Annotated in this window: 199 protein-coding genes, 3 tRNA genes and 3 pseudogenes (2 of these 205 only partly in view); 104 read left to right on the forward strand and 101 right to left on the reverse strand. The window is 63.4% G+C overall.

Features of this window, described 5'->3' with window-relative positions:
• Together PH586_RS01270 and PH586_RS01275 are read right to left on the reverse strand one after the other, a co-directional pair.
• Window positions 1–1,881: the 5' portion of a methyl-accepting chemotaxis protein gene (locus PH586_RS01270; protein WP_271345959.1), read on the reverse strand. It extends 84 nt beyond the left edge of the window; only the first 1,881 of its 1,965 coding nucleotides appear in the window; its start codon is at window positions 1,879–1,881; its stop codon lies off the left edge, out of view.
• A gap of 440 nt (window positions 1,882–2,321) precedes the next feature.
• A complete protein-coding gene (locus tag PH586_RS01275; protein ID WP_271345960.1) occupies window positions 2,322–3,941 on the reverse strand; it encodes a response regulator in 1,620 nt (539 codons plus the stop codon).
• 460 nt (window positions 3,942–4,401) lie between these two features.
• On the opposite strand from PH586_RS01275, the gene PH586_RS01280 reads away from it, so the two are divergent.
• From PH586_RS01280 to speA, 4 genes are all read left to right on the forward strand, one after another.
• On the forward strand, window positions 4,402–5,469 hold the full coding sequence (locus PH586_RS01280; RefSeq protein ID WP_271345961.1) for a DUF2333 family protein: 1,068 nt from the start codon (window positions 4,402–4,404) through the stop codon (window positions 5,467–5,469).
• A 3-nt stretch (window positions 5,470–5,472) separates the two neighbouring features.
• Window positions 5,473–6,018, forward strand: a complete 546-nt coding sequence (locus PH586_RS01285) for an NUDIX hydrolase (protein WP_271345962.1) — start codon at window positions 5,473–5,475, stop codon at window positions 6,016–6,018.
• A 395-nt stretch (window positions 6,019–6,413) separates the two neighbouring features.
• Complete coding sequence (locus tag PH586_RS01290; protein ID WP_271345963.1) at window positions 6,414–6,785, forward strand: translation initiation factor Sui1; 372 nt, start codon at window positions 6,414–6,416, stop codon at window positions 6,783–6,785.
• A 188-nt stretch (window positions 6,786–6,973) separates the two neighbouring features.
• Window positions 6,974–8,887, forward strand: coding sequence for an arginine decarboxylase (speA, locus tag PH586_RS01295; RefSeq protein WP_271345964.1), 1,914 nt, complete (start codon window positions 6,974–6,976; stop codon window positions 8,885–8,887).
• Window positions 8,888–9,161: 274 nt separating this feature from the next.
• Here speA and PH586_RS01300 read toward each other — a convergent pair whose 3' ends face one another.
• The 3 genes from PH586_RS01300 to PH586_RS01310 all read right to left on the reverse strand — a co-directional run bounded on the left by PH586_RS01300 (window position 9,162) and on the right by PH586_RS01310 (window position 12,231).
• The gene (locus PH586_RS01300) at window positions 9,162–9,617 is read right to left on the reverse strand and encodes a DUF2214 family protein (RefSeq protein WP_271345965.1); all 456 of its coding nucleotides are present in this window, start codon (window positions 9,615–9,617) and stop codon (window positions 9,162–9,164) included.
• A gap of 222 nt (window positions 9,618–9,839) precedes the next feature.
• The gene (locus PH586_RS01305) at window positions 9,840–10,871 is read right to left on the reverse strand and encodes a GGDEF domain-containing protein (protein WP_271345966.1); all 1,032 of its coding nucleotides are present in this window, start codon (window positions 10,869–10,871) and stop codon (window positions 9,840–9,842) included.
• Entirely contained in the window at window positions 10,858–12,231 is a 1,374-nt protein-coding gene (locus tag PH586_RS01310; protein WP_271345967.1) for an MATE family efflux transporter, read from the reverse strand. The genes PH586_RS01305 and PH586_RS01310 overlap by 14 nt, the downstream gene beginning before the upstream one ends.
• Before the next feature lie 190 nt (window positions 12,232–12,421).
• On the opposite strand from PH586_RS01310, the gene PH586_RS01315 reads away from it, so the two are divergent.
• Window positions 12,422–12,886 carry an aminoacyl-tRNA deacylase gene (locus tag PH586_RS01315; protein WP_271345968.1) on the forward strand — a complete coding sequence of 155 codons (465 nt, stop codon included), beginning with the start codon at window positions 12,422–12,424 and terminating at the stop codon, window positions 12,884–12,886.
• Window positions 12,887–13,026: 140 nt separating this feature from the next.
• Here the strand turns inward: PH586_RS01315 and PH586_RS01320 are convergent, their stop codons facing one another.
• From PH586_RS01320 to PH586_RS01330, 3 genes are all read right to left on the reverse strand, one after another.
• Window positions 13,027–13,320, reverse strand: coding sequence for a hypothetical protein (locus tag PH586_RS01320; RefSeq protein ID WP_271345969.1), 294 nt, complete (start codon window positions 13,318–13,320; stop codon window positions 13,027–13,029).
• Window positions 13,321–13,616: 296 nt separating this feature from the next.
• Window positions 13,617–13,919, reverse strand: a complete 303-nt coding sequence (locus PH586_RS01325; protein WP_271345970.1) for a hypothetical protein — start codon at window positions 13,917–13,919, stop codon at window positions 13,617–13,619.
• Window positions 13,920–15,621: 1,702 nt separating this feature from the next.
• On the reverse strand, window positions 15,622–16,047 hold the full coding sequence (locus tag PH586_RS01330) for a cupin domain-containing protein (protein ID WP_271345971.1): 426 nt from the start codon (window positions 16,045–16,047) through the stop codon (window positions 15,622–15,624).
• Between the two features lie 195 nt (window positions 16,048–16,242).
• On the opposite strand from PH586_RS01330, the gene PH586_RS01335 reads away from it, so the two are divergent.
• The 4 genes and pseudogenes from PH586_RS01335 (at window position 16,243) to PH586_RS01345 (ending at window position 21,101) form a co-directional block, all read left to right on the forward strand.
• Entirely contained in the window at window positions 16,243–16,494 is a 252-nt protein-coding gene (locus PH586_RS01335) for a diguanylate cyclase domain-containing protein (protein WP_271346440.1), read from the forward strand.
• A gap of 135 nt (window positions 16,495–16,629) precedes the next feature.
• Window positions 16,630–17,649, forward strand: a pseudogene (locus tag PH586_RS23620) (HAMP domain-containing protein); the annotation flags it as partial.
• Window positions 17,650–17,787: 138 nt separating this feature from the next.
• On the forward strand, window positions 17,788–18,516 hold the full coding sequence (locus PH586_RS23625) for a methyl-accepting chemotaxis protein (RefSeq protein WP_408636749.1): 729 nt from the start codon (window positions 17,788–17,790) through the stop codon (window positions 18,514–18,516).
• Between the two features lie 134 nt (window positions 18,517–18,650).
• Complete coding sequence (locus PH586_RS01345; protein WP_271345973.1) at window positions 18,651–21,101, forward strand: glycogen/starch/alpha-glucan phosphorylase; 2,451 nt, start codon at window positions 18,651–18,653, stop codon at window positions 21,099–21,101.
• A 4-nt stretch (window positions 21,102–21,105) separates the two neighbouring features.
• Here the strand turns inward: PH586_RS01345 and PH586_RS01350 are convergent, their stop codons facing one another.
• The 4 genes from PH586_RS01350 to PH586_RS01365 form a co-directional block, all read right to left on the reverse strand.
• Window positions 21,106–22,230 (reverse strand): GGDEF domain-containing protein, encoded by a 1,125-nt coding sequence (locus tag PH586_RS01350; protein WP_271345974.1) that lies wholly within the window; start codon window positions 22,228–22,230, stop codon window positions 21,106–21,108.
• Between the two features lie 469 nt (window positions 22,231–22,699).
• Window positions 22,700–23,821 (reverse strand): GGDEF domain-containing protein, encoded by a 1,122-nt coding sequence (locus PH586_RS01355; RefSeq protein ID WP_271345975.1) that lies wholly within the window; start codon window positions 23,819–23,821, stop codon window positions 22,700–22,702.
• Window positions 23,822–24,207: 386 nt separating this feature from the next.
• A complete protein-coding gene (locus PH586_RS01360) occupies window positions 24,208–25,059 on the reverse strand; it encodes a universal stress protein (protein WP_271345976.1) in 852 nt (283 codons plus the stop codon).
• A 13-nt stretch (window positions 25,060–25,072) separates the two neighbouring features.
• The gene (locus PH586_RS01365; protein WP_271345977.1) at window positions 25,073–26,575 is read right to left on the reverse strand and encodes a SulP family inorganic anion transporter; all 1,503 of its coding nucleotides are present in this window, start codon (window positions 26,573–26,575) and stop codon (window positions 25,073–25,075) included.
• A 472-nt stretch (window positions 26,576–27,047) separates the two neighbouring features.
• Between PH586_RS01365 and PH586_RS01370 the strand changes: the two genes are divergently transcribed.
• Window positions 27,048–27,980 (forward strand): SdiA-regulated domain-containing protein, encoded by a 933-nt coding sequence (locus tag PH586_RS01370; RefSeq protein ID WP_271345978.1) that lies wholly within the window; start codon window positions 27,048–27,050, stop codon window positions 27,978–27,980.
• Window positions 27,981–27,993: 13 nt separating this feature from the next.
• Here the strand turns inward: PH586_RS01370 and PH586_RS01375 are convergent, their stop codons facing one another.
• The 17 genes from PH586_RS01375 to ribBA all read right to left on the reverse strand — a co-directional run bounded on the left by PH586_RS01375 (window position 27,994) and on the right by ribBA (window position 43,063).
• Complete coding sequence (locus tag PH586_RS01375) at window positions 27,994–28,443, reverse strand: DMT family transporter (RefSeq protein WP_271345979.1); 450 nt, start codon at window positions 28,441–28,443, stop codon at window positions 27,994–27,996.
• A 59-nt stretch (window positions 28,444–28,502) separates the two neighbouring features.
• The gene (locus PH586_RS01380) at window positions 28,503–29,012 is read right to left on the reverse strand and encodes a GNAT family N-acetyltransferase (RefSeq protein ID WP_271345980.1); all 510 of its coding nucleotides are present in this window, start codon (window positions 29,010–29,012) and stop codon (window positions 28,503–28,505) included.
• A gap of 129 nt (window positions 29,013–29,141) precedes the next feature.
• The gene (locus PH586_RS01385; protein WP_271345981.1) at window positions 29,142–29,705 is read right to left on the reverse strand and encodes a DUF4136 domain-containing protein; all 564 of its coding nucleotides are present in this window, start codon (window positions 29,703–29,705) and stop codon (window positions 29,142–29,144) included.
• A 66-nt stretch (window positions 29,706–29,771) separates the two neighbouring features.
• Complete coding sequence (locus PH586_RS01390) at window positions 29,772–30,368, reverse strand: DUF4136 domain-containing protein (RefSeq protein WP_271345982.1); 597 nt, start codon at window positions 30,366–30,368, stop codon at window positions 29,772–29,774.
• Between the two features lie 12 nt (window positions 30,369–30,380).
• The gene (locus tag PH586_RS01395; RefSeq protein ID WP_271345983.1) at window positions 30,381–31,130 is read right to left on the reverse strand and encodes a methyltransferase; all 750 of its coding nucleotides are present in this window, start codon (window positions 31,128–31,130) and stop codon (window positions 30,381–30,383) included.
• A complete protein-coding gene (locus PH586_RS01400) occupies window positions 31,127–31,432 on the reverse strand; it encodes a nucleotide pyrophosphohydrolase (protein WP_271345985.1) in 306 nt (101 codons plus the stop codon). Before PH586_RS01400 ends, PH586_RS01395 begins: the two co-directional genes overlap by 4 nt.
• A gap of 129 nt (window positions 31,433–31,561) precedes the next feature.
• Entirely contained in the window at window positions 31,562–32,578 is a 1,017-nt protein-coding gene (locus PH586_RS01405; protein WP_271345986.1) for an ABC transporter substrate-binding protein, read from the reverse strand.
• 336 nt (window positions 32,579–32,914) lie between these two features.
• On the reverse strand, window positions 32,915–34,279 hold the full coding sequence (locus tag PH586_RS01410; RefSeq protein ID WP_271345987.1) for a purine-cytosine permease family protein: 1,365 nt from the start codon (window positions 34,277–34,279) through the stop codon (window positions 32,915–32,917).
• Between the two features lie 5 nt (window positions 34,280–34,284).
• Complete coding sequence (locus PH586_RS01415; RefSeq protein WP_271345988.1) at window positions 34,285–34,959, reverse strand: cysteine hydrolase family protein; 675 nt, start codon at window positions 34,957–34,959, stop codon at window positions 34,285–34,287.
• Between the two features lie 144 nt (window positions 34,960–35,103).
• The gene (locus PH586_RS01420) at window positions 35,104–35,259 is read right to left on the reverse strand and encodes a hypothetical protein (protein WP_271345989.1); all 156 of its coding nucleotides are present in this window, start codon (window positions 35,257–35,259) and stop codon (window positions 35,104–35,106) included.
• 67 nt (window positions 35,260–35,326) lie between these two features.
• Window positions 35,327–36,370, reverse strand: coding sequence for an LLM class flavin-dependent oxidoreductase (locus PH586_RS01425; RefSeq protein WP_271345990.1), 1,044 nt, complete (start codon window positions 36,368–36,370; stop codon window positions 35,327–35,329).
• 319 nt (window positions 36,371–36,689) lie between these two features.
• Window positions 36,690–37,175, reverse strand: a complete 486-nt coding sequence (locus PH586_RS01430) for a flavin reductase family protein (RefSeq protein WP_271345991.1) — start codon at window positions 37,173–37,175, stop codon at window positions 36,690–36,692.
• A gap of 485 nt (window positions 37,176–37,660) precedes the next feature.
• Window positions 37,661–38,815: an ABC transporter ATP-binding protein gene (locus PH586_RS01435; protein WP_271345992.1), complete on the reverse strand. Its 1,155-nt coding sequence runs from the start codon at window positions 38,813–38,815 to the stop codon at window positions 37,661–37,663.
• A gap of 17 nt (window positions 38,816–38,832) precedes the next feature.
• Entirely contained in the window at window positions 38,833–39,642 is an 810-nt protein-coding gene (locus PH586_RS01440) for an ABC transporter permease (protein ID WP_271345993.1), read from the reverse strand.
• Window positions 39,643–39,648: 6 nt separating this feature from the next.
• On the reverse strand, window positions 39,649–40,563 hold the full coding sequence (locus tag PH586_RS01445) for an ABC transporter permease (protein ID WP_408636725.1): 915 nt from the start codon (window positions 40,561–40,563) through the stop codon (window positions 39,649–39,651).
• A gap of 1 nt (window position 40,564) precedes the next feature.
• Window positions 40,565–41,590: an ABC transporter substrate-binding protein gene (locus tag PH586_RS01450; protein WP_271345994.1), complete on the reverse strand. Its 1,026-nt coding sequence runs from the start codon at window positions 41,588–41,590 to the stop codon at window positions 40,565–40,567.
• A gap of 363 nt (window positions 41,591–41,953) precedes the next feature.
• Window positions 41,954–43,063 (reverse strand): bifunctional 3,4-dihydroxy-2-butanone-4-phosphate synthase/GTP cyclohydrolase II, encoded by a 1,110-nt coding sequence (ribBA, locus tag PH586_RS01455; protein ID WP_271345995.1) that lies wholly within the window; start codon window positions 43,061–43,063, stop codon window positions 41,954–41,956.
• Window positions 43,064–43,157: 94 nt separating this feature from the next.
• On the opposite strand from ribBA, the gene PH586_RS01460 reads away from it, so the two are divergent.
• Window positions 43,158–43,451: a DUF1330 domain-containing protein gene (locus PH586_RS01460; RefSeq protein ID WP_271345996.1), complete on the forward strand. Its 294-nt coding sequence runs from the start codon at window positions 43,158–43,160 to the stop codon at window positions 43,449–43,451.
• A 102-nt stretch (window positions 43,452–43,553) separates the two neighbouring features.
• On the opposite strand, the gene PH586_RS01465 is transcribed toward PH586_RS01460, so the two are convergent.
• From PH586_RS01465 to PH586_RS01500, 8 genes are all read right to left on the reverse strand, one after another.
• Window positions 43,554–44,117 (reverse strand): NUDIX hydrolase, encoded by a 564-nt coding sequence (locus tag PH586_RS01465; RefSeq protein ID WP_271345997.1) that lies wholly within the window; start codon window positions 44,115–44,117, stop codon window positions 43,554–43,556.
• 4 nt (window positions 44,118–44,121) lie between these two features.
• Window positions 44,122–44,874, reverse strand: coding sequence for a GntR family transcriptional regulator (locus tag PH586_RS01470; protein WP_271345998.1), 753 nt, complete (start codon window positions 44,872–44,874; stop codon window positions 44,122–44,124).
• A 90-nt stretch (window positions 44,875–44,964) separates the two neighbouring features.
• Entirely contained in the window at window positions 44,965–45,357 is a 393-nt protein-coding gene (locus PH586_RS01475; RefSeq protein WP_271345999.1) for a carboxymuconolactone decarboxylase family protein, read from the reverse strand.
• Between the two features lie 20 nt (window positions 45,358–45,377).
• The gene (locus tag PH586_RS01480; RefSeq protein WP_271346000.1) at window positions 45,378–46,829 is read right to left on the reverse strand and encodes an NAD-dependent succinate-semialdehyde dehydrogenase; all 1,452 of its coding nucleotides are present in this window, start codon (window positions 46,827–46,829) and stop codon (window positions 45,378–45,380) included.
• A 77-nt stretch (window positions 46,830–46,906) separates the two neighbouring features.
• Entirely contained in the window at window positions 46,907–47,392 is a 486-nt protein-coding gene (locus PH586_RS01485; protein WP_271346001.1) for a flavin reductase family protein, read from the reverse strand.
• Window positions 47,393–47,426: 34 nt separating this feature from the next.
• Window positions 47,427–48,908, reverse strand: coding sequence for an aldehyde dehydrogenase (locus tag PH586_RS01490; RefSeq protein ID WP_271346002.1), 1,482 nt, complete (start codon window positions 48,906–48,908; stop codon window positions 47,427–47,429).
• Window positions 48,905–49,738: an alpha/beta fold hydrolase gene (locus PH586_RS01495; RefSeq protein ID WP_271346003.1), complete on the reverse strand. Its 834-nt coding sequence runs from the start codon at window positions 49,736–49,738 to the stop codon at window positions 48,905–48,907. Before PH586_RS01495 ends, PH586_RS01490 begins: the two co-directional genes overlap by 4 nt.
• 22 nt (window positions 49,739–49,760) lie before the next feature.
• Window positions 49,761–50,351, reverse strand: coding sequence for an amino acid synthesis family protein (locus PH586_RS01500; RefSeq protein WP_271346004.1), 591 nt, complete (start codon window positions 50,349–50,351; stop codon window positions 49,761–49,763).
• Between the two features lie 385 nt (window positions 50,352–50,736).
• Between PH586_RS01500 and PH586_RS01505 the strand changes: the two genes are divergently transcribed.
• Window positions 50,737–52,308, forward strand: a complete 1,572-nt coding sequence (locus PH586_RS01505) for a BCCT family transporter (RefSeq protein ID WP_271346005.1) — start codon at window positions 50,737–50,739, stop codon at window positions 52,306–52,308.
• 150 nt (window positions 52,309–52,458) lie between these two features.
• On the opposite strand, the gene ada is transcribed toward PH586_RS01505, so the two are convergent.
• Both ada and PH586_RS01515 read right to left on the reverse strand, forming a co-directional pair.
• Complete coding sequence (gene ada / locus PH586_RS01510) at window positions 52,459–53,490, reverse strand: bifunctional DNA-binding transcriptional regulator/O6-methylguanine-DNA methyltransferase Ada (protein ID WP_271346006.1); 1,032 nt, start codon at window positions 53,488–53,490, stop codon at window positions 52,459–52,461.
• Between the two features lie 163 nt (window positions 53,491–53,653).
• The gene (locus PH586_RS01515) at window positions 53,654–53,845 is read right to left on the reverse strand and encodes a DUF2218 domain-containing protein (protein WP_333908316.1); all 192 of its coding nucleotides are present in this window, start codon (window positions 53,843–53,845) and stop codon (window positions 53,654–53,656) included.
• Between the two features lie 49 nt (window positions 53,846–53,894).
• On the opposite strand from PH586_RS01515, the gene PH586_RS01520 reads away from it, so the two are divergent.
• On the forward strand, window positions 53,895–54,284 hold the full coding sequence (locus PH586_RS01520; protein ID WP_333908317.1) for a LysR substrate-binding domain-containing protein: 390 nt from the start codon (window positions 53,895–53,897) through the stop codon (window positions 54,282–54,284).
• A gap of 99 nt (window positions 54,285–54,383) precedes the next feature.
• Window positions 54,384–55,271 (forward strand): PA4780 family RIO1-like protein kinase, encoded by an 888-nt coding sequence (locus PH586_RS01525; RefSeq protein ID WP_271346007.1) that lies wholly within the window; start codon window positions 54,384–54,386, stop codon window positions 55,269–55,271.
• 98 nt (window positions 55,272–55,369) lie between these two features.
• Here PH586_RS01525 and ypfJ read toward each other — a convergent pair whose 3' ends face one another.
• Complete coding sequence (ypfJ, locus tag PH586_RS01530; protein ID WP_271346008.1) at window positions 55,370–56,248, reverse strand: KPN_02809 family neutral zinc metallopeptidase; 879 nt, start codon at window positions 56,246–56,248, stop codon at window positions 55,370–55,372.
• A gap of 70 nt (window positions 56,249–56,318) precedes the next feature.
• Window positions 56,319–56,753 carry a DUF411 domain-containing protein gene (locus PH586_RS01535; protein ID WP_271346009.1) on the reverse strand — a complete coding sequence of 145 codons (435 nt, stop codon included), beginning with the start codon at window positions 56,751–56,753 and terminating at the stop codon, window positions 56,319–56,321.
• A gap of 131 nt (window positions 56,754–56,884) precedes the next feature.
• Here PH586_RS01535 and PH586_RS01540 point away from each other — a divergent pair, with 131 nt between their 5' ends.
• Window positions 56,885–57,271 (forward strand): DUF4345 domain-containing protein, encoded by a 387-nt coding sequence (locus tag PH586_RS01540; RefSeq protein WP_271346010.1) that lies wholly within the window; start codon window positions 56,885–56,887, stop codon window positions 57,269–57,271.
• A 125-nt stretch (window positions 57,272–57,396) separates the two neighbouring features.
• Window positions 57,397–58,662 carry a cation:proton antiporter gene (locus tag PH586_RS01545; RefSeq protein WP_271346011.1) on the forward strand — a complete coding sequence of 422 codons (1,266 nt, stop codon included), beginning with the start codon at window positions 57,397–57,399 and terminating at the stop codon, window positions 58,660–58,662.
• A 22-nt stretch (window positions 58,663–58,684) separates the two neighbouring features.
• Here the strand turns inward: PH586_RS01545 and trmA are convergent, their stop codons facing one another.
• Together trmA and PH586_RS01555 are read right to left on the reverse strand one after the other, a co-directional pair.
• A complete protein-coding gene (gene trmA / locus PH586_RS01550) occupies window positions 58,685–59,773 on the reverse strand; it encodes a tRNA (uridine(54)-C5)-methyltransferase TrmA (RefSeq protein WP_271346012.1) in 1,089 nt (362 codons plus the stop codon).
• A gap of 95 nt (window positions 59,774–59,868) precedes the next feature.
• Complete coding sequence (locus tag PH586_RS01555) at window positions 59,869–61,164, reverse strand: NCS2 family permease (protein ID WP_271346013.1); 1,296 nt, start codon at window positions 61,162–61,164, stop codon at window positions 59,869–59,871.
• Window positions 61,165–61,392: 228 nt separating this feature from the next.
• Between PH586_RS01555 and PH586_RS01560 the strand changes: the two genes are divergently transcribed.
• Window positions 61,393–61,956 carry a DJ-1 family glyoxalase III gene (locus PH586_RS01560; protein ID WP_271346014.1) on the forward strand — a complete coding sequence of 188 codons (564 nt, stop codon included), beginning with the start codon at window positions 61,393–61,395 and terminating at the stop codon, window positions 61,954–61,956.
• Window positions 61,957–62,217: 261 nt separating this feature from the next.
• Here the strand turns inward: PH586_RS01560 and PH586_RS01565 are convergent, their stop codons facing one another.
• Together PH586_RS01565 and PH586_RS01570 are read right to left on the reverse strand one after the other, a co-directional pair.
• On the reverse strand, window positions 62,218–62,913 hold the full coding sequence (locus PH586_RS01565) for a glutathione S-transferase family protein (protein ID WP_271346015.1): 696 nt from the start codon (window positions 62,911–62,913) through the stop codon (window positions 62,218–62,220).
• Window positions 62,910–63,320 (reverse strand): DoxX family membrane protein, encoded by a 411-nt coding sequence (locus tag PH586_RS01570; protein ID WP_271346016.1) that lies wholly within the window; start codon window positions 63,318–63,320, stop codon window positions 62,910–62,912. The genes PH586_RS01565 and PH586_RS01570 overlap by 4 nt, the downstream gene beginning before the upstream one ends.
• A 106-nt stretch (window positions 63,321–63,426) precedes the next feature.
• Between PH586_RS01570 and PH586_RS01575 the strand changes: the two genes are divergently transcribed.
• Window positions 63,427–64,302 (forward strand): LysR family transcriptional regulator, encoded by an 876-nt coding sequence (locus PH586_RS01575; protein WP_271346017.1) that lies wholly within the window; start codon window positions 63,427–63,429, stop codon window positions 64,300–64,302.
• A gap of 142 nt (window positions 64,303–64,444) precedes the next feature.
• On the opposite strand, the gene PH586_RS01580 is transcribed toward PH586_RS01575, so the two are convergent.
• The gene (locus PH586_RS01580) at window positions 64,445–65,683 is read right to left on the reverse strand and encodes an MFS transporter (RefSeq protein ID WP_271346444.1); all 1,239 of its coding nucleotides are present in this window, start codon (window positions 65,681–65,683) and stop codon (window positions 64,445–64,447) included.
• Between the two features lie 287 nt (window positions 65,684–65,970).
• Between PH586_RS01580 and PH586_RS01585 the strand changes: the two genes are divergently transcribed.
• The 3 genes from PH586_RS01585 to PH586_RS01595 are packed head-to-tail and all read left to right on the forward strand — an operon-like array spanning window position 65,971 to window position 68,568.
• On the forward strand, window positions 65,971–67,404 hold the full coding sequence (locus PH586_RS01585) for a cytochrome ubiquinol oxidase subunit I (RefSeq protein ID WP_271346018.1): 1,434 nt from the start codon (window positions 65,971–65,973) through the stop codon (window positions 67,402–67,404).
• A gap of 2 nt (window positions 67,405–67,406) precedes the next feature.
• Window positions 67,407–68,414 (forward strand): cytochrome d ubiquinol oxidase subunit II, encoded by a 1,008-nt coding sequence (cydB, locus tag PH586_RS01590; RefSeq protein WP_271346019.1) that lies wholly within the window; start codon window positions 67,407–67,409, stop codon window positions 68,412–68,414.
• Window positions 68,401–68,568, forward strand: coding sequence for a DUF2474 domain-containing protein (locus tag PH586_RS01595; protein WP_408636727.1), 168 nt, complete (start codon window positions 68,401–68,403; stop codon window positions 68,566–68,568). Before cydB ends, PH586_RS01595 begins: the two co-directional genes overlap by 14 nt.
• A gap of 206 nt (window positions 68,569–68,774) precedes the next feature.
• Here the strand turns inward: PH586_RS01595 and PH586_RS01600 are convergent, their stop codons facing one another.
• On the reverse strand, window positions 68,775–69,899 hold the full coding sequence (locus PH586_RS01600; protein WP_271346020.1) for a methyltransferase: 1,125 nt from the start codon (window positions 69,897–69,899) through the stop codon (window positions 68,775–68,777).
• A gap of 288 nt (window positions 69,900–70,187) precedes the next feature.
• Here PH586_RS01600 and PH586_RS01605 point away from each other — a divergent pair, with 288 nt between their 5' ends.
• Window positions 70,188–70,964, forward strand: coding sequence for a ferredoxin--NADP reductase (locus tag PH586_RS01605; RefSeq protein WP_271346021.1), 777 nt, complete (start codon window positions 70,188–70,190; stop codon window positions 70,962–70,964).
• A gap of 212 nt (window positions 70,965–71,176) precedes the next feature.
• Here PH586_RS01605 and mscL read toward each other — a convergent pair whose 3' ends face one another.
• Together mscL and PH586_RS01615 are read right to left on the reverse strand one after the other, a co-directional pair.
• Entirely contained in the window at window positions 71,177–71,590 is a 414-nt protein-coding gene (gene mscL, locus PH586_RS01610; protein ID WP_271346022.1) for a large-conductance mechanosensitive channel protein MscL, read from the reverse strand.
• 84 nt (window positions 71,591–71,674) lie between these two features.
• A complete protein-coding gene (locus tag PH586_RS01615) occupies window positions 71,675–72,421 on the reverse strand; it encodes an EAL domain-containing protein (protein WP_271346023.1) in 747 nt (248 codons plus the stop codon).
• A 139-nt stretch (window positions 72,422–72,560) separates the two neighbouring features.
• Here PH586_RS01615 and PH586_RS01620 point away from each other — a divergent pair, with 139 nt between their 5' ends.
• The 3 genes from PH586_RS01620 (at window position 72,561) to radA (ending at window position 74,574) form a co-directional block, all read left to right on the forward strand.
• The gene (locus PH586_RS01620; RefSeq protein WP_271346024.1) at window positions 72,561–72,809 is read left to right on the forward strand and encodes a YdcH family protein; all 249 of its coding nucleotides are present in this window, start codon (window positions 72,561–72,563) and stop codon (window positions 72,807–72,809) included.
• A 66-nt stretch (window positions 72,810–72,875) separates the two neighbouring features.
• The gene (locus tag PH586_RS01625; protein ID WP_271346025.1) at window positions 72,876–73,145 is read left to right on the forward strand and encodes a YdcH family protein; all 270 of its coding nucleotides are present in this window, start codon (window positions 72,876–72,878) and stop codon (window positions 73,143–73,145) included.
• 64 nt (window positions 73,146–73,209) lie between these two features.
• The gene (gene radA / locus PH586_RS01630; RefSeq protein WP_271346026.1) at window positions 73,210–74,574 is read left to right on the forward strand and encodes a DNA repair protein RadA; all 1,365 of its coding nucleotides are present in this window, start codon (window positions 73,210–73,212) and stop codon (window positions 74,572–74,574) included.
• Between the two features lie 181 nt (window positions 74,575–74,755).
• Here radA and PH586_RS01635 read toward each other — a convergent pair whose 3' ends face one another.
• The 3 genes from PH586_RS01635 to PH586_RS01645 form a co-directional block, all read right to left on the reverse strand.
• A complete protein-coding gene (locus PH586_RS01635; RefSeq protein WP_271346027.1) occupies window positions 74,756–75,127 on the reverse strand; it encodes a PilZ domain-containing protein in 372 nt (123 codons plus the stop codon).
• Between the two features lie 177 nt (window positions 75,128–75,304).
• Window positions 75,305–76,558, reverse strand: a complete 1,254-nt coding sequence (gene glyA, locus PH586_RS01640) for a serine hydroxymethyltransferase (protein WP_271346028.1) — start codon at window positions 76,556–76,558, stop codon at window positions 75,305–75,307.
• A gap of 246 nt (window positions 76,559–76,804) precedes the next feature.
• The gene (locus tag PH586_RS01645; protein WP_271346446.1) at window positions 76,805–80,950 is read right to left on the reverse strand and encodes an EAL domain-containing protein; all 4,146 of its coding nucleotides are present in this window, start codon (window positions 80,948–80,950) and stop codon (window positions 76,805–76,807) included.
• A gap of 443 nt (window positions 80,951–81,393) precedes the next feature.
• Between PH586_RS01645 and ettA the strand changes: the two genes are divergently transcribed.
• Window positions 81,394–83,058, forward strand: a complete 1,665-nt coding sequence (ettA, locus tag PH586_RS01650) for an energy-dependent translational throttle protein EttA (RefSeq protein WP_271346029.1) — start codon at window positions 81,394–81,396, stop codon at window positions 83,056–83,058.
• Between the two features lie 61 nt (window positions 83,059–83,119).
• On the opposite strand, the gene PH586_RS01655 is transcribed toward ettA, so the two are convergent.
• On the reverse strand, window positions 83,120–84,340 hold the full coding sequence (locus tag PH586_RS01655) for an RtcB family protein (RefSeq protein WP_271346030.1): 1,221 nt from the start codon (window positions 84,338–84,340) through the stop codon (window positions 83,120–83,122).
• A 281-nt stretch (window positions 84,341–84,621) separates the two neighbouring features.
• Between PH586_RS01655 and PH586_RS01660 the strand changes: the two genes are divergently transcribed.
• From PH586_RS01660 to PH586_RS01685, 6 genes are all read left to right on the forward strand, one after another.
• On the forward strand, window positions 84,622–84,951 hold the full coding sequence (locus PH586_RS01660; protein WP_271346031.1) for a TraR/DksA family transcriptional regulator: 330 nt from the start codon (window positions 84,622–84,624) through the stop codon (window positions 84,949–84,951).
• Window positions 84,952–85,188: 237 nt separating this feature from the next.
• Window positions 85,189–87,645, forward strand: coding sequence for a Lon protease family protein (locus PH586_RS01665; RefSeq protein WP_271346032.1), 2,457 nt, complete (start codon window positions 85,189–85,191; stop codon window positions 87,643–87,645).
• A gap of 197 nt (window positions 87,646–87,842) precedes the next feature.
• Window positions 87,843–88,184, forward strand: a complete 342-nt coding sequence (locus PH586_RS01670; RefSeq protein WP_271346033.1) for a PA4575 family protein — start codon at window positions 87,843–87,845, stop codon at window positions 88,182–88,184.
• Between the two features lie 200 nt (window positions 88,185–88,384).
• Window positions 88,385–88,882 (forward strand): TIGR00645 family protein, encoded by a 498-nt coding sequence (locus tag PH586_RS01675; protein WP_271346034.1) that lies wholly within the window; start codon window positions 88,385–88,387, stop codon window positions 88,880–88,882.
• 136 nt (window positions 88,883–89,018) lie between these two features.
• The gene (locus PH586_RS01680; protein ID WP_271346035.1) at window positions 89,019–89,318 is read left to right on the forward strand and encodes a DUF6482 family protein; all 300 of its coding nucleotides are present in this window, start codon (window positions 89,019–89,021) and stop codon (window positions 89,316–89,318) included.
• A gap of 122 nt (window positions 89,319–89,440) precedes the next feature.
• On the forward strand, window positions 89,441–90,058 hold the full coding sequence (locus PH586_RS01685) for an FKBP-type peptidyl-prolyl cis-trans isomerase (protein ID WP_271346036.1): 618 nt from the start codon (window positions 89,441–89,443) through the stop codon (window positions 90,056–90,058).
• Between the two features lie 89 nt (window positions 90,059–90,147).
• On the opposite strand, the gene PH586_RS01690 is transcribed toward PH586_RS01685, so the two are convergent.
• Complete coding sequence (locus PH586_RS01690) at window positions 90,148–90,375, reverse strand: PA4570 family protein (protein WP_271346037.1); 228 nt, start codon at window positions 90,373–90,375, stop codon at window positions 90,148–90,150.
• Window positions 90,376–90,504: 129 nt separating this feature from the next.
• Complete coding sequence (locus PH586_RS01695; RefSeq protein WP_271346038.1) at window positions 90,505–91,473, reverse strand: polyprenyl synthetase family protein; 969 nt, start codon at window positions 91,471–91,473, stop codon at window positions 90,505–90,507.
• A 246-nt stretch (window positions 91,474–91,719) separates the two neighbouring features.
• Between PH586_RS01695 and rplU the strand changes: the two genes are divergently transcribed.
• The 5 genes from rplU (at window position 91,720) to PH586_RS01720 (ending at window position 95,546) form a co-directional block, all read left to right on the forward strand.
• A complete protein-coding gene (gene rplU / locus PH586_RS01700; protein WP_090502086.1) occupies window positions 91,720–92,031 on the forward strand; it encodes a 50S ribosomal protein L21 in 312 nt (103 codons plus the stop codon).
• Window positions 92,032–92,070: 39 nt separating this feature from the next.
• Window positions 92,071–92,328 carry a 50S ribosomal protein L27 gene (gene rpmA, locus PH586_RS01705; protein ID WP_003176049.1) on the forward strand — a complete coding sequence of 86 codons (258 nt, stop codon included), beginning with the start codon at window positions 92,071–92,073 and terminating at the stop codon, window positions 92,326–92,328.
• A gap of 313 nt (window positions 92,329–92,641) precedes the next feature.
• Window positions 92,642–93,865, forward strand: coding sequence for an Obg family GTPase CgtA (cgtA, locus tag PH586_RS01710; protein WP_238040058.1), 1,224 nt, complete (start codon window positions 92,642–92,644; stop codon window positions 93,863–93,865).
• 87 nt (window positions 93,866–93,952) lie between these two features.
• Window positions 93,953–95,071: a glutamate 5-kinase gene (gene proB / locus PH586_RS01715; RefSeq protein ID WP_271346040.1), complete on the forward strand. Its 1,119-nt coding sequence runs from the start codon at window positions 93,953–93,955 to the stop codon at window positions 95,069–95,071.
• Window positions 95,072–95,081: 10 nt separating this feature from the next.
• A complete protein-coding gene (locus PH586_RS01720) occupies window positions 95,082–95,546 on the forward strand; it encodes a CreA family protein (RefSeq protein ID WP_271346041.1) in 465 nt (154 codons plus the stop codon).
• Window positions 95,547–95,915: 369 nt separating this feature from the next.
• On the opposite strand, the gene rpsT is transcribed toward PH586_RS01720, so the two are convergent.
• Window positions 95,916–96,194, reverse strand: coding sequence for a 30S ribosomal protein S20 (rpsT, locus tag PH586_RS01725; protein WP_172143820.1), 279 nt, complete (start codon window positions 96,192–96,194; stop codon window positions 95,916–95,918).
• A gap of 199 nt (window positions 96,195–96,393) precedes the next feature.
• Between rpsT and murJ the strand changes: the two genes are divergently transcribed.
• The 6 genes from murJ (at window position 96,394) to ispH (ending at window position 103,905) form a co-directional block, all read left to right on the forward strand.
• The gene (gene murJ / locus PH586_RS01730; RefSeq protein ID WP_271346042.1) at window positions 96,394–97,938 is read left to right on the forward strand and encodes a murein biosynthesis integral membrane protein MurJ; all 1,545 of its coding nucleotides are present in this window, start codon (window positions 96,394–96,396) and stop codon (window positions 97,936–97,938) included.
• Between the two features lie 120 nt (window positions 97,939–98,058).
• Window positions 98,059–98,997, forward strand: coding sequence for a bifunctional riboflavin kinase/FAD synthetase (gene ribF / locus PH586_RS01735; RefSeq protein ID WP_271346043.1), 939 nt, complete (start codon window positions 98,059–98,061; stop codon window positions 98,995–98,997).
• A gap of 10 nt (window positions 98,998–99,007) precedes the next feature.
• A complete protein-coding gene (gene ileS, locus PH586_RS01740) occupies window positions 99,008–101,839 on the forward strand; it encodes an isoleucine--tRNA ligase (RefSeq protein WP_271346044.1) in 2,832 nt (943 codons plus the stop codon).
• A 33-nt stretch (window positions 101,840–101,872) separates the two neighbouring features.
• Entirely contained in the window at window positions 101,873–102,373 is a 501-nt protein-coding gene (lspA, locus tag PH586_RS01745; protein ID WP_271346045.1) for a signal peptidase II, read from the forward strand.
• Window positions 102,370–102,807: an FKBP-type peptidyl-prolyl cis-trans isomerase gene (locus PH586_RS01750; RefSeq protein WP_271346046.1), complete on the forward strand. Its 438-nt coding sequence runs from the start codon at window positions 102,370–102,372 to the stop codon at window positions 102,805–102,807. The genes lspA and PH586_RS01750 overlap by 4 nt, the downstream gene beginning before the upstream one ends.
• Window positions 102,808–102,960: 153 nt before the next feature.
• Window positions 102,961–103,905 (forward strand): 4-hydroxy-3-methylbut-2-enyl diphosphate reductase, encoded by a 945-nt coding sequence (gene ispH, locus PH586_RS01755; RefSeq protein WP_271346047.1) that lies wholly within the window; start codon window positions 102,961–102,963, stop codon window positions 103,903–103,905.
• A gap of 218 nt (window positions 103,906–104,123) precedes the next feature.
• Here ispH and PH586_RS01760 read toward each other — a convergent pair whose 3' ends face one another.
• Window positions 104,124–104,639, reverse strand: a complete 516-nt coding sequence (locus PH586_RS01760) for a GspH/FimT family pseudopilin (RefSeq protein WP_271346048.1) — start codon at window positions 104,637–104,639, stop codon at window positions 104,124–104,126.
• A gap of 355 nt (window positions 104,640–104,994) precedes the next feature.
• Here PH586_RS01760 and PH586_RS01765 point away from each other — a divergent pair, with 355 nt between their 5' ends.
• The 13 genes from PH586_RS01765 to thiO all read left to right on the forward strand — a co-directional run bounded on the left by PH586_RS01765 (window position 104,995) and on the right by thiO (window position 119,079).
• Window positions 104,995–105,402, forward strand: a complete 408-nt coding sequence (locus tag PH586_RS01765; RefSeq protein WP_271346049.1) for a type IV pilin protein — start codon at window positions 104,995–104,997, stop codon at window positions 105,400–105,402.
• Between the two features lie 2 nt (window positions 105,403–105,404).
• Window positions 105,405–105,968, forward strand: a complete 564-nt coding sequence (pilV, locus tag PH586_RS01770; protein WP_271346050.1) for a type IV pilus modification protein PilV — start codon at window positions 105,405–105,407, stop codon at window positions 105,966–105,968.
• Entirely contained in the window at window positions 105,965–107,020 is a 1,056-nt protein-coding gene (locus PH586_RS01775) for a PilW family protein (protein ID WP_271346051.1), read from the forward strand. Before pilV (PH586_RS01770) ends, PH586_RS01775 begins: the two co-directional genes overlap by 4 nt.
• Entirely contained in the window at window positions 107,017–107,505 is a 489-nt protein-coding gene (locus PH586_RS01780) for a hypothetical protein (protein ID WP_271346052.1), read from the forward strand. Before PH586_RS01775 ends, PH586_RS01780 begins: the two co-directional genes overlap by 4 nt.
• Window positions 107,506–107,538: 33 nt before the next feature.
• On the forward strand, window positions 107,539–110,613 hold the full coding sequence (locus tag PH586_RS01785; protein ID WP_271346053.1) for a pilus assembly protein: 3,075 nt from the start codon (window positions 107,539–107,541) through the stop codon (window positions 110,611–110,613).
• Window positions 110,610–111,170: a GspH/FimT family pseudopilin gene (locus PH586_RS01790; RefSeq protein WP_271346054.1), complete on the forward strand. Its 561-nt coding sequence runs from the start codon at window positions 110,610–110,612 to the stop codon at window positions 111,168–111,170. Before PH586_RS01785 ends, PH586_RS01790 begins: the two co-directional genes overlap by 4 nt.
• A 315-nt stretch (window positions 111,171–111,485) precedes the next feature.
• Window positions 111,486–112,046 carry a GspH/FimT family pseudopilin gene (locus PH586_RS01795; protein WP_271346055.1) on the forward strand — a complete coding sequence of 187 codons (561 nt, stop codon included), beginning with the start codon at window positions 111,486–111,488 and terminating at the stop codon, window positions 112,044–112,046.
• Window positions 112,046–112,483: a type IV pilus modification protein PilV gene (gene pilV / locus PH586_RS01800; RefSeq protein WP_271346056.1), complete on the forward strand. Its 438-nt coding sequence runs from the start codon at window positions 112,046–112,048 to the stop codon at window positions 112,481–112,483. The genes PH586_RS01795 and pilV (PH586_RS01800) overlap by 1 nt, the downstream gene beginning before the upstream one ends.
• 10 nt (window positions 112,484–112,493) lie before the next feature.
• Window positions 112,494–113,525, forward strand: coding sequence for a PilW family protein (locus PH586_RS01805; RefSeq protein ID WP_271346057.1), 1,032 nt, complete (start codon window positions 112,494–112,496; stop codon window positions 113,523–113,525).
• Between the two features lie 32 nt (window positions 113,526–113,557).
• Window positions 113,558–114,076 (forward strand): pilus assembly PilX family protein, encoded by a 519-nt coding sequence (locus PH586_RS01810; protein WP_271346058.1) that lies wholly within the window; start codon window positions 113,558–113,560, stop codon window positions 114,074–114,076.
• A gap of 16 nt (window positions 114,077–114,092) precedes the next feature.
• Window positions 114,093–117,515, forward strand: a complete 3,423-nt coding sequence (locus PH586_RS01815; protein WP_271346060.1) for a pilus assembly protein — start codon at window positions 114,093–114,095, stop codon at window positions 117,513–117,515.
• On the forward strand, window positions 117,512–117,928 hold the full coding sequence (locus PH586_RS01820) for a type IV pilin protein (protein ID WP_271346061.1): 417 nt from the start codon (window positions 117,512–117,514) through the stop codon (window positions 117,926–117,928). The genes PH586_RS01815 and PH586_RS01820 overlap by 4 nt, the downstream gene beginning before the upstream one ends.
• 62 nt (window positions 117,929–117,990) lie before the next feature.
• Entirely contained in the window at window positions 117,991–119,079 is a 1,089-nt protein-coding gene (gene thiO / locus PH586_RS01825; protein WP_271346062.1) for a glycine oxidase ThiO, read from the forward strand.
• Window positions 119,080–119,444: 365 nt separating this feature from the next.
• Here the strand turns inward: thiO and PH586_RS01830 are convergent, their stop codons facing one another.
• From PH586_RS01830 to PH586_RS01840, 3 genes are read right to left on the reverse strand one after another with little or no spacing between them, the layout of a single operon-like run.
• Entirely contained in the window at window positions 119,445–120,782 is a 1,338-nt protein-coding gene (locus tag PH586_RS01830) for a sigma-54-dependent transcriptional regulator (protein ID WP_271346063.1), read from the reverse strand.
• Between the two features lie 2 nt (window positions 120,783–120,784).
• A complete protein-coding gene (locus tag PH586_RS01835) occupies window positions 120,785–122,377 on the reverse strand; it encodes an ATP-binding protein (RefSeq protein ID WP_271346064.1) in 1,593 nt (530 codons plus the stop codon).
• Window positions 122,367–122,603: a PP0621 family protein gene (locus PH586_RS01840; protein ID WP_271346065.1), complete on the reverse strand. Its 237-nt coding sequence runs from the start codon at window positions 122,601–122,603 to the stop codon at window positions 122,367–122,369. The genes PH586_RS01835 and PH586_RS01840 overlap by 11 nt, the downstream gene beginning before the upstream one ends.
• 326 nt (window positions 122,604–122,929) lie before the next feature.
• Between PH586_RS01840 and PH586_RS01845 the strand changes: the two genes are divergently transcribed.
• Entirely contained in the window at window positions 122,930–124,561 is a 1,632-nt protein-coding gene (locus PH586_RS01845) for an NAD+ synthase (protein WP_271346066.1), read from the forward strand.
• Between the two features lie 137 nt (window positions 124,562–124,698).
• On the opposite strand, the gene pgeF is transcribed toward PH586_RS01845, so the two are convergent.
• A complete protein-coding gene (gene pgeF / locus PH586_RS01850; RefSeq protein ID WP_271346067.1) occupies window positions 124,699–125,436 on the reverse strand; it encodes a peptidoglycan editing factor PgeF in 738 nt (245 codons plus the stop codon).
• Complete coding sequence (rluD, locus tag PH586_RS01855) at window positions 125,433–126,407, reverse strand: 23S rRNA pseudouridine(1911/1915/1917) synthase RluD (RefSeq protein ID WP_271346068.1); 975 nt, start codon at window positions 126,405–126,407, stop codon at window positions 125,433–125,435. The genes pgeF and rluD overlap by 4 nt, the downstream gene beginning before the upstream one ends.
• A 318-nt stretch (window positions 126,408–126,725) precedes the next feature.
• Between rluD and PH586_RS01860 the strand changes: the two genes are divergently transcribed.
• Together PH586_RS01860 and clpB are read left to right on the forward strand one after the other, a co-directional pair.
• Entirely contained in the window at window positions 126,726–127,724 is a 999-nt protein-coding gene (locus PH586_RS01860) for an outer membrane protein assembly factor BamD (RefSeq protein ID WP_271346069.1), read from the forward strand.
• Between the two features lie 346 nt (window positions 127,725–128,070).
• Window positions 128,071–130,635, forward strand: a complete 2,565-nt coding sequence (gene clpB, locus PH586_RS01865) for an ATP-dependent chaperone ClpB (protein ID WP_271346071.1) — start codon at window positions 128,071–128,073, stop codon at window positions 130,633–130,635.
• Between the two features lie 316 nt (window positions 130,636–130,951).
• Here clpB and PH586_RS01870 read toward each other — a convergent pair whose 3' ends face one another.
• Together PH586_RS01870 and PH586_RS01875 are read right to left on the reverse strand one after the other, a co-directional pair.
• A complete protein-coding gene (locus PH586_RS01870; RefSeq protein ID WP_271346072.1) occupies window positions 130,952–131,284 on the reverse strand; it encodes a PilZ domain-containing protein in 333 nt (110 codons plus the stop codon).
• A 17-nt stretch (window positions 131,285–131,301) separates the two neighbouring features.
• Window positions 131,302–133,653 carry a DUF1631 domain-containing protein gene (locus tag PH586_RS01875; RefSeq protein ID WP_271346073.1) on the reverse strand — a complete coding sequence of 784 codons (2,352 nt, stop codon included), beginning with the start codon at window positions 133,651–133,653 and terminating at the stop codon, window positions 131,302–131,304.
• Window positions 133,654–133,862: 209 nt separating this feature from the next.
• Between PH586_RS01875 and PH586_RS01880 the strand changes: the two genes are divergently transcribed.
• The 3 genes from PH586_RS01880 to PH586_RS01890 all read left to right on the forward strand — a co-directional run bounded on the left by PH586_RS01880 (window position 133,863) and on the right by PH586_RS01890 (window position 134,106).
• Window positions 133,863–133,938, forward strand: a tRNA-Asn gene (locus PH586_RS01880).
• Between the two features lie 10 nt (window positions 133,939–133,948).
• Window positions 133,949–134,025: transfer RNA gene (locus PH586_RS01885), tRNA-Pro, on the forward strand.
• A gap of 5 nt (window positions 134,026–134,030) precedes the next feature.
• Window positions 134,031–134,106, forward strand: a tRNA-Lys gene (locus PH586_RS01890).
• A gap of 296 nt (window positions 134,107–134,402) precedes the next feature.
• Here PH586_RS01890 and PH586_RS01895 read toward each other — a convergent pair.
• The 4 genes from PH586_RS01895 to PH586_RS01910 form a co-directional block, all read right to left on the reverse strand.
• The gene (locus PH586_RS01895; RefSeq protein ID WP_271346074.1) at window positions 134,403–135,710 is read right to left on the reverse strand and encodes an NAD(P)/FAD-dependent oxidoreductase; all 1,308 of its coding nucleotides are present in this window, start codon (window positions 135,708–135,710) and stop codon (window positions 134,403–134,405) included.
• Between the two features lie 63 nt (window positions 135,711–135,773).
• Window positions 135,774–135,947: a DUF3094 family protein gene (locus tag PH586_RS01900; protein ID WP_271346076.1), complete on the reverse strand. Its 174-nt coding sequence runs from the start codon at window positions 135,945–135,947 to the stop codon at window positions 135,774–135,776.
• Between the two features lie 349 nt (window positions 135,948–136,296).
• Window positions 136,297–136,791 carry an MOSC domain-containing protein gene (locus PH586_RS01905; RefSeq protein ID WP_271346077.1) on the reverse strand — a complete coding sequence of 165 codons (495 nt, stop codon included), beginning with the start codon at window positions 136,789–136,791 and terminating at the stop codon, window positions 136,297–136,299.
• A 71-nt stretch (window positions 136,792–136,862) separates the two neighbouring features.
• On the reverse strand, window positions 136,863–137,492 hold the full coding sequence (locus PH586_RS01910; protein ID WP_271346078.1) for a DUF1780 domain-containing protein: 630 nt from the start codon (window positions 137,490–137,492) through the stop codon (window positions 136,863–136,865).
• Window positions 137,493–138,090: 598 nt separating this feature from the next.
• Here PH586_RS01910 and PH586_RS01915 point away from each other — a divergent pair.
• Both PH586_RS01915 and PH586_RS01920 read left to right on the forward strand, forming a co-directional pair.
• Complete coding sequence (locus PH586_RS01915) at window positions 138,091–138,783, forward strand: energy-coupling factor ABC transporter permease (RefSeq protein WP_271346079.1); 693 nt, start codon at window positions 138,091–138,093, stop codon at window positions 138,781–138,783.
• Between the two features lie 167 nt (window positions 138,784–138,950).
• Window positions 138,951–139,166: a hypothetical protein gene (locus PH586_RS01920; protein WP_271346080.1), complete on the forward strand. Its 216-nt coding sequence runs from the start codon at window positions 138,951–138,953 to the stop codon at window positions 139,164–139,166.
• 69 nt (window positions 139,167–139,235) lie between these two features.
• On the opposite strand, the gene yacG is transcribed toward PH586_RS01920, so the two are convergent.
• A complete protein-coding gene (gene yacG, locus PH586_RS01925; RefSeq protein ID WP_271346081.1) occupies window positions 139,236–139,442 on the reverse strand; it encodes a DNA gyrase inhibitor YacG in 207 nt (68 codons plus the stop codon).
• Window positions 139,439–140,047 carry a dephospho-CoA kinase gene (gene coaE, locus PH586_RS01930; protein WP_271346082.1) on the reverse strand — a complete coding sequence of 203 codons (609 nt, stop codon included), beginning with the start codon at window positions 140,045–140,047 and terminating at the stop codon, window positions 139,439–139,441. The genes yacG and coaE overlap by 4 nt, the downstream gene beginning before the upstream one ends.
• 301 nt (window positions 140,048–140,348) lie before the next feature.
• Between coaE and PH586_RS01935 the strand changes: the two genes are divergently transcribed.
• Window positions 140,349–140,891: an REP-associated tyrosine transposase gene (locus tag PH586_RS01935; protein ID WP_271346083.1), complete on the forward strand. Its 543-nt coding sequence runs from the start codon at window positions 140,349–140,351 to the stop codon at window positions 140,889–140,891.
• Window positions 140,892–141,266: 375 nt separating this feature from the next.
• Here PH586_RS01935 and PH586_RS01940 read toward each other — a convergent pair whose 3' ends face one another.
• Genes PH586_RS01940 through pilB form a run of 3 tightly spaced genes read right to left on the reverse strand, consistent with a single transcriptional unit; the run spans window position 141,267 to window position 145,072 of the window.
• Window positions 141,267–142,142: a prepilin peptidase gene (locus PH586_RS01940; RefSeq protein WP_271346084.1), complete on the reverse strand. Its 876-nt coding sequence runs from the start codon at window positions 142,140–142,142 to the stop codon at window positions 141,267–141,269.
• On the reverse strand, window positions 142,142–143,365 hold the full coding sequence (locus PH586_RS01945) for a type II secretion system F family protein (RefSeq protein WP_271346085.1): 1,224 nt from the start codon (window positions 143,363–143,365) through the stop codon (window positions 142,142–142,144). Before PH586_RS01945 ends, PH586_RS01940 begins: the two co-directional genes overlap by 1 nt.
• 3 nt (window positions 143,366–143,368) lie before the next feature.
• The gene (pilB, locus tag PH586_RS01950; RefSeq protein ID WP_271346086.1) at window positions 143,369–145,072 is read right to left on the reverse strand and encodes a type IV-A pilus assembly ATPase PilB; all 1,704 of its coding nucleotides are present in this window, start codon (window positions 145,070–145,072) and stop codon (window positions 143,369–143,371) included.
• Window positions 145,073–145,410: 338 nt separating this feature from the next.
• Between pilB and PH586_RS01955 the strand changes: the two genes are divergently transcribed.
• The 5 genes from PH586_RS01955 (at window position 145,411) to PH586_RS01975 (ending at window position 148,620) form a co-directional block, all read left to right on the forward strand.
• Entirely contained in the window at window positions 145,411–145,596 is a 186-nt protein-coding gene (locus PH586_RS01955) for a type IV pilin protein (RefSeq protein ID WP_271346087.1), read from the forward strand.
• Between the two features lie 11 nt (window positions 145,597–145,607).
• Window positions 145,608–146,033 (forward strand): hypothetical protein, encoded by a 426-nt coding sequence (locus tag PH586_RS01960; RefSeq protein WP_271346088.1) that lies wholly within the window; start codon window positions 145,608–145,610, stop codon window positions 146,031–146,033.
• Window positions 146,034–146,100: 67 nt separating this feature from the next.
• On the forward strand, window positions 146,101–146,904 hold the full coding sequence (locus PH586_RS01965) for a hypothetical protein (RefSeq protein WP_271346089.1): 804 nt from the start codon (window positions 146,101–146,103) through the stop codon (window positions 146,902–146,904).
• Window positions 146,901–147,716 (forward strand): hypothetical protein, encoded by an 816-nt coding sequence (locus PH586_RS01970; protein ID WP_271346090.1) that lies wholly within the window; start codon window positions 146,901–146,903, stop codon window positions 147,714–147,716. The genes PH586_RS01965 and PH586_RS01970 overlap by 4 nt, the downstream gene beginning before the upstream one ends.
• A gap of 10 nt (window positions 147,717–147,726) precedes the next feature.
• Window positions 147,727–148,620, forward strand: coding sequence for an ABC transporter ATP-binding protein (locus PH586_RS01975; protein WP_271346091.1), 894 nt, complete (start codon window positions 147,727–147,729; stop codon window positions 148,618–148,620).
• Window positions 148,621–148,869: 249 nt separating this feature from the next.
• On the opposite strand, the gene nadC is transcribed toward PH586_RS01975, so the two are convergent.
• A complete protein-coding gene (gene nadC, locus PH586_RS01980; protein ID WP_271346092.1) occupies window positions 148,870–149,718 on the reverse strand; it encodes a carboxylating nicotinate-nucleotide diphosphorylase in 849 nt (282 codons plus the stop codon).
• A 377-nt stretch (window positions 149,719–150,095) separates the two neighbouring features.
• Between nadC and PH586_RS01985 the strand changes: the two genes are divergently transcribed.
• The 5 genes and pseudogenes from PH586_RS01985 (at window position 150,096) to PH586_RS23635 (ending at window position 156,870) form a co-directional block, all read left to right on the forward strand.
• Window positions 150,096–152,387 (forward strand): DUF1631 domain-containing protein, encoded by a 2,292-nt coding sequence (locus tag PH586_RS01985; protein ID WP_271346093.1) that lies wholly within the window; start codon window positions 150,096–150,098, stop codon window positions 152,385–152,387.
• A 547-nt stretch (window positions 152,388–152,934) separates the two neighbouring features.
• Complete coding sequence (ampD, locus tag PH586_RS01990) at window positions 152,935–153,498, forward strand: 1,6-anhydro-N-acetylmuramyl-L-alanine amidase AmpD (RefSeq protein WP_271346094.1); 564 nt, start codon at window positions 152,935–152,937, stop codon at window positions 153,496–153,498.
• Entirely contained in the window at window positions 153,495–154,331 is an 837-nt protein-coding gene (gene ampE / locus PH586_RS01995) for a regulatory signaling modulator protein AmpE (RefSeq protein WP_271346095.1), read from the forward strand. The genes ampD and ampE overlap by 4 nt, the downstream gene beginning before the upstream one ends.
• 1,477 nt (window positions 154,332–155,808) lie before the next feature.
• Window positions 155,809–156,012 (forward strand): annotated as a pseudogene (locus PH586_RS23630) (HAMP domain-containing protein); the annotation flags it as partial.
• Window positions 156,013–156,165: 153 nt separating this feature from the next.
• The gene (locus PH586_RS23635) at window positions 156,166–156,870 is read left to right on the forward strand and encodes a methyl-accepting chemotaxis protein (RefSeq protein WP_408636750.1); all 705 of its coding nucleotides are present in this window, start codon (window positions 156,166–156,168) and stop codon (window positions 156,868–156,870) included.
• A 414-nt stretch (window positions 156,871–157,284) separates the two neighbouring features.
• Here PH586_RS23635 and PH586_RS02005 read toward each other — a convergent pair whose 3' ends face one another.
• Both PH586_RS02005 and cra read right to left on the reverse strand, forming a co-directional pair.
• Window positions 157,285–158,064, reverse strand: coding sequence for a TatD family hydrolase (locus PH586_RS02005; protein ID WP_271346097.1), 780 nt, complete (start codon window positions 158,062–158,064; stop codon window positions 157,285–157,287).
• Between the two features lie 102 nt (window positions 158,065–158,166).
• Window positions 158,167–159,162: a catabolite repressor/activator gene (gene cra / locus PH586_RS02010; protein ID WP_271346098.1), complete on the reverse strand. Its 996-nt coding sequence runs from the start codon at window positions 159,160–159,162 to the stop codon at window positions 158,167–158,169.
• A 167-nt stretch (window positions 159,163–159,329) separates the two neighbouring features.
• Between cra and ptsP the strand changes: the two genes are divergently transcribed.
• The 4 genes and pseudogenes from ptsP to PH586_RS02030 all read left to right on the forward strand — a co-directional run.
• Window positions 159,330–162,206 (forward strand): phosphoenolpyruvate--protein phosphotransferase, encoded by a 2,877-nt coding sequence (ptsP, locus tag PH586_RS02015; RefSeq protein ID WP_271346099.1) that lies wholly within the window; start codon window positions 159,330–159,332, stop codon window positions 162,204–162,206.
• Complete coding sequence (pfkB, locus tag PH586_RS02020; protein WP_271346100.1) at window positions 162,206–163,141, forward strand: 1-phosphofructokinase; 936 nt, start codon at window positions 162,206–162,208, stop codon at window positions 163,139–163,141. The genes ptsP and pfkB overlap by 1 nt, the downstream gene beginning before the upstream one ends.
• Window positions 163,142–163,162: 21 nt before the next feature.
• The gene (locus PH586_RS02025; RefSeq protein ID WP_271346101.1) at window positions 163,163–164,896 is read left to right on the forward strand and encodes a fructose-specific PTS transporter subunit EIIC; all 1,734 of its coding nucleotides are present in this window, start codon (window positions 163,163–163,165) and stop codon (window positions 164,894–164,896) included.
• Window positions 164,897–165,116: 220 nt separating this feature from the next.
• Window positions 165,117–165,542: pseudogene (locus PH586_RS02030) on the forward strand (membrane-bound PQQ-dependent dehydrogenase, glucose/quinate/shikimate family); the annotation flags it as partial.
• 130 nt (window positions 165,543–165,672) lie between these two features.
• Here the strand turns inward: PH586_RS02030 and PH586_RS02035 are convergent.
• The gene (locus tag PH586_RS02035; protein ID WP_271346102.1) at window positions 165,673–166,365 is read right to left on the reverse strand and encodes a response regulator; all 693 of its coding nucleotides are present in this window, start codon (window positions 166,363–166,365) and stop codon (window positions 165,673–165,675) included.
• Entirely contained in the window at window positions 166,340–169,747 is a 3,408-nt protein-coding gene (locus PH586_RS02040; RefSeq protein WP_271346103.1) for a hybrid sensor histidine kinase/response regulator, read from the reverse strand. The genes PH586_RS02035 and PH586_RS02040 overlap by 26 nt, the downstream gene beginning before the upstream one ends.
• A 290-nt stretch (window positions 169,748–170,037) precedes the next feature.
• On the opposite strand from PH586_RS02040, the gene urtA reads away from it, so the two are divergent.
• The 7 genes from urtA to PH586_RS02075 all read left to right on the forward strand — a co-directional run bounded on the left by urtA (window position 170,038) and on the right by PH586_RS02075 (window position 177,060).
• Window positions 170,038–171,282, forward strand: coding sequence for an urea ABC transporter substrate-binding protein (gene urtA / locus PH586_RS02045; RefSeq protein ID WP_271346104.1), 1,245 nt, complete (start codon window positions 170,038–170,040; stop codon window positions 171,280–171,282).
• Between the two features lie 136 nt (window positions 171,283–171,418).
• A complete protein-coding gene (gene urtB, locus PH586_RS02050; RefSeq protein ID WP_271346105.1) occupies window positions 171,419–172,339 on the forward strand; it encodes an urea ABC transporter permease subunit UrtB in 921 nt (306 codons plus the stop codon).
• A gap of 103 nt (window positions 172,340–172,442) precedes the next feature.
• A complete protein-coding gene (gene urtC / locus PH586_RS02055; RefSeq protein WP_271346106.1) occupies window positions 172,443–173,630 on the forward strand; it encodes an urea ABC transporter permease subunit UrtC in 1,188 nt (395 codons plus the stop codon).
• Complete coding sequence (gene urtD, locus PH586_RS02060; protein ID WP_271346107.1) at window positions 173,627–174,388, forward strand: urea ABC transporter ATP-binding protein UrtD; 762 nt, start codon at window positions 173,627–173,629, stop codon at window positions 174,386–174,388. Before urtC ends, urtD begins: the two co-directional genes overlap by 4 nt.
• 81 nt (window positions 174,389–174,469) lie before the next feature.
• Complete coding sequence (urtE, locus tag PH586_RS02065; protein WP_271346108.1) at window positions 174,470–175,159, forward strand: urea ABC transporter ATP-binding subunit UrtE; 690 nt, start codon at window positions 174,470–174,472, stop codon at window positions 175,157–175,159.
• Window positions 175,160–175,391: 232 nt separating this feature from the next.
• A complete protein-coding gene (gene fmdA, locus PH586_RS02070) occupies window positions 175,392–176,621 on the forward strand; it encodes a formamidase (RefSeq protein WP_271346109.1) in 1,230 nt (409 codons plus the stop codon).
• A gap of 91 nt (window positions 176,622–176,712) precedes the next feature.
• The gene (locus PH586_RS02075) at window positions 176,713–177,060 is read left to right on the forward strand and encodes an FmdB family zinc ribbon protein (RefSeq protein ID WP_271346110.1); all 348 of its coding nucleotides are present in this window, start codon (window positions 176,713–176,715) and stop codon (window positions 177,058–177,060) included.
• 72 nt (window positions 177,061–177,132) lie between these two features.
• Here the strand turns inward: PH586_RS02075 and PH586_RS02080 are convergent, their stop codons facing one another.
• Complete coding sequence (locus PH586_RS02080; RefSeq protein WP_271346111.1) at window positions 177,133–178,506, reverse strand: chloride channel protein; 1,374 nt, start codon at window positions 178,504–178,506, stop codon at window positions 177,133–177,135.
• A gap of 156 nt (window positions 178,507–178,662) precedes the next feature.
• Here PH586_RS02080 and PH586_RS02085 point away from each other — a divergent pair, with 156 nt between their 5' ends.
• The gene (locus PH586_RS02085) at window positions 178,663–179,877 is read left to right on the forward strand and encodes a hypothetical protein (RefSeq protein WP_271346112.1); all 1,215 of its coding nucleotides are present in this window, start codon (window positions 178,663–178,665) and stop codon (window positions 179,875–179,877) included.
• Window positions 179,878–179,926: 49 nt separating this feature from the next.
• Here PH586_RS02085 and PH586_RS02090 read toward each other — a convergent pair whose 3' ends face one another.
• The gene (locus tag PH586_RS02090) at window positions 179,927–181,510 is read right to left on the reverse strand and encodes a peptide chain release factor 3 (RefSeq protein ID WP_271346113.1); all 1,584 of its coding nucleotides are present in this window, start codon (window positions 181,508–181,510) and stop codon (window positions 179,927–179,929) included.
• Window positions 181,511–181,945: 435 nt separating this feature from the next.
• On the opposite strand from PH586_RS02090, the gene PH586_RS02095 reads away from it, so the two are divergent.
• Window positions 181,946–183,109, forward strand: a complete 1,164-nt coding sequence (locus PH586_RS02095; RefSeq protein ID WP_271346114.1) for a type III PLP-dependent enzyme — start codon at window positions 181,946–181,948, stop codon at window positions 183,107–183,109.
• A gap of 122 nt (window positions 183,110–183,231) precedes the next feature.
• Here PH586_RS02095 and PH586_RS02100 read toward each other — a convergent pair whose 3' ends face one another.
• Window positions 183,232–185,352, reverse strand: coding sequence for a TonB-dependent receptor (locus tag PH586_RS02100; protein WP_271346115.1), 2,121 nt, complete (start codon window positions 185,350–185,352; stop codon window positions 183,232–183,234).
• A gap of 214 nt (window positions 185,353–185,566) precedes the next feature.
• Between PH586_RS02100 and PH586_RS02105 the strand changes: the two genes are divergently transcribed.
• The 4 genes from PH586_RS02105 to PH586_RS02120 all read left to right on the forward strand — a co-directional run bounded on the left by PH586_RS02105 (window position 185,567) and on the right by PH586_RS02120 (window position 190,681).
• Window positions 185,567–188,089: a sulfite reductase flavoprotein subunit alpha gene (locus PH586_RS02105; RefSeq protein WP_271346116.1), complete on the forward strand. Its 2,523-nt coding sequence runs from the start codon at window positions 185,567–185,569 to the stop codon at window positions 188,087–188,089.
• A 254-nt stretch (window positions 188,090–188,343) separates the two neighbouring features.
• Window positions 188,344–189,090, forward strand: coding sequence for a 5-oxoprolinase subunit PxpA (locus PH586_RS02110; RefSeq protein WP_271346117.1), 747 nt, complete (start codon window positions 188,344–188,346; stop codon window positions 189,088–189,090).
• Window positions 189,087–189,764 carry a 5-oxoprolinase subunit PxpB gene (gene pxpB, locus PH586_RS02115; RefSeq protein ID WP_271346118.1) on the forward strand — a complete coding sequence of 226 codons (678 nt, stop codon included), beginning with the start codon at window positions 189,087–189,089 and terminating at the stop codon, window positions 189,762–189,764. Before PH586_RS02110 ends, pxpB begins: the two co-directional genes overlap by 4 nt.
• Entirely contained in the window at window positions 189,761–190,681 is a 921-nt protein-coding gene (locus PH586_RS02120; RefSeq protein WP_271346119.1) for a 5-oxoprolinase subunit C family protein, read from the forward strand. The genes pxpB and PH586_RS02120 overlap by 4 nt, the downstream gene beginning before the upstream one ends.
• Window positions 190,682–190,761: 80 nt before the next feature.
• On the opposite strand, the gene PH586_RS02125 is transcribed toward PH586_RS02120, so the two are convergent.
• The 7 genes from PH586_RS02125 to PH586_RS02155 all read right to left on the reverse strand — a co-directional run bounded on the left by PH586_RS02125 (window position 190,762) and on the right by PH586_RS02155 (window position 199,071).
• Window positions 190,762–191,751: a peptide ABC transporter ATP-binding protein gene (locus PH586_RS02125; protein ID WP_271346120.1), complete on the reverse strand. Its 990-nt coding sequence runs from the start codon at window positions 191,749–191,751 to the stop codon at window positions 190,762–190,764.
• A complete protein-coding gene (locus PH586_RS02130; protein ID WP_271346121.1) occupies window positions 191,751–192,725 on the reverse strand; it encodes an ABC transporter ATP-binding protein in 975 nt (324 codons plus the stop codon). Before PH586_RS02130 ends, PH586_RS02125 begins: the two co-directional genes overlap by 1 nt.
• 10 nt (window positions 192,726–192,735) lie before the next feature.
• Window positions 192,736–193,647, reverse strand: coding sequence for an ABC transporter permease subunit (locus tag PH586_RS02135; protein WP_271346122.1), 912 nt, complete (start codon window positions 193,645–193,647; stop codon window positions 192,736–192,738).
• Window positions 193,648–193,659: 12 nt separating this feature from the next.
• On the reverse strand, window positions 193,660–194,670 hold the full coding sequence (locus PH586_RS02140; RefSeq protein ID WP_271346123.1) for an ABC transporter permease subunit: 1,011 nt from the start codon (window positions 194,668–194,670) through the stop codon (window positions 193,660–193,662).
• Between the two features lie 143 nt (window positions 194,671–194,813).
• Window positions 194,814–196,421 carry an ABC transporter substrate-binding protein gene (locus PH586_RS02145; protein WP_271346124.1) on the reverse strand — a complete coding sequence of 536 codons (1,608 nt, stop codon included), beginning with the start codon at window positions 196,419–196,421 and terminating at the stop codon, window positions 194,814–194,816.
• 110 nt (window positions 196,422–196,531) lie between these two features.
• On the reverse strand, window positions 196,532–198,133 hold the full coding sequence (locus PH586_RS02150; RefSeq protein WP_271346125.1) for an ABC transporter substrate-binding protein: 1,602 nt from the start codon (window positions 198,131–198,133) through the stop codon (window positions 196,532–196,534).
• A 224-nt stretch (window positions 198,134–198,357) separates the two neighbouring features.
• Window positions 198,358–199,071 (reverse strand): SIMPL domain-containing protein, encoded by a 714-nt coding sequence (locus PH586_RS02155; RefSeq protein WP_271346126.1) that lies wholly within the window; start codon window positions 199,069–199,071, stop codon window positions 198,358–198,360.
• 292 nt (window positions 199,072–199,363) lie between these two features.
• Here PH586_RS02155 and PH586_RS02160 point away from each other — a divergent pair, with 292 nt between their 5' ends.
• From PH586_RS02160 to PH586_RS02170, 3 genes are all read left to right on the forward strand, one after another.
• Window positions 199,364–200,617, forward strand: coding sequence for an ATP-binding protein (locus tag PH586_RS02160; protein WP_271346127.1), 1,254 nt, complete (start codon window positions 199,364–199,366; stop codon window positions 200,615–200,617).
• Between the two features lie 13 nt (window positions 200,618–200,630).
• Window positions 200,631–201,191 (forward strand): response regulator transcription factor, encoded by a 561-nt coding sequence (locus tag PH586_RS02165; RefSeq protein ID WP_172143996.1) that lies wholly within the window; start codon window positions 200,631–200,633, stop codon window positions 201,189–201,191.
• 128 nt (window positions 201,192–201,319) lie between these two features.
• Window positions 201,320–202,261, forward strand: coding sequence for an AEC family transporter (locus PH586_RS02170; RefSeq protein ID WP_271346128.1), 942 nt, complete (start codon window positions 201,320–201,322; stop codon window positions 202,259–202,261).
• A 33-nt stretch (window positions 202,262–202,294) separates the two neighbouring features.
• Here PH586_RS02170 and pcaC read toward each other — a convergent pair whose 3' ends face one another.
• The 6 genes from pcaC to gatC all read right to left on the reverse strand — a co-directional run bounded on the left by pcaC (window position 202,295) and on the right by gatC (window position 207,617).
• The gene (gene pcaC, locus PH586_RS02175) at window positions 202,295–202,672 is read right to left on the reverse strand and encodes a 4-carboxymuconolactone decarboxylase (protein WP_271346129.1); all 378 of its coding nucleotides are present in this window, start codon (window positions 202,670–202,672) and stop codon (window positions 202,295–202,297) included.
• Window positions 202,673–202,691: 19 nt separating this feature from the next.
• Complete coding sequence (locus PH586_RS02180) at window positions 202,692–203,783, reverse strand: calcium/sodium antiporter (RefSeq protein WP_271346130.1); 1,092 nt, start codon at window positions 203,781–203,783, stop codon at window positions 202,692–202,694.
• Window positions 203,784–203,873: 90 nt separating this feature from the next.
• Window positions 203,874–204,245: a septal ring lytic transglycosylase RlpA family protein gene (locus PH586_RS02185; protein ID WP_271346132.1), complete on the reverse strand. Its 372-nt coding sequence runs from the start codon at window positions 204,243–204,245 to the stop codon at window positions 203,874–203,876.
• A gap of 173 nt (window positions 204,246–204,418) precedes the next feature.
• On the reverse strand, window positions 204,419–205,867 hold the full coding sequence (gatB, locus tag PH586_RS02190; RefSeq protein WP_271346133.1) for an Asp-tRNA(Asn)/Glu-tRNA(Gln) amidotransferase subunit GatB: 1,449 nt from the start codon (window positions 205,865–205,867) through the stop codon (window positions 204,419–204,421).
• A gap of 11 nt (window positions 205,868–205,878) precedes the next feature.
• The gene (gatA, locus tag PH586_RS02195; protein ID WP_271346135.1) at window positions 205,879–207,333 is read right to left on the reverse strand and encodes an Asp-tRNA(Asn)/Glu-tRNA(Gln) amidotransferase subunit GatA; all 1,455 of its coding nucleotides are present in this window, start codon (window positions 207,331–207,333) and stop codon (window positions 205,879–205,881) included.
• On the reverse strand, window positions 207,330–207,617 hold the full coding sequence (gene gatC / locus PH586_RS02200) for an Asp-tRNA(Asn)/Glu-tRNA(Gln) amidotransferase subunit GatC (RefSeq protein WP_271346136.1): 288 nt from the start codon (window positions 207,615–207,617) through the stop codon (window positions 207,330–207,332). The genes gatA and gatC overlap by 4 nt, the downstream gene beginning before the upstream one ends.
• Before the next feature lie 448 nt (window positions 207,618–208,065).
• On the opposite strand from gatC, the gene mreB reads away from it, so the two are divergent.
• The 8 genes from mreB (at window position 208,066) to tldD (ending at window position 219,133) form a co-directional block, all read left to right on the forward strand.
• Window positions 208,066–209,103 (forward strand): rod shape-determining protein MreB, encoded by a 1,038-nt coding sequence (gene mreB, locus PH586_RS02205; protein WP_079203152.1) that lies wholly within the window; start codon window positions 208,066–208,068, stop codon window positions 209,101–209,103.
• Window positions 209,104–209,240: 137 nt separating this feature from the next.
• Window positions 209,241–210,179: a rod shape-determining protein MreC gene (mreC, locus tag PH586_RS02210; protein WP_408636731.1), complete on the forward strand. Its 939-nt coding sequence runs from the start codon at window positions 209,241–209,243 to the stop codon at window positions 210,177–210,179.
• Window positions 210,176–210,664: a rod shape-determining protein MreD gene (mreD, locus tag PH586_RS02215; RefSeq protein WP_271346137.1), complete on the forward strand. Its 489-nt coding sequence runs from the start codon at window positions 210,176–210,178 to the stop codon at window positions 210,662–210,664. Before mreC ends, mreD begins: the two co-directional genes overlap by 4 nt.
• 41 nt (window positions 210,665–210,705) lie before the next feature.
• Window positions 210,706–211,326, forward strand: coding sequence for a Maf family protein (locus tag PH586_RS02220; protein ID WP_271346138.1), 621 nt, complete (start codon window positions 210,706–210,708; stop codon window positions 211,324–211,326).
• A 55-nt stretch (window positions 211,327–211,381) separates the two neighbouring features.
• Window positions 211,382–212,839, forward strand: coding sequence for a ribonuclease G (gene rng / locus PH586_RS02225; RefSeq protein ID WP_271346139.1), 1,458 nt, complete (start codon window positions 211,382–211,384; stop codon window positions 212,837–212,839).
• Window positions 212,840–212,870: 31 nt separating this feature from the next.
• Entirely contained in the window at window positions 212,871–216,704 is a 3,834-nt protein-coding gene (locus PH586_RS02230) for a YhdP family protein (RefSeq protein ID WP_271346140.1), read from the forward strand.
• 95 nt (window positions 216,705–216,799) lie between these two features.
• On the forward strand, window positions 216,800–217,654 hold the full coding sequence (locus PH586_RS02235; protein ID WP_271346141.1) for a carbon-nitrogen hydrolase family protein: 855 nt from the start codon (window positions 216,800–216,802) through the stop codon (window positions 217,652–217,654).
• Between the two features lie 36 nt (window positions 217,655–217,690).
• A complete protein-coding gene (gene tldD / locus PH586_RS02240) occupies window positions 217,691–219,133 on the forward strand; it encodes a metalloprotease TldD (protein WP_271346142.1) in 1,443 nt (480 codons plus the stop codon).
• A gap of 45 nt (window positions 219,134–219,178) precedes the next feature.
• Here tldD and yjgA read toward each other — a convergent pair whose 3' ends face one another.
• Window positions 219,179–219,697 carry a ribosome biogenesis factor YjgA gene (gene yjgA, locus PH586_RS02245; protein WP_271346143.1) on the reverse strand — a complete coding sequence of 173 codons (519 nt, stop codon included), beginning with the start codon at window positions 219,695–219,697 and terminating at the stop codon, window positions 219,179–219,181.
• A gap of 117 nt (window positions 219,698–219,814) precedes the next feature.
• Here yjgA and pmbA point away from each other — a divergent pair, with 117 nt between their 5' ends.
• On the forward strand, window positions 219,815–221,161 hold the full coding sequence (pmbA, locus tag PH586_RS02250; protein WP_271346144.1) for a metalloprotease PmbA: 1,347 nt from the start codon (window positions 219,815–219,817) through the stop codon (window positions 221,159–221,161).
• Between the two features lie 182 nt (window positions 221,162–221,343).
• Here the strand turns inward: pmbA and PH586_RS02255 are convergent, their stop codons facing one another.
• The 6 genes from PH586_RS02255 to lptB form a co-directional block, all read right to left on the reverse strand.
• A complete protein-coding gene (locus PH586_RS02255; RefSeq protein WP_271346145.1) occupies window positions 221,344–221,616 on the reverse strand; it encodes an HPr family phosphocarrier protein in 273 nt (90 codons plus the stop codon).
• 12 nt (window positions 221,617–221,628) lie between these two features.
• Window positions 221,629–222,486 carry an RNase adapter RapZ gene (rapZ, locus tag PH586_RS02260; RefSeq protein ID WP_271346146.1) on the reverse strand — a complete coding sequence of 286 codons (858 nt, stop codon included), beginning with the start codon at window positions 222,484–222,486 and terminating at the stop codon, window positions 221,629–221,631.
• Window positions 222,487–222,488: 2 nt separating this feature from the next.
• Window positions 222,489–222,962, reverse strand: coding sequence for a PTS IIA-like nitrogen regulatory protein PtsN (gene ptsN / locus PH586_RS02265; RefSeq protein WP_271346147.1), 474 nt, complete (start codon window positions 222,960–222,962; stop codon window positions 222,489–222,491).
• 15 nt (window positions 222,963–222,977) lie between these two features.
• The gene (hpf, locus tag PH586_RS02270; protein WP_079203139.1) at window positions 222,978–223,286 is read right to left on the reverse strand and encodes a ribosome hibernation-promoting factor, HPF/YfiA family; all 309 of its coding nucleotides are present in this window, start codon (window positions 223,284–223,286) and stop codon (window positions 222,978–222,980) included.
• A gap of 189 nt (window positions 223,287–223,475) precedes the next feature.
• The gene (locus PH586_RS02275; protein ID WP_271346448.1) at window positions 223,476–224,984 is read right to left on the reverse strand and encodes an RNA polymerase factor sigma-54; all 1,509 of its coding nucleotides are present in this window, start codon (window positions 224,982–224,984) and stop codon (window positions 223,476–223,478) included.
• A gap of 133 nt (window positions 224,985–225,117) precedes the next feature.
• Window positions 225,118–225,125, reverse strand: partial view of an LPS export ABC transporter ATP-binding protein gene (gene lptB, locus PH586_RS02280; protein WP_271346148.1) — the 3' end only. 718 nt of this gene lie beyond the right edge of the window; only the last 8 of its 726 coding nucleotides appear in the window; the start codon falls outside the window, past its right edge; it ends in the stop codon at window positions 225,118–225,120.

The following is a 225,125-nucleotide window of genomic DNA, read 5'->3' on the forward strand; positions in this document are numbered from 1 at the left end:
GCGTACCAGGTTGTCACCACCGAGCTGGTGGATGCGCTCGCTGTGGCCGCGGATCTCGCTGACCGCGCCGCTCTGCTGGGCGGTGGCGTCGGCGATGCGCTCGGCCATGCTGGCAATGGTGCGAATCGCCGCGATGATTTCGTCCAGCGCGCCATCGGCCGCCTCGGCCTGGCCGGCGCTGGCCTGGGCGTGTTCGACCTGGGTGCGCATGGCACTGACGGATTGTCGCGCGGCCTGCTGCAGGCGGCCGATCAGTTCCTGGATTTCCGCGGTGGCGCCGCTGGTGCGCTGCGACAGTGAGCGGACCTCGTCGGCGACCACGGCGAATCCACGGCCCGCCTCGCCGGCGCGGGCCGCTTCGATGGCGGCGTTGAGGGCCAGCAGGTTGGTTTGCTCGGCGATGCCGCGGATCACCGTCAGTACATTGCCGATGGTGGCGGTTTCCTCGGCCAGGCGTTCGATGGCCTGGGCGTTGCCCTGCACTTCGCCGACCAGCGCATGCAGCCCGCTGAGGCTCTGGCCGATCACCTGCTGGCCCTGTTCCAGGGCGCGGTCGGCGTCGCGGCTGGCATCGGCGGCCTGGCTGGCATCGCCGGCGACTTGCTGGATGGTTGCCTCCAGATCGCCGAGGGCATCGCGAATCTGTGCGGTATCGCCGGCCTGGCGTTCGGCGCCGGCATGCAGGCCGCCGCTGAGATCGGCCAGGGTGCGGCTGGAGCCGGCAACCTGTTCGGCATGCAGGCGGATGCTGCCAACCAGTTCGACCAGGTAGGCGCGCAGGCGATTCAGCGATGCCTCGATGTCGCACAGTTCGCGGGTGCGTGAGCCGAGCCTGATGTCCTCGGCGAAATCGCCCTGGGCCCAGGCCGACAGGGCCGGGACCAGGTGGTTGAGAACCTTGGTCAGGCGCCGTTGAATGGTATCGATGACCAGGGCGATCAGCAGGATCAGGCCGATCATCAGGCCCTGGAGCAGGCGCACTTCGGCCTGAATCCGGCCGTGTTCGGCGCGCACGGCCGGCTCCAGGGTGGCGAGGGCCTGTTGCACGCTGTCGACCTGGCTGCGGGTGGCGCTGGCCAGGGCGGTGCGTTGTTCGATCAGGCTGCGGGTGCGCTGCAGTTCGCTCGGGTAGCGGCTGATCAGGCTGGCCAGGTCGCGCTTGAGGGCGATGCCGCGGTCTTCTGCTGGCGTGCTGTCGCTGTCGCCGGCCAGGCCCAGCAGGGCGGAAAAGGCATCGCTGCCGGAACTGCGCTCATCGGCCACGCCGAGCAAGGGCAGGGCATCCAGGGCCTGGGCCTGCAGGCCGAGTGCGGCCAGTTCGCGTTCGACGTCGCTGGCCAGTTCGCTGCGTCCACTGCTGACCAGCTTGTCGCGGGCGTGGGCCAGGCGGGTCAGCAGCTGGGCCGCGACAAACAATGGCCGCCGGTATGGGCTCGCCGCAGAGCTGGTGGCGCTGTCGGCATACTGCGCCAGTTGTTCCAGGGCGCTGGCCATCTCGCGCTCGGCCTGCACCAGCAAACCCTGAGGGTCGCCCGCCAGCTTGCCGGCAGCGAGTAGCTGGTTGGCGCTGAAACTTTGCAGTTCGGCCAGGCTGGGGCGCACTTCCTCGGCCAGTTGTGGCGGCAGCTCGGCAATGGCGGGAGCCAGGTCTGCCAAGGCCTGGAGCGCCGCGCTGTGCTGCAGGGCATCACCGCTGCGGAGGTAGCCGAGGATGTTGCGCGCCGCCTCCCGCTGGAATTGTTGGGACAGGCTCAGGTAACGCTCCATCAGCAGGTAGGGGCGCTCCAGGGCGCGCTGCGACCACCAGAGGGTGGCGGCCAGCGCCACGCAGACGGTGACCAGCAACAGGGTATTGAGGTTGGTAAGTGATTTCAGGCGCATGGGACTCGACCGCAGACGGAAGGGTGCTGGCGTGTGCCCGATGACCTCTGGGCACAACCGCTATGCTGCTGAAGTTATTGCGTTTTCATGACAGGGTTGTGACGGTGAGGGTGGGGCGGGGTTTATTTGGTAATGATCCGGAGAGGTGTTGTCCGGAGCCGAAGCACGGCGCAGTCGGCCGCCCCGTCTTCGCCGCCGCGCTGTCGCGCAGCAAGCTGGAGACAATCGCGTGTGCCGTCTTGGGGGCACTTGTTGGAGGGGCCGGGCGGCGCTCCGCTTTAGCCGTGAAGCTGCGCTGTGCAGGCTTTCGCGGCTAAAGCCCCTCCCGCACCAACGTAATAACCGAAAAAAATCAATGACATGCGGGTTGTTTGATAAGGGCCAAGGAGGGCGCCAGGTCCGTGCTGTGGCTCCTGCACAAAGGCTGGGTTGGCCCAGCCTCAGTCAGCGCTGAACACCTCGACCCGGTTGCGTCCACCGTGCTTGGCCGCGTAGAGCGCCTCGTCAGCCTGCTGGGTCAGGGTTTGGCTACTGGTCTCGCCGTGCAGTTGGGCAATGCCGCAACTGAAGGTGCAGGTCAGGTCGAGCGGTTGCGCCGGGTAGATTATCTCGGCAAAGCGCTTGCGGATCTCGTCAAGCACCAGCTGGGCCGCCCTGGCGTCGGTATTGGGCATGACCACGGCGAACTCTTCGCCGCCATAGCGGCCGATGTGGTCACTCTTGCGCAGGCGCTGCTTGAGGAACAGCGCCAGGCTCTTGATTACCCGGTCACCCATGGGGTGGCCATAGTTGTCGTTGACCTTCTTGAAGAAGTCGATATCGAGCATGGCGAAGCTCAGCGGCTGCTGGTCACGCTGGGCGCGGAAGCGCGTATCTTCGAGCAATTGCAGGGTGTGGGTGTGGTTGTACAGGCCGGTGAGGCTGTCGCGCACCATGCGCGCCTTGAGGTTGCGCGCGCGGGCGGCGCGGTTGCGCACGGTGGCGATCAGGTGGCGCGGCTTGATCGGCTTGGTGAGGAAGTCGTCGCCGCCCTCGCTCATGGCGTCGAGCTGCTTGTCGAGGTCGTCTTCGGCAGACAGGTAGATGATCGGCACGCTGACGTAGCGGTCGTTGTGGCGGATTACCTTGGCCAGTTCGGTGCCGTTGCAGTCCGGCATGTACATGTCGAGGATGATCAGGTCTGGCTGGAATTCGGCCAGCCCGGCCATGGTCTGGATCGGCTCGATCAGGGTCCGGGTGATGATTCCGGCGCTGTTGAGCGCCCGTTCGGTATAGGTGGCCTGGGCGCGCGAATCATCGACGATCAGCACCTTGTAGGGTTCGTACTGCGCCACATGGGCGAGCACTTCGATGCGTTCAAGCAGGCTGGAGGCGTCCAGGGTGCCGGTGAAAAATTCCTGGCCGCCGGCGCGCACCGCCGCCAGGCGGGCCGACATGTCGGTATCCAGGTGGCTGTAGAACAGCAGGGGGATCTTTTCTTCCAGGTCTTGCTGCACCGCCTGGACCAACTGCAAGCCGGCGCCTGGGCCGGAGAAGTCCACATCCATGAGGATCGCGGCTGGGTGGCGTTCGAGCATCGCCGAGCGGAAGGCATTGGCAGTGTCCAGCGCTTGCGCGGTCATGCCGAAGTACTCGAGTTGCTGCGCCAGGTGCTCGGCCCGCTCAGGGTGTTGCAGGGCCAGGTACACCGGTTTGCGTAGCGGCGGCAGCGTGGTCTGCTCGAAGTTGTCGCCGCGGCGCAGTCCGGTCCGCGACAGGCGCTGCATGAGCTGGTTGAGCTGACCGATCAGGTCGCTGTTGAGGCGACCGCGATTGTCTGCGACCGCCTGCAGGCAATGGCCGATGTCTTGCGCCAACTGACGGTGCTCGGCCTGCTCGAAGCGCTCGGCATAGCGCTGCAGTAACAGGGTGGCATTGCATAGCTCATGCATGCCGCGCTCGTTCCACTCGTTGCGCTGCAGGCGTTGCCAGACTTCCAGTATCTGTCGTGCCTGGTGGATCACGCGCTGGGCAAAGTGCTGCTTGAGTCGGTCGAGACTGGGGTCTTCGTGCTCGGTCATGGCCCGGATTCCGGTGGAGGGCGGAAGAAGCGGTCTTCCGTGGTGGCCCCATGCTATCACTGCTGGTTTGCCCGGCAGTACCGCCGATCTACCAGCGTGAGCCTTCGGTCACATTGACCGTCACGCGGATCGGGAGTTTCAGCGTCGGCAAGATTACGGCTCAACGCTGCGCATCGGCCTACGCTTCATTTATAGTGCAAGGCTGTTGCGCAACCTTGGGTCAAGCAACCTGTCAGACTTAGGACTGCCCCACTGCGGCAAAGCCGGGTTTGGTCAATTTCTGCGCGCTTTTCGTTAAATAGAGCGACTATTCGTGGGCGGCCTCCCGCCTCAAAGCGCGCAAAAACTGCCTCAGACCGAGAGGTCGAACCCCGGACTTTCCCTCGCGGCGGACGCTAAAGTCAGTCAAGCTGCCTGGGTTGTGCTCGAACAGCCAAATGCGTAGATAAAGGACATTGCCATGCTGGACTGGAAAAAACGCGCTGCAGGCGCGCGCGACAGCGTCGATGACTCTGTGGATAACGTGCGCAGTTACCTGGGAGGTGGCTGGCTCAGCCGGATGCTGGGCGGCTTGCTCGGCCTCTACCTGTTGCTGGCGCTGGTGGTTGGCTGGTACTGGAGCCAGGAGCCGGAGCAATTTTCGGTGCAGCAGTACGCCCAGGCCGCGGCGCAAGGCGCGCAGCAGCAGATGGTCAATGGCTATACCACGGCGGTCACCCTGAAGCATGTCGCCAGCACCTTGCTGGATAAGCCGGGCGGCTACCTGTCCAACGACCTCGCCCCGCCGGGGCTGTGGCTGGACAATATGCCGAGCTGGGAATTTGGGGTGCTGGTGCAGGTGCGTGACATGGCACGTGCCCTGCGCAAGGACTTCACCCGCTCACAGTCGCAGTCCACCGAAGATCCGGACCTGGCCAAGGCCGAGCCGCGCTTCCACTTCGACAACAAGAGTTGGGCGCTGCCGGCATCCGAGGCGGAGTATCAAGAAGCGATCAAGTCACTCGATCGCTATTTGGCGCGGCTGGGCGATCCAAGCCAGTCCAGCGCCCAGTTCTACTCGCGTGCCGATAACCTCAACGCCTGGCTGGGCGATGCCGCGACTCGTCTGGGGTCGCTGTCGCAGCGCTTGTCGGCCAGCGTCGGTCAGATCCGCCTGAACACCGACACCGATCTGAAAGACGTGGTCGACGGCCAGGCGGTGCATGTCAACGAGGGCACCTATGAGACGCCGTGGATGCAGATCGACAACGTCTTCTACGAAGCCCGCGGCCAGGCCTGGGCCCTGTCGCATCTGCTGCGCGCCATCGAAGTGGATTTCGCCGATGTCCTGGTGAAGAAGAACGCCACCGTCAGCCTGCGCCAGATCATCCGTGAGCTGGAGGCCGCACAGGAAACCCTGTGGAGTCCGATGGTCCTCAATGGCAGTGGCTATGGTCTGCTGGCCAACCATTCGCTGGTCATGGCCAACTATATTTCGCGTGCCAACGCCGGGCTCATCGATCTGCGTCAACTGCTGTCGCAGGGCTAGGCAATGGTTATTTCCGCCGCCGAGATGGCGCACCGCGCCGCCTCCGATGCCGAGCTGATCGCCTGGGTCGACGAGCAGGATCAGCCGCTGGGTGGTGTGTTGCGCGCGGAGTTGCGCGAGCGCCGCCTGCTCGGCCGCGGCACCTACATCCTGTTGTTCAACTCGGCCGGTGAGCTGTGCGTGCACCGGCGCACCCTGAGCAAGGCGCTGTACCCGGGGTATTGGGATGTGGCCGCCGGTGGCATGGTGCTGGAGGGGGAGAGTTACGCCGAGTCGGCTGCTCGCGAGTTGGCCGAGGAGCTTGGCATCGAGGACGTGGTGCTGGTCGAGCATGCGCATTTCCTCTACGACGCAGCCGAAAGCCGCTTGTGGTGCCGGGCATACTCGGCGGTGTCCGATGCCCCGCTGGTGCTGCAACCGGAGGAAGTGCTGGAGGCGCGTTTCATGTCCATCGACGAGGCCTTGGCCGATACCCAGCGCAAGCCCTATTGCCCCGATTCGCTGGCCGCGCTCGAACGCTACCTGAGCGCTATCGGGTCGAAGGGTTAGCTAGTTGGCGGTTTCGTGCAGGCTGTCGCACGGCGTCGCCGATCCAGCGATCAATGGCGCAATTTGCCACTTAGCATCCGGGTTCTTTGCCGTTACACTGCGCGCCCTCCAAGCCCGAGCCGTCCAGCCCGGGTGCGCCGCCCCTGCCAGAGTGGGGCTTCGCGGTCGATGCATATCGGCCAGTCGCTATCCTGAGAACTGGTGAAAAAACTCCCGCCTACTGCGACCGCCTCCAGGCGCCCGCTGCTGGCGTTGCGCTACGCAGAAAACGGGGTCATTTAGCTCACTAAACTCCCCCATTTTCTGCATTGCGCGCCTTGCCGCGAACACCTGGAGACGCTCTCGCTACGGCGCTCGATTTTTTCACAAGCTCTGACCCACATGAGGACAAGCCGGTGGTCAAGAAAGCTTCGTCATTCGCCGCCCTCAGCGGCCTGGTGTATTCCACCGACAGCGGCCGGCATTGCCCGGACTGCAGTCAGCCGGTGGATGCCTGCACCTGCAAACACACCCTGATCCCTGCCGGTGACGGCATAGCCCGCGTGCGCCGCGAAACCAAAGGCCGTGGCGGCAAGACGGTGACCACCGTCAGTGGCGTGGCCCTGGCCGAAGAGCCATTGAAAGACTTGGCCAGCGTCCTGAAGAAACGCTGTGGTTGCGGCGGCTCGTTGAAGGATGGGGTGATCGAGATTCAGGGCGATCACGTCGAACTGTTGCTCGAAGAACTGTCCAAACGGGGCTTCAAGGCCAAGAAATCCGGCGGCTGATTCCAGCTCACCTCCACCTTCCGGTTGCAGGTGAGTCCGCTGCCGGGCATTGCGCGTTGTCAAATTTAATACCAGTCGTTGAGCCTGCCTGCGCGCAAAGCCCGCAGCAGTGGCTCAATGACTGCTAATCTGCTCTCGCCCTGACCGATTGGCTTCAGGGCTTTTTATCGCCAGCAAGGGAGACCTCGATGTCTGTACGACGCACACGCAAAGATGACGGCAGCCAGTGGACAGTAGCGGACAGCCGCAGCGTCTACGGCATTCGCCATTGGGGCGCGGGTTATTTCGCGATCAATGACCAGGGTCGCGTCGAGGTGCGTCCGAACGGTCCCGACAGCACGCCCTTCGACCTCTCGGCGCAGATCGATGAGTTGCGCCAGAGTGGTCTCAGCCTGCCGCTGCTGGTGCGTTTTCCGGACATCCTGCAGGACCGCGTGCGCCAGTTGACCGGTGCCTTCGACGCCAACATTGCGCGGCTGGACTACCAGAGCCGCTACACCGCGCTCTACCCGATCAAGGTCAACCAGCAGGAGGCGGTGATCGAGAACATCATCGCCACGCAGAACGTCTCCATCGGCCTGGAAGCCGGCTCCAAGCCCGAGCTGATGGCCGTGCTGGCCCTGGCGCCGAAGGGCGGCACCATCGTCTGCAATGGCTACAAGGATCGCGAGTTCATCAAGCTGGCGCTGATGGGGCAGAAACTCGGCCACAACGTGTTCATCGTCATCGAGAAAGAGTCCGAGGTGCAGTTGGTGATCGAGGAGGCGGCCGAACTCAAGGTCGCCCCGCAGATCGGCCTGCGCGTGCGCCTGTCCTCGCTGGCCTCCTCCAAGTGGGCCGACACCGGCGGCGAGAAGTCCAAGTTCGGTCTGTCGGCGGCGCAGCTGCTGTCGGTGGTCGAGCGTTTCCGCGCGGCAAAGCTGGATCAGGGCATCCGCCTGCTGCATTTCCACATGGGCTCGCAGATCGCCAACTTGGCCGATTACCAGCACGGCTTCAAGGAAGCCATCCGCTATTACGGCGAGCTGCGTGGTCTGGGGCTGCCGGTCGATCATATCGACGTCGGCGGCGGCCTGGGGGTCGACTACGACGGCACCCACTCGCGCAATGCCAGCTCGATCAACTACGACATGGACGACTACGCCGGCGTGGTGGTCGGCATGTTGAAAGAGTTCTGCGATGCCCAGGAACTGCCGCATCCGCACATCTTCTCCGAGAGCGGCCGCTCGCTGACCGCACACCACGCCATGCTGGTGGTGCAGGTCACCGACGTGGAGAAACACAACGACGCAGTGCCGGTGATCGAGGACAAGGCCAGCCTGCCGGAAACCGTGCAGTACCTGGTCGATCTGCTTGGCCCGACCGATATCGAGATGGTCACCGAGACCTACTGGCGCGCCACTCATTACATGAGCGATATCGCCAGCCAGTATGCCGATGGCAAGATCGGCCTGACCGATAAGGCCCTGGGCGAACAGTGCTATTTCGCCCTGTGCCGGCGCCTGTACAACTCGCTCAAGGCGCGCCAGCGCTCGCACCGTCAGGTGCTCGACGAGCTCAACGACAAGCTGGCGGACAAGTACATCTGCAACTTCTCGGTGTTCCAGAGCCTGCCCGACACCTGGGCCATCGGCCAGGTGCTGCCGATCCTGCCGCTCAACCGCCTGGACGAAGAACCCATGCGCCGTGCGGTATTGCAGGACCTGACCTGCGACTCAGATGGCAAGATCCGTCAGTACGTCGACGAGCAGAGCATCGAAACCAGCCTGCCGGTGCATGAAGTACGCGAGGGTGAGGATTATCTGCTGGGGATTTTCCTGGTCGGCGCCTACCAGGAGATTCTCGGCGACATGCACAACCTGTTCGGCGACACCGACTCGGTAAACATCTACCAGAACCCGGATGGCAGCGTGTACCACGCCGGGATCGAGACCCACGACACCATCGAGGACATGCTGCGCTACGTGCACCTGTCGCCGGAGGAGTTGATGACCCACTACCGCGACAAGGTGGCCAGCGCCAAGATCAGCCCCCGCGAGCGCACCCAGTTCCTCGACGCCTTGCGCCTGGGCCTGACCCGCTCGTCCTACCTGTCATCCTGAAGCGCAGCCCCCGAGCCGCGCAACTTTCGTAGCCCGGATGCAATCCGGGCTACGAAGCTGGTTCGGCGGCGCTTCACGGCGCTGGCAGGCTATTGCGGCGCTCCTCAGCGGCCGGTGTGCCGGCCCGCCCCTCCAATCTGGAGCAATCCGCGATCGGTAGCGTCACTCGCCGCGGGCCGTGCACCCTGGTGGCTCGGCGCGGCACAAAGCTGGCGGGTTGTCGCTGCGCTCCGAAGCCGCCCTGCGATCCGAACGGAACGCTGTCCGGGCGGCCCTATCCAATCACCCCGAAACCGCGCGCCATCAGGGTTGCCAGTAATGGCAGGACCAGCAGCAACAGCAACTCCAGGCGCATGGTCATGATCACCAGCGTGCCCAGGCGAGCGCTGACCTGCGGCACCTGCCCGGCCTGCAGGTCATTGCGCCAGTTGAGGAAGACCCAGGTCGGCAGGACCGACAGCAGGGCAATCAGGATGAACAGGCCGAGCTTGGCGTGGAACAGGCTGTTGTGCAGGTAGTAGGCCGGGCCTTTGCCATACCAGACCAGGCGCGCGGCGCCGCTGGCCAACACCAGGCCGGCCGACAGGGCATAGGCGATGTCGATGCGGATCAGGCTGTGCGCACGCGCCAGATCCAGCGGCAGTTTGAACAGCTGGTGCTCCAGGGTCAGCAGGGCAAACAGCAGGAAGATCGACAGGTAGTGCAGGTAGGCGGCTATGGCTTCGGCCATGGCGATTTCCCTCTGGTCAGTGATTCGCTGGGCAAGGTCGTTGACTCACGATTGCACTCGGCTCTGCGGCGTTTACACCGGCCTCGAATGAGAGCAGCAGGCCAGGCGCGCCAGCAATAGGTTGATTTACAGCTCATGCCCGGCGCTTTCGACGCGCTTCGCTCGCGCTGTGGTTCAGTAGCGACTGTTGCTCCGTCGCGCCAGCACGGTTTCGCCGGCCTGTCAGTCGCTGGCCAGCTCCACCCGATTGCGGCCGTTGGCTTTGGCCTGGTACAGCGCCCGGTCGGCGCGGGCCAGAGCGGCATCCGGCGTTTCGCCCGGCCTGGCCAGGGCGCCGCCGATGCTGAGGGTCAGGCTGAGCTGGACGCCGCCGGTAATGATCGGGGTCTTGTCGAGTTGGCTGCGCACGCGCTCGGCAATCTGCAGCAGTTCCTGCTGGTCATGCACCTGGGTCAGCACGACGAACTCTTCGCCACCGCTGCGCGACACCACATCCTGTGGACGCACGGCCGCGGCAATGCACCTGGCGCTTTCCCACAAGGCCTGATCGCCTGCGCCGTGGCCATGGGTGTCATTGACTGACTTGAAATGATCGAGGTCGCAGAACAGTAAGCCGAGCTGCAGGCCGCGTTCCTGCGCCAGGCGGAGTTCGCGCTGGAGAAAGTGTTCGAGGCCGGCGCGGTTCCACAGCTGGGTCAGCGGGTCGAGCATGGCCTTGCGTTGTTCGCGGCTGAGTGCCACCCGCAGTTGTGCCGTCTGCTGACTGACGCTGCGCAGCTTGAGGTAGCCTTCGACCAGGGTCGCCATGTCCCTGAGCAGGCGCAGTTGCCGTTCGTTCAGCTGTTTGGCTTGCGAGTGGATCAGGCACAGGGTGCCGAGCGCCTGGCCATTCTCGGCAAACAGCGGCTGGCCGGCGTAGAAGCGCAGAAACGGATGCCCGGTGACCAGCGGGTTGTCGGCGAAGCGCGGATCGGCGCTGGCGTCCTCGACGATAAAGTGTTCGCTGGCGAGGATCGCATGGCCGCAGAAAGACACGCTACGCGGCGTTTCCGCCACGTCCAGGCCCAGTCGCGCCTTGAACCATTGGCGTTCGTGGTCGATCAGGCTGACCAGCACGGTTTCCACCTCGAACAACTCGCGCACCACCCGCACCAGGGTGTCCAGATAAGGATCGGCGGGCGTGTCGAGCAGTTCCTGATCATCCAGCACCTGCTGGCGAAACTCTTCATTGCCGGATATCTCAGGGCTGAGCATGTGCAGCTCCTTGTGCTGGACGGAGGCCAAACCAGAGATCGGCGCGCGTCAGTTGGTAAGCATAGGTGCCCAGGCAGAGGCTGCGCAGCAGCATAAAGCCGAGGAAGGCCAGCCACAGGCCGTGATTGCCGAAGGCCTGCAGCAACCAGGCCAGCGGCAGGCTCAAGGCGACGGCCAGGAGCATGGCATTGCGCATCTCGCGGGCACGGGTGGCGCCGATGAACAGGCCATCGAGCAGGTAGCTCCCCACCGCCAGCAGTGGCAACAGCGCCAGGTAGGGCAGGTAGACGCGGGCCAGGGCGCGCACCGGGGCGATATCGGTTTGCAGGGCGATGAACCAGTGGCCAGCGAAGAGGAAGAACAGGGCGAAGCCGAGGCTGGCCAGCAGCGACCAGCCGCCCGCGACGATCAGGCTGCGGCGCAAGCTCTGGCGGTCGCGGGCGCCGAGGGCGTGGCCGCACAATGCCTCCACCGCGTGAGCGAGGCCGTCGAGGGCGTGGGCAGTGAGCAGCAGGCCATTGAGCAGCAAGGCATTGGCCGCTACCGTGGCGTCGCCCAAGCGGGAGCCCTGTACGGTGATCAGGAAGAACACCAGCTGCAGCGCCAGGGTGCGGATGAAAATATCGCGATTGACCGCCAGCAGCGGTCGCCAGTTCAGCCAGCGGCGCAGCGCCGGCCAGTCGATCTGCCCCGCATAGGCGCGCAAGGCTTGGCGCGCCAGGTACAGGCCGAGCAGCGCACCACTCCATTCGGCGATCACCGAGGCCCAGGCGGCGCCAGCCACGCCCCAATGCAAGCCGAGCACGAAGAGCAGGTCGAGGGCCACGTTGAGCAGGTTGGTGGTCAGCAGGATCGCCAGTGGCCCGCGGGCGTTCTGGGTGCCGAGCAGCCAGCCGATCAGGGCGTAGGTGGCCAGCGCCGCCGGCAGGCCGAGCAGGCGGATCTGGAAATAACTGCGGGCCAGGGCCTCCAGCTCCGCCGAGGGTTGCATCAGGCTCAGTGCGGCGGCACTGAACGGCAGCGCCAGCAGGATCAGGAGCATCGCCAGCAGCCCGCCGAGCAGCAGGCCTTGCAGCAACACCTGGCGCAACGCGCTGCCGTCTCCCCGGCCGGCGGCCTGGGCGGCGAAACCGGTGGTGCCCATGCGCAGAAAGCCCACGGCCCAGCTCAGCAGGGTATACAGGCTGCCACCGATCGCCACCGCCGCCAGTTGATGGGCATGGGGCAGGTGGCCGACCACCGCGCTGTCGACCAGCGCCACCAGCGGCACCGACAGGTTGGACAAAATCATCGGCGCAGCCAGGGCCCAGACCCGTTTGTGGGTGGGCGCGTGCTGCCAGGCATCGAGCAGTGCGGACATGGCGACTCCGGGAAAACGCCGATTATAGGCCCAGACCCTGGGGGTGGGTTCGATAGTGCTGTTTCGACTATGCCTGAGGCGCTATAGCAGCAAGCGTTTCTTGGTGGCGCCGTTGCCGGCATCCAGGCTGACTAGACTTGAAGCAGGCAATCAGCAATGACCGCCGACCCAGCGGTCGAGGAGGTGGATCATGCATATGGCACAAACCCTGGAGCGCAGCCTGCAGCGGGCACACTGCCAGTTCAAGCTGGTCGAGCACATGCCCTCGGCAACCAGCCTGGAGTCGGCGCGCAAGGCTGGGATTCCTCCTGCGCGAATGGCCAAGTCGGTGATTCTCGACGATCGTCGCGGACACTACCTGATGGCCGTATTACCGGCCAACCGGCAACTGGATCTGAGCAAGGTGCACAAGGGCTCGCGGCGCTGGCAGCTCAGTGGCGAGCAGGCGCTGGTGAGTTTGTTCAGGGATTGCGAGCGCGGTGCGATACCGGCGCTGGGCGAGGTCTATGGCCTGAAGATGCTGATCGATCCGATGCTGGTGCGCCAGCAGGACATCTACCTGGAAGCCGGGGATCACGAAAGCCTGGTGCACATGCCGGTCGACGAGTTCTTCAAGCTGGCGTCCAACGCCGAGGTGTGCGACCTCTGCGCCTGAGTTCGGGCATATGACCCGCTTGCCGCCCGGCACAGCGTCGGGGCGAAGGATGGTTGCGGCGGGCTAACTAACCGGCCGAGGTGCTCCGCGCCTCGGCCGGTTTGGCCACGGCTGTTGCTCAGGGGGGGGGGGCGTGGCCGCTAGCTAATCAGCCCACCGAGCAACCACAGACCGAAGAACAGCCAGATCAGCCCGGCAATGATCGACCGGCGCAAGAAAGCGCGCACGGCGGCGTAGAGCAACAACAAACCAATGATCAGCACCAGCATGCCCAGCAGCGACGGGGTAATACCCAACGCCTTGGACATGCCGTTGATGAAGCCGCCGAACGCATCGCCAAACAGGCCGAGGAACCCGCTCATGGCCTCGACGACAAAGCGGATGACCGCGCCGAACACCTGGCCGAGCCACTCGAAAAAACCTTCTACCCGCATTTAACCGTTCCTGTGTGCCGAACGCCGCCCGCATGGTTATCCATCGGCTGCGGCAAAGGGCGCTAGTGTGCCATTGCTTGGCTGAGCTCGCAGGGGGTTTGTGAGCGGCATCAGCGCTTTGTCTCCTAGCACATGCAATCGGGGATAGCCGAAGCGGAAGGATGAGGTGAGTGCGTTGAGGTCAACTTGGTAGCTGGAGATAGCCTGGAAGACAGGCCATCACGCGGCAATAAGAAAGGTGCAAGGCCGTGGCGGCGCTTGCACCCAGATTGATGAGACGGCTTTCGCCGCGAGATTTATGGAGCAGTGACCAGTGCGGTGACGTTGATCAGCATGGACTGGCCGACCGATACATAGTCGGGCTCCAGCATGATTGAGCCGGGTTCGGCGCTGGCCAGTTGCGCTTCCTCCAACTGGCAGGCTTCGATGGCGGCCGGCAGCAGGGCCGCAACCGCATCCTCCACATTCGGCTCCAGGCTGTAGGCGTTGTCGATCGCCGCCTGGGCCTCGTCGAAGTTTGTATCGCAGTGATTGGCCAGCGCGGGGCCGGCCAGCAGCATCGCCACGACTGCCCAAGCGTGAAATGAAAGCTTGTTCATGACTCTTACCTCCTCGGTCAGTCAGGTTAGTTGGTGTCGGCGCAGATGGCGTAGACGGTTGCTGTGGCATCCGAGTTCTGACCTGAGTTGCCTGACCGGGTTAGCGTTGCTGTCCAGCTGGACTCGGTATCTGGATAGCTCTTGTTGATTTCCCACGTAGTGCCGGACGAGTAGCTGACGCCGCCGCCGAGTACCATCTTGTTGGTGCTGCAGGTTGCCGTGCAGGTAATGGTAGTGCCCCCGCTGCACGCGTTTACGTTGAGTTTTTGCTCCCAATTGGCCAAGCCGGTTGCGCCTTGAATGCCCTGTAATCCTTGCGGTCCTGCTGGGCCAGTTGCGCCGTCTGTGCCAGCCGGGCCCTGCGGTCCATCTGCGCCTTGCGGTCCAACAGGCCCAGCCGGGCCCTGCGGTCCATCTGCGCCTTGCGGTCCAACAGGACCTACCGGGCCCTGCGGTCCATCTGCGCCTTGCGGTCCAACAGGACCTACCGGGCCCTGCGGTCCATCTGCGCCTTGCGGTCCAGCAGGCCCAGCCGGGCCCTGCGGTCCATCTGCGCCTTGCGGTCCAACAGGCCCAGCCGGGCCCTGCAGTCCGTCTGCGCCCTGCGGTCCAGCAGGTCCTACCGGGCCGGGCGCACCTTGAGGGCCTGCTGGCCCCTTGCAAGCCGTATTGGCGCCGTTCATGCACAGCTCAAGTGCGGCAACTCGCTGCTCAACGGAGCCAAGACCGCCCTTGAGATTGCTGACGCCGCCCTTGAGGTTACTCACGGCATCCTCGATTTCGTCGGCCAGCGTCGGAGCGCTTAGACTGAGCAGCGCCACCGCTAGCAGGGTGGCTGGGAATATCATCGTGGACTGACGTAACAGCCGCAACGAATCGGCTGATGAGCCGCTCGCCATGGCGTGTCCTGTGCTGGTGTGCTGCGAACCATGTGGGTTGTGCTGTGCCATGAGTGCTGTCCTGTCCGGTAAAAGAGCGCTCCTCTCCTACTAGTCAGACCATTCCGCAGCGGTGCTCCCTGTGCGGGCCTGATCGGCCCCAAGCCGCCAGTTCCCGGGTGGGAGTGGTGGCTCTCGCGGTGTCCTGTGATCCCTGGTTTGGAGTCCTGAGGCTAAGTTGAGGCCGATGTCTTTCGTGTGCTGATCCAGGAGCGCGGCCCATATCAACCTGATATCAGTTTGATATGGGTGTAGATCGGCGCCGATACGTTGTAAAGCCGATGAAACAGTGTTTATGCGCTTTGCGACAGTATTCCGACGATCGGTGAGAGTTGGTTGATAATTGATCGGCATGAAAATAAATGTCGCCAAATAAATGGCATTCTTTGGGTGCACAACTGTTGCTGCGCTATCCATGAAAGTCGCCTGATTACAGGGTGTTAGGGGATTTGTCGGGCGTCAGCAAGTTACCGGGACACCCTGTTCGCCTGGATGCGCCAGCGGGACGCGGGCGTCACGCCGCTGATACAGTTTTTGGCGTTTCTGCTTAGCGCCGGCCGCTGGATTTTCCTGCCGGTGCCGGAGGGCGAGCGGGCTCTCTGGCCGCCGAGGTCGAGTTCAGCCCGGCCTTGGCCCGCAGCGGCCGCGACTAGCCCAGGAAGGAAGAAGACAGAAAAGGCGACAGCCTTTAGCCGGTCTCAAGTCAAGGCTAAAAGCCAACTCACCCTGCCGTTAAAACTGCAGGGGGTTGAAGTGGCCGGGCGTCACTTCGGTGCGGCCAGGACAAGCCCGTACTTGGACATCACGGACACAAGGGCCGCTTTGTCCGGCGGTCCTCCGGCGTTGACCACGGCGGCGACATCTTTGAAGTATTGGGCGCCGATGTCCGGCGACTGGACGACCAAGGCGCGAGCGGTCTCGGTGAACGGGTTCGAGAACGCATGAACCACGCCCTTTGGCGTGCTCATGCCTTGGCCTGGCGTCAGGTCGCGAGTCTCAGTTCCCACCGTGTATCGAAGGGTTCCCTGCAGCACGTACAGGCATTCTTCGTTGTTGGAATGACTGTGCGGCGGAGGAACGTTTGAGCCAGGGGGCACTGTCAGTTCAAACATTCCGATGCTCGCGGTGTGGGAGCCATCGACGACGTAGTTGATGCCAAGTTGGCCGACTTTGATTTCACTGGCGCTCATGGAATTCCTTCGTCAGTAGACGTGGTGACGTGTTCGATTGTGATGCCTAAAGTCTAGGCCAAGCGGCGCGGCACGCCGTCCCAGGGTGGGTCTACAGGGGGCGGAGTGGTTGATTTTTAACCAGCAGGTATCCTGGCGGGCGCTTGCGCATTACCTGGCCACCAGTTCGCCGCGGCTGCAGCGCAACGGGTCTTCCTGGTCGGGGATCGGCCGTTGATCGAGGTTACCGTGCGGCTGCGGGCGTTTGTCCGGGGGGGCGAGCCGGTCGCCCGGTTGCGCGGCAATGAATTCATTTTGCTCGGCGACGCTATCGGGCCGGGTATCGCAACCTTGATATGTCAGGCCGCTCCGGCCATGCCTCAGCGCAAACGCAGTGCCAAGCTGGGGTGGTGCTGCATTGGTCGTGAGTGGGCTGCCCCTCCGGCTGTCGGTGCGGGTGCTCGATAATGGCTAATGACTGTCACTGCCTGGGAAATTGTGCACAATGCCGTATGCAATTTCTCTGGCTACTCACAACAATAACAAGGCAGGCTCCCCATGCATTTCTGGCAACGCAGCATTCAGTGGCAACTGATTCTGAGCATGGGCGCGGCGTTGCTTGCCAGCATCCTCATCGTGGTGGGCATCTATGCGGCGGTGGTCAACCGTCTGGCCGAGCGTTATCTGGTCGAGGAGGCGTTGCCGGCGAGCATCCTGGCCATCCGTAACGATCTCGAGCGAGTGCTGACCGAGCCGCTGACCGCTGCCCGTGGCATTGCCGCGAACAGCCTGGTGGTGGAGTGGCTGGAGCAAGGCGAGGACGCCACTCAACAGGCGGCGTTCGTGCGCTACCTGAGCGCCGTGCAGACTCAGCAAAAAGCCCTGACGACCTTTATTGTCGGCCTGGACAGCGGGCACTATTTCACCGGCAAGGGCCTCGACCGCAGCCTGACGCGCGGGCCGGCCGAGAATAACTGGTTCTACGGTTTCGTCGATGGCGGCCAGGCGCGTTCGCTGGATATCGACATCGACCAGACCACCCGCGAACCGACCCTGTTCATCAACCAGCGTGTCATCGCCGCCGGCAAGACGCTGGGGGTGGCCGGTCTGGGCTTCAGCCTGAGCGCGATGTCCGAGATGATTCGCAACTTCCATTTTGGCGAGGCTGGCCGGGTCTATCTGGTCAGCGCGGACGGCAAGGTCAAGGTGCACCCGCAGTCCGAGTTCAATAACAGCCGCGACCTCGGCCAGCTGGTCGGTGCTCAGGCGGGGAGCGAGTTGCTGGCCAAGGGCCGCGAGGCGGTGTCCTTCCAGCGTGATGGCGAGCGCTTCCTGGCCATCGCCCAGCCGCTGCAGACCCTGGATTGGCTGCTGGTGAGCGAGATCCCCGAGGCGGAAATCTATGCCGAGGCGCGTCAGGCCCTGTTGATGAGCAGCCTGATCGGTGGTGGCGTCGCGTTGTTGTTCCTCGGCCTGGTGGTGCTGCTGGCACGCGGCCTGGTGCGGCCAATTCGCCAGGTTACCGCGGCGTTGGTGGAAATTGGCGGTGGCGGCGGTGACCTGACCCGGCGCCTGGACGAGTCGCGCGCCGACGAATTGGGCGACCTGGCCCGCGGCTTCAACAGTTTCATCGGCAGTCAGCGCAGCCTGATCGCCGAAGTCCTGACCACCAGCGAACGCCTGCGTAGTTCGGTCGGGCAGGTCGCCCGGGTGGTGGAAAACACCGCTGGGCGCGCCGGCCAGCAGCAGGAAATGACCGACATGGTCGCCACCGCGGTACATGAGATGGGCCTGACCGTGCAGGAAATCGCGGGCAATGCCAACCGCGCCGCCCAGGCCTCGCACGGTGCCCGTGACGAGGCGCAGCAGGCGCGGGTGGTGGTTGGTCAATCGATTGAACATATTCAACGGATGTCCGCCGACATTGGCAGTGCAGCCGAGGCGGTGGCTGAACTGGCCGAGCAGGTGGCGTCCATCGACCAGGTGCTGGCGGTGATCCGCGGGATTTCCGAGCAGACCAACCTGCTGGCATTGAATGCCGCGATCGAGGCGGCGCGGGCCGGGGAAATGGGCCGCGGCTTTGCCGTGGTGGCCGACGAGGTACGCACCCTGGCCAGCCGTACCCAGAGTTCCACTGACGAAATCCAGCAGATGATCCAGCGCCTCAAGCAGGGGGCGGATACCGCTGTCAGCTCCATGCATGCCGGGCAGGCGGCGACGGGCACCGGGGTCGAGGCCAGCCAGCGCACCGGCCAATCGCTGGGGGCGATCACCGCACAGGTGGAAACCATCAGCGACATGAACACTCAGGTGGCGGCGGCGACCGAGGAGCAGTCGTCGGTCACCGAGGAAATCAACCGCAATGTGCAGGGCATCGCCGACCTGGCGCATGCCACCGCCGACGAGGTGCGCAGTTGTCGCGAGGACTGCCAGACCCTGAGTGGCCTGGCCGATGATCTGGCCCGGCAGATGGGCAGCTTCCGGCTGTAGGGCGTTCGTCGGCCGGCGGCCCTTGATCTGACGGAGTGCCGAACCCGGGGCCGCTGGCCTGGGATCGAATCGACTAGAATTGAAGCGAGACCCGCCTGCCGTTCTTCGTCCGCCCGTCGCCGAGGTCGCCGCTTATGTCTACGGAGTCGCTGGTTCCCGCCGAAAAAGTGGCGGCCTTTCGCGCCGCCGTGCTGGCCAAGCTCACCTATGCGGTGGGCAAGGATCCCGAGCACGCTTTCGACCACGACTGGTTCGAGGCCATCGCCCTGGCCGCCCGCGATCATCTGGTGGATCAGTGGATGGACCACACCCGGCAGATCTACCGCGAGGGCCAGAAGCGGGTGTACTACCTGTCGCTGGAATTTTTGATTGGCCGCCTGTTGATCGACAACCTCAGCAACCTGGGCCTGCTGGAAGTGGCGCGCACGGCCCTGGCGGAACTGGGGGTGGACCTCGAGCATATCCGTACCCTGGAGCCGGACGCCGCGCTGGGCAACGGCGGCCTCGGCCGCCTGGCCGCCTGTTATCTGGAGAGCATGTCGACCCTCGGCGTGGCCGCGCACGGCTATGGCATCCGCTACGAACACGGGCTGTTCCGCCAGCAGATCGTCGATGGCTGGCAGCAGGAACAGACCGAGAACTGGCTGGAGTTCGGCAACCCCTGGGAGTTCGAGCGGCCCGAGGTGAACTACCCGGTTGGCTTCTGCGGCGCGGTGACGACCCAAGTCGATGGGCAGGGCGTCGTCCGGCAGGCCTGGGAGCCGGGCGAGACGGTGCGCGCCATCGCTTACGACACGCCGATCGTCGGTTGGCGCGGGGCCAGTGTGAACACCCTGCGTCTGTGGCGCGCACGGGCCGAGGAGAACCTGCATCTGGAACGCTTCCAGGCCGGCGACCACATCGGCGCAGTGTCCGAGGTGGCACGCGCCGAGAGCATCTCGCGGGTGCTCTATCCGGCCGACAGCAGCGCGGCCGGTCAGGAATTGCGCCTGCGCCAGGAATACTTCTTCGTTTCCGCCTCGCTGCAGGATCTGTTACGCCGCCATCTGGCGCAGCATGGCAGCCTGCTGACGCTGCCCGAGCAGGCAGCGATCCAGCTCAACGACACCCACCCGGCGATTGCCGTGGCCGAGCTGATGCGGCTGCTGCTGGACGAACACGGCCTGTCCTGGGAGCAGGCCTGGACACTGACCACCGGCACGCTCGCCTACACCAACCACACCCTGCTGCCCGAAGCGCTGGAAACCTGGGCGGTGGCGCTGATGGAGCGCCTGCTGCCACGCCATATGCAGATCATCTACCTGATCAACGCCCGGCATATCGATGACCTGCGCGGGCAGGGCATCCACGATTTCGGGCTGCTGCGCGCCGTCTCGCTGATCGAGGAGGAGCATGGGCGGCGCGTGCGCATGGGCAACCTGGCCTTTCTCGGCTGCCACAGCGTCAACGGCGTCTCGGCGCTGCACACCCAGCTGATGCGCAACACCGTGTTCGCCGAGCTGCACCGGCTGTACCCGAAGCGGATCAACAACAAGACCAACGGCATCACCTTTCGCCGCTGGTTGTACCAGGCCAATCCGCGCCTGACCGAGCTATTGGTCGACACCGTCGGCGCGGCGCTGCTGGATGCGCCGCAAACCTGTTTGCGCGATATCGAGCCCTACGCCGACAAGGCCGCCTTCTGCAGGCGCTTTGCCGCGCAGCGGCGGCTCAACAAGGAGGCCCTGGTCGCGCTGGTGCGTGAGCGCCTGGGGATCGCCCTCGACCCCGACGCGCTGTTCGATGTGCAGGTCAAGCGCATCCACGAGTACAAGCGCCAGCTGCTCAACCTGCTGCACACCGTGGCGCTGTACCAGGCGATACGCACCGATCCGAGCACCGACTGGGTGCCGCGGGTGAAGATCTTCGCCGGCAAGGCGGCGGCCAATTACCTGCAGGCCAAGCTGATCATCAAGCTGACCAATGACATTGCCCGCACGGTCAACGCCGACCCCACGGTGCGAGGCCTGCTGAAGGTGGTCTTCATTCCCAACTACAACGTGACCCTGGCGGAGAGCATCATCCCGGCCGCCGACCTGTCCGAGCAGATATCCACCGCCGGCCTGGAGGCCTCGGGCACCAGCAATATGAAATTTGCCCTCAACGGCGCCCTGACCATCGGTACCCTGGACGGCGCCAACGTGGAGATGCGCGAATGGATCGGTGACGAGAACATGTTCATCTTCGGCCTCACCGTGCGCCAGGTGGAGGCGCGCCAGCGCGCCGGCGATCTCAACGCCGAGGCGGCCATTGCAGCATCGCCGCGCCTGTCCGAGGCGCTCCTGGCCATTCGCAGTGGGGTGTTTTCGCCGGACGAGCCGGCGCGCTATGCCGGCCTGGTGGACGGCCTGAGCGGGCATGACCGCTACATGGTCTGTGCCGATTTCGATGCCTACTGGAATCGCCAGCGCCAGGTCGATGCACATTGGCGCACGCCCAAGCAGTGGTGGCGCTCGGCGGTGCTGAACACCGCGCGCATGGGCTGGTTCTCGGCCGACCGCGCCATCGGCGAGTACGCCAGCGATATCTGGCGGGTGCTGGACTGAGAGACTAGGCCAGCTCGAGGCGATTGCGGCCCCTGGCCTTGGCCCGGTAGAGGGCGTCATCGACCCGCTTGTAGAAGGCTTCCGCCGAGTCGTCGCACAGTGGCAGGAAATGGCCGATGCCGAGGCTGCAGGTCAGTGGCAGCTCCTGCACTTGCGCCTGCAACTGCAGGGGCTGCTCGACCAGCGAGGCGCGAAAACGCTCGGCCAGCGGGATGGCCTGCTCCAGGGAAGTATCGGGCATCAGCACGGCGAACTCCTCGCCACCCAGGCGCAGCAGGATATCGCTGTCGCGGCGGAACACCTGGCGCATGCGTTCGGCGAAGGCCTGCAGGCAGAGGTCGCCGGTGCGGTGGCCATGCTGGTCGTTGACCGTCTTGAAGTAATCGATATCCAGCAGAATCAGGGTCAGCTGGCCGTTTTGTCGACGTGCGTTGGCCAGCCAGGCGGGCAGCAAGGCGTTGAACTGATAACGATTGCCCAGTTCGGTCAGGGCGTCGGTGCGGCTCAGCCGGTCCAGCTGTTCGCCGTGCTGCAGCAGGCGCAGTTCGCGTTCGAGGCCGATGTAGTATTCGCGGTTCCAGCGATAGAGGAACATACCCAGGTAAACGAGGTAGGCCACCAATGCCATGGATTCGCCGACATCGCCGATGCCCAGGTGGAACTTCACTGCCGTGCTGGGCAGGTAGGTCAGCAGGATCGCCAGCGTGCAACGGCCCATGCGCATCGGGAAGGTAAACGCCAGGGCAGTGGCGAACACCACCGCGCTGAGCATGATCAGCAGGTGCGAGGCGACTATCCCGGGGAGCAACTGCAGGCCCGCCAGCATCAGCCCCCAGGTCATCGACTGGAGGAGGATGGCGAGCCAGTGTAAATCCAGCCAGCGCTGCAGCTGCGCCGGGTCGAGCTGTGCAGATGGGCGATGTTGGCTGCGCAGGGCGAAGAACACCAGCAACAACAGGCTGCCACCGGCCCAGGCCCAGAGTCTCGCCAAGGGCTCGCTGCTGGTGAACCAGAGCAGGCCCCAGGCCAGCAGGTAGTAATAGCCGGCAAACCTGGAGCGGACATGGGTATCGCTTGCCTCCCGCCACAAGCTGAGACGGGTGCTGGGGGCCGTAGGCTCAGGCTTCATCGGCGAGTACTCGGAGAACCACAGTTTCAGCCTAGTCGAACGATGGCCATTTGCCGTGCTCGGCGCGCTGGTCGCTGTGCCGGACAGCCCGAACGATGATTGGTCGGGTTAACGTGCGCAACGCGAGCGGCAGTTGAGAGACAAGCCGCAAACAGCGGTGATGGATGGGCAGGGTGTCATCCCCCTGGCCCGATCGCATCGCCGACAGTCGGTAGGGCGGCTTCGGAGCGCAGCGACAACCCGCCAGGATTGGTGCCGCGCCAATCAACCACGCTGCACTGCCCGCGGCGAGTGGCTCCCTACCCAGCTCGCATGGCCGGCAGTTTCATCGCCCAGATAAGCTTCAGCGTAATCTGCGGGCGGCGGCCGCCGCACCGCTTTGCCGGATGGCCTCAGGGCTGACGGGAGTAGCCCGCTCGCGGTGGACATGCGGAGGCTGATGAGCGTAGCCGGTCGGCATCGCTGCTGTTCAAGCCTGGACCAGGCGGTTGCGGCCCGCCTCCTTGGCCTTGTAGAGCGCATCGTCGACGCGCTTGAAGAAGGCTTCGGCGCTGTCGTCGTGCTGCGGATCGAAACTGCCGACGCCGAGGCTGGCGGTCAATGGCAGGCTGTTGCCCTGCACATCGAAGCCATGTTGGGTCAGTTCCAGGCGAAAGCTCTCTGCCAGCAGGCAGGCTTGTTCCAGCGTGGTATTGGGCATCAGTACGCCGAACTCCTCCCCCCCCAGGCGCAGCAGGGCATCACTGCCACGGCGGAATACCTGGCGCATGCGTTCGGCAAAGGCGCTGAGGCAGGTGTCCCCGCAGGCATGGCCATGTTCGTCGTTGACGCGCTTGAAGAAGTCGATGTCCAGCAGCACCAGCGACATCGGCTCGCTCTGGCGTTTGGCGTTGGCGACCATCACCGGGAACAGGCTGTTGAACAGATAGCGGTTGCCCAGTTGGGTCAGGCTGTCGGTGCGGCTGAGTCGTTCCAGGCTTTGCTGTTGTTCCAGCAGTTCGAGTTCGAGCGCCAGGGTGTTGTGGTACTCGCGGTGGCTGCGGTTGAGCGCCAGGACCAGGTAGCTCAAGTAGAAGGCCAGGGTGATCAGGATCGCATGCTGTTCATGCCAATTCAGGGTCAGGGCGATCAGGCCGGGTAGATAGAGCAGGAGCAGGGCGGCAATGGCGCGGCCCTTGCGCATCGAGAAATTGAAGGATATCGCCGTGCTGAAGGCGATGGTGCTCAGGGTGGCGATCAGCCAGGAGCTGGCGAATACTGGCTCGTTGAGGGCCCAGGCATGCACCAGTCCCCAGGACAGCGCGGTCAGCAGAACCAAGCCCCAATGACGGTCGAGCCAGGAGCGCAGTGCTTGCGGCGTCTGCTGCGCGGGCAGGCGATGGAGCAGGCGCAGCGCGAACAGCAGGGCGAACAAGCCGACTCCGGCGACTCCCCATGCCAGCAACTCGGTCGGATTGTCGCTGAACAGCCAGGTCAACAACCATGCCAGCAGGTAGTAGATACCGCCCAGGCGGGTACGGGTTCGGGTGTCCTGGGCTTCACGCCAGAGGACAAAGGCCTGGGGGTCACGGGGTACTTCGGCGGTGCTCATAGTGTGCGATCACAAAAAACGCTGGGCCCAGCCATAATGCGGCAGTCGGGCCTGGAGTGCCACTTTGCCATCACGCGTGCTGTCACGCCGATACACATTAACCTGGCAGGTCTGTTTCCATGCGTGCAGCCGACCCGCGGTAGTCGCGGCATTGCAGGCAGATGCGCGGATGCTGCGCGCGCTCGTGGCATCGAGCTTGGTTTTTTGCTGCGCAGTATGGACGACAGGCGGCAGACCTTGCTCTGATCCGGTTCGACTGCCTGCTTGCGGGATTGCTGGTCCTGGATCAGCCGTTGCAGCTGATCCAGGCGTTGTCGCACAGGCGACGCAGCTGTTCGACAGCCGGTGCATCGCCCATCTGGCACCCACCGGGTGCAGCAGGCAACTCAGCGCAGGATCAGCAGCGGGCTGACACTGGTGCGCAGCAGGTGGCTGGTGGTGCTGCCGACCAGGAACTGGCGAATTCGCGAGTGACCATAGGCGCCCATGACCAGCAGGTCGATACCCTGTTCGCTCTGGTAGGCGTGCAGGGTCGGTTCGATTTCGCCGGCGCGGATTGCCAGGTGCACTTCGCTGGCCGAACCCTGCAGCACGCGTTCGGCGGACTTGAGTTGTTCCCAGGCGTCGCCGGTATCGGCGCCGACCATCAGCAGGTGACACGGCAGGCCCTTTAGTAGTGGGCTGGCGGCAATCATCTCGATGCCTTTGCGCGCGGTGGCACTGCCGTCATAGGCGAACAGGTAGCTCTGTGGCGCCTTGAACTCGCCGCCGCTGACCAGGATCGGCCGCTGCAGGGTGCGGATGACGTTCTCCAGGTGGCTGCCGACCAGTTGGCTGAGGTTGGCGCTGGTTTCGCCCTGACGGCCGATCACCAGCAGGCGGATGTCCGCCTGCAATTCGCCGAGGCTCTCCACCAGGTCGCCGTGCCGTTGGCGCAGTTGCGGGTTGCTCACGCCAGCGGCGATGGCCCGGGCCTTGGCCGCTTCGAGCTGGTGATGGCCCTGCTCCAGGGCCAGCTTGCCGCGCTTTTCGTCGAGCGCCGCCAGTTCTGCCAGCAGGTGTTCGCGGCTGCCCAGGCCGATGGTGCCGCTGAGGTCGCTCTGCTGCGGGTACTGCACCTGATCCAGGACATGCAGGAAGCACAGCGGTGCGTCGAGGCGCTGGCTGGCCCAGGCGGCGTAGTCGCAGACGCCGGTGGCGGATTGCGAACCATCGATACAAGCCATTACGTGGGTCATGCTGTGCTCCTTGTCAGTGGCCCATCAGTTGGTCGACGGTCTCGGGTCCAGCGGGGGCCGATTTGTCATGTACGCCAAAGCGGTCGACGATGGTGGCGCTGGCTTCGTTGAGGCCCAGTACTTCGACGTCGGTACCTTCGCGGCGGAACTTGAGCACCACCTTGTCCAGGGCGGCGACGGCGGTGATGTCCCAGAAGTGCGCACGGGACAGGTCGATGCTCACCTTATCAACCGCTTCCTTGAAGTCGAAGGCCGCGACGAACTTGTCGGCGGAGCTGAAGAACACCTGGCCGACCACCTTGTAGCGGCGCTGGCTGCCGTCGTCGTCGGCCTGCGAGCCGATGTACATGAAGTGGCCGATCTTGTTGGCGAAGAACATGGCCGCCAGCAGCACACCGACCAGTACGCCATAGGCCAGGTTGTGGGTGAAGACCACCACCACGACCGTGGCAATCATGACGATGTTGGTCGACAGCGGGTACTGCTTGAGGTTGCGCAGCGAGTCCCAGCTGAAGGTGCCGATCGATACCATGATCATCACTGCCACCAGGGCGGCCATGGGGATCTGCCTGACCCAGTCGCTGAGAAACACCACCATCAGCAACAGCACCGAGCCCGCCACCAGGCAGGACAGGCGACCGCGACCGCCGGATTTCACGTTGATCACCGACTGGCCGATCATCGCGCAACCGGCCATGCCGCCGAGCAGGCCCGAGGCGATGTTGGCCACACCTTGGCCCTTGCACTCACGGTTCTTGTCGCTGGTGGTGTCGGTCAGGTCGTCGACGATGGTCGCGGTCATCATCGACTCCAGCAGGCCGACCACGGCCAGGGCAGCGGCGTAGGGGAAGATGATCGCCAGGGTCTCGAAGGTCAGCGGCACATTCGGCCAGAGGAAGATCGGCAGGGTGTCCGGCAGCTCGCCCATGTCGCCGACGGTGCGGATGTCCAGGCCGAGGACCATGGCCACGGCGGTCATCGAGAGGATGCACACCAGCGGCGAGGGAATGACCTTGCCGATCTTCGGCACATAGGGGAACAGGTAGATGATGCCCAGGCCCGTCGCCGTCATGGCGTAGACGTGCCAGCTGACGTTGGTCAGCTCCGGCAGCTGGGCCATGAAGATCAGGATCGCCAGGGCGTTGACGAAGCCGGTGACCACCGAGCGCGAGACGAAGCGCATCAGGCTGCCGAGCTTGAGGTAGCCGGCGCCGATCTGCAGCGCGCCGCAGAGCAGGGTGGCGGCCAGCAGGTATTCCAGACCGTGGTTTTTCACCAGGGTCACCATCAGCAGGGCCATGGCCCCGGTGGCGGCGGAAATCATCCCCGGCCGGCCGCCGACGAAGGCAATCACCACGGCGATGCAGAAGGAGGCGTAGAGGCCGACCTTGGGGTCGACCCCGGCGATGATCGAGAAGGCGATGGCCTCGGGGATCAGCGCCAGCGCCACCACCAGGCCGGCGAGCACGTCGCCGCGGATGTTGAACAACCAAGTGTTTCTCAGGCTTTGCAGCATGGCGTAATTCCAAAGGACTGGGTTGTGCTGCCGCGCGAAATAAGCGCAGGGCGGACAAGGTGAATGGCAGATGTAAAAATAAAACAAGCCCATGACCGAACAGCGTGTTGATACGCAAGGGCGCGCAACCGAGCGACCGGGAAACCGGCGAGGCGATGCAGGAGGGGCGTAACGCTAAGGCGGCTTAGGCAGCCAGCGCAATGGTCGGGCCAGTGTCATGACGACCTGCCTCCATCCACATAAGCAAAAAAGGCCGCGCACCTTAACACGGACGGGGGTTTGCCCGCACCCCGCGTGCGGGTGCGCTTCGGTGCGTGGCGGAACTTGGCCGGCGCCGCATGATCAAACCCGCACGCCGGCTGGCGCGGGCTCTCAACTGTGCGCACCCGTGCCGAGCGCTGCTGAGCGGCGCGGACTGCAACAATCGCGGCGCAGACTGCCTCTTCCCATCTGCACGCGAGAGTGACCAACGATGATGTCAACTGCCAAGCGGGGGCTCGGACGGCTACCTGTGTTGAGCCCATGGACATGGGCGCTGCTGTTGGTCCTGCTGAGCCTGGTTTACCAGGTGCGCACCTTGCATCTGGATGACCGCTTGTACTTCTGGATCCAGACCTCCTGGCACGCAGCCGAGTGGCAAGACCGCAGCCTGCGGTTGTCGAAATACCGGGTGCAGATCGACGCCAAGGCCGTGCCGGGTGTCAGCGATAACCTCTCCGGGTTGACCTATGACGAGCGCCGCGACCAGCTCTGGGCGGTGCTCAACAACCCGGAAGAATTGCTCGCCCTGAGCACGGACGGCGAGGTCCTGGCGCGCTATCCGCTGAGCGGTTTCAGTGATGTGGAGGGCATCACCTACCTGGGTGACGACCTGCTGTTGTTGGCCGAGGAACGTAACCAGGCGCTGGTGGTAGTCGAGGTGCCGGAGCGGCCCGGCGCCTTGTTTCGCGAGGATTTCCAGGCGCTGACCCTGGGTATCGAGGCGGGCGACAATCAGGGCTTCGAGGGCGTCGGCTATGATCGCAGTGGGGATCGGCTGTTCGTGGTCAAGGAGCAGTCGCCGCGCAAGCTCTACGAAATCCGTGGGCTGAAAGCGAGCATCGAAGGCGATTTCGACCTCCAGGTGATCGACCGCGAGCAATGGGTCAAGAACCTCTTCGCCACCGACCTGTCCGCGGTGCATTACGACGCCCAGACCGGCCATCTGGCCTTGCTCAGCGATGAGTCGAAGTTGCTGATGGAGCTGGACGGCCAGGGCAAGCTGATCAGCTTCCGCTCGTTGCTTGGCGGCTTCGCCGGCCTGCAAGACAGTGTGCCGCAGGGCGAAGGCATGACCCTGGACGATCGCGGCAACCTGTATCTGGTCAGTGAACCCAATCTGTTCTACAAATTCGAGCGCAAGTGATTGCGACGGCCGATTAACCGCGCCTGATCAGCCAGATACCGGCGATGATCAGCAGTAAACCGCCGATCTTGCCGGGGCTGACCGGGACTTCGCGAAAACCCGCCCAGCCGAAATGATCCAGGGTCAGGGCCATGCTCAGCTGGCCGACCAGAACCAGCGTCATCAGCAGCAAGGCGCCGATACGCGGCCCGGCGAAGGCGGCGATGAAGATGAAGAAGGCGCCGAGCAGGCCGCCGCTCCAATGCCACCAGGTCATCCCCTTGAGGGCGCCGAGGCTGGGCGCTTCGCGCTGGACCAGGACCATCAGCAGCAGCGCCAGGCTACCGACCAGGAAGGAAATCAAGGCGGCGCTGAGGGTGCTGGACACCTGCTTGGCCAGTTGGCCGTTGATCCCGGCCTGCAGCGGCAGGCAGGCGCCGGCAACGAACGGCAGGGCGAGTAACCACCAGATTGGGGCGGGCATGGGTATCTCCAGGGCGCGGGTGTGCAAGTATGCCGTAAAAGCTGCCTGTTTAGTCAGGATTAGACGGCCGGAGAGTTGCCTTGCAGCGCCTTGCCGAATTGGATCAAAGCCACCCGTGCGCCGTGCGCATCGCGACGCTCGACCACGCCGCTGAGCTGATAGCCGTGCTTGGGGTAGAGCAGCAGCCCGGCGCTGTTGGCATTGAAGCAGGCCACCTGCATGCGCGTGGCCTTGTAGTGGTCGCGCGCCAGCTGCTCCATCACCGTCAGCAGGTAGCTCGCCACGCCCTGGCCGCGCGCCCAGGGCGCGACCATCAGGTTGCCGAGGGCGCAGAAGTCGGCATGTTGCCATTGGTAAAAATTGGCGAAACCGGCCACTTGGCCATTCAGCAGCACCACGGTGCTGTCGCGGCGCTCGGCCATGGCCGCGGCCAACTGGCCGACACTGAGTGGCCAGTTGGCCTTCGGGTAGGCAAAGAACAACTCCTCGGCGCTCTGCGGGAACGCGACTATTGCGCTCAGGTCGGCGGCGCTGGCGGGGCGGTGGCTTAACGTTGCGGGCTGATTCATCGGGCGTCCTGATGAGTGAGGCATTGGCTTAGGTGAGCTTGATGGCGCCGAGCCAAGGCTATTCTGTAACCGCCGCGCCGCGCCGCGCCACGACGGCTGCGGTCATGGCCAGGCCGCTCAGCGGTAAGGCTAATGCGGTGGGTATTGGCTGAGTACCTTGGCCACGGTTTCGCGAATCGCCGCACTGCGTTCGCCCGGGTTCGGCTGATTGTCACGCAGGACTTGCCGGCCGCTGCCGCGCCAGACCAGTTTGCCGTCCTTGCTGTCATACAGGTCGATCTGCAGGGTGCCGACCTGGTAATCCACCGTGCGCGTTTCGCTGTAGCCCGGGCCGCCCCAGAAACCGCCTGCCCAAGGGCTGCCCCAGGCGCCACCGAACTGGGTGGTGACCTGATCCTGGCGCTGGTCGACGATCAACCAGACCCGCACCCCGAGGGCGCCCGTCGCGCCGCTGGGCGCGGCGCGCAGGCCGCGCTGGTCAAGCTGGTCGGCGATGGCGCTGCGGATGCGTTGTTCGGTCAGGTCGCTTTTCAGGCGCGGGTCGTCGGGCTTGTATTGCACGGCCGGCTCCAGCCAACTCCAGCTGCGGTAGGCTGCGAAGTCGCGGTTGGGGTCGAAATCGCGATTGAGCTGGGTGGTTTGGCAGGCGCCGAGCAAGAGCAGGGCGGCAATCAGCAACAGGTGCAAGCGCATGATCTAACCTCCGAAGGCCTTGGCTTGCTGCACGCCGGTGCGGGCGAGCAGCGCCGTTGTCGTGTATCAGTTGGGCGGGTAATGTTCCAGGGCCCGATGCAGGGCCGCACGCAGCGCCGCGGCGCGCCCGGCCTGGCGGCCGTCGCTGGGCATTTCGGCGCTGCCGCTCCACACGGGTTGGCCGTACTGGCCGTCGAACAGGTCGATGCGTACCACCAGCACTTCCTCCTCGTAGGTGCGCACCAGCGGCGCGCGGCCCCACAGGCCGAAGTCGTCAGCGTAGTGATGGTGACCATAGTAGCCGCCGTAACGGTCGGCGACCTGACGAATGCGCCGCTCCAGACGCAGCTCGGTGCTGACCTCAAGGTCGCCAGCGCTGCCGGGTGGGGCCGGGCGCAGGCCGCGTTGATCGAGAGCATGGCTCAGCGCCTCCTGCACTTGGGCCGAACTGGCCCAGGCGCTGCCCGCCGGTAGTCGGCCCTCGCGCCAGGCCCAATTGCGGTAGCGTGCATAATCGCGCGCCGGCGCCGGGTAGGCACTGAGGTCCGGTTGGCTGGCGGCATGCGCCGGGGCCGGCGGCAGCGGGTTGGACTGCGCCGTATAAGGGTTGTGGCTCTGGCAGGCGGCCAGGCCCAGGCACAACATCAGCGTCATGCGGTTCATCAATGCCTCCCCTCAGCGTGGTCGGCAGATCCAGTGCAGGTAGCGGCCCAGGCCGGCAAAGCTTGGGTGGCGGCGGTAGGCCAACTCCATTTCCAGCAGGTCGATCAGCTCGGCCTTGAGCTGGAACTCGCGGGGCATATAGTCATGGAACACCCGGATGCCACTCTGACTTTCGACCTGCCAGGACGCCTCGAGTTGCGCCGCCAGCTCGCGCGGGTCGATCGGCCGCTGCGGTGTCAGGCTCTGTTTCTCCCCGGCGAACTCGGCCTTGCGCAGCTTGCGGAAGTGGCCCTTGAGCAGGTTGCGGTAGATCAGCGCGTCCTTGTTGTAGAAGGCCAGCGACAACCAACCGCCTGGCGCGCAGAGCTGGTGCAGCACGGGCAGAATGGCCGAGGGCTCGGCCAGCCACTCCAGCACCGCGTGACAGACCACCAGGTCGTAGGGTTGCTCGAGCTGACCGAGCAGGTCCTGCCAGGGTGCCTGGATAAAGCTCGCCGGCTGCCCGGCCCCGGCAAAGCGCTCGCGGGCCCCGGCGAGCATGGGTTCGGCGGGTTCGGCGAGGGTTACCAGGTGGCCGCGCTCGGCCAGCCACAGCGCCATGTGGCCGAGGCCAGCGCCGATATCCAGCACCCGCAGCGGTCGGTCCGGCAGGGCTTCGGCGAGGTCGGCCTGGAGTACCGCCAGGCGAATCGCGCCCTTGGCGCCGCCGTAGATCTTCTCGGCGAAGCGCGTCGCCAGTTCATCGAAATGCCGGTCGCTCATGGTGCGAAGCGCCGTTCGCTGTCGGCCAGCTTGGCGCGCACCGCCTGCTCCATGTCGATCCCCAGTTCGCTGCACAGCAGCAGCAGGTAGAGGACGATATCGCCGACCTCCTGGCCGGCATGTTGCAGCTGCTCCGGGGCGAGCTGGCGCGACTGGTCTTCGCTCAGCCACTGAAAGATCTCCACCAGCTCGGCCATCTCCACGCTGGCGGCCATGGCCAGGTTCTTCGGGCTGTGGAATTGCTGCCAGTCGTTGCGGTCGCGGATGGCGTGCAGACGGGCGGTGAGTTCGGTGAGGTTCATATGCAGCTCCTTGAAGCCGTATAGCTTCGACCGGAACGCGTAGCGGTGCAAGCCGGCGCAGAGCAGATTCGTGCGGCAAGCCCTGCACCGCGCAGCAGTTGTTATCGACCGGGTTAGCCGCCAGGATCCTTATTGTTGCTGCCAGGCGTACCAGCGCTTGGCGATGGCCTCGCCGTGCTTACTCCAGTATTTGAAGTCCAGCGTCACCTGGCCGTCGGTGTGAGCGCTCGGCAGGTTTTCTGCCAGAACCGCGGGGACCAATGCAGCGCTCTCGAGATTGACCGGTGCGTAGCCGGTGAGGATGGCCAGATCGGCCTGGGCCTTGGGGCTGCTGGCAAAGCCGAGGAAACGCTTGGCCGCGTCGGCGTTCTTGGCGCCGCGTGGGATCACCAGAAAATCACCTGTGACCAGATTTTGCCGCCAACTGATGCCCACCGGTGCGCCGCTCTGCTGCAGGGCATTGACCCGGCCGTTCCAGAACATGCCCAGGCTGATTTCGCCTGAGCTCAGCAGGCGCTGGGACTCGTCGCCGCTGTCCCACCAGACAATATCGGCTTTGATGCTGTCGAGTTTGCCGAAGGCGCGCTTTAGGTCCAGCGGGTACAGCTGGTCAGGGGCCACTCCGTCGGCGAGCAATGCCATTTCCAGCACCCCAGGGCTTGGCCACTTGTAGAGTGAGCGCTTGCCCGGGAAGTTCTGGGTATCAAACAAGGCACTCCAGCCGGCCGTGGGCTGCTGCACACGGTCGCTGTTGTAACCCAGGACAAAGGAAAAGTAGAAGGAGCCGACGGCGTAAAGCGTGACGAAGCGCGGGTCGATGCTGCGCTGAGCGACCTGCTTGAAATCCATCGGTTCGAGCAGGCCTTCGCGGCCGGCGCGCAAGGCGAAGTCCGGCTCGACGTCGACCACATCCCAGCTCACGTTGCCGCTCTCGACCATGGCCTTGAAGGCGGCATAGTCGGTTGGACCGGCCTGTTTGACGGTAATCCCACTGGCTTGGCTAAACGGCTCCGTCCAGGCTCGCTGCTGAGCCGCTTGTGTGGAGCCGCCCCAGCTGACAAACGTCAGACTTTCTTGGGCACTAGCGACGTGTGTGACCAGGCACATACAGCCCAGCAGAGTGACAACCGACCGTGCGAAAAACATAACCAACCCCTTGCTTGTTCTTATCTGAGCGTCCAATGGTTTAGCGTGGCGCGCTATAGGTATCTGGTGTACCTGATTAGCAGTGTATTGGTATACCAAGATGCCTGTGCTCGTGCATAGGCTCACCGTTTATTTTTGCTGTCGAGTTATAAGTATTTCGCGGGTGCCTTAGCTGGCGTAGGGCTGAACGCAAAAAACCAGATCATCACTGATCTGGCTTCTCTTAAGCGCATGCGCAGCTGGACATTGAACGCTGTGATTTCGCAGCCTTGGCCCAACCCTTCTGCTTGCAGAAGAAGGGCTGGGCGTTCGCTGGGGTGGAGTCCCTGACCCCGCTTAGGAGGACAATTCCTGCTCGAGTTTCACCACTGAACTGCGCATCATCGCGAAGTAATAGGTCAGTCCAGGAACCAGCAGGCCGATGATCCAGGCTAGGTCGATGCCATCTAGGGCATTGGCGATGGGGCCGACATAGAGAGTCGTATTCATAAACGGCACTTCCAGCAGGATGGCCAGTACAAAGCTGCCGCAGGCCATCAGGTTTACCCGTCCATAGCGACCGTTCAGGTCGAAGATGTCTGGCACGCAGTAGTTGCCTTTCCTCACCAGGTAGTAGTCCACCAGATTGATGGCAGTCCAGGGAATGAGGAAGTAGCTCATGAAGAAGATGAAGTTGAGGAAGTAGTCGATGAAGTTTTCTTGGCTGATGGTGCACAGTGCCGTGGCGATGACGCTGATCAAGAGCATGAACACTCCCCGGACGGTGGGCGTCACGCTCAGGCGCGAGAAGGGTTCGATCACCGTAACCGTCGACATGAAGGCGCCGTAGAGATTGAACACGTTGATTGCCACCTGGCCGTAGACGATGAAGACGAACAGCAGCACCGCGGCAGGCCCGAACAGCTGCGCCAGATTGCTACCGACGTTGTCGGCGAAACCGTCGATGGCCACGCTGAGTACTGCGCCGAGGCTCATCATCCAAGCCCCACCTGTCACGGTACCGGCATAGCTGTACCAGAACACCTGAGACGTTGGTGTTGAACTCGGCAGGTACCGCGAGTAGTCGGCCACATAAGGTGCGTAGGAGAGCTGCCATGTGACGGCGATGCTCACTGCCACCAGGAACTTCGATAGCGAGAAACCGGCCGGTGACCATTGCTCAGCGGGGACCGGCAGGCCGAGGGCTAGCGCCGAGGCGATGAGGAATACCAGGATGGATAGAAGCGACAACACCTTTTGCAGTCGGTGAATCAGCCGGTAGCCGTAGAGCGCCACGACGAAGCACAACGCACCGATCAGGTAGATGTTGCCATTGCCATCCAGCGGGCTGACCGATTCGATGGCCTGGGCGGCCAGCAAGGTGTTACTGACGAAGAAGCCTAGGTAGATGAGCATCACGAACAGCAATGGCAGTACTGCACCGATCACGCCGAACTGAGCACGGCTCTGGATCATCTGCGGGATGCCCAGCTTGGGCCCTTGCGCCGAGTGCGAGGCCATGAAGATGGCACCGATCAGGGAACCGAGGATGATCGCTATGGCGCTCCAGAACAGATTCAGACCTATGACAACGGGCAGCACGCCGGAGGCGATGGTGGTGATGTTCATGTTGGCGCCGAACCAGATGTAGAACAACGAGCCGGGCTTGCCATAGCGCTCGTTCTCGGGAATGAAATCGATGCTGCGTTTTTCGACATTCATGATGGTCACTCCTGTGCCTGAAGGCTGGCTTCGAGGCGCGCGATGGCCTGCGGAAGCATGTCGGCTTGATGGGAGAAGAAGTCTGGAGCGGTTGGCTTGCAGGAACTGAAGGCCTCCCCGCGCAAGGCATGCAGGTACTGCTCACAACTGAACAGTTCGATGGCATAGACCCAGTTGGCCATGATCAGCAGTGAGGAGTAGTGCGCCGCACTCGTGGTTGAAGTGCAGGCATCGACGATCAGGTCGATTCGATAGCCCAGGGCAAAGGCATCGAGCACCGTGGCGAGCACGCATGCATCAGTGAGTACCCCGGAGATCATCAGGCGGTTAACCCCGAGGTGCTTCAGCTGTGCATCCAGTTCGGTGGCGTGGAAGGCACTGTAGCGGGGTTTATCTATCACGCGGTCGTCAGCTTGAGGCGCCAAACGCGGAAGGATTTCCACCTGGCGGGTGCCGGCGCAATAGCTTACCGGGCGTCCGCTACTGTCCAGTGGCTCACCGGGCGGTAAGTTGGATGCGTCGGCGTTGTTCACGTGTCGGGTGTAGATCAGCGGAATGTCGGCGAAGCGCGCAGCAGCAATCAACGCGACGCTATTGTCGATCACGGCCTCGAAGTCGAGCAGGTGGAAGCCATTCTCCTGCTGCATGTCGATGATCAGGTAGGCAATATCGTTTTTCATGGGCAACTCTTATTTTTGTGCAGAAAACTGGCGGCTCGCGTCATGGTGCCGTTGATGCACGGATGCACGGATGCACGGATGCCACGACTGGGAGCTCGTGTGATCGAGCTGGCTGCCAGGTGAATTCAGCGGGGGAGGAGTTGCTCAGTCGGCTAGTTGCCAGAAGCCATTTTGCTTGGCCGAGACAGAGGCGCGCAGGCGCTTGAGCTGAATATGCCCAGGAGTCCACTTGCCGCGCAGGTAAGCCATGGCGGCTCCGGGCAGTGGTTGGACGTTGCAGGTGATCAGGCCTTGGTTCATGGGGCTGTCAACCAGATTTATGAAATGCGCGGCCGAATCGCCCGATCCGGCCGCGTAACGCGATGACTCAGCGGAAAGCTGGTACTACGTGCTTGATGAACAGTTCTAGGGACTTCTTCTTCTCGGCGTGAGACAGGCCGTTATCGGCCCAGAAACTGAACTCATCGACGCCCAGTTCCTGATAATGCTTGATCCGCGTGATGATTTCTTCTGGGGTGCCGATCATGGTGTTCTTGTGGATGTTTTCCAACTCGAACTCCGGGCGTTCCTTGAACTTCTCTTCTGGGCTTGGCGCCAGCAAGCCATTGACCGGGGTCTGCTTGTTGCCGAACCAGGCGTCGAAGGTGCGGTAGAAGCGCGAGATGGCCGTAGCGCCGACCTTCCAGCCCTCGGGGTCGTCGCTACTGTGCACGTGAGTATGGCGCAGCACCATCAGTTGCGGGCGCGGCACCTCAGGGTTGTTGGCTAGGGCGGTTTCGAACTTGTTCATCAGGTCGACCACTTCTTCGTCGCCCTTCATCAGCGGGGTGACCATCACATTGCAGCCGTGCTTGACCGCGAAATTGTGCGAGTCGGGGTCGCGTGCGGCGATCCACAGGGGCGGGCCCGGTTGCTGGATCGGCTTGGGTGAGGAGGTGGCAGTGGGGAACTTCCAGATCTCGCCATCGTGGGCGTAGTCGCCCTGCCACAGCGCCTTGACTACTGGAACCATCTCGCGCAGATGCTGGCCGCCGGAGGAAGCCGGCATGCCGCCGGCCATGCGGTCGAACTCGTACTGGTAGGCACCGCGAGCCAAACCCACTTCCATGCGGCCGTTGCTGATCACGTCGAGCAGGGCGCATTCGCCGGCCACCCGGATGGGGTGCCAGAACGGCGCGATGATGGTGCCAGCGCCGAGGCGAATGGTCGTGGTCTTGGCAGCCAGGTACGACAGCAGCGGCATCGGGCTCGGCGAGATGGTGTATTCCATCGCGTGGTGCTCGCCGATCCATACGGTGCTGAAGCCGCCGGCCTCGGCCATCAGGGTCAACTCGGTGAGATTCTCGAACAGTTGACGATGGCTGATCTGCTCGTCGTAGCGCTCCATGTGCACGAACAAAGAAAATTTCATGACGCTTACCTCGAAGCTTGGTGTGTTGATCTCGGCGCTAGGCTGGCCGCTGTGTGAAGAGCGCACTGCGCTACATCGGTGTGATCCTGTCGCGACTGCTGGGAGGCCAGTGTGAGGGCTCCATGTACCGCGTGTTATTGGTATACCATAATATGGGATATCTGCAAGATTTTTCCACCCGCGCCTGCTGTTCGTAAGAATAGAGGACGGGCAGCGTGGCAAAACCCCGCGAAGGCATCCTCCAGCAGGTCGACTTTCCCGTCCGCCTGAGGCAGTACGGCATTGCGCAGGGCTTGCTGGATACCTGCGGCGGGGGCGATTAAGCGAAAGCTTGCAGGGCGCCCATCTTGCCGCGGCAATAGACCATCGGCATCACTTCCAGCTCCGGCACGATCAGGTTCTTTACCGCGCCAACCAGAATGGCGTGGTCGCCGCCTTCATATTCACGCCAAAGCTCGCACTCGATGATCGCCGTGGCATTGCGCAGTACCGGGTTGCCCAGCTCGCTGAGGCTCCACTCGATACCCTGCGCCTTGTCGCTGCCCTTGCGGGCGAAGGCATAAGCCTCGCTCTGCTGCTCGGCCGACAACAAATGTATGGCGAAACGCTTGCTCTTGATCAGTGCTGGGTAGGAATCGGAGCTGTAGTTGGGGCAGAACAGCACCAACGGCGGGTCCATCGACAGCGAACTGAACGCACTGGCGGTCATGCCGACGATGTCACCGTTATCGTCCAGGGTGGTGATCACGGTCACGCCGGAGGGGAAAGAGCCCATGACTTGTTTATAGGCATTTGCATCGATCATCTGGAACACCTCTGCAGAGCATGGCTGCGACCGGCAGCGCTGTGGAATGGAAGTAGGGCTGTCCGGCAAGAATGACGGCGAGCTTGTGTCTGATGGTATACCGTAATATTGGCTATGCAAGCGCTTTTTTAGTGGGCTGAATAGTTGCCGACAGGCGTAGCTGTCCTTGGAGAGCGTTTTGCTGGGCGGGTTTGTTTGCGGTTTCGCGAGCGGGTAATGGGGCATGACACGAGCGGCAGCATGGTGGCGTTTGCGCCATGAGCAAATTCCTGACTGCTGTTCACCAGCGGCTACGGCTGGATTTGCCAAGGTTGGGCGGCACTGTTGCAGGCGGTGTTCGTCGCGGGTGCATTGCTGGGTTGCGCGGCTGCGTAGCTAACCGGTCCTGCAACACGATTCGACTCAGCGTTTAACCAGTCCCTTACAAAACAAAACCCCTTGTCTTCATGCGGAAGAGCAAGGGGTTGCCTGTATTGCGTCAGGGCTCAGTGCGCACCGGCCGTCTTGCTCAGGTCGTTCTCGCTCCATTCGCTGTACACGCAGGCATCGGCCGCGGCCCAGCGTACGCGCACCTCGGCGCCGGCATGCAGCGGCAGCAGATTGCCGGACAGGGCCTTGACCGTGAGCGACGTGCCGCCGGCGGTGACCACGTTGTAGGTCAGGCTTTCGCCGAGGAACACCACTTCGTTGACTGTGGCGCCGATCTCGTTCCAGCCGGGCGCCAGGGGCTCCTGCAGCGCCTGTTGGCTGGTCAGAGCCTGGGCTTTTTCCGGGCGCACCATCAGCAGCAGGTCCTGCGCGGCTTGCAGGCCTGGGGTCGGGCGCATGGCCAGGGACTGGCTCTCGAACTGCGCGGCGGCGTCGCCCAGGGCCTTGACCCTTAGGAAATTGGAGTTGCCGAGGAAGGCGGCGACGAAGGCGTTCGGCGGGTTCTGGTAGAGGTCGTAGCCACTGCCCAGGCCGACGATCTTGCCGTGACTGAAGATGGCGATGCGCTGCGACAGGCGCATCGCTTCTTCCTGGTCGTGAGTCACGTAGACGATGGTGATGCCGAGGCGCCGGTGCAGGTGGCGCAGTTCGTCCTGCAGCTCCTCGCGCAGCTTCTTGTCCAGGGCGCCGAGCGGTTCGTCCATCAGCAGGATGCGCGGTTCGTAGACCAGTGCCCGGGCAATCGCCACCCGTTGTTGCTGGCCGCCGGACAGCTGGGCCGGGCGGCGATGGGCGAAGTCATCCAGTTGCACCAGCTTGAGCATGGCGTCGACCTGGCGTTCGCGCTCGGCGGCTTGCATTTTGCGCAGGGTCAGCGGAAAGGCAATGTTGTCGCGTACCGACAGGTGCGGGAACAGCGAGTAGCGCTGGAACACCATGCCGATGTCGCGCTTGTGAGGCGGCACCTTGATCAGCGAGTTACCCTCGACCAGGATTTCCCCGGAAGTGGGCGTCTCGAAGCCGGCGAGCATCGACAAGGTGGTGCTCTTGCCAGAGCCGCTGGAGCCGAGGAAGGTGAGGAACTCTCCTTCCTTGATGTCCAGCGAGATGTTGTCCACGGCGGCGAAGTCGCCGTAGTACTTGTTCAGGTTGCGCAGGCTGACCAGGGGTTGTTGATTGGCTTGGGCGGAATTTTTGATCACGGCACTCATGTCGTTCTCCTCGGCGCTCAGGCGCTGACTTCATTACGCCGGCGCAGAGCAGCGGCGATCACCATTATTAGGACGGACAGGCCGATCAGTAGCGTCGAGGCGACGGCGATCACTGGGGTCAGGTCCTGGCGGAGGGTGGTCCACATTTTCACGGGCAGAGTCTGCAGGGTCGGGCTGGCCATCATCACGCTGAGCACCACCTCGTCCCACGACACCAGGAAGGCGAATAGGGCGCCGGCAACCATGCCCGGACGGATCGCTGGAAAGGTCACCTTGTACACCGCCTGCATGCGCGAGGCGCCGCAGATCACCGCGGCATCCTCGATCGACTGATCGAACAGCTTCAGCGAGTTGATGATCGAGATGATGGTGAACGGCAGCGCGACTATCACGTGGCTGACTACGAAGGAAAACAGCGTGCCGGTGTAACCCAGCTTGAGAAACAGCGCATAAACCGCCACCGCGATGATCACCAGGGGCACGATCATCGGCAGGGTGAACAAGCCGTAGAGCAGTTCGCGTCCCGGAAAACGCCCGCGCACCAGGGCAAAAGCGGTCGGTAGGCCGAGGGCGACAGCGCACAGGGTGGTCAGCACCGCGACCTTTAAACTGGTCAGCACCGAGGCCATCCACTCCGGGTTGGAGAAGAACTGTTCATACCATTTCAGCGTCCAGCCCGGCGGCGGGAACACCAGCCACTGCGAGGAGCCGAACGATAGCAGCACGATGAACACAATCGGCAGCAGCAGAAACAGGGCGATCAGCCCGGTGGTCAGGTAGAGGCCGATGCGCAGGCGCGGCCCCATGGCATTGGGTGTCAGCAACATGCTCGGTTACCTCGCATTGCTGGCGCCGACCGGGGATTCCGGCTGGAGCTTAAGGTAGAAGTAGAACAGCACCAGGGTGATGCCTATCAGCAACGCGGCTGCGGCACTGGCGATACCCCAGTTGAGGAAGGATTGCACCTGCTGAATGATGAACTCCGGCAGCATCATGTTCTGCGCGCCGCCGAGCAGCGCCGGGGTCACGTAGTAACCGAGGGACATGACGAAGACCATCAGCCCGCCGGAGAACAAGCCGGGGCGGCACAGTGGCAGGAACACCTGGAAGAAATTGCGCCACGGGCTGGCGCCGCAGATGGCCCCAGCCTGCAACACCATCGGGTCAATGGCCTGCATGGTCGCCTGCAGCGGCAGGACGATGAACGGGATCATGATGTAGCTCATGCCGATCACCACGCCGGTGAGGTTGTGCACCATCTCCAGCGGCTGGTCGATGATGCCCATCGCCATCAGCGCCTTGTTGATCACCCCGGAGGCCTGCAGTAGCACCAGCCAGGAGTAGGTGCGCGCCAGCAGGCTGGTCCACATCGACAGCAGCACGATGTTCAGCAGCCAACGGCCCCAGCCGCGCGGCACCAGGGTGATCGCCCAGGCTAGGGGAAAGCCCAGCAGCAGGCTGATCACCGTGACGAGGCCGGCCACTGAGAAGGTATTAAGCAGCACACGGGTGTAGGCCGAGTTGGCGAACAGTTGTTCGTAGTTGCCCAGTCCCAGGCTGGGTTCCAGTACACCGCGCATGAGCAAACCGATCAGTGGCGCGAGGAAGAACAGGCCGAGGAACAGCAAGGCTGGCAGCAAGTTGGAGAACCCCCGCCAGCGCTGTGCCTTGGAACTGTTCGCCATGCCGGCGGCGCGCGAAGCGGCGCCGGCAACGTGGGTCGATTGACTGGACTGGGCGCTAGTCATGTTATTTGACCAGCCACTCGTTCCACTGGGCGGAGATGGCTTCGCCATGCTTGGCCCAGTAGGCGTAGTCGAGGTTGACCTGATCCTTGACGTGGGCGGTCGGCAAGCTCGGCGCCAGGTCGGCATTCAGCTGCTCGACACTGCCGACGTTGACCGGCGCGTAGGCGGTGAGGTTGGCGAAGTCGGCCTGGCCCTTGGCGCTGCTGGCGTTGGCCAGGAACTTCATGGCGGCGTCCTTGTTCTTCGCACCCTTGGGGATGACCAGGAAGTCGGCCATGACCAGATTCTGCTTCCAGCTCACCCCAACCGGCGCGCCGTCCTGCTGCAGGGCATAGACGCGGCCATTCCAGAACTGACCGAGGCTGACTTCACCTGAGGCCAGCAGCTGCTGCGACTGCGCGCCGCCGCCCCACCAGACGATGTCCTGCTTGATGCTGTCGAGCTTCTTGAAGGCGCGTTCCAGGTCCAGCGGATAGAGCTTGTCGGCCGCGACGCCATCGGCGAGCAGAGCCAGTTCCAGCACGCCGGGGCTGGCCCATTTGTACAGCGCGCGTTTGCCGGGGTAGGTGGCAGTGTCGAACAGCGCGGTCCAGTCCTGCGGGGCGCTGGCGCCGACCTTACCTTGGTTGTAGCCGAGCACGAAGGAGAAGTAGAAGGAGCCGACGCCGTGGTCGGAGACGAAGCGCGGATCGATCGTCTCACGCTTAATCACGCCGAAGTCCAGCGGTTCGAGCAGACCCTCGCTGGCGGCGCGCAGGGCGAAATCGGCCTCGACGTCGACCACGTCCCACTGCACGTTGCCGCTTTCGACCATGGCCTTGAGCTTGCCGTAGTCAGTCGGGCCGTCCTGCACCACGCGGATACCACTGGCTTCAGTGAAGGGTTCTGCCCAGGCCTGCTTCTGCGCGTCCTGGGTGCTGCCGCCCCAGCTGACGAAGTTCAGGCTCTCGGCGGCGAAAGCAGTGCTGGCGCTTGCCACTAGAGCCAGGGCGGCGAGGGTGGCGGTGATGGGGTTACTCTGCAACATGCTGTATTCCTCGAGTTTGTAGTTGTTGTCGAGTTGCTATGTATGAAAGTAAAGCTGGGTATGTTGTGGCTCGGGGTCTGCCAACGTACCTAGATCGTCCACTGGAATGGCCGGCCTATGGAATATCATATTATGGTATTCCAAGATATCTGCAAGCCTTGCGTGACTGCTGGGTCGTGGCGAGCAGATTGAGCGACTGATGGTCGTCGACTAATCATCACCAGAGAGGGCAAGCACTGCATTGAGCGTGGGGCTGATTTGCGGTTGGGGTTGCGGCTGAGATGGCGTAGCGGGATGTGCGGGGAGGATGTTGCCGGTAACACGGGGTGGCGGGAGGGGCATGGCCCCTCCCGCGGCTCGAGACTATTCGCCGAAGCCGAGGGTTTCCACAACTTCCAGGTCATAGCCAGTCAGTCCGGCGTATTTCAGCGGGGCGCCGAGGTGGCGCAGTTTGCCGACGCCTAGATCCTTGAGGATCTGCGCACCGGTGCCGACTTCGGAGTAGATGCGCGACTGCGAGCGGTTGAACTGCTGGCGCGGTTGGGTCAGTTGCGGCACGCGCTCGAGCAGGGCCTGGGACGACTCGTTGTTGGCCAGCACCACGACCACACCGCGCCCTTCTTCGGCGACCTTCTGCAGCGCCGCCCACAGCGTCCAGTTCTGCGGGCCGGTGTACTCGGCGCCGACCAGGTCGCGCAGCGGGTCGATCACGTGGACGCGCACCAGGGTCGGTTCGTCGCGCTTGATCTCGCCCATCACCATGGCCATGTGCACGCCGCCTTCGATGCGATCCTCGTAGGTGATCAGACGGAAGTCGCCGTGCACCGTCGGCAGTTCGCGCTCGCCGATGCGGGTGACCGTGTGTTCGGTACTCAGGCGATAGTGGATAAGGTCGGCGATGGTGCCGATCTTGATCCCGTGCAGGGCCGCGAAGCTTTCCAAGTCGGGGCGGCGGGCCATGCTGCCGTCCTCGTTCATCACCTCGACGATCACCGCCGCCGGGCTGTAGCCGGCCAGGCGGGCCAGGTCGCAACCGGCTTCGGTGTGCCCGGCGCGGTTGAGTACGCCGCCATCGCGGGCGCGCAGTGGGAAGATGTGCCCAGGTTGCACCAGGTCTTCGGCTTTGGCGTCTGCTGCCACGGCAGCCAGCACCGTGCGCGCGCGGTCGGCGGCGGAGATACCGGTGGTCACGCCAGTGGCGGCCTCGATGGAAATGGTGAAAGCGGTGGAGAAGGCGCTGCCGTTGCTCGGCACCATCTGCTCCAGGCCGAGGCGCTGGCAGTGCTCGTCGGTCAGGGTCAGGCAGATCAGCCCGCGTGCCTCGCGAGCCATGAAGTTGATCGCGGCCGGCGTGCAGGCTTCTGCGGCCAGCAGTAGATCGCCCTCGTTCTCGCGGTCTTCGTCATCGACCAGCAGGACCATCTTGCCCTGGCGGAAGTCTTCGATGATTTCTTCGATGCTGTTGAATGGCATGCCAGTGCTCTCACGGTTTGCGATGGAAGACGGTTGTCCGGTAGACTTTATGGTATACCATAATACATAAAGTTGACGAATAACGGAGATGGCGATGAAGGCTTATTGGATTGCCCATGTCGAAGTAACCGACCCCGAGCAGTACGGCGAATACACCCGGCGGGCACCAGCGGCTTTCGCCAAGTATGGCGGCACCTTCCTCGCCCGTGGCGGCCGTGCGCAGGCGTTGGAAGGCCGGGCTACGCCGCCGCGCAACGTGCTGATCGAATTCGCGTCCTACGAACAGGCGCTGGCTTGTTACAACTCGCCGGAGTACCAGGAGGCCTGCGGCCACCGGCAAGGGGCGGCTATTGCCGAGGTGATCATAGTCGAGGGCTGCGCGCCCTGAGCTGAGTCATCTGGGCTATGTCCCAGTCATGTGTTGGCAACAGCGCCGCGTCCGTAGGAGCCAGCAAGCGGGCTCCTACAAAGGCGTCGGCGCGATGCAGGCTTAGCGGATGAAGTGCACCTTGCCGGTGTCGTCATTGCCGACATAAATACCGTAGACCCCGGCCTGGCGCTCTTCGATATAGCGTTCGAGAATCTGCCGGATGGCCGGGTAATAGATGTTCTCCCAGGGAATGTCTTCGGGCGCGAAGAAGCGGTAGTCGAGGGTTTCCGCGCCGAACTGGCCGGTCGCTTCGATCACCACTGCGCGGAAGATGACGTACACCTCGCTGATCTTCGGTACGCTGAAGATCGAGTAGGGCGAGACGATATCGGCGCGTACCCCGGTTTCCTCCCACACCTCACGCAAGGCCGCCTGCTCGGTGGTTTCGCCGCTTTCCATAAAGCCGGCCGGCAGGGTCCAGGTGCCAGGGCGCGGCTCGATGGCGCGCTGGCACAGCAGGTACTTGCCGTCCTGCTCGATGATGCAGCCGGCGATGATCTTCGGGTTTTCGTAGTGGATGTAGTTGCATCCCGCGCAGACCAGGCGCTGGTGGGTGTCACCGGCGGGCACCTGACGGCTCAGGCGGTCGGCGCCGCAGTTGGGGCAGAAGCGCGGGGTGGGCATGGCGTCAGCGTCCTATGCGTGGCTCTTTGAGTGCGATCGGCGTGGCGATTTCGCGCACTGTGCCGGTCTCATCCTGCTTGGACTTGAGGTAGTCCAAGGCCACCTTGGCGGCGGCGCGGACGTGGTCCACCGAGGCCTGGTGAGCGGCCAGCGGGTCACCGCTCTTGATCGCCTCAACCATACGCTCCATCTCCTTGCTGCTGGCGCCGCGGCGGTTGGCCTGGGATACCGATGTGGCACGCAGGTAGCTGATGCGCGCCTGCAACTGGCGCAGCTGGGTGGCGGCGATGTGGTTGCCGGAGCCTTCGAGCAGCACGTCGTAGAAACCCTGAACCGAGTCGATCACCTGTTGCAGCTCGCCTTCTTCGAGAACCCTGCGGTTTTCCTCGAGGGCTCGCTCCAGAGCGCGGATGTCCTTGGCTTTGGCGTTGAGAGTGAAGAGTTGCACGATCAGGCCTTCGAGCACGCAACGCAGCTCGTAGATATCGCAGGCGTCTTCCAGGGTGATGATAGCCACCCTCGGGCCTTTGGCATCGGCGAACTCGACCAGCCCTTCGGACTCCAGGTGGCGCAGGGCCTCGCGTACCGAGGTGCGGCTCACGCCCAGGCGCTCACACAGGTCGCGCTCGACCAGGCGATCGCCGGGCATCAGCTGGAAGTTCATGATGGCGCTGCGCAGTTTATCCAGCACGATTTCGCGCAGGGTAATGGGGTTGCGATTGACCTTGAAGCTGTCGTCGAGAGGCAAGCGTTTCATGGGGTCCGCTCTGGTTGGGCTATCCGAAGAAAAAGCAAGAAAGCACCCGATCGACGGACCATGGGTGCTTAGCCTGCTTTGCGCTGCCCGCTATTGAGGTTGGCTCTCGGCATCGGCATCCGCGAAGGCTTCACGGGCGATGCGAAAACTGTCCACGGCCGCAGGCACGCCACAGTAAATTCCGACTTGAAGCAGGATTTCGCGTATCTGCTCACGGCTGAGACCGTTACGCAAGGCTCCACGAATATGCAGCTTCAGTTCATGCGGCCGATTAAGGGCCGAAATCATCGCCAAGTTTATCATGCTGCGTTCGGCCAGCGACAAACCCTCCCGGCCCCAGACATGGCCCCAGCAGTACTCGGTGACCAGTTCCTGCAGCGGGCGATTGAAGTCGTCGGCATTCTCGATCGACTTGTTGACGTAGGCCTCGCCCAGCACCTGGGTGCGGATCGCCAGGCCTTTCTCGAACTTTTCGTTGCTCATGCGCTTCTCCTATGCAGGCCTTACAGTCCGCCCATCAGGGTGTATTTGATCTCGAGGTAATCCTCGATGCCGTACTTGGAACCTTCGCGGCCGAGGCCCGAGGACTTGATGCCGCCGAAAGGCGCGACTTCGGTGGAGATCAACCCTTCGTTGATCCCGACCATGCCGTATTCAAGAGCCTCACTCATGCGCCAGGCGCGGCCCAGGTCGCGGGTGTAACAATAGGCTGCCAAGCCGTACTCGGTGTCGTTGGCCAATTGCACGGCCTCGGCTTCACTGCTGAAACGGAACACTGCAGCCAGCGGGCCGAAGGTTTCCTCGCGGGCGACCTTCATTTCCAGGGATACCTCAGCCAGCACTGTCGGCTGGAAGAAACCATTGCCCAAGGCATGCCGTTCGCCGCCACAGAGCAGGCGTGCGCCTTTGCTCAAGGCGTCCTGTACATGGTCTTCGACCTTGGCTACGGCGCGCTCGTTGATCAGCGGGCCCTGGGTCACACCGGTGGCGAAACCATCGCCGACCTTGAACTCGGCCACGCGCTCGGCGAGGCGACTGACGAAGGCGTCATAGATACCGTCCTGGACCAGGAAGCGATTGACGCAGACGCAAGTCTGCCCGGCATTGCGAAACTTGGCGATCAGGGCGCCTTCGACTGCGCGCTCCAGGTCGGCGTCGTCGAAGACGATGAACGGCGCATTGCCGCCGAGTTCCAGCGAGACCTTCTTCAGGGTCGTGGCGCACTGGGCCATCAGCAGTTTGCCGATGGCGGTGGAGCCGGTGAAGGACAGCTTGCGCACGTCGGCGCTGTTGGTCAGCTCGCCGCCGATGGCCACCGCATCGCCGGTGACTACGTTGAAGATGCCTGCGGGGATGCCCGCCTGCTCCGCCAGTGCAGCCATGGCCAGGGCGGAGAACGGCGTTTCCGGCGCCGGCTTGACGATGCACGGGCAGCCGGCGGCCAGGGCCGGTCCGGCCTTGCGGGTGATCATCGCTGCGGGGAAGTTCCACGGCGTGATGGCGGCGACCAGGCCGATCGGCTCCTTGCTCACGATGATGCGCGCATCGCCCTTGTGGCTGGGGATGGTGTCGCCGTAGATACGCTTGGCTTCTTCGGCGAACCACTCAATGAAGCTGGCGGCGTAGAGGATTTCGCCCTTGGCCTCGGCCAGCGGCTTGCCCTGCTCCAGGGTAAGGATCTCGGCCAGCGCGTCGGCGTTCTCCAGCATTAGCGCATGCCAGCGCTTGAGGATGTTGCTGCGCTCTTTGGCGGTGCGTGCGCGCCAGGCCGGCCAGGCGGCAGTGGCGGCGGCGATGGCGCGCTGGGTTTCCGTCGCGCCCATGTTCGGCACCTGGCCGATGCTGGCGCCGTTGGCCGGATTGAAGATGTCCTGGGTGCTTGCGTCTTGGGCGTCACACCATTGGCCGTCGATAAAGGCCTGTTGGCGGAACAGTTGTGCGGCTGCTGGGGTCATGTTGGCTCCAAAAATAAAAAAGGGCCGCCACCAGCATGTGTGGCAGGCGACCCCAAAAAACTCTCTGGCGATTTCGCTCAGGCGATAGCGGGCAGGGCGCCCAGCTTGCCGCGGTGATAGACCATCGGCGTCACTTCGGTCTCGGGCAGGATCAGGTTCTTCACAGCGCCGACGATGATGGCGTGATCGCCACCGTCGTATTCGCGCCACAGCTCGCACTCGATGATCGCGGTGGCCTTGCTCAGCAGCGGATTGCCGCGCTCGCTGAGGTGCCACTCGATGCCCTTGGCCTTGTCTTTACCCTTGCCGGCGAAGGCATAGGCTTCTGCTGTCTGCTCGGCAGACAGCAGGTGGATGGCGAACTGTTTGCTGGCGCAGAGCACCGGGTAGGAGTCCGAGGCGTAGTTGGGGCAGAACAGCACCAGTGCCGGGTCAATCGACAGTGCGCTGAAGGCGCTGGCGGTGATGCCGACGATGCCGCCATCTGCATCGAGGCAGGTGATCACCGTGACGCCCGAGGGGAACGAGCCCATCACCTCTTTGTAAATGCCTGGTTCGATCATCTTTGTTACCTCTGTAATACGGGTGCTTGGCCGCTCAACGCATGACGAAGGGGTCGGCCATCGGTTCCTGCGAGAGATTGATCCACACGGTTTTCTGTTCGGTGTAGGCGAGCACCGAGTCGATGCCGCTCTCGCGACCGTAGCCGCTGTTCTTGAAGCCGCCGATCGGCGCCATGGCTGAGACTGCGCGGTAGGTGTTGACCCAGATGATGCCGGAGCGCACATCACGAGCCAGGCGATGGGCGCGGCCGAGGTCGCGGGTCCAGATGCCGGCGGCCAGGCCGAACTGCGAGTCGTTGGCGATGGCCAGGGCCTCGGCTTCGTCTTTGAAGCGAATTACCGAGGCGACCGGGCCGAAGACTTCTTCCTGCATGATCTTCATCGAGTTGCTGTCGCACTCGAACAGGGTCGGTTCGTAGTACCAGCCGTTGCTGTCGATTTCGGGGCGTTTACCACCCAACCGCAGTTTCGCGCCCTCGGCCAAGGCGGCGGCTACCAGGTCCTCGACCACGGCCAGCTGCTGCGCGGTGGCCATGGGGCCCATCTCGCTGCTGTCGTCCTGCGGATTGCCGATGCGGATGCGCTGGGCGCGAGCAATCAGGCGTTCGATGAACTCGTCGTAGATTTCGTCCTGCACCAGCAGGCGCGAACCGGATACGCAGCTCTGTCCAGAGGCGGCGTAGATGCCGGCGATGGCGCCGTTGACTGCGCTGTCCAGATCGGCGTCGGCGAAGATGATGTTCGGCGACTTGCCGCCCAGCTCCAGCGACAGCTTGGCGAAATTCTCCGCACTGCTGCGCACTACGTGGCGGGCAGTGGCGGCACCGCCGGTGAAGGCGATCTTGCGTACTAGCGGGTGGCGGGTCAGGGCGGCACCGGCGCTGGCGCCGTAACCGGTAATTACGTTGACCACGCCGGGCGGAATGCCGGCTTCAAGGGCCAGTCGCGCCAGCTCGAGAATGGTCGCCGAGGCATGCTCGGACGGCTTGATGACCATGCAGTTGCCCGCGGCAAGGGCCGGCGCCAGCTTGATCGCGGTCAGGTAAAGCGGGCTGTTCCAGGGAATGATAGCGGCCACCACGCCCAGCGGTTCGAGCACCGTATAGCCGAACATATCGGTCTTATCCAGCGGTAGGGTGCCGCCTTCGAGCTTGTCGGCCAGGCCGGCTGTGTAGTGGAAGAACTCCGGCAGGTAGCTGACCTGGCCGCGAGTTTCGCGGATCAGCTTGCCGTTGTCGCGGCTTTCCAGTTGGGCCAGCTGCTCCTTGTTCTCGGCGATCAGGTCACCCAGGCGGCGCAACAACTTGCCCCGGGCGGTAGCAGTGAGACCGCGCCAGGCCGGGCTTTCGAAGGCCTTTTGCGCGGATTGAACGGCACGCTCGACATCAGCTTCGTCGGCATCGGGCAGCTCTGCCCATGGCTCGGCGAGTGCTGGGTTGAGGCTCTGGAAGGTGTTGCCGGAGAGGGCATCGACCCACTGGCCATCGATGCACATCTGAAAGCGGGCGAGTGTCATGCAACGATCCCCTTTGTTGGGTTCTGTGAGGTATGGGCGCGCCTTAGGAAGTCCAGCAGCACCTGGTTGACCTGGCGCGGCGACTCCACAGGCATCATATGCCGCTGCTCGGCGAGCACGGCAACCTGCGCGCCGGGAATAAGTTCGGCCAGCTCTCTGGCCATTTGCGGGGTCGAGCCGGGGTCCAGCTCGCCGGTACTGATCAGGGTCGGCACGCGAATGCTGCCGAGCCGATCCACCTGGTACATGTCCTGGGTGGCAAACAACTCATAGGTGGTCAGATAGCCTTGCGGATCATTGCTGGCCAGCGTCTGGCGCAGCGCGGCGATCTGCGCCGGGTTGGCGGCCTGGTATTCGCGGCTGAACCAGCGCGACAGGGCCGCTTCGGCGTTGGCGTTGGGGCCATACTGGGCGACCTGGCGGGTACGCTCGATCACTGCGGCGCGTTGCTCCGGGCTGCGATTGAATACGCTGTTAAGCACCACCAAGCCCTGGGTGTGCTGGGGGTAGTGCAGGGCAAAGGCCCGCGCTATAAGGCCGCCCATCGAGAAACCGATGATGGTGGCCTGTGGCAGCTGCAGGTGGTCGAGCAGTTCGCGCAACTGCTCGGCATAGCCAAGCAAGTCGGTGCCGACTGCCGGACGCGGGCTGGCGCCATGACCGAGCATGTCGTAGGCGATGACTCGGTAGTGCGGCGCAAGACCGACGATCTGGCCGCCCCACATCTCTTTATTCAGGCCGACGCCGTGGATCAGCACCACGGGTTGGCCTTGGCCGGTCGCCAGGTAACTGGTGCCGGCGGGGGTGCGTTCAGCGGTGAGTAACATCATGGGCGCTCCTGCACTGACCGGATTACTGAGCCTGCTCGGCGGCCAGCTCTTCCAGGTCGATGTAACGGCTGCCGATGCGCGGATGCAGGCGGCCACCGTCAGCCGCGCCCAGGACCACGACGATTTCGTCGGCGCGCGGTGCGTCTTCGATTTTCATTTCCAGGGTGACGTAATGCGAACGCGCGCCTTCGTCATCCTTGTGCATCATCGGGATCTGGATTGAAGTTCCTGGCCCACCGCGCTTGTTGGTGAAGCTCAGGTAGCTCTTGGCCTTGACTGCCTGGCGGTAGTGGTTGCCGAAGCGCAGGTTGTGGATCACTGCGGAGGCGTGTTCGATCTCGCCGTCGGCACCGACTACAGCGGCCTTGCCATAGGCTTCGATCTTGTCTGCACCACCTATTGCATCGGTCAGCCGCTTGACCATCAACTCACCCAGCTCAGAGGCGTGGGGGTTGAGTTCCGAGCGGATGTCTTCGACGAAGCCACGACCGGCCCAAGGGTTCTTCATCACGACAGCCAAGCCCACCATGGTCACCGGTTTGTCAGTCGCCTTACCGCCTTCGATAAGGGTTTCTTCCACGTAGCTGACGATCTTGCGAATTTCAAAACTCATGAGGTTCTCCTGGATAGAAGGGGTAGTGGGAGGTGCATCGCACTGGTCTGGTATCATGGTATACCATAATACAGCATGTGCAAGTCAAGCTTTCCATGCGTGCCGCTGGTCGGCCTCAAGGTCTTAGGCTCTAGGCCTGAACAGGTCCCCGAGGTTTGCCGACTAGCGGGCTTTGCTTCCGCATTTAGGTTTATGGTATACCGTAATACAAGCTAATGCTGCCGTCCAATTCAGGTTGATTGACGGGCGGTTGCAGTCCTGGGCCGAAGACTCGTGATTCGAGTCTCCGGCAGGTACTAGGTGCAGGCAGGGCGGGGTGCCCGGTATTGGCGATGAGCACTACTTTGAGTGTCCACATTTATAAAAATAAGGAGGAGGCGCGCCCGTGAGCGAACATCCTATGCAAGGCTCCAACCGTCTGTTCGCAGGCGTTAACCCGACGATGGCCATCTCATCACTGGTGATGGTGGTGGCCTTCGTGCTGTTCACCGTGATCTTCGGTGAACTCGCCAACAGCCTGTTCACCGGCATCAAGCAGTGGATCGAAAGCTCGCTGGGCTGGTATTACGTGGCGGTGGTCAGTGGTGTGTTGTTCTTTACCTTTTGGGTGGGGCTCAGTCGTTTCGGCAACCTGCGCCTGGGGCGCGATGACGAGCGTCCAGAGTTCAGCAATTTTTCCTGGTTCGCCATGCTGTTCAGTGCGGCGGTGGGTACCGGGCTGTTGTTCTGGAGCATTGCCGAGCCGGTGATGCACATGCAGGGCAACCCCTTCATGGACATGGCCGGGGTCGCAGCCAATACGCCGGAGGCGGCGCAAATCGCCCTGCGTATCACCATGTTCCACTGGGGCCTGCACGGCTGGTGCATCTACATCATCGTTGGCCTGATTCTGGCCTATTTCGCTTACCGTCGCGGCCTGCCGCTGACCATTCGTTCGGCGCTCTACCCGCTGATCGGTGAGCGCATTTATGGACCGATCGGCCATGCCGTCGACCTGCTTGCAATCTTCAGTACCTTGTTCGGCACTGCGACCACCCTGGGTCTCGGTGTGGCGCAGATGAATGCCGGGCTGAATTACATGTTCGGTCTGGAGGTATCCACCACTAACCAGTTGATCCTTATCTCGGGCACGGCGGTGGTCGCCACCCTGTCGGCGGTGTCTGGGGTGCGCAAGGGCATTCTCTGGCTCAGCGAGTGGAACATCCGTCTAAGCAGCATCCTCTTTCTGTTCTTGCTGCTAGCCGGGCCGACCGTGTTCCTCCTCGGCCTGTACGCCACCAGCCTGGGTGATTATCTGGCCAATTTCATCCCGATGGGGCTATGGACCGATTCCAACCCCGAGCGTCAGTGGCAGGGCTGGTGGACCATCTTCTACTGGGGCTGGTGGCTGTCCTGGGGCCCGTTCGTCGGCATGTTCATCGCGCGCATTTCCCGTGGCCGCACCGTGCGCCAGGTGGTGCTGGGCGGCATGCTCGCCGCGACTCTGGGTGCCTTCCTGTGGATCGTGATCATGGGCGGTACCGGGGTTTACCTGCAGTTGGCCGGCGCCGTCGACCTCAGTGCGGTGGCCAACAGCGATGTGACCATGGTGCTGTACAAGACCATCGAGGGCCTGAACGTGGAGTGGGCGACCATGGCCATGGCCGGACTGGCGACTCTGATGATTGTCAGCTGGTTCGTCACCTCGGCAGATTCGGCTACCCTGGTGATCTGCACCATCCTGTCGATGGGCGATCAGAACCCGCCGCAACGCTTCCGCATCATCTGGGGTTTGGGGCTCGGCGCGTTGGCTGGGGTGTTGCTGCTGGCGGGTGGTTTGCAAGGTTTGCAGGCAGCCACCATCGCGGCGGCTTTGCCCTTCTCCGTGGTGCTGATGGTGATCTGTTATTGCCTGGTGCGCGCACTGCACCAGGAAGAGGGTGAGAGTCTGGGTATCGAAAGCGCTCAGCGAGCGTAACCCCAAGGTTTGACGCTACGGCTAACCAGCGTTGCGACTTCGTCCCCCGAGTTACCGCCGCCGATTAGGCGGCGGTTGCGTTTCCGTTCTACGGAATTTGTCAGGTACTAGGCTGCTTTTGTCAGGCGGTCGTGTTCGTTTGGACGGTGCTCAGCCAGGTTTCAGTTCACGGTGCAGCAGCGCCGCCTTGCGCGCCAGCCCCCAGCGATAGCCACTCAGCGCGCCGTTGGCGCCGATCACCCGGTGGCAGGGCACCAGCAGGCCCAGCGGGTTGCTCGCACAGGCCCGCGCCACCGCACGCGGGTGGCTGCCGAGGTGGGCGGCCAGTTCGCCATAGCTGCGGGTCTGGCCGGCGGGGATTTGTTGCAGCGCGCGCCACACCTGTTGCTGAAACACCGTGCCGCGCAGGTCCAGTGGCAACTGCGCGGCGCGTTGCGGTTCCTCGATCTGGCCGATCACCTGCTGCAGCCAGGCGCCCAGGCCGGCGTCGTCGCGTTGCAACTGGGCGGCGGCGAAGCGCTGGCGCAGTTCGCTTTCCAGTGTCTCGGGGCTGTCGCCGAACAGCAGGGCGCAGACGCCCTTGGCGCTGCTGGCCAGCAGCAATTGGCCGAGCGGGCAGGCGGCGATGGCGTAGCGCAGGGTTTCTCCGGCGGCCTGGCGCTGGCGCTGCGCCGGGCTCAAGCCATCGCGCTGTTGATACAGCGCCCGAGTGTCGGAGTAGCCGGCGGCCAGCGCGGCATCCAGCACCGACTCGGCCTGCGCCAGGCTGGCCTCCAGCTGCGCGCGGCGCTGGGCGTTGGCCCAGGCCTTCGGCGTCAGGCCGGTGCGTGCCTTGAACGCGCGGGCCAGGTGCGAGGGCGACAGGCCGATGCGTGCGGCGAGCTGGGCGAGGCTGGGCGTGGGGTTCTGTTCGACCAGCAGCCGGCAGGCGGCGGCGACCAGTTGGTCGAGCTGTTCGGCTGGGCTGGCGCCCTGCGGCGTACAGCGTTTGCACGGGCGAAATCCGGCCGCTTCGGCGCTCGCCGGGGTGGCATGAAAGCTGACGTTGTCGCGTCGCGGTCGCCGCGCCGGGCAGCTCGGTCGGCAATAGATGCCGGTGGAGCGCACGGCGAAGACGAACTGGTTATCGCACGCGGCATCGCGCGCGCAGACGGCTTGCCAGCAAAGGTCGGTGTCGAGCATGGCACGGCTCCGCAGGATGATGAGTCGATTGTCGGCCCTTGCGCCGAGCACGCCAATGCGAATTACGCTTTCAAAGTGTGCCGTGCGGATTGCGGCTCAAGTCCATTGATCCCGACGGGTGCGGCATACAAACAGCGTTAGCCGCGGCCCAGCCAGCTACCGCTCAGTGCCAGTCGAGGCTGAGCGCTTCCTGCCAGGCGAAGCGCTCGAAGTGGCTGGCGACCACCTGCTTGAGTTTATCCAGCTGCTCCTGGTCAGGGCTCTGTACGATCAGGCGCAGGCCGTCGTTCTCGGCATTGAGCCGCGTCAGGCCGAAGGCGAACTCGATGCGACCCTGCTGTTCGTCGAAATTCACCGGGATCTTGTGGGCGAAGTGCTTGCACAGGCCGATGTAGCGCGCCGGTGTGGCGGTGGGCTACCTGGCGCGCAAGCCGTCAATCAGCCGCCCCGAAGTCCTGGTTGGCCAGGATTGGCTGGCGCTGAGCGACCTGCACAGCGACGTACTCAACCTGCAAGGGCCCGGCGACGAGGTGCAAAAACTGCGCATCGAGAGCCGGGTGAGTTGCAACAACATCCTCGCCGTGCGCCATTTCACCTTGGCGGGCATGGGCATCTCGTTGCAGCCGGAGCAGGAGATTCGCGAGGAGCTGGCGCTCGGCAGCCTTTGCCAGTTGCTGCCGGACTGGCGCTTGCCGCTGTTCGGCATCTATCTGGTTACCCCGCGCCGCGATGCTCAACCGGCCAAGGTGCGCTATGCCATCGAGGCGCTGCGGCAACATTTATTGCTCGCCTGAGGGACACATGGCGCTCCCTGGGCTGGGCGCTGCCCGAGGATTGCCGTATAACGGGCGGTATACGCGAATAGGGCAACACAGGACCCCAGATTAAAGCTAATGAAGACGCCAAAACGTATTGAACCCCTGGTCGAGGCTGGGTTGGTCGACGAAGTGATGCGCCCGCTGATGAGTGGCAAGGAAGCCGAAGTCTATGTGGTGCGCTGCGGTGACGAGCTGCGCTGCGCCAAGGTCTACAAGGAGGCCAACAAGCGTAGTTTCCGTCAGGCCGCGGTCTACCAGGAAGGCCGTAAGGTGCGCAGCAGCCGCGATACGCGGGCCATGACCAAGGGCACCAAGTACGGTCGCAAGGGCCAGGAAGATTCCTGGCAGAACGCCGAAGTGGCCGCCTTGTTCCACCTGGCTGGTGCCGGGGTGCGGGTGCCCAAGCCCTACGACTTCCTCGAGGGCGTGTTGCTGATGGAGCTGGTCCTCGACTATGAGGGCGCCGTCGCGCCGCGCCTCAATGATGTCGACCTGCACCCGGAGGATGCCCGCGAATTCCATGCCTTCATGATCGGTGAAGTGGTCAAGATGCTCTGCGCCGGCCTGGTGCATGGCGACTTGTCCGAGTTCAACGTGCTGCTGGGTCCTGAAGGCCCGGTGATCATCGACCTGCCCCAGGCCGTCGATGCCGCTGCCAATAGCCATGCCTTCAGCATGCTCGAACGCGATGTCGGCAATATGTCCGCCTACTTCGGCCAGTTCGCCCCGGAACTCAAGTTCAGCAAGTACGCCAAGGAAATGTGGGCATTGTACGAGGCCGGCGAGCTGACCCCGGACAGCGTGCTGACCGGCGAGTTTGACGACCCCGAAGAGGCCGCCGATATCGATGCGGTGATGCGCGAGATCAAGGCCACCCTGGCCGATGAAGCGCGTCGGCTGGCCCTGCTCGATGCCGAAGATGCGCCCGCCGGTGAAGAACCGCCGCCGCCCTGGGCACAGTAGTCGGCCACACGCTGGGAGAGGGTTGAGGCGGCTGGCCGTTTCAACCCCAGTCTCTCAGCGCCATGGCGGTCGCCGCCAGGCTGGATGAAAAAACGTCCCTACAGACGTGCCACCTGGAAGGTATCGCAACGGCTGACCTGGCCTTGTTCGAAGCCGAGCTTGAACCAGTGCACGCGCTGCGCCGAGCTGCCGTGGGTAAAGGAGTCCGGCACCACCCGGCCGCGCGTCTGCTGCTGCAAACGGTCATCGCCGATGGCATTGGCGGCGTTCAGTGCTTCCTCCAGATCGCCCGCGTCCAGCCAGTCGAGGCGGCGCTGGGCGTGATGCGCCCAGATCCCGGCCAGGCAATCGGCCTGCAGCTCCTGGCGTACCAGCAGGCCGTTGTCGCCCTCCATGGTTTCACCGCGTTGCCGCGCCGCATTTACCTTGGCGGAGACACCGAGCAGGGTCTGCACGTGATGCCCCACTTCATGGGCGATCACGTAGGCCTGGGCAAAGTCGCCAGCGGCGCCGAAGCGTTGTTCCAGTTCACGGAAGAACGCCATATCCAGGTAGACCCGCTGATCGCCGGGGCAGTAGAAGGGGCCAACCGCCGAACTGGCGAAGCCACAGGCCGAATCGACCCCGTCACGGAACAGCACCAGGGTCGGGTCGCGGTATTGGCGCTTGGCGCTCTGGAAGATTTCGCGCCAGGTGTCCTCGGTGTCGCCGAGGATCGCGCGGACGAACTCCGCCTGTTCGTCATTGGCGGCCGGCGGTGCGTTGCGCTGCTGGTCGAGCGAGCTGGTCTGGGTGGCCTGGCCGGCCAGTTGGCCGAGGATCTGCAACGGATCCTGGCCCATCAGCAAGCCGATGACCACCACGGCGGCGATACCGCCGAGGCTCAAGCCCTTGGCCCCACCAAAGCGGGTTCCGCCAGCACTGCGGCCGCGCGCATCCACTACATTGTCGCTGCGTCTTGCCCGTTTCCAGCGCATTGCCCGGCTCCCTTCGCCATCTGCAGGCGCTAAGTGTCGTTGCTATTCGGGGCCGGCGCCAGTGGCGTCATCAGTTGCCCGGGTAGTTGCCGAGTGTGCGTTCACTGCCCTGCTGGTCCAGGCCGATGACCTGATAGGCCTGTTGGCGGTCGCCCATCTCCATGCCTGGCGAGCCGGCCGGCATGCCCGGTACGGCGGCGCCGAGCAGATCAGGCTGCTGGCGCAGTTTGAGGATGTCGGCCGCGGGCACATGGCCCTCGACGAACTTGCCGTCGATCACCCCGGTATGGCACGAGGCCAGACGTGGCGGGACGCCCAGGCGCTGCTTGACCGCGCTCATGTCGCTTTCGACGTGGTCGATGACGTTGAAGCCGTTCTCCTGCAGGTGGCTGATCCAGGCCTTGCAGCAGCCACAGTTGGCATCGCGGTGCACGTCGATGTCGATCGGCTCGGCGGCCTGGGCCAGGCCGGCAAAGAGGCCGGCGATAAGGATTAATGGGCGCATGCTTGAACTCCACGGTGGCTCGTTGGCCGAGCATAGCCCTGTCCCGGCATAGGGCCAAATGGTCGGCTGTATCCGGATATGCCTTGGGCAGCCTATGCTGCGTTGACGATTATTGAGGCAGGGAGCTGGCGATGTTGTTTGCACGTGTGATTCTGGTTATTCAGATGCTGGCGCTGGCCGGTTTGGGCCTGATGTATTTCGTCCGTCCCCACGAGATGGCCAACCTCAGTGGCATGCTGCTGATGGCGCCTGCTGCGGCGACCGATGTGCGCGCCTACTACGGCGGCTTGCAGATTGGCCTGGCAGCGTTCCTGGCATTGGCCCTCAGTCGTCTCGACCTGACCCGCGCCGCCCTGACCCTGCTGGTGCTGCTATACAGTTCGCTGGCGTTGGCGCGCATCGGCGGCCTGTGGCTGGACGGCGGCGCCCAGCAGACCTTCAACCTGCTGGCATTGTTGGTCGAGGTGGTGTCCGCCGGGCTGGCTTTCTGGGCGTTGCGCGGGCTGCCGCGGCGATAGCGCCAGGCCGACGATGCGGTTTGGCGCTACGCGGTTGCCATGTAAACGGGTTATCTTCGCGCCGCGCGAGCGGGCCGCAGGGTCGACGCCTCCCTCATTAGCTGATGGACCCGTAAGGATAAGCAATGCTTGAGTTGGCTGCGGCATTCATCTGCCTGACGACGCTGATGACCTACGTCAGCTACCGCTTCACCAATCTACCGCCAGCGATCGGAGTCATGGCCACGGCCTTGATCTTCTCGCTGGTGCTGCACGGGGTGACCCTGGCCGGCTATCCGGTGCTCGAAGATCAGCTTGGCGACATGCTTCGGCAGATGTCATTCCAGAGCCTGCTAATGGACTGGATGCTGTCGTTCCTGCTGTTCGCTGGCGCCCTGCATGTCAAGCTGGGCGACCTGCACAGCTACAAGTGGCCGATCGGCTTGCTGGCGACTGTGGGGGTGCTGCTCTCGACGCTGATGATTGCAGGCATGGCCTACTGGATGCTGGCGCTATTTGGTTGGTCGGTGAGTTTCCTCTATTGCCTGCTGTTCGGTGCGCTTATCTCGCCAACCGACCCGATTGCGGTGCTGGGCATACTGCGCAGCGCGGGGGCGCCGAAACCGCTGGAAACCACCATCGTCGGCGAGTCGCTGTTCAACGACGGTACCGCCGTGGTGCTGTTCACCGTGCTGCTGACCATCGCCCTGCAGGGGCAGGCGCCGTCGCCGCTGGGGATTGTCGAACTGTTCGCCACCGAGGCGCTGGGTGGCATCGTGCTGGGGCTGCTGCTGGGCTACGGCGTCTACCTGATGATGCGCTCGATCGACCAGTACCAGGTCGAGGTGATGTTATCGCTGGCCCTGGTCATTGGCGGTTCCGCACTGGCGGCGGGCGCCCATGTCTCTGCGCCGATCGCCATGGTCGTAGCCGGATTGATCATCGGCAACATGGGCCGCCGCCATGGCATGTCCGACCAGACCCGAGTCTATGTCGACAAGTTCTGGGAGTTGATCGACGAGATGCTCAACGCGTTCCTGTTCGCCTTGATGGGCCTGGAAATCCTGCTGCTGCCCTTCTCCTGGCTGAATGTCGTGGCGGGCATGTTGATGGCCCTGCTGGTGCTGGGCGCGCGCATCGTGACCATTGCCCCGGCCATTCTCCTGCTGCGCCGCCTGCCGCGATCAGGTGAAGGCATTCCCCAGGGGGCGATTCGCATCCTCTCCTGGGGCGGGTTGCGCGGTGGTATCTCGGTAGCCTTGGCCCTGTCCCTGCCATTAGGCCCTGAGCGCGACCTGCTGTTGAGCATCACCTACGTCATCGTCCTTGGTTCGATCCTGATCCAGGGGCTGACCATCGGGCCGCTGGTGAAGAAGATCTACCACGACAAGACAGCCGCCGCAGGCGATTGAAACGGGCAAGGTCGGGCGGCGTCTAACGCCGCTCCAGCAGCACGCCGGACTCCATGTGGTGGGTATAGGGGAACTGGTCGAACAGTGCGCAACGCGTGACCTGGTGGGTATCGCTGAGCTGGGCGATGTTGGCGGCCAGGGTCTCGGGGTTGCAGGAAATGTAGAGGATGCGCTCGAAGCGCCGGGTCAGCTCGCAGGTGTCGGGGTCCATGCCGGCGCGCGGCGGGTCGACGAAAACGCTGCCGAACTGGTAACTTTTCAGGTCGATGCCGGCCAGGCGGCGGAACGGCCGCACTTCGTTGAGCGCCTCGGTCAGCTCCTCGGCGGACAGGCGCACCAGGCTGACGTTGTCCGCGCCGTTGTCGGCCAGGTTGGCCAGGGCGGCGTTCACCGAGGACTTGCTGATCTCGGTGGCCAGCACCTTGCGCACCCGGGTGGCCAGCGGCAGGGTGAAGTTGCCGTTGCCGCAGTACAGCTCCAGCAGGTCGTCGTCGCGCGGACCCAAGACTTCGTAGGCCCAGCCGAGCATCTTCTGGTTGACCTCGCCGTTGGGCTGGGTGAAGGCGCCTTCCGGCTGGCGGTAGCGGAAGCGGCGACCGGCCACCTGCAGTTCTTCCTCGACGAAGTCCTTGCCGATGACCAGGCGCTTGCCGCGCGAACGGCCGACGATATTGACCTGCAGTTCGGCGGCCAGCTGTTCCGCAGCCAGCTGCCAGGCCGCATCCAGCGGGCGGTGGTAACACAGGGTGATCAGCGCATCACCGCTCAGGGTGGTGAGAAACTCGACCTGGAACAGCTTGAAACTCAGTGCCTCGCTCGCCTGCCAGGCCGCTTTCAGCTTCGGCATCAGTGCATTGATCTGCAGGCTGGCGATGGGGAAGTCGTCGAAGAAGATCGGCGTGTACTTGTCGCCGGCCTCGAACATCGCGTAATGGCGGGTGCCGTCTTCGCGCCACAGACGGAACTCGGCGCGCAGGCGGTAATGCTCGCGTGGCGACTCGAACACCTGCGGCTCTGGAGCAGCGAAGGGCGCCAGCAGCTCGACCAGGCGGGCTTTCTTTTCGGCGAGCTGAGCGGCATAGGTGCTGGGATCGAACTGGGGACGGCTCATGGATTACTTGGAACTCGTATGAATGACGGCACTTGGAGGAGAGGCGGAGGCGCCTAGCCCATGCACGCGAAAGATGATCGCGTACGGGGTTGTCGTTAGGCGTTAAACCAGCCCAGCTTGATCACGAATAACACCGACAACACCACCAGGGCCGGGTTGAGGTCGCGCCAGCGTCCGGCCAGGAGTTTGACCACTGTCCAGCTGATGAAGCCGAAGGCGATGCCGTTGGCGATCGAGAAGGTCAGTGGCATGGCCAGTGCGGCGACCACCACCGGCGCGGCGACGGTCAGGTCGTTCCAGTCTATCTGGGCCAGGCTGCTCATCATCAATACCGCGACGAACAGCAGCGCCGGGGCGGTGGCAAAGGCTGGAATGGCCGCCGCCAGCGGGGCGAAGAACAGGCTGAGAAGAAACAGCAGGGCGACCACGCAGGCGGTCAGGCCGGTGCGTCCGCCGGCGCTGATGCCGGCGGCGGATTCGATGTAACTGGTGGTGGTCGAGCTGCCCAGCACGGCGCCGGCCATGGTTGCGCTGCTGTCGGCCAGCAGGGCGCGGCCGAGCTTGGGCATCTTGCCATCTTGGTCCAGCAGGTCGGCCTTTTGCGCCACGCCGATCAGGGTGCCGGAGGTGTCGAACAGGTCAACGAAGAGGAAGGCGAAGATCACGCTGAGCAGGCCGATATCCAGGGCGCCGGCGATGTCCAGCTGGAGCAGGGTCGGCAGCAACGAGGGCGGCATCGATACCACGCCGTCGATGCTCGACAGGCCGAGGGCCACCGACAGGCCGGTGACCAGCAGAATGCCGATCATCACCGCGCCGGTGACTTGGCGGTAGGCCAGGGCGGCGATCACGAAGAAGCCCAGGCAGGCCAGCAGTACGCTGCCCTGGCTCACGTCGCCGAGGCCGACCAGGGTGGCCGGATTGTCCACCACGATGCCGGCATTCTTCAGTGCGATGATCGCCAGGAACAGGCCGATGCCGGCGGCTATCCCGGCGCGCAGGGCCATGGGGATGCTGTTGATGATCCACTCGCGGATCTTGAAGATCGACAGCAGGAAGAAAATCACCCCGGAGAGAAACACCGCGCCCAGCGCCACCTGCCAGGTGTGGCCCATGGTCAGCACCACGGTGTAGGTGAAGAAGGCATTCAGCCCCATGCCCGGCGCCAGGGCGATCGGGTAGTTGGCTACCAGGCCCATGATCGCCGAGCCGATGGCCGCGGCCAGGCAGGTGGCGACGAACACTGCGCCCTTGTCCATGCCGGTTTCGGCCAGGATGTTGGGGTTGACGAAGAGGATGTAGGCCATGGTCAGGAAGGTGGTGAGGCCGGCCAGGAACTCGGTGCGTACCGTGGTGTGATGCGCATTGAGGTGGAAGATTCGTTCCAGCATGCAGGGCTCCCTATGGCGTGAGCGGTAGTGTTGATCGCGGACGCTTGGAGGCAGCCGCAGCAGGCGAGAGAATCTTCGTCACGCCTTCGATGTGCAGACCCCAAGCAAAGCACATAGGCATGATTTTGCTGGCGATCTGGAAAAAGGCGCGCATCATAACAGCTCGTCCGCACGCGGTGCAGGCATGACCCTGCGGACGCTTTTCGTTGGTTTTTCGAGGAGGCAAACATGACTTCACGTGCCCTTGTCACCATTGCCGATGGCGTCGAAGACATCGAATGCGTGACCTTGATCGACGTGCTGCGCCGCGCGGAAGTCGAGGTGGTGGTCGCCAGCATCGAAGGCCGGCGCATGATCACCTGCGCCCGCGGCACCCGCTTGACCGCCGATACCATGCTGGTCGACGTCCTGGCCCAGGAATTCGACCTGATCGTGCTGCCGGGCGGTATGCCCGGTGCCCAGCGCCTGGCCGAGCATGAGCCGCTGGCCGAACGGGTGCGCCAGCAGGCCAAGGCCGGCAAGCTGTTCGCCGCGATCTGCGCGGCGCCGGCGGTGGCCCTGCAGGCGTTCGGCGTGCTGCAGCAGCGGCGCATGACCTGCTACCCGAGCTTCAGCGAGCGCCTCAGCGGTTGCACCTTCGTCGACCAGCCGGTGGTGGTCGACGGCAACTGCATCACCAGCCAGGGACCGGGCACCGCGCTCGAATTCGCCCTGACCCTGGTCGAGCAACTGCGCGGCAGGGGCACGCGCAGGCAGGTGGCCGAGGCGATGCTGGTGCCTGAGCACTGGTGAAAAAACGCTCGCCTGCAAACGCCCGTTGCGACCTTGCTCTACCTGAGAAGCAGGGGCATGTTGCCAACTGCGTGCGCCATTAACCGCGCGCGTGTGCATGTCCTGGCGATTGATCGGTATCGCCCCCTGCTCGCGATGGCCAGCGTCCCGATGGGACGCAGAGCCGTGGCGAGCGCTGCTGGTAAGCAGGCATTTGTCACGCCGCGAAAGACTCCCTGCATGATCCGGGCGATGCCAGGCCTGGGGCGACAGGACTGTTGACTAGCACTCGGCAAGCGAGCGACGACTCGCCTGTTGTTCAAGTAGGGTGCTGAGCTGACTGTCGCGGCGGGCGACGAACTGCCGCAGGCGCTGCCCATAGTCTGCTGGCGCCGCACCACGTACCGAGGGCCGCTGGGCCAGGGCCTGGCGCCAGCGTTCGACCTTGTCCAGGTCGGCGAAGGTGGCGAAGTCGGCGATGCGCTCGAACACCTGCCAATAGCGGAATACCGGGGCGAAGGCCGCATCCACCAGGGAGAAGGCCGCCCCGGCGAACCAGGGGCCGTCTTCCAGTTCGTCCTCCAGTTGCTCGAAGCGCCGCCTCAGCGCCAGGTGCCGGGCTTGCAGCTGCGCCGCGTCGGCGGCGTTGTAGAAGCGCGCGATGTCGTTCAGCACGGCCGAGGCGAACTCTATCCAGGCGCGGTGCCGGGCGCGCTCGAAGGCGTCTGCTGGATGCAGGCGCGGCGCCAGGGTTTCGTCGAGGTACTCAACGATCACCGTCGACTCGAACAGCACGCCGCGCTCGCTGCGCAGCAGCGGGACCTTGCCCAGCGGCGACAGGGCGATGAACCAGGCCGATTTGGCGGCGAGGTCGATGTCGCGGCGGCTGAACTCCACCCGCTTTTCCGCGAGGACGATGGCCGCGCGCTGCACGTAGGGGCACAGCGGGTGGCTGATCAGCTCGAACGAAGTGTTCATGCGTGGACTCCTTCGGTTTTCAGGGCCAGTGGGCCGTCGCCGAGCAGGACGTGGACTATGGACATGGCGGCGAGGAACAGCGGGTACTCCCAACCGCCGTTGGGGTTGGAAAACACCCAGCCGTTGCCGGCATGGATCAGCAATGCGCCGAGCAGGATCGGCAGCAGCGCCAGGGATACCCAGCGGCCGTGCCAGCCGAGCAGGATCAGCAGGCCACCGAGGGTTTCGGCGATGATCAGCGGCAGGGCCATGGCCGCTGGCAGGCCGGTTGCAGTCAGCCAGCTGGCGAGGCCGGCGACGCCGAAGGTGAGCAGTTTGAGGACCAGGCCGTGGCTGATCCACATGGCGGCCAGGGCGATGCGCAGTAACAGGCTCGCGCTGCTCGGGTAGTGGGCGATGCGGGACATGTCGAATTCTCCAGTGGGGCTAAGGTGCCGGAGAACTCAGCCTATGCTTTGCAAAATAGCGGATAAACTCTCAATATTTGCAAAAAGCCTATGCGGAAATGCATCGATGGATTGGAGCGACCTGCAATACTTCCTCGCCGTCGCCCAGTGCGGCTCGATCAGCCAGGCCGCGCGCAGCCTTCGGGTCAACCACAGCACCGTGCTGCGTCGGTTGCAGCGCCTGGAGGAGCAGCTCGGGGTGGCGCTGTTCCAGCGCCTTCCCGGCGGCTATGCCTTGACCACGGCGGGCGAGGCCCTGGCCGGGCAACTGGACGGAGTTGCCGAGCAGATCGAGCGGGCCGAGCGCCAGTTGCTCGGCCAGGACCTGCAGATTCGCGGCAGCATCCGCCTGACCTCCACTGACACCCTGTTCGCCAGCCTGCTGACCCCGCTGTTGGCAGGATTCCGTCAGCAGCACCCGGGCCTGTCCCTGCAACTGGTGATCAACAACAGCTTTCTCAGCCTGACCCAGCGCGAGGCCGATATGGCCGTGCGCGGCACCAATCGGCCGCCGGAGAACCTGGTGGGGCGTTGCGTCGGCCGGATTCAGACCGCGCTCTATGCCTCGTCCGCCTATCTGGCCAGTCGGCCGGCGACCCTGGCACTGAGCGAACACCTGTGGGTCGGCCCCGATGACAGCCTGGCCCATCTGGAACAGGCCACCTGGCTGGCCGCGCGAGTGCCGGCCGAACAGGTGGTGGCGCGCAGCGACAGCCTGGTGGGGATGGTCGAGTGTGTGCGCCAGGGCATGGGCCTCGGCCTGCTGCTCTGTCCGCTGGCCGAGGCGCGGGGCGATCTGCTGCGCCTGGCCGACGCCGATCCGGCCCTGGATACCCAGGTCTGGCTGCTGACTCACCCGGACCTGCGCAAGGTGGCGCGCATTCGTGCCCTGAGCGACTTCCTCTACCAGCAGCTGAGCGCCGATCCGCGCCTGCTGCACTGAGAGGCGGTGAAAAAACTCCCGCCTCCACGCGCTCATTTAGCTCACTAGCCCCCCCTGTTTTTCACGTGGCGCGCCTTGCCGCGAACGCCTGGAGACAGCCTCGCTACGGCGCTCGATCTGTTTACCGCCTTGGCGCAGAGGCTCAGGCGGTAGTGCTTTGCTCGTGCTGCGGGCTCAGGTGATCGCGCTTGGCCAACTCCGGGAACAGCTTGATCCAGGCGCCGCTGACCAGCAGGGCGCCGACGCCGCCGATCAGCACAGCCGGCACGGTGCCGAACCAGGCGGCGCTGACCCCGGCGCGAAACTCGCCGAGCTGGTTGGAGGCGCCGATGAACAGGCCGTTCACCGCGCCGACCCGGCCGCGCATCTCGTCCGGCGTCTGCAACTGCACGAAGGCGCCGCGGATGACCATGCTGACCATGTCCGCCGCGCCCAGCAGCACCAGGGTGGCCAGGCTGAACCACAGCGAAGTGGACAGGCCGAAGCCGATGGTCGCCACGCCGAAGATCGCCACCGAGCTGAAGATCACCGGGCCGACCCGGCGCTCGATGGGGAAGTACGCCAGCCACAGCGACATCAGCAACGCGCCCAGCGCCGGCGCCGAACGCAGCAGGCCCAGGCCCCAGGGGCCGGTGAGCAGGATGTCCTTGGCGAACACCGGCAGCAGCGCGGTGGCGCCGCCGAGCAGCACCGCGAACATGTCCATGGAGATCGCGCCGAACACTGCGGGACGGCTGCGGATAAAGCGAAAGCCGGCCAGCAGCGACGCCAGCGAAGCCTTCTGTTTCAGCGGCAACTGGCGCGCCGGCAGGCTCAGCATCAGGCCCAGGGCGCCGATGTACAAAAGCGCCGCGGGGCCATAGACCCAGCCGGCATCCAGCGCCAAGAGCAGGCCGCCGAGCGCCGGCGCGACTATGGTCGCGGTCTGCATTGCCGAGGCGGAGGCGGCCACGGCCGCGGGGAACAGCCCCGGCGGCACTATGTTGGGCAGCAGCGCCTGGGTGCTGGGCATCTCGAAGGCGCGGGCGCTGCCGAGCAGAAAGGCGATGAGGAAGATCATCTCGCGGCTGAGGCTGTTTACCGTGGTGCCGATCAGCAGGGCCAAGGCGGTCAGGGCCTGGGCGCCCTGGCACAGCGCGGCGACCTTGCGCCGGTCGAAGCGATCCGCCACATGGCCGGTGAGCAGGACGAACAGGATCCGCGGGAGAAACTCGACCAGGCCGACCAGGCCCAGGTCGAGCACGTTGCCGGTCAGCGTGTACAGCTGCCAGCCGATGGCCACGGTGAGCATCTGGAAGCCGCTGGCGGTGCCGACCCGCGCCAGCCAGAAGGCGATGAAGGGACGCTGGTGACGCAGGAGCAGTTTGCCGTGGACGCTCATGGGCATTTAGATAGCTAGCTACTTAAGGTGCGCCAGCCTAGCATGACTGACGCGCTGGGCACGCGGCCTGCGCGACAAATAACCACAGCGGCAAGCCTCGGGCGAGGCGTTACTCTTTGCTCAATACTTGACTCAGATCAACATTCGCCCTGGCTTGTGCTGAGGCCGCCTGGGTCCGCTACGCGGCGACACCGCGCACGAACAAGAACAATCACCGCCGTCTGCGCCCCCCTATCGATAGGCGCGCACACACGGCTGTGCCCGAATAACCTGAGTGAGGATGCCCCATGTTCGGCATAGAGGCGCTCGACCTGGCGCGAATCCAGTTCGGTTTCACTATTTCCTTCCATATCATTTTTCCGGCCATCACCATTGGCCTGGCCAGCTACCTGGCGGTATTGGAAGGCCTGTGGCTGAAGACCCGCCAAGAGGTGTACCGCGACCTCTACCATTTCTGGGCGAAGATCTTTGCGGTCAACTTCGGCATGGGCGTGGTCTCCGGCCTGGTCATGGCCTATCAGTTCGGCACCAACTGGAGCGCCTTCTCGGATTTTGCCGGGGCGATTACCGGACCGCTGCTGACCTATGAGGTGCTCACCGCGTTCTTCCTCGAGGCGGGCTTTCTCGGCGTCATGTTGTTCGGCTGGCAGCGCGTCGGCCCGGGTCTGCACTTCTTCTCCACCCTGATGGTCGCCCTCGGCACCTTGATCTCGACCTTCTGGATCCTCGCCTCCAACAGCTGGATGCACACCCCGCAGGGCTTCGAGATCATCGACGGGCGGGTGATTCCGGTGGATTGGTTCGCCGTGGTGTTCAACCCGTCCTTCCCCTACCGTCTGGCCCATATGGCCACGGCGGCGTTCCTCGCCACGGCGTTTTTCGTCGGCGCTTCGGCGGCCTGGCACCTGCTGCGCGGCCGGGATAATCCGGCGATCCGCAAGATGTTGTCGATGGCCATGTGGATGGCCCTGCTGGTGGCGCCGATCCAGGCGATGATCGGTGACTTTCACGGCCTCAACACCCTCAAGTACCAGCCGGCGAAGATCGCCGCGATCGAGGGCCACTGGGAAAACCACGGTGACGAGCCGACCCCGCTGATCCTGTTCGGCTGGCCGGACATGGACGCTGAAGAAACCCGCTTCAAGCTGGAAATTCCGGCGCTCGGCAGCCTGATCCTGACCCACAGCCTGGACCAGCAGGTGCCGGCACTGAAGGAGTTCGCCAAGGAAGATCGGCCCAACTCGACCGTGGTGTTCTGGAGCTTCCGCATCATGGTCGGGCTCGGCATGCTGATGATCCTCACCGGCCTCTGGAGCCTGTGGCTGCGCGCCCGTAACCACCTGTTCCAGTCGCGCACGTTCCTCCATCTGGTGGTGTGGATGGGGCCTTCGGGCATCATCGCCATACTCGCCGGCTGGTACACCACCGAGATTGGCCGTCAGCCGTGGGTCATCCAGGGACTTATGCGCACCGCCGATGCTTCCTCGGGGCATGGCTTCGCGCAGATGAGCCTGACCCTGACGCTGTTCGTGGTGGTGTATTTCGCCCTGTTCGGCGCCGGGCTCAGTTACATGATGCGCCTGGTGCGCAAGGGGCCGGTCACCGACGAAGGCAGGCAAGCCATCGAAGGCGGGCCTGGGCAGCAACGCACACCGTCACGGCCGTTGTCCGCTGCGGATGAGGGGCTGGATGACAACGACACCCTGGGTGGAAGGAGTTGAATATGGGCATCGATCTTTCGCTGATCTGGGCCGTGATCATCGCCTTCGGCGTGATGATGTATGTGGTCATGGACGGTTTCGACCTTGGCCTGGGCATCCTCTTTCCCTTCGTCAAAAGCGAAGGCGAGCGCGACGTGATGATGAATACCGTGGCGCCGGTCTGGGACGGCAACGAAACCTGGCTGGTGCTCGGCGGCGCGGCGCTGTTCGGCGCCTTCCCGCTGGCCTATGCAGTGGTCTTGAGCGCGCTCTACCTGCCCCTGGTGTTCATGTTGCTGGGGCTGATTTTCCGCGGTGTGGCCTTCGAGTTTCGCTTCAAGGCCAAGGCGCACAAGCGCCATCTGTGGGACAAGGCCTTCATCGGCGGCTCGCTGACCGCGACCTTCTTCCAGGGCGTGGCCCTGGGCGCTTATATCGACGGCTTCGCGGTGGTGGACAGGGTTTACGTCGGCGGGGCGCTCGATTGGCTGACGCCCTTCTCGCTGTTCTGCGGGCTGGCGCTGATCGCCGCCTACGCCTTGCTCGGCTGCACCTGGCTGATCATGAAGACCGAAGGCCGCCTGCAGCGGCAGATGCATGACCTGGCGCGGCCGCTGGTGTTCGTGGTGCTGGCGGTGACCGGCATCGTCAGCCTGTGGACGCCGCTGGCGCATGCCGAGATCGCCGCGCGCTGGTTCAGCTTGCCGAATCTGTTCTGGTTCATCCCGGTGCCCTTGCTGGTGCTGCTGTGCACCTGGGCCCTGCTGCGGGCGGTGGCCAGCAACGCCCACTATTCGCCATTCCTGCTGACCCTGGCGCTGATCTTCCTCGGCTACAGCGGCCTGGGCATCAGCCTGTGGCCGAACATCATCCCGCCGTCGATCAGCATCTGGCAGGCCGCCGCGCCGCCGCAGAGTCAGGGCTTCATCCTGGTCGGCGCGCTGTTCATCATCCCCTTCATCCTGATGTACACCGCCTGGAGCTACTACGTGTTCCGCGGCAAGGTACGCGAGGAAGATGGCTATCACTGAGGGGCCGGCGATGCCGAATGTGCAGGAGAAGAAACCGTTCTGGCAGCGTCTCGGCTGGTTGCTGCTGATCTGGTCGGCCAGCGTGCTGGCCCTGGGCGCAGTGGCTGGGCTGTTGCGCCTGTTCATGACGGCGGCGGGGCTGGGTACGCCCTGATCGGCTGCCGCTGTATGAGGTTTTCGTCGGGTGGTTAGGCGCGTGGCTGGATTGTCCTGCGTTGCGCCGGTATTTGCTGCGCCGTAACCCACCATGGCGGCGACTCGGGTTTGTGTCTGGTGGTTACGCGGCACCCGAATAGCGCTGCTGCTTGTGCATAAGGCGTTCCGTGCCGCTAACCCACCCGGTTTGCCAGTGTGCCGCGTTTATTTGATCGCTTTCAGCACCACAAACTTCGGCGTGGCCGCCACCTGCTCGACGCCGCGGAACAGCCGCTTGAGCTTGGCGTGGTAGCCCAGGTGACGGTTGCCGACTATCCACAGCTCGCCGCCAGTGACCAGCGCGGCGCGGGCCTGCTGGAACATGCGCCAGGCGAGGAAGTCGCCGACCACCTGTTGCTGGTGGAACGGCGGGTTGCACAGCACCAGATCCAGCGAGTCCGCCGGTTGCTCGGCCAAGCCGTCGCCGGCACGGATCTGCACCGGGCGCTCGCCCAGGGCTGCACGCCAGTTCTCCAGCGCCGATTGCACCGCCATATAGGATTCGTCGACCAGGGTCACTTCTGCTTGTGGGCTGCCCAGCGCATAGGCGATGCCCAGCACGCCATTGCCACAGCCGAGATCCGCTACGCGCATGCGGCTGAGGTGTCTGGGCAGATGGGGCAGGAGGGCGCGGGTGCCGATGTCGAGGTCTTCGCGGCAAAACACATTGGCGTGGTTGAGCAATTCGATGGCCGGCTGGTCCAGGCGATAGCGGCTCGGGTAAGGCGACACCGGCACCGGTTTGTCGGTCGGTGTGGCTAACAGCAGGCGGGCTTTCTTCACCGCCAGCGAGGCCTGTACCGGACCAATATAACGCTCCAGCAGATCGCCGGCCGCGCGCGGCAGGTGCTTGACCATGGCGGCAGCGATCACCTGGGCGCCCGGCGCCAGTTGGCCGTGCAGGCGGATCAGTTGTTCTTCCAGCAGCGCCAGGGTCTTGGGGATGCGGATCACGACCCGGTCGAACGGGCCCTGGGCCGTTGCGCTGGCTGGTACGAAACGGACCGCGTCAGCCGGCAACTGATTGCGCGCCAGGTTGGCTTGTAGACCCAGGTAGCCGAGGTGCGAGTCGCCGCTGCTGGTGACCTGGGCCTGGCCGGCCAGACTGCTCGCCAGGGCGCCGAAGCTGTCGTTGAGCAGCAGCACGCGTGCATCCGCGGGCAAGCCCTGCTCATGCAGATGGTTGAGCAGGTACTCGTCGGCGGCATCGAAGGCCTGCAGGGGTTCGGCCTGCTGTTCGGGCTGGCGGATCAGGTCGAGCTGGGCAAAAGGCGTAATGAATATAGGCATATAGACTGCTGGTGTTTGTTATGGGCGCTTTGCGCGACACTGTGACAGGCCGTTGAAAAACTACTGCGCTCGGCGATGCCGCGTTGAAGTTAGCCGCGGCAAGCGGCTTGCTGCTAACGCACTTCAGTGCGGCCCCGAAGGGGCGAGCGAAGCGAGTACTGCTCATGTACAGCTCGTACACTCCGCGTCCTCGGCTAACTTCGCCTTAACTAGGCGTCCTCGCCTAGCCTTCGCGCGCTACGTTTTTAACGGCCTGCCAGATCTTCGGCAGAGCAGAGGGAGTGAAGTATGACCGCCAGTGAAGACAAGTTCACCCGGCAGATCTTGAGTGACGTGCATGTGTGGTCGCCGAGCCTGTTCAGCCTGCGTTGTTCGCGCGACGCCGGGTATCGTTTCCGCGCCGGGCAGTTCGCCCGCCTGGGCGTGCAGAAGGTCGACGGCACTGTGGTCTGGCGTGCCTATTCGATGGTGTCGGCGCCGCATGACGAGTTTCTCGAATTCTTCTCCATCGTCGTGCCCGGCGGCGAGTTCACCTCCGAGTTGAGCCGGCTCAAGGCCGGCGACAGCTTGCTGGTGGACAAGCAGGCCTTCGGTTTTCTGACCCTGGACCGCTTCATCGATGGCCGTGATCTCTGGCTGCTGGCCAGCGGCACCGGCCTGGCGCCCTTTCTGTCGATCCTCCAGGACTTCGAAGTCTGGCAGCGGTTCGAGCGCATCGTCTTGGTCTACAGTGCGCGTACCGCCGGCGAACTGGCCTATCAGCCGCTGATTCACGGGCTCAAGGAATTGGCGCACCTGGCCGAGTCCGCCGACAAGCTGACCTACCTGCCGCTGGTGACCCGCGAACAGGCGCCGGGCTGTCTGCACGGACGCATCACCACGCTGCTGTCCAGCGGTGAACTGGAGCACGCCGCCGACCTGAGCCTGAGCCCCGCGCACTCGCGATTGATGCTCTGTGGCAACCCGCAGATGATCGACGACACGCGCAAGCTCCTGAAACAGCGCGACTTGCAGCTGAGCCTGAACCGTCGGCCGGGCCAGGTGGCGGTCGAGAATTACTGGTGATCGCGGCCCCGGCGGTGTTCCGTCCGCAGCGCAGCGACAGCCCGCCGGATTCTGTGTCGCACCGATAAACCATGGCGTACTGCCTGCGGCGAGTACGCCCTACGGATCGCGGATTGCTCGAGTTAGTAGGGCGGCTTCGGCGCGAAGCGACAACCCGCCAGCTTTTGTGCCATCGTTTTGCTTGCCGATTACTTCAACTCCGGCGCTCCACTCTATTCCTTGCTTTGCTGGGCCTTGAGCAGGTCGCGAATCTCGGTCAGCAAGGTTTCTTCCGGGCTCGGCGTCGGCGGCAGGCTCGGGGCGACGGCTTCCTCGCGCTTAAGCTGGTTGATCACCTTGACGGCCATGAAGATGGCGAAGGCCACGATCACAAAATCCAGCAGGGTCTGGATAAACTTGCCATAGCTGATGATCACCGCCGGCAAGTCGCCTTCGGCGGCCTTGAGGGTAACTGCCAGGTCGGAGAAGTCGATGCCGCCAATCAACATGCCGATAGGCGGCATGATCACGTCGCCGACGAAGGAGGAGACGATCTTGCCGAAGGCCACGCCGATGATGATGCCCACGGCCATGTCGATCACGTTGCCCTTGACGGCGAAGGCCTTGAATTCGCTGACGATGCTCATGTGTCACTCCCTGATTTAGATGGTTTGCAGAGTGTAATGCAGTACGCCGCACTTGCCAGGCGCGCGCGCAGAGGTTGTAAAAACTCAGTAGGGAAAGCGTATGTCGGGCAGCGCCTCGAAACCCGGCTTGGCGAACAGGTAACCCTGAAACAGTTGCACCCCCATGTCGCGCAGCGCATCGAGCTCGCCCGTGGTTTCAATGCCTTCGGCGATCACGCGGATATTCAGCTTGCGGCACATCTGCAGGGTTGCCTCGACCAGGATCTGCCGCACGCTGTCCTGATCGATGCCGCGGATCAGGGCCATGTCCAGTTTGATCAGGTCTGGCTGGAAGTCGGCCAGCAGATTGAGGCCGGCATAGCCCGCACCGAAATCGTCGATGGCCGTCATGAAACCCTGCTTGCGGTAGGCCCTGAGGATGTTGGTGAGGTGATCGATATCCAGCACCTGCTCCTGCTCGGTGACCTCGAAGATGATCCGCTCGAGCGGAAAATTGTAGCGCCGAGCCGCCTCCAGGGTAGCGCGGATACAGGTTTCCGCGCGGTACACGGCGTTTGGCATAAAGTTGATTGAAACCATGGCCGGCACCCTCAGCTTTGCCGCCCACTCCACCGCCTTGATCCGGCAACTCTGGTCGAAGGCATAGCGGTTGTCGGCATTGACTCGAGCCAGCAGGCTGCCGGCCGACTCCCCCGTTGCGCCGCGCACCAGGGCCTCGTGGGCAAATATCTCTTGTTTGGCCAAGTCGAGGATCGGTTGGAAGGCCATGGTAATGGGGAATTCCAGTTCTTCCCCGTCTCGGCAAGCGGAGCAGCCTGAGGACGTGTTCATGCGAGTTATCTCGTGTGGGGCTGGCAGCCAGGCTAAGCAAAAATGCCGCGCGTGTGTTGCTCGTTTGCCAGTGGTCTAGGATGTCGGTGTGAAGCATCGGGCTGAACTAGTCTGATATATACATTCGGAGGATGTCGCCATGCCATTGCAATATCATCCACTCAGCCGCGAGTTTCCACAGTTTGAAAGCCAAATGCGCTCTTTGCTACAGGTTGACGGCCATTTCGCCCGCCTGGTCGAGGAATACGATCAGTTGGATAAACGCATCTACGAGGTGCTGGGTGGCCGGGTGGCGATGGACGAGTTGCAACTGCAGGGCCTGAAAATGCAGAGGGTTGCCCTCAAGGACGAAATCGAAGCCTTGCTGCGGACCGGTGCGCCGGGTTGATCCGGGTCAAGGGGTGAGCCGGAGCGGGGGGATATGCTGAGCTCAGTCTTTCCTTGGAGTATCAGCATGCATATCGACCATCACCCCCTGGTTCATGATTTCCCCGAGCAGCGTGCCGAATTGCATGATCTGCGTCAGGCCGACCCGGACTTCGCGCGCCTGGCCGATGAATACGAGTCGCTGGATAAGCGTATTTGCCGCATCGAAGAGGGTATCGAACTGCTGGCCGATGACGCCCTGGCCCTGTTGAAGCGCGAGCGGGTTGACCTCAAGGATCAGGTGGCCACGCGCCTCGCACCTCCTGCCGCCCAGTGCTGCGGTTGCTGCAAGGGCTGATCCCGCTCTCGATAGACGGCCGGGAAAGGCTATGATGCGGGCTTTTGTTTAGGGAGTCCGCCCCATGGCCAAGGCCAAGCGCATGTACGGCTGCACCGAGTGTGGCGCCACCTTTCCCAAGTGGGCCGGGCAATGCGGCGAATGCGGCACCTGGAACACCCTGACCGAAACCATGATCGAAGCCCATGCGGTTGCGCCCAGCGGCCGCAGCGGCTGGACCGGTCAGCAGACGCAGCTGAAAACCCTGGCGGAAGTCAGCGTCGAGGAAATGCCGCGCTTTTCCACCGCCTCCGGCGAGCTGGATCGGGTGCTCGGCGGTGGCCTGGTGGATGGCTCGGTGGTGCTGATCGGCGGCGATCCGGGAATCGGCAAGTCGACCATCCTGCTGCAGACCCTGTGCAACATCGCCACACGCTTTCCCGCGCTCTATGTCACCGGCGAGGAATCCCAGCAGCAGGTGGCCATGCGCGCCCGCCGTCTGGGCTTGCCGGAAGACAAGCTCAAGGTGATGACCGAGACCTGCATCGAGAGCATCATCGCCACCGCGCGCCTGGAAAAGCCCAAGGTCATGGTGATCGACTCGATCCAGACCATCTTCACCGAGCAATTGCAGTCGGCTCCCGGCGGCGTGTCGCAGGTGCGCGAGAGTGCGGCCTTGCTGGTGCGTTACGCCAAGCAAAGTGGCACGGCGATCTTTCTGGTCGGCCACGTGACCAAGGATGGTGCGCTGGCCGGGCCGCGGGTGCTCGAACACATGGTCGATACCGTGCTGTATTTCGAGGGCGAGTCCGACGGCCGCCTGCGCCTGCTGCGGGCGGTGAAGAACCGCTTCGGCGCGATCAACGAGCTGGGCGTGTTCGGCATGACCGACAAGGGCCTCAAGGAAGTCACCAACCCCTCGGCGATCTTCCTCACCCGTGCCCAGGAAGAAGTGCCGGGCAGCGTGGTGATGGCCACCTGGGAGGGCACCCGGCCGATGCTGGTGGAGGTGCAGGCACTGGTCGACAGCAGCCACATGGCCAACCCGCGGCGCGTCACCCTGGGCCTGGACCAGAACCGCCTGGCCATGCTGCTGGCCGTACTGCATCGCCACGGCGGCATTCCCACCCATGATCAGGACGTGTTCCTCAACGTGGTCGGTGGGGTCAAGGTGCTGGAAACCGCGTCCGACCTGGCGCTGATGGCGGCGGTGATCTCCAGCCTGCGCAACAGGCCATTGGCCCATGACTTGCTAGTGTTTGGTGAGGTTGGCCTGTCCGGTGAGGTGCGCCCGGTGCCGAGCGGTCAGGAACGACTGAAGGAGGCCGCCAAGCACGGTTTCAAGCGCGCCATCGTGCCCAAGGGCAATGCCCCCAAGGAAGCGCCGGCAGGCTTGCAGGTGATCGCGGTCACCCGCCTGGAACAGGCGCTCGATGCGTTATTCGACTGACACCATAGGTGCTGAAAGGAGAGTCACGAATACCGTTCCATGGCGTTTTCGCCGATCGGTAGGGTGGCGCGGGGCAACGCTTGGCGGATTGTCGCTGCGCTCCAAGCAGAACCCTGCTCGGGCCATTCTTCAGAACAGGCGATCTGAGGCAGTCGTGGCAGGCGAGCGTTGTTACAGGTTCTCAGTCCCCTTCGCCCAGCGCCGCCAGTTCGCGCTCCAGCAGGGTTTCATCGCCCAGGTTGAGTTCCACCAGGCGCCGCAGGTGGCTGATCGAGTCGAGGTCGATATGCCGGCAGATGAAGCCGAGCAGCTCGCCATGGGTGCGGGTCAGGACCACTTCCATTTGCACGCGGGCGTCATCGGCGAGCTGGATGCTGGCGATGAAGGGGTGATTGGGGTCGCCATTCCACTGTTGCGGACGTTTGATCAGCAGCCCCTTGAGCGAGACGTCATGCAGTTCGACAACCCAGTGCCGCTCCCCCTGGACCAGCTCGGTGGGGGCGTCGAAGGCGATGCGCTGAAAGCGTCTACGCTCGTTGCTCGTGTCGCTCATGCAAATAATCTCCTGCGCGGTTTTGACCACTATAGCCAAGGCCGGTGCGGCTGGCTTGGCTTTATGCGGCGCATCCGGGGGCTCAAGGCCCAATACCTGCCGCTGGCCGAGCGGCGCTTGTGGGCAGACCAGTAAAAAGCCCGCCAAGGGGCGGGCTTCTGCGTACTGCGGGTGAGATTAGTTGCCGTAGACCGGGAAGCTGGCGCAGAGCGCTTTGACTTGCTCGCGGATGCGCGCTTCGACCGCCTCGTCGCCCAGGTTGGCGAGGATCTCGCAGATCCAGCCGGCCAGCTGACGGCACTGGTCTTCCTTGAAACCGCGGGTGGTCACGGCCGGGGTGCCGATGCGCAGGCCCGAGGTGACGAAGGGCGAGCGCGGGTCGTTAGGTACGCTGTTCTTGTTCACGGTGATGAAGGCGCGACCCAGGGCGGCGTCGGCGTCCTTACCGGTGATGTCCTGCTTGATCAGGCTGAGCAGGAACAGGTGGTTCTCGGTGCCGCCGGAAACCACATCATAGCCGTTGTCGATAAACACGCCGGCCATGGTCTGGGCGTTCTTCACCACTTGCTGCTGGTAGGCCTTGAACTCGGGTTGCAGGGCTTCCTTGAAGCAGACTGCCTTGGCCGCGATCACGTGCTCCAGCGGGCCGCCCTGGCCACCGGGGAATACGGCGGAGTTGAACTTCTTCTCCAGCGCTTCGTTGGCGCGCGCCAGAATCAGGCCGCCGCGTGGGCCGCGCAGGGTCTTGTGGGTGGTGGTGGTGACCACGTCGGCGAACGGCACCGGGTTCGGGTACACGCCAGCGGCAACCAGGCCGGCAACGTGGGCCATGTCGACGAACAGGTAAGCGCCAACCTTGTCGGCGATGGCGCGGAAGCGCGGGAAGTCCAGGACCTGGGAGTAGGCGCTGAAGCCGGCGATGATCATCTTCGGCTTGTGTTCGACAGCCAGACGCTCGACTTCGTCGTAGTCGATCAGGCCGGCATCAGTAATGCCGTACTGCACGGCGTTGTACATCTTGCCGGAGAAGCTGACGCTGGCGCCGTGGGTCAGGTGGCCGCCGTGGGCCAGGCTCATGCCCAGCACAGTGTCGCCCGGGTTGAGCAGGGCCATGTACACGGCGGCGTTGGCCTGACTGCCGGAGTGTGGCTGGACGTTGGCATAGTCGGCGCCGAACAGTTCTTTGGCGCGGTCGATGGCCAGTTGCTCGACCACGTCGACGAACTCGCAGCCGCCGTAGTAACGCTTGCCCGGATACCCTTCGGCGTACTTGTTGGTCAGCACGCTGCCTTGAGCTTCCATCACCGCCGGGCTGGTGTAGTTTTCCGAGGCGATCAGCTCGATATGATGTTCCTGACGCTGGGCTTCTTGCTCCATCGCGGCAAACAATTCGGTGTCATAACGGGCGATAGTCAAATCACGGCTGAACATGGCATTCCCCTGAGAAAAATCAGCTGGGCGGTAGAAAGAGGGAGCGAATTCTACCCCATCTCGGTTAACCGGGGGTATGCGGCGCAGTCATGTGGCGGATAAGTGGGCTTCATGCGCAAGGCAGCCTCAAGCCGCAAGCTTGCAGTTTCGTCGCCCAGATAAGCGTCAGCGCAATCCGGGCGCTTTTGTCGCTCGCCCGGCATCCCCGGGTTGCACCCGGGCTACGGGACTGATTCGCTTGCAGCGTTAGCTGAGCATAAACAGCGCGGCGCCACTGAACTGGGCGGCGAACTGGTGGGCGGGCATGGGGCGGCCGAGCAGGTAGCCCTGTACTTCGTCGCAATCGTGTGTGCGCAGGAAATCGAGTTGCGCCTGGGTCTCCACGCCCTCGGCGATGACGGAGAGGTTCAGGCTATGGGCCATGGCGATAATGGCGCGGGCGATTTGCGTGTCCTGTTCGCCATGCGGCAGGCCGTCGACGAAGCTGCGGTCGATCTTCAGCACGTCGATGGGGAACTGCTTGAGGTAGTTGAGTGACGAGTAGCCGGTACCGAAGTCGTCGATGGCGATGCACACGCCAAGTCTTTTCAGGTCGTTGAGGGTGCGCAGGGCGCTCGCCACGTCCTGCATCAGGATGCTTTCGGTCAGTTCCAGCTCCACGCAGGCTGGTGCCACGCCGCTGTCCTCGAGAATCGCGGCGATGCGCAGATCCAGTGCGCCCTCGGAGAACTGCCGGGCCGACAGGTTGATCGAGATCTTCGGCACGCGGATCTTCGCCGCATGCCAGCTCTTCAGCTGGCGGCAGGATTCGGCCAGGACCCAGTCGCCGACCTGCACCACCAGGCCGAGCTCTTCCAGAACCGGGATGAAATCATCGGGTGGCACCAGGCCACGTACTGGGTGTTGCCAGCGCAACAGGGCTTCGACCCCGGTCAGGCGCTGGCCGTTGCCGGAAAACTGCGGCTGGTAGTAAAGAACGAACTCCTGCTGTTCGAGCGCATGGCGCAGGTCGCTCTCCAGCTCCAGGCGTTCCAGGGCACTGGCGTTCATTTCCGCCTGATAGAACTGGAAGTTGTTCTTGCCGTGTTCCTTGGCGTGGTACATCGCCGTGTCGGCGTTCTTCATCAGCTGGCTCAGCTCGTTGCCGTCCTGCGGACTGAGGGCGATGCCGATACTGGCGGTAACGAAGAATTCGCGGCCTTCGAGAATGAAGGGCTGGGCCAGGCTGGCGAGTATCTGCTCGGCGACATGGATTGCCCGGTTCAGTGCGACTTCGCGAGTGGCGCACGACTGCAGCAACAGGGTGAATTCGTCGCCGCCCATGCGCGCCACGGTGTCGTCGCTGTCGACGCAAGCCTCCAGGCGCCCCGCCACGTCCTTGAGCATGCGGTCGCCAGCGGCGTGGCCGAGGGAGTCGTTGATCGGCTTGAAACGATCGAGGTCGAGGAACATCAGTACCACCCATTCCTGATGCCGTTCGCCGTGTTGCAGAGCGGTGTGCAGGCGGTCCTGGAACAGCGTGCGGTTGGGCAGCAGGGTCAGGGCGTCGTAGTAGGCCAGGCGATGGATGCGCTGTTCGCTGGCCTTGCGTTCGCTGATGTCGCTGAAGAAGCACACGTAGCTGACCAGGTCGCCTTCGTCGTCGTGTACGGCGGTGATCCCGACCCAGGCCGGGAAACTTTCGCCTTCGCGGCGCTTGAGCCAGATTTCACCTTCCCAGCTGCCGCGCTGATTGAGCTGGTTGAGGACGTAATTCAGGTGGCTGGCCTGCTGGCGGTCGGCGGTGAGCATGCCCGGCAACTGGTCGAGAACCTGGGCCGAGGAGTAACCGCTGACCCGACTGAAGGCCTTGTTGACCTGGACGATGTAGCCGGCCGGGTCGGTGACCAGGATCGCCGCGTTGGAATGCTCGAATACCGTGGCGGCCATGCGCAGGTCTTTTTCCGAGCGGCGCTGCTGGCTGATGTCGCGGCCGACACCGAGCAGGCCTTCGAAATGGCTGTTCTCGTCCCACATCGGCACCAGACGCAGCTCGACTGGAACTTTCCGCCCATCGGCGCGCAGGCAGTCGAAGAGGAACAGTTGCGGCTGGAATTCCTCGCGCAATTCGAGCATGCGCAGGGGGCTGCCAAGCGCTGTGCGTATCCGCTCGAGCAAAATCGACAGGCCGTCCAGTTGCTGTGGGTTGGCCGCCAGGCTGTCGAAGCTGTTGGCCAGAATCCATTCCGGTCGATGGCCGAGGACCGGTTCCACCGAGGGGCTGACGTAGTTGAGGCGCAGGTTGCTGTCGGTGGAAAAGATCACATCGCTGGTGCTTTCGGCCAGCAGTCGGTAGCGCTGCTCGCTGTTGCGCAGCGATTCGCTGCTTTCGATCTGCTCGGTGATGTCCTTGGCTACCCCGATCAAGCGACTGACGCGGCCTTGGGGGTCGCGGGCCAGGGCCTGTTCGCGGATGCTGAACCAGCGCCAGGCGCCGTTGCGATGGCGCCAGCGCAGTTGGGATTCGAGCAGCACGCCGTCGCCGACAACTTGCTGCAGGTTGCGGATGCGCCAGTAGTAGTCGCTGTCGTCGGGGTGCAGGAGGTGCTCCCAGAAGTGCTCGCCCAGGGCTTTCAGCTCAAGCGTGCTGTAACCCAGCTGCATACCCAGGTGATGGTTGCTGAACAGCACGCGCTTGTTCGGCACGTCGTGGACATAGAGGGTGTCCGGTACCGCGCGTACCACATCCGCCCAGAAGCGCTCGCGCTCGATCAATGACAGCTCGGTGCGCTTGCGACCGCTGATGTCGCTGATGCTTAGGGTTACCGCATTCAGTTCATGCGCGCTTTCCGGCAGGCGCAGTACCAGCCACAGGTGGCGTTCGTGGCCTTGCGGGGTGCTGATCTGGCTTTCCAGTTCGAGCTGGCCGGCGCCCTCGAGCAGGGCGCAGAGCAGCTGCACGCGAAAGCCCTCGGGGCGTAGCGGGCCGCTGTCGATCAGGTGTTGCCAGGCTTGCTCGGTGGAGTCGACGCCGAGCAGGCGCAGGGCCACCTGATTGGTCTCGGTGAAACGCAGCAAGTGCAGCAGTTCACCATGCCGTTGCGGATGGGCGCGCAGCCACTGCCGCAGGCTCGCGCCGTCATGTATCTGTTGCCGTTGCAGGTACTCCGGCAGCGCGGCCAGATCCAGTACGCAGAGCGCCGTGCCGGTGCCTTCGAAGATGTCCTGGTAGCGCCGACGGCTTTCCTGCGAGAGGCGGGTGGCATGCTGCTGTTCGGTGACGTCGCGCAGCACCCAGACGAAGCCCAGGCGTCTGACCGGCTCACCGAGCTCGCTGCGGCTGATCGCGAACAGACAAGCCACGCCATCCTGCTGGATTTCCACCAGGTTGGCGCCAGGGTCGCCAGGCAAGACGCCGTCCTCCTCCAGCAGCCGCGGATCGAGGCGTGGCAGCAGTTGCAGCAGGTGCCAGTCGTGTGCGTTTTTGCTGCGCAAGCCGAACAGTTCCTCGGCCTGGGGGTTGAGGTAACTCAGTTGACCATTGCTGTCGGTGACCAGTACGCGTTCCTCGATGGCCCCCAGCGCACCGGCGGCCTGACGTAGCGAGCGACGCGCGGCGGCGTTGAGCTCAAGCAGGCCGCGCTGTTCGCGCAGCAGGCGGTAGAGGGCGAGCAGGGTGAGCACGGAACAGAGGATGAACAGCAGGAATTTGCTGGTCAGTGCGGGTAACAGTTGAGCGCGCGCACTGCGCTCGTCGAACAGGGCGCGCAGTTGCCAGTCGCTGCCCTTGAGCGGCGTCAGGAGGATGCTCTGTTGCACGTCGGTCGCGCTTATCGGCGCAACGCTCGTGCTGTCGGCGGCAGGGTCGCCCTGCTGGCTGGCAATCGCGCGTTGTGCCTGGTGGTCTTCCAGCTGCCAGCGATAGTGGCTTTGGTGGTGTCGATATAACCAGTTGCGCACCGTTTCGGTGTTCAGGCGCACGACCCAGTAACCGCTCGGGTCGCCTCCCTCGTCCTGCCGCAGCAGCAGGTAGATCAGCCCGCCATCGCGAGTGTTCAACGCATAGTGATAAGCCGAGCCTTTGCTGCGCTGGATCAGGTCAGCCAGGTACTGCTGGTCATCCGCCAGGGCTTGAGTGTCTGCCAGGATATTGCCGCGCTGGCCGAGCCAGGCCAGGCTGTGCAAGCTGCTAAAGACCCCTTGCAGGCTGCGCAGCAGAGTCTCGTCGATCGTGTCCGGGCTTGGCGCCGCGGTGTGTAGTTGCAGCGCCGCCATGCCGGCCTGCGCCTTCAGCTCCATGTTCAGGCTGAGCTGATTGGCCAGCTGGGCGTTGAACTCATGACTGAGTTGGCGCTGGTCGTCGAGCAAATGCCGCGACTCCAGCTGCAGTTGCCACAGCAACAATGCCAGCATGCCCAGCACCAGCGCGACCAGGATGCCCTTGACGGAGCTGCGCCAGGGTGGCGTCAGCGGCTCGCCCGGTGGGTGCGGTAACAGTGGTGATGTGTGACTTGGCACTTGATGACGATCCTGCCATTACGGCTCGATTAAAGCAGGGCGTGCCCTTGTCTTTTCCTGGATTTGCCTTCCTGCAAGGCAGACGGGCGCGCGGGCGCGGCGCTAGCATGCCATAACCGTTGCGAAGTGCCAGTGCCGCTGACCAGCGTCGTTTGCCCTGCACGGCGCATTCCGGTAGCTTTGTCGCATGCGCGCGGGAGCTGTAATGGGCGTTTTCGACAAGCCCGCTGGTAGGTGGAACCGGGTGTTCTGTCAGGTGCCATCAGCCATGGTCTTGCGTTCGTCGCGCGACTCCCTGCAGCCATTTTCAGTTTTCTGTCTTAGAACCAAGGTTATTCATGGCCCAATACGTTTACACCATGCACCGGCTGAGCAAGGTAGTGCCGCCGAAGCGGGAAATCCTCAAGAACATTTCCCTGTCGTTTTTCCCTGGCGCCAAGATTGGCGTGCTCGGCCTCAATGGTTCGGGCAAATCCACCCTATTGAAAATCATGGCCGGTGTCGACAGCGAGTTCGACGGCGAGGCCCGGCCGATGCCCGAGCTGAATGTCGGTTATCTGCCGCAGGAGCCGCAACTCGATCCGAGCAAGACCGTGCGTGAAGTGGTCGAAGAGGCCGTCAGCGTGATCAAGGACGCCCAGGCGCGCCTCGATCAGGTGTATGCCGAATACGCCGAGCCGGATGCCGATTTCGACAAGCTGGCCGCCGAACAGGCCAAGCTGGAAGCCATCCTGCAAGCCAGCGACGGCCACAACCTCGAGCGCCAGCTGGAAGTCGCCGCCGACGCCCTGCGTCTGCCGGCCTGGGATGCCAAGGTTGCCGTGCTGTCCGGTGGTGAGAAGCGCCGCGTGGCGCTGTGCCGCCTGCTGCTGTCGGCGCCCGACATGCTCCTGCTCGACGAGCCGACCAACCACCTGGACGCCGATTCGGTGGCCTGGCTGGAACATTTCCTCCACGACTTCCCCGGTACCGTGGTGGCAATCACCCACGATCGCTACTTCCTGGATAACGTCGCCGGCTGGATTCTCGAGCTCGACCGTGGCGCTGGCATTCCCTACGAGGGCAACTACTCCGGCTGGCTGGAGGCCAAGTCGGATCGTCTGGCCCAGGAATCCAAGCAGCAGTCGGCCCACGAAAAGGCCATGAAGGAAGAGCTGGAGTGGGTGCGCAAAGGCGCCAAGGCCCGTCAGTCGAAATCCAAGGCCCGTCTGCAGCGCTTCGAGGAACTGCAGTCGCAGGAATTCCAGAAGCGCAGCGAAACCAACGAGATCTACATCCCGGCCGGTCCGCGCCTGGGTGACAAGGTCATCGACTTCGTCAACGTGAGCAAGGCATACGGCGACCGTGCGCTGATCGACAACCTGTCGTTCAGCATGCCCAAGGGCGCCATCGTCGGGGTGATCGGCGGCAACGGCGCCGGCAAGTCGACCCTGTTCCGCATGCTGATGGGCAAGGAACAGCCAGACTCCGGCAGCATCGAGATCGGTGACACCGTGCAGCTGGCCTGCGTCGACCAGAGTCGCGACGACCTCGATGGCAGCAAGTCGGTGTTCGAGATGATTTCCAATGGTTCCGACCAGATTCGCATCGGCAACTACGAGATTCCGTCGCGTACCTACGTCGGTCGCTTCAACTTCAAGGGCGGCGACCAGCAGAAGTTCGTCAAGGACCTCTCCGGTGGTGAGCGTGGCCGTCTGCACCTGGCCCTGACCCTGAAGGAGGGCGCCAACGTCCTGCTGCTCGACGAACCGTCCAACGACCTCGACGTGGAAACCCTGCGTTCGCTGGAGGAAGCGCTGCTCGACTTCCCCGGCGCGGCCATCGTCATCTCTCACGATCGCTGGTTCCTCGACCGTGTGGCGACGCACATCCTGGCGTACGAGGACGACTCGCACATCGAGTTCTTCGAGGGCAACTACACCGAGTACGAGGCCGACCGCAAGAAACGCCTCGGCGACGCCGCCTCCCAGCCGCACCGGGTGCGGCACAAGAAACTGGCGTAAGCCGCCGCTGCAAACAGAAACGGAGCCCTCGGGCTCCGTTTTTTTATGGGGCCTGCAGGCCTTAGCCCTTGACGCAGACCACTTGGCGCAGGGTATGCACCACTTCGACCAGATCGCTCTGGGCCTGCATCACCGCGTCGATGTCCTTGTACGCCAGGGGGATTTCGTCGATCACCGCCTTGTCCTTGCGGCATTCGACGTGGGCCGTGGTGCGCCGCTGGTCCTCGACGGTAAACAGCTTCTTGGCCTGGCTGCGGCTCATCACCCGTCCGGCGCCGTGACTGCAGGAATTGAACGCCTGCGGATTGCCCAGGCCGCGGACGATAAAACTCTTGGCCCCCATGGAACCGGGGATGATGCCCAGTTCGCCCTTGCGCGCCGACAAGGCGCCCTTGCGGGTGATCAGCACATCCTGGCCGAAGTGGTGCTCGCGCTGCACGTAGTTGTGGTGGCAGTTCACTGCCTCCAGGTTGACCTTGAAGGGCTTGCCGATCACCTGGCGCGCCGCGGCGATCACCGCCTCCATCATCAGCGCACGATTGTGCCGGGCGAAGTCCTGGGCCCAGCCGACCGCCTCCACGTAGTCGGCGAAGTGCTGGCTGCCTTCCTCAAGGTAGGCGAGGTCCTTGTTCGGCAGGTTGCCGAGCTGCTGGCGCATGTCGGCCTGGGCCAGTTCGATGAACAGCGTGCCGATGGCATTGCCGACCCCGCGCGAACCACTGTGCAGCATGAACCAGACCCGGTCCTGCTCGTCCAGGCACACCTCGATGAAGTGGTTGCCGCCGCCCAGGGTGCCCAGGTGAACGCGGTTATTGGTCTTCTCCAGACGCGGGTATTTGTCGGTGATGGCTCTGAAACGTCCGGCCAGCGTTGCCCAGGCCCGCTCGGCGGCCTCCGGCACCCATTGCCAGGCGCCCTGGTCATGCTTGCCGAAGGTCTTGCCATGCGGCACGGCCTGCTCGATGGCGCTACGCAGGCGATGCAGGCTGTCCGGCAGGTCGCTGGCCTGCAGCGAAGTGCGCGCGGCGATCATGCCGCAGCCGATATCCACGCCCACGGCGGCCGGGATGATGGCGCCGATGGTGGGGATCACGCTGCCGATGGTCGAGCCCTTGCCCAGGTGCACGTCCGGCATTACCGCCAGGTGCTTGAAGATGAACGGCAGGGTTGCCGTTTCCAGCAGTTGCTGGCGGGCTTGCGCCTCGAGCGGTACGCCCTGGGTCCAGAGTTTGACCGGCTTGCCATTGGCGGTCTGGAGAATCTGCGGTGAGCTGTGCTTCATCGGGTTTGCCAGCCTTGCCCAGTGTTCGGGCGCTACCGATTCAGCATGCACTCATTCGCCGCCCCGGCCAACAGCTGGAAACAGCTGTGGCCAGCCAGGCGCAGGCTCCTGGCACAAGTTTTCATCGGCGGTTATGCAGACTGTGTGGCAGCGTCCACACTGAATAGACCGTTGAACACCTTTCGGGCCGGCCAGTTGCGTTGCAACGCCTTGCCTTGTGGCCTGCGGGGCGTTGCCGTGACCGCGCGTTGTCTCGTTGTTGACCACCAAGGAGTATGTCTATGTCTGCTTTCGATCCCCAGGCGGCGCTCGATGCCCTGTTCGCCGAGTACAGTGCGCGGGCCAATGCGATTCGACGGGACTTGGCCCGCAGCCACTCGCCGGATTTTGCCGAACAGGCCCTGCAGCGACAGAACGATGAGGTGCTCGAAGCCCTGCAGGCCGAAGCCGAGAAGGGCATGCGTCAGGTGGGCATGGCCAAGCTGAGGCTGGCCGAAGGCACCTATGGCGACTGCCTGCGCTGCGGCAAGCCGATCGAGGTCGCGCGTTTGCAGGTGTTGCCGGCTGCCGAGTATTGCCTGGCCTGTGCCGATCACGTAACTGCCGGCTAGCAGTGCTGCCTGGGCTCCTTTCCAGTTGCTCTGGCAGCGGCCGGCAGCGCTTGATCGCGATGCCACGGGCAGGGTGGGTAGGCCCGGAGGATAGCGTCTTGCTGGCGCAGGCGCATGAGCATGGCTGCTGGTCTGATGCACGCAGGCTTTTTTCGCGTGCCCGTGATCAACCTTGCGACTTGTGGATGACGGCTGATGCAGCCATGATTTCACCAGCCCCCCGTTCAAGGATTTCCAATGCCAGACTCCGTTACAGCCCATTTGCGGTTGGCACCTGAAGCTCTCACCCGTCCATTCTCGCCCGAGCAGTTCAACTTCACCAACACCGATGACCTGGAGCCTTTTCGCGGTGTGTTGGGCCAGGAGCGCGCGGTCGAAGCCCTGCAGTTCGGTGTGGCGATGCCGCGCCCCGGTTACAACGTATTTGTCATGGGCGAGCCCGGTACCGGGCGCTTTTCTTTCGTCAAGCGTTACCTCAAGGCCGAAGCCAAACGCCTGGCGACCCCGGCGGATCACGTCTACGTCAATCACTTCGATGAGCCGCGCGAGCCGCGCGCGCTGGAGTTGCCCGCGGGTAGTGCCGGGGCGTTCATCGGCGACATCAATCTGCTGATCGACAACTTGCTGGCGACCTTTCCCGCGGTGTTCGAGCACCCCTCCTACCAGCAGAAGAAGAGCGCCATCGACCGCGCCTTCAACAAGCGCTACGACCAGGCGCTGGATGTGATCGAGCGTTTATCGTTGGAAAAGGGCGTGGCCTTGTACCGCGATAGCAGCAATATCGCCTTCACCCCGATGCTCGAGGGCAAGGCCCTGGATGAGGCGGAGTTCGCCCAGTTGCCGGAGGCCGAGCGCGAGCGCTTCCATATCGACATCTCCACCCTGGAAGAACGGCTCAACGAAGAGTTGGCTAGCCTGCCGCAGTGGAAGCGCGAGTCGAGCAACCAGTTACGCCAGCTCAATGAAGAAACCATCACCGTGGCGCTGCAGCCATTGCTGGCGCCGTTGTCGGAAAAATACGCCGAAAATGCCGGTGTCTGTGCCTACCTGCAAGCGGTGCAGGTCAACCTGCTGAAGACCGTGGTCGACCAGTTGGTCGAAGTAGATAAGGCCGACGCGCAGACTCGCATGCTGCTGGAAGAGCAGTATTGCCCGAGTCTGGTGGTTGGCCATCATGTCGATGGCGGCGCGCCGGTGGTCTTTGAATCGCACCCGACTTACGACAACCTGTTCGGTCGCATCGAATATAACGCCGACCAGGGTGCGCTCTACACCAGCTACCGGCAGCTACGCCCCGGTGCCTTGCACCGCGCCAACGGCGGCTTTCTGATCCTCGAGGCGGAGAAGATGCTTGGCGAGCCGTTCGTCTGGGATGCCCTTAAGCGTGCCCTGCATTCGCGCCAGCTGAAGATGGAATCGCCGCTCGGCGACCTCGGCCGCATCGCCACCGTGACCCTCAATCCGCAGGTTATTCCCTTGCAGGTCAAGGTGATCATCATCGGCGCGCGCCAGCTGTACTACGCGTTGCAGGATCACGACCCGGACTTCCAGGAGATGTTCCGCGTGCTGGTCGACTTCGACGAGGACATTCCCCTGGCCAATGAGAGCCTGGAACAGTTCGCCCAGTTGATGAAGACCCGCACCATGGAAGAAGGCATGGCGCCGCTGACGGCTGCGGCGGTGGCGCGACTGGCGACCTTCAGTGCGCGTCTGGCTGAGCACCAGGGGCGTTTGTCGGCGCGCATCGGCGATCTGTTCCAGCTGGTCAGCGAGGCCGACTTCATTCGCCAGCTGGCCAGTGAGGCGGTCACCGACGTCGGCCATATCGAGCGTGCATTGAAGGCCAAGGCGACCCGTACCGGCCGCGTGTCGGCGCGGATCATCGACGACATGCTGGCGGGGGTTATTCTGATCGACACCGCGGGTGCCGCCGTTGGCAAGTGCAACGGCTTGACCGTGCTGGAAGTCGGCGACTCGGCCTTCGGCGTGCCAGCGCGGATTTCCGCCACTGTCTATCCTGGCGGTTCGGGCATCGTCGACATCGAGCGCGAGGTCAACCTCGGCCAGCCGATTCACTCCAAAGGCGTGATGATCCTCACCGGTTACCTGGGTAGCCGCTATGCCCAGGAGTTTCCCCTGGAAATTTCCGCGAGCATTGCCCTGGAGCAATCCTATGGTTATGTCGACGGCGACAGTGCTTCGCTGGGTGAGGTCTGCACGCTGATTTCCGCCTTGTCGCGTCGTCCGCTCAAGCAGTGTTTTGCCATCACCGGCTCGATCAACCAGTTCGGCGAGGTGCAGGCGGTCGGCGGGGCCAATGAGAAGATCGAAGGCTTCTTCCGCCTGTGCGAGGCCCGGGGGCTGACGGGCGAGCAGGGGGCGATCATTCCGCACTCCAACATCGCCACCCTGATGCTTGATGAGCGCGTGCTGCAGGCGGTGCGGGCCGGGCAATTCCATATCTACGCAGTGCGCCAGGTCGACGAGGCATTGAGCCTGCTGGTCGGCGAAGATGCCGGCACGCCAAACGCCGAAGGCAAATTTCCGCCTGGCAGCGTCAATGCGCGGGTGGTCGAACGCTTACGCGAGATCGCCGAAATCGACATGGGCGAGGATGACAAGGAGGTGAAGAGCGAAGTGCTGGTGGCGCTGCCCAAGGAGAAAAAGCCGCGAGCGAAGAAACCGGCTGCCTGACCCCGCCATGCGTCCGCTGTCTGGCGGGCTGCGGGCGCAACCGGTGGGTCGGGCCAGGTTTCGGCGCGGCCCTGCCGCCTGGGGGGCGGAGGATTTCATCCACACAGTTATCCACAGCGGGCCGGGCTGACTGGCGGCTTCCCTGCGCCGCCCGTACGGGTGTAGGCTGAAGTCCTGGTCACATGAGGGTCGCCATCATGTCACGCAGCCTCTGTCTCACCCGTCAATGTCTGGGTCTGATTACCCGTATCGAGTGTGTGGTATTGCCGCTGGCTGGCGATAAGGGTCTCTGGACATTGATCTGTGCCGCCGGCCTGTCCGGTGCCCAACCCTCTGTCATTAAGGCGCAAGGCCCATTCTGTGGGCCTGTTGTGGCCGAAGGGGTGCTCGCCGGGATTGTCGAAAGCCTGCTGGTTCAGGGTTACAGCGAATGCACCGAGCTGCCGATCTGGCGGCTGCATATCCAGGCCGAACTGCGCCGTATGAATGGCGATCGGTGCGGCCATCAGGGTTGCTTCCAGTTTCAGCCGGATAACTGAGTACCGTCTGATCGTCTTTTGAACAGCCGCCGGCAAGGCCGGTCGTAGCTGGGGTGGCCGCTTTAATCCCGAGCCTGCCCACAAGGTTATCCACAGTTGCTGGGGATAAGCGAAATGCAGCGGTGCCTGCGTGCGCCTTTGTCTGCCGAGGAACGCTGGGTATACTCGCCGGCTGCTTTATTGGCCATTTGCGAGACCCCATGGAACGCTTAATCGAGAACACGATGTACGCCTCGCGCTGGTTGCTGGCGCCAATTTACTTCGGGCTGTCATTGGCGGTGCTGGCGCTGTCGATCAAGTTCTTTCAAGAGGTCTACCACATCCTGCCGGCGATCTTCGCCCTGAGCGAAGCGGATCTGATCTTGCGTCTGTTGTCGTTGATCGACATGGCCCTGGTGGGCGGCTTGCTGGTGATGGTGATGCTGTCGGGCTATGAAAACTTCGTCTCTCAGTTGAATATCAACGAGGGTACCGAAAAGCTCAGCTGGCTGGGCAAGATGGATTCAGGCTCGCTGAAGATGAAGGTGGCGGCCTCGATAGTGGCGATTTCCTCGATTCATCTGCTCAAGGTGTTCATGGATGCCAAGAACTATGATGTCGAGCACCTCAAGTGGTACGTGATCATTCACCTGACTTTCGTCGGCTCGGCGTTCGCCATGGGTTATCTGGATAAGCTGACCAAATACCAAGCCGACTGATCCCGGCCTGCGCCTGACCCGCCGCCCGGCCGTTGCAAAACGGGCGGGCGGTTTGCCTGGTGCCTGGTGCGTCTCGGCTCTTGTGCAGCGACTATCCTTATGGAATCTGTACGAGTCGTTAGCCCGAGGTAAGCCCATGAACCTGCACGACCTTTCCAGTCATGCCCGCGCCGGTCATGTCGAAGAGTTGAACCTGATCTCCCTTGAAGGGGGCAACTATTACCTGCTGGAAGCACGTGTGAGCGGTCAGCCGTTCACGCTTGAAGATGGTCATGGTCACATCCTCCACCTGCGCTCGCTGGAGCATGCCCGCGAGGTACTGCAGCCCCTGCCGCAACTGCCATCGCTGCACCTGGTGCAGGCGCAAGTGCATGACGAAATGTGCGGTATGGCCGATGAGCCGGGGATAAAGTCTGGGCCGACGTCATCGCACTGAAAGCTGGGCCTGTCACTGCCCGGGATTTACGGCGGCACGCGCGCTGGGTGTGGCGGCGGTAGGGCGGTCGATCCAGCTGTGCTAGGCTGGTCGCCCTTTTTTAGCCCCAGCGGAGCCTTTGCATGTCCGAACTCACTCTTTCCACTGACGAAACCCGCGTCAGCTACGGCATCGGTCGTCAACTTGGCGGTCAGTTGCGCGACAATCCGCCGCCGGGTGCCAGCCTGGAAGCCATCATCGCGGGCATCTCCGATGCTTTCGCCGGGCTGCCAAGCCGTGTCAGCGAGGCCGATCTGACGGCCAGCTTCAAGGTAATCCGTGATGTCATGCAGGCTCAGGCTCAGGCCCAGGCCGAAGCCGCGGCAGGCGCCGGTCTGGCCTTCCTCGCCGAGAATGCCAAGCGTGATGGCATCACCGTATTGGCTTCCGGCCTGCAGTACGAAGTGCTGAACACTGGCGCAGGTGCGGTGCCGACGCACGAAGACACCATTCGCGCTCACTACCATGGCACTCTGATCGACGGTACTGTCTTCGACAGCTCCTATGATCGTGGTCAGCCGGCTGAGTTTCCGGTTGGCGGCGTGATCGCTGGCTGGACCGAGGCCCTGCAGCTGATGAATGCCGGCAGCAAATGGCGTCTGTACGTGCCGAGCGAGCTGGCCTACGGCGAGCAAGGCGTTGGCAGCATCCCGCCGCACAGCGTGCTGGTGTTCGACGTCGAGCTGCTGGAAGTTCTCTAAGCGGCGCTCCGTGGGGGGATGACGCTCTGCTCATCCACCCTGCGTTCGTCCCGTCGTCCGGCTGCATCGGCGGACGTGATATCGCTGTGTCACGGGCGCAATGCCCGTGCATAGCAGTAAAGAAACAGGTTGCGCACCAATTCCTTGAGTACCAGCGGCTCGCTGGAGTTCAGCTCATGCAGGTCCAGGTCGCCTTGATCGCGTAGATCATCCAGCGCTTGTTCTTCCAGTACCGCGCAAACTTCGCCGGTGTTGCGATTGAGAATGCGCAGGTAAGGCTGTGGTCGGTCCAGCCAGGCATCGATCAAGTAGGTCATGACTCATCTCCCTTCAAGTGGTCTGATGAGAATAATTCCTATTCAATTAATAGCAAGTACTAATCGCTGCCTCTTGTCGTGCAATAAAAAGCCCGTCGCATGGACGGGCTCTGTTTGCCGCATCAGGCGTCAGTGGGTGCGGGCGACGGCGAAGCGGCTCAGCTCGATCAGGGCATCGCGGTATTCGCTTGCGGGTAGGGCATCGAGGCAGGCGATGGCGCGCTCGGCGTAGTCACGGGCTTGCTGGGCGGTGTAGTCCAGGGCACCGGCGGCTTCCACGGCATTGCGAATGCTTTCCAGATCCTCGATGCCGCCTTTCTGAATCGCCTGGCGCACCAGGGCGGCCTGTTCGGCAGTGCCTTCGCGCATGCAGTAGATCAGCGGCAGGGTCGGTTTACCCTCGGCCAGGTCGTCGCCGACATTCTTGCCCAGGGTCGTGGCATCGCCACGGTAGTCGAGCAGGTCGTCAACCAGTTGGAAGGCCACCCCGAGGTTGTCGCCAAAAGTACGCAGGGCTTCGGTCTGCTCGGCCGAGGCGCCGGCCAGGGCGGCGGCGCTGTGGGTCGAGGCCTCGAACAGCATCGCGGTCTTGCCGCGGATGACTTCCATATAGGTTTCTTCGGTGGTGCTGGCGTCGCGAATCTTCGACAGTTGCAGCACTTCACCTTCGGCGATGACCCGGGTGGCCCGGGAGAGGATCTTCATCACCGGCATCGAGCCGAGTTCGACCATCATCTCGAAGGAGCGCGAATAGAGGAAGTCGCCAACCAGTACGCTAGGGGCGTTGCCCCACTGGGCGTTGGCAGTGCTGCGGCCGCGGCGCATGTCGGACATGTCGACCACATCGTCGTGCAGCAGGGTGGCGGTATGCAGGAACTCGATAGTGGCGGCGAGCAAGCGCAGTCTGTCGTCCTGCAGGCCCAGGGCCTTGCCGCTGAGCAGCACCAGCAACGGGCGCAGGCGTTTGCCGCCAGCGGAAATGATGTAGTCGCCGATCTTTCCCACCAGCGGCACGCGCGAGACGAGTTGTTGGCGGATGATGCCGTCGACGGCGGTGAAGTCATCCGCCACCACATGGTAGAAAGCCTGGGGTTGCATCAGCGGCACGTGCTCCTCATAGGTTGCGCGGCATGCTATGGGGCGGGGTAGGGGCTGTCAAGGCAAGTGGTCGAGGGTGTTGCGTCGTGGCGGTGGCTTGCGTACAATCGCGCACCCTGAACTTCCCCCTGGGTATTTCCCTGACTTACGCAATTGCAAGGGTGTCTTATCCGGCCCCGAGCAGCCATGCCAGCCGATAACTCTTTCTATAAAGCGCTGGGTGAGCAGGATTAACGGAGATTTACCATGTACGCAGTGATTGTTACTGGTGGCAAGCAATACAAGGTCACCGAAGGCGAATTCCTCAAGGTCGAAAAGCTTGAACTCGCCACTGGCGAGGCCATTACTTTTGATCGCGTGTTGTTGGTCGGCAACGGCGACGACGTGCAAATCGGTGCGCCAGTTGTTGAAGGTGCCAAGGTTGTGGCTGAGGTCGTTGCACAAGGCCGTCACGACAAGGTCACCATCATCAAGTTCCGTCGTCGTAAGCACCATATGAAGCGTCAGGGCCACCGTCAGTGGTACACCGAGATCAAAATCACCGGTATTCAAGCCTGATTCGTTTCGGCCTGATCCTCTAATAGGAGTATTGAACTCATGGCACACAAAAAAGCTGGCGGTAGTACCCGCAACGGTCGCGACTCAGAAGCCAAACGCCTTGGCGTGAAGATGTATGGCGGCCAGAAAATCATTCCTGGCAACATCATCGTGCGTCAGCGCGGTACCCAGTTCCACGCCGGTTACGGCGTAGGCATGGGTAAGGATCACACCCTCTTCGCGAAAATCGAAGGCGTGATCAAGTTTGAAGTAAAAGGCGCGTTCAACCGCCGTTACGTGAGCGTCGTTGCCGCTTAATCGCGCGACTGCTGGGAAAGCCCCGTCCTTGCGACGGGGCTTTTTTGTTTCTGTATTCTTGGGGTTCTTGCCAAACTGTCCTGGGCGTAGCGTTCGATTTGAATGCAGGTCAATTTTGCAAGAACCTGGTTTTCTCGTTAGAACCTGTTCAAGGTCTCGCGAGCTAGAGTCCTGCAAGGCAAAAGCAGGCGAGGAAGCGGAGTTTACTGGTGTAAATGAGCATTCCGAGCCTGTTTTTAACGCGGCAGGGCCGACGCGCAGCAGACGTTGAGCCGGTTCTTAGATAACCCGCTTGATTGCGGGAGGCGTACCTATGAAATTCGTCGATGAAGTATCGATTTCTGTAAAGGCCGGTGATGGTGGTAACGGCATGATGAGCTTCCGCCGTGAGAAGTTCATCGAAAACGGTGGTCCCAACGGTGGCGATGGTGGTGATGGCGGCTCGATTTATATCGAGGCTTTTGCGAACCTCAATACCCTGGTGGACTACCGCTATACCCGCCGCTTCCAGGCGCCGAATGGTGACAAGGGTGGTAGTACTGATTGCACGGGAGCCAAGGGTGAGGATCTGATCCTGCCGGTGCCGATTGGTACCACCGTGATCGATGCGGGTACCCAGGAAGTGATTGGCGATCTGGTTCGCGCCGGTCAGCGCCTGCTGGTCGCTCAGGGCGGCTGGCATGGCCTGGGCAACACGCGCTTCAAGTCCAGCACCAACCGTGCGCCGCGGCAGACCACGCCGGGCAAGCCGGGCGATGCGCGCGACCTCAAGCTGGAATTGAAGGTGTTGGCCGATGTCGGCCTGCTCGGTTTGCCGAATGCGGGCAAGAGCACCTTTATTCGCTCCGTTTCGGCGGCCAAGCCGAAAGTTGCCGATTATCCGTTCACTACCCTGATTCCAAACCTGGGCGTGGTCAGTGTCGATCGCTACAAGAGCTTCGTCGTTGCCGACATTCCCGGGCTGATCGAGGGTGCTTCCGATGGCGCCGGTCTGGGCATTCGCTTCCTCAAGCACCTGGCGCGCACCCGTCTGTTGCTGCACCTGGTGGACATGGCGCCACTGGATCTGACCGATCCGGCGGAGTCGGCGGCCACCATCGTCGACGAGCTGACCAAGTTCAGTCCTTCCCTGGCCGAGCGTGAGCGCTGGCTGGTGCTGAACAAGGCCGACCAGATTCTCGACGAAGAGCAGGAGGCGCGTGTCGCCGAAATCGTTGCGCGGATCGACTGGCAGGGCCCGGTCTATGTGATTTCCGCCCTGGCGCGCGAGGGCACCGATCAGCTGTGCTACGACATCATGGATTTCCTCGAGGCTCGCGCCGAGCGGATTCAGGAGAATCCCGAGTTCGCCGCCGAGTTGGCCGAGCTGGATACGCGCATCGAAGACGAGGCGCGCGCTCAGTTGCAGAAGCTCGACGACAAGCGCGCGTTGCGCCGTACCGGGGTCAAGGCTGTCGGTGATGTCGAGGAAGATGACAGCTTCTGGGACGAAGAAGATGATGAGGATGGCCCGGAAATCATTTACGTCCGGGATTAAGCAACTTGTTGAACGCCGCTTAATTGCGGCGTTCTTGTCTTGAGCCGAGTTATTCGTTGGGCGCTTTCTGGCTAAGGTTGGATGATCATGCGTGACAAGGTGACCAGTGCGCGGCGCTGGGTGGTGAAGATCGGTAGTGCATTGCTTACCGCCGATGGGCGTGGTCTGGACCGTGCGGCCATGGCGGTGTGGGTCGAGCAGATGGTGGCCTTGCGTGCGCAGGGTGTGGAGCTGGTGCTGGTGTCCTCGGGTGCGGTGGCGGCGGGCATGAGTCGACTCGGTTGGAGCGCTCGGCCTAAGGCCATGCATGAACTGCAGGCGGCCGCTGCCATTGGTCAGATGGTGCTGATTCAGGCCTGGGAGTCGAGTTTCGGTGAGCATGCGCGGCGCACGGCGCAGATTCTCCTGACCCATGACGACCTGTCGGATCGCAAGCGCTATCTCAATGCGCGCAGCACCTTGCGGACTCTGGTCGAGCTGGATGTGATTCCGGTGATCAACGAGAACGATACGGTGGTCACCGATGAGATTCGCTTTGGCGACAACGATACCTTGGCGGCGTTGGTGGCCAATCTGGTCGAGGCCGATCTGCTGGTCATCCTGACTGATCGCGACGGCATGTATACCGCCGACCCGCGGCATAATCCCGATGCCGAGTTGATTTACGAGGCGCGCGCGGATGACCCGGCGCTGGATGCCGTGGCCAGTGGTGCGGGTGGGGCGCTGGGGCGTGGCGGCATGCAGACCAAGCTGCGCGCGGCGCGGCTGGCGGCCCGTTCCGGTGCGCACACGGTGATTGTCGGTGGCGCCATCGAGCAGGTGTTGGCGCGGCTCAAGGCGGGTGAGCGCCTGGGGACTCTGCTGGCGCCCGAGCGGGGTCTGCTGGCGGCACGCAAGCAGTGGCTGGCCGGGCATCTGCAGACCCGTGGCACCCTGGTGCTGGATGCGGGGGCGGTCAAGGCCTTGGCGACCGGGCGCAAGAGTCTGTTGCCGGTTGGGGTTCGGGCGCTCCAGGGGAGCTTCCGGCGTGGCGAGATGGTGATCTGTGTCGATCCAGAGGGGCGTGAAATCGCCCGTGGCCTGGCCAATTACAGTGCGCTCGAGGCGCAGAAAATCATCGGTCAGTCGTCGGATGCCATCGAAAGGTTGCTCGGTTACATCGATGAGCCCGAGTTGATCCATCGAGATAATCTGATTCTGGTCTGAGGGTGTAGTAATGCGAATGCTCAAGGGATTGCTGGGTGCGCTGATGGTGCTGCCGATGTACGCATCGGCCGAGCAGATAGGTGAAGTGTCCACGGTGTTCAAGTTGATGGGGCCGAACGACAAGATCGTGGTCGAGGCCTTCGATGATCCCAAGGTGGCGGGTGTCACCTGCTATCTGTCGCGCGCCAAGACCGGTGGGGTCAAGGGTGGCCTGGGCCTGGCGGAGGATCGTGCCGAGGCCTCGATCGCCTGTCGTCAGGTCGGGCCGGTCAGCTTCAGGGATGAGCTGGAAGAGGGCGAAGAGGTGTTTCGCGAGCGCACCTCGCTGGTGTTCAAGACCATGCAGGTGGTGCGTTTCTTCGATGAAAAGCGCAACACCCTGGTCTATCTGGTGTACAGCGATCGAGTGATCGAGGGCAGTCCGCAGAACGCGGTAACCGCTATTCCGATCATGCCCTGGCCGGAAAAGCGCTGAGCCTGCTCATGTCTCGAGTCTGGGTGATCCGTGTGGCTGCCGATGGGTATCGCTACGCTCCATCCTAAAAAGCACTGAGGCTGCCCCTCCGCAGGATGGCGTTGAGCGCAGCGATACCCATCACAACGATCTGCGGCTAATCAATAAAGCCCGGCGGTTGCACAGCCGCTCGATGGGTATCGCTGTGCTCAAACCTACGCGGCCCGCCACATTCTACGAAAGCGCTACGACTGCCGCATCCCGTGAAAGCCTCCAGCCCATGGGCGCCGGTTGTGCGTTGAGGGTGAGTCGCTAGCCGTTTCGCAGGCAATAAAAAACCGACCATGAGGTCGGTTTTTTAAGAACAAGCAGTAAAGCGCGAATCGCTTATTAGGCGGCTGCGGCTTCGCTGAGGGCCTTGATGTGGCCATTCAGGCGGCTTTTATGACGCGCTGCTTTGTTCTTGTGGATGATGCCTTTGTCGGCCATGCGGTCGATGATCGGCACAGCCAGGGTGTAAGCGGTTTTTGCTACGTCAAGATCTTTGGCGTCGATAGCCTTGACCACGTTCTTGATGTAGGTACGGACCATGGAGCGCTGGCTGGCGTTATGGCTACGACGCTTCTCAGCCTGTTTGGCGCGTTTTTTGGCAGAAGGTGTATTGGCCACCGTCAAGCTCCTCGAAATCTGGGGTTACTAACAAATAAGGCCGCGAATCATGCCGAGGCCTCTGCTCATTGTCAAGCCTATTGGCTTGGATCTTCTTGCTGTCTGTCGGCTGGTCGCCAACAATCGACGGCACACCGCTTGCTCTACCCAGTATCCATGCGGGTCGGTAAACTCGGCGACCTTTTCTAAGGGGTTACATATGTCCGAGCGTACCGGGAAGGGCGGCTTGTTACGTTCCAGCGCGGTGGTCAGTGTAATGACCCTGTTATCGCGTGTGTTGGGCATGATACGCGATATGGTGGTTGCCGCCTATTTCGGTTCGGGTTCGGCGGCCGATGCGTTCTTCATTGCCTTCAAGATTCCCAACTTTCTGCGCCGGTTATTTGCCGAGGGTGCCTTTGCCCAGGCGTTTGTCCCGGTGCTTTCGGAATACCGGACGCAACGCAGTCTGGCCGAGGTCAAGCAGCTGGTCGACCGCACCGCGGGCTACCTGGGGCTGACGTTGACCGCACTGACCTCCCTGGGGGTGGTGGGCTCGCCTTATCTGATCATGCTGTTCGCGCCCGGTTTCCGCAGCGATCCGGCCAAGCTCGCGTTGGCGGGGGACCTGCTGCAGATCACCTTTCCCTATTTGCTGCTGATTTCGCTCACGGCCTTTTCTGGCGGGATATTGAACGCCTACGGGCGTTTCGCCGTGCCCTCGTTTACCCCGGTACTGCTGAATATCTGCATGATCGGCGCGGCCATTTACCTGACGCCCTATTTCGACCAGCCGATCATGGCGCTGGCCTGGGGGGTGCTGATCGCCGGGGTTGCCCAGTTGCTGTTCCAGTTGCCGTTCCTGGCCCGGATCAAGTTGCTGCCCACGCCCAAGGTGCACCGCGACGAGGGTGTGCGGCGGATCATGCTGTTGATGGTGCCGGCGCTGTTCGGGGTGTCGGTCAGCCAGATCAACCTGCTGCTCGATACCGTGCTCGCCTCATTGCTGCAGACCGGCAGCGTGTCCTGGCTGTATTACGCCGACCGTCTGTCCGAACTGCCCCTGGGGGCGTTCGGTATCGCCATTGGTACGGTGATTCTGCCGAGTCTGTCGCGCCAGCACGCCGGCGATGATCCCAAGGCATTTTCGGCCACCATCGACTGGGCCTTGCGCATGGTGTTGCTGCTCGGGGTGCCGGCGGCGCTGGCACTGGCGATCCTGGCCGAGCCCTTGATCGCCACGTTGTTTCATTACGGGGCGATGACCGAGCGTGACGTGCTGCAGTCGGCCGCCGCGCTTCGGGCCTATTCGCTTGGCGTGCTGGCCTTCATGTTGATCAAGGTGCTGGCGCCGGCGTTCTTCGCTCGGCAGGACCTGAAAACCCCGGTGCGGATCGCGATCATCTGCATGGTGGCGAACATGGTGTTCAACCTGATTTTGATCTGGCCCTTGAAGCATGTTGGCCTGGCGCTGGCGACCTCGCTGTCGTCGTTACTCAATACCGTGCTGCTGTTCTGGGGGCTGTACAAGATTGGCGTGTATCGCCCTGCGCCGGGCTGGGGTTTGTATGGCCTGCGCCTGTTGGGCGCCTGTGCGGCCATGGTGGCACTGGTCTGGTGGTTGAATGTGGCGCCGGCCGAGTGGTTCGTCTGGGGCTGGCAGCAGCGCGTGCTCTGGTTGAGCCTGCTGGTCGGCGGCGGTCTGCTGGCGTTTGTCGCGGCCTTGCTGGCGTTGGGGCTGCGCCTGCGGCATCTGCGTCATTGATCCACTAGTGGCCTCTTGTGGCTGGGTTTGAGTGCGGCATTGTGCTTGTCTGCCGATCGCCCCTACGCCCGAGGGCCGAGCATGGGTATAATCGGCCACTTTATGAGCAAGAAGCGCGTTATGCAGCTGGTTCGAGGCCTACACAACCTGCGGCCCCAGCATCGGGGCTGTGTCGCCACTATTGGCAATTTCGACGGCGTCCATCGTGGCCATCAGGCCATTCTGGCGCGTTTGCGTGAGCGCGCGGCCGAGTTGGCGCTGCCCAGTTGCGTGGTGATTTTCGAGCCGCAGCCGCGCGAGTTCTTTGGCCCCGACACGGCGCCAGCGCGCCTGACGCGTTTGCGCGACAAGCTCGCGTTGCTGGCCGCCGAAGGTGTCGATCGGGTGCTGTGCCTGAGCTTCAATCCGCGTTTGCGCGAGTTGAGCGCCGCCGAGTTCGTGCAGAAAGTCCTGATCGAGGGGCTGGATGTGCGGCATCTGGAGGTCGGTGACGACTTCCGCTTCGGTTGCGACCGGGTCGGCGACTTCGCCTTTCTGGAGCAAGCCGGTGAGCGCCACGGCTTTACCGTCGAGGCTGCCGCCACGGTCGAGCTGGATGGCCTGCGCGTCAGCAGTACCGGGGTGCGCGAGGCCCTGGCCGCGGGCGACTTCGCCTTGGCCGAACACCTGCTCGGACGTCCATTCCAGATCGCCGGTCGCGTACTGCACGGGCAGAAGCTGGGGCGCCAGCTGGATGCGCCGACCGCCAATGTGCAGCTCAAGCGCAAACGCGTGCCACTGACCGGGGTGTACCTGGTCAGCACCGAAGTGGACGGTCAGCCGTGGCCAGGCGTCGCCAATATCGGCGTACGCCCGAGCGTGGCCGGCGATGGCAGTGCCCACCTCGAAGTGCATTTGTTGGATTTTGCCGGTGATCTGTATGGCCGGCGTTTGACGGTGGCATTCCACCACAAGCTGCGTGAAGAGCAGCGTTTCGCCTCCCTCGAGGCACTGAAGACGGCAATTGCTGCCGATATTGCCGCCGCCCGTGCCCATTGGCAGGGTCAACCGCTTAAGTGAAGAGCCTGAAATGACCGACTACAAAGCCACGCTAAATCTGCCTGATACCAAGTTCCCGATGAAGGCCGGCCTGCCGCAGCGCGAGCCGCAGATTCTGCAGCGCTGGAACGACATGGGTCTGTATCAGAAGCTGCGGCAGCTGGGCGAAGGCCGGCCTAAGTTCGTCCTGCACGACGGCCCGCCCTATGCCAACGGCAGCATTCATATCGGTCATGCGGTCAACAAGATCCTCAAGGACATCATCACCCGCTCCAAGACCCTGTCCGGTTATGACGCCCCCTATGTGCCGGGCTGGGACTGTCACGGCCTGCCGATCGAGCACAAGGTCGAAACCACCTTTGGCAAGAATCAGCCGTCCGACCTCACCCGCGAGCGCTGCCGTACCTATGCCGGCCAGCAGATTGAAGGGCAGAAGGCCGACTTCATCCGCCTCGGTGTGCTCGGCGACTGGAGCAACCCGTACAAGACCATGGACTTCGCCAACGAGGCCGGCGAAATCCGCGCCCTGGCCGAGATGGTCAAGCACGGCTTCGTGTTCAAGGGCCTGAAACCGGTCAACTGGTGTTTCGACTGTGGCTCGGCGCTGGCCGAAGCCGAAGTCGAATACCAGGACAAGAAATCCGACGCCATCGACGTCGCTTTCCCGGTCGAAGATGCCGACAAGCTGGCCGCCGCCTTCGGCCTGGCCAGCCTGAGCAAGCCCGCCAGCATCGTCATCTGGACCACCACGCCCTGGACCATCCCGGCCAACCAGGCGCTCAACGTGCATCCCGAGTTCAACTATGCCCTGGTCGATACCGGCGACAAGCTTCTGCTGCTGGCCGAAGAGCTGGTCGAAAGCAGCCTGCAGCGCTATGGCCTGCAGGGCGAGGTGCTCGCCATCGCCAAGGGCGAAGCGCTCGAGCTGATCCGTTTCCGCCATCCGTTCTACGAGCGTTTCGCCCCGGTCTACCTGGCCGATTATGTCGAGCTGAGCGCGGGCACCGGCATCGTCCATTCGGCGCCGGCCTACGGCGAAGACGACTTCCGCTCCTGCAAGGGTTACGGCATGAGCAATGACGACATTCTCAGCCCGGTGCAGAGCAATGGCGTCTACGTCGAAGCGCTGCCGTTCTTCGGTGGTCAGTTCATCTGGAAGGCCAACCCGGCGATCGTCGCCAAGCTCGACGAAGTCGGCTGCCTGCTCAAGCACGAAGTCATCCAGCACAGCTACATGCACTGCTGGCGGCACAAGACCCCGCTGATCTACCGCGCCACCGCGCAGTGGTTCGTCGGCATGGACAAGCAGCCCAACGAAGGCGACACCCTGCGCGAGCGGGCCTTGGCCGCCATCGAGCAGACCGCCTTCGTGCCGGCCTGGGGCCAGGCGCGGCTGCACAGCATGATCGCCGGCCGGCCGGACTGGTGCATCTCGCGCCAGCGCAACTGGGGCGTGCCGATCCCGTTCTTCCTGCACAGGGAGAGCGGTGAGCTGCACCCGCGCACCGCCGAGCTGATGGAGGCCGTCGCGCTGCGCGTCGAGCAGGCGGGCATCGAAGCCTGGTTCAAGCTGGATGCCGCCGAATTGCTCGGCGACGAGGCCGCGCAGTACGACAAGATCAGCGACACCCTGGACGTCTGGTTCGACTCCGGCACCACCCACTGGCACGTGCTGCGCGGTTCCCATCCGCTCGGTCATGCCACTGGCCCGCGCGCCGACCTCTACCTGGAAGGCTCCGACCAGCACCGCGGCTGGTTCCATTCCTCCCTGCTCACCGGCAGCGCCATCGACGGTCACGCGCCCTACAAGGAGCTGTTGACCCACGGCTTCGTGGTCGACGAGAACGGCCGCAAGATGTCCAAGTCGCTGGGCAACGTGGTTGCTCCGCAGGAAGTCAACGACAGCCTGGGTGCCGACATCCTGCGCCTGTGGGTGTCGTCCACCGACTACTCCGGCGAAATGGCCGTGTCCAAGCTGATTCTGCAGCGCAGCGCCGATTCCTACCGGCGGATTCGCAACACCGCACGCTTCCTGCTTTCCAACCTCAGCGGTTTCGACCCGGCGCAGCATGTGCTGCCCGCCGCGGACATGCTCGCCCTGGATCGCTGGGCGGTGGATCGTGCCCTCTTGCTGCAGCGTGAGATCGAGGAAGCCTACGACAGCTACCGCTTCTGGAACGTCTACCAGAAGGTGCACAACTTCTGCGTGCAGGAGCTGGGCGGTTTCTACCTCGACATCATCAAGGACCGCCAGTACACCACCGCCGCCGACAGCGTGGCGCGGCGTTCCTGCCAGACCGCGTTGTTCCATATCGCCGAGGCGCTGGTGCGCTGGATCGCCCCGGTGTTGTCCTTCACCGCCGACGAGCTGTGGCAGTACCTGCCGGGCGAACGCAACGAATCGGTGATGCTCAACGGCTGGTACCAGGGCCTGAGCGAGCTGCCACAAGATCTCGAGATGAGCCGCGAGTTCTGGGAGCGGGTCATGGCGGTCAAGGTCGCGGTCAACAAAGAGATGGAAAACCTGCGTGCGGCCAAGGCCATCGGCGGCAACCTGCAGGCCGAGGTGACCCTCTACGCCGAAGACAGCCTGATTGCCGACCTGAACAAGCTCGGCAACGAGCTGCGCTTCGTGTTGATCACATCCACTGCCAGCCTGGCGCCGCTAAGCAGTGCGCCGAGCGATGCGGTGGTGACCGAAGTGCCGGGCCTCAAGCTGAAAGTGCTCAAGTCCGGCCACGCCAAGTGTGCACGCTGCTGGCATCACCGCGAAGACGTCGGGGTCAACCCGGCTCATCCGGAGATCTGTGTCCGCTGCGTGGACAACATCGAAGGCGCCGGCGAGGTTCGTCACTATGCGTGATGCCCTGCGTACCGTTGCCCAGGAAGGCAGAGCATGAGCGCCCGCTTCGGCCGGTTGCCCTGGCTGTGGCTGAGCCTGCTGGTGTTCGTGATCGATCAGGCCAGCAAGTTTTACTTCGACAACGCGCTGACCCTGTACCAGCAGATCGTGGTGATTCCCGATTACTTCAGCTGGACCCTGGCCTACAACACCGGTGCGGCGTTCAGCTTCCTGGCTGGCGCCTCGGGCTGGCAGCGCTGGCTGTTCGCCTTGATCGCCATCGTCGTCAGCGCCGTGCTGGTGGTCTGGCTCAAGCGCCTGAAACCGGACGAAACCTGGCTGGCCATGGCGCTGGCGCTGGTACTCGGCGGCGCGCTGGGCAACCTGCTCGACCGGGTGATATTCGGCCATGTGGTCGACTTCATCCTGGTGCACTGGCAACACCGCTGGTACTTCCCGGCCTTCAATATAGCGGACTCCGCCATTACCCTCGGCGCCATCCTCTTGGCGCTGGATATGTTCAAAAGCAACAAGTCCGGAGAAACCACCCCATGACTGATGTACGTATCGGCCCGGACAGGGAAGTCACCCTGCACTTCGCCCTCAAGCTGGAAAACGGCGACGTGGTCGACAGCACGTTCGACAAGCAGCCCGCCACCTTCAAGGTCGGCGACGGCAATTTGTTGCCGGGTTTCGAGTCCGCATTGTTCGGCTTCAAGGCGGGCGACAAGCGCACCGTGCAGGTGTTGCCTGAACATGGCTTCGGCCAGCCCAACCCACAAAACGTGCAGATCATGCCGCGTAGCCAGTTCAAGGACATGGAGCTCTCCGATGGCTTGCTGGTGATCTTCAACGACGCCGCCAATGCCGAGCTGCCGGGCGTGGTCAAGGTCTTCGACGACAACCAGGTGACCATCGACTTCAATCACCCGCTGGCCGGCAAGACCCTGAGCTTCGACGTCGAGATCATCGCGGTCAAGGCGCTCTGAGGCTCTAGCTGCAGGGTGAACCCGGTTCCTTCTGTGTCGATGGCGACAGGTCCGTCTCGGCAATCCCCGGCGGTTGCCACGCGGAGCCTGGGATCGTACAGGCGTCCCGCGTTACACTCTTCATCCTCAAGTTTCCGCGTGCCGAGAGCCACCATGCATATCAAACTCGCCAATCCCCGCGGCTTCTGCGCCGGTGTCGACCGCGCCATCGAAATCGTCAACCGTGCCCTGGAAGTCTTCGGGCCGCCGATCTATGTGCGTCATGAAGTGGTGCACAACAAGTTCGTGGTCGAGGACCTGCGCGCACGCGGCGCCATCTTCGTCGAAGAGCTGGATCAGATCCCCGACGACGTCATCGTCATCTTCAGCGCCCACGGCGTATCCCAGGCCGTGCGCAATGAGGCCGAGCAGCGCGGCCTGAAGATCTTCGACGCCACCTGTCCCCTGGTGACCAAGGTGCACATGGAAGTGGTGCGCTACAGCCGCGAAGGTCGCGAATGCATCCTGATCGGCCACGCCGGCCACCCGGAAGTCGAAGGCACCATGGGCCAGTATGTCGCCAGCAACGGCGGCGCCATCTACCTGGTGGAAGACGAGGCCGATGTCGAGCGCCTGCAGGTGCACAACCCGGAGGCACTGGCCTTCGTCACCCAGACCACCTTGTCGATGGACGACACCAGCAAGGTCATCGACGCCCTGCGCGCCAAGTTCCCGGCCATCGGCGGGCCACGCAAGGACGACATCTGCTACGCCACCCAGAACCGCCAGGATGCGGTCAAGCAACTCGCCGCCGAGTGCGACGTGCTGCTGGTGGTCGGCAGCCCCAACAGCTCCAACTCCAACCGCCTGCGCGAACTGGCCGAGCGCATGGGCACCCCGGCCTACCTGATCGACGGCGCCGAAGACCTCAAGCGCGAATGGTTCGACGGCGTTGCCGGCATCGGCATCACCGCTGGCGCCTCGGCCCCAGAAGTGCTGGTGCGCGGCGTCGTCAGTCAATTGCAAGCCTGGGGTGCGACAGGCGAGAGCGAACTGGCCGGGCGGCCGGAGAATGTTACCTTCTCCATGCCCAAGGAATTGCGCGTTCAGCAGCTTTGACCGCCGGAGTTGGGCTTAGCGAATAGGGCGGTCCGGGTGGCGTTCCGCTCGGAGCGCAGCGACAGCCGGCCAACGTCGGTGCCACACCGCCGAACCAGGGCGCACTGCCTGCGGGTAGGGCGGTCCGGGCGGCGTTCCGATCGGCGCGAAGCGACAACCCGCCAGCTTGTATGTCGCGCCTGTGACCCATTGCACGCCGTCCGTGCTCGCATGTCGCTTCAGCAATAATCCGGCTCATCCCTGGCCCGTCTCAACCTGCCGCTGGCGCTCAACACCAAACGCCTGACCGCCTGTTTGCCGGTCGCGTGACAGAGCGTCAGCGTTCCCGCCTGAAAGGCCCCGCCCAGCAGCTTGGCGTTGCCCAGCGGGGTGTAGCGCACATAGCGCCGGACCGGCGTATTGCCCTTGGCGATCACCCCCGTGGGCAGCGACGGCTCCTGCCTGAGCAAGGGCTCGCCTTCATCGAGTTGACCGTTGTTGTCCAGGTCGACGAACACCCGCCAGCCACTGGCCCAGTCGCCATCGACGTTGTCGACCAGCACCGGCTGGCGTCGCTTGATCGATTCGCTGCGGGCCAGGGACAGGTTCGCCGCCAGGGTATTGCTGGCACTGACCAGCTGTTGATTGCCCAGGAACTGCTGCGCTCCCGGCACGCCGACAGTCGCCAGCAGCGTAAGGATGCTCAGTGAGGTAAGCAGTTCGACAAGGGTGAAACCGTAGGCGTGGCGGTACATGGCGTCCGTGCCTCTTTCTTGAGTTACCCTGCCATCCTGGTAGGGAGTGTGCCGGTCGTCTCCGTCCCGGCTCCGGTGGTCGCGCCGGCCGGGGTGTTTTCCACGTCCGGCCTATAAGCTCTAGCCGGGAAACCGCTTTTTGCAAGGCGAGCGCGTAAGAAGAGCAAGAAATGGCCAAGGAAAGCGGCCGAGTAAAGCTGCTAGATTCGCCTGAATCGATGGACATGGCCGTCCGTAAGTGGAAAAGCGCCAACTGTCGAAACTCCGCACTGGTTAGCGGTATTCCAGTGCAATGATTCGTACCCTACCGGCGCATGGGTAGGGCATGTGACTGAAACCGAGCGCGAGAGGGAATATGGTGAAGCGAACTGGGCAGCGGGGTTTTAGCCTGATCGAGTTGATGACCGTGATTGTTATCATCGGCATTCTGGCGGCGATTGCCATACCGAACTATCAGGCATACATCATCAAGAGCAACCGCGCCGCAGCGCAGGCGGCGATGATGGATATCGCCAACCGCGAACAACAACTGCTGCTAGCTAACCGCGCCTATGTTGCCGCGGCTGATGCCGCCGCTTTTCAAGCCAGTACCGGATACGTGTTACCTGCCGACGTGTCCGCTAAATATGGCTTCAAGATCGTCCTGGGTGCGGGGGCGGAGCCTTCCTTTACGATCACATTCGTACCGACGGGGGGACAGGCCGGCGATGGTAATCTGACGCTCAATAGTCAAGGGGCCAAGACGCCACCGGAGAAGTGGTGACCATGCTTATGCCGCTAATCAGACGTAACCAGCGCGGCGTCACCCTGATCGAGGTGCTGGTCACCGTGATTATTCTTTCCATCGGTTTGCTGGGTATCGCGGGGTTGCAGTCGCGGTTGCAGCAGTCCGAGATGGAGGCCTATCAGCGCTCCCAGGCTCTGTTGCTGCTCAACGACATGACCAATCGCTTAGCCACTAATCGCGCGAAGGCGATTACCTATGAAACCAGCCTGGATGGTATTGGTGTTGGTTCAGTCTGTGAAACAGGCACTGCCACCCAGCAACAAGTGGACGCGGGTGAGTGGTGTAATTCTTTGCAGGGGGCGGCGGAGCTGGATGGCACTAGCAAGCTTGGTGCCATGATTGGTGGGCGCGGTTGTGTCGAGGTTTTGGGCGGTGGTTCTTATCGGGTAAGTGTGGCATGGCAGGGGCTTGCGCCTTTGTCGGTGCCCGCCAACTCCGCCTGTGGTGCCGGAAAATACAATGGGGCGTTTGGCTCAAGTTGCACTGCGGATCTGTGCCGGCGTGCAGTGAGCACCATAATCAGGGTGGCTGACTTGAAATGAAAACACAGAGCCAGAAATTACCAATAGCACGTCGGGTGCCCAAAGCTGCCCGAGGCTTTAGCCTCATTGAGCTGATGGTGGCCATGATTATCAGCTTGCTGATCATGGGCGCGATACTCACGCTCTTTCTCGATGTCACCCGCACCAACGACGAAATGGCCAAGACCAATGTGTTGATCGAGAACGGACGTTTTTCATTGCAGCTCATGCAGTCGGATGTTCAGCACGCAGGCTTTTGGGGGGAGTTAGACAATAATATCGATCCACCAACGGCTATCCCCGATCCTTGTGCGGTTGCTGGCTGGAACGCGGCTTATAAGACCAACCTTATCGGTATTCCAGTGCAATCCTTTCCTGATGCTACGGGGCTGGCAGGTTGTGGCGTGACGGGCGTATTGGCCAACAGCGATGTGTTGATGGTGCGTCACGCCAATACCTGTGTGAAAGGTGCGACGGGTTGTGATGGTGGTAGCGATACGGGTTGGCATATTCAGGTCTCGGGGTGCCGAAATGTCGGCACAGAAGATCCATACGTGATTGATAAGACGACTTTTCCCCTAAGAACCAAGACTTGCAGTTTGACTCCGCCGATCGACCTTGCGCCACAGCGCAAGGTCGTATCGAAACTCTATTACCTGGCTAACAGTGGCGGTGTGCCTACGCTGATGCGCGTAGAACTAGTCAATGGCGCCTATGCCGATCCACAACCCCTGATTGAGGGGGTAGAGAGTTTTCGCGTTGAACTTGGGCTGGACACCAAGGGTAAAAACGGACTTCCTATCAGTGCAAGTAACCCCGGCGATGGCAGTGCGGATGAGTTCAAGCGCTGTACTGCGCTGACCCCTTGCGTGCTGGATGACTTGGCCAATGTGGTGGCAGTCAAACTTTATGTACTGGTACGCAATACAGTAGCGACGCGTGGTTATACAGATACAAAGGCATACCAGCTAGGCAGCATAGCGGTTGCCGCGGCCAATGACGGTTTCAAGCGTCACGTATTTTCCACTACCGTACGACTAGTCAACCCTTCAAGCCGCCGGGAGATCCCATGAGTAAAAGCGCTCAGAGATATGCTCAGCAAGGTGCAACCCTTATTGTGGGTTTGATCATGCTGCTGCTGCTTACGCTGATGGTTAGCAGTGCATTTATGTTAAGCGGGGTTAATCTCTCGGCTGTGAATAACTTACAGTTGCGAGATGAGGCAACTGCTGCGGCTAATGCGGCGCTTGAAGAAGTACTCAGCTCATCGACAACCTTCACCGCGCCGGCGGCTCAAAGCATTACTGTAGGGCAGGACACTGTAAGTGTGGCGCCTGCTGTGTGCATACGGGCAGTTGATGTTAAAACTGACAGTAGCGCTGACGCAACGCCGAACATACTTATAGAAGGTACGCCAGGTTCTGGTGGCGCGACGGGCTACCAAGACACTTATTGGAATATTGTGGCCACTGTCGATAATGCCGCAACCGGCGTTAATGTGGCGGTGAACCAAGGTGTGAAAATCAGGCTCCCGGCTAGTCCTAATCCGTGTCCTTAATTTGACCAGTTTTGTTGTTAAGAGGTGCCGCTCATGAACTTTCTAAGAATGTTAAGTAAGCTGGTTGTGGGCGTAATGTTTGGCCTGCCTATTGCGGTTGTCGCAGAAGACACAGATATCTTCCTGGCTAATCCTAATTTGGCCACGGGGCGAACCAATCTATTGCTGGTGCTAGACAACGCTGCCTCAAACAATAGTAATGTGACCTTGCTGGATGGGGTGAGCACAGGCAATAAGTTAGAGATGCTGCGGCAGGTTTTGAATAATATGGTGGATCCGCTTAATTCATCCTACTTTCCTGCGTGTACGATTACTCTAAATGCCGATGGCAAGGAAGTAAGTCGGGCACCGGCTGAATGTGTTACGCGAGCCGAAGTTCAAGAGCTGGTAGAGGGTGTTAATATTGGTCTGATGATCGCCAACCCCTCTGGGAGCGGAAAGGGTGGCTATGTCCGTTATCATGTTAGGCCAATGGATGTCGCCGCAAATCGAACAAATTTGCTGGCTAAAATAAATCCATCGATTCCGACAGCAAATAATGCGCCTTATGCTAAATCCATGCATGAGGCCTATTTGTATTATGGTGGCAAGCCTAATGCTTATGTTGGCTTTGACAGCGATCAGTACGATGTGGGGGCCAAGTCAGGCGATGGGTATGTAAGCCCAATTACCGACGGCTGTGGTAGGAATTTTATTTTATTTATAGGCAATGGTGGGCCTGACTCTGGCGAGGAAAACGATACCACTAAGTTGCTGGGTGGGGTTGGGGCTACGGCGGTACAGCCGAGCGGTATTCTGGTAAGCGATCCCTTGGCGTTTACACCATCAAACTTTTCCAGTAGCTGGTTTGATGAGTATGCGCGTACATTGTTTAAACGTGATATCGGGCCGCCCATAGGGACGCAGAATGTAGTTACTTATACTATTGCCGTGCAGAATCCAGCTGACAATAATTACAATACTGCGCCGGTGAGTAGCTCGCGGGAGTTGCTTAAAAGTGCGGCTAACGTAGGTGGCGGAAAATACTTTGAGGCAAGTAACGGCCAGCAAGCCATGAAAGCCTTTGTTGATGCTCTGCGTGGTATGCAGCCAATAGATAGCGTATTTGCCTCGTCGACACTGCCGGTGAGTGTGAATGTGCGTGGCGAATTTCTTAATCAGGTGTATATGGGCCAATTCCGCCCTGATGAGGGGGCCGGGCCGCGGTGGCCGGGTAATTTGAAGCAGTATCTGCTGGCCAAGGATGTTAATGGAAATCCCGTGCTGTCGGATAGCAGCACTCCTGACGCGCAACCTGTGCAAGATAAAGTGAACGGTTTTTTGCTGGATGATATAACCAGTTTTTGGACGTCCGCCTCCAGCTATTGGCAGTTCGGCCCGCTGGGTAATCCCCCATCGGCAAGTGATGCGCCTGATGGTTCTGTGGTAGAGAAGGGCGGCGCTGCTCAGCGTATGCGCACTGCGTTTGCGGCCAGTCAGGCGGCGCGCAAGCTGTACACCTGTAATGGCTCCTGCAGCGCGGGAACAGACCTATCCGATACATTATTTAGTACGGCCAACACTACACTCGTTGCCGCCTTGGGTGCAGACCTGATCAACTGGGTCCGCGGTGCGGATAACAAGGATAATGAGGATGGCAATGGTATCAGTACCGATGTACGCGCTCGGCTTCATGGCGACTTGGTGCACTCGCGCCCGGCGGTGGTGAACTATAACCGTAATGGCGATGACCGCGATGTGATGGTCTTTTACGGAACCAATGAAGGTATCTTTCACGCGGTCAAGGGCGGTCAGGATCCATCAGACGGTCTTGAGCAGTGGGGTATGGTATTTCCCGAGCACTTGAGTCAGCTTAATCGCTTGCGTGAAAATTCACCGGCTATTTCTGCTGTGGCGCCTAAGCCGTATTTTGCCGATGGGCCAACATCGGTCTATCAGTTGGACGCCAATTCCGATGGCAAGTTTGAATCTGTTGTAGGTGATAAGGCTTATCTCTATATCGGTATGCGTCGAGGGGGGCGTTTTGCTTACGCATTGGATGTCAGTAATCCAACGGCACCAAAACACCTCTGGAAAATTGATAACACTCAGCCCGATTTTTCTGAGTTGGGGCAGACCTGGTCTACCTTGCGGCCAGCGAGAATCAGAGCGTCAGCCAGCGATCCCGTGCTCATCTTTGGTGCTGGGTATGACCCGGAGAATGAGGACGTGCTCCCGGCGGGTGTAAATAATAAAGGCCGGGGTATATTTGTGGTGAATGCGCGTACCGGTGTCTTAATCAAGCATATACAGCCGGCGGGTATGGGCAGTGTACCGGCTGATGTGACATTAGTTGATCGCGATAGTAACGGTAAGTCGGACCGTATTTATAGCGTAGATACCAAGGGTAATCTGTGGCGTACTGATATTGATGATGCCAATCCTGCTAATTGGCAAACCTTCAATCTGGCGTCTCTCGCTAGCACGGGCGTTGATGCGCGTAAGTTGCTCTATCGTCCTGACGTTGTGTTGGGTGACGACTTTGACACTGTTCTTGTCGGGAGTGGCGACAGGGAACACCCTTTCGATACCACAATTGAAAATCGCTTTTACATGCTCAAGGATGACAATACCGGCTTAACCGGTGGGCTGCTCTGTGCCGATCCCGTTACCCCGCCGGCACTAGAGGCTAAGCGCGCCTGTACGGAAGCGGATTTGGTAAACCGGACCGGGAGTACCGATCCATTGCCCCTAGCGGCGCGTGGTTGGTTTGTTACGTTGAGCGAGGGGGAGAAGGTAGTCAGTGACTCTATAACCGAAGATGGCGTGACGTTCTTCAGTACCAATAGACCCTTGCCTGCATCTCCGGGTGTGTGCACTAGTAATTTGGGTGGCGCCCGGATTTATGCAATTGGCTTCGATTCGGGGCTGGCTGTTTATGATTTCAACCTGGACGGTATCTTGGATCTGTTTACTGATATCCCTGGCGGCGGATTTCCACCGCCACCGGTGCGTGCCCAGGTTCCAGACTTGCCGCCAACCATTTGCTTCGGGCCTTTTTGCATACCGCCTGTACCTGGATCGTCAAGTACTGAGCGCTATCGTACGCACTGGTATATAGAGCAATGAGCGAGTCAATGGTTATGGGGGCAGGTCAATGTTCGCTCGGCGTGAGAGTTAAGGCTATGCCTGTTCGATCGCTCGCTTTCACTTTGGTCGAGTTGTTAATTGCCATTGCGATATTTGCGGTTCTCATGGGCGTAGCTATCCCTGCGTATAACGACATGACGCTTGGCAGCAAGCTGCGCTCCCAGGCCAACGATCTGGTTGCGGGAGCGGTGCTGGCACGCAGCGAGGCGATCAAGCGTAATCAGACGGTGACGCTTTGTGCCTCCAGCGATGGCGCAACCTGCACTGGTGCATGGGCGGATGGATGGGTTGTCAGAAGTTCTGGAGGGGCAGTGATTCAGGTGCATGAAGCGGCTCCCAACGGTTTCCTGATCAACTCGGCGGAAACCAGCTTCACATTTCAGCCTACCGGTGTCGGCGTTACTCCGGCGCCGGCTGACCCGACCTTTGTAGTCTGTCGCGCCACACCTAGCGTGGGTAGCCAGGAGCGTGTCGTTACTATCAGCTTGACGGGACGCACCTCGGTCGATCGCACCAATGTCGCGAGCTGCTCGTAGCCTGAACAGTAAAGCTGAGCCAGTGTAGATAGTTGCTCTGGCGGTAATCCGATTCGACGCAATGTCGATTGTGTAGAGCGGCTGGCTAAAGCTGTGCCGCCCTCTCGCTGCCTTGGCTTCCTACTGGAGATTAGTCAGTCTCCAATGCCCTTCGTTTAAACAGTACAGCGTCAGCCGCCGCATAGTCGCATGGGTGGCTGCATTGCGTTGCCTGTCACACTCCGATGTGTGGCGATGTCGCAGTTCTTCGGAATAAAAATTCAAAACGAGCGTACCAGTAGGTATAGTCCCGAGGCGCAAAATTACCGTTAGTCGGTGATTTTTGACCGTTTGTCCATGGATGGGCGTTTAGAGGGGAGGGAGCGGGCGGTTCTGCGCGCCATACACGATGACATCTATGGAGTGGATGCGATGTCGCAGAAAGGCTTCACGCTGATCGAGCTGATGATCACGCTGGCAGTGCTCGCGGTGCTACTTGGCTTGGCGGCACCGAATCTCAGCCAGTTGTTGCGCAGTAATCGGGCCGCGACTGAAATCAATTCCTTCTCGGGAATGTTCGCCTATGCACGCCGCGAGGCTGTGCAGCGTGCCCAGACCACCAGGTTGCAGGGGCCGCTGGCGGCTGACGGCAGTTGGCAAGTGCTCAGGCATGCCGATGCCGCCGAGCTGCAGGTGTTCCCTGCCTTGTCTTCCTACAGCGTCAATCCGGCGGGCCTGAAGACGGTCCTGTTCGATTCGCAGGGTCAGTTGATCAGCGGTGCGGCGGTCACTTTCGATTTGCTGGTGAAAGACCCCGAGCTCAACTGCGCCACCTTCAATCGCACGGTGGTGGTTGAGTTGTCCGGTGCGGCCTCCGTCAGAAAGAGGGGCTGCTAATGGATAGGCAAGCGCAGCGAGGCGTCTCGCTGATCGAGGTGCTGGTCTCGGTGCTGGTGTTCTCCGTCGGCTTGCTGGGGTTGGCCGCGATGCAGCTCAACTCGCTGAAGGCCAATCAGACGGCCACGGTGCGTTCCCATGCGACCTTTCTCGCTTACGAGATGGGCGACCGTATGCGCGCCGCACGCGGCGATGCGCTGGCCGGCTTCTACGTCATCGCGGTAGGTGCCGAGTTGCCGTGCAATCCGGCGGCGGAGGCCTGCCTGCCATTTCAGCGCGACCTGGCCGAGTGGCGTGCCAACCTGGCCCAGCAGTTGCCCAATGGCGATGGCGGCGTGGTGCAGAACGGCGATCAGTTCACTGTCATCGTGCAGTGGAGTGAGGAGCGGGTGCAGGGCAGTGCGGCCCAACGTTTTTCCTTCGTGACCCGGATCTGACGGAGTGTCTATGCAGTCTCAGCGAGGCTTGAGCCTGATCGAACTGATGGTGGCCATGGTCATCGGGTTGGTGATCAGCGGTGCAGTCCTGCAAGTGTTTATCAGCAACAAGAACACCTTCCTGCTGCAGAACGCCAGCGGCCACCTGCAGGAAAACGGCCGATTTGCCCTGCAGTACCTGGCCGCCGAGATCCGCCCGGCCGGTGTGGGCATGGGCGTGCGCTTACCGGAAGAGAGCATCTGTGTGGTCGCCACCAATGGGGCCGCGAGCGAATGGAACGCGATGAACCGACCCATCTGGGGGCAACGGATCACGGCCATTGGCGCCTTGGGTGCCGTGGGCAGCGACCAGATGGCTCTGTTCATCAATGACAACTGTGGGGCGTTCCTGACCGCGGGAGAAATTCTCAAGCCCGGCGTCAACGCCAATATCAAGGTCACCGGTTATTGCCCGAGCATGCAGCAGAATCGCGCGGTGATGGTCATGGATGTAGAAAAAGCCGTGATCATCCGCGTCAGCAACAAGCCTAACGCCACTGGCAGTGGCGTGGTGACGCTGACTCATGCGGCCGGCAATAACGACAAGGACGCCGAGTGTGGCGGTTTCAAGTTTGCCGACATTGCCTTCACCGATCCCGCGCGGGTCGCCGGCTTCAGCAGCAAGATCTTCTATGTCGCCGAGACCGGGCGGACGGGGACTGCCGGGCAGGCGATTCGTGCGTTGTTCGTGCGTGACGTGTCGACGATTCCGGCGCAAACCATGGAAGTCGTCGAGGGCGTCGAGTCGATGCGCACCCGCTATGGGGTCGCGGCGGCGAGCGGAGTCGGTGTGCAGGACTACCTGACCCCGGCCGAGGTCGAGGCTGCCAATCGCTGGGGCGATGTGCGCACAGTGAAAGTCGACTTGCTGATGGTCAGCGATGGTCGGACACCCGGCGCGCAGGAGCAGGTGATCGAGTTTGATGGCATGGCCGTGGTGGCGGATGGGCGAATGCGTCAGGTGTTCAGCACCGTGGTGGCGCTACGTAACCGAATCGATTAGCGAGGCAACGGATGGGCAGGCAAAAACAGGGGATGGCCAGGCGACAACAAGACGGTGCGGTGTTGTTGTTCTGTCTGGTGATGTTGCTGGTGTTGACGATGATCGGGGTTTCGTCCATGTCCAACAGCACACTGCAGGAACGCATGGCCGGCGGTGCGCGCGATTACAACCAGGCGTTTCAAGCCGCCGAGGCCTCGTTGCGGGTGGGCGAAGACTATGTCCGCCAGCAGGTGGAGGCGAGTACCGACCCGAGCTTGCTGTTCCAGGCTGCCAGCGCCTGTCCGGCAGTGACCGCCGCGCAATGGTCGCCGCCCGCCGAGCTGATCGGCAAGCCGAGGCAGCCGGACTGCGCGGTGAGCAACTTCTACGGCAACTCCGGCGGCCCCACGTCCTATGTCTGCGAGACCGATGGTTCGATCGCCGAGAACCGCGCATTCGACTGCCTGAGCCGTACCTATCTGTTCAATGTCGAGGCCACCGGCTATGGCAGTGGCGATCTCGAAGTGCGCCTGCGCTCCACCGTTGCCATCGCTATTCGCGGTCAGAATTGATCAGAAGGATGCTGAGATGAAGATGTCGAAACACTTGTTCGCCGCTCGTGCGCTGTTTGCCGGCTTGCTGACGTTCGCGGTCAGCCAGAGTGCCCTGGCCGCTTTCAGCCCTGCGCAGGTGCCCTTGAGCCTGGGCGGTCAGGTAGAGCCCAATGTCATGTTCCTGCTGGATGATTCCGGGTCGATGCGCTGGGGCTTTATGCCCGATGAACTGCGTCCTTCTTATCTGGACGTGAATCAGCGACCCGCTTCCAGCAGCGGCTGCCGGGATCGTGGCAGTTACGCCGGAACCGATACCCACTTCTGCAGCGAGACGGGCCATCGTTACCTGGTCTCCAGTAAGCTGAACACGATTTATTACAATCCTGATGTCAGTTACCTGCCGCCGATCAAGGCAGATGGGACCCGCTCTAGCGATGCCGTCTTCAGCTCGGCCTATTTGGATGGCTACGCCCAGTCGGGTACGGCAATCAACCTGAGCAACAACTACCGGGCGATCATGGATGATTTCTACCGGCCGTCCCGGGATGGATACAAGGGTTTCGTGGTCGGACCCGCGTCCGGCTCCAGCAGGGCGTTCTACTATTCCTTTATCAGTGGCTGTGGCAGCAACACCGCCGACTCTTGCTATCAGCGGGTCTCGCTGCCGAGTTCCGCTGCTGCCGAGCAGAACTTCGCCAACTGGTTTTCCTACTATCGTACCCGTCTGATGGCGGCCAAGGCCGGCGTCAGCGATGCCTTTGCCAAACAACCCGGCGATATTCGGGTTGGCTACGGCTCCATCAACCAAGGTTCCGCAACCGTGGATACGGTCGGCACTACTACCGTTAAGCGTGGGGTGCGGCGCTTCGAGGGTAGCGGGCGAACGGACTTCTATAGCTGGTTGTTCGCCACTCAGGCCAATGGCGGTACACCGCTGCGTCAAGCACTTGGCGATGCTGGAGAGTATTTTTCCCGACAGGACCAGAATGGTCCCTGGAGTTCGACTCCAGGGCTGGCGGGCGGCGAATCCTTCTCCTGTCGGCAGAGCTATACGATTCTGACCACCGACGGTTATTGGAATGGCGATTCCGCCTCGGCGGGTGATGCACAAAAGAACGTGGACAACCTCAATGGCCCGGCCATCACCGGTCCCGACGGGCAGTCCTACCGCTATGCGCCTAAGTCGCCATTCAGCGACAGCTATCCCGACACCCTGGCCGATGTGGCCATGTATTACTGGAACCGCGACCTGCATTCCGGGTTAGACAATCGGGTGCCGACCAGTCCGGCCGACCCCGCTTTCTGGCAGCACATGGTGACCTTCGGCGTTGGCCTGGGTGTCAGTGGCTCGATTGCGTCTAAAACCGGGTTCGATGCCGTCAAGACTGGCGCTGTAATCAATTGGCTGGATCCCCGGCCAGATGCCAACAGCGCTGCCAAGATCGATGATCTGCTGCATGCCGCGATCAATAGCCGCGGCGATTTCTTCAATGCCCGGGATCCTCAGCAGTTCGCCACGGCCTTGGGCGATACCCTGAGCTCGGTCGCCAATCGCACGGGGTCGAGTACGGCCGCGGTGCCGACGGCTCGGCGTCTGGACAGCGACACCCTGGTCTACGAGGCGCTTTATTCCAGCGCCGATTGGTCCGGCAAGTTGCTGGCGAAAAAGCCAACGCAGACCAGTACCGGCATCGATTTCAAGCAGATCTGGGAGGCGAGCAGCCAGTTGAGTTACCCGGCGCGGCGCTTGTTCTCGCATGATGGCAGTGCTGGTGTCGCCCTGTCCTGGGGCAGTCTGGCGGTGCCCATGAAAGCCCATTTCGACAATAGCGAAGCACTGTTCGAGTATTTGATGGGCAGTCGCGTCAATGAGGCGCCGGCCGGACTCAAATACCGCAAGCGCAGCAGCGTGCTCGGCGATATCGTCAACTCCACCCTGGTCATCGCCAACAAGCAGGACTGGGGCTTCAATGGCCGTGTGCCGTTGCCGGCCAGCGGCCAGACGTACGCCGAGTTCGTCGCGGCCAAGGCGAGCAAGGCGCCGACCTTGTTCGTCGGCGCCAACGATGGCTTCCTGCATGCATTCAACGCCAATGCGGGCAATGAACTGTTCGCCTACATGCCCAATGGCGTCCTGCCTGCGATCAAGGCGCTGGCCAGCAGCGATTACAAGCACCGCTACTACGTCGACGGCAAACTGCATGTGCGCGATGCCGTCCTCAATGGCGGCTGGAAGACCGTGTTGCTGGGCAGTCTGGGCGCGGGTGGTAAGAGCGTGTTTGCCCTGGACGTGACCGATACCAGTGGCGCCGGGTTCGGCGCGGGCAAGGTGCTTTGGGAGATCAAGGACGACGCCGACCTCGGTTACAACTTCGGTGAACCCCTGATCGGCCGGATGAAGGACGGTAGCTGGGCGGCGATCTTCGGCAATGGCCATGGCAGCACCAATGACGACTCGGTGTTGTTCATCGTCGACCTGGCCAGCGGCGCGGTAAACAAGGTCAGGGCGGGCAGCGCGACCGGCGGGCTGGCCAGCCCCTCCTTCGTCTATGCGGCAGATGCCAGTGGCAACATCTATGTCAAGGATGTCTATGCCGGCGATCTCGGCGGCAACCTGTGGAAGTTCAACCTCAAGAGCACTGGTGACGGGGTGGACGACTTCCAGGTCAGCCTCAAGTCGGGCGGGCAGCCGGAGCCGCTGTACATCGCGGCCGATGCCGCGGGCAAGCGCCAGCCGATCACGGTCAAGCCGGAAATCGCCTACCACCCCGGCGGTGTGGTCAAGGGGGTGATCGTCTATTTCGGTACCGGGCGCATGTACACCGCCGGCGATGCGAGCGACACGAGCGGGCAAACCTTCTACGGCATCTGGGACAAACCGAACGGTGCGGGTGACTCGATCGCCTTCAGCGGTCGAACGGAACTGGAAGGTCGCTCCATCCTCTTCGAGGGGCCGGCGTTCGGCCGTGAGGTGCGGGCCCTGGATGCGCCGACAAGCCCGGATGGCATCGACTGGGCGAGCAAGCGCGGCTGGTATCTGGACCTGCATTCCCCGGTTCTGGGCGCGCAGGGCGAGCGGGTGATCTTCGCCCCACGGATTCTGCTCGACCGCCTGGTGTTCGAGACGGCCATTCCTTCGGCCGATCCCTGCCAGGCCGGTGGGTCCGGCTGGACCATGGTGGTCGATCTGGCGACGGGGGGGCGTTTGCCCTATGTGCTGTTCGATATGAACAAGGACGGCAAGTTCGACGCAGCAGACAGCATTGTCGACGCCGATGGCAACCCGCTGCCGGCTTCCGGCATAGGTTCGAGCGCCGGTATCCCGACCGGCTCGTTCGACCTGCTCGACGGCAAGAAGTACTGGCTCTGTCGCGGCACCGGTATCGACGATTGCGTGCCGGCGGCCAACACCCTGAACATCATCGAAGGCCGCCAGTCGTGGAACCAGATCCGATGAGCAAGGCGAAGGGGTTTACCCTGATCGAGCTGATGATCGTGATCGCGGTGATCGGCATCCTCGCCGCCATCGCCTACCCGAACTACACGGAGTATATGAACAGGGCCAAGCGCGCCGAGGCCAAGACTGCGCTGCTGGCGGGGGCGCAGGCGCTGGAGCGTTATTATTCGCTGCAGGGCTCCTATCTGGATGCGGGTGGCGATCTGGCCGCGGTATTCGCCAGCCAGGTGCCGGATGCCGGTACGGCTAACTACACCCTGGCGGTGCAAGGTGTAGCCACCGCGACCTCCTTCCTGCTGCAGGCCACGCGCGTCAATCGCATGGCCGGCGACCCCTGTGGCGACTTTCGGATTGCCCACACTGGTGCGCAAACGCTGAACGACGCAAGCCGCACCGTGCAGGCGTGCTGGTAGAAATTTAGCGGGCTTATGACGTATAACGGGCCGCCTTTGCGGCCCGTTTTTTTGGAGAACTTATGCGAGTGGTGATGGTGGGGGGTGGCGCTATCGGCTTGTTGTCGGCGCGTTTGTTGGCCGCGGCCGGTGTCGAGGTGTGCCTGCTGGATCAGGGCGCGGTGGGTGGCGAGTCGTCCTGGGCCGGCGGCGGTATCGTTTCACCACTCTACCCCTGGCGTTACAGCCCCGCGGTGACGGCCTTGGCGCACTGGTCGCAGGATTTCTACCCGCAGTTGGGGGCGCAGTTACTGGCCGACACCGGCATCGATCCCGAGGTGTATGTCACCGGTCTGTACTGGCTCGATCAGGAACAAGCCGCGCCCCTGGCGTGGGCCGCGCGTGAACAGCGGCCGATGCGGGCGGTGCCGGTCGAGGCGGTGTATCGGGCGGTGCCGGCGTTGGCCAAGGGCTTCTCGCAGGCGCTGCACATGCCGGATGTGGCCAATGTGCGCAATCCGCGCCTGGTCAAGGCCTTGCGCGCGGCGTTGACGCAAATGCCGAATGTGACCGTGCATGAGCAGTGTGCGGTCTCCGGGTTCATCCGCGAGGGCGAGCGGATTTGTGGGGTGCACACCTCGGCCGGCGAGATGCGTGGCGATCGCGTCGTGGTTGCCGCCGGCGCCTGGAGTGGCGAGTTGTTGCGCAGCCTGGGCATCGAGTTGCCGGTCGAACCGGTGAAGGGGCAGATGATCCTCTACAAGTGCGCCGAGGATTTTCTCAGCAGTATCGTGCTGGCCAACGGGCGTTACGCGATCCCCCGCCGCGATGGCCATATCCTGATTGGCAGTACCCTCGAGCATGTCGGGTTCGACAAGACGCCGACCGAGGAGGCCCTGGCCAGCCTCAAGGCGTCGGCGGTCGGGCTGTTGCCGGCGTTGGCCGATGCCGACGTGGTCGGTCATTGGGCCGGCTTGCGCCCAGGATCACCCAAAGGCCTGCCCTTTATCGGCCCGGTGCCGGGGCATGCAGGGCTCTGGTTGAACTGCGGCCATTTCCGCAATGGCCTGGTCTTGGCACCGGCCTCCTGCCAGTTGCTGACCGATCTGCTGCTCGCAAATGAACCGATCATCGATCCGGCCCCTTACGCGCCAGAAGGGCGTTTGGGTTGAGGAGGCGGTGTTCGCTGCTTTTGTAGGAGGGCCGCCCCGGCGCGATGCTTTGGCTTTCGCGGGTTCCCATGCTCTGCATGGGAACCCGCGTTCAGGACGCTTGGCATGGATACGAGCATTAGACGGGTGAGCCGGGCGGCGATCCGCGCCAGCCCAGCAGTGGTCGTACGAATCACCGGATAATTAATCACCTGACTCGAATAAGCCTCCCGCGTGATCCGTGGAGTGCTCCTTGCGGCGTGGATCTCGCGGATGCATCCGGGTCGCTGTGATGGGTATCGCTACGCTCCACGCCATCCTACGGGTTGGCGGTCTGGGGCCTTTGTAGGAGTCGGTTGAGCGCAGCGATACCCATCGCCAGCCGCTCAATCGATGCCCAGTTTCTTCAGCCGGTAGCGCATCGAGCGGAAGCTCAGGCCCAGGCGTTGGGCGGCGGCGGTACGATTCCAGCGGGTTTCTTCTAGGGCTTGCATGATCACCTTGCGCTCGATGTCTTCCAGGTGATCTTCCAGGTTGTCGATCTGCGCGAGGCTGGCATCGCCGTTTTCGCTGGTGCCGCAGGCATCGGCCAGGCGCAGGTCGTCGGCAGTGATCCGGTCGTCTTCGCACAGGGTGTAGGCGCGTTCGAGCATGTTCTCCAGCTCGCGTACGTTGCCGGGGAAGCGATAGCTCTTGAGCTTGTCCAGCGCCTCGCTGTCGAGCCTGGCCGGGCTCAGGCCGGGGCCTTCGGCCAGGCGCTTGAGCATCACCTCGGTCAGCTGGGCGATGTCTTCGCGCCGCTCGCGTAGCGGTGGCACGCGCAGTTCGATGACGTTCAGGCGGTAGTAGAGATCCTGGCGGAAGCGCCCCGCGGCGACTTCGGCGGCCAGGTCCTTGTGCGTGGCGCAGAGAATGCGCACGTCGACCACCAGTTCCTGCTGGCCGCCGACCGCGCGTACCGCTTTCTCTTGAATCGAGCGCAGCAGCTTGACCTGCATCGGCAGGGGCAGGTCGGCGACCTCGTCGAGAAACAGGGTGCCGCCATTGGCCGCCTGAAACAGGCCCTGCTTGTCTTCGATGGCACCGGTGAAGCTGCCCTTCTTGTGGCCGAAGAATTCGCTTTCCATCAGCTCCGACGGGATCGCGCCGCAGTTGACCGGCACGAACGGCTGTTCGCTGCGGCCGCCCTGCTCGTGGATCAGGCGGGCGACCAGTTCCTTGCCGCTGCCGGATTCACCGCTGATATACACCGGTGCCTGGCTGCGCGCGAGCTTGAGGATCTGCTTGCGCAACGCCTTCATGGGCGGTGACTCGCCGAGCAGGCGGCTGTCCACCGGCAGTTCTTCGCTGTCCGCCGAGCGCAGGCGCAGGGCGGTGGCCACCAGTTCGCGCAGGCGGCCGAGGTCGACCGGCTTGGTCAGGAAGTCGAAGGCGCCGGCTTTCAGCGCGTTGATCGCGGTGTCCAGGCTGCCGTAGGCGGTGATCATGGCCACCGGCACCTGCGGATGGCGCTGCAGAATGTGCTGCACCAGGTCCAGGCCGGTGCCGTCGGGCAGGCGCATGTCGGTCAGGCACAGGTCGAATGGCTCTTTGGCCAGCCACTCGCGCGCTTCCTTGACGTTGCGGGCGCTGCGGGTGTCGAGCTTCATGCGGCCCAGGGTGATTTCCAGGAGTTCGCGGATATCGGGCTCATCGTCGACGATCAGGGCTCTCTGGCGGGTCATGGTCAGCTCAGTTTGCGTGGGTGGGCGAAGGTGATGCGAAAGCAGCTGCCACCGCCGTCACGAGGTTTGTAGTTGAGTCGCGCCTGGTTGCTTTCACACAGTTCGCGGGAAATATACAGGCCCAGGCCGGTGCCTTTGTTTTCCGTGGTGAAGAAGGGTTCGAAAATGTCTTGCAGTTGCTCCGGCGGCACGCCTGGGCCGTCGTCGAGTACTTCCAGGACCGGCAGGTCGCTGCTCGCATCGCGGAACAGTTTCAGCCAGACCTGCCCTTGCGGGTGTTTTTGCGCGCTGTAGCGCAGGCCGTTTTCTACCAGATTGGTCAGTACCTGGGTGAGCTGGTGCGGGTCCATGCGGGTTTGCACGGTGCCGCTCTGGGTTTCCAGGTGGAGTGTCTGCCCCGCTGCAGCCGAGCTGCGGAACTCGCTGGCGAAGCGGTGCAGCCAGTATTTCAGGTCCAGCAGCTGTGGCTCGGCCTGGCGGCGCCGCGACAGCTGCAGGACGTTCTCGATCACCAGGTTCATCCGCCGCGAGTGGTCCTGGATGATCTGCGCCAGGCGCTGGTCCGGGCCGTGCAGGTCTTCCGACTCCTGCAGCAGCTGCGCCGCATGACTGATGGCGCCGAGCGGGTTGCGGATCTCATGGGCGATGCCGGCGGTCAGGCGGCCGAGGGAGGCGAGCTTGAGTTGCTGGGCCTGCTGGGCAATCTGTGAAATGTCGTCGAGAAACACCAGGGTGTGCCGCTCATCGTTGCGCTGCAGGGCTATGAAGCTTGGTTGTAGTACCGGACCGTCGGCAAAGGCCTGCAGACTCGACGGGCGCAGGGTCGGGTTGTGCAGCCATTGCTGCAGGCGCTTGACCAGCTTGGGGCAATGCGGATCGAGGATCTTGCCGCTCAGCGCATCGCGGCCAAGCAGCTGCAGCGCGCCCTGATTGGCCAGCAGTACCCGGTGTTGCTCGTCGAGCACCAGGATGCCGGTGCGCATGCGCTGCAGGATCAGGGCGTTGAGGGTTTCCAGGCTGGCAACATCGGCCGCGCGTTGTTCGGCCAGACTTTCGCTGACTTGCAGGCGCCGCGTCAGCCCCTGCAGGAGCAGGGCGGCAGCAAAGCACAGGGCGCCGAGCGCCCCGGCCTGCACGTATTGGGCGCTGGCTTCCGGACGAGTCAGGCTGAGGTAGAAGGTCAGGTAGATCAGGGCCATGGCGGCGACGGCGGCAATCAGCAGGCCGATGCGTCCGCGCAGCAGGATGTTGGCGATGGCCACCGCGACGATCAGCAGGTTGCCGATCCCGCTGGGTGTGCCGCCGGCGGCATAGAACAGCGCGGACAGCAGGATCACATCGACCAGGGCCAGGCTGAATATCTGCGCCAGGTGCTTGGGCCGCTGGACTGTCACGGCCACCAGAATATTCAGGATCAGGTAGCACCAGCTGCCATAGCGAAACAGCTCGGTGTTGGCCAGCTTCAGCAGTTGAGTATCCATGTCGCTGGATATCAACAGCACCAGCACCAAGCCGATGGTCAGGCGATACAGGTGGTAGAGCCGCAGTACGCGACGGCCCTGGATACCGCTGAGCGCTAGGGCTTCAGCGCTCACCAGGTTTTGGGCCTTGCTTGAGGTGGGCCTGGCTGCAATACCATTGGTCGGCCTTGGTCAGCGCTTCTTCGCGCGGCAGATAAACCCCGCAGTGGGCGCAACGCACCATGGGCGCGGGGTTTTGCCGATTTGGCTCGGAGCGCCGCGCGGGGCGGGTAAAACGCCGCCAGAGCCAGAAAGCGGCGACGATAATGGCTATCCAGAACAGCAGGCGGAACAGGCCCATAACGCTCTCTTCTTTGTTGGAAAGGCAGTTTATTGGAAAGCCTGGCAGTTTAGCCAAGGATGTGGCGTCAGCACAGCGGCTATTCTGCTTCCCGGTTGGCAACAACCATCGGCCAGGTCCCCAGATCGTGCCGCAGGTCATGGATTACCCCGGAGCGGACAGTTCTGCTAGCGCCTGCGGGGTGTCTCTATCGGGTGTTTGGCCCGTGAATGCGTTCGCGCCATGCTTCCCCGCCGGTTAAACCCTATGCTGAGAAGTGGACGGTGCAATGTTACGACTGAGCCGCCGGGCGCAGTCGAAGTGGGACTTATGAGGTGGAGGCAGCCATGAGCCAAACCCTGCGGGTCGTGATGGCCCAGTTGAATTTGCGCGTAGGTGATGTGCACGGCAACGTCGAGAGCATCATCGAGGCGGCATGCAACGCCCGTGATCAGTGGCTGGCGGATGTCATCGTGTTCCCCGAGTTGACGCTCTGCGGCTATCCGCCGGAGGACCTGCTGCTGCGTTCGAGCATGCAGCGGCGTATCGAGCAGGGCTTGCAGCGCCTGCAGGACGACGTCAGCGGCATCTATCTGGTGGTCGGCTATCCCTGGCTGGAGGATGAGCTGCGCTACAACGCCTGCGCGGTGATCGCCGACGGCCAGTTGCTGGCTCGCTACTACAAGCAGAAATTACCGAATTACCGGGTGTTCGACGAGAAGCGCTATTTCCAGCCGGGCAACCAGCCCTGCGTGGTCGATATCAAGGGCGTGGCGGTGGCGCTGAGCCTCTGTGAGGACATCTGGTTCGCCGAGCCGATGGCCCAGGCCCGTGACGCCGGGGCGCGGGTGATGTTGAGCCTGAACGCCTCGCCGTTCCACCTCGACAAGCAGCGCGAGCGCGAAGAGGAGTTGGCCGCACGTGCGCGCGAAGGGGCGATGCCGATCGTCTACGTCAACCAGGTTGGCGGCCAGGATGAATTGGTGTTCGACGGCGGCAGCTGCGTGGTCGATGCCGGTGGCCGAATCAGCCAGCGCATGGCGGCCTTCACCGAGGGCCTGTACCCGGTGGACCTGGTGTGCGACGGCGAGCGGGTCAGCCCGCGCTCGGCCAACTGCGTGCCACTGCCGGAGCTTGAGGCCAGCGTGTATCAGGCGCTGGTGGTGGGCGTGCGCGACTATGTGCGCAAAAACGGCTTCAAGGGCGTGCTGCTCGGGTTGTCCGGCGGCATCGACTCGGCCCTGACCCTGGCGGTGGCGGTCGATGCGTTGGGCGCCAAACGGGTCGAGGCGGTGATGATGCCGTACCGCTACACCGCGCAGATCAGCCTGGAAGACGCCGAAGCCGAGGCCCGTGCGCTGGGCGTGACTTATCGGGTGCTGCCGATCGGGCCAATGGTCGAAGCCTTCATGACCACCCTGGCCCCGGTCTTCGCGGGCCTGCCCCGCGATGCCACCGAGGAAAATCTGCAGGCGCGCTGCCGGGGCACGCTGCTGATGGCCCTTTCCAACAAGACGGGCTCTCTGGTGCTGACCACCGGTAACAAGAGCGAAATGGCGGTCGGCTATGCCACCCTCTACGGCGACATGGCCGGCGGTTTCGATGTGCTCAAGGATGTGCCCAAGACCCTGGTGTTTCGCCTCTGCGAATACCGCAACAGTTGCGCGCCGGTGATCCCGCAGCGGGTCATCGACCGGCCGCCCTCAGCCGAACTGGCGCCGGATCAGAAGGACGAAGACTCGCTGCCGTCGTACCCGGTACTCGACGAGATTCTCAAGCTGTACATCGAGTACGACCTGTCGGCCGATGCGATCATCGCCGAGGGCTTCGATGCGGATACGGTCAAGCACGTGTTGCGTCTGGTCGATCTCAACGAGTACAAGCGCCGCCAGGCCGCAGTCGGTGTGCGGGTCACCCAGCGCGGTTTCGGTCGTGACCGTCGTTACCCGATCACCTCGGGGTGGCAGATCGGCGATTGAGGGGCAGGGCCGGGCGTACGGCGCTGCGGGCGAAGGTAGGGTCGATCAGCGGCAACCCGCCGGCTTGTCTGCCGCGCCGCTGAGCTCCGCTGCGTGGCCTGCGGCGAGCGCCTGCCGGCTGGGGCGGCGTTGAAGGATCAGCTGGCCAGCCAGATCAACGAAGCAAAGCGACCGGTCTGGGCCGTACGGCGGTAAGAGTAGAAGCGCGGGTCGCTGTAGGTGCAGAAACCGCCACCATAGACCGCCGTAACGCCGCGCGCCGCCAGGCGGATGCGGGCCAGTTGATAGATATCGGCCATATAGCGATCCGGGTTGACGCTGGCAACGAAGGCGTCGGCGGCCTGCGGATGCACGGCCATGAACGCGTCGCGCACCTCGGCGCCTACTTCGAAGGCCTGCGGGCCAATCGCCGGCCCGAGCCAGACCAATACGTCCTCCGGCGCCATGGCCAGCGCCTCCAGCGTCGCCTCCAGCACGCCGCCAGCCAGCCCGCGCCACCCGGCATGGGCGGCGGCGACGCGAGTGCCGGCGCGATCGCAAAACAGCACGGGCAGGCAATCGGCGGTCATCACGGTACAGGCGATACCCGGCGTGGCAGTCCAACTGGCGTCGGCTGCCATCACTTCGCCCGGCTCGGCAGGCACCACGGCAACACCATGCACCTGGCGCAGCCAGGCCGGCTTGCAGCCCAGCTGGCTGACCAGGCGCTGGCGGTTCTTGGTCACGGCAACGGGATCGTCCTCGACATGCTCGCCGAGGTTGAAACTGTCGAAGGGCGCGGCGCTGATGCCACCGCTACGCGTCGTGATGCAGGCCTTGACCCAGGCGGGTGCAGGCCACTCTGGCGTCAGCCAGTCATGGGCCCAGCGGCTCACCCGATAAATGCCTCGCGATCCTGACGCAAGAGCGTCAGCAACCAGACGAAGTCATCCGGCAGCGGCGACTGCCACTTCATGCGTTGCCCGGTAATCGGGTGGTCCAGTTCGAGGAAGCGTGCGTGCAGGGCCTGGCGCGGAAACTCCTTGAGGCTCTGCACCATGGTCTGGCTGGCCGCAGGCGGAATGCGGAAGCGCCCGCCGTAGACGGGGTCGCCGACCAGCGGATAACCGACATGGCTCATGTGCACGCGAATCTGGTGCGTACGCCCGGTTTCCAGCTTGACCCGCGCATGGGTATGCGAGCGGAAGCGCTCCAGCACCCGGTAATGGCTGACTGCCGGCTTGCCGCCGTCGCTGACGGCCATGCGCTGGCGCTGCGCCGCACTGCGGCCAATGGGGGCATCGATCTTGCCGCCGGCGGTGATCACGCCGATCACGATGCATTCGTAGATGCGGCTGACTGTGCGCTTCTGCAGTTGATCGACCAGGCGGGTCTGCGCCTCGATGGTCTTGGCCACCACCATCAGTCCGGTGGTGTCCTTGTCCAGGCGGTGGACGATGCCGCAGCGCGGCACGTTGACGATGTCCGGTACGTGGTGCAGCAAGGCGTTGAGTAGCGTGCCATCGGCATGCCCCGCGGCCGGATGCACCACCAGCCCCGCAGGCTTATTGATCACCAGTATCTGGTCGTCCTCAAAGACGATATCCAGGGCGATGTCCTGGGCGATCCACTCGCCCTGGGCCTCTTGCTCGGCGCGCAGCGCCAATAACGCTCCGCCATGCACGATGTCACGCGGGCGTACCACGGCACCATCGACAGTCAGCAGCCCCTCTTTGATCCAGGCAGACAGGCGCGAACGCGAGTGCTCGGCGAACAGTTGGGCGGCGACTTGGTCGAGGCGTTGACCGCCCATGTCAGTGGGCACCTCGGCGTTCAGTTCAATGGTCTGCTTAATAATAGAGGACATGCTCGGCAACGGTGGGGGACCTGTGGGTCGGTTGATGTTTCATTGCACGCTGCATTGCTGCGACAACTTAGCCCAGGCAAGGCGTGGGACGCCGGCGAATGATCGCCACAATAGCAAGCCCCGCGATGCGACCCGGCTGCATTTGCCGCATAACCACCGAAGGTAGTGGCAATATGGCGCGTCAACAGGCCCTACTTTTGGTTTCGGCTACGCGCTTGTGGTTAAATACGGCGTCTTTGCCCCAGGGTCACCAGGGGCGCTCATCATAACAGGACGGCTTTGCTCAAGACAGCCGCCGTCACAGGGACGCAAGCCGCCATGCAAGTGAGACACCTGCTGCTGATCGCCATCCTCGCCCTTACCGCTGCCTGCTCGTCCAAGGACGTACTCGACGAGAACCTGAGCGAGTCCGAACTGTACCAGCAGGCCCAAAGCGATCTGGACAGCAAGAGCTACACCAGTGCGGTGGCCAAGCTCAAGGCTCTGGAATCACGTTATCCGTTCGGCCGTTATGCCGAACAGGCCCAGCTTGAGCTGATCTACGCCTACTACAAGAACGCCGAGCCGGAAGCCGCAAGGTCGGCCGCCGAGCGCTTCATTCGCCTGCATCCACAGCATGCGAACGTCGACTACGCCTATTACGTCAAGGGCCTGGCTGCTTTCGACCAGGACCGTGGCCTGATCGCCCGCTTCCTGCCGCTGGACATGTCCAAGCGCGACCCCGGTGCTGCCCGCGACTCCTATAACGAGTTCGCCCAGCTCACCAGCCGCTACCCGAACAGCCGTTACTCGCCGGATGCCAAGCAGCGCATGATCTACCTGCGCAACCTGCTGGCCGCTTACGAGATCCATGTGGCTCACTACTACCTGACTCGTCAGGCTTACGTGGCGGCCGCCAATCGTGGCCGCTATGTTGTGGAGAACTTCCAGGAAACCCCGGCAGTCGGCGATGGCCTGGCGGTGATGACCGAGGCATACCAGCGCCTGACCCTGGACGAACTGGCCGCGACCAGCCTGGAAGCCCTCAAGCTCAACTACCCGGATCACCCAAGCCTGGTCGATGGCGAGTTCGTGCCCAGTGAGGAAGCCGACAACCGTTCCTGGCTGACCAAGGTCACGCTCGGCCTGATTGAAAGCGATACGCCGCTGCCGCCGGGCGAAACCCGCGCCAATCAGGATGTGGTCCGCCAGTACGAAGACGCCGAAGCGCAGATCCCCGAGGAGCTGAAGTCGGCAAGCGCAGACCAGCCAAGCCAGAAAGCCCAGGGCCGCAAGCGCTCCTGGTTCAGCTACGCGACCTTCGGCTTGTTCGACTGAATACCTGAACAGCGAGACGCAGAATCGATGCCGCGCACTTGAGACAAGTGCGCGGCATTTTTTATGGGCGGAACCGATCCCGCTGCTCCATGGGCTGTCACGCGCCGCCGGCCGTGCATCGTGGTTGATGGGTGCGCCACAACAGCTGGCGGGTTGTCGCCACGCGCCGAACCAAGCGCCATGCGGGCCGTGCCGCCAAAACGCCCATCCACTGCTGGGTATGACCCAGATCAACGTCGCTGCGCTTGAAACTTGCACAATCGTCCTCATCTAGTCTTCATCTCGGCAGGCTTTCAATACAGGGGTGTCCATCGCGCCGGCCTGCTCTTAAAGGAAGGATGACGCAATGCGAATCGACCGTTTAACCAGCAAGCTGCAACTTGCACTCTCCGACGCCCAATCCCTGGCCGTCGGCCTCGATCATGCCGCCATCGAGCCGCTGCACCTGATGCAGGCGCTGCTCGACCAGCAGGGTGGTTCGATCATGCCGCTGCTGAGGCAGGTTGGCTTCGACGTCAACAGCCTGCGCCAGGGGTTGAGTCAGGAGCTCGATCGCCTGGGCAAGATCCAGAACCCTACCGGTGACATCAACCTGTCCCAGGATCTGGCGCGCCTGCTCAACCAGGCCGACCGCCTGTCCCAGCAGAAGGGTGACCAGTTCATCTCCAGCGAGCTGGTGCTGTTGGCCGCCCTGGACGAAGGCACCAAGCTGGGCAAATTGCTGCTCGCCCAGGGCGTGAGCAAGAAAGCCCTGGAGAACGCCATCAGCAACCTGCGCGGCGGCGACGCGGTGAACGACCCGAATGCCGAGGAGTCCCGTCAGGCGCTGGACAAATACACCGTCGACCTGACCAAGCGTGCCGAGGAGGGCAAGCTGGATCCGGTGATCGGCCGTGACGACGAGATCCGTCGCACCATCCAGGTGTTGCAGCGTCGCACCAAGAACAATCCGGTGCTGATCGGCGAGCCGGGCGTGGGCAAGACCGCGATTGTCGAAGGCCTGGCCCAGCGCATCGTCAACGGCGAAGTGCCGGATGGCCTGAAGGACAAGCGCGTGCTGTCGCTGGACATGGGCGCATTGATCGCCGGGGCGAAGTTCCGCGGTGAGTTCGAGGAGCGCCTGAAGGCGGTGCTCAATGAGCTGGGCAAGCAGGAAGGGCGGATCATCCTGTTTATCGACGAAATCCACACCATGGTTGGCGCCGGCAAGGCCGAGGGCTCCATGGATGCCGGCAATATGCTCAAGCCGGCCCTGGCGCGTGGCGAATTGCATTGCGTCGGCGCCACCACTCTGGACGAATACCGCCAGTACATCGAGAAGGACGCCGCCCTGGAGCGCCGCTTCCAGAAGGTGCTGGTCGATGAGCCGAGTGAGGAGGACACCATCGCCATCCTGCGTGGCCTCAAGGAGCGCTACGAGGTGCACCACAAGGTGGCAATCACCGACGGTGCGATCATCGCCGCGGCCAAGCTCAGTCACCGCTACATCACCGACCGGCAGCTGCCGGACAAAGCCATCGACCTGATCGACGAGGCCGCCAGCCGTATCCGCATGGAGATCGACTCCAAGCCGGAGGTGCTCGATCGTTTGGAGCGCCGGCTGATCCAGCTCAAGGTCGAAGCCCAGGCGTTGAAGAAAGAAGACGACGAAGCGGCGATCAAGCGCCTGGAAAAACTCAAGGAAGACATCGCCCGGCTGGAGCGCGAGTACGCCGACCTTGAAGACATCTGGAAGGCGGAAAAGGCCGAGGTGCAGGGCTCCGCACAAATCCAGCAGAAAATCGAGCAGTCGCGCCAGGAGCTGGAAACCGCGCGGCGCAAGGGTGATCTCAGCCGCATGGCCGAACTGCAGTACGGCATCATTCCGGACCTGGAGCGCAGCCTGCAGATGGTCGACCAGCACGGCAAGACCGAGAACCAGCTGCTGCGCAGCAAGGTCACCGAGGAAGAAATTGCCGAGGTGGTGTCCAAGTGGACCGGTATCCCGGTATCGAAGATGCTCGAAGGCGAGCGCGACAAGCTGCTGAAGATGGAAGGCCTGCTGCACCAGCGGGTGATCGGCCAGAATGAAGCGGTGGTCGCCGTGGCCAGTGCGGTGCGGCGTTCGCGCGCCGGGCTGTCCGACCCGAACCGGCCGAGCGGCTCCTTCCTGTTCCTCGGCCCGACCGGGGTGGGCAAGACCGAGCTGTGCAAGGCCCTGGCCGAGTTCCTCTTCGATACCGAGGAGGCGCTGGTACGCATCGACATGTCCGAGTTCATGGAGAAGCATTCCGTGTCGCGGCTGATCGGTGCGCCGCCCGGTTACGTCGGCTACGAAGAAGGCGGCTACCTGACCGAGGCCGTGCGCCGCAAGCCTTACTCGGTGGTACTGCTGGACGAGGTGGAGAAGGCGCACCCGGATGTTTTCAATATCCTTTTGCAGGTCATGGAAGATGGCCGCCTGACCGACAGTCATGGGCGTACCGTCGACTTCCGGAATAGCGTGATCGTGATGACCTCCAACCTCGGCTCCGCGCAGATTCAGGAGCTGGTCGGTGATCGCGAGGCGCAACATGCAGCGGTGATGGATGCGGTGAGCAAGCATTTCCGTCCGGAATTCGTCAACCGCATCGACGAAGTGGTGGTGTTCGAGCCGCTGGCCCGTGAGCAGATTGCCGGTATTGCGCAAATCCAGTTGGGTCGCTTGCGTCAACGCCTGGCCGAGCGCGAGCTGAGTCTGGAACTGAGCGACGAGGCCTTGGACAAGCTGGTCGCCATCGGCTACGACCCGGTCTACGGTGCGCGGCCGCTGAAGCGGGCCATCCAGCGCTGGATCGAGAACCCGCTGGCGCAGTTGATCCTCGCCGGCAAGTTCGGCCCTGGCAGCACCGTCACCGGCACAGTCGAGCACGACGAAATCGTCTTCGTCTGAGTGCGCCGCAACATCAACGCCCCGTCACGGCCAGCGCCGTGCGGGGCGTTTTTTATAGGTTTGCGGCTTGGCAGTGAGCCTTGCAGGCACGGCTCTTGTGGGGTGGGGCATAGTGATGGGTATCGAGGCGCTCATCCTACGCTGCCCGCACGATCCTGCAGGTGGCGGTCAGGGCTTTTTGTAGGATGCGGTTGAGCGAAGCGATACCCATCAATCGGTTGCCCATCCGCCGGATTTATTGGTTTACCGCAGATCGCTGTGATGGGGATCGCTTCACTCATCCTGCGCGGCCCGCACCAGTCTACGGGGGTAGCACTTAAAGATGCTTGAGCAGCACCTCCAGTGCGGCGGACTGGTCGGGTTCCAGGTCGATGATGTGGAAGCCGGCCCAGCAGTGTTGGCCGTCGGCGCCGGGGCGGCTCCATAAGCAGTCGACGTTCAGCTGGATCTCGCCGACGCCTTCGATCACCTCTTCGCTGACCAGTCGGCATGCGACCAGGCTGTCCGCTCGGTGCGGCTTGTCGCTGAACAGCATGAAGCCATCGGCAGAGAGGTCAGCCACCCGCCCGAGGCGTTGTCCGGTATGCAGTTCAAAGACTTCCAGCTGCAACTCGGTACTGCGACGGCTGTGCTGACGACGATCGTCCATGGAGGCTCCTTGGCGGGCTAGCGGGGTTTGCTCGTGCGGCCGCTAATGCGTTGCAGTACACGATAAATGGCGTTGAGGGCACGATCCACCAGCGGCGCATCGCTTTCGGCTGGAACGATGCGGGCCAGGCCCTGTTCCATTTCGGTGGCCAGCAGGGTCAAGGGTTTGATCGCCGCCCGTTGGCCGCTGTGATCGACAAACATGTAATTGCGCGTAGTCGGGCTGAACCAGGAGAGCTTGAGCTGGTGGGGTTGATTGTCGGTGAGAAATTCGAACCAGGTGCCGAATTCGATCTGGCTCAGCTCCCGGGCGAATTCCTGCGCGCGGGCCGATAGGCCGGACTCACGGGGCGCCAGAGTGGCGAGCAAGGCGTCCTCGCCGAGCATGGCGCCCAGCGCGCTCGGCGGGAGCTGTGGGGCGAAGGTCTCGGCGAGTTGCGGTTGCTTGGCCTGTGCGGCGTATTGGCAGGCGACCAGATCCTGCAGCAGGCGGCGAATGCCGTCCTCGTGGTAGCCCCCGAGCAGTTGCAGGCCTTTGCGCAAATCATCCAGCAGTGCCACGCGCAACGCTTGCAGTTGTTGGCGGCCATTTTCATCCAGCGGCGTGCCGCTCCAGGCCAGTTGCTCGGCCACTTCACCGGCGCGTTGCCACTCGCTGCTGTTCTCGCTATGACGCAGCAGGGTAAAGACCAGGACGTCGGTCCAGGTCAGCTCGAGAAAGTTGCGAATGATCGCGGGTGTCTGGCGTTGGTTCAGGCAGCGGGCAATCACGTCCATGGCCTGCTGGCGGGCGCCAAGCAGCTTGTCACGGCCCTTGACGGCTTCCACGGCGCGGCGTTCGAGCAGTTCGACCTTGTGCTTGAGGGTGGCGGTATAGGCGTCGAATTGTACGAGGAGTCCCTCGAACAGCAAGAGATCGCCGCTGTCGGCGCCGACCACCTGCTCCACCACCCACTTCATCTTGGCCAGCAGGGCGCGTTCATTGGTCTCGCCGCCGTAGAGCACGCCTGCCTGGGCCATGCTGTTGAGCAGGCGGCGCGCCGGATGCTGATGCTGAGTGAACAGCGCCTTGTCTTGCAGCGCCACTTTCAGATAGGGCGTGTGCAGGTGGGAGAGGGTGGTCTTGTAGCTGTCGATCAGGCAGGTGTCGTCGAGGATAAAGTCAAACAGCATGCCGACCAGGTCGATCACGTCGGCCTCCTGCTCCGACAGCTTCTGTTGGCCCGGGCGTTGGCTGAAGGCTTCCAGTTGGCGCTGCAGGTCGACCTTCAAGCCTTCGACCTGCTGCGGGCTATGCAGGCGCTGCGCCAGCTCTTCGGCAGACTGGCGCTGCATGCGGTTCAGGGCGTCGAGCAGATCGCTGGCGCTGTAGGTGCTGGTGGCGTTGCGCGGGGCAAAACTGGCAATGCTGCGTGTGCCGCCGAGCAAGGGCGCGTCAACATCGCGCTGGCGATGCTCGCCGAGCAGAGCGGCCAGACCCTGCAGCAGGGCTGTCGGGTTGCTCGGGGGCGGGCCATTGAGGTCGAGCGGCAGTGGCGGGGCTGAGCTATCGGGTGGGCTTGTCGAGGGGGTGGCGCGGGCCCGGGTCGGATCGCTGGCTGGCCGTTGCGGCGTGGCAGTGGCGGCGTTGGGTGTCTTGTCCGCTCGTTTGGGCTCGGGGGCGCGCTGGGCGCTGAACTTGAGCGTGGGCAGTACGCCTGCGTCGATCAGGCGCTGGTTCAGGGCACTATATACAGTGTCCAGGCTGAGCATCACGTACTTGTCGAACAGGCGGTAGAGGATGGCTTTGATCCGCAACGGCAGCGGGCTGGGCGCCAAGGCCTGGCGAAAGGCCTGGGCAATCATCTGCGGACCGAAGGGATTGTTCTCCTCGATCAGTTGTTTGCCATTGTTGAGCAGGGCCAGGCGCTGCTCCAGGGCGAACAGTTGTTGCGTGCAGCGTGATTTGACCTGGGCGATCATGGCGGTGATCAGCAGGCTTTCCTCGTACTCCTCGTCCTGGACCAGGGTGAGCTGTTCGGCATCCAGTTTCGTGGTGCTGGGCGCCGGCTTGAGCTTGCCATCGAGAAAGTCGGAGAAATTCTGCGCGATGGTCTGGTGGTAGATTCGTTCGATCTGCGGCCGCTGCTTGCGAATCTCGCGCATGCTGTCGAAGAACAGGGTTTGCACCTGATTGTTCTCGGCCCTTTCCGCGCACTCGAAGAGGGTGTCATCGATTTGGCCGAAAACGCTGGTCAGTTGCTCTGCCAGTCGATTCATCACCAGGGTGCGACAGCTCTGCACTAGCTCGCCAAAGCGAGGCTGAATGCCACGGCTGGCGAGGGTCTGTGCAATTTTTGGCGTGTTTGGTGGTATGTCCCGGCTGCTCATGGACTTTCCTGATTTAAGCCGTGTGGCGTACATCCTGCGCTGATCAGACTAAAGGAAGATATAGCAGGCACGCCACTCACGTGCAAAGCATTGTCATAAAAGCAATTTAAGGGGTTGACAGACGGCTGCGGAAACGTAAAATGGCGCGCCTCAGACACGGGAAACGGTTCACGCCGAAGCCTAGTAGATGAGAACTGAAAGCACGAAGTTCCGCGATAGCTCAGTCGGTAGAGCAAATGACTGTTAATCATTGGGTCCCAGGTTCGAGTCCTGGTCGCGGAGCCAATCTTTCAATCGGGGTATAGCGCAGTCCGGTAGCGCGCCTGCTTTGGGAGCAGGATGTCGGGAGTTCGAATCCCCCTACCCCGACCATTTTTGGGTCGTTAGCTCAGTTGGTAGAGCAGTTGGCTTTTAACCAATTGGTCGTAGGTTCGAATCCCACACGACCCACCATTTTCACCTGCAGTTGCTTGCAGCGTTGAATCTTAAGGTTGAGATGAGATGTTCATCGTCAACCATAAAGGAAGCGCCCTCCGGGGCGCTTTTTTTATGGGCGCGATTTGTCATGGGCTCCGCGACGAGAGCAATTCGGCGATATGTCCGGGAACCGTAGGGCGGCATCGGAGCGCAGCGACAACCCGCCGGATTTGCGCCGCGCCTATAAACCCATGGTGCACTGCCTGCGGCGAGTGACCCTGCGGGAGCGCAAGGGCTGACGAATGCATCTGCCCCGGCGCCCCGCATATCGATCAGTGCAGCTTCAGGCGTGGCTCGGTGCTGCGGCCGATGCGGTCGCTGAGCATCAGCAGCAGCGTGCGCAACGGGCCGTACAGCGCCATCTGGTGCATGCGGTAGAGCGAGACATAGAACACCCGCGCCAGCCAGCCTTCGAGCATCACACTGCCGGTGAGGTTGCCCATCAGGTTGCCGATCGCCGAAAAACTCGACAGCGAGATCAGCGAGCCGTAATCGCGGTAGCGGTATTCCGGCAGGGCTTGGCCCTGGCCGTCGATGCGCAGTTTCAGCGACTTGACCAGCAGCGAGGCTTGCTGGTGAGCGGCTTGGGCGCGTGGCGGCACGTTGCGTCCTTCGCTGTCGGGTTGCGGGCAGGCGGCGCAGTCACCGAAGGCGAAGATATTGTCGTCGCGGGTGGTTTGCAGGGTAGGGCGCACCTGTAGCTGGTTGATCCGGTTACTTTCCAGGCCATCGAGGTCCTTGAGGAAGCCAGGCGCGCGAATCCCTGCGGCCCAGACCTTGAGGCTGGCGGTGATGGTGTCGCCCTGGGCGGTGTGCAGGGCATCGCGGGTCACCAGGCTGACCGAGGCGTTGGTCATGACCGTCACACCGAGGTTTTCCAGGGTCTTGTGCACCGGCTTGCCGATCCGCTCCGGCAGTGCCGGGAGTACCCGGGGGCCGGCCTCGATCAGGGTAATGCGCATGTTTTCCGGGTGGATGCTGTCCAGTCCATAGGCCGCCAATTGATGCGCCGCATGGTGCAGTTCGGCTGCCAGTTCCACGCCGGTGGCGCCGGCACCGACGATGGCCACATTGATCTGCTCGGTGGTATCGCTCTGGCTAGCGTGGGCGCGCAAATAGTGGCTGAGCAACTGGCTGTGGAAGCGCTCGGCCTGTTCGCGGGTGTCGAGAAACAGGCAGTGTTCGGCGGCGCCCGCGGTGCCGAAATCGTTGGTGGTGCTGCCGACCGCGATCACCAGGCTGTCGTAGCCCAGTTGTCGCTCGGGCACCAGCACTTCGCCACGCTCGTCGAGCGTGGCGCTGAGGGTGATGCGCTGCTCGGTCCGGTCGAGCCCGGTCATGCGCCCGAGCTGGAACTCGAAATGATTCCACTTGGCCTGGGCCACGTAGTTCAATTCGTCTTCCGAGGAGTTCAGCGAGCCGGCGGCCACCTCATGCAGCAGCGGTTTCCAGATGTGCGTCAGGTTGGCGTCGACCAGGGTGATCTTGGCTTTGCCGCGTTTACCCAGAGTTCTACCCAGGCGGGTAGCAAGCTCCAGGCCGCCGGCACCGCCGCCGACGATCAGGATTCGATGGGACATTGATTACTCTCACAAGGCTTGGAAAAAAATTCGTTAAGTCTTGCTGGGCGAGCGCAAAGCAGCTCATAGCACCAGGCGACTCAGAAGGCGGCTCAGCAGGCCCAGGGCGATCACCGTGCCGACAATGATCAGCAACAAGCGCCACACCTTGAAGGGTTGACGTTCGACTTGATGTTGCGGGGCACTCAGATACTGGTCGACGAGTTTTTGATCGTCGGGACTCAGGCGGCTGGACATAGAAACCTCGAAGGATCAGACCCTGGGGGAACCCTGCGGTTCTCGGTCGGCCTGTGGATGGTGGCTATTTTAGGGTCTGTTGCCATTTCGATGCTAGCCGCGTTGCTGCGCCAAATGGTGCCAGGCAAGGCGTAGGGTGCCGGTAATAGTCGCTCCCTTGCCAAGCCCTACAACGACGCCTGGCGCCATTTGGCGCGCAACCCAAAGGGACGAGCCTGTTTTTGCGCGGTGCTGCGTTTCTCGTCGCTGATTTGGAACAACCAAACTACGCTCCTCGAGCCTTGCTCCGTGCAAAAACAGGCTCCGTCGCGGCCGTATCGAAACGGCAACAGACCCTATGCCGTGGCGTTCACAAGGGCTCAACGCACAGGTCGTCATTCAGGCGGATAATTCCGCCTTGCAATACCCGGGCGGTGATGCCGCCATGGCCGCGCACCGCCTGGAAGGTGCCTGGCCCCAAGCGCTCTTCGAGCCGCGCACAGGGCTGGCACCAGCCGGTGGTTTCCAGCACGGCCTGGCCGATGCGAAAGCGCCGGCCCTTGAGGCTGAACAGGTTGATGCCACTGATGGCGATATTACGGCGCAGATCCTGCGGCTGGATCGGTTGGGTGGCGTGGCGGCCCAGCAGGGCGCCGATCACCGCCAGGTGTTCCCACTGGATCAGCGTGACCTGCCGCGCATTGCGTGGCCCGGGCCGGCTGTGATCGCCGGTCAGGCCGGCTTCGCGGCGCGCCTCCACCGCATCCAGTTCGAGCATGGCGCCGCGCGAGGCGGGGCGCACGCCAATCCAGCGCACCTGGCCTTGTTGCGGTACGGCCGCGAGCAGTTGTTGTAATGGACTCATGGCGGAAGAGTGTCTCTCGCGTGCGGTTATCGGGTGGGCCGGGTCGCAGGGCGGTTCAGCGTCTCGGCTCATCACAGGCTGATGCCGACATCGAACAACACGCTGCGGCCGAGGTTGCTGCGCAGAAACTCTGGCGCATCGGGGTGGGCAAACAAGACTCGCGCGAAAGTCGGGCCGACCAGCGACAGCGAACGCCAGCCCTGACGCAGGAACTCGGTGGGCGGCGGGAAGTGGCTGTTGAAATCGGGGATGGCGCGTTTCAGGCTGACGAACGCCAGCATGTCCAGTTCGCCAAGGTCGAGGCCGCGTTCACTGTAGTTGTGGGCTTTCTTGCGCAGGGTCGGGGTCAGGCGTGCCTGCAGTTCGGCGGCCCCGATACGCCTGGGTTTGGCTTCGCGCTTTACCAGTTGGCTGAGCGAGAAGGCGCTGCGTCGGCGTTCCAGCTCGGCGCGCCACTCCTCGGTCAGGCGCCGGCCTTCGTCGAGCACGAAAAACACCTCGAAGCTGGCATCGCGAAATAGTACGTCCGGTGGTTCCTGCTCGGCCGCGCTGAACTCCTCGAGTCGGTGGCTGACGTTCAAGGCTTGCAGCAGACGCTCGCACACCCAACGCTCACGCTCCCACTTGCGGGCGTTGGAAAGGAACGTATTAGCCTGCTCGGCCTGATGCGTGAGCAAGCGCAGATAGTCGGAATCATCCATGCATACAGCTTAGCCCGCAGTCGTGGGGGCTTGGTACCCCTTGGTTGCATGCGATGTCTCTTGCTTTGGTGGTCCGGGCAACATTCCGGGTCTAGGGCGGTGAGGGCGGCGTTCCGTTTGGAGCGTAGGGCGGCTTCGGCGTGCAGCGGCAACCCGCTGGCTTTTCTGCCGCGCCGATGAGTTACGGTGCACTGCCTGCGGCGAGTACACCCTACAGGTCGCAAGTCATCCCAGATCAGGCCGATTGCTACGGATCGAAGGCGGTCCGGGCGGCGTTCCGTTTGGGGCGTAGGGCGGCTTCGGCGCGCAGCGACAACCCGCCGGCTTTTCTGCCGCGCCGATGAGTTACGGTGCACTGCCTGCGGCGAGTGGCACCCTACAGGTCGCGATTCAGCCCAGATCAGGCCGATTGCTACGGATCGAAGGCGGTCCGGGCGGCGTTCCGTTTGGAGCGTAGGGCGGCTTCGGCGCGCAGCGACAACCCGCCAGCTTTAGTGTGAAGTGGCCGGGCGTTGCGCTTCGCACGCGATGTTTTTTCGCCGCCTGAGCTCAGGTGTAGACTGGCTGCGTTGATCGTTCAGGGGGTGGGTGCTGACCAATGATTGCTGCCGAACTGCTCTCACCCGCCAGCCAGGTCATCGGCTGGGCACTTTATCTGCCGCTGCTCTTCTGGGCCGTGGGGCGGGCGCCGTGGCTGGAGTTGTTCAGCGACCTGCGGCGTCAGCACCTGGTCTTCGGGACGGTGCTCGCGCTGTTTGTGCTGTGGCTGGTGCGCCGCGATTTCGATTCGGGGCTGTCATACCACATCATCGGCATGACGGCGGTGACCCTGCTGCTCGATTGGCCGCTGGCGATCCTCGCCGGGTTTGTCGCCCAGCTCGGCATGCTCCTGTTGGGCCGCCAGGACTTGGCCGCACTGGGCGTCAACGGTGTGCTGCTGGTGCTGATTCCGGTGCTGGTCACCGAGCTCTGTGCGCTGCGGGTCGAGCGCGCGCAGTCGCGCAATCTGTTCGTCTACATCTTTTTCAGCGGCTTTTTCCCCGCGGCCCTCGCTGCCTTGCTCTGCATCCTGGTCGGGCTGGGGCTGTTGTGGGTCGATGGCCTGTTTCCGATGCCGCCGTGGCTCGGAGACTTCGTCGGCTACCTGTGGATGGTGATCTTCCCCGAGGCCTTCATCAACGGAATGATCGTCACCGCGCTGGTGGTGTTCTACCCCGACTGGCTGGAAACCTTCAATCGCACGCGCTACCTGGCGGCGCCCTGGAAGGACGACAACCAGTCGCGTGGATGACCCAGGCTTCAGCAAACTGATGGGCGTGGCTGTCTTGACCCAGATCAACAGGCCGGATCACCAGCCTGCCAGGCTCTATCGATGAAGCGGGGTGGTCGGGCAGCGATCCGTTTCAGCCCACCAGCACAATCACCTCCCCCTACGATGACAGCAGCGGAGACAATCTCATGGGTGTACACGAGTGGGCCAAACAGCAAATCGAACACAACCTGCAGCTGGCGCAAGAGCAGGGTTTCGACCCCGCGCTCAGCCTGCGCGCCTTGCTCGGCGCCGTGGTGGAGCGCAGTCGCGCTGGGCGCGATGCCGAGGATCTGGCTGCCGAACTGCAGTTTCTTGCCGATAACCTGGACGATGAGCGCGACTACGGCTTCATGCGCCCCTGATCCTCACTGCACCACCCCAGGATCATGACGCCGCTCGCGGCATGGGCTAGTTGGTGCGGCGCCAGCCTATCAGTGCCGGCGCGGCGGCTGCTCCAGATCGCTGGAGAACAGTTCGTCTTCCTGGTCGCCGCCGGGGATGGCGTGTTCTTCCGAGGCCCAGGCGCCGAGGTCGATCAGTTTGCAGCGCTCCGAGCAGAAGGGCCGTTGCGGGCTTTGCGGGCCCCATTCGACCGGCGCGCCGCAGGTAGGGCATTTGACGATGGTGAGTTGGCTCATGGTTGGCCTCCGCGCAGGGTCAGGTAAAAGTTGTGCAGGCGTTCGACTTCGCTTTTCAGCCAGGCCAGGTCGCGATCATTGAGCAGCACGTCATCGGCATGCTGCAGGCGTTGTTCGCGGCTGGCCTGGGCCTTGAGGATCGCCTGCACCTGTTCGGCCGAGCTTTGGTCGCGCTGCATGGCGCGCTGCACTTGCAATTGCTCGGGTGCATCGATCACCAAGACCCGCTGGGTCAAACGCTGTTGGCCGGACTCGACCAAGAGCGGCGACACCAGAATCGCGTAAGGCGACTCGGCGCGCGCCAGATACTGGCTGATTTCCTGGCCGATCAGCGGGTGCAGCAGGGATTCCAGCCAGTGCCGTTGCTCGGGGTTCTGGAAAATTAGCTTGCGCAGCGCAGCGCGATCCAGTCGCCCGTCAGGCTGCAACACCCCTTCACCGAAGTGCTCGACGATCTTGGCCAGCGCCGGCGTGCCCGGCTCGACCACCCAGCGCGCCGCATGATCGGCGTCGACCAGATGCACGCCTTGCTCGATAAAGTGTTGGGCGACTGCGCTTTTACCGCTGCCAATGCCGCCCGTGAGGCCAAGAATCCAGGGTTTCATCTTCGGGTGCGGCTCTCGTTGGCCATAAACAGGGCAACAATTGTAGAGCAGGAGCCGGCGCCCTGGCGAATCGGCCGGCCGATCGCGGCGACCGCAGATCGTCGTGATGGGTATCGCGTCGCTCAAGCCTACGCGGCCCGCACCATCCTACGGACTGGCAGCCGCAGGGCTTTTGTAGGATGGCGTTGAGCGCAGCGATACCCATCAATCGGTTGCCCAGCCGCCGCGATCTCCATCATTCAATCAACCCACTTGCATCGACTACACTGGCCCAGCCCTACCCTGCAAAGGACTGCAGCCCATGACCGCTTACCGTCGGGATAACACGCCGGGCGCCACCTGGTTCTTCACCCTCAATCTGGCCGATCGACAGCGCGGTTTGCTTACCACCCAGGTCGACCTGCTGCGCGCCAGCTTCGCCAAGGTGATGCAACAGCACCCCTGGCGTATCGACGCCATCGTCATTCTCCCGGACCATCTGCATGCCCTGTGCACCCTGCCGCCCGGCGATGCCGACTTTGCCGTGCGCTGGCGGCTGATCAAAACCGGCTTCTCCCGAGCCTTGCCCGGCGGCGAACAGATTTGCGCCAGCCGCCGGGGCAGAGGCGAGCGCAGTATCTGGCAACGGCGTTATTGGGAGCACCGCATCCGCGATGACCAGGACTTCGCCCTGCATGTCGACTACATCCACCACAACCCACGCAAACACGGCCACGTACAACGAGTAGCCGATTGGCCGTGGTCGTCCTTCCACCGCTATGTGCGGGAGGGTTTGTTGCCCGAAGATTGGGTCGGAGGCGATGACCTGGACAGTCAATACGGCGAGCAGCAATGGCAGGATTGATCGTTTGCAGGCAGCCGATTGGCAGTCACCCCGTTTTGTAGGATGTGGCGGGCCGCGTAGGATGCGGTTGAGCGCAGCGATACTCATCGACCGGTTGCCCGGTCGCCGAATTTTGTTGATATGCCGCAGATCGCCATGATGGGTATCGCTTCGCTCAAGCCTGCGCGGCCCGCACCATCCTGCGGTGCTGCAACGCTTTTGTAGGATGTGGCGGGCCGCGTAGGATGCGGTTGAGCGTAGCGATACCCATCGACCGGTTGCCCAATCGCTGAATTATTTTGATACGCCGCGGATCGCCATGATGGGTATCGCTTCGCTCAAGCCTGCGCGGCCCGCACCATCCTACGGCGGGCGGACTATCCGGGCCGCGTAATCCTACGAACCGAACCCGGCAAACTGCAGGTAAGTTCCGGTGATCTGCTCGCCCCAGAGCAGGGCGATCCAGCCGGCGATGGCCAGGTAGGGGCCGAATGGGATGGGGGTGCTGGTTTCGGCATTGCGCAGGCGTAGCATGATCAGGCCGAGCACGGCGCCGACCAGCGACGACAGCAGGATGGTCAGCGGCAGCACCTGCCAGCCGCCCCAGGCGCCGAGCATGGCCAGCAGCTTGAAGTCGCCATAACCCATGCCTTCTTTGCCGGTCACCAGCTTGAACAGCCAGTACACCGACCACAGGCTCAGGTAGCCGCCAATCGCGCCCCACAGGGCGGCTTCCAGGCTGGTGAACAGGCCGAAGTAGTTGGCAATCAGCCCCAGCCAGAGCAACGGCAGCACCAACGAGTCCGGCAGCAGTTGATGGTCGGCGTCGATCAGGCTCATCGCCAGCAGGCCCCAGGTCAGCAGCAGCATGCCGGCGGCCTGCCAGGTAAAGCCGAAGTGCCAGGCCACATAGGCCGACAGCAGGCCGCAGGCCAGCTCGACCAGTGGGTAACGCAGGCTGATCGGCGCCTTGCAGCTGGAGCACTTGCCGCGCAGGAACAGGTAGCTGATGACCGGGATATTCTCCCAGGGCCGAATCTCGTGGCCGCAGTGCGGGCATCTTGAATTGGGCAATATCAGGTTGAACAGCGGCGCGTCCGGCAGTGCCGGCTGCTCGAGGATTTCCCGGGCCTGGGCCTGCCAGTCGCGTTGCATCATCACCGGCAGGCGATACACCAGCACATTGAGAAAGCTGCCGATCAGCAGCCCCAGCAGCAGGCAGATCAGGGTAAAGGCCAGCAAGTTGCCGGCCAGCAACGAGGAGATAGACATCAACCGACCACGCCACCCAAGCTGAAGATAGGCAGGTACATCGCAATGATCAGGCCGCCAACCAGCACACCGAGTACGGACATGATCAGCGGCTCCAGCAGGGTGGTCAGGTTGTCGACAGCGTTGTCGACTTCTGCCTCATAGTAGGAGGCGACCTTGTCCAGCATGGAATCCAGCGAGCCAGACTCTTCGCCAATGGCGGTCATCTGTATGGCCATGGCGGGGAATACTCCGGTGGTGCGCATGGCAAAGTTCAATTGCATGCCGGTGGACACGTCTTGCTTGACCTGGTTGACGGCATTGCGGAACACCACGTTGCCGGTGGCGCCGGCTACCGAGTCGAGCGCCTCGACCAGCGGCACGCCTGCGGCGAAGGTGGTGGCCAGGGTGCGACCGAAGCGGGCCACCGTCGCCTTGTAGAGAATCACGCCAATGATCGGCAGCTTGAGTATGGTGCGGTCCATGGCGTCGCGGAATTTCTCGCTTTTCTGGTGGGCGGTCTTGAACCCATAGGCAAAGCCGAAAAGGCCCAGCAACATCATGAACCACCATTCCTGGAGAAACTCGGACATGCCGATAACCATCTGGGTGAAGGCTGGTAGTTCTGCGCCGAAACCGGCGAAAACTCCCTGGAAGGTCGGCACCACCTTGATCAGCAGGATCGCCGTGACGATCACCGCCACCACGATTACCGAAATCGGGTAGGTCATGGCCTTCTTGATCTTGGCCTTGAGTGCCTCGGTCTTTTCCTTGTAGGTTGCGATCCGCTCCAGCAGTAGCTCCAAGGCGCCGGCCTGCTCGCCGGCATCCACCAGGTTGCAGTACAGGTCGTCGAAGTATTTGGGAAACTTGCGCAGCGAGTTTGCCAGGCTGTTACCCCCCGCGACCTGCTGCTTGACGTCGCCAACCAGGGTGCGCATGTTGGGGTTTTCAAAGCCTTCGCCGATGATGTCGAACGACTGCAGCAAAGGCACGCCAGCGCCCATCATGGTTGCCATCTGTCGGGTGAACAGGGCAATGTCCATGGGCTGGATTTTCTTGCCGGCACCCCCGAAGAGCGCTGCGGGCTTCTTTTTTACCTTGCTCGCGGCTACGCCCTGCACCCGCAGCTGTGCTCTGACCAACGCGACCGAGGTGCCGGCAAGCTCACCCTTGACCTTGTTGCCTTTCTTGTCCTTGCCTTCCCACAGAAAGGTACTGGTCTTCAAAGCTTTTTCAGCCATGGTTTAATCCTTGGTCACTCGGTTCACTTCTTCGAGGCTGGTGATGCCCTGCATGGCCTTCAGCAGGGCCGAAGTGCGCAGGTCATTGAAGCCGTCTTTGCGCATTTGCGCGGAGATATCAATGGAGTTGCCTTCCTCCATGATAATCCGTTGCAGGGCAGGCGTGTTTTTAACCACTTCATAGATTCCGATACGGCCCTTGTAACCGCCGTTGCAATTTTCACAGCCCACCGGGCGATAAATCTTGAAGCTGCCGAGCTGCTCCTGCGGGAAGCCTTCCTCGAGCAGCGCCTCGTGCGGGATCTGCACTTCCTTCTTGCAGTGGCTGCACAGCTTGCGTGCCAGGCGCTGGGCGATGATCAGGCTGACCGAGGTGGCGATGTTGAACGAGGGCACGCCCATGTTGCGCAGGCGGGTCAGGGTTTCCGCGGCGCTGTTGGTGTGCAGGGTCGACATCACCATGTGCCCGGTCTGCGCCGCCTTGATCGCGATCGAGGCGGTGTCCAGATCGCGGATCTCGCCGACCATGATGATGTCCGGGTCCTGGCGCAGGAAGGCGCGCAGCGCGGCGGTGAAGTCCATGCCCTGCTTGGGGTTGACGTTGACCTGGTTGATGCCTTCCAGGTTGATTTCCACCGGGTCTTCGGCGGTGGAGATGTTCACATCCACGGTATTGAGGATGTTCAGGCCGGTGTAGAGCGACACCGTCTTGCCCGAGCCGGTCGGTCCGGTCACCAGGATCATGCCCTGCGGCTGCTTTAGGGCCGCCATGTACAGGTCTTTCTGTCCGGGCTCATAGCCCAGTGCGTCGATGCCCATCTGCGCGCTGGAGGGGTCGAGAATCCGCATCACGATCTTCTCGCCCCACAGGGTCGGGCAGGTGCTGACGCGAAAGTCAATCGACTTGGTTTTCGAAATGCGCATCTTGATCCGCCCATCCTGCGGCCTGCGCCGTTCGGAAATATCCAGCGCGGCCATCACCTTCAGGCGTGCCGAGATGCGTGGTGCCAGCTGGATCGGTGGCCGGGCGATCTCCTGCAGAATGCCGTCGGTACGAAAGCGCACCCGATAGGTTTTTTCGTAGGGCTCGAAGTGCAGGTCCGAGGAGCCGCCGCGGATCGCGTCCAGCAGCATCTTGTTGACGAAGCGCACCACCGGCGCGTCGTCGGCGCTTTCGCCGGCGACGCCGTCGTCCTTGCCGTCATCCACCGCCTGCACGTCGATGCCGTCGAGGTCGACGTCGGCCAGCTCCTCCATGCCGCTGTTGGCCGCCTCGAAGAACTTGTCGATGGCGTCGCCGAGCTTGTCGTCCTCCACCAGCAGTGCTTCGGTGCTCAGGCCGGTGCTGAACTGGATGTCGGTCACCGCCTGGTGGTTGGTCGGGTCGGACAGCGCCACAAACAGCTTGTTGCCGCGGCGGTATAGCGGTAACACGCGGTGTTGGCGACACAGCTTCTCGCTGACCAGCTCGTGCGGCTGGCTGTCCTTGTCGATGGCCTTGAGGTCGCACAGCGGCACGCCGAACTGCTCGGAGGCGATTTCCGCTACCGCACGGCTGCTGGCCAGCTTGTTCTGCACCAGGTAGGACACCAGCGGGATCTTGTTGCGCAGCGCTTGGGCCTGGGCCTGGGCCGCGGCGCGTTCGTCCAGCAGGTCGGCGTTGACCAGTTGGCGCGCCAAACCGGTGAGCATGGGGGCTTCACTCATACAGAGTCCCGGAGAAGAAGATGTGCCCGTCTTATAACCGAGAAGCGTGCAAGCCGCCACATGGCGCGTCGCAACTGACGTTTTTTGTCAGATAGTGGCATGGCTGCACAGGGTGCCGTTTGTGGCTGGCTCATCAGTCAGGCTGGCAAGGCGCATGGGGGGGCAGGTTCGGTAACTGGCGAGAATGGCGCCTGCGCAGGGGCTGGGACGGTTTTTTGTGATGCGTTTGGCGAAGTGGCCTTAGTCAGTAATGGCTGGTGAGTCAGTTGGCACGGCGATTGATTGTGTCAGGTACACGGGGCGACAGGCCACGTCAGTCCACTTCAGGAGATAGATGAATGAAGTCCAAGCAGAACCAGAAGGGTTTTACCCTGATCGAGCTGATGATCGTGGTCGCGATCATCGGTATTCTCGCCGCCATCGCCATTCCGCAGTTCCAGGAATACCAAGCCAAGGGCTACGACAAATCGGCCCAGTCCGATGCGCGTAACCTGCTCACCGCCGGCATCGCCAACTCTCAATAAGGACGAAAAACATGAAAAAGCTCGTATTGGGTTCTGTTGCGCTGATGGCGCTGGCCGGTAACGCTATTGCCGCCGATCAAACGATCACTGCGGCTGGGACAACTGAATATTCCCCGGTATCCGTAACTGTTGACTACACGGTAGATGCGGATGCGGCGAACCGTCTGTTTGTGAAAAACGAGTTTACCTTTACTCTGTCGGCCAAGGTTGTCGCCACCGCCGACGAAGATGCTGATGGTCGTTATATGAGTGTCGGCGCGGTCAATACCGCCGGCCGTAATGCCTTTACCGGCAACAGCGATGGTGGCAGCGTTTCCGCCTGTGGCGATGCGTTGACTGCAGAAGAGGCTAAGGTGGCGGATGCGTTGACCACACATCTCGCGGCACAGTTCTCTTTGGACGATCCTAGTGGTTGTGTCGAGAATGCTGCTATTTAATAAGCTTGTATAAGTTGGTCGTTTTTGCAAAAGCCCCCTGATTGGGGGCTTTTGTTTGGGAGGCAATATGTTGGACCTGGTGCTGATGGGGCTCAGAACCGGCAGTCGGGCGAGTGGGGTGCGCCTGCTGCTGGGCATGGGCGTGCTGCTGGTCGGTCTGGCGCTGCTGGCGGCCAGTTTCTCCGGGCGCCAGCCGATGACGGTGGGGCTGGATGCCGGACTGTCGGGGTTGAGGTTTTTGCTGCTGGTGATAGTGCTGGTCTGGGTTCAGCTATTGCTGGCGCAGGATATCGAGCGCAAGACCCTGTATTTCATGCTGGCTTATCCGTTTACCCGGGCGCAGTTTCTGCTGGCGCGCTTTATGACCTTGGCCCTGCTGGCCTTGTTGGCGACTGCGCTGCTGGGCGGGCTACTGGGCTTGGCCATTGGTGGGCTGGGCGGCGATTACGGGCAGTTGAGTCCAGTGGCCCTGGATGGTCGCTACGCCCTGGTGCTTGTGGGAATCTGGCTGGATCTGCTGGTGGTGTTGGCCTTTGCCATATTGCTCTGCAGTCTGTCGACCACGCCTTTTTTGCCTTTGCTACTGGGGCTGGCGTTTGCCCTGGCGGCCAGGGGTTTGGGGCCGACCTTCGATTATCTGCGCAAGGAGGCTTACCCGGATCCGTCGACGACGCCCTGGTTCACCGCGGTGCTCGACCATGCTTATGTATGGTTACCCGATCTGTCGCGCCTGGATTGGCGGCCGCTGGCGCTCTATGGCTTGCCGGTGGATCCATCCGCTATCGGTCTGGCGCTGCTGATGGTGCTGTCCTATGTGACTGTGTTACTGGTAATCGCTGTGTTGGTGTTTCAGCGTCGAAATTTCACATGAAAAAGCTGCGAATATTGCCGCTGCTGGTCGCGGTCTGGGCGCTGTTTGCCTGGGCCAGTTTGCAATTGCGTGATGCGCCGCGCCTGGATCAGCAGAGTGTGCTGCGTGTGCGCCTGCCCATCCCCGTGCAGTTGGCCTATGCCGGCGGCGACCCTTATCTGGCGGCCAACCTCAACGTGTTTCGCAGCCTGATGGTCGATGCACGCATCTCCGAGGGCGAAACCTACCGGGTGCAGGGGCAGTTGCAGGCCGATGCCTCGTTCTTCAACCCGCGCCATGAAGACAACTATTACGTTGCTTCTGCCATCCTGCCCTGGAACGGTCAGGTCGAGGCTGCGCAGCGGGTGTTGCTGCGTGCCGCGCAGAGTCGCGAGTGGGATATGTGGCCGGCGTTTTTCTATGCCTTCAATGCCATGTATTTCGAGCGCGACATGGCCCGTGCCGGGCACTGGGCCGAGGTGGCGGCGCAGCGCGATACCAGTAATGCGGACTCGTTGCGGGCCATGGCGGCCAAGTGGTACGAACGCGGCGATGACCCGCAGATGGCGCTGAATATCCTCAAGGCCATGCGCGAGCAGAGCCGCGACGCGAACTTCCGCGCCCTGCTGCAGGCGCGTATGGCGCGCCTCGAAGGCTTGCAAGCGCTGCGCGTGGCGGCTGCCGCCTATCGTGCCGAACATGGCGCGCCGCCTTCCCGGCTGGAAGAGCTGCTTGGCTATGGCGGCTTGCCAGCCTTGCCGCAGGATCCATTGCAATTGGGCTATGCCCTGTCTGACGATGGCCAGCCGGTGTTGGTCGATCACAAGCGTTAACGGGATACCAATGAAACTGATCGAAGTGCAGGGCCTGCATAAGGCCTTCAAACTGAAAGGGCGCCGGATCAAGGCGCTGGATGATGTCAGCTTTGCCGTTGAAGTCGGCCAGTCGGTGGGCTTTATCGGCCAGAACGGCGCCGGCAAGAGCACCAGTATCAAGATCCTGTTCGGCGCCCTGCGCGCCGATGCCGGTCAGGCCCTGTTGATGGGGCGCCCGGCGGAGGATCCGTTGTCGCGCCGGGGTGTCGGCTATGTGCCGGAAAACCCCTATCTGTACGAGCAGCTCACCCCGCGCGAGGTGGTGAGCAGCGGCCTACGCCTGCACGGTATCAAGGGTGAGGAAAACCACAAACGCACCGAGCGCTGGCTGGACAAGCTGGACATCGCCTATGCCGCCGACAAGCGCATCCGCAACCTGTCCAAGGGCATGACCCAGCGCACCGCCCTGGCCCATGCCTTCGCCATCCAGCCGCAGTTGCTGATTCTCGATGAACCGATGTCCGGCCTCGACCCGGTGGGGCGACGCCAGGTCGCCGACCTGATGCAAGAGTTCCGCGTGGCGGGTGGCACCCTGTTTTTCTCCTCGCACATCCTGCATGACGTCGAGCGCCTGGCCGACCATTTCGTGATGATCCATCGCGGGCAAGTCCGTGCCCAGCAAAGCGTCACCGAGTTGCTGGCCAGTCAAGGCGACATGGTCCTGCGTTACCTGGGCCGCGCCGGCCTGGATGGTTTCGATCGCGATGCCGGCGAAGTCTGGAAAGGCCAGCTGCCGCGCAGTCAGATAGCCGCCGCCCTGGCGGCCGTCGAAGCCATGGGTGGCGTGCTGCTCAATGTTCACCCGCAGAATTCCCTCGAAGAGTTGTTCGACGCGGTTGTGGGCGCGCCGGCTCAGCCTTGAGTTAGCCGGCACGGTGCATATTTCCGGCTTGGATGGCCTGCGCGTCCGGCCATTGTGCAGGTCATGCTATTTCACGCCCAGGGAGCTGGCCTGCTCGGGGCGTGGATTTGTGCTTCGTGCTCAGGGGTTCTTCTGTCGGGGCTCTTGTGGCTATCGGCGCGGCACAAAGCTGGCGGGTTGTCGCTTTGCTCCGAGCGGATCGCCGCCTGAGTTACCAGCTAGCGGAAGGTTGCCCTGGCAGGGGCTGGGTTACAGGCTCAGGCGCATCGACAAATCCACTGCTTTGACATCCTTGGTCAGGGCACCGATCGAGATGTAGTCGACGCCGGTCTCGGCGATGGTGCGCAGGCTGCTCTCGTTGATGCCGCCCGAGGCTTCCAGCTTGGCGCGGCCCTGGGTGAGGGCGACGGCCTGGCGCATGTCGTCCAGTGAGAGTTCATCGAGCATGACGATGTCGGCGCCGGCGTCTAGGGCTTGTTGCAGTTCTTCCAGGCTTTCCACTTCGACTTCCACCGGTTTGCCGGGGGCGATCTTGTGCGCGGCTTGCACGGCTTCGACGATGCCGCCGCAGGCCGCGATGTGGTTTTCCTTGATCAGGAAGGCGTCGAACAGGCCGATGCGGTGGTTGTGGCAGCCGCCGCAGGTGACGGCGTATTTCTGCGCCAGGCGCAGGCCGGGCAGGGTCTTGCGGGTGTCGAGCAGTTTGACCGCGGTGCCTTGTACCAGGTCGGCATAGTGCTGGCAGCGGGTGGCGACGGCGGACAGGGTCTGCAGGAAATTCAGGGCGCTACGCTCGCCGCTGAGCAGGGCGCGGGCCGGGCCTTCGAGGTGGAACAGGGCCTGGTTGGGGCTGACGCGCTCGCCGTCGCGTACCTGCCAGTGCACGGCGACGCGCGGATCGAGCCGGCGAAACACCGCGTCGACCCAGGCGGTGCCGCAGATCACGGCGGCTTCGCGGGTGATGATGGTAGCGTGAGCCAGGCGCTCGGCCGGGATCAGCTGGGCGGTTATATCGCCGCTGCCTATATCCTCGGTCAGCGCGCGACGCACATTGGCCTCGATTTCGGCAGTCAGGTCGGCGAGGGTCAGGTTCGGCATGATGGGCTCCACAGTCAGGGTCGGGCGATTATAGGGATTGCCGCAGGCGGCTGCAGCGAGATTGCGGATTGTGGGTGCTCGACGGCTTGTCACGAGTGACCTGGCGCGAGTGCGCGGCTAGGCGGCACGGCGTGGGCTGATTATCTGTCTGGATGCCTGCGTCAGTCGGCGCTGCCCGTGGTTGCTGGGCTGGTGTAGTGGATCTGTGATCTGCGTCATATCTGCAGGAAAAGTCTGCTTGGGATGTATCCGGAATACCTATAATCGGATTAGCTTGATGATTGTTGACGCCATAACCTTGACGCTAGGGACGATGCTCGGTTGGTTGCTGTGCAGATCGATTTGCCCAGGAGGGGGCAATCTGCAGGAGAGTCGCAATGAAGACTGATGCGAATGTGGTGCACCTGAACCCGGTGGCCGCGGAGCAATCGCCCACTTCACCGGTAGGAAGACTGCCCGTGGCGCTCATTCACCTACGCGACAAGGCTGCGCAGCAGCTCAAAGACGCCCTGCAAACCCTGTTCGACAATGCCGACGATACGCTGTTCGAGATGGCGGATCGGGCGGCGAGCAATGGCGAGCAGAATGCCTTCTTCGAAGCCATGCGCGATCTGCGTTTGAAGCGCAAGAGTATCGAGCGCGGCTTCCTGCAAGAGGTCTTCGAGCCTTTTGCCACCTTCAATCAATACGAGGTCGGCCGGGCGCCGCTGGGCGCAGTCTCGTTCGACAGTCTGGCGTTGGTTCAGCACGACGAGCTGGAAGTGTCCGTGGCGCTGGAGGCCATGATCGCCAAGGTCATGAGCCGCGACAGCATGGCGGTCAGGCACCTGACCACGCGCCTGAATGCCCTGATCAGCAAGAAACTCGACGACAAGTCCAATCCGCTCGGCCCCGCTGCGCTCTGCTCGGCCTTTCTCGAGGCGTGCAGCAGTTTGGGGGTGGAGATCAAGGTCAAGCTGATCATCCTCAAACTGTTTGAAAAGTATGTGCTGGCCGACCTCGATCAGCTCTATGCCGAGGCCAATCAGCTGCTGGTGGCTGCGGGTGTGTTGCCGGAACTGAAGTCGGCGCCGGTGCGGCGCAACCCGGATCGCTCCCCGGCGGCGCACGACCCCGCGCAGCAGGCCGGCGCCGCTGCTGGCGAGCAGGCCGGCGACAGCGTGCAGGAAGTGTTCGTGGCGCTGCAGGAGCTGCTGGCGCAGGTGCGCGGCCGTGCCATGCCGCGCCGCGAGACGCCGGCCGATGCATCGCCGATCACCAGCCGCGATCTGCTGCGCCTGCTCTCCCATATGCAGCAGCATGCGCCGGCTCCGGTCGGCGATCAGTTCGATCTGCGCGAGCAGCTCGAACAACTGCTCAGCAGTGCCAGCGCCAGAAGCGGCAAGGCGCGGATGGTCGGCGAGGTCGATGAGGACGTTATCAATCTGGTGTCGATGCTGTTCGAATTCATCCTCGATGACCGCACTCTGCCGGATTCGCTGAAAGCGCTGATCGCCCGCCTGCAGATTCCGATGCTCAAGGTCGCGGTGCTGGACAAGACCTTCTTCAGTCGTGGCAGTCATCCGGCCCGGCGCCTGCTCAATGAAATCGCTTCGGCTGCTCTGGGCTGGGGTGAACAGGACGACACGCAGCGCGGCAGCCTCTATCAGAAAATCGAGCAAGTGGTGCAGCGCTTGCTCAACGACTTTGTCGATGATCCGCAGATCTTTGCCGAACTGCTGGCCGACTTTCTCGCTTTCACCGGCAATGAGCGGCGGCGTAGCGAGCTGCTGGAACAGCGTACTCGCGACGCGGAAGAGGGCAGCGCCAAGGCCGAGCTGGCTCGGCGGCAGGTCGAGTTGGCGCTGAATGAGCGCTTGCTCGGCAAGCGCCTGCCCGAGGTGGTGGTGCGCCTGCTGCAGGAGGCCTGGAGCAAGGTGCTGCTGCTGACCTGCCTCAAGCACGGCGTGGACTCGCCCGAGTGGCGGGCAGCGTTGGCGACCATGGACGATCTGGTCTGGAGTGCACAGCCCCACGAGGACCCGGAGGCGCGTCTGCATCTGCTGCAGCTGGTCCCGGGGCTGCTCAAGGCGTTGCGCGAAGGCATGGCCAGCGCGGCGTTCGATCCGTTCTCCACCGGCGAGTTCTTCAGTCAGCTGGAGATTCTGCATGTGCAGGCTTTCCAGCGGTTCAAGCGAGTGATGCCGGCGGCCGAGCAGGATCGGACCGAAGAGCCGGCAGAGCTCGTCAGCGACGCTCCTGAGGCTGCGGGTGAGCCGGCCACGCTGGAACTGTCGCCAGCGGCAGCGCTGGAGGTGCCAGCGATGATCGAGGTGGTCGAGGAAATCGTCCTGCTGGCCCCCGGGCAGATCGGTGTGAGTGCGCCCGAAATCTGCCTGGCCGATGACGACGAAGCCCTGCTGCGGGTTGATAGCTTGCGGGTCGGCAGCTGGGTCGAGTTTCAGGAAGACGCGGAGCACAAGCTGCGCTGCAAGCTGGCCGCGGTGATCAAGCCGACCGGCAAGTACATCTTCGTCAACCGCACCGGCATGAAGATACTGGAAAAAACCCGCATGGGCCTGGCGATCGAGTTCCGCCGCAATGCCATCCGCCTGCTCGACGATGCGCTGCTGTTCGATCGGGCGCTGGAATCGGTAATCGGCAACCTGCGCAAGCTCAAGGGCGCCTGAAAACCCTCGGTTGCTCTGGCCCTGGCGCCGGGGGCGGTTTGCCACGTCCCTTGGGGCAGCGCCCAGCGCTAGGTGGCTGTGGCTGCGCTCCATGTGAATCGCCGCCCGCACCGCCCTGCGGATCCATGGGCGGATTGGTGGATTTAGAGCTATCCACAACCTGTCGGGAGTCACTCGCCGCAGGCAGTGCACTGCTAGTTGTTCGGCGCTGCACAAATTTTGGCGGGCTGTCGCTGCGCTCCGAGGCCGCCCTACGATGGATGGCGGCTGGCTGAGTTTGGAGCAATCTCCAGTCTGTAGGGTGTCACTCGCCGTAGGCAGTGCACCATTGGTCGCTCGGCGCGGCACAACAGCTGGTGGGCTGTCGCTGCGCTTCAAACGGATCGCCGGCCACACCGGCCTACGCCCGAATCGCCGTCTGGCCGCTCTTGCAAGGTAATCACCGCCTTACGAGGCTGCGGCGCTCAGGCAACGTGCATCCGCCATGACCAGTGCTTGGCCCTGCTGCCCGCCTGCTCTAGAGTGGAGGCTCGTTCAAGGAGCCTTTATGCAGCTGGATTCTCGCAGTGGTTGGTGCCAAGGGGTGCACCACTGTCCGTCGCCCAATTTCAATGAGCGCCCGCAGGGTGAGGTTTCCCTGTTGGTGATCCATAACATCAGCCTGCCACCAGGGCAGTTCGCTACCGGCAAGGTGCAGGAATTTTTCCAGAATCGCCTGATCGTCGATGAGCATCCATACTTTGCCGAGATAGCGGCGTTGCGCGTGTCGGCGCATTTCCTGATCGAGCGCGACGGCGCCATCACCCAGTTCGTCTCGTGCAACGAGCGCGCCTGGCATGCCGGGCAGTCGTGTTTCGCCGGGCGGGAGAACTGCAACGACTATTCTCTGGGGATCGAGCTGGAAGGCACCGATGAGCGACCCTTCACCGATGCGCAATATGCCGCATTGGTTGGCCTGACGGTCGAGTTGCAAAGGGTGTATCCGGCGCTCAACCTGGCGCGTATCTGCGGGCACAGCGACATCGCCCCGACCCGCAAGACTGACCCCGGTCCGGCGTTCGATTGGCCACGCCTGCGCGCCGCACTGATGGATAGGAAGGAGAGATCATGAGTTTTCTGGTGTTGTTGCTGGTGCTGTGGGTGGAGAAATTCTCGGCCTGGCGCAACAAGATTCAGCAGGACGGGCCCTGGTTGCGACTGTTGGCCTGGTCGGAACGACAAGCGGATTTTATCGAGAGCCCATGGTTGGCGGTCGTGGTGTTGGTGGTTCTGCCGCTGGTGGCGCTGGGGCTGGTGCTGATGCTGCTCGAGCCGCTGGCCTATGGATGGTTGGCGTTGCCGGTGCACCTGCTGGTGCTGATCTATAGCCTTGGGCGTGGCGATTTGCAGGCGGCGCTCGGGCCGTTTCGCGACAGCTGGCGGCGCGGCGACAGTGAGGCGGCCTATCTGGTCGCCCGGCGTGACCTGGCCCTGGAGGCCGACGAAGAGGGCGTGCTGCTGCAGCAGGTGCAGGGCCATCTGGTGTGGCAGGCCTATCAGAGTTTCTTTGCCGTGATCTTCTGGTACGCGCTGCTTGGCCCATTGGCGGCCTTGGCTTATCGGCTGCTGGCTCTGCTGGCCGAACATGCCGGGCAGGAAGTCTTGCGCGAGCGTGCCGTGCAGCTGCGGCATGCTTTCGACTGGATGCCCGTGCGGGCACTGGCGGCGAGTTTCGCCCTGGTCGGTCATTTCGTGGCGGTCAATCGGGCGTTGCTGCATGAATTGTTGAGCTGGGACATCAGTGCAGCCCAGCTGGTGATCGACGTTGGACGCGCGGCCTGCGAGACGCCGGAGCCGGTGATCGGCGAAGTCGGGGTGCGCAGCCTGGACAGCTTGTGGCAGCTGCTGGTGCGCGCCGCCGTGCTCTGGTACGTCGTATTCGCCCTGTGGGAGCTGCTCTACTGATTCCGCGCGGTCGCGGGCTTTTCTAGGCGCTGGCTGAGCGGAGCGACACCCATCGGCGCTCAGCCATCATCATCGGTCAAATCAATCCATCGACGCATACGCTTCGGCGCTCTCCGGGGCGTGGTTGCGCGGGCGGCAGATTTCCCGCAGTTCACCCAGAACGCTGTGTGGGCTGGCGTTGCGCTCAGCCTGCGCTGGCCGCGTCATTTGATGGGGCGCCGGTCGGCCAGCCCCGCCGGCGCATGCACCGCTCCTGCTGAGGATCAAGAGCAGAAGATAGTGGGTGCTTAACCTTAAGTTACAGAGTTTGCTGTCGATACCGGGTATACAAGCACACAGTGCTCGATCGAGCGGCCAGGGGGGCTCAGGCGGATCTGCCGGACTGGCTGCTGCGCATTGATCGGGACGCTTCAGGGCGGGCTGCAAGGGATGCAACCATCACCGCGGAAGCCTTTTCGCGGTCAACCTTGTAACGCTTCATAACAATAATGAGAACGGGAGACGTCTTGTGAAGACCGTGCTGTATCCGGCCATCGCGCTAATGAATCGCCTCAGCTTCGGCATGAAGTTCAGCTTGATCAGTGTCTTGTTCTTTCTGCCCATGCTGGTCACCAACTTCTATCTGGTACGCGACTCCTATCGTCAGTTCGTCAGTACCCAGGCGGCCCTGGAGAGTATCGACCTGCTCGGTCAGGGGCTGAATTTACGGCGCGACCTGGAAGACTTCTCCGACCTGGCGGAAATCAACGTGATGATCGGTCAGTCCGGTCAGGCCGGCGACCTCGAGAGTCGCATCACGCGCCTGCAAGGCTCCATCGCGGAGCGCCTGCGCGACTTGGCGCCGGTGGTGCACGAGGCCGAGCAGATCGACGAATTCACCGCCAAGCGCGATGAAATGGTTGCCGAGCTGGCCGCGGTACAGAGCGAGACGTCGCTGCAAGGCAAAGCGGCCATGGCCAAAAAGCTATTGGGCCAGTCGCAGGTCTTTATCAAGCTGATCGCCGCTCAGGCCGGACTCAGCCAGGATCGTCAGCGCGAAGTGCGGCAGATGACCGAGCTGATCGTCGGCATCACGCCACGGGTTGTCTCCGCATTGGGTGAAGGCCGGACGATGGGTGCTGCTTCCCTGGGGCAGGGCTTTCTCAATTCGGGCACCAGTACCAAGTTCGATGATTTGCTGCTGGAGCTGGAAAAACTCCACGCCGAATATGGCTTGAACCTGCAGGAGGCCTTGAGCAGCAGCCCGGCTGCGCGCGCGGCACTGGAAGCCCTGGCCACGGCCAGCCAGGCGACCCTGAAGACCAGCGCTGTGCTGTTCGAAGACCAGGTGGTGATTGCCGATACCCTGGATACGCCCTGGACGCAGTTCTATGAGCAAGTCGACGCGGCCATGGGCAAGACCTATGAGCTGAACGAGGCGGTGCTGGCTTTCCTCGATCAGCAACTGCAGGAGCGGCTGCAGGAAAACCGTGGGCAGATGGTCCTGTTGGTTGCGGCGCTGGTGGTGGTGTTCCTGCTGATCGGCTACCTCTATGGCGCCTTCTATGTGTCGACCCGCAGCACCTTGAAGAGCCTCGGCGAGGTCATGAACAAGGTCGCGGCCGGCGATATGACGGTCAGCTTCACCGCGCAGAGCAAGGATGAGCTGGGCGAGCTGGGGCAGGTATTCAACGAGACCGTGCGCAAGATCCATGACCTGATCGAGCGGGTTGGCCAGACCGTGGGCGAGGTCGAGCGTCAGGCCGACAGCGTGGAGCTGGTCTCGGGTGAGAGCAACCAGGCGGTCGCTGGGCAACGCAGCCAGATCGAGCAGGTGGCGACGGCGATGAACCAGATGTCCGCCACCGCCCAGGAGGTCGCGCGTAGCGCCGCTGCGGCGGTCGACAGCGCGCAGAGCGTGAACAACGAAACCGTCAGCGGCCGCGCCTTGGTCGAGTCCCAGGTCGGCAGCATTCAGCGCCTGTCCAGTGAGATCGACCAGTCGGTGGCGGTGATCAACCAATTGGCCAGCGACAGTGCCTCGATCAGCCAGGTGCTGGACGTGATCAAGGGCATCGCCGAACAAACCAACCTGCTGGCCCTCAACGCGGCTATTGAGGCGGCGCGGGCTGGCGAACAGGGCCGCGGTTTCGCCGTGGTCGCCGATGAAGTGCGCAACCTGGCCAAGCGCACCCAGCAGTCCACCGAGCAGATCGAGAACATGATCGACAAGCTGCAGGGCGGCGTCGGGGCGGCGGTCAAGGCCATGGGCGCCAGCCATCAGATGGCCAGTGGCACGGTCAGCGAGTCGGGCAAGGTGCAACAGGCGCTGGAGAACATCCTCGGCGCGGTGGGCATGATCGTCGATCAGAGCCAGCAGATCGCCGCGGCCGCCGAGCAGCAGACGGCGGTGGCGCACGATATCGACCAGAATATCGTCGAGATCAACCGCGCCGGCGAACGTACCGCCGCAGGCGCCAGCCAGACCGAGTCGGCCAGCCGCGAGTTGTCCGTACTGGTATCACGCCTGAAGCAACTGATCGGCGCGTTCCGCGTCTGAGGCTTGTTGCACAACCGACAAGGCCCGCCAATTGGCGGGCCTTGTCGTTTACGCCCGCTGCGCAGAACGGACTGGCGGCGCTCCGTTTGGGGGTGGGCAGCCGGGTCGCCGTCCGCTCGGAGCGCAGCGACAGCCAGCCAGCTTTTATGTCGCACCGAGCGGCCAATGGTGCACTGCCTGCGGCGAGTGACACCCTACGGATCGCTAATCATCCCGGATCGGGCGGATTGCTCCGAGACGGTAGGGCGGCTTCGGAGCGCAGCGACAACCCGCCAGCTTTTATGCCGCACCGAGCGGCCAATGGTGCACTGCCTGCGGCGAGTGACACCCTACGGATCGCTAACCATCCCGGATCGGGCGGATTGCTCCGAGACGGTAGGGCGGCTTCGGAGCGCAGCGACAACCCGCCAGTTTTTATGCCCAACCGAACAACTCCGCGGCATTGCGGCTGCTGGCTTCGGCCAGTTGCTCCGGCTCGATATTCATCAGTCGCGCCAGCTCGGCGCAGATTTCCGGTAGGTATTCCGGGCTGTTGCGCTGGTGCGGGTGCATGGCCGGGGCCATGTCCGGGGCGTCGGTTTCCAGCACCACGGCCTCCAGTGGCAGGCGCGCCAGGGTCTGCTGCAGACGCTTGGCCTGGGGCCAGGTCGGCGCGCCGCCTAGGCCCAGTTTGAAGCCCAGCTTGAGGTATTCGCGGGCTTCTTCAAAGCTGCCGGCGAAGGCGTGGATGATGCCGCCGCGTGGCGGCCTGAGGCGTTTCAGGGTGGCGATGGTGACGGCGTGGGCGCGGCGCACGTGCAGCAGGGCCGGCAGCTCGAACTCCAGGGCCAGGTGCAGTTGTGCCTCGAACAGCGTCTGTTGGCGTTCGCGGTCGAGCTGTTCGAGAAAGTAATCCAGGCCGAACTCGCCCAGCGCACAGAGTTGCCGGTGGCCGGCCAGGCGCTGCAGCCAGTCGCGCAATTCGCGCAGGTGTTCGGGGCGGTGGTGGTCGAGGAACACCGGGTGCAGGCCGAAGGCGGCATACAGGCCGGTATCGCCCTGCACCAGGTCCCACAGCCGCTGCCAGTTGCCCTGGTGTACGCCGAGCACCACCAGGCGCTCTACACCCTGGGCGCGGCAGCGCGCGAGCAGCTCGGCGCGGTCGGCGTCGAAGTCGGGGAAGTCGAGGTGGGTGTGGGTGTCGATCAGGCGCATGGACAAAGCATCGGCGATTTGCCGGCGCTGCGCCAGTCGGCATGCCGCCTGGTCAATCTGGGCGCGGCTTCAATCGCTAAGGATACGGCGGGCACTCGGTTGCTACAGCGCGCGGCGGATCTTGAGAATCCGCGGGATGGCTTCGATACCGGGTTGGTAGTCGTTGTGCTCGATGGCGCGCAGGGCCAGGTCGAGGACGCGCTCGGCGATCTGCGCGTGTTGCTGGACTATGGCGTTGACCCGCAGCGGCAGGAAATCCAGCAACTGGGTGTCGCCGAAGGTGGCCAGGCGCAGACCCTCGACGCCCGGCCCCGACTGTTCCTGCAAGGCATCGAAGACCCCTTCGAGCAGGACGTAGGCGGTGGTGATCAGCGCATCCGGCAGGTCGGCGGGGTTGTCCAGCAGGGCGCGCATCTGCCGGTAACCACAGGCGCGGTTGAATTGTTCGGCGTGGCTGACGCTGACGGTGCCGGCGAAACCACTCAGGGCCTGACGAAAGCCGCGTTCGCGGGCCTGGCTGATCGGCAGCTCCGGGCGCGCGCCGATCAGGGCGATATGCCGCGGCGGCGGGCTGAGCAGGCTGGACGTGAGCAGGGCGCCGGCCTGCTGGTCGTCGCTGACCACCGAGCAGATGTGCGCGGGATCGAGGGCGCGGTCGACGGCGATCACCGGCACGCCGGCCGCGAGCAGGTGCCGGTAGGCCGGCTCGTCCTGCGGCAGGCAGCTGGCGACGATCAGCGCGTCGCAGCGGCGCGAGCGGAACAGTTCGAGCACCTGGCGTTCGCTGTCCGGGTCGTCATCGGAGCTGGCGATCAGCAACTGATAGCCGGCGGCGCGGGCGCGCTGTTCGAGCAGCTTGGCCAGGCGCGCGTAACTGGGGTTCTCCAGGTCCGGCAGGATGAAGCCCAGGCAGCGGCTCTGCCCGCGGCGCAGGCCGGCGGCTTGCTGGTCGGGGCGGTAGCCGTGGCGCTCGACCACTTCCAGTACCCGCGCCACGGTGGCGGCGCTGATCCGCCGTTTGTCGGCCTGACCGTTGATCACGTAACTGGCGGTGGTCACGGAAACCTGGGCCAGGCGGGCGATGTCGCTGAGTTTCAAAGTGGAGTCCTGGGTGGGATGACGGCCGGGCTTCAAGGATCGCCGATTATCAGGTAACGTGCCAGCCATTAGGTGAAACGATTCAGCAAGTCGCCAGAGTGACTATTCTGTGCGAATAGTCGGGTCTTCACCCTAGCGCCGCCGTCAGTTGCCAGAGGATATCTTCGATGCTCGAGTTGAATGTCACGCAGATCCAGATGGGCCGCAGTGCCGCGGATAAACCGGCGGCGCTGGCGCTGCTGGCCGATCGCCTGGTGCACGATGATTTGGTCGCCCCCGGCTATCTGGCCGGCATGCAGGCGCGCGAAGCGCAGGGTTCGACCTACCTGGGCCAGGGCATCGCGATTCCCCATGGCACCCCGGAAACCCGCGATCAGGTGCATTGCACCGGCGTGCGCCTGATCCAGTTCCCCGAGGGGGTGGACTGGGGCAATGGGCAGATGGTCTACCTGGCGATTGCCATCGCTGCCCGCTCGGATGAGCACCTGCGCCTGCTGCAACTGCTGACCCGCGCCTTGGGCGAAGGCGATCTCGCCCCGGCGTTGCGCGAGGCGCAAGCGCCCGAGGCGATAGTCGCGCTGCTGCAGGGCGCACCGCAGGAACTGGCGCTGGACAGCCAGCTGATCGGCCTGGGCGTGGCGGTCGAGGATTTCGACGAGTTGCTCTGGCAGGGCGCGCGGTTGCTGAAGAAGGCCGGTTGCGCCGAGTCGGGCTTCGCCAACAGCCTGGCCCAGGGCCAGCCGCTGCCGCTGGGCAACGGCCTGTGGTGGCTGCACAGCGATCAGGCGGTGCTCAGTCCGGGCCTGGCGTTCGTCACCCCAGCGCAGCCGCTCGACTATCGGGGCCAACCACTGACCGGCCTGTTCTGCCTGGCCAGCCTCGGCGAGGCCCATCGGCAATTGCTCGAGCGCCTGTGCGATTTGCTGATTGAGGGCCGCGCCGCAGCCTTCAGCCAGGCGACTAGCAGCCGCAGCGTGCTCGAGGCCCTGGGCGGCGAAGTGCCGGCCGACTGGCCGATGCGCGCCGTGGTCCTGGCCAATAGCCATGGCTTGCATGCCCGCCCGGCCAAGGTCCTGAGCGAAATCGCCCTGGCCTTCGCCGGCGAGGTGCGGGTGCGCCTGGCCGGCGAGGCGGGACCCGGGGTCTCGGTCAAGAGCCTGAGCAAGCTGCTGGCGCTCGGCGCGCGGCGCGGTCAGGCACTGCAGTTCAGCGCCGAACCGGCGATCGCCGGCGAAGTCCTGCCGGCCTTGGAAGCCGCCGTGCTGGCCGGTCTCGGCGAAAGCATCGAACCCTTGCCGCTGGCCGAGACAGGCTTGTCGGCCGGCGCCGCGGCAACTGTCAGCGCGGCGGCCAAGGCCCAGGCACCGGCTGCCGGCGCGCGTCTGCAGGCAGTGGCCGCGGCGCCGGGTATCGCCATCGGCCCGGCGCTGGTGCGGGTGCCACCGCTGCTCGATTACCCGCAGCAAGGCCAGGGCGCGACCCTGGAGCAGCAGCGTTTGAGCGCGGCGCTGGAGCAGGTCGGTGCCGACATTCAGCGCCTGGTCGAGGCCACGAGCGAGGCCAATATTCGCGAGATCTTCATCACCCACCAGGCGATGCTGCGTGACCCGGCCCTGGCCGAGGACGTCACGGCGCGCCTGGGCGAGGGGCTCAGTGCCGAGGCGGCCTGGGCGGGCGAGATCGAGGTGGCGGCGAGCCAGCAGGAAGCCTTGCATGATGCGCTGCTGGCCGAACGTGCCGCCGATCTGCGCGACATTGGTCGCCGCGTGCTGGCTCGGCTGTGTGGCGTCGAGGCGCCGCACGAGCCGGACGAACCCTACATTCTGGTGATGGACGAAGTGGCGCCTTCGGATGTCGCCAGCCTCGATCGACAGCGCGTCGCCGGCATCCTCACCGCGCGCGGCGGGGCCACCGCACACAGCGCGATCATCGCCCGCACGCTGGGCATCCCGGCGGTGGTGGGTGCCGGCGAGGCGGTCTTGGCATTGGCCCAGGGCACCGTGCTGTTGCTCGATGGCGATCACGGCCTGGTCCGCGTGGCACCCGATCAGCCGACCCTGGCGCAGGCGTTGCGCCAGCGCGAGGCCAGCGAAGCCCGTCGCGAACGCGCCCATGCCGAACGCATGCAGCCGGCGGTGACCCGTGACGGCCATCGCCTGGAAGTGGCGGCCAATATCGGCGCCAGCGGAGACACCGCCGCGGCGGTCGAACTGGGCGGCGAGGCGGTGGGTCTGCTGCGCACCGAGCTGGTGTTCATGGATCACCCCCAGGCGCCGAACCAGGCGACCCAGGAGGCCGAATACCGGCGCGTGCTCGATGCCCTCGACGGCCGGCCGCTGGTGGTGCGCACCCTGGATGTCGGCGGCGACAAGCCGCTGCCGTACTGGCCGATGCCGGCGGAGGCGAATCCGTTCCTTGGTGTGCGCGGCATCCGCCTCAGCCTGCAGCGCCCGGAGATCCTGGAAACCCAGTTGCGCGCCTTGCTCGCCGCCGCCGAGGGCCGGCCGCTGCGGATCATGTTCCCGATGGTCTGCGGCGTCGAGGAGTGGCGCAGCGCGCGGGATATGGCGCTGCGCCTGCGCGAAGAGATTCCGCTGGCCGATCTGCAGCTGGGGATCATGGTCGAGGTGCCCTCGGCGGCGCTGCTGGCGCCGGTGCTGGCGTGCGAGGTGGACTTCTTCAGCATCGGCACCAACGACCTGACCCAGTACACCCTGGCCATCGACCGCGACCACCCGACCCTGTCGGCCCAGGCCGATGGCCTGCATCCGGCGGTGCTGCGCCTGATCGGCATGACCGTCGAGGCCGCCCACGCCCAGGGCAAGTGGGTCGGGGTGTGCGGCGAACTGGCCTGCGACATGCTCGCGGTGCCCCTGCTGGTCGGCCTGGGGGTGGACGAGTTGAGCGTCTCGCCGCGCAGCATCGCCCTGGTCAAGGCGCGGGTGCGCGAGCTGGACTTCAGTCAGAGCCAGCTGCTGGCCCGCCAGGCCCTCGGCCTGGACAGCGCCGCGGCAGTGCGCGCCCTGGTCGAGGAGATCGGCTGATGGCGCGCATTCTCAGCCTGACCCTGAACCCGGCGCTGGACCTGACCGTGTCGCTCGATACCTTGCAGGTCGGCGCGGTCAATCGCAGCCTGGGGCTGCACAGCCACGCCGCCGGCAAGGGTCTGAACGTGGCCCAGGTGCTCGCCGATCTGGGCCACAAGGTCACGGTCAGCGGGTTTCTTGGGCAGGCCAACGCCGCGCCCTTCGAGGCGCTGTTCGCCCGCCGTGGGTTCGTCGACGCCTGCGTCCGCGTGCCCGGCGAAACCCGCAGCAATATCAAACTGGCCGAGCGCGGCGGGCGGATCACCGACCTCAATGGTCCGGGGCCGCAGGTCGGGGCGGTGCACCAGGCCGAGCTGCTCGAGGCGCTGGAGCAGATCGTGGCGGGTCACGATGCCATCGTGGTCGCCGGCAGCCTGCCGCAGGGCGTCAGCCCCGAGTGGTTCGCCGCGCTGTTGCGCCGGCTGCAGGCATTCGGCCTGCCGCTGGCGCTGGACAGCAGTGGCGCCGCATTGCGCGCCGGGCTTGGCGTGGCGCCCTGGTTGATCAAGCCCAACGAGGAGGAACTGGCCGAGGCCTGCGCTTTGCCGGTGTCCTCGGCGGCCGAGTTGCGCGCCGCGGCGCTGCGCCTGCGTGCCTCGGGCGTGGAGCATGTGCTGCTGTCGCGCGGCGCCGAGGGCGTCTACTGGTTCGGCCCGGACATTGCGCTGCAGGCACGGCCGCCGCGGGTCGAGGTGGTCAGTACGGTGGGCGCCGGCGACTCGCTGCTGGCCGCCACGCTGCACGGCCTGCTGAGTGGCTGGCCGGCAGAGCGCACGTTGCGTCTGGCCACCGCGATCGCCGCCCAGGCAGTCACCCAGCTCGGTTTCGGTATACACGACAGGGAACAACTGGCACGCCTGGAAGCGGGCGTGGCTGTCGCGTCCCTGGATTAAAACAATAATGAGGTCATTGCCATGAATCTGCTGATTGTCACCGCCTGCCCCAATGGCATGGTCACCAGCGTGCTCTGCTCGCGTTTACTGCAAGCCGCCGCCCAACGTCTGGGCTGGACGAGCCGGGTCGAGGTGCATGACCCCAAGGCGATAGGTTCGCCGCTGAGCGACGCCGACATCGCCGCCGCCGAGCTGGTGGTGGTGGTCAAGACCGGCGACCTGTCGCTGCAACGCTTCGTCGGCAAACGCCTGGTGCAATCCACCCCGGCCGAAGCGCTGGTCGATCCGCAGCAGTTCCTGCGCGCCGCCGCCGAACACGCCGAGGTCCTGCAGCAGGATGCGCCGGCGCTCGCCGAGACGACTGCGCGGCCACGCCTGGTCGCGGTGACCGCCTGCCCGACCGGGGTGGCGCACACCTTCATGGCCGCCGAGGCCCTGCAGCAGGCCGCCGAGCAGCTCGGCTACCAGCTGCAGGTGGAAACCCGCGGTTCGGTGGGCGCGCGCAATGTGCTGGATGACGCCGCCATCGCCGCCGCCGACGTGGTGCTGCTGGCCACCGATATCGAGGTGGACACCGCGCGCTTTGCCGGCAAGAAGGTGTTTCGCTGCGGCACCGGGGTGGCCCTCAAGCAGCCCCGGCAGACCCTCGAGCGCGCCCTGGTCGAGGCCCAGCCGCTGGCCGCTGGCGACCAGGGCGAGGCCGCGCAGTCTGGGCCCGCCGCTCAGGGCGGGGCCTACAAGCACCTGCTCACCGGGGTGTCCTTCATGTTGCCGATGGTGGTGGCCGGCGGCCTGATGATCGCCCTGTCGTTCGTCTTCGGCATCGAGGCGTTCAAGCAGGAGGGCAGCCTGGCCGCCGCGCTGATGCAGATTGGCGGCGACGCCGCGTTCAAATTGATGGTGCCGGTGCTGGCCGGCTATATCGCCTATTCGATCGCCGACCGTCCCGGCCTGGCGCCGGGGATGATCGGCGGCCTGCTCGCCAGCTCGCTGGGTGCGGGTTTCATCGGCGGCATCATCGCCGGCTTCCTCGCCGGTTATGCGGCCAAGGCCATCGCCCGCTGGGTGCAGTTGCCGGCCAGCGTCGAGGCGCTGAAACCGATCCTGATCATCCCGCTGCTGGCCAGCCTGTTCACTGGCCTGGTGATGATCTACGTGGTCGGTAAGCCGGTGGCGGGTATGCTGGTCGGCTTGACCAGCTTTCTCGACAGCATGGGCAGCACCAACGCCATCCTGCTTGGCCTGCTGCTCGGCGGCATGATGTGCGTCGACCTCGGTGGGCCGATCAACAAGGCCGCCTACGCCTTCTCCGTCGGCCTGCTGGCCTCGCAGAGCTACGCACCCATGGCCGCGGTGATGGCCGCCGGCATGGTGCCGCCACTCGGCATGGCCATCGCCACCCTGATTGCCCGGCACAAGTTCGCCCAGAGCGAGCGCGAAGCCGGCAAGGCCGCCGGGGTGCTGGGGCTGTGCTTCATCTCCGAAGGGGCGATCCCCTTCGCGGCCAAGGACCCGCTGCGAGTGATCCCGGCGAGCATCGCCGGCGGCGCCCTGACCGGTGCGCTGTCGATGTACTTCGGCTGCAAGCTGATGGCGCCGCACGGCGGTCTGTTCGTGCTGCTGATCCCCAATGCGATCAACCATGCGGTGCTCTATCTGCTGGCCATCGTCGCCGGCAGCCTGCTGACCGGGGTGGTGTATGCCTTGATCAAGCGGGGCGAGGCGCAGCCGCTGCTGGTCGGGGCCGCGGCCTGAGGGAAACAGCAGTCCCCAGGGCTGAACTAAGGCACCTCAGCCGTATCCACAGATAGCGTGGCCGGGCTGATGTTCGCTCGGCGTCGCGGTGCCATCGGACTCTACGCGCTGTTGCTGCTCGCCACGCTGGCCTGGGCCCTGTACGAGGTGCGCTTCGACTGGTGGCAGCTGGCGCCGCGTATCGACCTCTGGCGCATCCTCGGTCTCTGGTTGATCTTGCCGGTTATCAATCGCCATGTCGGTACTCGGGCTGCCATGCCAGACGCCGCCCTGGGGCTTTGTCAGCGCCGTCGATCTGCGCAGCATGCAACCGGTATGGATGCACAAGAACGGCACCAGCCGCGACAGTGCGCCGCTCGGCATCCCCTTTGCGGTGGGTACGCCGGGGCTGGGCGGACCCGTGGTAACGGCCGGAGGCGTTGCTTGCCTCAGCGGCACGCTGGACTACTACCTGCGGGCGTATGACCTGCAGAATGGCGAGCAACTGTGGAAAGCGCGGCTGCCGGCGGGCGGTCAGGCGACGCCCATGACCTATGTGTCGGCGAAGCCCGGCAAGCAGTACGTGGTGCAGATGGCCGGCGGGCATGGATCCTTCGGTACCAAGATCGGCGATTCGCTGATTGCCTGGACGCTCGCCGAGGAGTAGCCGGACGCGCGATGCATTCGCCAGCCGGCGGGCAAGACGATTGCGACCCCGGATCGGAGAGCTGTTTGGCTGCTGGTTTGCCGTCCGTGCGTTCGGCTGGCCGCGCCTCGGGCTAACCCAGCCTAGGTTTCTACTCCCGTTCGGCCATTGCTGCCATGGCCACTGAGGTGGCTGCGGTACGGGTCTCCACGCCGAGTTTCACGTAGACGTGCTCCAGGTGCTTGTTCACCGTGCGCGGACTAAGGCTGAGAATGTCGCCGATATCGCGGTTGGTCTTACCGCAAGCCACCCAGCTCAATACCTCCACTTCGCGTTCGGTCAGGGCAAAGCGCGTCGACAGGGTCGCATAGGCCGGCTCGTTGTTCAGGCTGATATCCCGTGGTGCGGCAGCCGTACGGGCGGATTGGAGGATCTGCGCGGTACGCAGGTGCGAGGCGACCCGTGCCAGCACTTCGTCGGTGTGGATAGGTTTGGTCACGTAGTCGATGCCGCCAGCGGCAAAACCTTCCACCACATGTTCACTGTCGGTCAGCGCGGTCATGAACAGTACCGGGATATCGGCTGTCTGCGCCTCGGCTTTGATCCGCCGGCAGGTTTCGAAGCCATCCAGGCCCGGCATCATCGCATCGAGCAGGATCAGGTCCGGGCGTCGGCGCTGAATGCGGTTGATGGCGCTGAGACCGTCGAGTGCCACCAGCACCATGTAGCCGGCATCGTCGAGGGCGTCGGAGAGCAGGGCCAGGTTGTCCGGGGTGTCGTCGACGATGAGAATCACGCCGTGGTCGGCGGCCGCTCGTTCAGCGGGTGATGTCAGCACGGTCATGGTCGGTCTCCTTGAGTTGGCGAGTGAGTTCGTCCAGCCGGAAACCTTTCGCCAGTGCCCGCAGTGGTGCGGTGAAACGGGCATAGTCGGACGACTGCTGGTCGATGGCATCCAGCTTGTCCTGCAGGCCGCGCACATAACCGAGTGCCGCCAGTTCGCGCAACGCCTCCAGGTCGCTGGACTTGGGCAGGCGCTGGGGGCCGGTGAGTGGTTCGGGAATGTCGTGGCGAGTGCGGTGCAACCAGGTCAGCTTGAGCTGTTTCTGGATGCGTTCGAGCAAGTGCGGGGTATGCACGGGCTTCGCCAGGTAATCGTTGCAGGTGGCGGCCACGCTGCGATCGCGGTCGTCGGCGAAGGCATTCGCCGAAATCACGATGATCGGCGCCTGCGACAGGGCATTGCGGCGGATCAAGCGGCTGGTTTCCCAGCCATCCATCTGCGGCATCGACAGGTCCATCAGAATCAGGTCCGGGTGCAGAAGTGCCACTTGGCGGATGGCTTCCTGGCCGCTGGCGGCTTGGGCGATATTGAAACCCAACGGTTCGAGCATGCCGGTCAGCACGCGCCGGTGTTCGATATGGTCATCAACCACCAGGATCAGCCGGCGCGGACCGTGGTAGCCGATAATGTCGTGTGCCACATGCACCACCGCCTGCGGCACGCGTACCTCGGAGAGGAACAGGCGCACCTGGAAGTTGGTGCCTTGGTCGGGCACGCTGCGCACCGATAGTTCGCCGCCCATCAGCGAGGTGAGCATGCGGGTGATGGTCAGGCCGAGGCCGACGCCGTTGTCTTGGCGCATCAGGTCGCCGCGTTCGAAGGGTTGGAAGATCCGCTCGATTTGCTCGGGGTCGATGCCGATGCCGGTATCGGCGATCTCGAAGTTGGCGGTCTCACGCAGGTAGCTGACATGCAGGCACACTTCGCCACTGTCGGTGAAGCGGACGGCATTGCCGAGCAGGTTAATCAGGATCTGCCGCACGCGCTTTTCGTCACCGCGCACCACCGCCGGCACGCGGCCCAGTACCTCCAGGCGAAAGCGCAGGCCTTTCTCCTCGGCCTGGGGAGCGAACATGCGCTGCAGGTCCTGGATAAATTCCGGGAAGGCAATTTCGCTGGGCTCCAGTCGCAGCTTGCCAGCCTCGATCTTGGCCACGTCGAGCAGGCCGTCGATCAGCGACAGCAGGTGCGAGCCGTTGCGCAGTATGGTCGCCAGGGCATCCTGATGGCGCTCGGGCAGGGCGTCGTCACGTTGCAGGATCTGGGTATAGCCCATGATGCTGTTGAGCGGGGTGCGCAACTCGTGGGACAAGCCGGTGACATAGCGGCTCTTCGCCGCATTGGCCGCCTCGCTGGCCTCCTTGGCCTTTTGCAGCTCCTCGTCGGTGCGCCGGTGCGCCTCGATTTCCTGCATCAACAGCACGGTCTGTCGATCCGACTCTTGCTGCGCCACGCTGCGGCTTTCTCGGGTCAGTACCACCCACCAGGCGAGGATTGCGGCGAACAGCGAGAGGGTCAGAAAGGCTTTGAGAAAGGCTGGATAGAGGCTCTTCTGCAATTCCGGAAAATGCGGCAGCAGACCATGAGACACCTGCCCATAAATCATCGTCAGGGAGCCAAACAGCAGCAATACCAACAGCGCCAGTAAACCCAGGTACTGAGCCAGACGGCTATGCAGGTGTGGGATGCAGCGCTTGGGCAGCAGCCAGCGGGCGAAGTTATCCAGTTGTTCGCTGAGACGTGCCTGGGGCTTGCAGGCGTCGCCGCAGCGCGCGTCCAGCGAGCAGCACAGTGAGCAGATCGGCGTACTGTAGGCTGGGCAGAAGGCCATGTCGGCGCGCTCGAAGGCATTACTGCACAAACCGCATTCCAGGGTTTGCTGGGTGCTGACGGGAAACAGCAGCTGTAGCTGCGGCTCGCTGGTGCGCGCAATGTAGTAGCGACCCTTGGTCAGCCAGGCAATTAGCGGCGCGACGATAAAGGCCGAGATCAGCGCCACCATCGGCGAGGCGGCCTGGGCCAGTTCACCAAACCACCCGCAGTAGGCGAGGATCGACAACAGTGAGGCGCAGAGCATGGCGCCGACCCCGACCGGGTTGATGTCGTACAGGTGGGCGCGTTTGAACTCGATATGCTTGGGCGACAGGCCCAGCGGCTTATTGATCACCAGGTCGGCGACCAGCGCGCCGATCCAGGCGATGGCGATATTGGCGTACAGGCCGAGTACCTGCTGGATTGCATCGAATACGCCCAACTCCATCAGCATCAGGGCGATAGCCACGTTGAATACCAGCCATACCACGCGCCCTGGGTGGCTGTGGGTGACGCGGGCGAAGAAGTTCGACCAGGCCAGCGAGCCTGCGTAGGCGTTGGTCATGTTGATCTTGATCTGCGAAATGATCACGAACAGGACCATGGCCCCCAGCGCCCACTGCGGCGAGCTGAATACGTAGCTGAAGGCCACCAGGTACATCTGCGTGGGTTCGGCCGCGCGTTCGAGGGGGATTTCATGCTGCAGGGCGAGGAAGGCCAGGAAGGCCCCGGCAAGCATCTTCAGGGCGCCGGGAATGATCCAGCCAGGTCCCGCCATCAGCAGCGCGGCCCACCAGCGCTTGCGATTGGCGGCGGTTTTTTCCGGGAGGAAACGCAGGTAGTCGACCTGTTCGCCAATTTGCGTCACCAATGCCAGCGCGACGGTACAGGCGGCGCCAAACAGCAGGAGGTTGAACGTGCCACCTTCTCCTTCGCGACCGCCGAAGGAGGTCAGGTCGACCAGCGCCTCGGGGTTCTTCCACACCACGAATACATAGGGCAGCACCAGCAGCAATAACCACAGTGGCTGAGTCCACATTTGCAGGCGGTTGATCAGGGTGATGCCGTACGCCACCAGCGGAATCACCATGACCGAACAAATCACGTAAGCCAGCGCCAGCGGGATCTTGAAATAGAGCTCCAGCGCCAGAGCCATGATCGCCGCTTCGAGGGCGAAGAACAGGAAGGTAAAACTCGCGTAGATCAGTGAGGTGATCGTCGAGCCGATATAGCCGAAGCCCGCGCCGCGGGTCAGCAGGTCCATGTCCACACCATAACGCGCCGCGTAGTAGCTGATCGGCAGGCCGGTGAGAAAGATCACCAGGGCCACTGCGAGCACTGCCCACAGGGTGTTGGTGAAGCCGTAGCTGATCGCCAGAGCCCCGCCGATGGCTTCCAGAGCCAGGAACGACACCGCACTCAGGGCCGTGTTGGCGATGCGCAGTTCCGACCATTTGCGAAAGGATTTCGGCGTGAAGCGCAGGGCATAGTCTTCCATGGTCTCGTCGGCGACCCAGCTGTTGTAGTCGCGGCGGATCTTGACGATGCGCTGAGTACCGGTGGCTTGCACGAAAGCGGTTCCTTGGTCTGTACGCCTGGCCTGTAGGGCGTCATGCGAAATAGCAAGAAACATGCCCCTGCCCGGCAAGCCTGCTGCCGGTGGGCCCGGGCATCGGCCAGACTGTTTTTCGGGCGCGATTCTGCACCTTTAAGGTGCGTCTGCCCCTACGTCAGATGACGTACGCCGTTACGTCAACCTGCGTATACCCAGCTCAACTCGGGCAACCGCATGCTTGCTCCAACCCCAATCTGGTAACCGCAAGGCGAGCCGGAGCGGAACAACCACAGAGGAGCAAGACCATGGATTCTCGACTAACCGGTGCGAAACACTTACTTCCCCGGCGCCTGACGCTGAGTGCCGCCGCACTCTCGCTGATGGCTGCCAGCGTGTTCAGTCAATTCGCCGTTGCAGACGCTGCCAACACCACTGGTCTGGCAGTGACCGACACCACCGTGACAGTCGGTCAGCTGCACTCCGCGACTGGCACCATGGCTATTTCCGAGACGGGCTCGATTCAGGCTGAACGTCTGGCCATCGACCAGATCAACGCTTCCGGCGGCATCCTCGGGCGGCAGATCGAGGTGATTCAGGAAGACGGTGCCTCGGACTGGCCGACCTTCGCCGAGAAAGCCAAGAAGCTGCTTGAGAGCGACAAGGTGGCTGCCGTATTCGGTTGCTGGACCTCGGCTTCGCGCAAAGCGGTGCTGCCAATCTTCGAGAAAGACAACGGCCTGCTCTACTACCCGACCTTCTACGAAGGCTTGGAACAGTCGAAGAACGTGATTTACACCGGTCAGGAAGCCACTCAGCAGATCCTCGCCAGCCTCGACTGGATCGCCAAAGAGAAGGGCGCCAAGACCTTCTACCTGCTGGGTTCTGACTACATCTGGCCGCGCACCTCGATGAAGATCGCCCGTAAGCACATTGAAAACGTACTCGGCGGCAAGGTTGTCGGCGAAGAGTACTACCCGCTGGGCAACACCCAGTTCGGCTCGCTGACCAACAAGATCAAGCTGAAGAAACCGGACGTGGTCTTTGCCGCAGTAGTCGGTGGCTCAAACGTGGCGTTCTACAAGCAGCTCAAAGCCGCGGGCATCACCTCGGACAAGCAGACCCTGCTGACCATCTCCGTGACTGAGGATGAAATGCTCGGTATCGGCGGCGAAAACATGAAGGGCTTCTACTCCTCCATGAAGTACTTCCAGACCCTGGATAACCCTAACAACAATAAGTTTGTTGCGGAGTTCAAGGCCAAGTACGGCAAGGACTCGGTCATCGGCGACGTGACTCAAGCAGGCTACCTCGGTCCATGGCTGTGGAAAGCGGCGGTGGAAAAAGCCGGCAGCTTTGACGTCAACAAAGTAGTGGCAGCCTCTCCCGGCATTGAACTGACCACCGCGCCGGAAGGCTACGTGAAAGTTCACGAGAACCATCACCTCTGGAGCAAGGCGCGGATTGCCGAGATCCAGGCCGACGGTACTTTCACCGTGGTTCACGAGTCCGAACTGATCGAGCCGAATCCGTTTCCAAAGGGCTACCAGTAAGCCTGGCGCGTACGTCCTGAGCGTACGTCGGCATGTGGGGCGATGACGGCAGGTGCCATCGCTCCCGGGCCCGTCGGGGCTAACCAGGCGGGCTCTGATCGGCCTCTTTATTTTCCACCACCGGGAGACCTCCCAGATGGACGTATCTCTTTCCGAATTCGGCGCGATTGCCATCATGCAAGGCTTTAACGGCCTGTCGGTGTTCTGCGTGCTGCTGCTGATGGCGCTGGGCCTGGCGATCATTTTCGGCCAGATGGGCGTGATCAATATGGCCCACGGCGAGTTTCTCACCGTCGGCGCCTACACCACCTACGTCATCTCCTCGTTGACCCTGCAGTACTTCCCGGCCATGCAGCCGTACTATTTCTTCTTCGCCATTATTGCCGCGTTCGTTATCGCCGGCGCCCTTGGCTGGCTGGTGGAATCGCTGATGATCAGCAAGCTTTACCACCGGCCGTTGGATACCTTACTGGCCACCTGGGGCTTGTCGCTGGTCATGCAGCAGGCGTTTCGCTCGATCTTTGGCGCTCGTGAAGTGGGCGCGGAAATGCCCGCCTGGATCATGGGCTCGTGGGCCCCGTCCGAGGCCATCGACATTCCCAGGAACGGCCTGTTCGTGATGGGCCTGACCTTGCTCTGCACGGTCACCATCTTTCTCATGCTCTATCGCTCGCGCTGGGGCCTGCAGGTGCGCGCCACCATGCAGAACCGGGTGATGAGCCGCGCGGTAGGGATCAATACCAAGAAGGTTGACCGCATGACCTTCGCCCTTGGCTGTGGCGTGGCCGGGGTGGCTGGCGCGGCCTTCACCACGATCGGCTCGACCGGGCCGACGGCCGGCTCGCTGTACATCGTCGACACTTTTCTCACCGTGGTATTCGGCGGCGCGGCGAGCCTGGTGGGCACCATCGCTTCGGCGTTCAGCATCGCCCAGGCGCAATCGCTCATGGAGTTCTTCCTCTCCGGCTCGATGGCCAAGGTACTGACCCTGTCGGCGGTGATCCTGATCCTGATGGTGCGTCCACAGGGGTTGTTCTCGAGCAAGGTGCGCAAGTGATGCTTATGTCGTTTGACGCAGGCGCCAGCGTGCTGGCGATGGACCCCGCAGGTGCCGGTGCGCTGGTGCCTGCGGGGCTGATGCAAAGCCCTAGGAGCCGTCCATGAAAAATGCATACGAAAGCCTACTGGGTGGCAAGCAGGGGGCCATTGGTCTGCTGGTGCTGGCCGTCCTGATCCTGGTGGTATTCCCGTTGGCGCTGGACTCCTTCCGCCTGAGCATGGTGGGTAAATACCTGACCTACGCCTTCGTCGCTGTCGGCCTGGTCCTGTGCTGGGGCTATGGCGGCATTCTCAGCCTGGGCCAGGGTATTTTCTTCGGCCTCGGTGGCTACTGCATGGCGATGTTTCTCAAACTTGAGGCATCGGACCCAGAGAGCACCAAAATCCAGTCGACCCCGGGTATTCCGGATTTCATGGACTGGAACCAGATCACCGAACTGCCGATGATGTGGCAGCCGTTCCACAGTTTCAGCTTCACCCTGCTGGCGGTGCTCGCAGTGCCGACGCTGTTGGCCCTGGTGATTGGCATCGCGATGTTCAAGCGCCGCGTCGGTGACGTGTACTTCTCTATCGTGACGCAGGCCATCGCCGCGATCCTGACCATCCTCATCATCGGCCAGCAGGGTCTGACTGGCGGGGTCAATGGCATCACCGACCTGCGCACCCTGAACGGTTGGGATATCCGCGATGACAGCAGCAAACTGATCCTCTACTTCGTCAACGCCGCACTGTTGATCGGCTGCGTATTACTTGGCCGCTTCGTTCTGACTTCCAAACTCGGGCGCCTGCTGATGGCCATGCGCGACAAGGAAGAGCGGGTGCGGTTTTCCGGCTATGACGTGGCCAGCTTCAAGATCTTCGTGTTTTGCCTGGCGGCGGCCTTCTCGGCCATTGGCGGGGCGATGTTTGCCTTGCAGGTCGGCTTCATGTCGCCGAGTTTCGTCGGCATCGTGCCGTCGATCGAGATGGTGATTTTCGCCGCCGTGGGCGGGCGCATGTCGTTGCTCGGCGCGGTTTACGGCACGCTGCTGGTGAGTTTCGGCAAGACCTACTTCTCCGAGAGCTTCCCAGAACTGTGGCTGTACCTGATGGGTGGCCTGTTCATTGTGGTGGTCATGTACTTCCCCAATGGTCTGGCTGGCCTGTGGGAAAGCCATGGGCGCAAATGGCTGTCGCGTTTTGCCCTGGGCAACAAGGTGTTTGGTCAGTCGGTAGTCAAGGCCCGGGTCATGAGCCCAGTGAAAGTTGCTACGCCGCAACCCTCCCGTGAACTGGAGACCACGCCATGAATAGTCCCGCTGGATTTCAGGCCGCCAAGCCGGTGTTGTCGATCGAGGGGCTGAGCGTGTCCTTCGATGGCTTCAAAGCGGTTGATAACCTCAACCTGTATGTCGACCGTAACGAAGTACACGTGGTCATCGGGCCTAATGGTGCAGGCAAGACCACGCTGCTCGATCTGATTTGCGGCAAGACCAAGGCCACCGCCGGCAGCATCGATTTCGACGGCCGTGAACTGAGCAAGATGCGCGAGTACGACATCGTTCGTGCCGGAGTCGGGCGCAAGTTTCAGAATCCATCGATTTACGAAAATCTGACGGTGTTCGAGAACCTGGAAATGTCCTATCCCAAGGGCCGCAAGGTGTTTGGTGCGCTGTTCTTCAAGCGTAGCGCCGAGGTGATTGCGCGGGTCGAGGAAGTGGCTGCGGAAATCTTCCTCAGCGAGTTGTTGGATATGCAGGCCGACCTGCTGTCGCACGGCCAGAAACAGTGGCTGGAGATCGGCATGCTGCTGATGCAGGACCCGGCGCTGCTGATGCTCGACGAGCCGGTGGCCGGCATGAGCGTCAGTGAGCGGGTGCAGACCGCCGAGCTGCTCAATCGCATCAGTCAAGGCCGTTCGGTACTGGTGATCGAGCATGACATGGAATTTGTCAAAAGCATCGCCCACCGGGTCACTGTGCTGCACCAGGGCACGGTGCTGGCTGAGGGCAGCATGGAGGCGGTGCAGAGTAATCCGAAGGTGATCGAGGTGTACCTGGGGCATTGATCGCCGGCACTCAGCTTTGTCGGTGGGCACGCTTGGTGTTGTCCACCTGACCCAAACAACTTGGCGGCAAGGAGTTCAAGCATGTTCCAGATCACCAATCTCGTGTCCGGCTATGGCCAGAGCCAGATCCTTCACGAACTCAACCTCGACGTGGCGAAGAAGGAAATCGTCGCGGTCATGGGCCGTAACGGCATGGGCAAGACCACCCTGTTCAAGAGTCTGATGGGCGTATTGCCGCAATGGGGCGGGCAGATCAGCGTAGACGGCCAGGACGTGTCGGCGATGGAAACCCATGAGCGGGTCGAACGCGGCATCGCCTATGTGCCGCAGGGGCGGATGATCTTCTCGCACATGACGGTGCTGGAGAACATTCAGACCGGTCTGCCGGCCTCGGCCAGGGGCAAGGTGCCGGATGACCTCTACGCGCTGTTCCCGGTGCTGCAGGAGATGCGTAACCGCAAGGGCGGCAACCTCTCCGGCGGTCAGCAACAGCAACTGGCCATCGCCCGTGCACTGGCGACCAACCCCAAGGTGCTGCTGCTGGATGAGCCGACCGAGGGCATCCAGCCGTCGATCATCAAGGACCTCGCCCACAAGCTGAAGGAGATCCGCAATCTGCGTGATCTGACCATCGTCGTTTCTGAACAGGTGCTGTCGTTCACCATGGAAATCGCCGATCGCTTCCTGGTGATCGAGAAGGGCAAGTTCGTGGTCGAGGAGAGCCGCGACAAGGTCGACGAGACGATGATCAGCCGCTACCTGTCGGTCTGACGGGCCTCTTTCCTGGCGCGTGGCTATCCGCGCCGAGCGCTGTTCTTGATGCTGGCATAGGCCTCTATGCCGGCATCTTTTCGTCTTTCAAAAACGCCCTGCAGGCCCCATGGTTGCCGGCTTTCGCCTACGTCATTCGACGTATTTGCGGATTTTCCCCGACGTTCAAGACTAGCTCCGTACCCCGGCGCCATGGCGCCAAGTCCCTAGCAATGGTCCCAGGAGCTTTGTCATGACCGATACCCTGATCAAGGTCGACCTCAATCAGCCTGCCACTGAAAACGAGCAAATCCACAACCGCTGGCATCCGGATATTCCGATGGCCTGCTGGGTCAAGCCGGGCGAGGATTTCATTCTCGAAACCTATGACTGGACCGCCGGCGCGATCAAGAACAACGACGATGCCTCAGACGTGCGCGACGTTGACCTGTCCACCGTGCATTACCTCTCTGGCCCGGTCGGTGTGCATGGCGCCGAGCCCGGTGACCTGCTGGTGGTCGACCTGCTCGACATCGGCGCAATGGCCGACTCGCAGTGGGGCTTCAACGGCTTCTTCTCCCGGCAGAACGGCGGCGGCTTCCTTACCGATCACTTCCCCATGGCGCAGAAGGCCATCTGGGACTTCAAGGGGATGTTCACCAGTTCGCGACATATCCCCGGCGTCAACTTCGCCGGTTTGATCCACCCCGGTCTGATCGGCTGCCTGCCGGATCACAAGATGCTGGCCGACTGGAACAAGCGCGAGCAGGAACTGATCGATACCGACCCGCACCGCGTACCGGCCCTGGCCAACCCGCCGATGGCGCCGACCGCGCACATGGGCAAGATGAAAGGCGAGGCCCGCGACCTGGCCGCGCTGACCGGGGCGCGCACCGTGCCGCCGCGCGAGCATGGCGGCAACTGCGACATCAAGGACCTGTCGCGTGGCTCGAAGATCTTCTTCCCGGTTTATGTCGACGGCGCCGGCTTGTCGGTGGGCGACCTGCACTTCAGCCAGGGCGACGGTGAAATCACCTTCTGCGGCGCTATCGAAATGGCCGGCTGGGTACACATGAAGGTCGAGCTGATCAAGGGCGGCATGGCCAAGTACGGGATCAAGAATCCGGTGTTCAAGCCCAGCCCGATCACTCCGAACTACAAGAACTACCTGATCTTCGAAGGCATCTCGGTGGACGAGGCGGGCAAGCAGCACTACCTCGACGTCAACATCGCCTACAAGCAGGCCTGCCTCAATGCCATCAACTACCTGACCAAGTTCGGCTACTCGCCGGCCCAGGGCTATGCGCTGCTCGGCTCTGCGCCGGTGCAGGGACATATCAGCGGTATCGTCGACGTGCCCAACGCCTGCGCCACGCTGTGGTTGCCAACCGAAATCTTCGACTTCGACATCAACCCCAATGCATCCGGCCCGATCAAGTACCTCGACGGCAGCATCGACCTGCCTATCGCGCCGGACAAGTGAGTTCTTCACCCGGGCGGGGTTAGGGTTTTGGACGGCGCTTGCCCTGCCCGGGTGGCGGACACCCAGATAATTCGAGTTTCAGGAGTCAGCGATGCCGACCTATGAATATGACTGTGCGGGCTGCGGTGACTTCACCCAGTTACGGCCAATGGCTGACCGCGACCAACCCTGCGCTTGCCCGTACTGCGGTAGCCAGAGCCAGCGGGTGATCCTCTCCGCGCCGGGGTTGGCGACTATGTCGGGCAGCCAGCGCCGTGCCATCACCGCCAACGAGCGTAGCGCTCACGCACCGCAGACCCTCGATGAATACAAACACTCGCGCAAGCACCCCAAGGGCTGCGGTTGCTGCACGCCAAACAAACCGCTGGCACCCACCCAGACCAACCCGCATGCGCTGAAGGGCAAGCCGGCCGGACGGCCGTGGATGATCAGTCATTAAGGCGTTTATTGCCGTAACAGGCGGCCAGGCCCGCGCCAGTTCATCGCCTGGCGCAGCAGCTGGCCTGAAAATCTATCGGGGTGGGGCGTCAGCGGCGGGTGGCGTGGGCGGCTTGTCCCGCAGCGGCGCGATGCTGTCCAGCAACTGATTGGCGAAGGCGCGATACAGCGCCACCGGCGAGATGCGTGCGGAAATGCTGCTGGCCAGCAGGCTGGCGGCGAGGATCGGCAGGGCCATGTCCTGGCTGTGCGACAGCTCGATGGTGATCACCGTGGCGGTCAGTGGCGTGCGGGTCACGCCGGCCAGGTAGGCGGCCATGCCGAGCAGGCCGGCGGTCTGCAGGTCGATCCCGGGAATCCACTCGACCAGCCAGGGCGCCATGCCGGCGCCGACCGCCAGCGACGGCGAAAACAGGCCGCCGGGGATGCCGGCCAGGTAGGACACCACGTTGGCCAGGAACTTCCACAGGATGAACAGGGCATCGGTCTGCGGCTCGCCTTCGAGCAGGGCGCGGGTCTCGGCGTAGCCGGTGCCGAACACGTGCTGGCCGGAGATCACCCCGAGCACCACCAGGACCAGGCCGCAGGCGCCGGCGAACAGCACCGGGCGGCGTGCCCGCCAGGCGCCGAGCACTGCCAGCGGGCCGCGCCTGGCCGGCAGCACCAGGCGGCAGTAGAGACCGCCGAGTACCCCGCCGAGTACCCCGCAGGCCAGCACCGCCAGCCAGGCGCGGCTCAGCGGCAGCGCGGCGCTGAGTTCGCCGAAGTAGCTGTAGCGGCCGACCAGGCCGAGGGTGACCATGCCGCCGATCAGTACGGCCATCAGGATCAGGCCATTGAAGCTCTGCTCCATGCGGTGGCTGAGTTCCTCGATGGCGAACACCACGCCGGCCAGCGGGGTGTTGAAGGCGGCGGCGATGCCGGCCGCGCCGCCGGCCATGATCAGCCCGGACAGGGCATGGCGGCCATGCAGGCCGAGGCGCCGGCCGAAGTTGTACATCAGCGCCGCGCCCACGTGCACGGTGGGGCCTTCTCGGCCGACCGAGGCGCCGCAGAGCAGGGCGACCACCGTCAGCAGCATCTTGGCGATGGCCACCGGTACCGCCAGCAGCTGGTTGCGCAGGCGCGTCGAGGGCTGTTCCAGGCAGGCGATGACCTGGGGGATGCCGCTGCCCTTGGCCTCCTTCAGCCAGCCCTGGGTCAGCCAGGCGAGCAGGGCGAAGCCCAGCGGAGTGACCAGCCAGGGCCAGTAGACGCTCTGCTCCAGCAGCCATTCGAACTGCTCGAAGGCATGGTCGGCCAGCCAGGCGAACGCCAGGGCGATCAGGCCAACCAGCAAGGCGCCGATCCAGAAGGCCGCACGCTGGCGCAGGCTGCGCAAGCGCCGGCGCCGCTCACGCAGGCGCTGGGTGGGGGACAGGGCAATAGGTGGCGAGGGGTTTTCCATGGTTTCCCGGGATCGCAGGCGCTCTGGAATGCTCAGTGTAGCGCGCCGAGCGTAAGCTCGGGGGCGGCCGGGGCCGCGTGCGTAAACTCCGCTTGCCTTGCCGTGCCCCTGAACGGCAGGATTCGGCCCCTGAATCGAGGTGGATGGCAGGACACGATGCTGAGCATCAATAATGGCGTACTGATTGGCATGGCCCTGTTGCTCGGCTGCCTGTTGTTTCGGCCCAGGCTGCTGGCTGCACGCATGTGGCGGGCGACGGTCACGCCGCTGGCCTCGATCATCGGCTCGGGCTTCCTGGTGGCCGGTCCGATCCTGGCGCATACCGTGGGCAACTGGGCCTGGCTGGCCATGCTTGGCCTGTGTGCGCTGGGTTACTGGTTCGGTGCGTCCATTCGCTACAACATCAGCCATGTCGAGCCGAGCCTGGCTAATCGGCCACCGCGCTATCAGGTAGGTTTGGAGCGGCTCTCCGAACTGGCCTTGTCGCTGGCCTATTTCGTCTCGGTGGCCTACTACCTCAATCTGTTCGCCGCCTTTGGTCTGCGTCTCGGCGAGGTCCTCGACCCGTTCTGGATCCGCCTGGTGTCGACTGCGGTGATTGCCTCGATCGGCCTGCTCGGGGCGCTGCGCGGCCTCGCCGGACTGGAGCGCCTCGAAGTGCTGGTGGTTGCCCTGAAGCTGTCACTGATCGGCGGCCTGTTGGCGGTGTTGGCCCAGGTCAACCTGTCGGCGTTCGCGGCGGGCGAGCTAACCTGGGTTGGCCAGCAGCATGTGCATGGCTGGCAGGCGCTGGAGATTCTTCTGGGGCTGGTGATTCTGGTCCAGGGCTTCGAGACTTCGCGCTACCTGGGCAGCAAATATGACCCGGCCACCCGGGTGCGCAGCATGCGTTGGTCACAATGGATTGCGACAGCGATCTACCTGGCGTTTCTGTTGCTGATCACCAGCCTGTTCACCGATGGCTTGCCGCCCCAGGGTGGGGAAACCGCGATCATCGACCTGCTGCGGCCGCTGGGCACTGCCGTGGCGCCGCTACTGATCCTCACCGCCCTGGCCTCGCAGCTGTCGGCGGCGGTGGCCGACATGAACGGCGCCGGCGGGTTGCTGGCCGGCGCTTCGGGCGGGCGGGTGCCGGTGCGCCTGGGCAACCTGATCACCGCGCTGGTGGCGATTGCCATCACTTGGACGGCGAATATCTACGAGATCATCACCTACGCCTCGAAGATGTTCGTCATCTACTACGCCCTGCAAGCCTTGCAGGCGGCGCTGGCCGCCCGGCAGCGGGGGGATTGGTGGCGCGCCTGGGGGTTTGCCGCTGCGTTGCTGGTGGCGCTGGGAGTGATTGTGTTCGCCACGCCGGTCGCGGCCTAGCCCGGCCGTACCGGACACGGCGAGGGTGCGCCCCTCGCCGGTCATGCGCTTAGTGGTGTTCGCGGGTGGCGCGGAATTTTATATCCGGCCAGCGCTCTTCCATCAGGGCCAGGTTGACCCGGGTTGGCGCCAGGTAGGTGAGGTGGCCGCCGCCGTCGATGGCCAGGTTTTCCACCGCTTTGTTGGCAAACTCCTCGAGCTTCTTCTTGTCGCTGCACTCGATCCAGCGCGCTGACCAGACGGTGATCGGCTCGTAGCCACACTCGACCTTGTACTCACCCTTGAGGCGGCTGGCGACCACGTCGAACTGCAGCACGCCGACCGCACCGAGGATGATGTCGTTGCTGCGCTCGGGGAAGAACACCTGGGTGGCGCCTTCCTCGGCCAGCTGCTGCAGGCCTTGGCGCAGTTGCTTGGACTTCAGCGGGTCCTTCAGGCGCACGCGGCGGAACAGCTCCGGGGCGAAGTGCGGGATGCCGGTGAAGCCGAGGTTCTCGCCCTCGGTGAAGGTGTCGCCGATCTGGATGGTGCCGTGGTTGTGCAGGCCGATGATGTCGCCGGCATAGGCTTCTTCGAGCATCTCGCGTTCGCTGGAGAAGAAGGTCAGGGCATCGCCGATGCGCACGTCCTTGCCGGTACGCACGTGGCGCATCTTCATGCCCTGGCTGTACTTGCCCGAGCAGATGCGCATAAAGGCAATGCGGTCGCGGTGCTTGGGGTCCATGTTCGCCTGGATCTTGAACACGAAGCCGCTGAACTTCTCTTCGGCGGGTTCGACGGTGCGCTCGTTGGCGACCCGCGGCAGCGGCTTCGGTGCCCAGTTGACGACGGCGTCGAGTACGTGGTCGACGCCGAAGTTGCCCAGTGCGGTGCCGAAAAACACCGGGGTCAGCTGGCCGTCGAGGAATTCCTGCTGGTCGAACTCGTGGCAGGCGCCCTGGACCAGCTCCAGTTGCTCGACAAAGCGCTGGTATTCGTCGCCGAGGTGGGCGCGGGCTTCGTCGGAGTCGAGCTTCTCGATGATCTTCACATCGGTGCGTTCATGACCGTGGCCGGCGGTGTAGACGATGATGTAGTCGTCGGCCAGGTGGTAGACGCCCTTGAAGTCGCGGTAGCAGCCGATCGGCCAGGTGATGGGCGCCGCCTTGATTTTCAGCACCGCCTCGATTTCGTCGAGCAACTCGATCGGGTCGCGGATGTCGCGGTCGAGTTTGTTGACGAAGCTGACGATCGGCGTGTCGCGCAGACGGCAGACGTCCATCAGGGCGATGGTGCGCGGCTCCACACCCTTACCGCCGTCGAGCACCATCAGTGCCGAATCCACCGCGGTCAGGGTGCGGTAGGTGTCTTCCGAGAAGTCTTCGTGGCCGGGGGTGTCGAGCAGGTTGATCATGTGGTCGCGGTAGGGGAACTGCATCACCGAGGTGGTGATGGAGATGCCGCGCTGCTTTTCCATCTCCATCCAGTCGCTGGTGGCGTGGCGGTCGGACTTGCGCGACTTCACCGTGCCGGCGACGGCAATTGCCTTGCCCATCAGCAGGAGTTTCTCGGTAATGGTGGTTTTACCGGCGTCCGGGTGGGAAATGATGGCGAATGTGCGCCTTTTGGCGACTTCGGCGGCCTGCTTGCTCATGCTGGGGAACCCGTCGACTGATAGTCGGTCTGTCAAAAAAGGGAGCGATTATAACGGCAAACGGCCCCGCGCGCGGCGACCTGTAGTCAGTGCGGGAAAAGTACAATTTGCCGGGCTTTGTGCAGCATTTCGCGACGCCTTGTTTTGAATCCGCAACGACCCGTGAGTAAGCCGAAAAAACCGAATGGGGATACGACAATTTTTGATTGATCTAAGCTGTCCATGGTCCTAAAGTTCGCGCCCGAACGTCCATGCTGGCAACGATCCATCCGGCTCAAGTACTGACGACGAGAGATCGATTTCGATACTCGGCGACATGCCTTGGGAAGTAGGCGAACCAAAGTGGGGAAACTGATCAGGCGTTCGCGGCCTTGCTATTAGTTGGCAAGGCCCCCCTAATTACCTTTGTGTGTTTTGCCATTTGGAGTCCCGCGCATGCCGATTCAGGTCGAAGATTATTACCCCCGAGAAACCTTCCAGAAAATGAAGGCCTTCGCCGATCAACACGAAACCCCGTTCGTGGTGATCGATACCAAAATCATTGATCAGGCCTACGATGACCTGCGCGCTGGTTTCGAATTCGCCAAGGTCTACTACGCGGTGAAGGCCAACCCGGCGGTCGAGATCATCAACCTGCTCAAGGACAAGGGCTCAAGCTTCGATATCGCCTCGATCTACGAGCTGGATCGGGTGATGAACTGTGGTGTCGGCCCGGAGCGCATCAGCTACGGCAACACCATCAAGAAAGCCAAGGACATCCGCCTGTTCTACGAGAAGGGTGTGCGCATGTTCGCCACCGACTCGGAAGCCGACCTGCGCAACATCGCCAAGGCCGCGCCGGGCTCGAAAGTCTATGTGCGCATCCTCACCGAAGGCTCGACCACCGCCGATTGGCCGCTGTCGCGCAAATTCGGCTGCCAGACCGACATGGCCATGGACCTGCTGATTCTCGCCCGCCAACTGGGCCTGGTGCCCTACGGCGTGTCCTTCCACGTCGGCTCGCAGCAGCGCGATATTTCCGTCTGGGACGCGGCCATTGCCAAGGTCAAGGTGATCTTCGAGCGCCTCAAGGAAGAAGACGGCATCGAGCTGAAGATGATCAACATGGGGGGCGGCTTCCCGGCCAACTACATCACCCGCACCAACAGCCTGGAAACCTACGCCGAGGAAATCATCCGCTTCCTCAAGGACGACTTCGGCGATGACCTGCCGGAAATCATCCTCGAGCCGGGCCGCTCGTTGATCGCCAACGCCGGCATCCTGGTCAGCGAAGTGGTGCTGGTCGCGCGCAAGTCGCGTACCGCCGTGGAGCGCTGGGTGTACACCGACGTCGGCCTGTTCAGCGGCCTGATCGAAACCATGGGCGAGGCGATCAAGTTCCCCATCTACACCGAGAAGAAGGGCGAGATGGAAGAAGTGGTCATCGCCGGACCCACCTGTGACAGCGCCGACATCATGTACGAGAACTACAAGTACGGCCTGCCGCTCAACCTGGCCAGCGGCGACCGCCTCTACTGGCTGTCCACCGGCGCCTACACCACCAGCTACAGCGCGGTGGAGTTCAACGGCTTCCCGCCGCTGAAGGCTTACTACCTGTAACAGCTACTGCAGCAAAAAGACCCGCCTGTTGGCGGGTCTTTGCGTTTCAGGCCTGGGCGGGGGGCGCCGGGTAGCCTCAGCGCTGAGCCTAACCTTGGGGGCGCCACTCGATAGGCCGAGACTTAGAAGCGATAGTTGGCGGTCAGCTCCAGGCTGCGCGGTGCGCCGGGGGTGATCAGGTCCACCGAGCCGTGGGCCGAGGCGAAATACTCCTTGTCGAATACGTTGCGCAGGCGCAGGGCCGCGTCCCATTGCGGCTGGTTGTACAGCAGCGCGGCATCGAAGGTGGTGTAGCCGGGCATGACGGTGGCGTTGTCCAGCGCGGTGAAGCGCTCGCCGACGTAGTTGGCGCCCATGCCGACTCGCCATTGCTGGGTCAGCGAACGCACCAGCCAAAGATTGGCGCTGTGTTCCGGGGTCAGGGTTGGGGTCTGGCCCTCATTGGCCACGCCGTTAGTGAAGCTGGTGGACTTGGTGATCTGCGCATCCAGGTAGGCGTAGCCGGCATACACCTGCCACTTATCGCTGAGTTGGCCGGTCAGGGTGGTCTCGAAGCCATCGGTACGCTGTTCGCCAGCGAGGATCAGCTGGCCCGGATTAGCTGGGTCGCTGGTCTTCATGTTGGTGCGTTCCAGGCGGAACAGCGAGGCGGTGAGCGACAGGCGCTGATCGAGCAGGTCCCATTTGCCGCCCAACTCGTAGTTGGTGGTCTGCTCCGGCTCCAGATCCTTGTTCGAGTTGTTCAGCGGGAAGGTCTCGCCTGACGGCTGGTAGGAGCGGCTCACCGACAGGTAGTAGGACTGCATTTGGTCCGGCTGGTAGACCAGGCCGACACGCGGGCTCCAGGTTCTGTCGGTGCGCGAGATGTCGCTGCCGCTCAGGGCGTCCTGATACTCCTGGTCGAACACGTCATAACGCACCCCGAGCAGGGCCTTCCACTGTGGCGCCAGCTCGATGAGGTCCTGCACATAGAAGCCGGCGGTATCCTGGACGTTGCGCCCCTTGCCGGTCTGCTGCGCAGCCTGGAAGGGCACCGCGACCAGGCCGTCGCGGAACACCGGCACCCGCGCCACATCGCTCTGGCTGAAGAACGCCTGGTCCTTGTTTTGCCGACCCAGCTCCACCCCATACAGCAGGTTGTGCTGCATGCCGGCGAGCTGGGCCTGCTGCTTCAGTTCGGTCTGGTTGAACCAGCCATCCTCCTTGCGCTGCACGTTGCCACGACGCAGCTTGACCAACAGTTCGCCATTGGTGGCGGTGACGAAGCGGTTGGCATCGGTATGCGCCAGGGTGTTGTTGCGATCCAGATCGTAATGGTAGTAACGGCTGGTATTGGACAGGCTGAAGTCGTCGTTGATCTGGTAGTCGAGGCCGGCGGTGAGGGAGAACACCTCGCTGCGGGTGTAGTCCTGGTCCGGGTCGGCGGAACCGAAACGGGTGCCCGGGTCGACATCCACCGGGCGGCCGTTCAGCGCCGGAATGCCAAAGTCGATCAGGCGCTTGTCGTACAGGTAGTTGGCGCCCAGGTTGAGCTCTAGGTCATCGGACAGCTTGAAGTAGGCCGAAGACGCCAGCGCCTTGCGCTCGAGGAAGGCATCGTCGCGAAAGCCGTCGCTGTCCTCCAGCGCGCCGGTGAATCGAAAGGCCTTGTCGCCGTGCTCCTGATCGGCCCAACCGGCATCGAACTGGGTGCGCTGCTTGCCTTCGCTGTCAACGCTGACTCCCACTTCCTGTGCCGGGGCGAAGGTCGGGCGCTTGCTCACGCTGTTGATCAGGCCGCCGGAGGAGCCGCGACCGTAGAGCACGGCGGCCGGGCCCTTGATCACTTCCACTCGTTCGATATTCGACAGGTCGCGGTAGTACAGGGCGTCGTCGCGGATACCGTCGATGTACTGATCGCCGATGGCACTGAAACCACGGATGGTGACCTGGTCGCGCTGACCGTCACCGTTGGACAGGCCGACGCCGGGTACGTTCTTCAGCACGTCTTCCATCGACTGGGCGCCCTGATCCTTGATCACGCTCTGCGGGATGACGTTGACCGTCTGCGGAATATCGCGCAACGGCGCATCGATCTTCAGCGCGCTCTTGCTGCGGCTGGGCTTGTAGCTGGTCTGTTGCTGCTGCCCGGTTACCACGGCTGCTGGGATCTCCAGCGCGGTGTTCGATTCGGCATGTACGGCCTGAGCAGCGAAGGCGCCCAGCAGCGATAGGTAAATTGGATTTAAGCGTAAGACGGTCACCGTGCCACTCCCCTTGAAAAGAGTGCGAATGGTATTGTTTTGCATTTGCGTATGCAAATCAGTTGTAATTTTGCTTTCAGAGAGTGGTCGATGCGAAGCGGCAGGGGGAGGTGTGACGATATGGTTGCGATTGATTGTGATTATTAAATAGAATTGGTTCTCAAGTTAGCGGGTGCACTGGGCGTCCGTCTCATGATCGTGCCGAGCCTCATCGATGGTTAAGAATGCCTTGTTTCAACTGCACTGGTTATTTGGCATCAGTGCCGGCCTGGTGTTGGCGCTGATGGGCCTGACCGGTGCGGCCTATTCGTTTCAGGACGAACTGCTGCGTGCGCTGAATCCCGAGGTGCTGCGGGTCGAGGTGCGTGACGGCGGCGTGCTGCCGGCGGATGTGCTGCTGCCGAAGATCGAGGCGGCCAGCCAGCAGCGGGTGCTGCGCTTGAACGTGGAGGCGGCCGCCGATCTGCCCGGGCGGGTGATGTTCGCCCCGCCGCCGGGCCAGCGGCGCGGACAATCGCGCTATTTCGACCCCTATAGCGGCGAGCTGCTCGGCGAGCCGCGCGGGCAGGGCTTTTTCGAGCTGATGCTGGAGCTGCACCGTTTTCTCGCCCTGGGCGAGTACGGCAAGCAGATCACCGCCGCCAGTACCCTGGCGCTGATCTTCTTCTGCCTCTCCGGGCTCTACCTGCGCTGGCCGCGCCAGGCCCTGAACTGGCGCGCCTGGCTGACCCTGGACTGGGCCAAGCGCGGCCGCGGGTTCAACTGGGACCTGCATGCGGTGGCCGGCACCTGGTGCCTGGCGTTCTACCTGTGTGCGGCGCTGACCGGGTTGTATTGGTCCTACGATTGGTACCGCGAAGGCCTGACCGACCTGCTCAGCAGCGAGCCGGCCGGGAAGCCGCGTGAGCATGGCGGTCGGCCAGCTGCCGGAGCCGTGCCCTTGGTAAATTACCCGGCGCTCTGGGGCGGTTTGCAACAGGCCGCCGGGGCGCAGTTGACCGGCTACAGCCTGCGCCTGCCGACGGCGGCCGGTCAGCCGGCCACGGTGTTCTACCTGCGCGACGACGCCCCCCATGAGCGCGCCTTCAACCAGCTGGCGCTCGACCCGTTGAGCGGCGCGCCGGGCCAGCACAAACGTTATCGCGAGCAGGCGTTGGGTGATCAGTTGCTGGCCAGCGTCTACGCCCTGCATGTCGGCAGCTACTTCGGCCTGGCCGGGCGCATCCTGATGCTGCTGGCCAGCCTGAGCATGCCGCTGTTCGCCATTACCGGCTGGCTGCTGTACCTCGATCGTCGACGTAAAAAACGTGCGGCCCTGGCCGCCCGCAAGGCGCTATCCCCCATGGGCGCGGGGGCGCGCGACTGGCTGATCGGCTTCGCCAGCCAGAGCGGTTTCGCCGAACAACTGGCCTGGCAAACCGCCGGACAACTGCAGGCGGCCGGGCTGGCGGTGGACGTGCAGCCGTTGGCGCGACTGGACGAGCAGAGGCTGCGCCAGGCGCAGCACGCGCTGTTCGTGCTCAGTACCTGCGGCGACGGCGAGGCGCCGGACAGCGCCCGCGGCTTCGAGCGCAAGCTGCTCGGCCAGGCCCTGGCGCTGCCGCACCTGCGCTATGCCATGCTCGCCCTCGGCGACCGCCAGTACCGACACTTCTGCGGATTCGCCCTGCGCGTGCAGGACTGGCTGGGCCGCCAGGGCGCGCGCAGCCTGTTCGAGCCGGTGCAAGTGGATGCCGGCGATGCGCGGGCCCTGGCCAACTGGCAGCGCCAGCTCAGTCAACTGACCGGCGTTCAGGCGACGACGGATACGGGTAACGTCTATGGGCTGTGGACGCTGCACCAGCGCGAGCTGCTCAACCCCGGCAGCCAGGGCGCGCCCACCTACCTGATCGGGCTGCGCGGCGAGCCGGCCGCCGACTGGTTGGCCGGCGATATTCTGCAGGTGCTGCCGCGTCAGGCCGATGCCGTCGTGCGCGCCTGGTTGCAGCGCTTCGGCCTGGACGGCGACCAGCCGGTGCACCTCGACGGCATGCGCCAATCCTTGGCTCAGGCGCTGGCGAGCCGGCAACTGCCGGAGAGCTTCGCCCATTTGCTCGGCCTGCACGCCCAGGCCCTGCTCGAGGCCCTGGCACCCTTGGCGCCGCGCGATTACTCCATCGCCTCCTTGCCCAGCGACGGCGTGCTGGAGCTGATCGTGCGCCAGCAGCGGCAGGGTGACGGCAGTCTTGGCCTAGGCTCCGGCTGGCTGACCGCGCATGCACCGCTGCACAGCCAGTTGCTGGCGCGGGTGCGGCGCAACAGCGCCTTCCATGCGCCGGCGGACGAGCGGCCGCTGATCCTGATCGGCAACGGTAGTGGCCTGGCGGGCCTGCGCAGCCTGCTCAAGGCGCGCATCGCCGCCGGTCACAGGCGCAACTGGCTGCTGTTCGGCGAGCGCAACGTTGCCCATGACTTCTATTGCCAGGGCGAGCTGCAGGGCTGGCTGGCCAGCGGCGAACTGGCGCGCCTTGACCTGGCCTTCTCCCGCGACCAGGCGCACAAGCGCTATGTGCAGGATTGCCTGGGCGAGGCCGCCGAGCAGCTGCACGGATGGCTGGCCGCGGGCGCGGCTGTGTATGTCTGCGGCAGCCTGGCGGGGATGGCGGCCGGGGTCGACGCGGTGCTGCATGACGTACTGGGCGCGGCCGGGGTCCGCGAGCTGACGGAGCAGGGCCGCTATCGCCGCGATCTGTACTGAGAGGTTGTGAAAGAATTCCCGCCTACTGCGACCGCCTCCAAACGCCCGCTGCTGACGTAGCGCGCCTTGCCGCGAACGCCTGGAGACGGTCTCGCTACGGCGCTCGATATTTTTACAGCCTCTGAGAGGTTGGAAAACAACGCTCGCCTACGGTGCCCGGCGTCAGGCGCCCAGCGCGACATTGAGCACTTTTACCCGCTCTGAGCGCACGGCCGGGCTTCACGCCACGGCGATGCGGCTCTAAGCTTGTGCATATGAACAGACGAATCCTGCTGAACTGCGACATGGGCGAGAGCTTCGGCGCCTGGAACATGGGCGATGATGCCTTGGCCATGCCCTTGGTCGATCAGGCCAACCTGGCCTGTGGTTTTCATGCCGGCGATCCGCTGACCATGCAGCGCACTGTCGCCCTGGCGGTGCAGCATGGGGTCAGCATTGGCGCCCATCCCGCCTACCCGGATCTGGTCGGCTTCGGCCGCCGGCATCTGGCCTGCTCGCCGGAGGAGGTCACGGCTCATGTGCTCTATCAGATTGGCGCGCTTGAAGCCTTCTGCCGCTCCGCCGGCACCCAGGTGGCCTACGTCAAGCCGCATGGCGCGCTGTACAGCGATCTGGTGCGCGACGATGCCCTGCTTGCGGCGGTGCTGGATGCCTGCGCCAGCTACCGCAAGGGCTTGCCGCTGATGGTCCTGGCACTGGTCGACAATCGCCGCGAGCTGGAGTTTGCCGATGCCGCCGACGTGCCCCTGGTATTCGAGGCGTTTGCCGACCGTGCCTACCTCGCCGACGGCCAGTTGGCGCCCCGGCGGCTGGCCGATGCGGTGCACCGCGATCCGCAGCGGATTCTCGATCAGGGCCTGGCCATCGCCCAGGGTGAAGCCTTTGCCGATATCGACGGCAAGCCGCTGCAACTCTGTGCCGACAGCCTCTGCGTGCATGGCGACAATGCCGAGTCGTTGGCCGTGCTACGGCGCTTGCGGGCGCTGCTGGACGCCACGTGATGCGCCTCGAACCGGCCGGCGCCGAAGCCCTCCTGCTGGTGCTGGCCGAGCAGCCCGACGCGCAGCTGCCGTTACGCATCGCGCTGCTGGCCGAGCGCATTCGCGACGAACTGGGGCCGTTGCTGCGTGATCTGGTGCCGAGCTGGACCAGCCTGCTGCTGCACTACGACCTGAGCCGTACCGATCACCAACAACTGACCGCGCGCCTGACGCCTTTGCTGCAGCGCTGGCTCGCCGAGCCCCTGCCGGCCGAGGCGGGGCGCCTGCACGAGATTCCGATCTGGTATGCCGGGGCCGACCTGGCCGAGGTGGCGCGTTTGTGCCGGCTGAGCGTGGAGCAGGTGATCGAACTGCACAGCGCCACCGAGTACCGTGTCGGCGCAATCGGTTTCGCCCCGGGCTTCGCCTACCTGGGCGACCTGCATGAGCGCCTGACCCTGCCGCGACGCAGCACGCCGCGCACCCTGGTGCCGTCCGGCAGCCTGGCCATCGCCGAGCGGCAGACCGCGATCTATCCCCAGGCCTCGCCCGGGGGCTGGCACCTGCTCGGCCTCTGTCCCTGGCGGCTGTTCGATGTCCGCCGCGAGCCGCCGTGCCCGCTGGTTGTGGGCGATCGGGTGCGTTTCGTGGCCGTGGGCGAGCAGACCTTCCGCGCCGAGGGCGGGCCGTTATGAGCGGGCTGCGGGTACTCATGCCGGGGCCGCTGAGCCTGTTGCAGGACGCCGGTCGGCACGGCTGGCAGCACCTCGGCGTGTCGCCGGCCGGGCCGCTGGATCTGCATGCCGCCGCCTGGGCCAATCGCCTGCTGGACAACCCCTGGGGCACCCCGCTGCTGGAGATCGCCCTGGGTCATCTGGAGCTGGAGAGCGAGCTGGATAGCTGGCTGGCGCTGACCGGCGCGCAGGTCGCGGCGACGCTCGACGGCGCGCCGCTGCCGCCCTGGTCGCGCTTCCCGCTCAGGGCCGGGCAGCGCCTGCGCTTGGGCTTTGCCCGCAGCGGCCAGCGCGCCTACCTGGCGGTGGCCGGCGGCTTTGTTGCGCCGCCGCTGCTGGGCAGCGTCAGCACCCAACTGCGTGAAGGCTTGGGCGGCTTGCAGGGCACGGGCGAGCCGTTGCGCGCCGGCGATCTGCTGGCCTGCCAACCGGCCAGCTTGGCGCGCGGCGCCAGCGTGCCCTGGCCCTATCAGCCGGATTACCGGGCACCGGCTGACTTGCGGGTGATCAGCGGCGGCGATGCGCCGCGCTTCGCGCCCGAGCAGTTGCAGGCCTTCTTCACCCAGGGCTGGCAGCTCAGCCCGCAGTCCGACCGCATGGGCGCACGCCTGCTCGGTGAGGCCCTGCACGCACCGACCCGGCAGTGGTCGCAGGGCGTCGGCCGCGGGGCGATCCAGTTGCCGCCCGACGGTCAGCCGATCATCCTGCAGGCCGACCACCAGACCATGGGCGGCTACCCCATCCTCGGCTGGCTGCACCCGCTCGACCAGGCGCGCCTGGCCCAGTGCCCGCCGCACCACGAACTGCGCTTCCGCCCGGTCGAGATTGGCGAGGCCCAGGCCGAGGTGCGTGAGTTTTATCGGTTTTTCGGCCGCTGATCTTGGTTCAGTCGTGAGCTGTACCCTCGACCGTGCTTCGCGGGCATGGCCCGCTCCTCCAGGGGGGCGTCAGGCTCCATTCAACCGTTGATCGTCTCCGCGTGATGACAGGCTACCTGCCGCGCTTCGAGCAGGCGCAGCTGCGGCAGTTCGCTGTGGCAGCGCTCGGTCGCATAAGGGCAGCGCTGGTGGAAGGCGCATCCGGAGGGTGGCGAGAGCGGGTTGGGCAGTTCGCCGCTGAGCTTGATCTTCGGCTTGTTCGGGTCGGGGTGAATGGTGGGGGTGGCCGAAAGCAGGGCCTGGGTGTAGGGGTGCAGCGGGCGGCTGTAGATGTGCTCGCTGGGGCCCATTTCCACCGGACGACCGAGGTACATCACCAGGACGTCGTCGGCGACATGGCGCACCACCGAGAGGTTGTGCGAGATGAACACGTAGCCGGTGTTGAACTCTTCCTGCAGGTCCATGAACAGGTTGAGCACCTGGGCCTGGATCGACACGTCCAGCGCCGAGGTCGGCTCGTCCGCCACCAGCACCTTGGGCTGTAGCATCATCGCCCGGGCCAGGGCGATACGCTGGCGCTGGCCGCCGGAGAACATGTGCGGGTAACGCTGGTAGTGCTCCGGGCGCAGGCCGACCTGTTGCATCATTGCCTGCACCTTGTCGCGGCGCTCCAGTCGCGACAGCTGGGTGTTGATCAGCAGCGGCTCACCGATCTGGTCGCCCACCTTCTGTCGCGGATTGAGCGAGGCGTAGGGGTTCTGAAACACCATCTGCACGTCGCGGCGCAGTTGCTTGCGCTCGGCCCTACTGGCACCGGCGACTTCCTGGCCGGCAATCTGCAGCGAGCCGGAGCTGGGCTCCTCGATCAGGGTCAGGGCGCGGGCCAGGGTCGACTTGCCACAGCCGGATTCGCCGACCACGGCCAGGGTCTTGCCGGCCTGCAGCTCGAAGGAGACGCCGTTGAGTGCCTGGACACTGGCGGCGGGTTGGAACAGGCCGCGCGACACGCTGTAGTGGCGGGTCAGGTCGCGGGCGGTGAGCACCGCATCGGTGGTCGCAATGACGCTCATCAGGCCACCTCGGCATTCAGGTTCAGGGGGAAAAAGCAGCGCACCGCGCCGCGCTCGTGGGGTTCCAGCGCCGGCCGCTGTTCGTGGCAGCGCGCCTGGGCGTAGGGGCAGCGCGGCGCCAGCAGGCAGCCGTGCGGGCGGTCGTAACGACCGGGGACGATGCCGGGCAGGGTCGCCAGGCGCTGGGCGCCCAGCGAGTGCTCGGGAATCGCCTTGAGCAGCGCCTCGGTATAGGGGTGAGTCGGTGCCTCGAACAGCTGCGGCACCTGGCCGACTTCCACTGCTTGCCCGGCATACATCACGCACACGCGCTGGGCGGTCTCGGCGACCACCGCGAGGTCGTGGGTGATCAGCACCAGGGCCATGTCCTGTTCGCGCTGCAGGCCCAGCAGCAGCTCCATGATCTGCGCCTGGATGGTCACATCCAGCGCGGTGGTGGGTTCGTCGGCGATCAGCAGCTTGGGTTCGGCGGCGATCGCCATGGCGATCGCCACGCGCTGGCTCATGCCGCCGGAGAGCTGGTGCGGGTAGGCACCGAGGCGGCTTTCGGCGGCAGGGATCTCGACCCGTTCGAGCAGCTGCAGGGCGCGTTGGCGCGCTTGCTTGCCCGAGAGGCCAAGGTGCTGGCGCAGCACTTCCTCGATCTGAAAGCCGACGGTGAAGCTGGGGTTGAGCGAAGTCATCGGGTCCTGAAAGACCATCGACAGGTCCTTGCCGACGATGTGCCGGCGCTGCTTGCCCTTCAGCCGCAACATATCGGTGCCGTCGAATTGCAGCTGGTCGGCGCTGACCTTGCCGGGGGCGTCGATCAGGCCCATCAGCGCCATCATGGTCACCGATTTGCCGGAGCCGGACTCACCGACGATGGCCAGCACCTCGCCCTTGTCTACCGAGAGGTCGAGGCCATCGACCACCGGCACCGCGTTGGCGTCGCCGAAGCGCACGCTGAGGTTGTTGATTTGCAAAAGGCTCATGGTCGGCTCCTCAGACGGCATTCTTGAGTTTCGGGTCGAGCGCGTCGCGCAGCCCGTCGCCCATCAGGTTGATCGCCAGCACGCTGAGCAGGATGGTCAGGCCGGGCAGCGACACCACCCACCAGGCGCGCTCGATGTAGTCGCGCGCCGAGGCCAGCATGGTGCCCCACTCGGGAGTCGGCGGCTGTACGCCGAGGCCGAGGAAGCCCAGCGCCGCGGCGTCGAGGATCGCCGAGGAGAAACTCAGGGTGGCCTGGACGATCAGCGGCGCCATGCAGTTGGGCAGCACGGTGACGAACATCAGGCGCAGCAGCCCAGCGCCGGCCAGGCGCGAGGCGGTGACATAGTCGCGGTCCAGCTCGCCCATCACCGCGGCGCGGGTCAGGCGCACGTAGGACGGCAGCGACACCACGGCGATGGCGATCACCGTGTTGATCAGCCCGGGGCCGAGGATGGCGACGATGGCCACGGCCAGCAGCAGGGAGGGCAGGGCCAGCATCACGTCCATCAGACGCATGATCGAGGGGCCAAGCAGGCGCGGGAAGAAGCCGGCGGTCAGGCCGAGGAGGATGCCCGGGATCAGCGACATCAGCACCGAGGACAGGCCGATCAGCAGCGACAGGCGCGCGCCGTGCATCAGTCGCGAGAGCAGGTCGCGGCCCAGCTCGTCGGTGCCGAGGAGGAACTGCGCCTGGCCGCCCTCCAGCCACACCGGCGGGGTCAGGAGGAAATCACGGAATTGCTCGCTGGGGTTGTGCGGCGCCGCCCAAGGGGCGAACAGCGCGCAGAAGATGATCAACAGCATGAAGCCCAGGCCGGCCACGGCGCCCTTGTTGTGGGCGAAGGCCTGCCAGAATTCCTTCAAGGGCGAGGGGTAGAGCAGGGCCTGGTCGAGGGCCGGGGAAGTCGTGGTTGCAGTCATGGTCGCGATTCCTCAGCGCTGATGGCGGATGCGTGGGTTGGCCAGGCCGTAGAGGATGTCCACGACGAAATTGACCATGATCACCAGGCAGGCGATCAGCAGGATGCCGTTCTGCACCACCGGGTAGTCGCGTGCGCCGATCGACTCGATCAACCACTTGCCGATACCCGGCCAGGAGAAGATGGTTTCGGTCAGCACCGCGCCCGCGAGCAGGGTGCCGACCTGCAGGCCGAACACCGTCAGCACCGGAATCAGCGCGTTGCGCAGGCCGTGGATAAACACCACCCGCGCCGGCGACAGGCCCTTGGCGCGGGCGGTGCGCACATAGTCCTCACCCAGCACTTCGAGCATGGCCGAACGGGTCATCCGCGCGATCACCGCCAGCGGGATGGTACCGAGCACGATGGCCGGCAGAATCAGGTGGCGCAGGGCGTCGACGAAGGCGCCTTCCTCGCCGCTGAGCAGGCTGTCGATCAGCATGAAGCCGGTCACCGGCGGGATGTCGTAGAGCAGGTCGATGCGCCCGGACACCGGGGTCCAGCCCAGCCAGACGGAGAAGAACATGATCAGCAGCAGGCCCCACCAGAAGATCGGCATCGAGTAACCGGCCAGGGAGATGCCCATCACCCCATGATCGAACATCGAGCCGCGTTTCAGTGCGGCGACCACTCCGGCGACCAGGCCCAGGCTGCCGGCGAACAGCAGGGCCGCCAGCGACAATTCGAGGGTGGCGGGGAACAGGGTGAGGAACTCGTCCCAGACGCTGGTGCGGGTGCGCAGCGACTCGCCCAGATCGCCCTGGGCGAGATTGCCAATGTAGTCGAGGTACTGGGCGTACAGCGGCTTGTTCAGACCCAGGCGCTCCATGGCCTGGGCATGCATCACCGGGTCGACCCGGCGTTCGCCCATCATCACCTCCACCGGGTCGCCGGGGATCATGCGAATCAGGGCGAAGGTCAGCAGGGTGACGCCGAAGAAGGTAGGGATCAACAGCCCCAGACGCCGCGCGATAAAGGAAAGCATAGTGATTCAATACTCCACATCAGGTTCATCTGCTCGGCGGCGGCATGGGCCAGCCGATGTTTTTTGTCAGGGGACTAGCGAAGTCTGGTCCACCGTTGGTTGCGGCGCGGACTGTGCGGTTAATCCACCCCAAGATTGACCCTTCATTGCAGTCTCACCTTGGCGAAATTGTTCGAGCCCATGGGGCTGAGGACGAAGCCCTGCACGCCTTTGCGCAGGGCACCGAACTGCCTGGGGTGGGCCAGGGGAATCCACGGCGCCTGCTCATGGAAGATTGCCAGGGCCTGGCGATAGAGGGCCGCGCGTTGCCCCTGGCCCTGCTCCCGGCGGGCCTGGCCGATCAGCGCATCGAAGTCCGGATCGCACCAGCCGGCCTGGTTCTCGCCGGACTCGGCCGCAGCGCAGGACAGGTTGGGGCTGAGGAAGTTGTCCGGGTCGCCGTTGTCGCCGGCCCAGCCCATGAATACCAGGTCGTGCTCGCCGTTCTTGGCGCGCTTGATCAGCTCGCCCCATTCGAACACGCGAATCTCGGCCTGGATGCCGATGGCGGCGAGGTCGGCCTGGAGCATCTGCGCGCCTATGCCCGGGTTGGGGTTGGTCGGGCCGCCGCCGGGGCGGGTCCAGATCGATAGCGTGAAGCCTTCGCCATGGCCGGCATCGCGCAGCAGCTGGCGGGCGCGGGCCGGATCGTGGGGCCAGCCGTGCAGTCGCGGGTCGTGGCCCCAGAGGGTCGCTGGATAGGGGGCCAGCGCCGGGCTGGCGTTGCCCTCGCCATACTGCGCGCGGATATAGGCGGCCTTGTCGAAGGCCAGGTTGAGCGCCTGGCGCACCCGCACATCGTCCAGCGGTGGGTGGCGGGTGTTGATGCCGATGTAGGCGGTGAGCAGCGAGTCGAGCTCCAGCACCTGCAGTTCCGGGTCGGCCTTCAGGGCCGGAATGTCCACCGGTCGCGGGTGCAGGGCGATCTGGCAGTCGCCGGCCTTGAGCTTCTGCTGGCGCACGTTGGGCTCGGGGGTGATGGCCAGGATCAGCTTGTCGATGGCCGGCGCGCCGTCCCAGTAGGCCGGGTTGCCATGAAAGCGCACCTGGGCGTCCTTGGCGTAGCGCTCGAAGACGAAGGGGCCGGTGCCGATCGGCAGGCGGTTGAGCTGCTCGGGCTGGCCCCGGGCGAGCAGCCGCTCGGCGTATTCGGCGGAATAGATGGAGGCGAAGCCCATGGCCAGGTCGGCCAGGAAGGGCGCCTCGGGATGCTTGAGTACGAAGCGCACGCGGTAGTCGCCGAGCCTGTCGATGCGCTCGATCAGATCCGCCATGGCCATGGCTTCGGCATAGGGGAAACCACGCACGGATAGCGCATGCCAGGGATGGGCCGGGTCGAGCTGGCGCTGGAAACTCCAGAGCACGTCGTCGGCGTTGAAGGCACGGCTCGGAGTGAACCAGTCGGTGCGGTGAAACTGCACGCCTTGGCGCAGGTGGAAGGTGTAGCTCAGGCCATCGGCCGAGATTTCCCAGCGCTCGGCCAGGCCGGGGACCAACTCGGTGCTGCCGGGAGCGAAGCGCACCAGGCGCTCGAAGAGCGTCTCCGCAGAAGCGTCGGCGGTGGTGGCGGCAGTGTACTGGACGATATCGAAGCCTTCCGGGCTGGCTTCGCTGCATACCACCAGGCTGGTGCTGGCGGCATGAGTCTGGCTGCTGACAGCTAGCGCGCCGCAGAGCAGCAGGCAGGTCAAGACAGGTGAGGTGTTCTGCATACGGCTATTCCCGTGGGGGGCTGTGCTTGCAACGCCGGCCGGGTAGGCCGCTGTTGGCACGAGACCCGAGCCGGTGGATAAACCGGCTCGGGTGGGTTACTGACAGGGAATTACTTGCCGACACTCACGCCATAGAAGGAGTTGAGGGCGAACGGGCTGATCTTGAAGCCCTGCACGTTCTTGCGCATCGGCTGGTACACCGTGGAGTGGGCGATCGGGGTGATCGGCACTTCGTGCTTGAGGATGACCTGGGCCTGCTTGTACAGCTTGGTGCGCTCGGCGACGTCGGTGGTGCGTTTGGCCGCCTTGATCAGCTTGTCGTAGTCGGCGTCGCACCACTTGGAGAAGTTGTTGCCGTCGACCGCGTCGCAGCCATACAGGGTGCCTAGCCAGTTGTCCGGATCACCGTTGTCGCCGCTCCAGCCGATCAGCATGGCGTCGTGCTCGCCGGCCTTGGAGCGCTTGAGGTACTCGCCCCACTCGTAGGTGACGATCTTCGCCTTGATGCCGACGTTGGCCCAGTCGGCCTGAAGGATCTCGGCCATCAGCTTGGCATTGGGGTTGTACGGACGCTGCACCGGCATGGCCCACAGGGTGATCTCGGTACCCTCGGCGACGCCTGCGGCCTTGAGCAGCTCCCTGGCTTTTTCCGGGTTGTAGCCGGCATCCTTGATGGCCTCGTTGTAGGACCACTGGGTCGGCGGCATGCCGTTGACCGCCAGCTGCCCGGCGCTCTGGTAGACCGCGTCGATGATCGCCTGCTTGTTCACTGCCATGTCCAGGGCCTGGCGCACTTGCAGCTGGTCCAGCGGGGGATGGGTGACGTTGTAGGCGATATAGCCATCGTTGAAGCCCGGTTGCGACGGCATCACGATGTTTGGGTCCTTCGCCAGCGATTCGAGATCAGCCGGGCGCGGGTTGAGGGTGACCTGGCATTCGCCGGCTTTGAGCTTTTGAATGCGCACCGATGCATCGGTGTTGATGGCGAAGATCAGGTTGTCGATCTTCACGTCATCCGGCTTCCAGTAGTCCTTGTTGCCGGTAAAGCGGATCTGCGCGTCTTTCTGGTAGCGCTTGAACACGAAAGGACCGGTGCCGATCGGCTTCTGGTTGATATCGGCCGCGTTGCCCTGCTTGAGCAACTGGTCGGCGTACTCGGCGGAGTGAATCGAGGCGAAGCTCATCGCCAGGTTCTGGATGAAGGCGGCATCCACCTCGTTGAGGGTGAAGCGCACGGTCAGGTCGTCGAGCTTTTCCAGCTTGGCGATATTGGCGTCCATGCCCATGTCGGTGAAGTAGGGGAATTCGGTCGGGTAGGCCTTGCGGAACGGGTGGTTGGTGTCGAGCATGCGGTTGAAGGTGAACAGCACGTCGTCGGCGTTGAACTCGCGGCTCGGCTTGAAATACTCGGTGGTATGGAATTTCACCCCGGGCCGCAGGTGGAAGGTGTAGATCAGGCCATCATCGGAAACGTCCCACTTTTCGGCCAGGCCGGGGATGACCGCAGTGCCGCCGCGCTCGAATTGGCTCAGGCGGTTGAAGATGGTTTCTGCGGCGGCATCGAAGTCGGTGCCGGTGGTGTAGAGGCCAGGATCGAAACCGGCCGGGCTGCCTTCGGAGCAGAACACCAGATTGCTGGCAGCATGGGCAAGCGGGGTGCTGGCGATCAGCCCAGCAATGACCATGGCCTGGATGACGGCGTTTTTACGCATAGTGACCTCATGTCTTATTGTGGTTGTCATCGTGAGGGGCCTCTCGTGAAGGCCTTGACAGAAACTATGCACGGCATGTGCCGTAGGCAAGCGACTTCTTCTGCTTAGAGCCGTAACTGTAGGTCAGCCGTAAGTTCTTGTCGCATTGCCGCAACTTAGCAGTCAAACACTGGCAAAGCGCCGCTATCTCCCGTTAACGGCGCTGCATGCTTGCAGGGCGTGGCTCAGGGCATCTGCACTTCGATGACGCCGTCGGCATTGATGGTCACCTGGCTGGTGCCGGCTTCGATTTCCGGTGTCACGGCGGCTTCCATCATGGCCGCGCCTTTCATCGCGTTCATGCGCATCGGCATCGGCGACTGAAAGCCGCCGCTGCTCAGGTTCAGGTTGACCAGTTTGTAGCCGCTGCCGCCCAGGGCTTCGGTGGCCAGTTGCGCGCGGGCCTTGAAGGCTGCGACGGCCTCCTTGAGCAGGGCATCTTCATGGGTTTTGCGCGTGGCGCTGGCAATGCTGAAGTTCATCCCGCCCATCTTCAGGTCTTGCAGCATCTCCCCGGTAAGGGTGGACAGGGCGCTGAAATCGGCGCTTTCCAGGCGCAGTTCAGCCCGCTCGCGCCAGGCCGTGATCTGTTGGCCCTTGTCATCGTAGACCGGATAGCTGTTACGGCTGCCCATGGCCACGCTGACGCCCTTGGCCTTGCGCGCCTGGGCGATGCTGGCGTTGAGGGTCTTGCTGATCTGCGCCGCCAATGCGGCCGGGTCGCTACCCTGCGCTTCACTGTAGAGCGTGACGTGCATCAGGTCGTGGGCGATTTCCTGATTGACCTCGGCGCGCAGGGAAATCTGGTTGTAGTGGACCTCTTCGGCGTGTGCCGCAAGGCTGAGCAAAGCGGCGGCGCTGATGACCAGGGCACTGGCAAGACGGGACAATGGCTGCATGACGTTTCCTTGTGCGTGATGGGGGCGCAGAGTGTGCGGGCTGTTGCTAAGGGTAGACGTAGCGATTCGACTATTCGGGTTAACTTCGGTTCATTGTCCGCCCGGGGCACTCGCGTTGCTGTGGGGCGGGAGGATTGCCTGGGTGCTGGTTTCGGCTGGGCTGAAACGGACGCCGTGCGTCCGGCCCGGGGAGCTGACACTGCCCATGACTGCGGCCAGTTGTCGCAGCGGGCCAGGCGGAGCCTTGGTTATACTCGGCCCGCTCGGCAAACGAGACCTTCTTGGAGAGCCCATGCTCGCACCCGTACAGTTGCTGTCGGCCAGCCGGCAAAATCTCTGGCGCCTGACCCTGATCCGTATCCTGGTTCTGGCCGCCCAGGCGGGCTCGGTGGGCCTGGCCTACAACTCCGGGCTGCTGCCGTTGCCCTGGCAGCAGCTGAGCATCACCCTGGGCGTGTCGCTGCTGTTGTGCCTGCTGACCGCCCTGCGCCTGCGCGGGCCCTGGCCGGTCACCGAGCTGGAATATGCGGTACAGCTGGGCTGCGACCTGATCATCCACAGTGTGCTGCTGTATTACTCGGGCGGCTCGACCAACCCCTTCGTCTCCTACTACCTGGTGCCGCTGACCATCGCTGCGGCGACCTTGCCCTGGTTGTTCACCATCACCCTGTCGGGCCTGGCCCTGGCCGGCTACACGCTACTACTGGTGTGGTCGCACCCGCTTGAATTGCCGTCCGGTCCGCGCGAAAGCCTGTTGATCTATGGCATGTGGCTGAGCTTTGCCCTGGCCGCGGGGCTGATTACCTTCTTCGTCGCCAAGATGGCCGAGGAGCTGCGTGATCAGGAGGAGCTGCGCGCCGAGCGCCGTGAGGAAGGCTTGCGCGACCAGCAGTTGCTCGCCGTGGCTACCCAGGCCGCCGGTGCTGCCCATGAGCTGGGCACGCCGCTGGCGACCATGAGCGTGTTGATCAAGGAGCTGCGCCGCGAGCATCAGGACCCGCTGTTGCAGGAAGACCTGGCGGTGCTGCAGGAGCAGGTCAAGCTGTGCAAGGAAACCCTGCAGCACCTGGTCCGCGCCGCCGAAGCGGACCGGCGCCAGGCGGTGATCGAGCAGTCCGCGGTGGAGTGGCTGGAAACCGCCCTCAATCGCTGGCACCTGATGCGCCCGGAGGCCAGCTACCGCTATCAGTGCCTGGGGCAGGGTACGCCGCCACGCTTGATGCCGCCGGCGGATCTGACCCAGGCGCTGCTCAACCTGTTGAACAACGCGGCCGACGCCTGCCCGGACAAGCTGGACATTCGCCTCGACTGGGATCACCAGTGGCTGCGCCTGAGCATTCGCGATTTTGGTGCCGGGGTGCCTCTGGTGATTGCCGAGCAGATTGGGCGGCCGTTTTTCACCACCAAGGGCAAGGGTTTTGGCCTGGGTCTGTTTCTCAGTCAGGCCAGCGTCACCCGTGCCGGCGGCACGGTAAAGCTGTATAACCACGAAGAGGGCGGCACGCTCACCGAGCTCAAGTTGCCGCGCGCCTATGGCCGAGCCTGAGGAAGTATTGAACATGAGTGACGAAGTCCTATTCGAAGGCGAAGAGCAGCCCCACCTGCTGTTGGTCGACGATGACCCGACTTTTACCCGGGTGATGGCACGGGCCATGAGCCGTCGCGGTCTGCGGGTGTCGACCGCCGGTTCCGCCGAGGAAGGCCTGGCCCTGGCCGAGCAGGATCTGCCGGATTACGCGGTGCTCGACTTGAAGATGGAAGGCGATTCCGGCCTGGTGCTGCTGCCCAAGCTGCTGGAGCTGGATGCGGAGATGCGCGTGGTGATCCTCACCGGCTACTCGAGCATCGCCACCGCGGTGGAGGCGATCAAGCGCGGCGCCTGCAACTACCTGTGCAAACCGGCCGATGCCGACGATGTGCTGGCCGCACTGCTGACCCAGCACGCCGACCTGGACACCCTGGTGCCGGAAAACCCGATGTCGGTGGACCGCCTGCAGTGGGAACATATCCAGCGCGTACTCAGCGAACACGAAGGCAATATCTCCGCCACCGCCCGCGCCCTCGGCATGCACCGGCGCACCTTGCAGCGCAAATTGCAGAAGCGGCCGGTCAAGCGCTGAGCCCGCCGGCACTCTCTGCACGTTCCCCTGGATCGTCTTCGGGCGGGAGCTGCAGAGAGTGCTAGGTTGTCGTACCTCTTCTGTTGCTATGATTAGCCCCCTAAGTAAATTCTCTCCCAGGGGCAGCCATGCTCGCCGTCGTTCAGCAAACCCTCGCCATCACCGCGCCGGTCTTCTCCATGCTGTTTCTCGGCGTGGGCCTCAAACGCCTGGGCTGGATCGACGACGCCTTTATCAATACCGCGTCGTCACTGGTGTTTCGCGGCACCATGCCGGCGTTGCTGTTTCTCGGCATCGTCAAGGCGGACCTGAGAACGGCCCTGCAGCCGGCGCTGCTCGGCTACTTCGTGCTGGCGACCCTGGTGTGTTTCCTGATCGCCTGGGGCTGGGCGATCTGGCACTGGCCGCAGGCGGATCGGGGGATCTACACCCAGGGCGCGTTTCGCGGCAACAACGGCATCGTCGGTCTGGCGCTGGCCACCAGTCTGTACGGCGATTACGGCCTGTCGGTCGGGGCGGTGTTGGGCGGGGTGGTGATCCTTTGCTACAACACCCTGTCCGCCATCGTCCTGGCGCTCTACAGCCCGCACGTCAAGTCCGGCCCCTGGGCCATCGCCAAGAGCATCCTCGGTAATCCGCTGATCATCGGCGTGCTGGCGGCGATACCGATCGCCTACTGGCGGCTGCCGCTACCGGGTTGGCTGATGATCTCGACCCAGTACTTCGCGCAGATGACCCTGCCGCTGGCATTGATCTGCATCGGCGGCACCCTGACGCTGGCCTCGTTGCGCAACAGCAGCGCGATTGCCATCAGTTCAAGCCTGATGAAGATGGTCTGGCTGCCGTTGCTGGCAACCCTGGGCGCCTGGCTGTGCGGCTTTCGCGGCGCCGACCTGGGGATACTCTTCCTCTATTTCGCCAGCCCCACCGCCGCCGCCAGCTTCGTCATGGCGCGGGCGGTGAACGGCAATCATCAGCTGGCGGCAGCGATCATCGTGATCACCACCCTGGCCGCAGTGGTGACGATCAACCTCGGCCTGTTCCTGCTGCAGGGCCTCGGCTGGCTCTAGGCCGGCAATGCCGGGCGGCGCCCGGCTGATCGGTCAGGGCTGCTGGTGCGCCTCGATCACTTCCTGCGCCGCGCGGAAGGCGTCGATGGCCGCCGGCACCCCGGCGTAGACCGCACAGTGCAGCAGCGCCTCGCGGATTTCCTCGACGGTGCAGCCGTTGTTCAGGGCGCCGCGCACGTGGCCCTTGAGTTCCTGTGGGCACCTCAGCGCGGTCAGCGCCGCCAGGGTGATCAGGCTGCGGGTCTTGCGGTCCAGGCCCTCGCGGGTCCAGACGCCACCCCAGGCGTGTTCGTTGACGAAATCCTGCAGGGGTTGGGTGAACGCGGTGGCAGTGTCCAGGGCGCGGTCGACGAAGGCGTCGCCCATGACCTCGCGGCGTGCCTTCAGGCCCTTGTCGTAGTTATCATTCATATGCAGCTCCAGGTTAGGCTCAGGCCGTGCGCTGTTTTTGCCAGGCACGCCCGGCGATTACCACCAGGGTCACCGCCGTCAGCGGTATCACGTAACCGAGCATGGCGTCACCGAAGACCTGGGCCAGCGGTCGACCGGTGGCGAACAGTGCCAGGTAGAGGGTGTAGGCCAGGTAGTAGGCGAGGAATAGCAGGCCTTCCCAGCGATTGATGCGATAACCGGCAAAAAAGATCGGCAGGCAGGCCACGGCCACCGCGATCATCACCGGGAAGTCAAAGGCCAGGGCGTTCGGCGAGATCGAGATCGGCAGCGGCGAGGCCAGCGAGGCCAGGCCGAGGACGAACAGCAGGTTGAAGATGTTGCTGCCGACGATATTGCCCACGGCGATATCGCGTTCGCCGCGGATGGCGGCCATGATTGAAGTCGCCAGTTCCGGTAGCGAGGTGCCGATGGCCACCACGGTCAGGCCGATGATCAGCTCGGACAGGCCGAGGGCGCGGGCCAGGCTGACGGCGCCTTCGACCAGCAGGTTGGAGCCGCTCACCAGCAGGACCAGGCCGGCGACGATCAGTGCCAAGTTGATCAGCCAGGCGTAGGGCTTGGGCGCTTGGTGCAGGCCGAACTCCTTGGCGAACTCGTCGTCATCGGCCGCGCTCTTGTCCCTGAGGTTGCTGATGATCAGAAAGCCGGTGTAGGCCACCACGCCGGTGAACAGCAGGGCGCCGTCGAGTCTGCTCAGGCCGCCGTCCCAGGCCAGGGCGTAGACCACCAGGCTGGCGCCGATCATGATCGGTACATCCAGGCGGATCAGCTGTCGGGAGACGATCAGCGGCGCAACCAGGGCCGTCATGCCGAGGATCAGCAGCACGTTGGCGATATTGCTGCCGATCACGTTGCCGATGGCCAGGTCGCCGCTGTTGTTCAGGGCGGCCTGAATGCTCACCGCACTTTCCGGTGCGCTGGTGCCGAAGGCCACCACGGTCAGGCCGATGACCAAGGGCGGAATACCGAATTGCGCTGCCAGTTTGGCGGCGCCGCGCACCAGCACCTCGGCGCCGGCTACCAGCAATACCAGGCCGGCAATCAGGTAGACGAAGGTCATCGGGGTCATTGCAAGGAGCTCCAGAAAAGAGGCGCTAGTTTAAACATCGGCTTGCAGTACGCCAGAGGGCTATCGCGGGTTCTTTGTAAACAGCTATGTTCACTCGGCCAGTTGCTGCACGCGCACCGGCACCACGCCGGCGCGCAGCATATCCAGCTGTTCGGCGGCCCTTTGCGAGAGATCGATGATGCGTTTCTTGGCGTAGGGGCCGCGGTCGTTGATGCGCACCACTACGCTCTTGTCGTTGCGCAGGTTGGTGACCAGCACCTTGCTGCCGAAGGGCAGGCTGCGATGCGCGGCGGTCAGGGCATGCTGGTCGAAGCGCTCGCCACTGGCAGTTTTCTGGCCATGGTGGCGCGCGCCGTAATAGGACGCTTGACCTTCGGCGCGGTAACCCTGCGGGTCTATCTGGCCCTGGCTGGCGCATGCGCTGAGGAGCAGGGCGATGGTCACGATCAAGAGCAGGCGCATGGCGACTCCTTGGCCGGATGGACAGCGCTTCGAACTTCCATCGGCTTGTGCTGGGAAATCCTGCGCGGGTTTCCACCCTGCGGATAAAACAACGCCGGGCGGGCCCGGCGTTGCGTGTAACGAGGCATTCGTGCCCTGGCCCGGCCATGAGTGACCGGGCGTTGGCGCGAGGTTCAGCCTTCGAGCTTTTTCTTCAGCAGTTGGTTCACCTGGCCGGGGTTGGCCTTGCCCTTGGAGGCTTTCATCGCCTGGCCGACGAAGAAGCCGAACATCTTGCCGCGTTTGGCTTCGTCGCTGGCGCGGTACTGCTCGACCTGCTCGGCATTGGCCGCCAGTACCTCGTCCAGCATCGACTCGATGGCCCCCGAGTCGGTGACCTGCTTGAGGCCTTTGGCTTCGATGATGGCGTCGGCGGAGTCGCCTTCGCCGGCGGCCAGGGCCTCGAACACCATCTTGGCGATCTTGCCGCTGATGGTGTTGTCCTTGATGCGCAGGATCATGCCGCCCAGCTGCGCGGCGGAGACCGGCGACTGCTCGATCGACAGGTTGCCGGTGTTGAGCAGGCTGGAGAGTTCGCCCATCACCCAGTTGGCGGCCAGCTTGGCATCGCCACACACGGCATTGACCGCCTCGAAGTAGTCGGCCAGTTCGCGACTGGCGGCCAGTACGTCGGCGTCGTAGGCGGACAGGCCGAACTGTGCCTCGAAGCGCGCGCGCTTCTGTACCGGCAACTCCGGCAGGCTGGCGCGAATTTCATCGAGGAAGCTCTGCTCGATCACCACCGGCAGCAGGTCGGGGCAGGGGAAGTAACGGTAGTCGTTAGCTTCTTCCTTGCTGCGCATGGAGCGGGTTTCGTCCTTGTTCGGATCGTACAGGCGGGTTTCCTGGACGATCTTGCCGCCGTCTTCGATCCGCTCGATCTGGCGCTGCACTTCGTGGTTGATCGCCTTCTCGATAAAGCGGAAGGAGTTGACGTTCTTGATCTCGGCGCGGGTGCCGTATTCGGCCTGGCCTTTTGGCCGTACCGAGACGTTGCAGTCGCAGCGCAGCGAGCCTTCGGCCATGTTGCCGTCGCAGATGCCGAGGTAGCGCACCAGGGCGTGGATGGCCTTGACGTAGGCCACCGCTTCCTTGGCGCTGCGGATATCCGGCTCGGAGACGATCTCCAGCAGCGGCGTGCCGGCACGATTGAGGTCGATGCCGCTCATGCCGTGGAAGTCTTCGTGCAGGCTCTTGCCGGCGTCTTCTTCCAGGTGCGCGCGGGTGATGCCGATGCGCTTTTGCGTGCCGTCTTCCAGGGTGATGTCGAGGAAGCCCTTGCCGACGATGGGGTGATCCATCTGGCTGGTCTGATAGCCCTTGGGCAGGTCCGGGTAGAAGTAGTTCTTGCGCGCGAAGACGTTGCTCGGCGCGATGTGCGCGTCGATGGCCAGGCCGAACTTGCAGGCCATGCGCACGGCTTCGGCGTTGAGCACCGGCAGGGTGCCGGGCATGCCGAGGTCAACCAGGCTGGCCTGGGTGTTGGGTTCGGCGCCGAAGGCGATGGCGCTGGCAGAAAAAATCTTCGATTGGGTGCTGAGCTGTGCGTGGATTTCCAGCCCGATTACGGTTTCCCATTGCATCTATTTATTCCTCAGAAGCCAGCCGGAGCTTGTGTGTGCCAGTCAGTAACCTGTTGGTACTGGTGGGCGACGTTGAGCAGGCGGCCTTCCTGGAAATAGGGTGCGAGCAGCTGCACCCCCACCGGCAAGCCGTCGACGAAGCCGGCCGGCATCGACAGGCCGGGAATACCGGCGAGGTTGGCGGTGATGGTGTAGATGTCTTCCAGGTAGGCGGCGACCGGGTCGTTGTTCTTCTCGCCGAGTTTCCAGGCCAGGTTCGGCGTGGTCGGGCCGAGAATCACGTCCACCTCGTCGAAGGCACTGACGAAGTCGTTCTTGATCAGGCGGCGAATCTTCTGTGCTTTCAGGTAGTAGGCGTCGTAGTAACCGGCGGACAGGGCATAGGTGCCGATCATGATGCGGCGTTTGACCTCGGCGCCGAAGCCTTCGCCGCGCGAGCGCTTGTACAGGTCTTCGAGGTTGACCGGGTTTTCGCAGCGGTAGCCGAAGCGCACGCCGTCGAAGCGCGACAGGTTGGAGCTGGCTTCGGCCGGGGCGATCACGTAATAGGCCGGGATCGCATGCTGCATGGCCGGCAGGCTGATGTCCTTGACCGTGGCGCCGAGCTTTTTCAGCTCCTCGACCACGCTCAGCACCGCCTCGGCAATACGGCTGTCGAGGCCGGAGCCGAAGTACTCCCTGGGCAGGCCGATGCGCAGGCCATGCAGCGGTTTGGCCAAAGCCGCGAGGTAGTCATCGACCGGCTGGTCGACACTGGTGGAGTCTTTCGGGTCGAAACCGGCCATGGCCTGCAGCATCAGGGCGCAGTCTTCGGCGCTACGGGCCAGTGGGCCGCCCTGGTCGAGGCTGGAGGCGTAGGCGATCATGCCCCAGCGCGAGACGCGGCCGTAGGTCGGTTTGATCCCGGTGAGGTTGGTTAGCGCCGCCGGCTGGCGGATCGAGCCGCCGGTATCGGTGCCGGTCGCAGCGGGCAGCAGGCGTGCGGCCACGGCTGCGGCCGAACCACCGGAGGAGCCGCCCGGTACGCGGGTCAGGTCCCAGGGGTTTTTCACCGCGCCGTAATGGCTGGACTCGTTGGCCGAGCCCATGGCGAATTCGTCCATGTTCAGCTTGCCCAGGGTCACGCTGCCGGCGGCGGCGAGCTTCTCCACCACTGTGGCGTTATAGGGCGCCTTGAAGCCTTGGAGGATTTTCGAACCGCAGCTGGTCAGCACATCCTGGGTGCAGAACAGGTCCTTGTGGCCGATCGGTGCACCGAGCAGGGCGCCGGTTTCACCCGCAGCGCGGCGGGCGTCGGCGGCCTTGGCCTGCCCAAGGGCCAGCTCTTCGGTGACGCTGATGAAACTGTTGAGCTGCGGGTCGAGTTGCCCAATGCGTTGCAGCAGGCTGCGGGTCAGTTCCTCGGCGGAAAATTGTTTGGCGGCCAGGTCGCGGGCGATTTCAGCCAGGGTCAGTCGATGCATCACTCAATCACCTTGGGAACCAGATACAGGCCGTTCTCGACGGCCGGGGCGATCGCCTGGTAGGCGTCGCGGTGGTTTGCTTCGGTCACCACGTCGGCGCGCAGGCGCTGGGTCGCTTCCAGGGGGTGGGCCAGTGGCTCGATACCCGTGGTGTCGACCGCCTGCATCTGATCGATCAGGCCGAGAATATTGTTGAGGGTCTCGGTGGTACGTGGAATTTCGCTTTCATTCAGGCCCAGTCGGGCCAGATGGGCGATTTTTTCCACCTCGGAGCGTTCAAGCGCCATTGTGGTTCTCCAGTAGAGGGCAGCTAATTGAAAGGTGCGTGGGTCGCCATGCCTAGCCGGCCGTTATGACTACATAGCTCGGCTAGGCGGCATTGAACTCAGCCTCGCGTGCGAGCCCAGTCAAAATGCGCATGTACAACCTGTGCACAGCACTTTTTTGGCTGACTTCGCCTGGCTACGCGCCCCGGCCCAGCCTTCACCCGCTCGATATTTCAAGGCCCTGCTCAGCTGTGCAGGGAACGGATTCTGTGAGCGGGTGGTCAAAGGCCGCGATGATGGGCCGTAAAGCCCCGAAAAACAGGCAATCTAACATATTGCCGCCTTGCTCAAAATCCCTGTCGTTGTTAGAGTTTGCCGCACTTTTTATTCGCACGTCGCCGCGCGGTTGATTATCTGCGCGTAACCCGCGCGTTGCTTTTACCCACGCGTTGCCTAGGGTCACTCTCCCATGTTCAAAAAACTGCGTGGCATGTTTTCCAGCGATCTGTCGATCGACCTGGGCACTGCCAATACCCTGATTTATGTGCGCGAGCGCGGTATCGTCCTCAACGAGCCGTCGGTCGTAGCCATCCGTACCCACGGCAACCAGAAAAGCGTCGTTGCTGTCGGTACCGAAGCCAAGCGCATGCTCGGTCGCACCCCTGGCAATATCGCAGCTATCCGGCCGATGAAGGATGGCGTGATCGCCGACTTCAGCGTGTGCGAAAAGATGCTGCAGTACTTCATCAACAAGGTTCACGAGAACAGCTTTCTGCAGCCTTCGCCGCGCGTGCTGATCTGCGTGCCGTGCAAGTCCACCCAGGTGGAGCGCCGCGCCATCCGTGAATCGGCCCTTGGTGCCGGTGCCCGCGAAGTGTTCCTGATCGAAGAGCCAATGGCTGCCGCCATCGGTGCCGGCCTGCCGGTGGAAGAAGCGCGTGGTTCCATGGTCGTCGATATCGGCGGCGGTACCACGGAAATTGCCCTGATTTCGCTGAACGGCGTGGTCTACGCCGAATCCGTGCGGGTCGGTGGCGATCGTTTCGACGAAGCCATCATCACCTATGTGCGGCGCAACTACGGTTCGCTGATCGGTGAATCCACCGCCGAGCGGATCAAGCAGGAAATCGGCACCGCCTACCCGGGCGGTGAAGTCCGCGAGGTCGACGTGCGTGGCCGCAACCTGGCCGAAGGCGTGCCGCGTGCCTTCACCCTCAACTCCAATGAGGTGCTGGAAGCCCTGCAAGAATCCCTGGCCACTATCGTGCAGGCGGTCAAGAGCGCGCTGGAGCAGTCACCGCCGGAGCTGGCGTCGGATATCGCCGAGCGTGGCCTGGTGTTGACCGGCGGCGGCGCCTTGTTGCGTGATCTGGACAAGTTGCTGGCCCAGGAAACCGGTCTGCCGGTGATTGTTGCCGAAGACCCGCTGACCTGCGTCGCCCGTGGCGGCGGCAAGGCCCTGGACATGATGGATCGCCACACCATGGACCTGCTGTCCACGGAGTGAGCTGTCTGCGCCAAGTCTCGAGCTGCAAGCCGGGTTTCCACTCGCTTGCAGCTTTTTGTTTGCTGCTTGACGCTTGAGAGGAGCTCGCCATAAAACCGCTATTTGCCAAGGGGCCTTCGCTCGGAGTACGCCTGCTGGTGTTCGCTGTGCTATCGGCTGCGCTGATGGTGGTGGATGCGCGACTTACCGTGTTGCAGCCGTTGCACCGCCAGTTGGGCTTTATTGTCGAGCCGTTCTACTGGCTCGGCCGTTTGCCGGTGACCCTGTGGGACAGTGCCACTCAGGAGCTCAGCTCGCGCAGTGACCTGGCGGCCGAGAATGAAAAACTCAAGGCCGAAAGCCTGGTGATGCAGCGGCGGCTGCAGAAACTGGCGGCGTTGACCGAGCAGAATGTGCGCTTGCGCGAGCTGCTCAATTCGTCGGCGCTGGTCGACGATGAGGTATTGGCCACCGAGCTGATCGGTATCGATCCCAACCCCTTCACCCGCCGTATCCTGATCGACAAGGGCGGCAAAGATGGCGTGTTGCTCGGCCAGCCGGTGCTCGATGCACGTGGCCTGATGGGCCAGGTGGTCGAGGTGTTGCCCTACACCTCGCGGGTGCTGTTGCTCACCGACACTACCCACAGCATCCCGGTGCAGGTCAATCGCAATGGCCTGCGCGCGATCGCCACCGGTACCGGTAACCCGGAGCGCCTGGAGTTGCGCCATGTGGCCGATACCGCGGACATCAAGGAAGGCGATCTGCTCCTCAGCTCCGGGATGGGCCAACGTTTTCCGGCGGGCTATCCGGTGGCGGTGGTCACCGAGGTGATTCACGACTCCGGTCAGCCGTTTGCGATTGTCCGCGCCATGCCCACGGCCGACTTGAATCGCAGCCGCTACATGCTGCTGGTCTTCACCGACCCGCGTACCGCCGAACAGCGCGCCAGTGATTCGGCCGAGGCCCAGGAAGCGGCGGATCGTCAGGCCCTTGAGCCTTTGGCGAGCGGCTCCTCGCTGCCGGCAGCCCCCCAAGGGGCCGCGGACGCTGCGCCAGCCACCTCATCCCCCCCTGCTGCGGAGCCTCGCCAATGATTGCCTTGCGTGCGCGCAATACCTGGGTGATCTGGCTAAGCCTGGCCCTGGCCCTGCTGCTCAGTGTGTCCAGCTTGCCCCAGTTCATGGAGGTTGGCCGGCCGCTGTGGCTGGCGCTGTTCCTGACCTATTGGGTGCTGGCCTTGCCCCATCGAGTGGGCATGACCACGGCCTGGTGCGTCGGTCTGTTGGCCGATGTGCTGAACGGTTCGCTACTGGGGCAGAATGCCCTGATTCTTACCCTGGTGATCTTCCTGGTAATGAATCTGCAGCAGCGCTTGCGTATGTTCCCCATGTGGCAGCAGAGCATGGTGCTGCTGGTGGTGTTCGGTCTGGCCCAGTTGGTCCAGCTGTGGCTCAATGCCTTGACCGGTAGCCGTCCACCCACCCTGGCGTTCGTCTTGCCGGCACTGGTCAGCGCACTGCTGTGGCCATGGGTTTGTGTCATCCTGCGCGGTGTGCACAAGCGCCTCAGCGTCAATTGAGTGCGGCAGGCTCCGCACGAATCCGACAGGGAGACGTCCGTATGACTACCCTTTACCTGGCATCCGGGTCGCCGCGACGGAGCGAGTTATTGGCCCAGATCGGTGTGCCCTTCATCACGCAAATCGTTCCCGTCGATGAAAGCTTATTGCCAGACGAGTCGCCCTGCGCCTATGTAGAGCGTCTGGCTCGCGCCAAAGCGCAGGCCGGCCTGGCCGCCTTGGCTGATCCGGGTGAGGCTGTAGTGCTCGGTGCCGATACCGCCGTGGTCCTCGATGGACAGATTCTCGGCAAGCCGCAGGATCGCGTCGAAGCGCTGGCGACCCTGAGCGCGCTGTCCGGTCGCGAGCATCTGGTGCTGACGGCTGTGGCCTTGGCGTCGACCGCCAAGGTGGCCGCGCGGGTGGTCAGCAGTCGGGTGCGCTTTCGCCCGTTGAGCCGCGAAGAGATCGAGGCGTATTGGGCCACCGGCGAGCCCCGGGACAAGGCTGGCAGTTATGGTATTCAAGGGTTGGCGGCAGTGTTCGTCAGCCAGTTGCAGGGCAGTTACTCGGCCGTGGTGGGCTTGCCCCTGTGCGAAACCGCCGAGTTGCTCGCAGAATTTAGCATTCCGTGCTGGCAGACGTTGTCAGTCCATAGTCAAGAGGGTGTAGGTCGCGGGTGAGCGCCGAAGGCTGGCGCTGCCTGGCTTGCCGCTTCGTCGGACCAGAGATACAGCCATGAGTGAAGAGATCCTGATCAATATCACGCCGATGGAGTCGCGCGTGGCGGTGGTGGAGAACGGCGTGCTGCAAGAAGTGCATGTCGAGCGCACGCAAAAGCGCGGTATCGTCGGCAACATCTACAAGGGCAAGGTGGTGCGGGTGTTGCCGGGTATGCAAGCGGCGTTCGTCGACATCGGCCTGGATCGTGCAGCCTTTATCCATGCCTCGGAAATTTCCAGTCGCGAAGGCAGTGCGGTGGAAAGCATCAGCGCCCTGGTGCATGAAGGCCAGGCGCTGGTGGTGCAGGTCACCAAGGACCCGATCGGTAGCAAGGGCGCGCGGCTGACCACCCAGCTGTCGATCCCTTCGCGTTACCTGGTGTACATGCCGCGTACCAGTCATGTCGGCATCTCCCTGAAGATCGAGAACGAAGCCGAACGCGAGCGCCTCAAGCAGGTGGTGGCCGACTGCGTCGCGGCCGAAGGCATCGCCGAGGCCGGCGGCTTTATCTTGCGCACCGCCGCCGACGGTGTGGGCGCCGACGAAATTCTGCTGGATATCCGCTACCTGCGCCGTCTGTGGGATCAGATTGCGGCGCAGAAGCAGAGCGCACCGGCGCCGTCAGTGATCTACGAAGACCTCAGCCTGGCCCTGCGCACCCTGCGCGATCTGGTCGGCCCGCGCACCGAAAAGATCCGCATCGACTCGCGGGAAACTTTCCAGAAGATCACCCAGTTCGTCGCCGAGTTGATGCCGGAAATCGCCGATCGTCTGGAGCACTATCCGGGTGAGCGGCCGATCTTCGATTTGTACGGCGTCGAAGACGAGATCCAGCGGGCGCTGGAACGCAAGGTGCCGCTGAAGTCCGGGGGTTACCTGATCATCGATCCGGCCGAGGCGATGAGCACCATCGACGTCAATACCGGGGCCTTCGTCGGTCACCGCACCCTCGAAGAGACGATCTTCAAGACCAATCTCGAGGCGGCCACCGCCATCGCTCGTCAACTGCGCCTGCGTAACCTCGGCGGTATCATCATCATCGACTTCATCGACATGGAAGATGAAGAACACCAGCGCCAGGTGCTGCGTACCCTGGAAAAGCAGCTGGAGCGCGATCACGCCAAGACCAACATCATCGGGATCACCGAGTTGGGCCTGGTACAGATGACCCGCAAGCGCACGCGCGAGAGCCTCGAGCAGATACTCTGCGAGCCCTGCGGCTGCTGCCAGGGCCGCGGCAAGATGAAGACGCCGGAAACCACCTGTTACGAGATTTTTCGCGAGATCCTGCGTGAGGCGCGGGCCTACCAGGCCGAGGGCTATCGCGTCCTGGCCAACCAGAAAGTGGTGGATCGCCTGCTCGATGAAGAGTCGGGCAATGTTGCCGATCTCGAAGCCTTTATCGGCCGTACCATCAAGTTTCAGGTCGAGACGATCTACTCCCAGGAGCAATACGATGTGGTGCTGCTGTGAATCGCTCCGCCGTGTTCAAGGTATGAACTGAATGGCGCTTCTGGCCCGTTTGTCGGTGGTGGCGTTGCGCTGGGGACTGAGCTTGTGCGCACTGGGCCTGGTGCTGGCCGCGCTCTACGTCAGCCTTGGTCGCGAGTTGGTGCCATGGGTCGCCGAGTATCGTCTGGAGGCAGAAGACCAGGCCACCGCCGCACTCGGCATGCCGCTGCGCATAGGCCGTCTGGAAGGGCGCTGGCAGGGTTTCGCGCCACTGTTGATCGCCCATGACGTGCAGTTGGGCGAAGGTGCCAGCGCACTGCGCCTGGATCAAGTGCGTCTGGTGCCGGACGTGCTCGCCAGCCTGTCGGCGCGCCAGCCGCGGCTGGCCAATCTGGAACTGGAAGGCTTGCAGTTCAGCCTGCTGCAGGACGAACAGGGCGCTTGGGCGCTTAAGGGGCTGCCGCAGCGCAGTGAGCCCCTGGCCCTGGATGTCGCTCGGGTATTGCGGCAGTTGCAAGCGGTCAACCGTGTGTCGCTGCTGAACAGCCAGGTGACCCTGGAAGCCCGTGAGCTGCCGGCCGTTACCCTGACGTACGTCAACCTGACCCTGCGCAATGGCGCCAGTCGGCAGCGTCTGGATGCGCGCCTGCTGCTCCCCGATGGCCAGCCGGTTGCCTTGCAACTGCGCACGCGCATGCAAGCCGAGCGCTGGCGCGAGATGCGGGCCGAGCTGTACCTGAGCCTGCCGCAAAGCGATTGGGCGCGCTGGTTGCCGCCGAGCGTGACCCGCGAGTGGCGTCTTGAGCAGTTGCAGGCCGGCGGTGAAGTCTGGCTGGACTGGGCCGATGGTGCCTTGCAGCGTGCCGTCAGTCGCTTGCATGCGCCGCAAGTGGTGGGGGCCTATCTTGAGCGTGAGGCGGCGCAGGTGCAGAACCTCGCCCTCAACGCCTATTTCGAGCGTACCGCGCAGGGCTTCGAGCTGCTCCTGGACGATCTGGCCTTGAGCCAGGGCGAGACCCGCTGGGGCGAAGTGCAGCTGGGTCTCAGTCATCGTCAGGACAGTGCTGAAGTCGAAGAGCAATGGTCGCTCGCGGCTGATCGCCTCGACCTGGCGCCGCTGCTGCCGCTGGTCGAGGCCCTGGCACCCTTGCCGGACAAGGCCCAGGCTGTGCTCGCTAGCCTGCAGCCGCACGGGGCCTTGCGCAACATCCAGGTGGATTACCGGCCGCAGGCCGAAGGCGACAAACGCCTGCAATTCGCCGCCAATCTCGAACACATCGGTTTTGCCGCCCATGAGGCCTCGCCCGCGGCAGAAAATATCAGCGGCAGTGTGGCCGGTGACCTCGGGCAGGGCGAGCTACGCCTGGCGGCGGAGAATTTCTCCCTGCATCTGGCCACGTTGTTCCCCCAGCCCTGGCTGTACAGTCAGGCCAATGCCCGGCTGACCTGGCAACTGGATGAGCAGGCCTTCACCCTGCGCAGCCCCTATCTGCAAGTCGTCGGCGAGGAGGGGCCAGTTGCCGGTGACTTCCTGATCCGCCTGATGTTCGATCCCGAGGCCGAGGACTACATGGACCTGCGCGTGGGGCTGCGTAACGGCGACGCGCGCTATACCGAGAAATACCTGCCGACCCGCGCCCCTGGCTTCAGTCCGCAACTGGCTGACTGGTTGAAGACCGCGATTCGCGGCGGCAAGGTCAATGAAGGCTATTTTCAATTTCAGGGTTCGCTGAACAAGGGCGCCGCCGATGCCGCGCGCAGTATCAGCCTGTTCTTCGCCGTGGAGGATGCCGAACTGGCCTTCCAGCCGGGTTGGCCGGCACTGCGCGAGGCGCGTGGCGAGGTGTTCATCGAAGACAGCGGCGTACGGGTGCGGGTGGCCGAGGCGCGTATCCTCGATAGTCGGGTGCGTAACGCCGCGGCTGACATCCCTCACGCCGCGTCGGGGAAGACACTGCGGCTGCTGTTGAACAGCGAGCTGGAAAGCAGCGTTGGCGATGCCCTGAAAATTCTCCAGGACGCGCCCATGGGCACTGCCGAGACGTTCGCCGGCTGGCGGGGCGAGGGGCCGTTATCGGGCAGGCTCAAACTCGACCTGCCGCTGCACAAGGGGCAAGCATCGGACGTCGAGGTGATAGTCGACTTCGCCACCGAAGGTGCACGGCTGCAGTTGACCAATCCCGAGCTGGAGCTTAGCCAGCTGAAGGGGGCTTTTCGCTATGACACGGCCAGTGGCTTGAGTGCTCCGGATATTCGCGCGCAAATCCTCGGCCATGCCGTACGTGGCAAGGCCATGGCTGAAGGTAGCCGTGGCCAGGCGCGGACCCAGATCGAAGCTCATGGCCAGGTGCCGCTGAGCACCCTGACTGCCTGGCTGGGCGTGACCGAGCCGCTGCCTGTGAGCGGGACTTTACCCTATCGCCTGCGTCTGACGCTGGATGGGGTCGACAGCCAACTGCGCGTGGATTCCAATCTTCAGGGGGTGGCCGTCGCCCTACCGGCGCCTTTCGGCAAAAGCGCCGGCGAGGAAAGCTATGCCGATTGGCGCATGACCTTGAGTGGCGCCGAGCGGCGCTATTGGCTGGAATATGCCGATCTGGCGAGCCTGGCCTTCGCGGCACCGCCCGGCCAGTTGGCCGAGGGCCGCGGCGAGTTGCGTCTGGGCGACGGCCCGGCGCTGTTGCCGGCGGCGTCCGGGGTGCGCTTGCGTGGGCAAATCAGCGAGCTGGATTGGCCGGCCTGGCAGGCGGCGCTCAAGCCTTATGTCGGTGTGGCGCGCGAGGATGCGCAGCAGGTGTTCAGGGATGCGCGACTGCAGATCGGGCGATTCCACGGCTTTGGCAGTACTGTCGAGAACCTCGGGGTACAGCTCAAGCGCGGGGCTGGCGCCTGGTTGCTCAACCTGGATAGCGCGCTGCTGAAAGGTCGGGTCGACTTGCCGGACGTCGACGCGACGCCTATCGCGGTCAATCTGGAGTACCTGCGTTTGCCGGCGGCTGCCGCCAAGGATGCCGTGGTCGAGGAGCGCGCGGATCCGCTGCTTGGGGTCGACCCGCGGCAGATTCCCGCCATCGACCTGCACATCGATCAGGTGCTGCAAGGGGCCGAGCTGCTGGGCGCGTGGTCGCTGAAAGCGCGGCCGAATGCTACGGGGGTGCAGTTCAACGACCTGGACCTGGATCTGAAGGGCTTGCAACTGGCCGGCAGTGCCGGATGGCAGGGCACGGCCGAGGCCAGCAGTAGCTGGTACAAGGGACGCCTGCAGGGCGAGGACCTGGCCGATGTGCTGCTGGCCTGGGACTTCGCGCCGACGGCCAACAGTGAAAGCTTTCAGCTGGATGTCGACGGGCGTTGGCCGGGTTCGCCTGCGTGGGTCAGTCTGAAGCGCTTTTCCGGCAGCATGGATGCAACCTTGCGCAAGGGCCAGTTCACTGAGGTGCAAGGCCCTGCATCGGCGCTACGGGTATTCGGCCTGCTCAACTTCAACTCGATTGGCCGCCGTCTGCGCCTGGACTTTTCCGACCTGCTCGACAAGGGGTTGAGTTATGACCGGGTCAAGGGACTGCTGGTCGCCAGCGACGGAGTGTACGTCACCCGCATACCCATTACCCTGACCGGGCCATCGAGCAATCTGGAGTTGGACGGTACCCTGAACCTGGCCGATGATCTGGTCGATGCCAAGCTGCGGGTAACCTTGCCGTTGAGCAATAACCTGCCGCTGGCGGCATTGATCGTCGGCGCACCGGCGATTGGCGGGGCGTTATTCCTGGTGGACAAGCTGCTGGGCGATCGTGTGGCACGTTTTGCCAGTGTGCAATACAGCGTCACGGGCCGTTGGCAGGATCCGCAGATCACCTTCGACAAGCCTTTTGATACGTCGCGCTGAGCAGCCATTGAGCAAAAACCGTTGCGCCGGGCGATGCAGTCGATGGCCATGGCTTGTAAGCTGAAGGCCCAACCACTCAGCGACCTGGAGTGCGCATGACCCTCGCGGTGATTCAAATGGTCAGCCGGGACGAAGTGCCGGCCAATCTGCATCAGGCCCGGCGCCTGCTCGAGCAGGCGGCGGCGGGCGGAGCGCGCCTGGCGGTATTGCCGGAGAATTTCGCCGCCATGGGCCGCCGCGATCTGGCCGCGCTGGGTCGCAGCGAAGCGCGCGGTGAGGGACCGATTCTGCCCTGGTTGAAACAGGCCGCCCGCGACCTCAAGTTATGGATAGTGGCCGGTACCTTGCCCTTGCCGCCTGCGGGTCAGCCCGAGGCAAAGGCGCGGGCCTGTTGCCTGGTGCTCGACGAGCATGGTGAGCAGGTCGCGCGCTACGACAAGCTGCACCTGTTCGATGTGGAGGTCGGCGACAGCCAGGGCCGTTACCGCGAATCCGATGATTTTGCCCACGGCAGCCAGGTCGTAGTGGTCGATACCCCCGTTGGGCGCCTGGGCTTGACGGTGTGCTACGACCTGCGTTTCCCTGAACTCTATGGCGCCCTGCGTGAAGCCGGGGCGGAGTTGATCAGCGTGCCGGCGGCCTTCACTGCGCTGACCGGTGCGGCGCATTGGCAGGTACTGGTGCGGGCCCGCGCCATCGAGACTCAGTGTTGCCTGCTGGCCGCCGGCCAGGGTGGCATTCATCCCGGCGGGCGCGAGACTTTCGGCCATTCGGCCATCGTCGATCCCTGGGGCCGGGTGTTGGCCGAGCAGGCGCAAGGCGAAGCGGTCTTGCTGGCCAGCCGCGATGCCGTCGAGCAGGCGGCGATTCGCCAACGCATGCCGGTGAGCCGGCATAAACGATTTTTTGCAGCGGCCGAACCACGGTTGCCGGGTTTGGAACAGTCATGAACGAGATGAAGCAGCCATGAACGAGATGAAGCCAGTATGAGCGAGATGTTGTTATCCGTCAGTGAGCACCTGTTGGGCCCGGGCGGCTTGACCCTCGACCATTTGCCAGGGGTGCTGGGCGAATTGTCCGGTCCCGGTATCGATGCGGCCGATCTGTATTTTCAGAGCCAGGTGTCCGAGACCTGGGTGCTGGAGGACGGCATCGTCAAGGAGGGCAGTTTCAACCTGGATCAGGGCGTCGGCGTGCGTGCCCAGTCCGGTGAGAAAACCGGGTTTGCCTACAGCAACGCCATCACCGCCGAGGCGCTGACCCAGGCCGCCCGTGCCGCTCGCTCGATTGCCCGTGCCGGGCAGAACGCGCGGGTGCAGGCCTTCAGCAGCCCGCAGGTCACCGCCTTGTATGCGCCGGAAAACCCGCTGGACGTGATCGGCCGGGCGCAGAAGGTCGAGTTGCTCAAGCAGATCGATGTGGCCACGCGTGCCCTCGATTCGCGGATCAAGCAGGTCACGGTCAGCCTCGCTGGGGTCTGGGATCGCATTCTGGTGGCGGCGCAGGACGGCAGCCTGGGCGTCGATATTCGCCCGTTGGTGCGTTTCAATGTCAGCGTGATCGTCGAGCAGAATGGCCGCCGCGAGCGCGGCAGTCATGGTGGTGGCGGGCGTAGCGACTATCGCTACTTCATGACCGAGGATCGCGCCATGGGCTATGCCCGCGAGGCGCTGCGCCAGGCCCTGGTCAATCTCGAAGCGATTCCCGCGCCAGCCGGCACCCTGCCGGTGGTGATGGGCGCCGGTTGGTCAGGCGTGCTGCTGCACGAGGCGGTCGGCCATGGCCTGGAAGGCGATTTCAATCGCAAGGGCAGCTCCGCCTACAGCGGGCGCATGGGCGAGAAGGTCGCCTCCAGTCTGTGCACCATCGTCGATGACGGCACCCTGCTCGGGCGACGTGGCTCGCTCAGCGTGGATGACGAAGGCACGCCGACCCAGTGCACCACGCTGATCGAGAACGGCGTGCTCAAGGGCTATATGCAGGACAAGTTGAACGCCCGCCTGATGGGCGTCGCACGCACCGGCAACGGTCGCCGCGAATCCTACGCGCACCTGCCGATGCCGCGCATGACCAATACCTACATGCTGGCAGGGGAAAGCGACCCGGAAGAAATCATCCGCTCGGTGAAGAAGGGCATCTACTGCGCCAACCTCGGCGGCGGCCAGGTCGACATCACCAGCGGCAAGTTCGTCTTCTCCACCAGCGAGGCCTACCTGATCGAAGACGGCAAGATCACCGCGCCGGTCAAGGGCGCCACCCTGATCGGCAACGGCCCCGAGGCCATGAGCCGGGTGTCGATGGTCGGCAACGACCTGGCCCTGGACAGCGGCGTTGGCACCTGCGGCAAGGACGGTCAGTCGGTGCCGGTCGGCGTCGGCCAGCCGACCCTGAAGATCGATGCGATTACCGTGGGCGGGACGGGGGCTTAGGGTGGGGCAGGCGAGCGCCTGAGCCAACCCTGGTGGAGGCAGGCGTTAGCGCAGGCCGCGCTGGCTTTCGTCCAGTTCGCGGATGTATTTGAAGATCTTGCGCGAGGCCGCTGGCGCTTTGTTCTGCGCCAGTTCGTGCTGGGCCTGACGAATCAACTGACGCAGGTGTTGCCGGTCTGCTGCAGGATAGTCGCCGACAAAGGCTTCCAGGGTGTCGTCGGTACCGTTGATAAGACGGTCACGCCAGCGCTCCAGGCCATGAAAGCGTTCGTTGTACTGGCGAGTCGAGGCGTCCAGTTGGTCGAGCAGGGTCAGAATCGCGTCGATGTCCTGATCGCGCATCAGCCGGCCGATAAACTGCACATGGCGCTTTTTCGCGGAATTGGCCGTGTGCTTGGGCGCCTCTTCGAGGGCGCGGCGCAATTCGTCGGTCAGTGGCAGTTTGTTGAGCAGGTCGGGCTTCAGGGTGGTCAGGCGTTGACCCAGGTCTTGCAAGGCGTGCAGCTCGCGCTTGACCTGGGTTTTACTCTTCTCGCCGGAGAAGTCATCAAGATATTCAGGCATGGGGGCGGTCCAATGGAAAACGCCGCCATGATAGCAAGTATCCAACTGCAAGCGTTCGGCCCGCAGCATCACGTGCGACGCGCGCAGTAGATCCCGGACAGATTTTTAGGAGTTGTTATGAGTGCAGTAGAAATTGTCGGCCCCGAGGCCGTGCCGCAGTTGCAGGCGCAGGTCGAGCAGATCATCGCCGAGGCGAAGAAGCAGGGCGCCAGTGCCTGCGAGGTGGCCGTGTCGGTGGAGCAAGGCTTGTCCACCTCGGTTCGCCAGGGCGAGGTCGAGACGGTCGAGTTCAATCGTGACCAGGGGTTCGGCATCACCCTGTATGTCGGCCAGCGCAAGGGCTCGGCCAGCACCTCGGCGAGTGGCGATGCCGCTATCCGGGAAACCGTGGCGGCGGCTCTGGCGATTGCCAAGCATGCGTCCGAAGATGAGGCGGCGGGCTTGGCCGATGCCGCGCTGATGGCGCGCGAGTTGCCGCAACTGGACTTGTATCACGCCTGGGCCATCAGCCCTGAGCAGGCCATCGAGCAGGCGCTGCGCTGTGAAGCCGCCGCCTTTGCCGCGGATCAGCGGATCAAGAACGCCGACGGTACCACCCTCAATACTCACCAGGGCTGCCGGGTGTATGGCAACAGCCATGGTTTCGTCGCAGGCTATGCCAGCACGCGGCACAGCTTGAGCTGTGTGATGATCGCCGAGGACGGCGGGCAGATGCAGCGCGATTACTGGTACGACGTCAATCGTCAGGGCGAACTGCTGGCCGATGCCGCCGGGATTGGCCAGCGTGCCGCGCAGCGTGCGGTCAGTCGCCTGGGTGCGCGCCCGGTGCCGACTTGCGAAGTGCCGGTGCTGTTTTGCGCCGAACTGGCCACCGGGCTGTTCGGGCATTTCCTCGCGGCTATTTCCGGCGGCAACCTGTACCGCAAGTCATCCTTTCTCGAGGATGCCCTGGGCCAGCAGTTGTTCCCCGACTGGCTTACCCTCGACGAGCGCCCGCATATTCCGCGTGCCCTGGGCAGTGCGGCCTTCGACGGCGATGGGCTGGCGACCTATGCCAAGCCGTTTGTCGCGGGCGGCGAGCTGGTCTCCTACATACTTGGCACCTACTCGGGGCGCAAGCTGGGCATGCCGAGCACGGCCAACTCCGGTGGTGTGCACAACCTGTTCGTCAGCCATGGAACGGAAGACCAGCAGGCGCTGCTCAAGCGCATGGGCCGCGGCCTGCTGGTCACCGAGTTGATGGGCCAGGGCCTGAACATGGTCACCGGCGACTATTCGCGCGGGGCTGGTGGTTTCTGGGTGGAGAACGGCGAGATCCAGTTCCCGGTGCAGGAAGTGACCATCGCCGGCAATCTGCGCGACATGTTCAAGCAGATAGTCGCGGTGGGCAACGATCTCGAGCTGCGCAGTAACATCCGCACCGGTTCGGTGTTGATCGAGAAGATGACGGTGGCGGGTAGCTGAGGGGTAGCTGCAAGCCATAGGCCGGGTTAGCGGCGCGTGCCGCTGACCGAAGGCTGCTGCCGGACTAAGGCGCCGCGTAACCCGGTGGGGTGTATCGCGGCAATTTGGACATGTCCGGTTACGGAGCGCCGAACTGTTCGACAGGCGCGTTATCGAGTGGGCACGCCTAACCCAACCTACGGCTATTCGCCTTCGTCGAAGTAGTTGTTGATCAGTTCGATCAGGGCCTTGAGTGCGTCATCGTCCTGCTCACCTTCGGTGTGCAGGTGAATTGGTGTGCCCTTGCCTGCTGCGAGCATCATGACCGCCATGATGCTTTTGCCGTCCACCAGGCTCTCCGGTGCGCGGCCGACCTTGACCGTGCAAGGGAAGCGCCCGGCGACACCGACGAACTTGGCGGCTGCGCGTGCATGCAGGCCCAGCTTGTTGATGATGGTGACTTCGCAGGAGGGCATCGCGGCAGTTCCTTAGCTAAGGTCGCGGTGGCGAACCTGGACGTTCTTCAAGATGGGTTTCAGGGTCTCGCCGAGGCGATTGGCCAGGTAGACCGAGCGGTGATGACCGCCCGTGCAGCCGATCGCCACGGTGACATAGGCGCGGTTGCTGGCGGCGAAGCGGGGCAGCCATTTCTTCAGGTAGGCGAGGATGTCCTGGAACATTTCTTCGACATCGGCCTGCGCCGCCAGATAGTCGGTCACCGGCTGATCGAGCCCGGAGAAGTCGCGCAGGTCCGGCTTCCAGTAGGGGTTGGGCAGGCAGCGCACATCGAACACCAGGTCGGCATCCACCGGCATGCCGCGCTTGAAGCCGAATGACTCGACCAGAAAGGCCGTGCCCGGCTCCGGCTGGTTGAGCAGGCGCAGTTTCAGGCTGTCGCGTAACTGGTAGAGGTTGAGGTGGGTGGTATCGATCTGCAGGTCGGCGAGGTCGGTGATCGGCCCGAGCAGCAGGCTTTCATCGGCGATGGCCTCGGCCAGCGAGCGGTTCTCGTTGGTCAGCGGATGGCGCCGGCGGGTCTCGGAAAAGCGCTTGAGCAGGGTTTCCTCATCGGCATCCAGGTAGATCACGTCGCACTTGATATGCCGCGCCCGCACCTCGGCGAGGATTTCCGGGAAGCGCTTGAGCTGGCTGGGCAGGTTGCGCGCGTCGATCGATACGGCGACTTGCGGATGCAGCAGTTCGGTATCCTGCAGGGTGCGCTCCGCCAGTTCGGGGAGCAGGCCGGCCGGCAGGTTATCTATGCAGTAGAAGCCGTTGTCCTCAAGGACGTCGAGGGCAGTGCTTTTGCCGGAGCCGGAGCGACCGCTGACGATGATCAAGCGCATGGTCAGGCCTGGTTGAGTTGGCTTTGTACATCCACCACGACCTGATACAGCGCGTCGCTGCTCTGGGCTTGGCGCAAACGCTCACGCACATCGCTGCGGTCGAGCATGCTGGCGATCTGGCGCAGCAGTTCCAGGTGTTCGTCGGTGGCCGCTTCCGGTACCAGCAGGACGAACAGCAGGTCGACCGGGGCGCCGTCGATGGCGTCGAAGTCCACCGCTGAATCCAGGCGCAACAGGGCACTGATCGGTGCATTGCAACCCGGCAGGCGACAGTGCGGAATGGCAATGCCATTGCCGAAACCGGTCGAGCCGAGTTTTTCGCGGGCGATCAGGCTTTCGAAAATGTCTTGGCCGTCCAGGTCGGGCAGTTCGCGTGCCACCAGGTTGGCTATCTGTTCGAGTACACGTTTCTTGCTGCCTCCCGGCACGTTCACTAGGGAACGGCCGGGGGTCAGGATATTTTCGAGTCGGATCATGGGAGGGAGGCGATCTCAGCGGGCCATTGCGCCCTGCTGGCGGTCGATCTGCTTTTCCTTGTGCTTGATGAGTTGACGGTCGAGTTTGTCGGTCAGTAAATCGATGGCTGCGTACATGTCGTCGTGTTCGGCATTGGCGACCACTTCACCGCCGGCGATATGCAGGGTCGCTTCGATTTTCTGCTTGAGCTTCTCGACCTCCATGGTGACTTGCACGTTGGTGATCTTGTCGAAATGGCGCTCCAGTCGACCGAGTTTTTCGTCGATATAGTCGCGCAGGGCGTCGGTCACATCCAGTTGGTGTCCACTGATGTTGACTTGCATACCGTTTCTCCTTGTTGCCGCGGATGAGAGACAGGCTATCGGGCCTATCACCGGAATACTTTGGCGTGAAAGACGCTAGCAAGGCGCGCCTGGCTCTGTCGCTCGGATCTTGGCAGTGTGGCTGCTATCGAGAGAGCGAGGCCGGGGATGTTGTGTGCCTTGTTTGTGGGTCTTTCGTCGAGTGCCACCTTACATCAATCGCTTGCGCTCACTGGAGGGCGCTATACCGAGCGATTCACGGTATTTTGCGACTGTGCGGCGGGCTACTTGTATGCCCTGTGCCTCCAGTAAACCAGCGATCTTGCTGTCACTCAACGGCTTTTTTGCATTTTCCGCGGCGACCAGTTTTTTGATGATGGCGCGGATCGCCGTCGACGAGCATTCGCCGCCTTCGGAGGTGCTGACGTGGCTGGAGAAGAAATATTTCAGCTCGTAAATGCCCCGCGGGGTGTGCATGAACTTTTGCGTGGTGACCCGCGAAATGGTCGACTCATGCATGCCCACCGCCTCGGCGATGTCGTGCAGGACCAAGGGCTTCATTGCCTCGTCGCCGTAATCGAGAAAGCCGCGCTGATGCTCGACGATCTGGGTGGCGACCTTCATCAGGGTTTCGTTGCGACTCTGCAGGCTCTTGATGAACCAGCGCGCTTCCTGCAGCTGGTTGCGCATGAAGGTGTTGTCGGCGCTGGAATCGGCACGTTTGACGAAGCCGGCGTATTGCGCATTGACCCGCAGGCGCGGCATGGCTTCCTGGTTCAGCTCCACCAGCCAGCGTTCGTTGTGTTTGCGCACGATGACGTCAGGCACCACGTATTCCGGCTCGCTCGACTCGATCTGTGAGCCGGGGCGCGGGTTGAGGCTCTGGATCAGTTCGATGACCTGACGCAGCTCGTCTTCCTTGAGCTTCATGCGGCGCATCAGCTGGCTGTAGTCGCGGCTGCCGAGCAGGTCGAGGTAGTCGCTGGCCAGGCGCTGAGTCTCGGCCAGCCAGGGCGTCTTGGCCGGCAGCTGGCGCAGTTGCAGGAGCAGGCACTCACGCAGATCGCGGGCGGCAATGCCGGCCGGCTCGAACTGCTGGATGCGGTGCAGGACTGCTTCCACTTCGTCGAGCTCGATGTCCAGGTCCGGGTCGAAGGCTTCGACGACTTCCTCGAGGCTTTCTTCCAGATAGCCCTGGTAGTTGATGCAGTCGATCAGGGTGACCCCGATCAGCCGATCCTTGTCGGACATCGGCACCAGATTGAGTTGCCAGAGCAGGTGGCTCTGCAGGCTTTCGCCAGACGACGTGCGAGTAGTGAAGTCCCACTCGTCATCGTCGTTGCTCGGCAGGCTGCTGGCGCTGGTCTGGTAGACGTCTTCCCAGGCGGTGTCGACCGGCAGTTCGTTGGGAATGCGTTCGTTCCATTCACCCTCTTCCAGGTTGTCCACAGTCTGTGGGGTTTCCTGGTGGCTGTTGTCCTGGAAGGACTCTTCCTGCTGCGGGGCGGGCACCGGGTTTTCGGCACCGTCGGCCAGGGGGTTCGAGTTGTCGAAGTCGTCGCCGTCTTCTTCACGCTCGAGCATCGGGTTGGACTCCAGGGCCTCCTGGATCTCTTGCTGCAGATCCAGGGTGGACAGTTGGAGTAGGCGAATGGCCTGTTGCAGCTGCGGTGTCATCGTCAGCTGCTGGCCCATTTTCAGGACTAGCGATGGTTTTATTGCAGACCTTATTTGCCGGCGTCTGTGCGCAATCCACTACAGGGCGCCGTGGCGCCACAAGGAAGCAAATTATATGCCTGATCTGCAGTGGTTTGCCTAGCTCTGGCTGCTATTCGGTAGAGGAAAACCGCTTTTACAGGC

Source organism: Pseudomonas aestuarii (genome assembly GCF_027988105.1).
In the GTDB taxonomy this organism is placed as follows: domain Bacteria; phylum Pseudomonadota; class Gammaproteobacteria; order Pseudomonadales; family Pseudomonadaceae; genus Aquipseudomonas; species Aquipseudomonas aestuarii.

Excerpts from the sequence above, each read along its gene's own strand:
- PH586_RS02220 (WP_271346138.1), top strand. The coding sequence starts at position 210,706 with ATGACTACCCTTTACCTGGCATCCGGGTCGCCGCGACGGAGCGAGTTA.
- PH586_RS01955 (WP_271346087.1), top strand. The coding sequence starts at position 145,411 with ATGAAGTCCAAGCAGAACCAGAAGGGTTTTACCCTGATCGAGCTGATG.
- PH586_RS01400 (WP_271345985.1), bottom strand. The coding sequence starts at position 31,432 with ATGAACCTCACCGAACTCACCGCCCGTCTGCACGCCATCCGCGACCGC.
- PH586_RS02230 (WP_271346140.1), top strand. The coding sequence starts at position 212,871 with ATGGCGCTTCTGGCCCGTTTGTCGGTGGTGGCGTTGCGCTGGGGACTG.
- PH586_RS02255 (WP_271346145.1), bottom strand. The coding sequence starts at position 221,616 with ATGCCCTCCTGCGAAGTCACCATCATCAACAAGCTGGGCCTGCATGCA.
- PH586_RS01485 (WP_271346001.1), bottom strand. The coding sequence starts at position 47,392 with ATGATCGAACCAGGCATTTACAAAGAGGTGATGGGCTCGTTCCCCTCG.
- ada (WP_271346006.1), bottom strand. The coding sequence starts at position 53,490 with ATGCTCGACACCGACCTTTGCTGGCAAGCCGTCTGCGCGCGCGATGCC.
- PH586_RS01555 (WP_271346013.1), bottom strand. The coding sequence starts at position 61,164 with ATGCTGGAACGAATCTTCCACCTCAATGCGCATCACACCACGGTACGC.
- PH586_RS01605 (WP_271346021.1), top strand. The coding sequence starts at position 70,188 with ATGACCGCCAGTGAAGACAAGTTCACCCGGCAGATCTTGAGTGACGTG.
- PH586_RS01645 (WP_271346446.1), bottom strand. The coding sequence starts at position 80,950 with ATGCTGGCATTGTTGCTGTGGCAACTGCAGCTGGAGTCGCGGCATTTG.
- PH586_RS01820 (WP_271346061.1), top strand. The coding sequence starts at position 117,512 with ATGAGCAAGGCGAAGGGGTTTACCCTGATCGAGCTGATGATCGTGATC.
- PH586_RS02110 (WP_271346117.1), top strand. The coding sequence starts at position 188,344 with ATGAACAGACGAATCCTGCTGAACTGCGACATGGGCGAGAGCTTCGGC.
- PH586_RS01625 (WP_271346025.1), top strand. The coding sequence starts at position 72,876 with ATGCATATCGACCATCACCCCCTGGTTCATGATTTCCCCGAGCAGCGT.
- PH586_RS01380 (WP_271345980.1), bottom strand. The coding sequence starts at position 29,012 with ATGAATCAGCCCGCAACGTTAAGCCACCGCCCCGCCAGCGCCGCCGAC.
- PH586_RS02090 (WP_271346113.1), bottom strand. The coding sequence starts at position 181,510 with ATGAGCAAGCAGGCCGCCGAAGTCGCCAAAAGGCGCACATTCGCCATC.
- PH586_RS01675 (WP_271346034.1), top strand. The coding sequence starts at position 88,385 with ATGGAACGCTTAATCGAGAACACGATGTACGCCTCGCGCTGGTTGCTG.
- PH586_RS01785 (WP_271346053.1), top strand. The coding sequence starts at position 107,539 with ATGAACTTTCTAAGAATGTTAAGTAAGCTGGTTGTGGGCGTAATGTTT.
- pcaC (WP_271346129.1), bottom strand. The coding sequence starts at position 202,672 with ATGAATGATAACTACGACAAGGGCCTGAAGGCACGCCGCGAGGTCATG.
- PH586_RS01575 (WP_271346017.1), top strand. The coding sequence starts at position 63,427 with ATGGATTGGAGCGACCTGCAATACTTCCTCGCCGTCGCCCAGTGCGGC.
- PH586_RS01805 (WP_271346057.1), top strand. The coding sequence starts at position 112,494 with ATGCAGTCTCAGCGAGGCTTGAGCCTGATCGAACTGATGGTGGCCATG.
- PH586_RS01325 (WP_271345970.1), bottom strand. The coding sequence starts at position 13,919 with ATGAACAAGCTTTCATTTCACGCTTGGGCAGTCGTGGCGATGCTGCTG.
- PH586_RS01375 (WP_271345979.1), bottom strand. The coding sequence starts at position 28,443 with ATGCCCGCCCCAATCTGGTGGTTACTCGCCCTGCCGTTCGTTGCCGGC.
- mreB (WP_079203152.1), top strand. The coding sequence starts at position 208,066 with ATGTTCAAAAAACTGCGTGGCATGTTTTCCAGCGATCTGTCGATCGAC.
- thiO (WP_271346062.1), top strand. The coding sequence starts at position 117,991 with ATGCGAGTGGTGATGGTGGGGGGTGGCGCTATCGGCTTGTTGTCGGCG.
- PH586_RS01475 (WP_271345999.1), bottom strand. The coding sequence starts at position 45,357 with ATGAGCAACGAAAAGTTCGAGAAAGGCCTGGCGATCCGCACCCAGGTG.
- PH586_RS01480 (WP_271346000.1), bottom strand. The coding sequence starts at position 46,829 with ATGACCCCAGCAGCCGCACAACTGTTCCGCCAACAGGCCTTTATCGAC.
- clpB (WP_271346071.1), top strand. The coding sequence starts at position 128,071 with ATGCGAATCGACCGTTTAACCAGCAAGCTGCAACTTGCACTCTCCGAC.
- PH586_RS01945 (WP_271346085.1), bottom strand. The coding sequence starts at position 143,365 with ATGGCTGAAAAAGCTTTGAAGACCAGTACCTTTCTGTGGGAAGGCAAG.
- ampE (WP_271346095.1), top strand. The coding sequence starts at position 153,495 with ATGAGTTTTCTGGTGTTGTTGCTGGTGCTGTGGGTGGAGAAATTCTCG.
- PH586_RS01910 (WP_271346078.1), bottom strand. The coding sequence starts at position 137,492 with ATGGATGATTCCGACTATCTGCGCTTGCTCACGCATCAGGCCGAGCAG.
- PH586_RS01760 (WP_271346048.1), bottom strand. The coding sequence starts at position 104,639 with ATGTACCGCCACGCCTACGGTTTCACCCTTGTCGAACTGCTTACCTCA.
- PH586_RS02120 (WP_271346119.1), top strand. The coding sequence starts at position 189,761 with ATGAGCGGGCTGCGGGTACTCATGCCGGGGCCGCTGAGCCTGTTGCAG.
- PH586_RS01695 (WP_271346038.1), bottom strand. The coding sequence starts at position 91,473 with ATGCAACCCCAGGCTTTCTACCATGTGGTGGCGGATGACTTCACCGCC.
- pilB (WP_271346086.1), bottom strand. The coding sequence starts at position 145,072 with ATGAGTGAAGCCCCCATGCTCACCGGTTTGGCGCGCCAACTGGTCAAC.
- PH586_RS23625 (WP_408636749.1), top strand. The coding sequence starts at position 17,788 with ATGGTCGCCACCGCGGTACATGAGATGGGCCTGACCGTGCAGGAAATC.
- PH586_RS01565 (WP_271346015.1), bottom strand. The coding sequence starts at position 62,913 with ATGAACACTTCGTTCGAGCTGATCAGCCACCCGCTGTGCCCCTACGTG.
- PH586_RS02135 (WP_271346122.1), bottom strand. The coding sequence starts at position 193,647 with ATGACTGCAACCACGACTTCCCCGGCCCTCGACCAGGCCCTGCTCTAC.
- ptsN (WP_271346147.1), bottom strand. The coding sequence starts at position 222,962 with ATGATCCGACTCGAAAATATCCTGACCCCCGGCCGTTCCCTAGTGAAC.
- urtB (WP_271346105.1), top strand. The coding sequence starts at position 171,419 with ATGGACGTATCTCTTTCCGAATTCGGCGCGATTGCCATCATGCAAGGC.
- ribF (WP_271346043.1), top strand. The coding sequence starts at position 98,059 with ATGCAGCTGGTTCGAGGCCTACACAACCTGCGGCCCCAGCATCGGGGC.
- PH586_RS01845 (WP_271346066.1), top strand. The coding sequence starts at position 122,930 with ATGAGCCAAACCCTGCGGGTCGTGATGGCCCAGTTGAATTTGCGCGTA.
- PH586_RS01435 (WP_271345992.1), bottom strand. The coding sequence starts at position 38,815 with ATGAGTGCCGTGATCAAAAATTCCGCCCAAGCCAATCAACAACCCCTG.
- PH586_RS01445 (WP_408636725.1), bottom strand. The coding sequence starts at position 40,563 with ATGACTAGCGCCCAGTCCAGTCAATCGACCCACGTTGCCGGCGCCGCT.
- PH586_RS01895 (WP_271346074.1), bottom strand. The coding sequence starts at position 135,710 with ATGTCCCATCGAATCCTGATCGTCGGCGGCGGTGCCGGCGGCCTGGAG.
- PH586_RS01330 (WP_271345971.1), bottom strand. The coding sequence starts at position 16,047 with ATGAGCGCCAGTGAAATCAAAGTCGGCCAACTTGGCATCAACTACGTC.
- PH586_RS02160 (WP_271346127.1), top strand. The coding sequence starts at position 199,364 with ATGCTCGCACCCGTACAGTTGCTGTCGGCCAGCCGGCAAAATCTCTGG.
- PH586_RS02185 (WP_271346132.1), bottom strand. The coding sequence starts at position 204,245 with ATGCGCCTGCTCTTGATCGTGACCATCGCCCTGCTCCTCAGCGCATGC.
- PH586_RS01985 (WP_271346093.1), top strand. The coding sequence starts at position 150,096 with ATGAAGACTGATGCGAATGTGGTGCACCTGAACCCGGTGGCCGCGGAG.
- PH586_RS01830 (WP_271346063.1), bottom strand. The coding sequence starts at position 120,782 with ATGACCCGCCAGAGAGCCCTGATCGTCGACGATGAGCCCGATATCCGC.
- PH586_RS01450 (WP_271345994.1), bottom strand. The coding sequence starts at position 41,590 with ATGTTGCAGAGTAACCCCATCACCGCCACCCTCGCCGCCCTGGCTCTA.
- PH586_RS01500 (WP_271346004.1), bottom strand. The coding sequence starts at position 50,351 with ATGAGTTTTGAAATTCGCAAGATCGTCAGCTACGTGGAAGAAACCCTT.
- PH586_RS01600 (WP_271346020.1), bottom strand. The coding sequence starts at position 69,899 with ATGCCTATATTCATTACGCCTTTTGCCCAGCTCGACCTGATCCGCCAG.
- pilV (WP_271346050.1), top strand. The coding sequence starts at position 105,405 with ATGCTTATGCCGCTAATCAGACGTAACCAGCGCGGCGTCACCCTGATC.
- PH586_RS01275 (WP_271345960.1), bottom strand. The coding sequence starts at position 3,941 with ATGACCGAGCACGAAGACCCCAGTCTCGACCGACTCAAGCAGCACTTT.
- PH586_RS01540 (WP_271346010.1), top strand. The coding sequence starts at position 56,885 with ATGTTGTTTGCACGTGTGATTCTGGTTATTCAGATGCTGGCGCTGGCC.
- PH586_RS01300 (WP_271345965.1), bottom strand. The coding sequence starts at position 9,617 with ATGGCCGAAGCCATAGCCGCCTACCTGCACTACCTGTCGATCTTCCTG.
- glyA (WP_271346028.1), bottom strand. The coding sequence starts at position 76,558 with ATGTTCAGCCGTGATTTGACTATCGCCCGTTATGACACCGAATTGTTT.
- urtE (WP_271346108.1), top strand. The coding sequence starts at position 174,470 with ATGTTCCAGATCACCAATCTCGTGTCCGGCTATGGCCAGAGCCAGATC.
- PH586_RS01405 (WP_271345986.1), bottom strand. The coding sequence starts at position 32,578 with ATGTTTTTCGCACGGTCGGTTGTCACTCTGCTGGGCTGTATGTGCCTG.
- PH586_RS02235 (WP_271346141.1), top strand. The coding sequence starts at position 216,800 with ATGACCCTCGCGGTGATTCAAATGGTCAGCCGGGACGAAGTGCCGGCC.
- PH586_RS01535 (WP_271346009.1), bottom strand. The coding sequence starts at position 56,753 with ATGCGCCCATTAATCCTTATCGCCGGCCTCTTTGCCGGCCTGGCCCAG.
- PH586_RS02140 (WP_271346123.1), bottom strand. The coding sequence starts at position 194,670 with ATGCTTTCCTTTATCGCGCGGCGTCTGGGGCTGTTGATCCCTACCTTC.
- trmA (WP_271346012.1), bottom strand. The coding sequence starts at position 59,773 with ATGAGCCGTCCCCAGTTCGATCCCAGCACCTATGCCGCTCAGCTCGCC.
- pfkB (WP_271346100.1), top strand. The coding sequence starts at position 162,206 with ATGGCGCGCATTCTCAGCCTGACCCTGAACCCGGCGCTGGACCTGACC.
- cgtA (WP_238040058.1), top strand. The coding sequence starts at position 92,642 with ATGAAATTCGTCGATGAAGTATCGATTTCTGTAAAGGCCGGTGATGGT.
- PH586_RS01525 (WP_271346007.1), top strand. The coding sequence starts at position 54,384 with ATGAAGACGCCAAAACGTATTGAACCCCTGGTCGAGGCTGGGTTGGTC.
- PH586_RS01905 (WP_271346077.1), bottom strand. The coding sequence starts at position 136,791 with ATGAGTCCATTACAACAACTGCTCGCGGCCGTACCGCAACAAGGCCAG.
- PH586_RS01860 (WP_271346069.1), top strand. The coding sequence starts at position 126,726 with ATGCAAGTGAGACACCTGCTGCTGATCGCCATCCTCGCCCTTACCGCT.
- urtC (WP_271346106.1), top strand. The coding sequence starts at position 172,443 with ATGAAAAATGCATACGAAAGCCTACTGGGTGGCAAGCAGGGGGCCATT.
- PH586_RS01415 (WP_271345988.1), bottom strand. The coding sequence starts at position 34,959 with ATGAAAAACGATATTGCCTACCTGATCATCGACATGCAGCAGGAGAAT.
- PH586_RS01580 (WP_271346444.1), bottom strand. The coding sequence starts at position 65,683 with ATGAGCGTCCACGGCAAACTGCTCCTGCGTCACCAGCGTCCCTTCATC.
- PH586_RS01965 (WP_271346089.1), top strand. The coding sequence starts at position 146,101 with ATGTTGGACCTGGTGCTGATGGGGCTCAGAACCGGCAGTCGGGCGAGT.
- PH586_RS01315 (WP_271345968.1), top strand. The coding sequence starts at position 12,422 with ATGCATATGGCACAAACCCTGGAGCGCAGCCTGCAGCGGGCACACTGC.
- PH586_RS01280 (WP_271345961.1), top strand. The coding sequence starts at position 4,402 with ATGCTGGACTGGAAAAAACGCGCTGCAGGCGCGCGCGACAGCGTCGAT.
- proB (WP_271346040.1), top strand. The coding sequence starts at position 93,953 with ATGCGTGACAAGGTGACCAGTGCGCGGCGCTGGGTGGTGAAGATCGGT.
- urtA (WP_271346104.1), top strand. The coding sequence starts at position 170,038 with ATGGATTCTCGACTAACCGGTGCGAAACACTTACTTCCCCGGCGCCTG.
- PH586_RS01655 (WP_271346030.1), bottom strand. The coding sequence starts at position 84,340 with ATGAAGCACAGCTCACCGCAGATTCTCCAGACCGCCAATGGCAAGCCG.
- mreD (WP_271346137.1), top strand. The coding sequence starts at position 210,176 with ATGATTGCCTTGCGTGCGCGCAATACCTGGGTGATCTGGCTAAGCCTG.
- gatB (WP_271346133.1), bottom strand. The coding sequence starts at position 205,867 with ATGCAATGGGAAACCGTAATCGGGCTGGAAATCCACGCACAGCTCAGC.
- PH586_RS01680 (WP_271346035.1), top strand. The coding sequence starts at position 89,019 with ATGAACCTGCACGACCTTTCCAGTCATGCCCGCGCCGGTCATGTCGAA.
- PH586_RS01900 (WP_271346076.1), bottom strand. The coding sequence starts at position 135,947 with ATGTCCAGCCGCCTGAGTCCCGACGATCAAAAACTCGTCGACCAGTAT.
- PH586_RS01425 (WP_271345990.1), bottom strand. The coding sequence starts at position 36,370 with ATGAAATTTTCTTTGTTCGTGCACATGGAGCGCTACGACGAGCAGATC.
- PH586_RS01420 (WP_271345989.1), bottom strand. The coding sequence starts at position 35,259 with ATGAACCAAGGCCTGATCACCTGCAACGTCCAACCACTGCCCGGAGCC.
- gatC (WP_271346136.1), bottom strand. The coding sequence starts at position 207,617 with ATGGCGCTTGAACGCTCCGAGGTGGAAAAAATCGCCCATCTGGCCCGA.
- ptsP (WP_271346099.1), top strand. The coding sequence starts at position 159,330 with ATGCTCGAGTTGAATGTCACGCAGATCCAGATGGGCCGCAGTGCCGCG.
- nadC (WP_271346092.1), bottom strand. The coding sequence starts at position 149,718 with ATGCCGAACCTGACCCTCGCCGACCTGACTGCCGAAATCGAGGCCAAT.
- PH586_RS01320 (WP_271345969.1), bottom strand. The coding sequence starts at position 13,320 with ATGCGGGTAGAAGGTTTTTTCGAGTGGCTCGGCCAGGTGTTCGGCGCG.
- PH586_RS02005 (WP_271346097.1), bottom strand. The coding sequence starts at position 158,064 with ATGCGCCTGATCGACACCCACACCCACCTCGACTTCCCCGACTTCGAC.
- PH586_RS01310 (WP_271345967.1), bottom strand. The coding sequence starts at position 12,231 with ATGTCCGCACTGCTCGATGCCTGGCAGCACGCGCCCACCCACAAACGG.
- yjgA (WP_271346143.1), bottom strand. The coding sequence starts at position 219,697 with ATGCCTGAATATCTTGATGACTTCTCCGGCGAGAAGAGTAAAACCCAG.
- urtD (WP_271346107.1), top strand. The coding sequence starts at position 173,627 with ATGAATAGTCCCGCTGGATTTCAGGCCGCCAAGCCGGTGTTGTCGATC.
- PH586_RS01390 (WP_271345982.1), bottom strand. The coding sequence starts at position 30,368 with ATGAACCGCATGACGCTGATGTTGTGCCTGGGCCTGGCCGCCTGCCAG.
- PH586_RS01470 (WP_271345998.1), bottom strand. The coding sequence starts at position 44,874 with ATGAAACGCTTGCCTCTCGACGACAGCTTCAAGGTCAATCGCAACCCC.
- PH586_RS01775 (WP_271346051.1), top strand. The coding sequence starts at position 105,965 with ATGAAAACACAGAGCCAGAAATTACCAATAGCACGTCGGGTGCCCAAA.
- PH586_RS01490 (WP_271346002.1), bottom strand. The coding sequence starts at position 48,908 with ATGACACTCGCCCGCTTTCAGATGTGCATCGATGGCCAGTGGGTCGAT.
- PH586_RS01585 (WP_271346018.1), top strand. The coding sequence starts at position 65,971 with ATGTTCGGCATAGAGGCGCTCGACCTGGCGCGAATCCAGTTCGGTTTC.
- PH586_RS02180 (WP_271346130.1), bottom strand. The coding sequence starts at position 203,783 with ATGACCCCGATGACCTTCGTCTACCTGATTGCCGGCCTGGTATTGCTG.
- PH586_RS02105 (WP_271346116.1), top strand. The coding sequence starts at position 185,567 with ATGGTTAAGAATGCCTTGTTTCAACTGCACTGGTTATTTGGCATCAGT.
- PH586_RS01875 (WP_271346073.1), bottom strand. The coding sequence starts at position 133,653 with ATGAGCAGCCGGGACATACCACCAAACACGCCAAAAATTGCACAGACC.
- PH586_RS01460 (WP_271345996.1), top strand. The coding sequence starts at position 43,158 with ATGAAGGCTTATTGGATTGCCCATGTCGAAGTAACCGACCCCGAGCAG.
- PH586_RS01385 (WP_271345981.1), bottom strand. The coding sequence starts at position 29,705 with ATGCGCTTGCACCTGTTGCTGATTGCCGCCCTGCTCTTGCTCGGCGCC.
- PH586_RS01970 (WP_271346090.1), top strand. The coding sequence starts at position 146,901 with ATGAAAAAGCTGCGAATATTGCCGCTGCTGGTCGCGGTCTGGGCGCTG.
- PH586_RS02170 (WP_271346128.1), top strand. The coding sequence starts at position 201,320 with ATGCTCGCCGTCGTTCAGCAAACCCTCGCCATCACCGCGCCGGTCTTC.
- PH586_RS01685 (WP_271346036.1), top strand. The coding sequence starts at position 89,441 with ATGTCCGAACTCACTCTTTCCACTGACGAAACCCGCGTCAGCTACGGC.
- PH586_RS01765 (WP_271346049.1), top strand. The coding sequence starts at position 104,995 with ATGGTGAAGCGAACTGGGCAGCGGGGTTTTAGCCTGATCGAGTTGATG.
- PH586_RS01615 (WP_271346023.1), bottom strand. The coding sequence starts at position 72,421 with ATGAACACGTCCTCAGGCTGCTCCGCTTGCCGAGACGGGGAAGAACTG.
- PH586_RS01665 (WP_271346032.1), top strand. The coding sequence starts at position 85,189 with ATGCCAGACTCCGTTACAGCCCATTTGCGGTTGGCACCTGAAGCTCTC.
- PH586_RS02075 (WP_271346110.1), top strand. The coding sequence starts at position 176,713 with ATGCCGACCTATGAATATGACTGTGCGGGCTGCGGTGACTTCACCCAG.
- ribBA (WP_271345995.1), bottom strand. The coding sequence starts at position 43,063 with ATGCCATTCAACAGCATCGAAGAAATCATCGAAGACTTCCGCCAGGGC.
- ampD (WP_271346094.1), top strand. The coding sequence starts at position 152,935 with ATGCAGCTGGATTCTCGCAGTGGTTGGTGCCAAGGGGTGCACCACTGT.
- PH586_RS02035 (WP_271346102.1), bottom strand. The coding sequence starts at position 166,365 with ATGACCGTGCTGACATCACCCGCTGAACGAGCGGCCGCCGACCACGGC.
- murJ (WP_271346042.1), top strand. The coding sequence starts at position 96,394 with ATGTCCGAGCGTACCGGGAAGGGCGGCTTGTTACGTTCCAGCGCGGTG.
- PH586_RS01440 (WP_271345993.1), bottom strand. The coding sequence starts at position 39,642 with ATGTTGCTGACACCCAATGCCATGGGGCCGCGCCTGCGCATCGGCCTC.
- yacG (WP_271346081.1), bottom strand. The coding sequence starts at position 139,442 with ATGAGCCAACTCACCATCGTCAAATGCCCTACCTGCGGCGCGCCGGTC.
- PH586_RS02085 (WP_271346112.1), top strand. The coding sequence starts at position 178,663 with ATGCTGAGCATCAATAATGGCGTACTGATTGGCATGGCCCTGTTGCTC.
- PH586_RS01365 (WP_271345977.1), bottom strand. The coding sequence starts at position 26,575 with ATGCTGCAAAGCCTGAGAAACACTTGGTTGTTCAACATCCGCGGCGAC.
- rng (WP_271346139.1), top strand. The coding sequence starts at position 211,382 with ATGAGTGAAGAGATCCTGATCAATATCACGCCGATGGAGTCGCGCGTG.
- PH586_RS02130 (WP_271346121.1), bottom strand. The coding sequence starts at position 192,725 with ATGAGCCTTTTGCAAATCAACAACCTCAGCGTGCGCTTCGGCGACGCC.
- PH586_RS01545 (WP_271346011.1), top strand. The coding sequence starts at position 57,397 with ATGCTTGAGTTGGCTGCGGCATTCATCTGCCTGACGACGCTGATGACC.
- PH586_RS01285 (WP_271345962.1), top strand. The coding sequence starts at position 5,473 with ATGGTTATTTCCGCCGCCGAGATGGCGCACCGCGCCGCCTCCGATGCC.
- PH586_RS01355 (WP_271345975.1), bottom strand. The coding sequence starts at position 23,821 with ATGAGCACCGCCGAAGTACCCCGTGACCCCCAGGCCTTTGTCCTCTGG.
- coaE (WP_271346082.1), bottom strand. The coding sequence starts at position 140,047 with ATGAAACCCTGGATTCTTGGCCTCACGGGCGGCATTGGCAGCGGTAAA.
- PH586_RS01345 (WP_271345973.1), top strand. The coding sequence starts at position 18,651 with ATGTCTACGGAGTCGCTGGTTCCCGCCGAAAAAGTGGCGGCCTTTCGC.
- PH586_RS01810 (WP_271346058.1), top strand. The coding sequence starts at position 113,558 with ATGGCCAGGCGACAACAAGACGGTGCGGTGTTGTTGTTCTGTCTGGTG.
- PH586_RS01660 (WP_271346031.1), top strand. The coding sequence starts at position 84,622 with ATGTCTGCTTTCGATCCCCAGGCGGCGCTCGATGCCCTGTTCGCCGAG.
- PH586_RS01620 (WP_271346024.1), top strand. The coding sequence starts at position 72,561 with ATGCCATTGCAATATCATCCACTCAGCCGCGAGTTTCCACAGTTTGAA.
- radA (WP_271346026.1), top strand. The coding sequence starts at position 73,210 with ATGGCCAAGGCCAAGCGCATGTACGGCTGCACCGAGTGTGGCGCCACC.
- PH586_RS01690 (WP_271346037.1), bottom strand. The coding sequence starts at position 90,375 with ATGACCTACTTGATCGATGCCTGGCTGGACCGACCACAGCCTTACCTG.
- PH586_RS02165 (WP_172143996.1), top strand. The coding sequence starts at position 200,631 with ATGAGTGACGAAGTCCTATTCGAAGGCGAAGAGCAGCCCCACCTGCTG.
- ispH (WP_271346047.1), top strand. The coding sequence starts at position 102,961 with ATGCATATCAAACTCGCCAATCCCCGCGGCTTCTGCGCCGGTGTCGAC.
- PH586_RS01635 (WP_271346027.1), bottom strand. The coding sequence starts at position 75,127 with ATGAGCGACACGAGCAACGAGCGTAGACGCTTTCAGCGCATCGCCTTC.
- PH586_RS01935 (WP_271346083.1), top strand. The coding sequence starts at position 140,349 with ATGACCGCTTACCGTCGGGATAACACGCCGGGCGCCACCTGGTTCTTC.
- PH586_RS01305 (WP_271345966.1), bottom strand. The coding sequence starts at position 10,871 with ATGCTCAGCCCTGAGATATCCGGCAATGAAGAGTTTCGCCAGCAGGTG.
- PH586_RS01940 (WP_271346084.1), bottom strand. The coding sequence starts at position 142,142 with ATGTCTATCTCCTCGTTGCTGGCCGGCAACTTGCTGGCCTTTACCCTG.
- PH586_RS02145 (WP_271346124.1), bottom strand. The coding sequence starts at position 196,421 with ATGCAGAACACCTCACCTGTCTTGACCTGCCTGCTGCTCTGCGGCGCG.
- PH586_RS01370 (WP_271345978.1), top strand. The coding sequence starts at position 27,048 with ATGATGTCAACTGCCAAGCGGGGGCTCGGACGGCTACCTGTGTTGAGC.
- rluD (WP_271346068.1), bottom strand. The coding sequence starts at position 126,407 with ATGTCCTCTATTATTAAGCAGACCATTGAACTGAACGCCGAGGTGCCC.
- PH586_RS01360 (WP_271345976.1), bottom strand. The coding sequence starts at position 25,059 with ATGACCCACGTAATGGCTTGTATCGATGGTTCGCAATCCGCCACCGGC.
- PH586_RS01915 (WP_271346079.1), top strand. The coding sequence starts at position 138,091 with ATGATTGCTGCCGAACTGCTCTCACCCGCCAGCCAGGTCATCGGCTGG.
- PH586_RS01720 (WP_271346041.1), top strand. The coding sequence starts at position 95,082 with ATGCGAATGCTCAAGGGATTGCTGGGTGCGCTGATGGTGCTGCCGATG.
- hpf (WP_079203139.1), bottom strand. The coding sequence starts at position 223,286 with ATGCAAGTCAACATCAGTGGACACCAACTGGATGTGACCGACGCCCTG.
- PH586_RS01920 (WP_271346080.1), top strand. The coding sequence starts at position 138,951 with ATGGGTGTACACGAGTGGGCCAAACAGCAAATCGAACACAACCTGCAG.
- tldD (WP_271346142.1), top strand. The coding sequence starts at position 217,691 with ATGAGCGAGATGTTGTTATCCGTCAGTGAGCACCTGTTGGGCCCGGGC.
- PH586_RS01560 (WP_271346014.1), top strand. The coding sequence starts at position 61,393 with ATGACTTCACGTGCCCTTGTCACCATTGCCGATGGCGTCGAAGACATC.
- PH586_RS01960 (WP_271346088.1), top strand. The coding sequence starts at position 145,608 with ATGAAAAAGCTCGTATTGGGTTCTGTTGCGCTGATGGCGCTGGCCGGT.
- pmbA (WP_271346144.1), top strand. The coding sequence starts at position 219,815 with ATGAGTGCAGTAGAAATTGTCGGCCCCGAGGCCGTGCCGCAGTTGCAG.
- PH586_RS01975 (WP_271346091.1), top strand. The coding sequence starts at position 147,727 with ATGAAACTGATCGAAGTGCAGGGCCTGCATAAGGCCTTCAAACTGAAA.
- fmdA (WP_271346109.1), top strand. The coding sequence starts at position 175,392 with ATGACCGATACCCTGATCAAGGTCGACCTCAATCAGCCTGCCACTGAA.
- PH586_RS01570 (WP_271346016.1), bottom strand. The coding sequence starts at position 63,320 with ATGTCCCGCATCGCCCACTACCCGAGCAGCGCGAGCCTGTTACTGCGC.
- mscL (WP_271346022.1), bottom strand. The coding sequence starts at position 71,590 with ATGAGCATCGTCAGCGAATTCAAGGCCTTCGCCGTCAAGGGCAACGTG.
- PH586_RS02095 (WP_271346114.1), top strand. The coding sequence starts at position 181,946 with ATGCCGATTCAGGTCGAAGATTATTACCCCCGAGAAACCTTCCAGAAA.
- speA (WP_271345964.1), top strand. The coding sequence starts at position 6,974 with ATGTCTGTACGACGCACACGCAAAGATGACGGCAGCCAGTGGACAGTA.
- pilV (WP_271346056.1), top strand. The coding sequence starts at position 112,046 with ATGGATAGGCAAGCGCAGCGAGGCGTCTCGCTGATCGAGGTGCTGGTC.
- PH586_RS01840 (WP_271346065.1), bottom strand. The coding sequence starts at position 122,603 with ATGGGCCTGTTCCGCCTGCTGTTCTGGATAGCCATTATCGTCGCCGCT.
- PH586_RS23635 (WP_408636750.1), top strand. The coding sequence starts at position 156,166 with ATGTCCGCCACCGCCCAGGAGGTCGCGCGTAGCGCCGCTGCGGCGGTC.
- PH586_RS01815 (WP_271346060.1), top strand. The coding sequence starts at position 114,093 with ATGAAGATGTCGAAACACTTGTTCGCCGCTCGTGCGCTGTTTGCCGGC.
- PH586_RS01780 (WP_271346052.1), top strand. The coding sequence starts at position 107,017 with ATGAGTAAAAGCGCTCAGAGATATGCTCAGCAAGGTGCAACCCTTATT.
- PH586_RS01595 (WP_408636727.1), top strand. The coding sequence starts at position 68,401 with ATGGCTATCACTGAGGGGCCGGCGATGCCGAATGTGCAGGAGAAGAAA.
- PH586_RS02080 (WP_271346111.1), bottom strand. The coding sequence starts at position 178,506 with ATGGAAAACCCCTCGCCACCTATTGCCCTGTCCCCCACCCAGCGCCTG.
- ileS (WP_271346044.1), top strand. The coding sequence starts at position 99,008 with ATGACCGACTACAAAGCCACGCTAAATCTGCCTGATACCAAGTTCCCG.
- PH586_RS01670 (WP_271346033.1), top strand. The coding sequence starts at position 87,843 with ATGTCACGCAGCCTCTGTCTCACCCGTCAATGTCTGGGTCTGATTACC.
- PH586_RS01430 (WP_271345991.1), bottom strand. The coding sequence starts at position 37,175 with ATGATCGATGCAAATGCCTATAAACAAGTCATGGGCTCTTTCCCCTCC.
- PH586_RS02025 (WP_271346101.1), top strand. The coding sequence starts at position 163,163 with ATGAATCTGCTGATTGTCACCGCCTGCCCCAATGGCATGGTCACCAGC.
- ettA (WP_271346029.1), top strand. The coding sequence starts at position 81,394 with ATGGCCCAATACGTTTACACCATGCACCGGCTGAGCAAGGTAGTGCCG.
- PH586_RS01750 (WP_271346046.1), top strand. The coding sequence starts at position 102,370 with ATGACTGATGTACGTATCGGCCCGGACAGGGAAGTCACCCTGCACTTC.
- PH586_RS01395 (WP_271345983.1), bottom strand. The coding sequence starts at position 31,130 with ATGAGCGACCGGCATTTCGATGAACTGGCGACGCGCTTCGCCGAGAAG.
- PH586_RS02125 (WP_271346120.1), bottom strand. The coding sequence starts at position 191,751 with ATGAGCGTCATTGCGACCACCGATGCGGTGCTCACCGCCCGCGACCTG.
- PH586_RS01350 (WP_271345974.1), bottom strand. The coding sequence starts at position 22,230 with ATGAAGCCTGAGCCTACGGCCCCCAGCACCCGTCTCAGCTTGTGGCGG.
- PH586_RS01495 (WP_271346003.1), bottom strand. The coding sequence starts at position 49,738 with ATGATGTTACTCACCGCTGAACGCACCCCCGCCGGCACCAGTTACCTG.
- PH586_RS02150 (WP_271346125.1), bottom strand. The coding sequence starts at position 198,133 with ATGCGTAAAAACGCCGTCATCCAGGCCATGGTCATTGCTGGGCTGATC.
- lspA (WP_271346045.1), top strand. The coding sequence starts at position 101,873 with ATGAGCGCCCGCTTCGGCCGGTTGCCCTGGCTGTGGCTGAGCCTGCTG.
- PH586_RS02155 (WP_271346126.1), bottom strand. The coding sequence starts at position 199,071 with ATGCAGCCATTGTCCCGTCTTGCCAGTGCCCTGGTCATCAGCGCCGCC.
- cydB (WP_271346019.1), top strand. The coding sequence starts at position 67,407 with ATGGGCATCGATCTTTCGCTGATCTGGGCCGTGATCATCGCCTTCGGC.
- rplU (WP_090502086.1), top strand. The coding sequence starts at position 91,720 with ATGTACGCAGTGATTGTTACTGGTGGCAAGCAATACAAGGTCACCGAA.
- PH586_RS01465 (WP_271345997.1), bottom strand. The coding sequence starts at position 44,117 with ATGCCCACCCCGCGCTTCTGCCCCAACTGCGGCGCCGACCGCCTGAGC.
- rpmA (WP_003176049.1), top strand. The coding sequence starts at position 92,071 with ATGGCACACAAAAAAGCTGGCGGTAGTACCCGCAACGGTCGCGACTCA.
- rapZ (WP_271346146.1), bottom strand. The coding sequence starts at position 222,486 with ATGCGCTTGATCATCGTCAGCGGTCGCTCCGGCTCCGGCAAAAGCACT.
- PH586_RS01410 (WP_271345987.1), bottom strand. The coding sequence starts at position 34,279 with ATGAATGTCGAAAAACGCAGCATCGATTTCATTCCCGAGAACGAGCGC.
- PH586_RS01870 (WP_271346072.1), bottom strand. The coding sequence starts at position 131,284 with ATGGACGATCGTCGTCAGCACAGCCGTCGCAGTACCGAGTTGCAGCTG.
- PH586_RS01790 (WP_271346054.1), top strand. The coding sequence starts at position 110,610 with ATGAGCGAGTCAATGGTTATGGGGGCAGGTCAATGTTCGCTCGGCGTG.
- ypfJ (WP_271346008.1), bottom strand. The coding sequence starts at position 56,248 with ATGCGCTGGAAACGGGCAAGACGCAGCGACAATGTAGTGGATGCGCGC.